The 181,048-nt window shown below is 33.4% G+C and carries 148 protein-coding genes, 1 tRNA gene, 1 rRNA gene, 1 other RNA gene and 2 pseudogenes; 82 read left to right on the forward strand and 71 right to left on the reverse strand.

What is annotated here, in order from left to right; all coding sequences use genetic code 11:
• Window positions 1-49 precede the first annotated feature (49 nt).
• Complete coding sequence (locus ABD935_RS13680; RefSeq protein ID WP_345192868.1) at window positions 50-1,183, reverse strand: hypothetical protein; 1,134 nt, start codon at window positions 1,181-1,183, stop codon at window positions 50-52.
• 274 nt (window positions 1,184-1,457) lie between these two features.
• Between ABD935_RS13680 and ABD935_RS13685 the strand changes: the two genes are divergently transcribed.
• Both ABD935_RS13685 and ABD935_RS13690 read left to right on the forward strand, forming a co-directional pair.
• Window positions 1,458-2,636 carry an acetyl-CoA C-acyltransferase gene (locus ABD935_RS13685; RefSeq protein WP_345192870.1) on the forward strand — a complete coding sequence of 393 codons (1,179 nt, stop codon included), beginning with the start codon at window positions 1,458-1,460 and terminating at the stop codon, window positions 2,634-2,636.
• Between the two features lie 136 nt (window positions 2,637-2,772).
• The gene (locus ABD935_RS13690; RefSeq protein ID WP_345192872.1) at window positions 2,773-3,522 is read left to right on the forward strand and encodes a C40 family peptidase; all 750 of its coding nucleotides are present in this window, start codon (window positions 2,773-2,775) and stop codon (window positions 3,520-3,522) included.
• A gap of 47 nt (window positions 3,523-3,569) precedes the next feature.
• Here ABD935_RS13690 and ABD935_RS13695 read toward each other — a convergent pair whose 3' ends face one another.
• On the reverse strand, window positions 3,570-4,826 hold the full coding sequence (locus ABD935_RS13695) for a tetratricopeptide repeat protein (RefSeq protein WP_345192873.1): 1,257 nt from the start codon (window positions 4,824-4,826) through the stop codon (window positions 3,570-3,572).
• 18 nt (window positions 4,827-4,844) lie between these two features.
• A complete protein-coding gene (gene gyrA, locus ABD935_RS13700; protein ID WP_345192876.1) occupies window positions 4,845-7,409 on the reverse strand; it encodes a DNA gyrase subunit A in 2,565 nt (854 codons plus the stop codon).
• A gap of 260 nt (window positions 7,410-7,669) precedes the next feature.
• Here gyrA and ABD935_RS13705 point away from each other — a divergent pair, with 260 nt between their 5' ends.
• On the forward strand, window positions 7,670-10,216 hold the full coding sequence (locus ABD935_RS13705) for an ATP-dependent Clp protease ATP-binding subunit (protein WP_345192878.1): 2,547 nt from the start codon (window positions 7,670-7,672) through the stop codon (window positions 10,214-10,216).
• Between the two features lie 160 nt (window positions 10,217-10,376).
• Here ABD935_RS13705 and ABD935_RS13710 read toward each other — a convergent pair whose 3' ends face one another.
• Window positions 10,377-11,675 carry an MFS transporter gene (locus ABD935_RS13710; RefSeq protein WP_345192880.1) on the reverse strand — a complete coding sequence of 433 codons (1,299 nt, stop codon included), beginning with the start codon at window positions 11,673-11,675 and terminating at the stop codon, window positions 10,377-10,379.
• A gap of 167 nt (window positions 11,676-11,842) precedes the next feature.
• The gene (locus tag ABD935_RS13715) at window positions 11,843-12,658 is read right to left on the reverse strand and encodes a M48 family metallopeptidase (protein ID WP_345193172.1); all 816 of its coding nucleotides are present in this window, start codon (window positions 12,656-12,658) and stop codon (window positions 11,843-11,845) included.
• Between the two features lie 199 nt (window positions 12,659-12,857).
• On the opposite strand from ABD935_RS13715, the gene msrB reads away from it, so the two are divergent.
• A complete protein-coding gene (gene msrB / locus ABD935_RS13720; RefSeq protein ID WP_345192882.1) occupies window positions 12,858-13,340 on the forward strand; it encodes a peptide-methionine (R)-S-oxide reductase MsrB in 483 nt (160 codons plus the stop codon).
• 141 nt (window positions 13,341-13,481) lie between these two features.
• Here msrB and ABD935_RS13725 read toward each other — a convergent pair whose 3' ends face one another.
• On the reverse strand, window positions 13,482-14,408 hold the full coding sequence (locus ABD935_RS13725) for a nuclear transport factor 2-like protein (RefSeq protein WP_345192884.1): 927 nt from the start codon (window positions 14,406-14,408) through the stop codon (window positions 13,482-13,484).
• Between the two features lie 129 nt (window positions 14,409-14,537).
• On the reverse strand, window positions 14,538-15,824 hold the full coding sequence (locus tag ABD935_RS13730; RefSeq protein WP_345192886.1) for an NAD(P)/FAD-dependent oxidoreductase: 1,287 nt from the start codon (window positions 15,822-15,824) through the stop codon (window positions 14,538-14,540).
• Window positions 15,825-16,097: 273 nt separating this feature from the next.
• Here ABD935_RS13730 and lpdA point away from each other — a divergent pair, with 273 nt between their 5' ends.
• The gene (lpdA, locus tag ABD935_RS13735) at window positions 16,098-17,474 is read left to right on the forward strand and encodes a dihydrolipoyl dehydrogenase (protein ID WP_345192888.1); all 1,377 of its coding nucleotides are present in this window, start codon (window positions 16,098-16,100) and stop codon (window positions 17,472-17,474) included.
• Window positions 17,475-17,604: 130 nt separating this feature from the next.
• Here the strand turns inward: lpdA and aroQ are convergent, their stop codons facing one another.
• The 3 genes from aroQ to ABD935_RS13750 form a co-directional block, all read right to left on the reverse strand.
• Window positions 17,605-18,018, reverse strand: coding sequence for a type II 3-dehydroquinate dehydratase (gene aroQ, locus ABD935_RS13740; protein ID WP_345192890.1), 414 nt, complete (start codon window positions 18,016-18,018; stop codon window positions 17,605-17,607).
• A 78-nt stretch (window positions 18,019-18,096) separates the two neighbouring features.
• Window positions 18,097-18,663 carry a porin family protein gene (locus ABD935_RS13745; RefSeq protein WP_345192892.1) on the reverse strand — a complete coding sequence of 189 codons (567 nt, stop codon included), beginning with the start codon at window positions 18,661-18,663 and terminating at the stop codon, window positions 18,097-18,099.
• A 471-nt stretch (window positions 18,664-19,134) separates the two neighbouring features.
• A complete protein-coding gene (locus tag ABD935_RS13750) occupies window positions 19,135-19,731 on the reverse strand; it encodes a porin family protein (protein ID WP_345192894.1) in 597 nt (198 codons plus the stop codon).
• Between the two features lie 184 nt (window positions 19,732-19,915).
• Between ABD935_RS13750 and xerD the strand changes: the two genes are divergently transcribed.
• Window positions 19,916-20,812, forward strand: coding sequence for a site-specific tyrosine recombinase XerD (gene xerD / locus ABD935_RS13755; RefSeq protein ID WP_345192896.1), 897 nt, complete (start codon window positions 19,916-19,918; stop codon window positions 20,810-20,812).
• A gap of 174 nt (window positions 20,813-20,986) precedes the next feature.
• Here xerD and rny read toward each other — a convergent pair whose 3' ends face one another.
• From rny to ABD935_RS13775, 4 genes are all read right to left on the reverse strand, one after another.
• The gene (rny, locus tag ABD935_RS13760; protein ID WP_345192898.1) at window positions 20,987-22,561 is read right to left on the reverse strand and encodes a ribonuclease Y; all 1,575 of its coding nucleotides are present in this window, start codon (window positions 22,559-22,561) and stop codon (window positions 20,987-20,989) included.
• Window positions 22,562-22,783: 222 nt separating this feature from the next.
• A non-coding RNA gene (gene ssrS / locus ABD935_RS13765) (6S RNA) lies at window positions 22,784-22,930 on the reverse strand.
• A gap of 56 nt (window positions 22,931-22,986) precedes the next feature.
• Window positions 22,987-23,280, reverse strand: a complete 294-nt coding sequence (locus ABD935_RS13770) for a cell division protein ZapA (RefSeq protein ID WP_298494935.1) — start codon at window positions 23,278-23,280, stop codon at window positions 22,987-22,989.
• Window positions 23,281-23,295: 15 nt separating this feature from the next.
• Window positions 23,296-23,586 (reverse strand): hypothetical protein, encoded by a 291-nt coding sequence (locus ABD935_RS13775; RefSeq protein WP_345192903.1) that lies wholly within the window; start codon window positions 23,584-23,586, stop codon window positions 23,296-23,298.
• 175 nt (window positions 23,587-23,761) lie between these two features.
• Between ABD935_RS13775 and ABD935_RS13780 the strand changes: the two genes are divergently transcribed.
• Together ABD935_RS13780 and ABD935_RS13785 are read left to right on the forward strand one after the other, a co-directional pair.
• Window positions 23,762-25,447 carry a M23 family metallopeptidase gene (locus ABD935_RS13780; protein WP_345192905.1) on the forward strand — a complete coding sequence of 562 codons (1,686 nt, stop codon included), beginning with the start codon at window positions 23,762-23,764 and terminating at the stop codon, window positions 25,445-25,447.
• Window positions 25,401-27,923, forward strand: coding sequence for a TonB-dependent receptor (locus tag ABD935_RS13785; protein WP_345192907.1), 2,523 nt, complete (start codon window positions 25,401-25,403; stop codon window positions 27,921-27,923). Before ABD935_RS13780 ends, ABD935_RS13785 begins: the two co-directional genes overlap by 47 nt.
• A 2-nt stretch (window positions 27,924-27,925) precedes the next feature.
• Here ABD935_RS13785 and ABD935_RS13790 read toward each other — a convergent pair whose 3' ends face one another.
• The gene (locus ABD935_RS13790; protein ID WP_345192909.1) at window positions 27,926-29,068 is read right to left on the reverse strand and encodes a cysteine desulfurase family protein; all 1,143 of its coding nucleotides are present in this window, start codon (window positions 29,066-29,068) and stop codon (window positions 27,926-27,928) included.
• A gap of 307 nt (window positions 29,069-29,375) precedes the next feature.
• On the opposite strand from ABD935_RS13790, the gene ABD935_RS13795 reads away from it, so the two are divergent.
• On the forward strand, window positions 29,376-30,299 hold the full coding sequence (locus ABD935_RS13795) for a hypothetical protein (RefSeq protein WP_345192911.1): 924 nt from the start codon (window positions 29,376-29,378) through the stop codon (window positions 30,297-30,299).
• On the opposite strand, the gene ABD935_RS13800 is transcribed toward ABD935_RS13795, so the two are convergent.
• Window positions 30,296-30,847: a Smr/MutS family protein gene (locus ABD935_RS13800; protein WP_345192912.1), complete on the reverse strand. Its 552-nt coding sequence runs from the start codon at window positions 30,845-30,847 to the stop codon at window positions 30,296-30,298. The genes ABD935_RS13795 and ABD935_RS13800 overlap by 4 nt on opposite strands.
• 2 nt (window positions 30,848-30,849) lie before the next feature.
• Window positions 30,850-31,041: a hypothetical protein gene (locus ABD935_RS13805; RefSeq protein WP_345192914.1), complete on the reverse strand. Its 192-nt coding sequence runs from the start codon at window positions 31,039-31,041 to the stop codon at window positions 30,850-30,852.
• 191 nt (window positions 31,042-31,232) lie between these two features.
• Between ABD935_RS13805 and ABD935_RS13810 the strand changes: the two genes are divergently transcribed.
• From ABD935_RS13810 to ABD935_RS13820, 3 genes are all read left to right on the forward strand, one after another.
• Window positions 31,233-33,128: a T9SS type A sorting domain-containing protein gene (locus ABD935_RS13810; protein ID WP_345192916.1), complete on the forward strand. Its 1,896-nt coding sequence runs from the start codon at window positions 31,233-31,235 to the stop codon at window positions 33,126-33,128.
• Window positions 33,129-33,421: 293 nt separating this feature from the next.
• The gene (locus ABD935_RS13815; protein ID WP_345193173.1) at window positions 33,422-33,685 is read left to right on the forward strand and encodes a DUF2752 domain-containing protein; all 264 of its coding nucleotides are present in this window, start codon (window positions 33,422-33,424) and stop codon (window positions 33,683-33,685) included.
• A gap of 10 nt (window positions 33,686-33,695) precedes the next feature.
• Window positions 33,696-34,022, forward strand: a complete 327-nt coding sequence (locus ABD935_RS13820) for a CCC motif membrane protein (RefSeq protein ID WP_345192918.1) — start codon at window positions 33,696-33,698, stop codon at window positions 34,020-34,022.
• An 80-nt stretch (window positions 34,023-34,102) separates the two neighbouring features.
• Here ABD935_RS13820 and rocD read toward each other — a convergent pair whose 3' ends face one another.
• From rocD to ABD935_RS13840, 4 genes are all read right to left on the reverse strand, one after another.
• The gene (gene rocD, locus ABD935_RS13825) at window positions 34,103-35,383 is read right to left on the reverse strand and encodes an ornithine--oxo-acid transaminase (RefSeq protein ID WP_345192920.1); all 1,281 of its coding nucleotides are present in this window, start codon (window positions 35,381-35,383) and stop codon (window positions 34,103-34,105) included.
• A 285-nt stretch (window positions 35,384-35,668) separates the two neighbouring features.
• On the reverse strand, window positions 35,669-36,055 hold the full coding sequence (locus tag ABD935_RS13830) for a DUF6768 family protein (protein ID WP_345192922.1): 387 nt from the start codon (window positions 36,053-36,055) through the stop codon (window positions 35,669-35,671).
• Window positions 36,045-36,596 (reverse strand): RNA polymerase sigma factor, encoded by a 552-nt coding sequence (locus tag ABD935_RS13835; protein WP_345192924.1) that lies wholly within the window; start codon window positions 36,594-36,596, stop codon window positions 36,045-36,047. Before ABD935_RS13835 ends, ABD935_RS13830 begins: the two co-directional genes overlap by 11 nt.
• 4 nt (window positions 36,597-36,600) lie before the next feature.
• On the reverse strand, window positions 36,601-37,080 hold the full coding sequence (locus tag ABD935_RS13840; protein WP_345192926.1) for a hypothetical protein: 480 nt from the start codon (window positions 37,078-37,080) through the stop codon (window positions 36,601-36,603).
• 120 nt (window positions 37,081-37,200) lie between these two features.
• On the opposite strand from ABD935_RS13840, the gene rlmD reads away from it, so the two are divergent.
• From rlmD to ABD935_RS13895, 11 genes are all read left to right on the forward strand, one after another.
• A complete protein-coding gene (rlmD, locus tag ABD935_RS13845; protein WP_345192929.1) occupies window positions 37,201-38,613 on the forward strand; it encodes a 23S rRNA (uracil(1939)-C(5))-methyltransferase RlmD in 1,413 nt (470 codons plus the stop codon).
• 71 nt (window positions 38,614-38,684) lie between these two features.
• Window positions 38,685-39,227, forward strand: coding sequence for a DUF6452 family protein (locus ABD935_RS13850; protein ID WP_345192931.1), 543 nt, complete (start codon window positions 38,685-38,687; stop codon window positions 39,225-39,227).
• Window positions 39,193-39,924 (forward strand): DUF6048 family protein, encoded by a 732-nt coding sequence (locus ABD935_RS13855; RefSeq protein ID WP_345192933.1) that lies wholly within the window; start codon window positions 39,193-39,195, stop codon window positions 39,922-39,924. The genes ABD935_RS13850 and ABD935_RS13855 overlap by 35 nt, the downstream gene beginning before the upstream one ends.
• 269 nt (window positions 39,925-40,193) lie before the next feature.
• Entirely contained in the window at window positions 40,194-40,490 is a 297-nt protein-coding gene (locus ABD935_RS13860) for a Bor family protein (protein WP_345192935.1), read from the forward strand.
• 339 nt (window positions 40,491-40,829) lie between these two features.
• Window positions 40,830-41,342, forward strand: coding sequence for a 3'-5' exonuclease (locus ABD935_RS13865; protein ID WP_345192937.1), 513 nt, complete (start codon window positions 40,830-40,832; stop codon window positions 41,340-41,342).
• A 391-nt stretch (window positions 41,343-41,733) separates the two neighbouring features.
• On the forward strand, window positions 41,734-42,822 hold the full coding sequence (locus ABD935_RS13870; RefSeq protein WP_345192939.1) for a M42 family metallopeptidase: 1,089 nt from the start codon (window positions 41,734-41,736) through the stop codon (window positions 42,820-42,822).
• A 92-nt stretch (window positions 42,823-42,914) separates the two neighbouring features.
• The gene (locus tag ABD935_RS13875) at window positions 42,915-45,068 is read left to right on the forward strand and encodes a T9SS type B sorting domain-containing protein (protein ID WP_345192942.1); all 2,154 of its coding nucleotides are present in this window, start codon (window positions 42,915-42,917) and stop codon (window positions 45,066-45,068) included.
• 20 nt (window positions 45,069-45,088) lie between these two features.
• Window positions 45,089-45,640, forward strand: coding sequence for an NUDIX hydrolase (locus ABD935_RS13880; RefSeq protein ID WP_345192944.1), 552 nt, complete (start codon window positions 45,089-45,091; stop codon window positions 45,638-45,640).
• A 249-nt stretch (window positions 45,641-45,889) separates the two neighbouring features.
• On the forward strand, window positions 45,890-46,375 hold the full coding sequence (locus tag ABD935_RS13885; RefSeq protein WP_345192946.1) for an acyl-CoA carboxylase biotin carboxyl carrier protein subunit: 486 nt from the start codon (window positions 45,890-45,892) through the stop codon (window positions 46,373-46,375).
• Between the two features lie 113 nt (window positions 46,376-46,488).
• Window positions 46,489-47,931, forward strand: a complete 1,443-nt coding sequence (gene accC / locus ABD935_RS13890; RefSeq protein ID WP_345192949.1) for an acetyl-CoA carboxylase biotin carboxylase subunit — start codon at window positions 46,489-46,491, stop codon at window positions 47,929-47,931.
• Between the two features lie 45 nt (window positions 47,932-47,976).
• Window positions 47,977-49,527, forward strand: a complete 1,551-nt coding sequence (locus ABD935_RS13895; protein ID WP_345192951.1) for an acyl-CoA carboxylase subunit beta — start codon at window positions 47,977-47,979, stop codon at window positions 49,525-49,527.
• A 25-nt stretch (window positions 49,528-49,552) separates the two neighbouring features.
• Here the strand turns inward: ABD935_RS13895 and ABD935_RS13900 are convergent, their stop codons facing one another.
• The 4 genes from ABD935_RS13900 to ABD935_RS13915 all read right to left on the reverse strand — a co-directional run bounded on the left by ABD935_RS13900 (window position 49,553) and on the right by ABD935_RS13915 (window position 52,554).
• Complete coding sequence (locus tag ABD935_RS13900; RefSeq protein WP_345192953.1) at window positions 49,553-50,194, reverse strand: acyloxyacyl hydrolase; 642 nt, start codon at window positions 50,192-50,194, stop codon at window positions 49,553-49,555.
• Between the two features lie 6 nt (window positions 50,195-50,200).
• The gene (locus ABD935_RS13905) at window positions 50,201-50,815 is read right to left on the reverse strand and encodes a DEAD/DEAH box helicase (protein WP_345192955.1); all 615 of its coding nucleotides are present in this window, start codon (window positions 50,813-50,815) and stop codon (window positions 50,201-50,203) included.
• Between the two features lie 273 nt (window positions 50,816-51,088).
• Complete coding sequence (locus tag ABD935_RS13910) at window positions 51,089-51,667, reverse strand: YceI family protein (RefSeq protein WP_345192957.1); 579 nt, start codon at window positions 51,665-51,667, stop codon at window positions 51,089-51,091.
• A 305-nt stretch (window positions 51,668-51,972) separates the two neighbouring features.
• On the reverse strand, window positions 51,973-52,554 hold the full coding sequence (locus ABD935_RS13915) for a Crp/Fnr family transcriptional regulator (protein WP_345192959.1): 582 nt from the start codon (window positions 52,552-52,554) through the stop codon (window positions 51,973-51,975).
• A gap of 99 nt (window positions 52,555-52,653) precedes the next feature.
• Here ABD935_RS13915 and ABD935_RS13920 point away from each other — a divergent pair, with 99 nt between their 5' ends.
• Entirely contained in the window at window positions 52,654-53,859 is a 1,206-nt protein-coding gene (locus ABD935_RS13920; RefSeq protein ID WP_345192961.1) for a multidrug effflux MFS transporter, read from the forward strand.
• A gap of 39 nt (window positions 53,860-53,898) precedes the next feature.
• Here ABD935_RS13920 and ABD935_RS13925 read toward each other — a convergent pair whose 3' ends face one another.
• From ABD935_RS13925 to ABD935_RS13945, 5 genes are all read right to left on the reverse strand, one after another.
• Window positions 53,899-55,665, reverse strand: coding sequence for an ABC transporter ATP-binding protein (locus ABD935_RS13925; protein ID WP_345192963.1), 1,767 nt, complete (start codon window positions 55,663-55,665; stop codon window positions 53,899-53,901).
• A gap of 250 nt (window positions 55,666-55,915) precedes the next feature.
• Window positions 55,916-56,923, reverse strand: coding sequence for an NADPH-dependent aldehyde reductase Ahr (gene ahr / locus ABD935_RS13930; RefSeq protein WP_345192965.1), 1,008 nt, complete (start codon window positions 56,921-56,923; stop codon window positions 55,916-55,918).
• An 86-nt stretch (window positions 56,924-57,009) separates the two neighbouring features.
• Entirely contained in the window at window positions 57,010-58,284 is a 1,275-nt protein-coding gene (locus tag ABD935_RS13935; protein WP_345192967.1) for a TRAP transporter large permease, read from the reverse strand.
• A gap of 2 nt (window positions 58,285-58,286) precedes the next feature.
• Window positions 58,287-58,754: a TRAP transporter small permease gene (locus tag ABD935_RS13940; RefSeq protein WP_345192970.1), complete on the reverse strand. Its 468-nt coding sequence runs from the start codon at window positions 58,752-58,754 to the stop codon at window positions 58,287-58,289.
• Complete coding sequence (locus ABD935_RS13945; RefSeq protein WP_345192972.1) at window positions 58,754-59,764, reverse strand: TRAP transporter substrate-binding protein; 1,011 nt, start codon at window positions 59,762-59,764, stop codon at window positions 58,754-58,756. The genes ABD935_RS13940 and ABD935_RS13945 overlap by 1 nt, the downstream gene beginning before the upstream one ends.
• A 148-nt stretch (window positions 59,765-59,912) precedes the next feature.
• Here ABD935_RS13945 and ABD935_RS13950 point away from each other — a divergent pair, with 148 nt between their 5' ends.
• Genes ABD935_RS13950 through ABD935_RS13960 form a run of 3 tightly spaced genes read left to right on the forward strand, consistent with a single transcriptional unit; the run spans window position 59,913 to window position 63,147 of the window.
• Entirely contained in the window at window positions 59,913-60,527 is a 615-nt protein-coding gene (locus tag ABD935_RS13950) for a fumarylacetoacetate hydrolase family protein (RefSeq protein WP_345192974.1), read from the forward strand.
• Window positions 60,528-60,551: 24 nt separating this feature from the next.
• Window positions 60,552-62,468 carry a DUF294 nucleotidyltransferase-like domain-containing protein gene (locus tag ABD935_RS13955; protein WP_345192977.1) on the forward strand — a complete coding sequence of 639 codons (1,917 nt, stop codon included), beginning with the start codon at window positions 60,552-60,554 and terminating at the stop codon, window positions 62,466-62,468.
• Between the two features lie 13 nt (window positions 62,469-62,481).
• A complete protein-coding gene (locus ABD935_RS13960; RefSeq protein ID WP_345192979.1) occupies window positions 62,482-63,147 on the forward strand; it encodes a 3'-5' exonuclease in 666 nt (221 codons plus the stop codon).
• Window positions 63,148-63,294: 147 nt separating this feature from the next.
• On the opposite strand, the gene ABD935_RS13965 is transcribed toward ABD935_RS13960, so the two are convergent.
• The 6 genes and pseudogenes from ABD935_RS13965 to ABD935_RS13990 form a co-directional block, all read right to left on the reverse strand.
• Window positions 63,295-64,485, reverse strand: a complete 1,191-nt coding sequence (locus ABD935_RS13965; RefSeq protein ID WP_345192981.1) for an HYR domain-containing protein — start codon at window positions 64,483-64,485, stop codon at window positions 63,295-63,297.
• Between the two features lie 114 nt (window positions 64,486-64,599).
• Entirely contained in the window at window positions 64,600-66,507 is a 1,908-nt protein-coding gene (gene acs, locus ABD935_RS13970) for an acetate--CoA ligase (protein WP_345192983.1), read from the reverse strand.
• Window positions 66,508-66,888: 381 nt separating this feature from the next.
• On the reverse strand, window positions 66,889-68,607 hold the full coding sequence (locus ABD935_RS13975; protein WP_425550223.1) for a sodium:solute symporter family protein: 1,719 nt from the start codon (window positions 68,605-68,607) through the stop codon (window positions 66,889-66,891).
• Entirely contained in the window at window positions 68,597-68,854 is a 258-nt protein-coding gene (locus ABD935_RS13980) for a DUF4212 domain-containing protein (RefSeq protein WP_345192985.1), read from the reverse strand. The genes ABD935_RS13975 and ABD935_RS13980 overlap by 11 nt, the downstream gene beginning before the upstream one ends.
• 190 nt (window positions 68,855-69,044) lie before the next feature.
• Window positions 69,045-69,280: pseudogene (locus tag ABD935_RS13985) on the reverse strand (DUF4212 domain-containing protein).
• A 203-nt stretch (window positions 69,281-69,483) separates the two neighbouring features.
• On the reverse strand, window positions 69,484-70,848 hold the full coding sequence (locus ABD935_RS13990) for an alanine/glycine:cation symporter family protein (RefSeq protein ID WP_425550224.1): 1,365 nt from the start codon (window positions 70,846-70,848) through the stop codon (window positions 69,484-69,486).
• An 88-nt stretch (window positions 70,849-70,936) separates the two neighbouring features.
• On the opposite strand from ABD935_RS13990, the gene ABD935_RS13995 reads away from it, so the two are divergent.
• The 7 genes from ABD935_RS13995 to ABD935_RS14025 all read left to right on the forward strand — a co-directional run bounded on the left by ABD935_RS13995 (window position 70,937) and on the right by ABD935_RS14025 (window position 78,056).
• Window positions 70,937-72,031 (forward strand): heparan-alpha-glucosaminide N-acetyltransferase domain-containing protein, encoded by a 1,095-nt coding sequence (locus ABD935_RS13995; RefSeq protein WP_345192989.1) that lies wholly within the window; start codon window positions 70,937-70,939, stop codon window positions 72,029-72,031.
• 1 nt (window position 72,032) lies between these two features.
• On the forward strand, window positions 72,033-72,422 hold the full coding sequence (locus ABD935_RS14000; protein WP_345192991.1) for a TfoX/Sxy family protein: 390 nt from the start codon (window positions 72,033-72,035) through the stop codon (window positions 72,420-72,422).
• A gap of 108 nt (window positions 72,423-72,530) precedes the next feature.
• Window positions 72,531-73,310 (forward strand): carbonic anhydrase, encoded by a 780-nt coding sequence (locus tag ABD935_RS14005; protein WP_345192993.1) that lies wholly within the window; start codon window positions 72,531-72,533, stop codon window positions 73,308-73,310.
• A gap of 27 nt (window positions 73,311-73,337) precedes the next feature.
• Window positions 73,338-73,985 (forward strand): HAD family hydrolase, encoded by a 648-nt coding sequence (locus ABD935_RS14010; protein WP_345192995.1) that lies wholly within the window; start codon window positions 73,338-73,340, stop codon window positions 73,983-73,985.
• A 177-nt stretch (window positions 73,986-74,162) separates the two neighbouring features.
• On the forward strand, window positions 74,163-75,716 hold the full coding sequence (locus ABD935_RS14015; protein ID WP_345192997.1) for a GmrSD restriction endonuclease domain-containing protein: 1,554 nt from the start codon (window positions 74,163-74,165) through the stop codon (window positions 75,714-75,716).
• Window positions 75,717-75,782: 66 nt separating this feature from the next.
• Entirely contained in the window at window positions 75,783-76,382 is a 600-nt protein-coding gene (locus ABD935_RS14020) for an REP-associated tyrosine transposase (protein WP_345193000.1), read from the forward strand.
• Between the two features lie 1,350 nt (window positions 76,383-77,732).
• A complete protein-coding gene (locus ABD935_RS14025) occupies window positions 77,733-78,056 on the forward strand; it encodes an EthD family reductase (RefSeq protein ID WP_345193002.1) in 324 nt (107 codons plus the stop codon).
• A 182-nt stretch (window positions 78,057-78,238) separates the two neighbouring features.
• Here the strand turns inward: ABD935_RS14025 and ABD935_RS14030 are convergent, their stop codons facing one another.
• The gene (locus ABD935_RS14030; protein ID WP_345193004.1) at window positions 78,239-79,186 is read right to left on the reverse strand and encodes a phosphoribosylaminoimidazolesuccinocarboxamide synthase; all 948 of its coding nucleotides are present in this window, start codon (window positions 79,184-79,186) and stop codon (window positions 78,239-78,241) included.
• A 260-nt stretch (window positions 79,187-79,446) separates the two neighbouring features.
• Window positions 79,447-80,400, reverse strand: coding sequence for a PhoH family protein (locus tag ABD935_RS14035; protein WP_345193006.1), 954 nt, complete (start codon window positions 80,398-80,400; stop codon window positions 79,447-79,449).
• A gap of 143 nt (window positions 80,401-80,543) precedes the next feature.
• Here ABD935_RS14035 and ABD935_RS14040 point away from each other — a divergent pair, with 143 nt between their 5' ends.
• From ABD935_RS14040 to dnaN, 6 genes are all read left to right on the forward strand, one after another.
• Entirely contained in the window at window positions 80,544-81,437 is an 894-nt protein-coding gene (locus tag ABD935_RS14040) for an SAM hydrolase/SAM-dependent halogenase family protein (RefSeq protein WP_345193008.1), read from the forward strand.
• Window positions 81,438-81,457: 20 nt separating this feature from the next.
• Window positions 81,458-81,754 carry a putative quinol monooxygenase gene (locus ABD935_RS14045; protein ID WP_345193010.1) on the forward strand — a complete coding sequence of 99 codons (297 nt, stop codon included), beginning with the start codon at window positions 81,458-81,460 and terminating at the stop codon, window positions 81,752-81,754.
• Window positions 81,755-81,866: 112 nt separating this feature from the next.
• Window positions 81,867-82,583, forward strand: coding sequence for a gliding motility-associated ABC transporter permease subunit GldF (gldF, locus tag ABD935_RS14050; RefSeq protein ID WP_345193012.1), 717 nt, complete (start codon window positions 81,867-81,869; stop codon window positions 82,581-82,583).
• Window positions 82,584-83,069 carry a hypothetical protein gene (locus tag ABD935_RS14055; protein WP_345193014.1) on the forward strand — a complete coding sequence of 162 codons (486 nt, stop codon included), beginning with the start codon at window positions 82,584-82,586 and terminating at the stop codon, window positions 83,067-83,069.
• On the forward strand, window positions 83,062-84,729 hold the full coding sequence (gldG, locus tag ABD935_RS14060) for a gliding motility-associated ABC transporter substrate-binding protein GldG (RefSeq protein ID WP_345193017.1): 1,668 nt from the start codon (window positions 83,062-83,064) through the stop codon (window positions 84,727-84,729). The genes ABD935_RS14055 and gldG overlap by 8 nt, the downstream gene beginning before the upstream one ends.
• 84 nt (window positions 84,730-84,813) lie before the next feature.
• Window positions 84,814-85,932 (forward strand): DNA polymerase III subunit beta, encoded by a 1,119-nt coding sequence (gene dnaN / locus ABD935_RS14065; protein WP_345193019.1) that lies wholly within the window; start codon window positions 84,814-84,816, stop codon window positions 85,930-85,932.
• Window positions 85,933-86,355: 423 nt separating this feature from the next.
• Here the strand turns inward: dnaN and ABD935_RS14070 are convergent, their stop codons facing one another.
• Together ABD935_RS14070 and ABD935_RS14075 are read right to left on the reverse strand one after the other, a co-directional pair.
• Window positions 86,356-86,694 (reverse strand): DUF4870 domain-containing protein, encoded by a 339-nt coding sequence (locus ABD935_RS14070; RefSeq protein ID WP_345193176.1) that lies wholly within the window; start codon window positions 86,692-86,694, stop codon window positions 86,356-86,358.
• Between the two features lie 102 nt (window positions 86,695-86,796).
• Window positions 86,797-87,639 carry a universal stress protein gene (locus ABD935_RS14075; protein WP_345193021.1) on the reverse strand — a complete coding sequence of 281 codons (843 nt, stop codon included), beginning with the start codon at window positions 87,637-87,639 and terminating at the stop codon, window positions 86,797-86,799.
• A 343-nt stretch (window positions 87,640-87,982) separates the two neighbouring features.
• On the opposite strand from ABD935_RS14075, the gene ABD935_RS14080 reads away from it, so the two are divergent.
• From ABD935_RS14080 to ABD935_RS14095, 4 genes are all read left to right on the forward strand, one after another.
• The gene (locus tag ABD935_RS14080) at window positions 87,983-88,735 is read left to right on the forward strand and encodes a DUF3108 domain-containing protein (protein ID WP_345193023.1); all 753 of its coding nucleotides are present in this window, start codon (window positions 87,983-87,985) and stop codon (window positions 88,733-88,735) included.
• A 112-nt stretch (window positions 88,736-88,847) separates the two neighbouring features.
• Window positions 88,848-89,222, forward strand: a complete 375-nt coding sequence (locus tag ABD935_RS14085; protein ID WP_345193025.1) for an FUSC family protein — start codon at window positions 88,848-88,850, stop codon at window positions 89,220-89,222.
• Window positions 89,223-89,352: 130 nt separating this feature from the next.
• A complete protein-coding gene (locus tag ABD935_RS14090) occupies window positions 89,353-90,405 on the forward strand; it encodes a M28 family metallopeptidase (protein ID WP_345193027.1) in 1,053 nt (350 codons plus the stop codon).
• Window positions 90,406-90,480: 75 nt separating this feature from the next.
• Window positions 90,481-91,491 (forward strand): M28 family metallopeptidase, encoded by a 1,011-nt coding sequence (locus tag ABD935_RS14095; RefSeq protein WP_345193029.1) that lies wholly within the window; start codon window positions 90,481-90,483, stop codon window positions 91,489-91,491.
• A 109-nt stretch (window positions 91,492-91,600) separates the two neighbouring features.
• Here ABD935_RS14095 and ABD935_RS14100 read toward each other — a convergent pair whose 3' ends face one another.
• Window positions 91,601-91,744, reverse strand: a complete 144-nt coding sequence (locus tag ABD935_RS14100; protein WP_345193031.1) for a hypothetical protein — start codon at window positions 91,742-91,744, stop codon at window positions 91,601-91,603.
• Between the two features lie 219 nt (window positions 91,745-91,963).
• Here ABD935_RS14100 and ABD935_RS14105 point away from each other — a divergent pair, with 219 nt between their 5' ends.
• The 4 genes and pseudogenes from ABD935_RS14105 to ABD935_RS14125 all read left to right on the forward strand — a co-directional run bounded on the left by ABD935_RS14105 (window position 91,964) and on the right by ABD935_RS14125 (window position 98,171).
• Window positions 91,964-92,680: a hypothetical protein gene (locus ABD935_RS14105; RefSeq protein ID WP_345193033.1), complete on the forward strand. Its 717-nt coding sequence runs from the start codon at window positions 91,964-91,966 to the stop codon at window positions 92,678-92,680.
• Window positions 92,681-92,815: 135 nt separating this feature from the next.
• Window positions 92,816-94,087: pseudogene (locus ABD935_RS16660) on the forward strand (IS1182 family transposase); the annotation flags it as partial.
• 319 nt (window positions 94,088-94,406) lie between these two features.
• Window positions 94,407-96,605, forward strand: a complete 2,199-nt coding sequence (bglX, locus tag ABD935_RS14120; RefSeq protein ID WP_345193039.1) for a beta-glucosidase BglX — start codon at window positions 94,407-94,409, stop codon at window positions 96,603-96,605.
• 183 nt (window positions 96,606-96,788) lie between these two features.
• The gene (locus ABD935_RS14125; protein ID WP_345193041.1) at window positions 96,789-98,171 is read left to right on the forward strand and encodes a sulfatase-like hydrolase/transferase; all 1,383 of its coding nucleotides are present in this window, start codon (window positions 96,789-96,791) and stop codon (window positions 98,169-98,171) included.
• Between the two features lie 106 nt (window positions 98,172-98,277).
• Here ABD935_RS14125 and ABD935_RS14130 read toward each other — a convergent pair.
• Window positions 98,278-98,353 (reverse strand) — tRNA-His (locus ABD935_RS14130).
• A 265-nt stretch (window positions 98,354-98,618) separates the two neighbouring features.
• On the reverse strand, window positions 98,619-99,335 hold the full coding sequence (bshB1, locus tag ABD935_RS14135; RefSeq protein ID WP_345193043.1) for a bacillithiol biosynthesis deacetylase BshB1: 717 nt from the start codon (window positions 99,333-99,335) through the stop codon (window positions 98,619-98,621).
• A 289-nt stretch (window positions 99,336-99,624) separates the two neighbouring features.
• Here bshB1 and ABD935_RS14140 point away from each other — a divergent pair, with 289 nt between their 5' ends.
• From ABD935_RS14140 to ABD935_RS14150, 3 genes are all read left to right on the forward strand, one after another.
• The gene (locus ABD935_RS14140; RefSeq protein WP_345193046.1) at window positions 99,625-101,454 is read left to right on the forward strand and encodes an SLC13 family permease; all 1,830 of its coding nucleotides are present in this window, start codon (window positions 99,625-99,627) and stop codon (window positions 101,452-101,454) included.
• Window positions 101,455-101,493: 39 nt separating this feature from the next.
• Window positions 101,494-103,119, forward strand: coding sequence for a phosphoenolpyruvate carboxykinase (ATP) (pckA, locus tag ABD935_RS14145; protein ID WP_345193048.1), 1,626 nt, complete (start codon window positions 101,494-101,496; stop codon window positions 103,117-103,119).
• A 110-nt stretch (window positions 103,120-103,229) separates the two neighbouring features.
• Window positions 103,230-103,907 carry a DUF2490 domain-containing protein gene (locus ABD935_RS14150; RefSeq protein WP_345193050.1) on the forward strand — a complete coding sequence of 226 codons (678 nt, stop codon included), beginning with the start codon at window positions 103,230-103,232 and terminating at the stop codon, window positions 103,905-103,907.
• Window positions 103,908-104,051: 144 nt separating this feature from the next.
• On the opposite strand, the gene rlmF is transcribed toward ABD935_RS14150, so the two are convergent.
• Window positions 104,052-104,942: a 23S rRNA (adenine(1618)-N(6))-methyltransferase RlmF gene (rlmF, locus tag ABD935_RS14155; RefSeq protein ID WP_345193052.1), complete on the reverse strand. Its 891-nt coding sequence runs from the start codon at window positions 104,940-104,942 to the stop codon at window positions 104,052-104,054.
• Between the two features lie 270 nt (window positions 104,943-105,212).
• Here rlmF and ABD935_RS14160 point away from each other — a divergent pair, with 270 nt between their 5' ends.
• Complete coding sequence (locus ABD935_RS14160; protein WP_345193054.1) at window positions 105,213-105,869, forward strand: HAD family hydrolase; 657 nt, start codon at window positions 105,213-105,215, stop codon at window positions 105,867-105,869.
• Here the strand turns inward: ABD935_RS14160 and ABD935_RS14165 are convergent.
• On the reverse strand, window positions 105,866-106,021 hold the full coding sequence (locus ABD935_RS14165) for a hypothetical protein (RefSeq protein ID WP_345193056.1): 156 nt from the start codon (window positions 106,019-106,021) through the stop codon (window positions 105,866-105,868). The two genes, ABD935_RS14160 and ABD935_RS14165, sit on opposite strands and share 4 nt — an antisense overlap.
• Before the next feature lie 2 nt (window positions 106,022-106,023).
• Complete coding sequence (gene mscL / locus ABD935_RS14170) at window positions 106,024-106,470, reverse strand: large conductance mechanosensitive channel protein MscL (RefSeq protein ID WP_345193058.1); 447 nt, start codon at window positions 106,468-106,470, stop codon at window positions 106,024-106,026.
• 239 nt (window positions 106,471-106,709) lie between these two features.
• Here mscL and ABD935_RS14175 point away from each other — a divergent pair, with 239 nt between their 5' ends.
• Together ABD935_RS14175 and ABD935_RS14180 are read left to right on the forward strand one after the other, a co-directional pair.
• Complete coding sequence (locus ABD935_RS14175) at window positions 106,710-107,312, forward strand: SatD family protein (RefSeq protein WP_345193060.1); 603 nt, start codon at window positions 106,710-106,712, stop codon at window positions 107,310-107,312.
• Entirely contained in the window at window positions 107,306-108,031 is a 726-nt protein-coding gene (locus tag ABD935_RS14180; protein WP_345193062.1) for a DUF3307 domain-containing protein, read from the forward strand. The genes ABD935_RS14175 and ABD935_RS14180 overlap by 7 nt, the downstream gene beginning before the upstream one ends.
• A 415-nt stretch (window positions 108,032-108,446) precedes the next feature.
• Here the strand turns inward: ABD935_RS14180 and chrA are convergent, their stop codons facing one another.
• Window positions 108,447-109,568: a chromate efflux transporter gene (chrA, locus tag ABD935_RS14185; protein WP_345193064.1), complete on the reverse strand. Its 1,122-nt coding sequence runs from the start codon at window positions 109,566-109,568 to the stop codon at window positions 108,447-108,449.
• A 346-nt stretch (window positions 109,569-109,914) separates the two neighbouring features.
• On the opposite strand from chrA, the gene ABD935_RS14190 reads away from it, so the two are divergent.
• The 3 genes from ABD935_RS14190 to ABD935_RS14200 all read left to right on the forward strand — a co-directional run bounded on the left by ABD935_RS14190 (window position 109,915) and on the right by ABD935_RS14200 (window position 111,821).
• Complete coding sequence (locus ABD935_RS14190; protein WP_345193066.1) at window positions 109,915-110,592, forward strand: DUF4294 domain-containing protein; 678 nt, start codon at window positions 109,915-109,917, stop codon at window positions 110,590-110,592.
• Window positions 110,593-111,219: a PAQR family membrane homeostasis protein TrhA gene (trhA, locus tag ABD935_RS14195; RefSeq protein WP_345193068.1), complete on the forward strand. Its 627-nt coding sequence runs from the start codon at window positions 110,593-110,595 to the stop codon at window positions 111,217-111,219. It abuts the gene before it with no gap.
• Window positions 111,220-111,329: 110 nt separating this feature from the next.
• The gene (locus ABD935_RS14200; protein ID WP_345193071.1) at window positions 111,330-111,821 is read left to right on the forward strand and encodes a GNAT family N-acetyltransferase; all 492 of its coding nucleotides are present in this window, start codon (window positions 111,330-111,332) and stop codon (window positions 111,819-111,821) included.
• 56 nt (window positions 111,822-111,877) lie between these two features.
• On the opposite strand, the gene ABD935_RS14205 is transcribed toward ABD935_RS14200, so the two are convergent.
• From ABD935_RS14205 to ABD935_RS14215, 3 genes are all read right to left on the reverse strand, one after another.
• Window positions 111,878-112,306, reverse strand: a complete 429-nt coding sequence (locus ABD935_RS14205; protein WP_345193178.1) for a DUF4268 domain-containing protein — start codon at window positions 112,304-112,306, stop codon at window positions 111,878-111,880.
• Window positions 112,307-112,464: 158 nt separating this feature from the next.
• Window positions 112,465-113,139 (reverse strand): ZIP family metal transporter, encoded by a 675-nt coding sequence (locus ABD935_RS14210; protein ID WP_345193073.1) that lies wholly within the window; start codon window positions 113,137-113,139, stop codon window positions 112,465-112,467.
• Between the two features lie 84 nt (window positions 113,140-113,223).
• Window positions 113,224-113,955 (reverse strand): class I SAM-dependent methyltransferase, encoded by a 732-nt coding sequence (locus tag ABD935_RS14215; protein WP_345193075.1) that lies wholly within the window; start codon window positions 113,953-113,955, stop codon window positions 113,224-113,226.
• A gap of 260 nt (window positions 113,956-114,215) precedes the next feature.
• Between ABD935_RS14215 and ABD935_RS14220 the strand changes: the two genes are divergently transcribed.
• Window positions 114,216-115,379 carry a THUMP domain-containing class I SAM-dependent RNA methyltransferase gene (locus tag ABD935_RS14220; RefSeq protein ID WP_345193077.1) on the forward strand — a complete coding sequence of 388 codons (1,164 nt, stop codon included), beginning with the start codon at window positions 114,216-114,218 and terminating at the stop codon, window positions 115,377-115,379.
• A gap of 832 nt (window positions 115,380-116,211) precedes the next feature.
• Here the strand turns inward: ABD935_RS14220 and ABD935_RS14225 are convergent.
• Window positions 116,212-119,397: a cytochrome c biogenesis protein CcsA gene (locus tag ABD935_RS14225; protein WP_345193079.1), complete on the reverse strand. Its 3,186-nt coding sequence runs from the start codon at window positions 119,395-119,397 to the stop codon at window positions 116,212-116,214.
• A gap of 417 nt (window positions 119,398-119,814) precedes the next feature.
• Window positions 119,815-120,213: a group III truncated hemoglobin gene (locus tag ABD935_RS14230; RefSeq protein ID WP_345193082.1), complete on the reverse strand. Its 399-nt coding sequence runs from the start codon at window positions 120,211-120,213 to the stop codon at window positions 119,815-119,817.
• Window positions 120,214-120,331: 118 nt separating this feature from the next.
• On the opposite strand from ABD935_RS14230, the gene ABD935_RS14235 reads away from it, so the two are divergent.
• The 11 genes from ABD935_RS14235 to ABD935_RS14285 all read left to right on the forward strand — a co-directional run bounded on the left by ABD935_RS14235 (window position 120,332) and on the right by ABD935_RS14285 (window position 132,790).
• Window positions 120,332-121,099, forward strand: coding sequence for a Rossmann-like and DUF2520 domain-containing protein (locus tag ABD935_RS14235; RefSeq protein WP_345193084.1), 768 nt, complete (start codon window positions 120,332-120,334; stop codon window positions 121,097-121,099).
• Window positions 121,080-121,610 (forward strand): KdsC family phosphatase, encoded by a 531-nt coding sequence (locus tag ABD935_RS14240; RefSeq protein WP_345193086.1) that lies wholly within the window; start codon window positions 121,080-121,082, stop codon window positions 121,608-121,610. Before ABD935_RS14235 ends, ABD935_RS14240 begins: the two co-directional genes overlap by 20 nt.
• Window positions 121,611-121,678: 68 nt before the next feature.
• Window positions 121,679-122,590 carry a geranylgeranylglycerol-phosphate geranylgeranyltransferase gene (locus ABD935_RS14245; protein ID WP_345193088.1) on the forward strand — a complete coding sequence of 304 codons (912 nt, stop codon included), beginning with the start codon at window positions 121,679-121,681 and terminating at the stop codon, window positions 122,588-122,590.
• 147 nt (window positions 122,591-122,737) lie between these two features.
• The gene (locus ABD935_RS14250) at window positions 122,738-123,331 is read left to right on the forward strand and encodes a Maf-like protein (protein ID WP_345193090.1); all 594 of its coding nucleotides are present in this window, start codon (window positions 122,738-122,740) and stop codon (window positions 123,329-123,331) included.
• A gap of 17 nt (window positions 123,332-123,348) precedes the next feature.
• Window positions 123,349-124,305: a septum formation inhibitor Maf gene (locus tag ABD935_RS14255; protein ID WP_345193093.1), complete on the forward strand. Its 957-nt coding sequence runs from the start codon at window positions 123,349-123,351 to the stop codon at window positions 124,303-124,305.
• Between the two features lie 50 nt (window positions 124,306-124,355).
• Window positions 124,356-124,901 carry a mechanosensitive ion channel domain-containing protein gene (locus tag ABD935_RS14260; protein ID WP_345193095.1) on the forward strand — a complete coding sequence of 182 codons (546 nt, stop codon included), beginning with the start codon at window positions 124,356-124,358 and terminating at the stop codon, window positions 124,899-124,901.
• Window positions 124,902-124,934: 33 nt separating this feature from the next.
• On the forward strand, window positions 124,935-126,002 hold the full coding sequence (corA, locus tag ABD935_RS14265) for a magnesium/cobalt transporter CorA (RefSeq protein WP_345193097.1): 1,068 nt from the start codon (window positions 124,935-124,937) through the stop codon (window positions 126,000-126,002).
• Window positions 126,003-126,093: 91 nt separating this feature from the next.
• The gene (locus tag ABD935_RS14270; protein ID WP_345193099.1) at window positions 126,094-128,619 is read left to right on the forward strand and encodes a PIG-L family deacetylase; all 2,526 of its coding nucleotides are present in this window, start codon (window positions 126,094-126,096) and stop codon (window positions 128,617-128,619) included.
• A 114-nt stretch (window positions 128,620-128,733) separates the two neighbouring features.
• A complete protein-coding gene (locus tag ABD935_RS14275; RefSeq protein ID WP_345193102.1) occupies window positions 128,734-130,548 on the forward strand; it encodes a sodium:solute symporter family protein in 1,815 nt (604 codons plus the stop codon).
• The gene (locus ABD935_RS14280) at window positions 130,541-131,515 is read left to right on the forward strand and encodes a Gfo/Idh/MocA family protein (RefSeq protein ID WP_345193104.1); all 975 of its coding nucleotides are present in this window, start codon (window positions 130,541-130,543) and stop codon (window positions 131,513-131,515) included. Before ABD935_RS14275 ends, ABD935_RS14280 begins: the two co-directional genes overlap by 8 nt.
• A 102-nt stretch (window positions 131,516-131,617) precedes the next feature.
• On the forward strand, window positions 131,618-132,790 hold the full coding sequence (locus ABD935_RS14285) for an LETM1-related biofilm-associated protein (RefSeq protein WP_345193106.1): 1,173 nt from the start codon (window positions 131,618-131,620) through the stop codon (window positions 132,788-132,790).
• 18 nt (window positions 132,791-132,808) lie between these two features.
• On the opposite strand, the gene ABD935_RS14290 is transcribed toward ABD935_RS14285, so the two are convergent.
• Window positions 132,809-133,762: a Fic family protein gene (locus ABD935_RS14290; RefSeq protein ID WP_345193108.1), complete on the reverse strand. Its 954-nt coding sequence runs from the start codon at window positions 133,760-133,762 to the stop codon at window positions 132,809-132,811.
• Between the two features lie 123 nt (window positions 133,763-133,885).
• On the opposite strand from ABD935_RS14290, the gene lpxD reads away from it, so the two are divergent.
• A complete protein-coding gene (lpxD, locus tag ABD935_RS14295; RefSeq protein WP_345193111.1) occupies window positions 133,886-134,878 on the forward strand; it encodes a UDP-3-O-(3-hydroxymyristoyl)glucosamine N-acyltransferase in 993 nt (330 codons plus the stop codon).
• 175 nt (window positions 134,879-135,053) lie between these two features.
• Here lpxD and ABD935_RS14300 read toward each other — a convergent pair whose 3' ends face one another.
• Window positions 135,054-135,782 carry an energy transducer TonB gene (locus tag ABD935_RS14300; protein WP_345193113.1) on the reverse strand — a complete coding sequence of 243 codons (729 nt, stop codon included), beginning with the start codon at window positions 135,780-135,782 and terminating at the stop codon, window positions 135,054-135,056.
• Between the two features lie 261 nt (window positions 135,783-136,043).
• On the opposite strand from ABD935_RS14300, the gene trmD reads away from it, so the two are divergent.
• The 10 genes from trmD to ABD935_RS14350 all read left to right on the forward strand — a co-directional run bounded on the left by trmD (window position 136,044) and on the right by ABD935_RS14350 (window position 149,163).
• Window positions 136,044-136,721: a tRNA (guanosine(37)-N1)-methyltransferase TrmD gene (trmD, locus tag ABD935_RS14305; RefSeq protein ID WP_345193115.1), complete on the forward strand. Its 678-nt coding sequence runs from the start codon at window positions 136,044-136,046 to the stop codon at window positions 136,719-136,721.
• A 222-nt stretch (window positions 136,722-136,943) separates the two neighbouring features.
• Window positions 136,944-137,225 (forward strand): hypothetical protein, encoded by a 282-nt coding sequence (locus ABD935_RS14310; protein ID WP_345193117.1) that lies wholly within the window; start codon window positions 136,944-136,946, stop codon window positions 137,223-137,225.
• 333 nt (window positions 137,226-137,558) lie between these two features.
• On the forward strand, window positions 137,559-138,386 hold the full coding sequence (locus ABD935_RS14315) for a DNA adenine methylase (protein WP_345193119.1): 828 nt from the start codon (window positions 137,559-137,561) through the stop codon (window positions 138,384-138,386).
• A gap of 3 nt (window positions 138,387-138,389) precedes the next feature.
• Window positions 138,390-140,738 carry a DGQHR domain-containing protein gene (locus ABD935_RS14320; protein WP_345193121.1) on the forward strand — a complete coding sequence of 783 codons (2,349 nt, stop codon included), beginning with the start codon at window positions 138,390-138,392 and terminating at the stop codon, window positions 140,736-140,738.
• A gap of 394 nt (window positions 140,739-141,132) precedes the next feature.
• On the forward strand, window positions 141,133-141,483 hold the full coding sequence (rplS, locus tag ABD935_RS14325) for a 50S ribosomal protein L19 (RefSeq protein WP_345193123.1): 351 nt from the start codon (window positions 141,133-141,135) through the stop codon (window positions 141,481-141,483).
• 839 nt (window positions 141,484-142,322) lie between these two features.
• Complete coding sequence (locus ABD935_RS14330; protein WP_345193126.1) at window positions 142,323-144,536, forward strand: NADP-dependent isocitrate dehydrogenase; 2,214 nt, start codon at window positions 142,323-142,325, stop codon at window positions 144,534-144,536.
• An 82-nt stretch (window positions 144,537-144,618) separates the two neighbouring features.
• The gene (locus ABD935_RS14335; protein WP_345193128.1) at window positions 144,619-146,994 is read left to right on the forward strand and encodes a TonB-dependent receptor; all 2,376 of its coding nucleotides are present in this window, start codon (window positions 144,619-144,621) and stop codon (window positions 146,992-146,994) included.
• Between the two features lie 4 nt (window positions 146,995-146,998).
• Window positions 146,999-147,814 carry a DUF4249 domain-containing protein gene (locus ABD935_RS14340; RefSeq protein ID WP_345193130.1) on the forward strand — a complete coding sequence of 272 codons (816 nt, stop codon included), beginning with the start codon at window positions 146,999-147,001 and terminating at the stop codon, window positions 147,812-147,814.
• A 307-nt stretch (window positions 147,815-148,121) separates the two neighbouring features.
• On the forward strand, window positions 148,122-148,943 hold the full coding sequence (murQ, locus tag ABD935_RS14345; protein ID WP_345193132.1) for an N-acetylmuramic acid 6-phosphate etherase: 822 nt from the start codon (window positions 148,122-148,124) through the stop codon (window positions 148,941-148,943).
• A complete protein-coding gene (locus ABD935_RS14350; protein WP_345193134.1) occupies window positions 148,930-149,163 on the forward strand; it encodes a DUF6095 family protein in 234 nt (77 codons plus the stop codon). Before murQ ends, ABD935_RS14350 begins: the two co-directional genes overlap by 14 nt.
• Window positions 149,164-149,180: 17 nt before the next feature.
• On the opposite strand, the gene ABD935_RS14355 is transcribed toward ABD935_RS14350, so the two are convergent.
• From ABD935_RS14355 to ABD935_RS14375, 5 genes are all read right to left on the reverse strand, one after another.
• On the reverse strand, window positions 149,181-149,681 hold the full coding sequence (locus ABD935_RS14355; RefSeq protein ID WP_345193137.1) for a hypothetical protein: 501 nt from the start codon (window positions 149,679-149,681) through the stop codon (window positions 149,181-149,183).
• 284 nt (window positions 149,682-149,965) lie between these two features.
• The gene (locus ABD935_RS14360; protein ID WP_345193139.1) at window positions 149,966-151,360 is read right to left on the reverse strand and encodes a c-type cytochrome domain-containing protein; all 1,395 of its coding nucleotides are present in this window, start codon (window positions 151,358-151,360) and stop codon (window positions 149,966-149,968) included.
• A 21-nt stretch (window positions 151,361-151,381) separates the two neighbouring features.
• Window positions 151,382-152,488 (reverse strand): twin-arginine translocation signal domain-containing protein, encoded by a 1,107-nt coding sequence (locus tag ABD935_RS14365; protein WP_345193141.1) that lies wholly within the window; start codon window positions 152,486-152,488, stop codon window positions 151,382-151,384.
• Between the two features lie 17 nt (window positions 152,489-152,505).
• Complete coding sequence (locus ABD935_RS14370) at window positions 152,506-154,020, reverse strand: DUF1501 domain-containing protein (protein ID WP_345193143.1); 1,515 nt, start codon at window positions 154,018-154,020, stop codon at window positions 152,506-152,508.
• 27 nt (window positions 154,021-154,047) lie between these two features.
• Entirely contained in the window at window positions 154,048-157,290 is a 3,243-nt protein-coding gene (locus tag ABD935_RS14375) for a DUF1553 domain-containing protein (RefSeq protein WP_345193144.1), read from the reverse strand.
• A gap of 156 nt (window positions 157,291-157,446) precedes the next feature.
• Here ABD935_RS14375 and ABD935_RS14380 point away from each other — a divergent pair, with 156 nt between their 5' ends.
• Window positions 157,447-158,304 (forward strand): helix-turn-helix domain-containing protein, encoded by an 858-nt coding sequence (locus tag ABD935_RS14380; RefSeq protein ID WP_345193146.1) that lies wholly within the window; start codon window positions 157,447-157,449, stop codon window positions 158,302-158,304.
• Window positions 158,305-158,309: 5 nt separating this feature from the next.
• Window positions 158,310-159,152: a helix-turn-helix domain-containing protein gene (locus ABD935_RS14385; RefSeq protein WP_345193148.1), complete on the forward strand. Its 843-nt coding sequence runs from the start codon at window positions 158,310-158,312 to the stop codon at window positions 159,150-159,152.
• Between the two features lie 22 nt (window positions 159,153-159,174).
• Here the strand turns inward: ABD935_RS14385 and ABD935_RS14390 are convergent, their stop codons facing one another.
• The 12 genes from ABD935_RS14390 to rrf form a co-directional block, all read right to left on the reverse strand.
• Entirely contained in the window at window positions 159,175-161,610 is a 2,436-nt protein-coding gene (locus tag ABD935_RS14390; protein ID WP_345193150.1) for a helix-turn-helix domain-containing protein, read from the reverse strand.
• A gap of 301 nt (window positions 161,611-161,911) precedes the next feature.
• On the reverse strand, window positions 161,912-163,507 hold the full coding sequence (locus ABD935_RS14395; RefSeq protein WP_345193152.1) for a GH35 family beta-galactosidase: 1,596 nt from the start codon (window positions 163,505-163,507) through the stop codon (window positions 161,912-161,914).
• 417 nt (window positions 163,508-163,924) lie between these two features.
• Window positions 163,925-164,806: a family 43 glycosylhydrolase gene (locus ABD935_RS14400; protein WP_425550225.1), complete on the reverse strand. Its 882-nt coding sequence runs from the start codon at window positions 164,804-164,806 to the stop codon at window positions 163,925-163,927.
• Window positions 164,710-165,066: a hypothetical protein gene (locus ABD935_RS14405; RefSeq protein WP_345193156.1), complete on the reverse strand. Its 357-nt coding sequence runs from the start codon at window positions 165,064-165,066 to the stop codon at window positions 164,710-164,712. Before ABD935_RS14405 ends, ABD935_RS14400 begins: the two co-directional genes overlap by 97 nt.
• A gap of 37 nt (window positions 165,067-165,103) precedes the next feature.
• Entirely contained in the window at window positions 165,104-166,360 is a 1,257-nt protein-coding gene (locus ABD935_RS14410) for a family 16 glycosylhydrolase (RefSeq protein ID WP_345193158.1), read from the reverse strand.
• Between the two features lie 33 nt (window positions 166,361-166,393).
• A complete protein-coding gene (locus ABD935_RS14415) occupies window positions 166,394-168,190 on the reverse strand; it encodes an alkaline phosphatase D family protein (RefSeq protein ID WP_345193160.1) in 1,797 nt (598 codons plus the stop codon).
• Between the two features lie 147 nt (window positions 168,191-168,337).
• Window positions 168,338-170,170: a sulfatase-like hydrolase/transferase gene (locus tag ABD935_RS14420; protein ID WP_345193162.1), complete on the reverse strand. Its 1,833-nt coding sequence runs from the start codon at window positions 170,168-170,170 to the stop codon at window positions 168,338-168,340.
• A 15-nt stretch (window positions 170,171-170,185) separates the two neighbouring features.
• Window positions 170,186-171,706 carry a sulfatase-like hydrolase/transferase gene (locus ABD935_RS14425; protein ID WP_345193164.1) on the reverse strand — a complete coding sequence of 507 codons (1,521 nt, stop codon included), beginning with the start codon at window positions 171,704-171,706 and terminating at the stop codon, window positions 170,186-170,188.
• A gap of 110 nt (window positions 171,707-171,816) precedes the next feature.
• Window positions 171,817-175,533, reverse strand: a complete 3,717-nt coding sequence (locus ABD935_RS14430) for a T9SS type A sorting domain-containing protein (RefSeq protein WP_345193166.1) — start codon at window positions 175,531-175,533, stop codon at window positions 171,817-171,819.
• A 234-nt stretch (window positions 175,534-175,767) separates the two neighbouring features.
• Window positions 175,768-178,152, reverse strand: coding sequence for a glycoside hydrolase family 3 N-terminal domain-containing protein (locus tag ABD935_RS14435; protein ID WP_345193168.1), 2,385 nt, complete (start codon window positions 178,150-178,152; stop codon window positions 175,768-175,770).
• A 236-nt stretch (window positions 178,153-178,388) separates the two neighbouring features.
• Window positions 178,389-180,599, reverse strand: a complete 2,211-nt coding sequence (locus ABD935_RS14440) for a glycoside hydrolase family 3 C-terminal domain-containing protein (protein ID WP_345193170.1) — start codon at window positions 180,597-180,599, stop codon at window positions 178,389-178,391.
• A 225-nt stretch (window positions 180,600-180,824) separates the two neighbouring features.
• Window positions 180,825-180,932, reverse strand: a 5S ribosomal RNA gene (gene rrf / locus ABD935_RS14445).
• Between the last annotated feature and the right edge of the window lie 116 nt (window positions 180,933-181,048).

Genomic DNA, 181,048 nt, shown 5'->3' on the forward strand with positions numbered 1-181,048 from the left:
TGTTGCACCACAAAGGTAACTTTGCGGAACAAATTTCCCTTTCTCTTTTTTAATCGTTTAGGACGCTATTGTGAAGAAACATATATTCATAACTATTAGGCACAACAAATCCTAATAAAAGAACCGTGAGCACGTGTGCAAACAAGCCTAATCTAGCATCAAAAAAAGCTTTAAAAACTAGTGGTAAAATACATATTGGAACTATATAAATATATTTTGAATCGTAATTCACAACTAAGGTTGTGATAAAAATCATTAATGAAATATTGAAGAAAATAAAAGTTACTTTAGTATTGTTCTCAAAAACACTGACCCTATATTTTCTTAAAAACAATAACAACATAAGCAAGGCTAAAGCCACTAATAACGTATAGGCAAATAAAACCCAATTGTAATTGGCCTCATTCCAGACTTGCGATTCGTATTCAGACTGCAAAGACTTTAAAATCTGATATTTATCACCTTCAATAACCTCTCCTTTAGAAACAATTAATGTTTCTTTAGCAACACTACCTCTCGTATATGAAATCTTTGCGAATTCATCTTGTAAAACCTTATCGGTAAACGATTTGTTAAATATTATATTAGGCTCTACAATATCAAAAAACAAAGCAATAAAGTTTTCTTTATATTCTGCTAAATTATTTTTGACTAAAATTTCATCAATAACAGAAGATAATTCATCTTGCTTTATTAGGTTAGAAAAATAACCGTCTTGTTTTTTTTCTCTGCCATCAAGTATGGCAATAGTTTTATCTTTTGAAAAATCATAATTTTCACTTAAAACCCCAAAAGCATATAATTCTGAAATAATTGATTCGCCTACTTTATATAAAGTATCTGATATCCTTTTTGGAATCGAATCAGAAAATACATTCTTGAATTCTGCCACAAAAGAAGCTCTTACTTTGTTTTCAATAGCACTGTCTATATCAAAATATAAAACAGAATTATCATCAAGTTCTTTTTTTTCTGAAGTTATTTCGGCATCCGTCTTTTTAATTGCAAAGTCAAAGGGCGCTTGCAAGTTTTCTGATTGCCAAGGCTTCCCTTTTTCAAAATCGTATTTAAACTTTCCGCTTTTAGGAAATAAGTAAACAATTAAGAACGTGGTGCATATAAACAACAGGCCTTTATATATTAAGGAATGGTTTTTATATAGTTTATTTATAAAGTCTTTCATCTAGAAACCAAATGTAATAAAATTATAAGCTTTTACCATTTTTTATATTGAAGGAATCATTCAAATTTCTTCTAAAAAATCGTTATTTTCGCAATGAACTTATCTAAGTTTTTTGTTTTAAATCGAAAAGCCAAGTTTTTCTACATCTAATGAAATCTTTTTTTAGACATAGCCTAAGTTACGTAAAAAAAAAAGCGAAATTTAGAGTACAAAATGTAAATTTTGTTGGAGAAAAAGCTGAGACAAGTTCAATAACAAACTAAAAATTAGACTGATGAACAAAGAAGTCGTAATTGTTTCTGCCGTAAGAACTCCAATAGGTAGTTTTATGGGTACTTTATCAACTATTAGTGCTCCAAATCTGGGTGCTATAGCCATAAAAGGCGCATTGAATAAAATAAATTTAAAACCCGAATTAGTTGAGGAGGTTCTAATGGGCCATGTGGTACAAGCAGGTACAGGACAAGCACCTGCTAGGCAAGCCGCTATTTATGCCGGTATACCCAACACCGTACCCTGTACAACAATAAACAAAGTATGCGCTTCTGGAATGAAAGCCGTTATACAAGCCGCTCAAGCTATTGCCCTTGGAGATGCCGATATTATTGTTGCAGGCGGTATGGAAAATATGAGTTTGATTCCGCATTACCTATATGCTAGAACGGGCACCAAATTTGGTCCAACTTCTTTAATTGATGGGATGCAAAAAGATGGCCTGGTTGATGCATACGACCAAAATGCCATGGGGGTCTGTGCCGATGCTTGCGCTACCAAATATGAATTTTCCAGAGAGGATCAAGATAATTATGCCATTCAATCATATAACCGCTCTTCAGCAGCTTGGGAAGCTGGTAAATTTGATAATGAAGTCGTTTCTGTTGAAGTGCCTCAACGTCGAGGAGAACCTATTATAGTTTCTAAAGACGAAGAATTCACTAATGTAAGAATGGAAAAAATTCCGCAATTACGCCCAGCCTTTACGAAAGACGGCACGGTAACGGCTGCAAATGCTTCCACTATTAATGATGGAGCTGGTGCCATGATCTTAATGAGCATAGAGAAAGCTAATGAATTAGGATTGAAACCACTAGCAACCATAAAAAGTTATGCTGATGCGGCTCAAGAACCTGAATGGTTTACTACAGCCCCAGCAAAAGCTTTACCCAAAGCATTAAACAAAGCAGGGATAACAATTGACAACGTTGATTATTTCGAGTTCAACGAAGCATTTTCGGTAGTTGGTTTAGCAAATATGAAACTGTTAGGATTAAAGGACCACAATGTAAACGTAAATGGTGGCGCGGTATCTTTAGGGCATCCATTAGGCTGTTCTGGTGTTAGAATTATTATTACTTTATTAAATGTTTTAGAACAGAACAATGCTAAAATTGGCGCTGCTGCTATTTGTAATGGTGGCGGTGGTGCATCTGCAATTATTATAGAACGCCCTTAATATTATATATTTTTTATTGTTATTATTTATTGATTATGAAATACGTTATGAAAATTTTACCTGATGAAACAAAAAACTTTTTTTTTCAGATACTTGCTTAAATAATTAATAGTAATAGTTAATAGACAATAACTTTATGCAATACGGTATTTGTAATTTAAGCATTGTTCCGCTTCGAGGTGAACCAGCAGACACTAGTGAATTAGTTTCGCAAGTGCTGTATGGTGAAATTTTTAAAATACTTGAACAGCGTAAAAACTGGAGTAAAATTAGATTAGCTTTCGATAAATATGAAGGCTGGATAGATAATAAGCAATATCTAGAAATAAAAGAAGTCCAGTACAAGTCTTTACATAATGAATTCCCAAAATTATCTTCAGACTTAGTTGAATTCATTCAAGATGAAAGCGAACAATTGTACCCTATTGTACTAGGCTCTACCTTAAATGGGCTTTCGATTTTAAATCACAATCACGACGGGCATTCAATTAATAATAAAAATGCCAAAACAAATATAATACAAACCGCTTTTTTATATTTAAACGCACCTTATTTATGGGGAGGCAAAACCCCTTTTGGGATTGACTGTTCCGGTTTTACACAGATGGTCTACAAACTTAATGGCTATAAATTATTACGTGACGCCTCACAACAAGCTACACAAGGTGAAGCATTAAGTTTTATTGAAGAAAGCGAACCTGGAGATTTAGCTTTTTTTGATAATAACGATGGAACAATTATTCATGTAGGTATCATTATGAAAGACAATTACATCATTCACGCTCACGGGAAAGTTAGAATCGATAGATTGGACCACTCTGGAATATATAATGTAGATAAAAAAACACATACGCATAAACTACGTGTTATTAAAAAAATAGTATAAAAAAAGCTGCAAATTGCAGCTTTTTTTATACTATTTTAAAAGTGTCTTTAATTACCTGTACTAGCACTTAAAGCATCCACCTTTTCTTTTAAAATTTTGTATTTATCTGTTTCTCCTAAAACACTATAAATATTCATTAATGTTTGAGCAGCACTAATACTTTTAGTATCTATTTCAAGAGCTTTAGTTAAATAAGGAATAGCTTTTCTGTACAAATTTTGACGTTCCTCTCTCAACTCATCATAACGCTTATCATCAGCTTTTGAAGTACCTAAACCATTCATTTCTTGAATTAAAGCTTCTTCTTCTCCTAGAACTAAAGCAGACATGTTTATATAAGCATTAATATAGTTAGGGTCTAACGCTATAGCTTTTTCATAATGGCCCTTTGCCTCTTCAGGATGTTTAGACTCAGCTGCAATAACACCTAAATTATACTGTAACTCAGGGTTAGTTGGATCCATTTCTGTTGCTTTTTGCAAAAGATTTTTAAACTCTTCTACATTACCCATTTTATAGTGAACGTTAGCCTCAGTTAGGATTAAATTAATATCATCTGGACTTTCTGCTCTTGCTTCTTTCATGGCAGCTATAGCTTTTTCATTATCACCTTGACTAACATATATTAATGCTACATTTTTAACAATTTCTGGTTTTTTAGAATCTGTTAAACGCTGTCCAGGTTTTATATGGCTTTTTGCTTTAATATAAAGATCACGAGTATTTTTATCTAAAACTTCTTCTTCACCTGTTTCTACATTTGTTGCATAATACTCTTTTGTAATACCCGTATAACCTAATTCCTTAAGTTCTTCGTATAAAACTAAAGCCCTATCGTACTCTTTTTCATTTACAGCTGTTGCTGCAGCATAGTATAGGAATATAGTGTCTTTTTCGGTTACTCTATAGGATTTTTCAAAATACTTAGAGGCTACAGAATAATTTTTATTTTCATAAGCCTTGTTTCCTTTAGCTAAAAATCCATTTGACATGGTTTGTTTTAACACATTTATTTCAGAACCATAAGCGCTTTCTGCTTTTGATAAGCTTTCTAATGCTGTTTGGATATCTGCATCAGACCCTTTTCCATTTGCATACAAAGCTTGACCTTTTAAATAATAGAATTTGGCCTTGGTTTTCTCGTCCATCGCAGATAATAAACTCTCTGCTTGGGGGACTGCTGCTTTGGCCTCTGGGAAATTGTTGTTTTTTATAGCTTTTTCTAATGTTTTCAATTCTTTTTTTTGTGCAAATGAAAATGCACTTATTGAAAATGCTAAAGCGATGATTAATTGTTTCTTCATTTTAAATAATATTTATGTTTAATTTTCTGTGTTATTATCGTCTAAATCATTATCAAGAGTTGTGCCATCTTCCGAAGCATCAGTGTTTTCAACAGCTTCAGCTGCTATTACATTTCCATCTTCATCCAATTTTACTTCATCTTCATCATGCATCACTTTTGCAACCGCTGCTATAGAATCGTTTCCTTTTAGATTAATTAATTTAACCCCTTGAGTGGCTCTTCCCATAACTCTTAAATCTTTAACAGCCATTCTAATAGCAATCCCAGATTTATTGATAATCATTAAATCATCCTCATCGGTTACATTCTTGATAGATACTAAATTACCCGTTTTTTTGGTAATAGAAATAGTTTTCACACCTTTACCACCACGATTGGTAATTCTATAATCTTCTAAGCTTGAACGTTTACCATAACCGTTCTCAGATACCACAAGCACATTGCTTTCCATATCATCAACAGCAATCATACCAATAACTTCATCAGTTTTCTCGTCTTGTAAACGAATACCTCTTACTCCCGAAGCACCACGTCCCATTGGTCGTGTTTTAGCTTCTTCAAAACGAATGGCTTTACCAGACTTTAATGCTAGCATTACTTGGCTTTCACCAGTGGTTAACTTGGCTTCTAATAGAACATCATCATCTTTAATGGTTATGGCGTTAATACCATTTGTTCTTGGACGTGAATATTGTTCAAGCGATGTTTTCTTAACCTGACCTTTTTTGGTTGCCATGATTACATAATGGCTATTAATATAGTCTTCATCTTTAAGATCTTGAGTACAAATGAAAGCCATTACTTTATCGTCTTGCTCAATATTTATAAGATTTTGAATAGCTCTACCTTTTGATGTTTTACTACCTTCTGGGATTTCGTACACACGCATCCAGAAACATTTACCTTTTTGAGTGAAGAATAACATATACTGATGATTTGTTCCAACAAATAAATGCTCTAAGAAATCTTCATTACGCGTAGTTGATGCTTTTTGACCAACGCCTCCTCTATTTTGTGTTTTATATTCTGTTAAAGATGTACGCTTAATATAACCTGCATGCGAAATTGTGATTACCACTTTTTCGTTAGGAATCATATCTTCAATACTTAAATCACCTCCAGCATATTCGATAACCGAACGACGCTCATCGCCATATTTATCTCTTACAACTTCCAACTCACCTTTTATGATATCCATTCTGCGATCTTTCTTCTCTAAGATATCTTTAAGGTCGATAATGGTTTTCATTATTTCATCATACTCAGTACGCAATTTATCTTGCTCTAAACCTGTTAACTGACGCAAACGCATCTCAACAATGGCTTTGGCTTGAATTTCAGATAGTTTAAAACGTTCAATTAAATTATTTCTAGCTTCATCAGCATTTGAAGATGCTCTAATGATTTTTATAACCTCATCAATATTATCCGAAGCAATAATTAAACCTTCTAAAATATGCGCTCTTTCTTCCGCTTTGCGTAATTCATAAGTGGTACGTCTTACAACAACTTCATGTCTGTGTTCAACGAAATAATGAATCAACTCTTTTAAGTTCAACATTTGCGGACGCCCATTAACTAAAGCAATGTTATTTACACTAAATGAGGATTGTAGCGCCGTATACTTAAATAATTTATTTAATACTATATTTGGAATAGCATCACGTTTTAAAACGTATACAATTCGCATTCCGTTTCTATCAGACTCATCGCGAATAAGCGAAATACCTTCTAATTTTTTATCATTTACCAAATCAGCAGTTTTCTTAATCATATCTGCTTTATTCACTTGGTAAGGAATCTCATCAACGATGATGCACTCACGTCCATTCACTTCCTCAATATTGGTCTTGGCACGCATCATAATACGTCCACGCCCTGTATGAAAAGCCTCCTTAACGCCATCGTAACCATAAATAGTTCCTCCTGTTGGAAAATCTGGCGCTTTTATATGGGTAATCAACTCGTCAATTTCAATATCGTTATTTTCTATATAAGCAATAGTTCCGTTTACAACTTCGGTTAAATTATGAGGCGGCATATTCGTTGCCATACCTACTGCAATACCTGATGCACCGTTAACTAAAAGCCCTGGAATACGTGTTGGCAAAACCGTTGGTTCTTGTAAAGTATCATCAAAATTCAATTTGTGATCGACCGTTTCTTTATCAATATCTGCCAACATGTCCTCAGATATTTTGCGCATACGCGCTTCCGTATAACGCATCGCTGCAGGACTATCACCATCAATAGAACCAAAATTTCCTTGCCCATCTACAAGCATATAACGCAAACTCCATTCTTGAGCCATACGCACCATAGCGTCATAAACCGAGGTATCACCATGGGGATGATATTTACCTAAAACTTCTCCAACTATTCTTGCAGATTTTTTATGTGCTGAATTTGCTCTAATACCGAGCTCATGCATACCATAAAGCACACGTCTATGCACTGGTTTTAAACCATCTCTTACATCTGGTAAAGCACGTGACACAATGACTGACATTGAATAATCAATGTACGCCGATTTCATCTCATCTTCAATATTAATAGGGATCAATTTCTCTCCTTCTGCCATAAATAATTTAATTTAGTTTTATGTGTTTTTCAAAACATGCTAATATAAGAATTTAAGCAGTCATAGCAGGACTAACAGCAATAGTTTTTCGTGTTATTTATTAACAATTTTAACGACTAATTTGGTTAATAAGTATGCCGTTAAAAGTTTTGATTTTATAAAGTTTTTTTCGTCAATTAGCACCATTCAGACATTTTTAGGTATAGTTTTTGCCTTTAGTAAAATGTTTTAGTATTTTTAATGCAGAAAGGACACGATTTATGGATGATAATTTTTCCCCAAGAGTAAAAGATGTTATTGCTTACAGCAAAGAAGAGGCATTGCGTTTAGGTCATGATTTTATTGGCACTGAACACTTAATGCTTGGACTTTTGCGAGATGGTAACGGAAAGGCAATAAACATACTTAACGCCTTAGATATTGATTTAAATCATTTAAGACGTAAAGTTGAAATATTGAGCCCTGCAAACCCAAATATTACTGTAGCTTCAAATCAAAAAAAGAATCTACATCTTACAAGGCAAGCAGAACGCGCTCTAAAAACCACTTTTTTAGAAGCTAAATTATTTCAAAGTACATCAATTAATACGGCACATTTACTGCTTTGTATTTTAAGAAATGAAAACGACCCCACTACCAAGCTTCTAAACAAGCTTAAAGTTGACTACGATAATGTTAAAGAACAATTTAAAATCATGATTACAAACGACAATAATTATATAGAACCAAAAGCTGAATTCCAGGATGATGATTCGCATGCTGGAGATGATGCAACAAAAGACAATATTTTTAACCCTCCTGCTGGAAAGACTAATAAAAAATCTAAAACACCCGTTTTAGATAATTTTGGACGCGATTTAACCGCTATGGCAGAAGAAGGGAAGTTAGACCCCGTTGTTGGACGCGAAAAGGAAATACAGCGCGTATCACAGGTTTTGAGCAGAAGAAAGAAAAACAATCCACTTTTAATTGGCGAACCCGGAGTTGGTAAATCTGCAATTGCAGAAGGTTTAGCACTTAGAATTGTGAAGCGGAAAGTATCTAGAATCCTTTTTGGTAAACGTGTTGTAACTTTAGATTTAGCAAGTTTAGTTGCCGGGACAAAATATCGTGGGCAATTTGAAGAGCGCATGAAAGCCGTTATGAACGAGCTTGAAAAAAATGATGATGTTATTTTATTTATTGATGAAATTCATACTATTGTTGGTGCTGGTGGAGCCACCGGAAGTTTAGATGCTTCTAACATGTTTAAACCTGCTTTAGCTAGAGGTGAAATTCAATGTATTGGCGCAACCACTTTAGATGAATACAGACAGTATATTGAGAAAGATGGTGCTTTAGAACGTCGTTTTCAAAAGGTGATTGTTGAGCCAACTACTGTTGAAGAAACTATTGAAATCCTTAATAATATAAAAGGTAAATACGAAGAGCATCATAATGTTGATTACACACCCGAAGCTATTGAAGCTTGTGTAAAATTAACCAATAGATATATGACCGAACGCTTTTTACCAGACAAAGCTATTGATGCTTTAGATGAGGCCGGATCTCGTGTGCACATCACCAATATAGATGTTCCAAAGCAAATCATCGAGCTTGAAAAACAACTTGAGGGTATTAAGGAAACCAAAAATGCGGTTGTTCGAAAACAAAAATATGAAGAAGCTGCAAAACTTAGAGATGACGAAAAACGCATTGAAAAGGAATTAGCTATTGCCCAAGAAAAATGGGAAGAAGACACCAAACAACATCGTGAGGTTGTAACAGAAGATAATGTTGCGGACGTGGTTTCAATGATGACCGGCGTTCCCGTTAACAGAATTGCGCAAACAGAAATAAATAAGTTAGCTGAATTACCAAACCTTATAAAAGGAAAAGTAATTGGTCAAGATAATGCGGTTGCTAAAGTAGTTAAGGCTATTCAGCGAAATCGTGCGGGACTTAAAGACCCCAACAAGCCCATTGGCTCATTTATATTTTTAGGTCAAACTGGTGTTGGGAAAACGCAATTGGCCAAAGTATTGTCTAGAGAGTTATTCGATTCCGAGGATTCGCTTGTTAGAATTGATATGAGTGAGTATATGGAGAAATTCGCCATTTCAAGATTAGTTGGAGCGCCTCCAGGATACGTTGGTTATGAAGAAGGTGGTCAGTTAACTGAAAAAGTGAGACGCAAACCTTATGCCGTAATTCTTTTAGATGAAATTGAAAAAGCACATCCCGATGTATTCAATATGTTATTACAGGTGCTTGACGATGGGTATTTAACAGATAGCTTAGGCAGAAAGATTGATTTTAGAAATACGATAATCATCATGACTTCTAATATTGGAGCTCGTAAACTTAAAGACTTCGGAACCGGTATTGGATTTGGAACGGCATCGCAAAAAGCACAAGAAGATGCCAATGCAAGAAGCGTTATTGAAAATGCACTAAAAAAATCATTTGCTCCAGAGTTTTTAAATAGAATTGATGATGTTGTTGTATTTAATGCTTTAGAGAAAGAACACATCAATAAAATCATTGATATTGAACTTGAAAAACTTTTAATCAGAATCAAAGGCTTAGGTTATAACTTGACATTATCTGATGCAGCAAAAGATTATATTGCAGAAAAAGGTTTTGATAAACAATATGGCGCAAGACCATTAAAAAGAGCCATTCAGAAATATGTTGAAGACGCTCTTGCAGAAGAGATTGTAGCATCACATCTACAACAAGGTGATAATATAAATATTGATTTAGATAAAAAAACAGATGAATTAAGCATTTCAATAGATAAGGCCGAAAAGCCTGCGGAGTCTTAAATAGTTTATATTTATAATCCAAAAACAAATAACCCTAAGAATAAGCATTCTTAGGGTTATTTGTTTTATACCAATTCTATTTTTTTAACGAGGAGGAATTTCATCCTGATTGGAAGTATCAATACTCATACATCAATCCATACAAAGCTTATACAATAAATTATGCTTCAATATTTTTTTCAGGAACTCTCAACAATAAAACAATACCAATTAAAAAGAAAACAAACAGAAAAAGGATGGCATATCGCATGGATTTATATTCAGAAACAATAGCAAAAATAAGCATACCAATAACAATACCGATTTTTTCTGCCACATCATAAAAACTAAAATAAGAGGTTGTATCCTCAGTTTCTGGTAAAAATTTTGAATATGTAGAACGCCCTAATGCTTGCACGCCTCCCATAACTAACCCAACTAACCCAGCTGCAATATAAAATTCTAATGGTGTTACCATAAAATAAGCATACACACAAAGGCACATCCATATAAAATTAACCACTATAAGTGTTCTTATATTCCCGTATTTTGAAGATGCTCTAGATGTTAAAACCGCTCCAACGATAGCAACTAATTGAATAACCAAAATACTAACTATCAAGCCGGTAGTTTTCTCACTATCAGAGGCCCATTCAATTTCTTTTTCTCCAAAATAAACGGCCATAAGCATTATGGTTTGCACAGCCATACTAAAAACAAAAAAGGCATTTAAGTAACGTTTTAATCTCAAGTTTTGCTTTAACTGGCTCCAGACCGCTTGCAATTCCCTAAAACCATTAAAAATGACATCTTTTGTTACTTTGTGTCCAGAAGAAACGCCTTTTGGTAAAATATAGAATGTATATTGGCTAAATAAAGCCCACCAAATACCAACAGTAATAAATGAATATTTCATCATTTTTATAGCTCCGGCTTCATCTTCTTGACTCATTACCATAACTAAATTCACCACCAATAAAAGAACACTTCCAATATAGCCCATAGAAAATCCTTTTGCACTAATATGGTCTTGCTGCTCTTCAAAAGCGATATCTGGTAAATAGGAGTTATAAAAAACCAAACTCCCCCAATAACCAATCAATCCCATAAAATAAAACAATAAACTCAAATGAATAAAGTCTAAATCAAACCAATACAAACCAATGCAACCTGCCGAACCTAAATAGCAAAAGAACTTCATAAAATTCTTTTTGTTACCTACATAGTCAGCAATACCAGATAAAAGTGGAGATAAAAATGCCACTACTAAAAACGTAAAAGCCGTAACAAATGATATCAAAACCTCTTGTTTCATTTGAAATCCAAATGCAGAAACCAATTCGTTTTTAGAACTAAATAAAGAAGAATAAAAAAGTGGGAATATCGAGGATGCTATTGTTAACGTATAAACAGAATTGGCCCAATCATAAAATGCCCAAGCATTTAAAAGTTTTTTACTTCCCTTTTCATATTGACTCATATAAAAATATTTAGCTATAAATAAACTTTATCTCAAAATCATGAGACCCCAATCTTAAATGGGATTATTAAAAATATTCATTTAATCCAATGCTTGTTTTTAATAAAAAAGCTGCCTTTAATTGGCAGCTTACTAAAGTAATCAAATATTTTTATTCAACTGAATAATTATCTAAATGTAGTTACTCCAAACTTTTTTGCTTCAGCTTTAGCCTTAGGCGCCAAAGCTTTTAAGTTAGCAATACGTGAATCATTTGATGGGTGCGTACTTAAAATCTCTGGTGGTGCTTTCCCTCCACCGTTAGCTTTCATACGTTTCCAAAGTTCTGCAGCCTCTGCAGGATCGTAACCTGCGATAGCCATTAAATATGATCCGATTTTATCTGCTTCTGTTTCGTGACTTCTACTAAATGGCAACATAACACCTACTTGTGAACCTACTCCATAATACTGATTAAAAGCATTTCTTGATTTTTCATCCTTAATAGCTATATTCCCTGCAACAGCTCCAAACTGCTGTAACATCCCAGCACTCATGCGTTGTTGACCGTGATTAGCTAAAGCATGAGCTACCTCATGCCCCATAATAGCGGCAACTCCAGTTTCACTTTTAGCAATAGGCAAAATACCGGTATAAAAAACTATCTTACCTCCTGGCATACACCATGCATTAACGGTTTTATCGTCTACCAAATTATACTCCCATTTATAATCATTTAAATAACCATGATTTCCATTGGCATTTAACCAACGCTCTGCAGCTACAGCTATACGCTGTCCTACTCGAGTTATCATTTCAGCATCTTTAGTACCTGAAACGACTTTATTTTCAGTTAGAAATTGATCGTACTGTGCAAAAGCTGTTGGAAATAATTGCGAATTTGAAACTAATGCTAAGGTTTTTTTCTGTGTAAATGGGTTTGTAGCACATGAAAAAACTAGTGCCGCAACACCAAACATTAGAAGTATATTTTTTATTTTCATCATCATAAATATTAATAGTTTTTAAAAATACAAAAATTGTACCTTTATTGTTAGACACCTAATTCATTTATTTGTCACACCATCGTAAAAATAAAATTTCTAAACTTAAAAGTGACACTATAGCAACATTTTTTCAACATTGTATTTGTTTGTTATGTTTTATAATTACTAACGACCTATTTACTATAAAATTTATATTATGAACAAGTTATTAATTGTATTTACTCTAGTTTTATTTTCTAATTGCAATTCTTCAGCTCAAAAACAAACAAAAGAAACTCCTAAGACCTATAAAATCACCAAACCGGAAGCGGAATGGAAAGCACAATTATCCGAAGAGGAATTTTACGTATTGAGACAAGCAGGCACCGAACGTGCATTTTCTAGCCCATTGAATAAAAATAACAATGCTGGTATTTATGTTTGTAAAGCATGTGAAACACCACTGTTTAAAAGTGAGCATAAGTTTGATTCTGGCTCAGGCTGGCCAAGCTTTGATAGAGAAATTAAAGGTCATGTGGACTTTTCAACAGATCATGATTTAGGATATGCCAGAACTGAAGAACACTGCGCAACATGCGGTGGACACTTAGGCCATGTTTTTAATGATGGCCCAAGAAAAACAACTGGTAAACGCCATTGCATTAACGGGGTTTCATTAAAGTTTATTCCTAATAAATGAAATTCAACACCAAAAGGAGATTCTAAAAAATAGAATATATAAAAATTCAGTAAGGAAAAAAGGCAGATGACATTTTATAGATGTGTAAAAAAAAACCTTTAATTCTTAGAATTAAAGGTTTTTTTTTGATACTATATTTAGTTATTTGGAATCTAACACTTTAGTACTAAAATACCCTATAGAACGTGCTATCATGCCATCATCGTTAAAATCGTGAGTGTACATGGCAGGCATAATTAGTTTTTTCTTATCAGACTTTCTAATTACTCTAAAGTTCCACCAAGATTGAATTGTCATTCCGCCTCCAATTTCATACTCCAAGCCATCTGGGTAGCCAACAACATCAATGCTCTCAACTTCAAAATTCTTATAAAAATCTTGATGAGCCGCCTTTAACTCTTCCAAGTTCATACTTTCGCCAACAGGCATCTCTAAATTACTAAAACTGGCTTTTTCATCAAAATAACTATATGCCTTTTCTAAATCCATATTTTCAAAAGCAGCCATCATTCTTCTCACTTTATTAATATACTCATGCTGATTGTATAATGTGCCATTAGTTCTTTCAGAAAAAGCCTCCCTAATATCTCTACCAACTGGATAATTATAGTTAATTGCTAATTCTATTTTATTATCGTCATTCAAACGATATAAGCTATGCATCGGCATTTCTACTTTTACACCAGTCTTATCATGAACACCTTTAAGATAATTCCATGTTTGAACCCAAGTTTTACCACCTTTATATTCAATGGCATCTGGATATGCTTCCCCATGACGGGTTAAACTTCTATAGGACAACCATTTGCTCTTGTTTTCTACCCATTTCACAAAATCCTCTTTATTAGTCCCTTTGGCATCTTTATTTCTTGTAGTACCACTTACAGATTTGAAATCATCAGCCAAGAAAGTAGCCACTTTTTCATAGTCTCCAGCAACATCAGCTTGCTGCATAGCTTCAACTGCAACAATGGCAGGGTGTTCCTTGTAAACTGTTCCGTTTTTTTTCTTTTGAGAATACATGATAACTGTAAAAAGCATCATGAAAATAATGACTTGTTTTTTCATTTTAAATAAATTTTTGTTGGATTAATATTCCTAAATTTAGTTAAAATAACTGATAAATAACAAGTTAGAAACTAGTTTTTAGACAATAGCTTATTAAAACATTAAAAATCAGGCTTTACTATAAATAAGCTAGCTGCGCTTATGGTTTCTTTTAAAAGGTCTAATAATTAATCGTGCTTCTCTATCAAAACGTATATAATTATAAACCCAATTAACAAAAACTACCATTCTATTTCTAAATCCTATTAAGAAAAATAGGTGCACAAACATCCAGACATACCAAGCAAAAACACCTTGAAACTTAAACTTTTTTAAGTCCACTACAGCCTTATTTCTGCCTATTGTCGCCATAGCACCTTTGTCTTTATAGCTAAAAGGCTCCATGGGTTGTTTTTCGATAAGTTTTAAAATGTTATCACCCAATTGATGGCCTTGCTGAATGGCAGGTTGCGCCATCATTGGTAAGCCATTCGGGAATTCATCATTAGCCATACACGCAATATCCCCAATGGCAAAAATATGGTTAAACCCTTTTACTTGGTTAAAATCATTGACCAATAGTCTATTACCTCGAGTAATAAATTCTTCAGCTTCTAGGCCTTTTATAGTAGCCCCTTTAACGCCTGCTGCCCAAACTACGGTTGCCGATTCAAAAGTTAAATCGGTGTTTGTTGTAACCGTTTTTCCATCGTAGTTAGTGACCCTAATATTCTTCCATATATGAACACCTAACTTTTCTAAAAAATCTTCAGCTTTTGCAGACGCTTTTTCACTCATGCCTTTTAAAATACAATCACTAGACTGGATGATATTAATTTGAGCCAAACGCGTATCTAAATCTGGGTAATCTTTTGGTAAAATCCCTTTCTTAATTTCTGCTAAAGCGCCAGCTAGCTCTACGCCTGTTGGCCCACCACCTACAATAACAAAATTCATAAGAGCATTGCGCTCATTAAAATCCGAAGTCAATAAAGCCTCCTCAAAGTTTTCAAGTATTAAACTTCTTAAATTTAAAGACTGTGGTATGGTTTTCATTGCCATACTATGCTTTTCAATTTCAGAATTACCAAAATAATTGGTTTTAGAACCCGATGCTACAACTAAATAATCAAATTTTAAATCGCCAATATCTGTCCTTACTTTATTCTTTTTTGTGTCAATTTTATCAACATTAGCCAATCTAAAATAAAAATTAGGAAAATCTTTAAGTATTTTTCTAATAGGATATGCTATAGAATCCGGTTCCAAACCACCTGTAGATACTTGATATAATAAAGGTTGAAACGTATGATAATTGTTTTTATCCAGAAGCACCACTTGTACTTCTTGTTTCGACAATTTCTTGGCTAAGGCAACTCCTGCAAAACCACCACCAATAATAACAATTCGAGGATAACTTGTTCTAGGTATGTTCATAAATAATAACTTGCATTGCAAAGGTAGTACTAATTTAAAGCTAGGGCAAACACAGGATTTTCCTTTTTAGCCACGAATCTGAGAATTTTTAAATGAAGTCTTCTTGTTCATTATTTTACTGATAAAATCTTTTAGCTTTTTTTTTAAAAATCAGTCTATTTGTGGCAAAATATACTCTGCAAAATAAAACATGAGATAGGTTCGAAAATTTAAAGCCTTCTAAATTCTTTATTCAAAATCGATTTCGTAAATTCGTACCCTAAAATTTAACACATGAGTAAATACGATATTATTGTTCTTGGAAGTGGTCCAGGTGGTTATGTTACAGCTATTAGAGCATCGCAATTGGGTTTTAAAACTGCTATTGTAGAAAAAGAAAGCCTTGGTGGTGTATGTTTAAATTGGGGTTGTATTCCAACAAAAGCGTTATTAAAATCCGCTCAAGTTTTTGAGTATCTTAAGCATGCAGAGGATTATGGATTAAAAGTAAAGGATGCCGAACATGATTTTGATGCCGTTGTAAAACGTAGCCGTGGTGTTGCTGATGGTATGAGTAAAGGCGTTCAGTTTTTATTGAAGAAGAATAAAATTGATGTTATTAATGGTTTTGGGAAATTAAAACCTGGGAAAAAGATTGATGTTGATGGAACTGAATATAGTGCTGACAACATTATTATAGCAACTGGAGCACGTTCTCGTGAGTTACCAAGTTTACCTCAAGACGGTAAAAAAGTAATTGGTTACAGAGAAGCGATGACTTTAGACAAACAACCTAAAAAAATGATAGTGGTTGGTTCGGGTGCTATTGGTGTTGAGTTTGCATATTTCTATAACTCTATGGGAACTGATGTTACCATTGTTGAATATTTACCCAATGTAGTCCCTGTTGAAGATTTAGATGTATCTAAACAATTAGAAAAATCTTTTAAAAAGACCGGAATTAATATCATGACCTCTGCTGAAGTTACTAAAGTAGATACTTCTGGAAAAGGTGTTAAAGCAACTGTAAAAACTAACAAAGGTGAAGAGGTTCTTGAAGCTGACGTTATTTTAAGTGCTGTTGGTATTAAGACAAATATTGAAAATATTGGATTAGAAGATGTTGGTATTGTTGTAGACAGAGACAAAGTGATTGTAAATGATTTTTACCAAACCAATATCCCAGGATATTATGCCATAGGAGATATTACTCCTGGTCCTGCTTTAGCGCATGTCGCTTCTGCGGAAGGTATTCTTTGTGTAGAAAAACTTGCAGGACAACATGTTGAGCCTTTAGATTATGGAAACATCCCAGGGTGTACGTATTGCTCACCTGAAATTGCATCTGTTGGTTTAACTGAAAAACAAGCAAAAGATAAGGGCTTAGATATTAAAGTTGGTAAATTCCCATTCTCAGCATCTGGTAAAGCCAGTGCTGGTGGAAATAAAGATGGTTTTGTAAAGGTGATTTTTGATGCCAAATATGGTGAATGGCTAGGTTGCCACATGATTGGTGCCGGTGTTACCGATATGATAGCCGAAGCTGTTTTAGGCAGAAAACTTGAAACTACCGGTCATGAAGTATTAAAAGCCATACACCCTCACCCAACTATGAGTGAAGCCGTAATGGAAGCTGTTGCGGCGGCTTATGATGAAGTGATTCATTTGTAGAAGACAAGCCCCCTAACCCCGGAAGGGGAACAGCTATACGGATAAATAAAATATTCTTATAAAAAATGCGATTCAAAATTGAATCGCATTTTTTATTTAGCCGAGTAAGAATCCCTTCGCTTTGGGGAGGCTAGAAACTCTGTATAGCCAACTCATAACTCTGTAACCCAAAACCTAAAATAACACCTTTAGCATTTGGCGATATAAAGGATTGATGTCTAAATTCTTCTCTATTAAAGGTGTTAGAGATATGCACTTCTACAACAGGTGTTTCTATAGCTTTTACAGCATCTCCAATACCTACTGAAGTATGCGTATATGCCGCTGCATTTAAAATGATACCATCATAAGTAAAACCAACTTCATGCAATTTATCGATAAGCTCGCCTTCTATATTAGATTGATAATAATCAATAGCCACTCCTTTATATATGTCTTTTACTTTATCCAAAAACTCAGTAAAAGATAAACTCCCGTAAATATTCGGTTCTCTTTTACCTAATAAATTTAGATTGGGGCCGTTGATGATGATTAGTTTTTTCATAGGAGTAAATATATAAAATTTAGGCATAAAAAAAGGAAGCCAATTGGCTTCCTTTTAAAATATCTATAATCTTAAATTTTAGTTAAAAAAGTATCCAACTGATATTTGAAAAACTGCGTTTTGTTGACTAAAATCACCAATACCATCATAATCCCAAATATTAGATAAACCTAAATTATATCTAGCTGCAAAGTTTAAACCACTTTCCATTTTATATCCAACTCCTAAGTTTAAACCAAAGTCAATTCCACTCATCTCATCTTTAAAGTCATCCCCATCTTCATCTTCAGCAGAAATTAATAAGCCTACTTGTGGTCCAGCTTCAACACTAAGGCCTTCAGCTACATAATATTTTGCCATAATTGGTAAGTTAATGTAGTTTGATTTAAATTCCCCATCTCCACCATCTTCTTTAGCTCCTTGAGCAGAAAATAATAATTCTGGTTGTACTGAAAACACATCTGAGATAGCAATTTCTGCAACTGCTCCAACATGAAATGATGTTTTAGCTTTTACACCACCTGTTTCATCTCCTGAAAAAGAGGCCATGTTTAAACCTGCTTTAGCTCCAAAAGTAACTTCTTGAGCATTTACGTTGCTCATTGCGAATACCGCAATAACTGATAATAAAAATAAATTTTTCATAATTAAAAATGTTTTTAGTTTGATTATCACAAATTAAAGACATTTTTCTGTAAAATACTACAAAATAAGTTGTGTTATTAACAGTTTTATTAACAAGAAAATACAACTATCTATATATCAACTATTTATAATATTTGTTATTAACATTTATTTTGAAAAATACGCAGATATACGTACTTAGAAAAGTATTTCGAGTCTTTATATTTATGTGTTTTTATTCTAATGAAATGGAAAAACGCATTAAAAGACTATCTAATGATTTTAAAGATAAAACGTCGTTTATGACAAAATTTCATTGAAAACTATTCCAGAAGCGTAAATTAGTTAATAGGTTTTCTTGAAGAAAACAATAATTAATATATCTCCAATTTAAGCAATACAACAATTTCTATTCATAGAAATTTGTTTATTATTTCTGAATAGAAAAAGGAAACAAAATTGCTTCCTTTTTCATATTAAAAATTTAATTTATTAAAAGAAATACCCAACACTTACTTGAATAACACTGTTCTTATATGAAGAATCACCTAAGCTATCTGGATTATCATTCCCATCAGTTAAACCTAAATTATACCTTGCACCAAAGTTTAAACCATTATCTAGTTTATACCCTAGACCAAAGTTTACTCCAAAATCAAGACCTTTTAAGTCGTCTTTAATATCATCTTCAGTAGAATCATATTCATCTTTGGCAGATAATAATAATCCCAGTTGAGGTCCAACTTCTAAACTAAATCCTTCTGCAACATAATATTTTGCCATTAAAGGAATGTTTAGATAACTCAATTTAACTGTTCCTTCAAAGGTTTCACCTTCAAAATCATCTTTCCAATCCGAACCTTGTGCTGAATATAATAACTCAGGTTGAAAAGCAAAAGTTTCTGAAATCATAATTTCTGAAACTACTCCAATATGAAAGGCTGTTAAACCACTAAAACTGGCAGTATCATCTCCAGTAATATCTGAAAAATTAACTCCTGCTTTAACCCCAAAACTTACTTCTTGTGAGTAAGTATTTGTAAGCCCTATCATAACGATCAAAATAAAAAATACAAATGTTTTTTTCATAATATTAAAAATTAATTAATAGCTCTTGTTTACTGTTCGAACTTATAAAATCGATAGTTATCACAAAATGATACTGGTCAGTTACTAAATATTTTTTATTTTGGAATAACCAGCTTCATTATGCCTTTAAATAATGAACTCATTTAAACTAGTTCCATAATATTTTAGACTATTTTTACATCAAATGAAATGGCAAAACGCACTTAAGGATTATCAATTATATTTAAAAATTGAACGCGGTTTATCTAAAAACTCCATAGATAATTACACCCTTGATGTAAAAAAACTAATTACGTTTTTAGAAGAAAACAGGATAAGCGCATCCCCTATTTCCATTAATTCTGAAATTGTACAACAATTTATTTATGAAATAGCCAAAACCGTTAATGCAAGATCACAGTCAAGACTCATATCTGGCTTACGTAGTTTTTTTAATTATTTAATATTTGAAGATTATAGACCAGACAACCCGCTAGAACTTATTGAATCTCCTAAAATAGGCAGAAAACTTCCTGACACCTTATCTGAAGAAGAAATAGACCGCATAATAAAAGCGATAGACCTAAGCAAACCTGAAGGCGAACGCAACAGGGCCATGCTCGAAACTCTATATGGCTGTGGCTTGCGGGTTAGCGAACTTGTTAATCTAAAAATTTCGGATTTGTTTTTTGATGAAGGTTTTATTAAAGTTACCGGAAAAGGAGACAAACAACGATTTGTTCCTATTGTGGGCATTACCCAGAAATACATAAATATTTACAGAAGTGAAAAAAGAAACCACTTAAACATTCAAGCAGGGTTTGAGGATACACTTTTTTTAAACAGACGTGGCAAGCAATTAACACGAGCTATGATTTTTACCATAATTAAACAATTGGCTGAAAAAATAGAACTTAAAAAGAACATCTCACCACATACTTTCAGGCATTCGTTTGCTACACATCTATTACAAAACAATGCTGATTTAAGGTCTATTCAATTAATGTTGGGTCATGAAAGCATAACCACTACCGAAATTTATGTGCATTTGGACAAAAGTCATTTGACCAAAGTTGTTGAGAAATATCATCCCAGGAAGTGAGTTGTCAGTCGCAGTGTTCAGCAATCAAAAATCGTTGTTCGTTGTTCATTAATACGTTTCGGATCATTAAGTAAAATTAAAAAATCCAGTGTTAACTGGATTTTTCAATTTTAAAACTTGAATTCTTTTCATGAGATCCCTTCCTAAATAGCTATCGGGATTCAAAGGAATTTATTACTTCGCGATGTTAACCGCTCTTGTTTCTCTAATAACAGTTACTTTAACCTGTCCAGGGTAGGTCATATCCGTTTGTACTTTTTGAGAAATACTGAATGATAAATCTGCAGCTTTTTGGTCGTCTACTTTTTCACTTTCAACAATAACTCTAAGTTCTCTACCTGCTTGAATAGCATAAGCTTTTTTAACACCGTTAAATCCAAATGCAATATCTTCTAAATCCTTTAAACGTTGAATATAACTATCCAATACTTGACGCCTGGCTCCCGGTCTTGCTCCAGAAATAGCATCACAAACTTGGATTATAGGAGAAAGCAATGACTTCATTTCTATTTCATCGTGATGTGCGCCAATAGCATTACAAACATCATCTTTCTCTCCATATTTTTCAGCCCATTGCATACCTAAAATAGCGTGTGGCGTTTCCATATCTGCTTCTGCATCTGGCACTTTTCCTATATCATGTAATAAGCCTGCTCGTTTTGCGAATTTTGGATTTAATCCTAATTCTGCAGCCATAACACCACAAAGTTTAGCAACTTCGCGCGAGTGCTGTAATAAGTTTTGTCCGTAAGATGAACGGTATTTCATTCTACCTACCATCTTAATAAGTTCTGGATGTAAATTATGAATACCCAAATCTATAACAGTACGCTTACCAACCTCAATAATTTCTTGTTCTATTTGCTTTTGTGTTTTCTTAACAACCTCTTCAATACGTGCTGGATGTATTCTACCATCTGTTACTAATTTATGAAGTGATAAACGTGCTATTTCTCTTCTAACAGAATCAAAACAAGATAATATGATAGCTTCTGGTGTGTCATCAACAATAATCTCTACACCTGTTGCAGCCTCAATAGCACGGATATTTCGACCTTCACGACCAATAATACGTCCTTTAACATCATCAGATTCTATATTAAAAACAGACACACAATTATCTACTGCTTCTTCTGTTCCTATACGTTGAATGGTATTTATAATGATTTTCTTGGCATCTTGTTCCGCAGTCATTTTTGCTTCTTCGGTAGCACTTTGAATGTAAGCCATGGCATCATTCTTTGCTTCGCCTTTTAAAGACTCTATTAATTGCTCTTTCGCTTCTTCTGCCGAAAGGCTAGAAATTACTTCTAGTTGTTGCACTTGACTTTTATGAAGTTTATCAAGTTGTTCTTGCTTCTTATCCAATACATCAAGTCTATGATTGTAATCCTTAATTTTACCTTCTAGACTTTGATTTAATTTTGTGCTTTTTGAAAGCTCACTAGATATCTGTGATTCTTTATCGCGAGTGCGTTTTTCGGATTCTGCCATTTTCTTATCTCGAGATAAGATTACTTTTTCGTGCTCAGATTTAAGTTCCAAAAACCGCTCTTTAGCTTTTAGCTCTTTTTCTTTTTTTAAGTTTTCGCCATCTATCTTTGCTTCTTTTAATATAGAAGCTGCACTTTTCTTGGCTCCTTTTATTAGTTTAGAAGCATTATTTTTTTCTATTCCTTTTGCTATAATAAAGCCAATTATTAGCCCTAATATAACACCACCTACTGCAAATATAATTGAGTTATCCATCGTTGTTTAGTTGATTATTATATAAAATACCAGTTTAATTATTAAATAACTTATTCAAACTCGTTCTTTTTTTGTTTTGTCTCCTTGTTATTAATTTCCATAGCTATAACTATGCAAATCAATCACGGTGTTATAAAACAAAAAAGCAACTTCGTTTTCTGTAAGCCATTTAATATTCAAATTGGTATACAAAAAAGCCTACACCAGTATAAAGTTTTGTATAAACTCCTTAAAAACAAGTTTAGGGTTAACAAGCTGATCAAGGGTCTGCTCGAGATACTGTGTTACTGAAATAAATTCAGCACAGGCAGCACTAGCAGCATGCTTTTACAACTTAAACTCACCCTTTTTAAAGAATTAACGTTGAGTTTATCAAAAAAAATAACCAATGTAGGCAGTAACTTTTAGTTTATTTTAAAGAACGTTTAAGAGACTAAATGTGAATGTAACAGATCATTTAAAGCGTTTAGCTTTTCCTCTACATGCTCGTTTACATTCGCTTTATCAATAGACTTCTGTTCTACTTGAGATGCAAATTGCAAGGCGCACATCGCCAATACATCTTGTTTATCTCGAACAGAATAACTTTGCTCAAATTGCTTAATCATAGCCTCAATGTTTTTAGCCGCTTTACGCAATCCTTCTTCTTGACTTGACTCAATAGTTAAAGGATATACTCGATTAGCTATAGACAGCTTTATTTTAAGCTTTTCTGACATTAAGTTTTTTTTGCTTTAATCAGCGAGTTGAGCAATACAATGGTCAATATCTCTAATTAATGCGTTTATTTTAAGCTTAGTTTCTCTTTTATTATCGTCACTACCAAGTATTGTATTTGCCATTTTAAGGGCTTCATACTTTTCTTCCCAACCAGCAATATGCTTTTTTTGGTCTGAAAGCTCTTGCTTTGAAACTTCTAATTCTTCATTCAATTTCAAATTAGCAAGTTTTAAAAGCTCTAGTTTGTGTAATACTTTACTAATCTTGTTTTCTAAAGAATCTACAATATCTTCAATATTACCCATTTACAAATTTCAATACTAATCACACAAAGTTAACATACCTAGCCATAACTTACAATTGTTTTTTCATAAAATTTTTAAAATATCAGTAACACCTAACAGTCAACACCATGGCTCGATTTTTGTTTTATCCTTTGCATATTCACATCAAATTAATATTTTAGCCTAATACTACTATATGAAATTAATCCTGCCCCTCTTTCTACTTTTATCATTATTCATAAACGCACAGAATAATTATCCTCAAGATTATTTTAGCAATCCTTTAGACATCCCCTTAATATTATCAGGAACATTTGCCGAACTTCGTTCTAACCATTTTCATTCAGGTCTAGATATCAAAACACAACAACGTAGAGGGTTAAAAGTAAAAGCATCAGCAAGTGGTTTTGTAAGCAGAATAAAAGTATCGCATTATGGTTATGGCAAAGCGCTTTACATAACACACCCCAACGGCTACACAACAGTTTACGCACATTTGCAAAAATTTGCTCCAGAGATTGAAGCCTATGTAAAAAAACATCAGTATGAGAAAGAATCCTATGAAGTTGAAATGTTTCCTGTTGCAGAAAGTTTACCAGTTATAAAAGATAGCATTGTTGCTTATAGTGGGAATTCTGGTGGTTCTGGCGGACCGCATTTACATTATGAAATTAGAGATAAAGAAGAACGTCCCATAAACCCAATGCTTTTTGGTATAGATATTCCAGACAGCTCCAACCCTATCGTGAAATCTATTTATGCCTATCCGCTAGATGACAAATCGTTTGTTAACAAAAAAAATACGAAACATAAATTAAGATTGATTCCTTTAAAAAATGGCGACTACGCCGTTAAAAGTATTGAAGCTATAGGGAATATAGGTTTTGGCATTGAAACTATAGATAGGCAAGATTTAGCTGCCAATTCTAACGGGGTTTATAATATTCAAACCTTTATTAATGGCAGTCGGAATTTTGAATTGGATTTTAAACGCTTTTCCTTTGATGAAACCAAACACCTTAATCAACTCATTGATTATGAACATTACGCCACAAAAAAGCAACGTATCCAAAAGTTATTCAGAATAAATAATCCATTAAGCATTTTTAAATCGACTTTAAATGATGGGTTTATTGCCATTGAAGACAGTACTTACTCCGTTTATAAAGTTAGAGTTGCCGATTACAAAAACAATGAATCTTGGGTAACCATAAATATAAAAGGAACAAAAAACAGCATCTCTAAACCTGAAAAACCAAAAATAACACCCTACTTCATTAAAGCAGACCAAACCACTAATCTAAAAGAAGGCAACTTTTCAGTCGATTTTTATAAAGACACGTTTTATGAAGACTTTTATATCGATTTTAAAGTAAAAAATGACACGCTTACTTTGCATAAAAATGTTATGGCGGCTAAGAAAAATTTTATCATTAGCTATGATGTTAGTAACTATTCGAATGAAGACAAAAACAAATTATACATGGCTAGATTAATAGGTTACAATAATTATCCAGCCTATACTTTTACCAAGAGAAAAGAAAACATTTTAACGGCTAGCACAAAAACATTAGGCACTTACACCCTAGCCACAGATACTTTAAAGCCCACCATTTTGGCCATTAATTTTAAAAAAGGACAATGGCTTAGTAAATACCGATATTTAAAAGTCAAGATTGATGATGAGGGTTCTGGAATATCTAATTACAGAGCTACTATTAACGGAAAATGGATTTTAATGGCCTATGATTACAAAACCAAAACGCTGACTCACGATTTTAATGATGGCATTATTACCGACACTAAAAATAATTTAAAAGTAATTGTTACCGATAATGTTGGAAATAATTCTACTTTTGAAACGTTATTTTACCGAAAATAAACTCTTTATACCTTTGAAAGCAAAACTTCTACTAACCACATTTTTATTTTTTTCTATAATTACAATAAGCTTTTCACAAACAGCCACCATTAAAGGGGTTATTCTAGATGAAAACAATCGGCCTATTGAAAAGGTAAATATTAAAACCAACACCAACGGAACAGAAAGTAACGCCAATGGTTTTTATATTATAGACATTCCGGTAAATCAAGATGTTAGTATAGAATTCACGCATATTTCCCATAAAAAAGTGGTAAGCACTTTCAATTTGAAAAATGGAGAAGAATACGAATTCAATCCTGTAATGAGTACTTCCATAGAGCAAATAGCCACGGTTATTGTAAATAGCAATAGGAGAAAAGAAGTTGAAGGCGTTATTACTTTAAAACCTGAAACCATTAGAAAAATTCCAGGAGCCAATGCAGGTGTAGAAAATCTATTATTAACACTTCCTGGGGTTAGCAACAATAACGAATTAAGCACACAGTATTCGGTTCGTGGCGGGAATTATGATGAAAATTTAGTTTACGTAAATGGCATTGAAGTTTATCGCCCTTTTTTAGTGCGCTCTGGACAACAAGAAGGGTTGAGTTTTGTGAATACAGATATGGTTCAAAACGTGGATTTTTCGGCTGGCGGCTTTCAAGCAAAATATGGCGATAAGCTTTCTTCGGTTTTAGACATCACTTATAAAAACCCCTATCAGTTTGAAGTTAATACAGATTTAAGTTTATTGGGAGGAAGTCTTTCTGTAGAAAACATCAGTAAAAACTCAAAGTTCTCTGGTATTGTTGGTGCGCGCTATCGCGATAACAGTTTACTGGTAAATGCGAAAGAAACCGAAACTAATTTTAAACCTTCTTTTGGAGATGTACAAGGGTACTTTACTTATAAATTTACTAATAAATTCCATTTAAGTTTTTTAGGAAACGCCTCATTGAACACATATAATTACGAACCACAAACGCGTCAAACTAATTTTGGCACACTTGCCGACCCAGTAGCGCTTTTAGTTTTTTATGATGGACAAGAGAAAGACAGGTATCAAACCTTATTTGGTGCTTTTAAAGGCTCTTATTATGCTAATGATGATTTAACACTTCATCTTATTGCCTCAACATATCATACTACCGAGGAAGAATATTTCGATATTTTGGCACAATACAGATTGGGTGAAGTAAACACAAATATTGATGATGAAGATTTGGGTGAAGTAGAATTTAGCGAAGGCATTGGAAGTCAACTTACCCACGGACGAAATGATCTAGATGCACTTATAACCAATATAGAACATAAAGGCGATTTTAAAATTAATGATAATCGTATAGAATGGTCTGTTAAATACACGAATGAAGACATCCGTGACCGCTTAGTGGAATGGGAAGTTATTGACTCTGCGGGTTTTTCTATTAGACCTCCAGCAATTATACCTAGAAACGAACAGCCTTACACCCCTTTTACCGGACCGTTAGAGCCTTTTCAAAATGTAAGAGCGACCAATAACACACAAATAAGTAGACTACAAGCTTATGGGCAATGGAGTAAACGCAGTACTTTAGGGACTAGCGATGTTTGGTATAATGCAGGTGTTCGTGTTCATAATTGGTCCGTTAAGGGTGATGGCATAAGTTCATCAAACCAAACGGTATTTAGTCCGCGTGCGCAATTTGCTATAAAACCATATTGGCAAAAAGATATGCTTTTTAGAATTGCAGCTGGTTTATACTACCAACCGCCGTTCTATAGAGAGCTTCGTGATGCCAACGGTGTTATTCAGCCCAATGTGAAAGCTCAAAAATCACTTCATTTAGTTTTAGGAAACGATTACAGCTTCAAAATGTGGGACAGACCTTTTAAGCTAACTTCTGAGGTATATTACAAAAATTTGTCTGACGTAAACCCATACACCCTTGAAAATGTTCGTATTCGCTATAGAGCTAATAACAGTGCCAAAGCTTATGCTTACGGTTTAGATATGCGACTTAATGGCGAGTTTGTTCCAGGAACAGAATCGTGGTTTAGTTTCGGTTATTTAAAAACTGAGGAAAACATTAACAACAGAGGTTATATTTCACGCCCTACAGACCAACGTTTAAAATTTGCAGCACTGTTTCAGGATTATGTTCCTAATATGCCAAACTTAAAAATGTATTTAAATTTGGTGTACAATACAGGCTTACCAGGTGGTTCTCCTAGTTATGCCGACCCTTATGAATACCAAAACAGATTACCAGCATACAAACGTGCAGATCTGGGTATACAATATGTATTGGTTGATGAAAAAAAACAATTTAACAGTGGTTGGAAAAAACCATTTAAAGCACTGTCATTCGGGTTTGAAATATTCAATATGTTTGATGTGCAAAATTCTATTACCAATACTTGGGTTAGAGATGTAAATAGCAAACGACAAATTGCAATTCCCAATTATTTAACACCTCGCGTTTTTAATGTGAGGACTACTATGAAGTTTTAAAACTATTGAGTAAACGCCTTTAAAACATCAATCAAGTAATCTACTTCTTCTTTCGTATTATAAATACTAAACGAGAAACGTATGGAAGGTTTTTGCAAGTCTTCATCGCTTAAAATTTCGGATAACACATGTGAGTTTTGATTGCTTCCACTCTGGCAAGCACTGCCCTTAGAGCAAGCAATACCCTTTAAATCCAATTGAAATAACAACATGGCTGCTTTTTTTGGCGGTATAGGCAGACATATATTCACAAGTGTGTAAGTACTTTTATTCATATCAGCGGAATGGCCATTAAACATTACATTTGGAATATCACTTTTAACCTTATCAATAAAATATTGTTTCAATTCTTCAATATAAAGTTGCTCTTTATCAAGATTATTATAAGCCGTTTTCATAGCCGTTTCTAAACCTACAATGTTATGTATACTTTCTGTACCTGCACGCAACCCACGCTCCTGCTCGCCCCCAACTATTAATGGTTTTAGTCCTGAGTTTTTTCTAATAAATGCAAATCCAACACCTTTTGGTCCGTGAAATTTGTGCGCTGCCGCTGCTAAAAAATCAACTTGAACATCTTGCAAATCTATTTTATAGTGCCCAACAGATTGCACAGCATCACTATGAAACAAGGCATTATTAGCTTTGCACAAATCAGCAACATGCTTTATATTTAAAATATTACCTATTTCATTATTAACATGCATTAAACTCACAAGTGTTTTTTTTTCAGTTTGAAGCAAGGTTTCTAAATGAGAATAATCTACCTCTCCTTTTGCATCCAAATTCACATAACTTAAATAAAGTCCATCTTCTTTTTGGAGTGCTTTCAAGGTGTGTAAAACCGCATGATGTTCAATTTTAGAAGTAATAATATGTAAGACTCCTAAATCTTTAACCGCACTTTTTAATACTAAATTATCAGCCTCGGTACCTCCAGATGTAAATATAATTTCGCTAGCAGACACATTCAAACAACTTGCAATTGCTTTTCTTGAATGCTCTATCAAGGATTTAGATGACCTCCCAAAACTATGTGAAGATGAAGGGTTTCCGAAATTATTCCTCATAACATCAGTTATCGAATCAATAACGTCTTCACGTATTTGCGTAGTAGCAGCATTATCAAAATATACTGAATTCATATATTCCTTTTTTATGTTTTACAAAAGTATATCACTTTAATAATTCCACAATTTTTAAAATTCAAAAATACTTGAAATAAAATTATTATCAATCATACCAAGTAAACTTTAAAATGATTGATTATAAATTTGAATTATATTTTCTTTAGATGAAATAGAAAATATAAGCATAGTTTTAGTTACGGTTCTATTTTGTATTAAAATATAAAGGAAATAGAAACAAATTTTGTCAGTTATTTTGAACTTTATTTGGTATTACTACGTTATAAATAACAATTCTATTATTTTTGCCTAAAACCCAAACACAATGCGTAAGCTATTTTTTATCCTGATATCTCTAAGTCTAATATCTTTCTACTCTTGTGATGATGGTGATATTATTGATATTGAATTAGATTTTGAAGAAACTTTTAAAGCGTGTGGTGACACAGATTTGGTTTTGTATAAAACTAAAGATGATCCATCTGAATCGTTATCTCTAGCACTTAAGAACGTAACTTTAGAAGATATTCTTGAAGTTGATGAATTTGGAGTTTACGAAAAGTCTTTTACCATAAACGCTTCAAACCCTTTTAATTACCGTACCTATAGTAACACATCGCTACCAAGTGATTTGTTTTGTAATGCTATCCCTAATTCCGAAGTTAAAATAACTCAAGATTTCGAAAGCACTGATGGCAAAGCAGATATAAAAACGGTACTCACTGAAGATGACAATGATGGTATTCCTGCTGAATTGGAAGATAGAAACAACAATGGGAACTTAGAAGATGATGATACAGACGGTGATGGTTTATGGGACTATATTGATGCTGATGACGATGGCGATAATATTTTAACTAAAAACGAAAACCCAGACCCTAACAATGATGGTGATTTAAGTGATGCTCTTGATACCGACGGAAATGGGATACCTGATTACCTGGATGATGATGATGATGGCGACCAAATTAAAACAAGAGATGAAGAAAATGATAGCCAAGACCAAAACCCAGCAAATGATATTACAAATAGCGAGGTAGGTGCTGATTATTTAAACAAAGATGTTGCAAATATTGACACCCCAAAAGCAACTGCCTACAGAGAACATACTATTTCTCAAACTTATGTAGTTACTCTAAATATTTCAAACTTCGATTTAACCTTAATCTCAATAGATGAATTTGATTTTGGTGTTTTGGAAGGAAGCGGATTAACTACAACAAGAAAAATAACTCCAGACTTTAATTAGTTTTGATAAATATAAACCTCGGTAGCTCCTAAGCCATATTTTTGGTAATTAGCATCATAAAACTTTACATTAGCGTAACGCCCGAATAAGTATTCTAATTCCATTTTAAGCACGCCTTCACCAACACCATGAATAAACACTATTTTTTGTATGCGTTTACTTATGGCGAATTCCAGTTTATGTTTAGCAGTATCTAACTGAAGTGTAAGCATATCATGATTAGACATACTTCTTGAAGACTTTACTAATTGATTGATATGTAAATCAACCTCCATAGTAGGTTCGTATCTATCTTTAGCCCTTACCTTAGGTTGGTTTTTACGTTTAGGAATCTCTTTTTCCGAAACAACGGCACTAATACTTGAATTTGAAAATAAATCGGTTTTTATAGATTGATTTTTATCCTTTTTAATCAATTCATTCTTCTGAAAATCTATCAAAAAACCATCGTTCGTTTCAATAGAAATTGTATTGCCATCAATACGCTTTATAATTCCAGATAAATCTTCATCTAAAACCAAAACATAATCGCCCAACTTAAAGTCCATAATTACTCGTTTTCAGGATTATCTTCAGCATCATCATCAGTTTTGCTAGGTATGGTTCTAGCCACTCTGTAAACACCAATCATTAAAACAACAAGACCGCCAATTAATACATACTGATTCTGATCCATTCCAGTTTTAGCATACATAGCCACAAATGCACCTACAATTATCAATATATAATTTAAATATTTCATCTCTCAAGTTCTACAAATTTGAACGCCCAAATTACATTAAATTTATGTATTCTGGTGATTAATTAACAGGTATAAATACCGATTAAATACATTTAACATCGTTAAAAGGGGTTATTTATTAAAAAAAACAATATATTTACGCGCTATAAATTAGTTTTTAATTTACTATTAAAAAAACAACTATGCGTTATATGAAAGACATAAGTTTGTTAAAAACACTTACCACAGTATACCTTTGTATATTTACTATTGAAATAGGTTATAGCCAAGTACCAGACCTTTACGTTGATGATAACAGCTATTTGTATGCAAGAGATGTTGTTTTATTTGTTAATGATGATATAAGATTAGAAACAGCTACATCAAATCTTTATATGAGAGGTGATGCGCAACTTATACAAAATACCGACACTAAAAATTCTGATGAAGGCGAATTATCTATTTATCAAAACCAGACTACTGGAGTTTATGAATATAATTATTTTTGCTCGCCAGTTGGTGTAGCAGTAGACGGGACTGCACAAGCTAATGTAGACTTTGATAGTTCAAACATACACGACCCAGATGATGATACCGATTTAACTAATGTTGTTTCTACCACTTACTTATATACAACAGCTTATGAAGGAACGGCTACAGAAATAGCTAGTTTTTGGGCATATACTTTACAAGATGCTGAAGGTTATTATGATTGGGTACAATCATTAAATACTGAACCAGGTTATGGCTTTACTCTAAAAGGAAGTCCAAATGCTGATAATATTTTAGATTTTAGAGGGAGACCAAATAACGGTACAATAACAGTAAGTTGTGCTTTTGATGGTACTGACAACCAACCAGCATCTGGCACATTAAACACTGCTGAAACATTAACAGGAAACCCATATCCTTCTACTTTAGATTTGAAATTGTTTTTTGTGAATTCCGCAACGAATCAATCGCGTTTAAGTGGTGAAATTTTTTTTTGGGAACAAGCTGTTACCAATTCACATAACCTAGCCTCATATGAAGGAGGTTATGCTGTTTATACACCTGGAGATCTTGGAGATTTAAATGATAATGGAAGTTACGCGGTAGCGCCTTTTCAATTTTATAACGGACAAGGAGAAGGTCAAGGTGGCTCTACAAACACAGGTACTGATTATAGTTTAAACAACTCTAGGCGTTATGCTGCGGTTGGCCAAGGTTTTGTCATACAAAGTTTTGGTGCCGGAGGTGATGCTACTTTCGACAACTCTATGCGTTTGGCATACATATCCGAAGATTCAACAACTGGAGGTGATGGCGCTATCTTTGCAAAAGAAGGCAAGCAAAAAGAAAAAAAATCAAAAAAAGAAACCGTAGCAAAATCACATAATGGTGTAGATTATAAAGGAATTCTAGAAAATCCAACGATTATCCCTGAAATAAGAATTCATGCGCGCATAGACAATACATTTTATAAAGAAAATATTATTGCGTTTAGGGAAAATACACCGGATAACAATACATACAATCGTTTTTATGATGGTACAAATATAAATGACTTAAGCAATGATGCTTACATCATTTCTAGTGATAAAGCATTATCGATTAAATCGATTAATTATGATGAATCAACAAGATTAACTTTAGGTCTTAAAGCTTCAAAAGACAATACCTTATATAGTATTAAAATTAACCAACTAAAAGATGTTCCAGAAAATGTCAATATTTTTGTATTTGATAAGATTAGAAATACATATGCAGATATTAAAAACGGTACTTTTGAAGTGACTTTAAATGAAGGTATTCACAATGACCGTTTTGAGATTACTTTTAACAACAACGTTTTAAGTATTGATGATAACGTTTTTGAAAACTTTAAGGTATTTCAAAATAACAGCATCTCTCAATTAAAGCTTTTTAACCCGAATAACTTAACTATAAATGCTTTTAGCCTTTACGATGTTTCTGGAAAACAAGTTATGAATGCTAATATTTCTTCAGATAAAAGAAAGCACATCTATTCTACAAAATCGTTTAGTGATGGGGTTTATGTTGTCAAAATAAACCTAGATAACAATCAAGTTTTTAGCAAGAAAATAGTTATTGGTAATAATAAATAAAGAATTTATTGAAACCAACGATCATTGAGAAGTGCCATAGAGGTATTTTGCTGCTTTCATTTTAACCTTTGGTCAAAAATCAAAATTCTGTATTTAGATTACCATTTTGTTCTTTGTTTAATATTCTATAATAATGAATTCATGAATCTTTCGATTTCATGGGAATAACAATTTCAACGGAAACCCCGAGGCAGAGTAGAGCCTCTGAGGAATTCTTTTCGATTAGACACATCTTATATTTGCTTTTAGTATTTTAGCTCCATAATCTATTTCTGGAATACATGGAAAAGTACATGCTCCCTTGTTTAAACAAAAAACTCTTCGGAGTTGAGTGTATGGGTTGTGGGTTACAGCGATCAGTCTCTCTAATTTTTCAAGGTGAATTCATTGAGGCTTTTTATATCTATCCAGCCATATATAGTTTAATTGCACTTTTTATATTTATAAGCATAAATATTTTCTTTAAATTTAAGCATTCGAATAAAGTGATTGGGATACTAGCAATTTTATCAGTGTCTACAATTATAATCAGTTATCTCATTAAACTAATCAATTAAAATTCATACTATGGAACAACAAAAACTAAATCCAACTCTTGTTTACGTATTAGCTATTATAGGTCTTTTCTGCTGCTGTTTTGGTGGTTTTGGTTTTATTCTTGCTGGTATTGCATTTTTTATTGCAAACAGCAAATTAAACACTGCTAAGCTTAATCCAGAAAATTATGAACCTGCTAGTGTTAAGGCTATGAATACAGCTAAAACTATTGCATTGGTTGTATTGGTAATTAACATACTGTATTTAATTTATACTATTTACCAAATATCTACCGTTGGTTGGGATGAAATGATGAGACTATCTCAAGAAATGATGGAACAGTATCAAAACCAATAATTTCAACAATTTATAATCATAAAAAAGCCGCATTTAGCGGCTTTTTTATGATTAACACTTTAATAAAACTATCAAAAAATCTATTTTTCAAATGGCTTCAAGGTTTTTACTATTATAGAAACACAATCCAACAACTGTACTTCAGTCATCACTAAAGGTGGAGCAAAACGAATAATATTTCCGTGAGTTGGTTTTGCTAGCAAACCATTATCCCGCAATGCTAAACAAATATTCCAAGCGGTATCACTGTCTTCATCATCATTAATTACAATCGCATTAAGCAATCCTTTTCCACGAACAAGATTAACCAGATTACTGGTTTCAATATATTTATTCAATTCACTTCTAAACAAATTCCCGAGCTTAAAAGCATTTTCTGCTAACCTTTCCTCTTTCACAACTTTTAAAGCTGCCATAGCAACTGCTGCTGCTACAGGATTTCCACCAAATGTACTTCCGTGATTACCTGGTTTAATAACATTCATAACGCTATCATCTGCTAAAACCGCAGACACAGGATAAACACCACCACTTATAGCTTTCCCAAGAATTAAAACATCGGGTTTCACATCTGGAGTATCAGAACAATTTTTATTATCGCAAGTACAATTACCACAAGTTGCTAGTAAACGTCCTGTTCTGGCAATACCTGTTTGAACTTCATCTGCAATAAACAACACATTGTATTGCTCACATAATGCTTTTGCTTTTATTAGATAGTCATCATTTGGCACGAAAACTCCAGCTTCACCTTGAATAGGCTCCACTAAAAAGCCACCAACATTAGGATTCTTTTTTAAAGTATCTTCTAGTGCTTCTAAATTATTGTATTCTATTTTAATAAAACCGCTAGTATAAGGTCCGAAATTTTTACGCGCAACAGGGTCGTTAGAAAACGAGATAATGGTTGTGGTTCTTCCGTGAAAATTATTTTCACACACAATAATTTCCGCTTTATTTTCGTCAATTCCTTTTACTTCATAAGCCCATTTTCTACAAAGTTTCAAAGCTGTTTCTACAGCTTCGGCACCTGTATTCATAGGTAGAAGTTTATCGAACCCGAAAAACTCACAAGCAAATTTCTCATATTTACCAAGCATATCGTTATGAAATGCTCTGGATGTTAAAGTTAATGTTTGTGCTTGTTGCACCATAGCATTAACAATTTTTGGGTGACAATGCCCTTGGTTTACAGCGGAGTAAGCAGATAGGAAATCGTAATATTGCTTTCCGTCTACATCCCAAACATACACACCTTCTCCCCTGCTTAATACCACAGGTAGTGGATGGTAATTGTGTGCACCATACTTGTTTTCTAAATCAATCGCTTGTTGCGAAGTTAATGAGTCTAAAACAGCCATTTTAAATAAATTTAAAGCTCATACCCAAGTAATACCAAATAAATTTCAAAATAATCAATTAAATTCGTTTCTATTTTCTATTTCATCTAAAGAAACTATAATTCAAATTCACTATTAATCATTTTAAAATTCATTTGGCATAAATGGATATTTTAAAAATAACCATTCCTTCTGTACCTTTATCCTTTCGAAGTACCGATTGCTATCGGGTCGAAAATTCAGCGTGGGAGAGAAATCATCCCTAGGAATTGCAAAGCTAGTAAATAATAATTGCTTGAAAAAATATTATTCTGAGAGCCTTCCAGACAGTGAAGATACTTGCAATTCTAGACGTTTCATCTCTCTTAATAAAGCATTTTTATGTATTTGCATCCAAATGTATATTTTAATCATGCTCATGGTTAAAAAACATAGTATTATTGCACCAACCCATAAAATTAAATCATTGGTTTTTTCAACTTCCATGCTTTGAATAATACAATAAATCAACAATCCAAAAATAATGACGTTAATAATATTCATAATTATTGCTAACCACGTGTTTTTCCCTTTAAAAATACCTCCTAACATTTGAAATAGATTTTGTTCATCTAATTCATCGTAGAATTTTGCTTCTTCATCACTTAATGTTTCTTTAATTAATTTGTCTATATCTTCCATATTAGTTTTCATAATCTTTATGTTTTAAAATGTGTTTTAATTTTTCTCTGGCGTGAAACAATCTTGATTTTGCTGTTCCAACTGATATATTTAAAATTTTACTGATTTCTTTTAACGAATACTCTTGAACGTAAAACAACCTAATAACCACTTGTTGGTTTTCAGGTAACGTTTTTATCGTTTTCAACAATTCATTCTTTAATTCGTCATCATCGGGTTTTTCTAAATCAAAAACCTCTTGTTCATATTTATAGCTTTCCAAATTTTGATGTAAACGTTTATTGGATTTAATCCAATCTAAGGACTTTGTATAAACAATGCGTAATGCCCAACTCCCAAAACTTTCTGGGTTTTTTAAATGACTTATTTTACCAATGATAATCCCCCAACTATCTTGTGCAATATCTTTGGCAACATCGGCATCTTTTACTAGCCAATAGGCTTTCTCACAAAAGGTTTTATGCCAACGTTTAACTAATACCGGTAACGCTTTAGCATCTCCAGATTGATATTGTAACACCAAAAGACTATCAATAGTTTTCTTCTTCTTCACTTATTCATTTTAAAATAAATCGCCATAAACGCACCCAAATAGTCCATTTAGTAAATATCTTGTCCTCCAAAAAATTATTCTCGATAGTATCAAAAGCATTTTCTATTAAGGCATCATGAAGCCATCTAATTACAAAAACCCATTGCAATGTTGCTAATCCGTGGGTTTTCATAATGATACTATGTTTTATTTCCGTGGTATTAGCGTCCTTTTCAAAGATTTCAAATTTATGAATCCCATCAAATCCTTTGGGTTTTAAAAACTTAAAGACTATTACTTCGCCTAAAATATAATCCTCAACAGCATACCTTATTATTCCGTGTCCGCCCTTTTCTCCTATTTTCAATCCATTTCTAAATCGCATAGCTGGCCAATTGGTAGTGGGCCAAACTTTATCATCTTTTGTTGATAGTGTTTCTAACAAAACTACAACATCCGCTTTTGGTTGATTAATTATCCGTTTATGTGTGTTTACAACATGCATGCTACTTTAAAGACGACAAAAAACTAAAAAGGTTCATTTTATTTTAAATGAAAGTAAAAATCTCTTAAAGATAATTTAAATAACAAGTATTTTATTTCTCGCTATTGTTATTTTTGCAGCATGTCTAGAAAAAAAGCAAGAAAACAAGTTTTTGAGAATGTAGAAGTTATTGATGCCGGAGCTAAAGGTAAAACCATAGCTAAAGCACCCGATGGGAAAGTCATTTTTCTACCCAATGCAGTACCTGGTGATGTGGTTGATGTACAAACTTTTAAAAAGCGTAAAGCCTTTTATGAAGGAAAAGCCACTGTTTTCCATAAACTGTCAGACAAAAGAACGCTACCAGCTTGCGAACATTTTGGAACTTGTGGTGGTTGCAAATGGCAAGATATGGGGTATAAACATCAATTGTTTTATAAGCAAAAGGAAGTCACCAATAACTTAACACGTATTGGGCATATTGAACTTCCAGAGGTTACTCCTATTCTAGGCGCAGAAAATCAATATTTCTACAGAAACAAAATGGAATTCTCGTTTAGCGATAGCCGTTGGTTGACACTTGAAGAAATTCAGTCTGATAAAGATTTAGGAGATAGAAATGCGCTAGGCTTTCATATTCCGGGCATGTGGGATAAAATTCTAGATTTAAACACCTGCCACCTGCAAGCTGACCCTTCAAACGCCATTAGAAATGCCGTAAAACAGTTTGCTATTGAAAACGAATTGGAATTCTTTAACACACGCAATCAAACTGGATTATTACGTACCATGATGATCCGAACATCTAGCACAGGCGATATTATGGTCATGCTTCAGCTTTTTAAGGAAGACAAAGCTAAACGTGAGTTGTTATTGGATTTTATTGCTGAAACCTTTCCGCAAATAACATCGTTACAATACGTCATTAACGGAAAAGCAAACGATACTATTTATGACCAAGACGTGATTTGCTACAAAGGTAACGATCATATTTTTGAAGAAATGGAAGGTTTAAGGTTTAAAATAAACGCAAAATCTTTTTATCAAACCAACTCCGACCAAGCTTTTGAACTCTATAAAATAACGCGAAATTTTGCAGGCTTAACAGGAAACGAATTGGTTTACGATCTATATACGGGAACAGGAACCATTGCTCAATTTGTTGCAAAACAAGCCAGTAAGGTTATTGGTGTAGAATCTGTACCAGATGCTATAACTGCAGCAAAAGAAAATGCACAATTAAACAACATTAATAACGTTGAATTCTTTGTTGGTGATATGAAACAGGTTTTTAATGATGAATTTATTGAAACCCATGGACAACCTGATGTTATAATTACCGATCCACCACGAGATGGTATGCACAAAGATGTCGTACAACAAATATTAAATATTGCGCCAAAAAAAGTGGTATACGTAAGTTGTAATAGTGCTACCCAAGCTAGAGATTTAGCCTTAATGGATGCACAATATAAAGTCATAAAAACCCAAGCAGTAGATATGTTTCCACAGACTTTTCATGTGGAAAATGTTGTACTTTTGGAGCGTCGATAAGCCAATAATTGGTATTTATATAAAATAGATTGTTGTTCTTGTGAAAACTGGAATTCATACAAAATTAAAAAATGAAATATTTTAAAATTCTAATAATTCCGTTTATTTTGATAGTTACCCTATCAATAAGCTGCGAACGTGACGATATTTGTCCAGATAGCACACCTACAACGCCTAGATTAATCATAGATCTTATTGATCCAGATAATCAAGATGACAGCAAAAATGTTTTTGGTTTAGTGGTTGCTGGAGTAGATAACGAATTTATATTATCAGAGTATAATAATGTAACTACAAGTACCATTATTTTACCTTTAAAAACAGACGACAACACTACGCAATATAGACTTATCAAAGAATCTTTTGTAAACGACAATACAACTCCTGATGATACTACAGATGATTTTATTGATGGTAACCAAGATATTATTACCATAAATTATAGTCGTGAAGAAGTTTATGTATCACGTGCTTGTGGTTATAAAACTATTTTTAAAAACGTTACCCTTACTATTGAACCAGACGCCGACAACTGGATGCTTTCAAGACAACCCGCAACCGATAACCAATCTGTAGAAGATGAAACAGCAGCACACTATAACATATCTCATTAGTAGTTTAGCATGTATGCTACTTTTTTGTGTGTCTGTTAGCGCACAAAACGATAGTATTGTTAGCACACCTAACGATAACACTAAAATAAAACTCAAATACGGACTTCGTGTTGGAGCAGATATCGGGAAACTTATTCGGTCTTTTGCCGACGATGATTTTACTGGTTTTGAAATAACCGTAGACTACCGAATTAAAAAACGCTTATATATTGCTGGAGAAATTGGAATAGAAGAAAAAAACACCATCACCGATTATTTAGATATTACCAGTACAGGGAGTTATATAAAAGGCGGTATAGATTTCAACATGTATGAAAACTGGTTAGATATGGATAATATGATTTATTCAGGTTTTCGAATTGGAGCAAGTAGCTTTAGTCACGATTTAAATAGTTTTAATATATATAGTACTAATCAGTATTGGGCACCTCAATTTTCGTCTACAGATACTCAAGAATTTAGTGGCTTAACCGCATTTTGGGCTGAAATTATTTTAGGAATGAAAGTCGAATTATTCAATAATTTATACATGGGCTTAAACGTGCAGCTAAAAATATTAGCTAGCGAAACAGAACCCAATAATTTTGAAAACGTTTACATTCCTGGGTTTGGAAAAACCTATGATAGCAGTGGTATTGGTGCTGGCTATAGTTATTTCTTATCGTATAGGATTCCGCTTTATAAGAAGGATAAGTAAATTAAAAGTGACTAACAGTGTATTTAATTATTCCGTGTTACTAAATACGGCAAACTAATCTCCCAAAATAGAGTTAAAAAAACCCTATACACCTATCAGTTAATACGTTAGGATTTTAAAAAAAATCTTACAAAACAAACACTTCTTTTCTTTCTTTTTTACCTAGTTTAGTACTGTGTTTCACTTACAATAGCTATTAAATAAACATATTTATATAAGGCTAAAAGTGAGTGATTTAAATAAATTAATTAATATTAAAATCAAAAAAAATGATTAAAAAAACAATGAAATTAATGACGGTAGCTTTTGCTGCATCAATGCTTTTAACGTCTTGCTACTCTTATACAAGTGTTGTTGGAAAGGGAGCTCAAGGAAACGCGGAAGTAACAAAATGGAATCATTATGTTATTTATGGCTTAGCGCCTGTTGGAGTTTCAGATTCAAAGCAAATGGCTGATGGTGCAACAGATTATAATGTTTTTACAAGACAATCTTTTGTAAACGGATTAGTATCTGCTTTAACTTTTGGGATTTATGCTCCATCAACAACTACAGTTACTAAATAATTATTAATTACTAAGGTGAGATTAATTAATCTCACCTTTTTTTTACTTCTATGAATAAAACAATTCATTATATTTTTATAGTAGCATCGATAATCTTACTATATAATATAGTTCAAATTTTATCTTTAGGCTTATCTCGTTTAAGCGAGTTTGGTTATGGCGCCTTAATTGGTAAAGTCATTCTTTTTTCTATATCCGTATTTATTGTATATAAAACTAGAACTAATAAGCCTAAACTTTCAAAATAGACTTTTTTATCTGAGTGCCTGCCAAGGCAAATTACTGCTTAGTGCCGAAACAGTTATAATAAAACTGTAACTTTACTCTCAAAACCAAACCATGTCAACCACTTTCGCCGCCATAGACTTCGAGACCGCAAAAGGACACCACATTTGCTCGGTTGGGATTGTAACGTTTAAAGATGGCGTTATTATTGACGAGTTTCATGCCTTAATCCAACCACCAAACAACGACTATAACTGGCACAACCAACAAGTGCATGGTATTACTGAGGACGATACCCGATTTTCTCCAAACTTTAGAGGTGTCTATCCTGAGATTAAAAAACGTATTTCTGGTATGGTTACCGTGGCACACAATGAATCTTTTGACAGAACCGTTTTACTTAAAACGATGAAAGATTATAACATTCCGCAGTCCGATATAATGATGGAAGCGCGTTGGGAATGTACCCTTAAAATTTACCGTAAAAAAGGTTACAAACCCGCTAAGCTAGATGCGTGCTGTAAAGTGCATAATATAGCTTTAAAACATCACGATGCGCTATCTGATGCTCGTGCTTGCGGTAAGTTGTTTTTAATTGCTCAGTATGAGCGGCTGCCTTTGTTTTAGAGTTGATATTCTCAAAATTTGTCATGCTGAACTTATTTTAGCATCTCATAATAATTAGGGTGAGGTTCCTGTTTTTAGAGAAATTTTATTTCATATACTTCCCCACTACTTCTGATGAAGGCTTCCCCAAATTAGATCTGCTTAGTGGCGTAATAGAAATAACAAAACCTATTTTGTAAAGCAATAAATTAAACACCTCTACCCAAGGCTAGGAAGTAGTTCATTAAACAATACCGATAGTTATCGGGACAGCACATAAAAAGATCGAGTAGCGAAATCAAGACCTCCCGATAGCTATCGGGAGTGGTAACACCCAAAAAAAATTAATTAAGAAAGGAATTAAATCATGTCTTAAACAATATATTATTATTTTAGATGAAAATTTTAAAACATGGCAAAAAAGAGCATACTCAACAAAAAGTCGATGGACTTTTTAGAAAAATATTTAAACAACGCAGCGCCTACAGGATACGAATGGACGGGGCAAAAACTATGGATGGATTACTTAAAACCTTATGTAGATGAGTTCATTACAGATACTTATGGCACAGCAGTTGGGGTAATAAATCCAAAAGCAAAATATAAAGTAGTTATTGAAGGGCATGCTGATGAAATTTCGTGGTATGTAAACTATATTTCCGACGATGGTTTAATTTATGTGATTAGAAATGGAGGTAGCGACCACCAAATAGCACCAAGTAAAATAGTAAATATTCATACCAAAAATGGGATTGTAAAAGGCGTTTTTGGTTGGCCCGCTATACATACACGTAATAAAGCTAATGAAGAACCTCCAAAACCTGATAATATTTTTATTGATTGTGGTTGTAAAACAAAAGAAGATGTTGAAAAACTAGGAGTTCATGTTGGTTGTGTTATTACTTATCCTGATGAATTCCATATACTTAATGGCGATAAATTTGTTTGTAGAGCTATAGATAATCGTATGGGTGGTTTTATGATAGCAGAGGTTGCACGATTACTGAAAGAAAACAAAAAAGAATTACCTTTTGGGCTTTACGTTACAAACGCCGTGCAAGAAGAAATTGGTTTACGTGGCGCAGAAATGATTACGCAAACCATTAAACCAAATGTGGCTATTGTTACGGATGTAACACATGATACCACAACACCTATGATTGAAAAGAAAAAAGTAGGGCACTTGGAAATGGGTCTTGGTCCGGTAATAGCTTATGCCCCTGCTGTTCAACAAAAACTACGTGATTTAATTACGGAAACCGCTGAAGCTAAAAAAATTCCTTTTCAACGTTCTGCCTTATCACGAGCTACAGGAACAGATACGGATGCTTTTGCTTATAGCAATGGCGGTGTGGCTTCTGCTTTAATTTCATTGCCGCTTCGTTATATGCATACCACAGTTGAAATGGTGCATAAAGAAGATGTTGAAAATGTAATTAAATTAATTTACGAAACATTATTGAACATAAAAGAAGGTGAAACATTTAGCTATTTTAAGTAAAGAATAAAATTTATACTACTAAATTGAGTCGATATTAAAAAGTCGACTCAATTTAAATATTTATATCATTCAACAAAAAAGAACATAATCTAATGGGGAAATGTTTTATACATATAAATCACCCATTACTTAAACAAACTCTAATAATTCTATTTATATGTTTGTTTGCTTCATCCATAGACACCTACGCTCAAATTCAAAAAGAGTTTTCTCCTCGTTTTAATGGCATGATACATGGCGATTTCACAATGATTGCCAATAATATATTATCGCGAACACCAACAGAAGACTACAATGGTGAAGATGACAACCACACCTTTCCAGATAATGTTTATGTTGATATTGATAATGACGATTCCACATTTAATTCAAGTAGTGCCAATTTTGTTAATCCGCAACCCCAATTAACCTGTTTAACAATTAAAAAAGTCTATTTATATTGGGCGGCGGCCGATAAAGAAAATGAAGCTGGAGAGGACAACCAACCCGATTGGAATTTTAACGATATCAAGTTAATGCTCCCTGGCAAAAACACTTATGAAACATTAACTGCAGACGACGTGCTTTATAGAGGTCGAGACACCCATTTTAGTAATGATCCGTATGTCTGTTTCAAAGACATCACCAATTTAGTAACAAACTTAGATAGCCCTTATGGTAAGTATCAAGTGGCAAATATTGAAGCCAAAACAGGGTTTTTACTTCAACACAACACAGGAAATACAGGAACTTCAGGAGGTTGGCAAATTGTTTATATTTATGAAAGTCCAGAGTTGACATCAAAAAACGTTAGCGTATTTGATGGTTATGCTCATATTACTAGAGATCTTAATAACTATGATATCGGTTTTTCTGGTTTCCGAACAGTCCCAAGTGGCCCTGTTAAAGTAAATACGCTAATTGGATCTTTTGAAGGCGATAGAAGTTTAATTGGAGATCGATTTCAAATTCAGAATACAGCAAATAACTATGTAGATATAAGTACACCGTTAAGAGATCTGAACAATTTTTTCAACAGTAAAATCACTTTAGAAAACACAAATTTCACAAATAGAAACCCTGCCAGTTTAAATACCTTAGGTTTTGATGCTGCTGTATTTTCATTAGATAACACAAATAACAGCATCATAGGAAATAATCAAACATCAGCTTCTATAAGGCTTACATCAAATCAAGAAACCTACGGCTTATTTTTAGTTGGGTTAGCTGTTGAAGTCTGGGCGCCAAATTTATACCCCATAAAACTTAGTTCAAATGCCATAGGAAATATTACAAATACCAGTGAAATCGTAACATTCGATTTTAATTTTTTTAACACAGGAAACGATAATGCTGTTAATGTTGTTCTATCTGAAACCATACCAAAAAACATAGAATTTGTTTCTGCTAATAATTTACCTAATGGAGTTACTTACATGTATGATACAGATACAAGGCTTTTACAGTTTTTTATAGAAGATGGTTTCGTTAATATAGGAGACCCGCCTTTAAATATTAAATTTGAATTAATAATTAAAGATGCCTGTTATTTTCTTGAAGATACCTGCAATTTAGCTTTCGAACTTCAATTTACAGCCACTTATAATGGCGAAGAAAACACAAACCTGGTTACTACCTATAGTTCAATTGAATTGGATGATTGCCAACAAGGAACGCCTTTGCCAATAACCATAAATCAACCAATCGCTTTTTGGGAAACACCTATTGGTAGTTTAGACAGAACCTTATCCATTAACAATCCAAATGATTTAATGAATGCTCAATCTCTAATTCCTACTACTGATATATGCGATTTTGATCTAATAAAAACCTCTGGGGATTTTATTCAAAATAGTGATTGTGATTTCTCTGGAACCTATACCAATACATGGAATTTTATTGATGCCTGTGGACGCACCATTGAAGATTATACTCAAGTTATAACAGTACCTTCAAATCAATTTTTTGATGGCAGCAACCTAACCATATCCAAAGTTGTAACGCCAAACCAAGACCAATGGAACGAATACTTTACGATAGCTGAAATAAAAGATTGTGGATTTATAATTGATTTAAAAATATTTAATCGTTGGGGTGCGTTAATCTATCAATCAGACAATTATCAAAACAACTGGAATGGAACTTCCAATAGCAGTTCCATGGGCATATCAAACAAAGTCCCAACAGGAACTTACTATTATGTTATAACCTTAATTAATAGCGAATTAACCCCAATTGCAGGAACAGTTTATTTAGGAACAAAATAATAAAACTTTAATTTTTAAAGATGGAATATATAGACATCGTTACCAAAGAAGGAAAACAGACAGGAAAATCTGAATTAAAATCGATTATCCATCAAAAAGGGTATTATCATCATACGTCGCATATCTGGTTTTTTACACCAAACAGAGAAATATTATTAGCACAGCGTTCCGTAAAAAAAATAATTTGCCCACTTATGTGGGATGTTTCAGTGGCAGGACATATTGATGCTGGAGAAACCCCGAAACAAGCAGCTATCAGAGAAATAGAAGAAGAAATTGGGCTATCCATTACCGAAAACGATTTACAAAAAATTGGTGTTTTTGAATGTTTTCAGACCTACGAAAATGGAATTCAAGACAACGAATTCCACAATACATTTATCACAGAACTAAAAGTGTCAATTTCAGAATTAAAACCTCAAGAGGAAGAAGTTGAAGCATTAAAACTGATTACTTTTGAAGAATTTGAAACACTCGTAATTAACATAAATAATAAAAACAATCATTTCGTGCCTTCAAACAAAGCGTATTATGAATTGGTCTTGCAAGCGATAAAGAAAACAGTCAGTTAAATGCATGCATTATTGTAGCGTAAGTACATCGCTTTCTATTGGAATACCACTATCCAGAAAAGCCCTTAAAAATCATCATGAATATTCTGATTTTACCATGTGAATATTTATTTAGATATATGATTAATCTCATAAATTAGGATTTCATTTTTCAATAGTTTTATCCAACCCAATTATAATTCAAGTTTCATAAAACAAAAAATAGTATATAAAATTCATATATTTACTACACACTAATTCTAGATCCTCATGGGTAAAATTTTCAAGACCAACGTAAATAATACTTTTGATTTTGAGATTATGAATGATGACATTTTAAATCTTGATGCCGTAAAAACATCAGACTCACACTACCATATTCTTCGAGACAATAAACCCTATAAAGCAGAAATCACTAATGCAGATTTCAACAATAAAACATATCAAGTAAAAATCAATAACAAAACCTATAACACAAATATTTACAATGAGTTAGACTTGCTGATAAAAGAAATGGGGTTTGCTGTTGGAACCACAAAACATATCAACTCAATTAAAGCACCTATGCCAGGTTTAATTCTAGAAATAAATGTGAAAGTTGGTCAAGAAGTAATGGAAGATGCCCCATTGCTAATCCTTGAAGCTATGAAAATGGAGAACATTATTACATCCCCAAGAGATGGTATTATAAAATCTGTTTCTGTAAATAAAGGGGATGCTGTTGAAAAAAATCAATTGCTAATAGAATTCGAGTAAATAATAATTAGCCACGAACACTCTGATGTTACCCAATAAGGACTTCGATTCGTGATTCGTGGCTAAAGAAATAGGATTCCCTCCTCCGAGGGAATGACAAAATTGATTTATTAATGAAAAAAATATTAATAGCAAACCGAGGAGAAATAGCCATTAGAGTCATGAAAACAGCTCAAAAAATGGGTATAAAAACCGTAGCCGTTTTTTCTACCGCTGATAGACATGCGCCTCATGTCAAATTTGCAGACGAAGCGGTTTGTATTGGAGAACCTCCCTCAAACCAATCGTACTTAAGAGGTGATAAAATTATAGAAGCGGCAAAAACACTCCATGTTGATGGTATTCATCCTGGGTATGGGTTCTTAAGCGAAAATGCTTCTTTTGCGGAATTATGCGAAGACAATAACATCATTTTTATTGGTCCGCGATCTAAAGCCATAAGAATAATGGGAAGTAAATTGGCAGCAAAAGATGCTGTTAAGGAATATAACATCCCTATGGTTCCAGGAATTGATGAAGCTATTACAGATGTTGAAAAAGCAAAAATCATTGCCAAAAACATTGGATTCCCAATTCTAATCAAAGCATCTGCTGGAGGCGGCGGTAAAGGGATGCGTGTGGTCGAGAAAGAAAGTGATTTAGAATCTCAAATGAACCGTGCTGTAAGTGAAGCTACTTCAGCATTTGGTGATGGTTCGGTGTTTATTGAAAAGTACGTGAGTTCGCCCCGCCACATAGAAATACAGGTTATGGCAGATAGCCATGGCAATGTATTGCACTTTTTTGAACGCGAATGCAGTATCCAACGTCGCCATCAAAAAGTAGTTGAAGAAGCGCCTTCATGTATTTTAACTCCAGAATTGAGAGCGGAAATGGGAGAAGCTGCTATTAAAGTCGCTAAATCTTGTGATTATTTAGGAGCAGGAACAGTTGAGTTTTTATTAGACGCCAACCATAATTTCTATTTCTTGGAAATGAATACCAGATTACAAGTGGAACACCCCGTTTCTGAATTAATTTCAGGTGTTGATTTAGTTGAGCTTCAAATCAAAGTCGCCCGTGGTGAAGCCCTTCAAATAAAACAAGATGATTTAAAAATTAATGGGCATGCTTTAGAATTGCGTGTTTATGCCGAAGACCCACTAAACGACTTCTTGCCAAGTGTAGGACATCTAGATATTTACAGACTTCCGGTAGGCGAAGGCATTAGAGTGGATAATGGTTTTGAAGAAGACATGGACATTCCCATCTATTACGACCCCATGCTTTCAAAATTAATTACCTACGGAAAAACCCGTGAAGAAGCTATTCAGCTTATGATTAAGGCTATTGACAATTATCATGTTGAAGGCGTACAAACCACACTGCCCTTTGGTAAATATGTATGCGAGCATGAAGCCTTTCGCTCTGGAAATTTTGACACCCATTTTGTAAAGAACTATTATTCGCCTGAGGCTTTGAAATCAGAAACCGAAAACGAAGCTAAAATAGCCGCTTTAATAGCTGTAAAACAATATATAGAAGACCAAAAGTTACTAAGAATACCTAAACAATAATATAAAACCCATGCAACTTTGCGCCTTTGCGTGACAAAAAAAATTATGGATTCGAAACAAGATAAAATAAACAAACTCAATGAACGTATTGCCCTAGCCCATTTAGGTGGTGGACAAAAACGCATTGACAAACAACACGCTAAAAAGAAGTTAACCGCTAGAGAGCGCGTTAATTATTTAATGGATGAAGGTTCTTTTGAAGAAATTGGTGTTCTAGTAACCCATAGAACCACCGATTTTGGAATGGAAAACGAGGTGTATTTTGGCGATGGTGTGATTACTGGTTATGGCACTATAAACAATAGATTAGTTTATATATACGCTCAAGATTTTACGGTTTTTGGTGGTGCTTTATCTGAAACCCATGCGGAAAAAATATGCAAAATCATGGATATGGCTGTGAAAATTGGCGCACCAATTATTGGGTTAAATGATTCCGGTGGTGCACGTATTCAAGAAGGCGTACGTTCCCTTGGAGGGTATGCAGACATCTTTTATAGAAATGTGCAAGCCTCTGGAGTTGTTCCTCAAATTTCAGCCATTATGGGACCTTGTGCTGGTGGCGCTGTATACTCCCCTGCTATGACCGATTTCACTATGATGGTAGAAAACACAAGCTATATGTTTGTTACCGGACCTAACGTTGTAAAAACAGTAACTAATGAAGCCGTAAGTAGTGAAGAATTAGGTGGTGCTTTTACGCACGCATCAAAATCTGGAGTTGCTCACAAAACGTCTGCTAATGATATTGAATGTTTAGAAGACTTAAAGAAACTTTTAAGTTATTTGCCACAAAACAACACTAAAACGACAGAAAAAATTGAATTTGAATCTAAGGATGAGGTTAGGTCTATTTTATCAAATATAGTTCCAGATAATCCAAATAAACCTTACGATATGCATGCCGTTATTTCTGGAATAATTGACGAAAACTCTTTTTACGAAATCCATAAAGATTATGCTGAAAATATTATTGTTGGTTTTGCGCGCTTAGGCGGAAGAAGTGTTGGAATAATAGCAAACCAACCCATGTTTTTGGCGGGGGTTTTAGATGTAAATAGTTCTAAAAAAGCGGCACGCTTTACACGCTTTTGCGATTGTTTTAATATCCCATTGCTAGTATTAGTTGATGTGCCAGGTTTTCTACCAGGAACAGACCAAGAATGGAACGGCATTATTGTACATGGTGCTAAATTATTATATGCGCTAAGCGAAGCCACTGTGCCTAGAGTAACGGTTATTACTAGAAAAGCTTATGGTGGTGCTTATGATGTTATGAACTCCAAACATATTGGTGCTGATTTAAACTACGCATGGCCAGGAGCAGAAATAGCTGTTATGGGAGCAAAAGGTGCTAGTGAAATTATTTTTAGGAAAGAAATTGCAGCTGCAGATAATCCATCTGAAAAATTGGCAGAAAAAGAAGCTGAGTATGCAGAAAAATTTGCGAATCCATACAGGGCAGCAAGACGTGGCTTTATTGATGAAGTGATTTTACCAAAAAACACCAGACGCAAGCTTATCAAAGCCTTTTCAATGCTAGAAAACAAAAAGGTAGATACGCCTAAACGTAAACATGGAAATATTCCTTTGTGAAATTAAAATACTTTTGCCTAGAACCTTATAACTGGTACAACATACCAAACTCCATGTTAATCGTATTATGCCCATTATTTGGTTGTTTCATTTCAAGATTAGAAGTGTGCCTAGCAGAATATCTAAAATCAAATTGAATTTTATTAATGTGATAAGACAAGCCTAAACCAAACATATCTGAAAACGCAAAACCCTTTGCTAATCTTTCAGTTGGCTTGTCTGCAATCATAGGACCTAAACTCCCAATAGCATAAGCGCTTATATTTTTATAAATACAATACCTAGCAATAAAACCACAATTTAAAACATACTCTTTAATAATACGCTTTTGAGTATATAATGCTCTTTTTTCTAAATAATCATCTCCATCCGTTGGTTTAATAAAATGTTCATTTAAAAGCTGGTGTTCTGCAATATTGTAACCTGGTTCTAAATTAATTTCAAAAGCCCATTTTTGCTTTTGTTTTAATGTATAGTTTATCCGCGCTTTATAAAACGTAACATCATGCGTATACGTTTTTAAATCAAAAGGATATTTGTTTTGTGACCCTGTGCCGTAAGTAAAACCTAATTTTAAATGCTCCTTTTTAATTTGTGCGTTTCCAACAAAGGAGTTAGCAATAGAAACCAAAGCGATAAAAAAAGAAAGCGTAAAATTCTGCTTCATTAAAAACTATTTAGATTTAACAACTTGTGCATTATACATAAAAGATTCACGCCAACGTTCAAAACGGCTATCAAACGTAGTAGAAAACACTAAATATTGGCATTTTCCAATACTTTCGGGTGTTCGTGTTACTTCACCCAAATTATTATTTCTAAACAAGAATTCAGCATCTTCAACAATAAACATTTGTAACTTATTCAAATTTATTCCGTTAAGAAAAAAGATTTTATTTAAGCGTTTAGGGGTTGCAATAACGATATCCACACCTACATAAATTTCATCACGTTGTGCATCAATACTTTTTTCATCATAAGCACAGTACACACGTAAATCCGTGCCTCTTAGAAACACATTGAATTCTAATTCTAGATCTAAAGCGGCTTGTTTATCTTTCACAAAAATTAAGGCTCTAGGCGCATCTTCGAAAGCTTCTCCTTTAAGTTTTTGAATCACACTAAGGACTATACTTGTAGTTTTTCCAGAACCTTTGGGCGCTATACAAAACAGACTTGCACCTCCTTTTATTTTTGATAAAATTTGTTTTTGAAATGCTAACGGCTCTTCAAAACCTTTATGTTCCAGTGTGTCTTTTAAAGGTTGAATGAGTTTTTTAAATGGCATATAAATTTCTTAATTTGAAGGCAAATATAGTATTAATACCAATTCTACATTGAAATAACCGCAATAAAACGCCCTTTCTTCCTTTCTACATCAATATAAAAAGAAACGGTAACTATGGCTATGCTTTATTTTTCTATTTCGTATAAAGAAAAAAATCATCATTTTCTTTTACAGTAATTTCAATGCAGAATTGGCATAAAACGATTAACAAAAACTGAAAAACAAAAAGGCGCTCATTTCTGAGCACCTTTTCTAGTTAACAATAACTCGATATTAGAATTCTAAATCTGATACTAAATCAAACTCATCATATATTGCCTTGTCTTTTAGCCCGTCAAAAAAGCTAGTCGACCCATACCTTACATCATATTTAGTTCTATCAATCTTTAAAGTTGCCGTTGCTTTGCTTCCATAAATTGAAATAGTAAAAGCTACAGGGTTTGTTTTTCCTTTAATAGTTAAATCACCTGAAACGGTATAAGCATTTTTATCAGAAGCAGATACATCCGTAAACACTAAAGTTGCTGTTGGATGGTCTGCAATACCAAAAAAGTCATCAGATTTTAAATGACCATCTAATTTATCTTTATAATTGCCTTCTAAATCTGTTGTGTTTATTGTTGTCATATCTATAACAAACTCGCCTCCTGTTAATACATCATTATCAAAATTTAAAAATCCAGATTTTATACCAATCGTTCCTTCATGAGAACCTGTTACTTTATAACCTTTCCAAACTACTTTGCTTTTATCTGTTTTAATTTCTTTTTTATCACCATCAATAACTGTGAAAGAAAATGTTGTAAATACGACTAATGCTACTATTGCTAATTTTTTAATTGTGTTTTTCATTCTTAAATTTATTATTTATTACAATGCAAATATCTAACGGATTAGTGATTAATAAAATAATATAGATTATAAAATAATGTTAATCTAGTTTAACTTTATTGGTCTCAAATGAAATTAAAACTATGTGCTTTAGTGCATTTTACTTTAGCTTCTAAAAATTTTAGCCACGAATTCCACAAATTTGTACGAATCCATTCTTTATTCTAAAATACAATCGCAAATAGTCCTGTTTATAATTTCACGAATGTAACAGACTTTTAGTCTGTTTTAAAAACCTAGGAACTTACAGTCCATAGTTATTTATTTCATTCTAAAAGAAGCTGACCCTTAATTTTACTCAAAAATTCTTTTGTTATACCAAGATAAGAAGCTATCATATATTGTGGAATACGTTGTTCTATTTTTGGGTATTGATTTTTAAAATAAAGGTATCTATCTTTTGCTGAAAGGCTAAAATTTCTAACTAATCGTTTTTGCGAAGCCACAAAGGCCCTTTCTATTATTAGCCTAAAAAAACGTTCTAATTTTGGGATTTCTCTGTATAAATCTTCAATATCATCATAAGAAAACATGATAAATTCTGTATTTTCTATGCACTGTACATTAAAATCTGCCGGGGTTTGGGTAATATAGCTCCCCATATCTGAGGCCCACCAATCTTCAATTGCGAACATTACAATATGCTCCTGTCCTTGTTCATCTACAAAAAACGTTTTGGTACAACCAGAAATCACAAAGCATTCATATTTACAAACATCGCCTTGCTGCACAATGTATTGTCCTTTTAAATATTTTCTATATTTAACTTTTGAAGTTAGGAACGCCTTTTCTTCAACTGTTAAATCAATATGCTTATTTATGTAATCTAAAAGGGGTTGCTTTTTCATTTATATAAATTTATAAGGTATCAAATTTAACAATAATAACATTCTGTTATTAAATGACAAATGGATTTTTAACTTATTTAAATAATCTATTTTTGCACCATGCAAAAACCCCAACACTTTAAATTAGAATTTGTAGCCTTAATGGCCTCACTTATGTCTATTGTGGCCTTATCTATTGATGCTTTATTACCTGCTTTACCAGAAATAGGAAACTTTTTAAAGGTAGCAAACACAACAGATAATCAATTATTGATTACCATGATTTTTCTAGGCTTGGGTTTTGGGCAACTTTTATTTGGGCCACTTTCAGATAGTTTTGGTAGAAAGCCCATTGTTTATATTGGTTTTGTAGTTTTTATTATGGCTAGCATTATTTGTGTTACCACCAAAAGTTTTGAAATGATGATTTTAGGCAGAATACTTCAAGGTATTGGTTTATCATCTCCTAGGAGTTTGGCGCTATCCATGATTAGAGACTCATACAGTGGTGATTATATGGCAAAAATAGTTTCCATTGTAGTTATGTTTTTTATTTTAGTTCCCGTAGTTGCACCGACTCTTGGACAGCTCTTAATAGCCTATTTTAATTGGGAATCCATATTTTATTTTAATCTGATTTTTGGTGTTTTAATCATGTTTTGGTTTTGGAAACGGCAACCAGAAACCTTACCCATTGAAAAAAGGATTAAATTTTCATCCCATCTCTTTATTGATGGTACAAAAGAATTTTTTAAACACAAAGAAGCTGTGGCATTCACTTTTGTATCGGGTTTTATTACTGGGTCTTTTATGGTGTACCTTAGTACTTCGCAACAAATATTTCAAGAGCAATATAACTTAGCAGCAATGTTTCCATACATTTTTGCAAGTTTAGCCATATCAGTTGGGTTAGCAACCTATTTAAATAGTCGTTTAGTTGTTAAATACGGTATGATGCGAATTGCATATTTAGCAAGTATTACCTATGCTTTAATCTCAGTTTTATATGTTCTCATATTTTGGTCTGGAAATAATCCAAGCATATATATACTACTAAGTTTTTTTGCATTGCAGTTTTTTGCTGTTGGTTTTCTCTTCGGAAACTTAAGAGCCATAGCCATGCAACCTCTGGGTCATATTGCAGGTATAGGAGCAGCTATTAACGGATTTATCTCTACGGTTATGGCGGTTCCTATTGCAAACTACATTGGTGGTTTTGTAACTGATTCCGTATTGCCCTTATTTATTGGGTTTTCTATATTTGGAATCATGTCTGTTTTGGTTTTTATTATAATGAGAAAGAAAGTATCACTGGTTAAAACTTAATTGTTTTTCAAAATACGGTATCTTATTTATAAATGCATTTTAAATCTTAGCTTGATACGTGTATAAATCATAATATCTGCCGTTAAAGGCAATCAACTCATCATGCGTACCGCGTTCTACAATATGACCAGCTTCAATAACCAAAATTTGGTCAGCTTTTCTAATGGTACTGAGTCTATGTGCAATAATAATCGTGGTTCTATCTCTAATCAATTCCCCTAAACTTTTCTGAATTAAGGCTTCACTTTCCGTATCTAAACTTGATGTAGCTTCATCTAAAATGATGATTTTTGGATTAGCCAGAATAGCACGAGCAATAGCCAGACGTTGTCGTTGTCCGCCAGATAACTTGACACCTCTTTCTCCAATCAAAGTTTCTAAACCGTCTTCAAACCGATCCGTGAACTCATTTACATAAGCGGCTTTAACAGCATTTTGTAATTCAGCTTCCGTAGCATTTGGTCTAGGGAACATGATATTTTCCTTAATGGTGCCTTCAAACAAAAATTCGTCTTGTAAAACCACACCTAAATATTGGCGGTAACTACTTAACTTCACTTTTGATAAATCTTGATTATCGATAGTGACTTTACCTGATTTAGGATTTAAAAACGTAGCTGATAGCCCTGCAATAGTCGACTTACCAGAACCAGAACTCCCAACTAAAGCTGTAACGGAACCTGCTGGCGCTTTAAAGTTGATATTATGAAGTACCTCTTTCCCTTCTTCGTATGAAAACGATACATCATCAAATTCAATATCACCATTTATAGTTCCTAATTGTACATTTCGTTCTTGGTCATCTTCCTCGGCAGTCATATTCATAAGCTCTTCAGTTCTATCTAAGCCCGCTAAGGCTTCAGTTAACTGACTTCCTATATTGCTCATTTGTACAATTGGCGCAATCATAAAACCAAGTATCAAAGTAAAGAATAAAAACTCTCCGGTAGACATTTCACTTTGCATCATATAATAGCCACCAATGGCCATAATACCTGTGGTCGCCACACCTATCAAAAAAGTAGAAGAACTGGTCATTAAAGCGGTTGCTGTCAAACTCTTTTTTACATTCTGAAATAGTTTATCCACCCCTTTTTCAAACACAATGTTCTCTTGTGCTTCCGCATTAAAAGCTTTTATAACACGAACGCCTGCTAAAGTTTCAGTTAAACGGCCTTTAACTTCAGCATTTATTTTACCACGTTTTCTAAAAATAGGGCGAATGTATTTAAAGGCCCTAAGTGCAATGTATCCGAAAATAGAAAGTGGCACAAACACAAAAAGTGTCATCCATGCATTTAGTTTTATTAAGATAATTAAGGATACAATGGCTGTAAACGAACCGCCCACTAATTGCACTAACCCCGTACCTATAAGGTTTCTAACACCTTCAACATCGGTCATAATTCTTGATACAAGTGCTCCAGATTTGGTGTTGTCAAAAAAGCTAATAGGTAGTGACAATACTTTCTTTTGAACTTGCGCCCTTAGTTCACTAATTAAATATTGTGCTTGTACACTTAATATTCGGGTTAGTAAAAATGATGTAATTGATTGAATCGTAATTGCGCCAATTACGATAGCAATCAAATAATACAATTGTGTAAAATCTTTATTAGGAACAACATCATCCAACAGAACTTTACTTTGCCATGGTAATACTAAACCAGATAAACTGCGAATAACTATGAGTATTAAACCTATAAAAACTAATTTTCGCCTAGGCCAAATAATAGTCTTAAAGGCTTGTGCCATGGTTACTTTTGGCTTTGTTTTATCTTTTGAAGATTCTTTTAGGTGTTGCATATTTATCAAATAGTAAGTCTGTAAAAATACTGATTCTTAATAGGATAAAAAGAAAAACATGAAATTAAAAGACCACTCGTTTTGAGTGGTCTTAAAACTTATTAAAGTATAAAAATATTAAATCCTTTTTGCTTTTTTAGCAAGCTTTGCAGCTTTCTTTTCCTTAGGAGTTAATACTGCTTCTTTTTTAACATTCTTTTTCGCATCCTTAGATTTTGCCATGATTATTTATTTAGTTTTATTAATAAAATTATGCTTTTAGTACTAATCTAAAACGTGCTTTACCTGCTTCCAAATGTTCAAGTGCTTTATTAACATCTTTCATATCAAACTCCTCTACAGTTGGATAAATATCATGTCTTACACAGAAATCTAACATGGTTTTTGTCAAAGCGATACTTCCCAGTGGGCTTCCCCCAACTGATTTTTCTCCAGTCAACAATGTAAATGCAGGAATTGCCATAGGTTCTAAAACCGCTCCAACATTATGAAAACGTCCTTGAGGCGCTAAAGTAACCAAAAAAGAATTCCAATCCAGAGTCACATTAGCTGTGTTTAATATAAAATTTAATGACCCTGCAATATCCCCTAAGGCTTCGGGATTTGTAGAATCTACAACACTATGGGCCCCCATAGCCAATATACTTTCTTTTTTATTTGGGTTAGAACTAAATGCCGTTACCTCGCAGCCCCATGCTTTTAAAAATTTAATAGCCATATGCCCTAGTCCGCCAATACCAATCACGCCTACACGGTCTGTAGCCTTAACGCCTGCTAAAATAATAGGATTAAATACAGTAATACCACCACATAATAATGGCCCTGCTTTTTTCATATCTATGTTTTTGGGTAATGGAATGGTCCAAGACCAGTGACTTCTCACAGTATCTGAAAAACCTTCATGACGGCCAACAATAGTAGCTTCAGCAGTACCACATAAATGTTGCTGTCCGTCTAAACATTGATTACAATGCATACATGAACCAGAATACCATCCTACACCAACTTTATCGCCAATTTTCAACCCTTTTACTTCACTTCCTAAAGCTGTAACTTCACCAACAATTTCATGTCCAGGAACAAGTGGAAATTGACTCATACCCCAATCATTGTTAATCATACTTAAATCTGAATGACAAATACCACAATAATCTACTTTAACGTCTACTTCTTCATTACCAATTTCTGGCAAATCATATTGAAACTCTTTTAATTTTTCTCCTGCTTCAAAGGCAGCATAAGCGTTTACTTTTTTCATGACTGACTTGTTTATGGTTGATAGTAAAGATATTTCTTTTCTGGCAAAATATAAAATTAAAGCCTTTGTTCTTTTTGAGGACACCTCTAATCCATAAACAATTTTGGCAGATACAATGATATTTCAGGAATTAACGTTACCAAAGCAAGTACAACAAGACTGGTAATTAAAAATGGAACTCCTGCTTTACTAACTTTACCAATGGAGACTTTACCGATGCTTGCCGATACAAAAAGACAAACTCCTAATGGTGGCGTAGTTAAACCAATCATTAAATTTAATAGGGCTATTACGGCAAAATGAATGGGATCTACATCAACAGCTAGTGCCACTTTTAACAGGATTGGGAATAATATTAGAAGGGCTGCTATAGTTTCCATAAAGGTGCCGACAAATATTAATAAAATATTTATTAATAGCAGTACCACATATTTATTGTTGGAGAAATTTAAGATTTCTGAAGATACTAATTGTGGCAATTGTTCAGTTATTAAAATCCATCCAAATAGATTTGCGAAACCAATAAGCACCATAAGTGATGCCGATGTTTTCATAGAATCTAAAACAATAACTTGAATATTCTTAAAGTTGAGTTTTTTATAAACAAATACACCTATTAATAAAGCGTATATAACTGCTATAATTGAAGCCTCGGTTGGCGTAAATACTCCGCCTACTATACCGAATAAAATGATGAAGGTCATTAGTAAAGACCAAAACGTATCTTTAAACCCTATCATTATTTGCTTGAAACTACTTTTTGGATGCTTTGGATATTTCTTTTTTCTGGCGATAAAATATGTGACTCCCATAAGCCCGAAGCCTAATAAAAACCCTGGTATTGCCCCAGCAAGAAACAATCTCCCAACCGATAAACCACTTAAAGTAGCTGCAATAATCATGGGTACACTTGGAGGTATTATAGGACCTACAGTTGATGAAGCAGCTGTTATAGCACATGAGAAATCAGCATCATACCCTTCTTTTTTCATAGCAGGAATCATTACAGAACCAATACTTGCTGTATCTGAAATAGCCGTTCCAGAAATGCCTGCAAAAAGCATAGAAGCCCCAATATTGGCTAAGGCTAATCCACCTCTAATGTGTCCGGTAAGATGATTACAAAACGTTATGATTTTTGCTGTTAACCCGCCTTGATTCATTAAACTACCAGCCAAAATAAATCCTGGGACACTAAGCAACACGAAAACATCTATACCCGAGTACATTTTCATAGGAATCACAATTAATGGAATACCCTTGAAAAGTAGATAAACTAAACATGAAAATCCTAACGAAAATGCAATTGGAAATCTGAATATTAAACAGGTAATAAATACAAGTATCAATATCCAAATCATAATTAATGTTTAAGTTTTTTGATTGATTTTAATAAATCCCAAATAGCGTAGACAGTTATAAAAGCTCCCATAATAACCATAGAAGCAAAAGCTATAGCCATGGAAACTCCCAAACTAGGAGAATGTTCTATAATACCAACTTTTACAAATTGAATGGCATAAACCGTTAATATTAAAAATAAAACGATTGTGAACAGCGATACAATAATTGACAAAATGTTCTGTTGCCGAATACTCATTTTATTATAAATCACATCAAAATGAACATAATAACCACCTTTCATAGCTAAACCTGCTGCAAAACTCATAGCATAAATAAAGAAAAATCGGGCTGCTTCTTCTGTCCATGAAGGGGCGCTATCCATAAAAAATCTGGCATAAATTTGAATGAGTGTAACCGCAATAAAGCAAAAACTACTAATTAAAGTACCGTATTTCAGAAATCTACCAACACCTTTTTTTAGGTTCATTACTCTCTAAGTTTTAAAATATCATTATATACTTTTTGCATTTCTGGAGACAGACTTTTATAAATAGATGCTCTTGCTGCATCACCAAAAGCGTCTTTATCCACTTCAATAAAAGTCATTCCTTCATTTTCTAAATGATTTTGAATTTGTCTTTCGCTTTCCAAAAAAAGTTTGTGTTCATATTTTACCATGTCTTCAACTGCCTTAAGAAAGATTATTTTTAAATCATCTGGAAACGCTTGAAATTGTTTCTCTCCTATTACGGGATACGTCCAACTTACCACATGAGCCGTAAGATTAACATATTTTTGAACTTCGTAAAAACCTGCCGCCTTAATTATAGCAAATCCGTTTTCTTGAGCTTCGACTGTTCCTTGTTGTAATGACGTAAAAACCTCAGAAAACGCCATAGGTGTTGGTTTAGCACCTAGAGCTTCCCAAGCTATAACAAATGAGGGCACATTAGGCACTCTAACAATAAGACCGTTTAAATCATCTGGATGTTTTATAGGTTTATTTGACGTTAAATGTCTTGGGCCACCAGGGAATTGTCCTAAAGGGCGTAATCCAATTTGGTTAATCATCTCCTGTTCCATACGTTTACCGATATCACTTTCAATAAGAACCCGCATATCTGTAGAATCTCTTAACAAAAAAGGCAATTCACAAAACGTAAGTATCTCAACCCAATTGCTTAGTGGTGAGCCTGTTGTAGTCATATCAATGACTCCAGCTCTAATTAATCGAATAGCTTCAATTTCTTTAGCTAATTGTTCAGAATGGTAATTATCAAGTATAATTCTACCATCCGTTCTTTCTTCTAAAATTTCAGAAAAATACTCAAACGCTTTAAACCAAGTGTGGCTTTCGTTTACTAAAAGACTTGCTCTTAAATGAAACTCTGGGTCTTTCTTCTTTTCACATCCAAAAAAGAAAATCAACACTAAAACCAACATAAAAATGTTCGTAATTCTTCTTAAGCAAAATGGTATTTGATGGTTGTATTTCAATTAATAATGGTCTATTTTAAAAATAACTCCGAAGATATAAAAAAATGTTCAAAAACTTAATAGATATTAAATCAGATAAAGTTAATAGCTAGGTTCTAATTTATTATTTTTATACCTCAAATTAATTCAACAACAAAAGATAAAAACGATGAAAATAATTGGTATTGGCAAAAACTACGTAAATGATAAAAGTGAAATTAACGCACTAAAAACTGGCGATCAACTTATTTTTGTAAAGGCTGAAAGTACTTTGGTTACTAATAACAAGGATATTGTTTTTCCTAAGATTACAAATCAATTAATATTTGAAGTAGAACTGGTTGCCAAAATAGGTAAAACAGGAAAAGATATATCTGAAAGTGATGCAGCTTCTTATATTAGTGAAATTGGCATTGGAATTGACTACACTGCCAAAGATGTTTTAGGAGCAAGTAGAGAAAATAAAGGGCCTTGGGCTTTAGCTAAAGGATTTGATGGAGCATCACCAGTAAACGGATTTAAACCGATTTTAAACTTTTCTGACATCAATGACATTAATTTTAGTTTAAATATTAATGGTAAGGAAATACAATCAGGAAACACCAGTGATATGATTTATAATTTTGTTGAAATCATCGCTTTTGTTTCTAAATATATGACCTTAGAACCTGGTGATTTAATTTTCACAGGAACGCCTGCAAGTGGCGCAGGACAAAATTTTAAAGGCGACCATCTACAAGCTTCTATTGAAGGAGAATTACTTTTAGATTTTAAGTTAATCTAAAAACTAAAACCAATAAATTACCAGATGAAGAATTCTATTGCCGAACGTGTTAGCGAATTTTTAAAACGCTATCCTCCATTTAATATGGTTAAGCCTAAAAACTTATTAGACTTAGCTGGAGAAATCACCATTGTATATTTAGAAAAAGGCAATACCATATTTAAAAAAGATGATGCGACTCATGAGTACTTTTATATCGTTAGAGATGGTGCTGTAAGCTCAAATTATGATAATGGTACAACCATGGAAATTATGAATATTCATGATATGGGTGATGTTTTTGGTTTACAACCGCTAATAATCAAAGAGCCTTACAAACTTACTGCCACAGCCAACGAAGAATCTATAGTGTATGCTATTCCTATTACACTTTTCCAGTCTGTTACAGATAACAACGCTAAGATTCAAAAGTACTTAATTACGGCTTTTGCCTCCAATACTTATACACCTTACACAGCAGAAGAATCAGGTAAAATTTTTGTTGATTATTTACCCAATACATCACAGGACATTGTGAATTTTCAAACTGCAAATTACACCAAAAACCCAATTACCTGCGGAATTAGATCCACGCTAAAAAGTGCCGCTAAAAAAATGTGCGAGCATAGAATTGGATGTATCATTGTGGTTGACACAAATAAAAAACCTGTTGGGATTATTACAAATAGTGATATAAAAAACAAAATAGCCACAGGTTTATTCCCTATAGAAACTAGAGTAACCAATATTATGACCTCCCCTGTAATCACAGGAAAAAAAGATTTAACTGTTGCCGACGGGCAATTACAAATGATAAAAAACAACATAGGGCATTTATGTATTACTAAAGATGGTTCGATAAATTCCAAATTGGTTGGCGTACTAACACATCATGATGTGTTGGCAACGTTAGGTAATAGTCCAACTGTAATTTTAAAAGAAATAAAACGCGCTAAACGCACCAAAAAACTCAGGGCAGCCAGACGTAAAGCCAATGGGCTTTTAAAAAGTTATTTAGAGCAAAATATCCCTATATCGCACATTATCAATGTAGTTTCCCAAATTAACGATGCCGTTACAATTCGTGCCATTGAGTTAGCCATTAAAAAAATGCCCACACCTCCGCCTGTTACCTTTTCCTGGTTAGCATTGGGGAGTCAAGGCAGAAAAGAACAGTTGCTTTTTACCGATCAAGACAATGCATTAATTTTTGAAGATGTCCCTATAAAACAATACAAAGAAACTCAAGAATATTTTTTAGAATTATCTCGTTATGTAACAAAAACCTTAAATAAAGTAGGGTTTGAATATTGCGAAGCTGATATGATGGCAAGCAATCCTGAATGGTGCAAATCTTTTTCCCAATGGAAAACACAATTTAAAGACTGGATTTTAAAACCCGATGAAAAGGCCATTTTATTATCTTCCATATTCTTTGATTACAATAGTGTTTATGGTAACAAAAAATTGGTAGATAATCTTACAGATACTATTTTCAAAACCTTGAGCGAAACATCTTTATTCTATAAATTCTTAGGAAGCGATGCCATTAAAAGCCCTACGCCTCTAGGTTTTTTTAGACAGTTTTTGGTAGAACAAAATGGCGAACAAAAAGAACTTTTCAATATTAAAAGCAGGGCCATAATGCCTTTGGTTGATGCTGCTCGACTACTCATATTAAGTAAACAGATAAAAGGTGTGAACAACACTTTTGAACGTTTTGAAAAACTGGCATATTTAGAGCCCGAGAATAAAGAATTACATGAATCCTGCTCCTATGCATTTAAGGCACTTTCAAAATTTAAGACTAAGCAAGGATTACTTCATAACGATTCGGGCAAACTCATTGATTTAGAAAGTTTAACTAAAGAAGAAAAATTAAAATTAAGGCGCTGTTTTAAACCTATTCAAGAAATTCAAGAGGTTTTACAAATCCGTTTCGATTTAAAAAACTTTATCTAATAACTGTCAATAAATGATTTTTAAATGGTTCAATAAAAGCAAAACTGATTACCCTGATTTTTGGATTGACTATCTTGAACATTTTAAGAACTTCAAAAAAACACCCATTCAAGATACTCGCTTTGTGGCTTTTGATACGGAAACCACGGGTTTTGACCAAAAAGAAGACCGGGTACTTTCCATTGGTGCTGTAGCGTTTACTGGTAAAACCATTCCTATAAATGACAGTTTAGAATTGTATTTAGAACAAGAGGTTTTTAACCCTGAAACGGTTGAAATTCATGAATTAATGAAGTCGAGTGCTTTTGATAAAGTCAGCGAATTAGAAGCCTTGAAAACCTTTTTAGGATATATAAAAAACGCTGTACTCATAGCCCATCATGCAAATTTTGATAAAGGGATGATAAATGAAATGCTTTCCAGGCATGGTTTAGGAAAGTTAAAAAACAGGTTTATAGATACTGGTGTTTTATTTACCAAATCAAAGCATATTATATACCGAGAAAACTTAAAACCTCACTACTCTTTAGATGATTTATGCAAAGAATTAAATGTACCAAAGGTGGATAGGCATACTGCAAGTGGAGATGCGCTTATTACGGCTGTTATATTTTTAAAAATATTATCACGTTTGGATAAACGGAAGCATTTACAATGGGGATATTTGTTGAAGCGGTAATAATTTGTACAACACAAAGTTTTACACAATTTTCATCAACAAAACATCATCTATCCATTGATGATGTTTAACCAAAAAGGTAATGTGGTCAAAAATAGTTGGTGATTTTTTTTAAAATATTTTTATATAAATAACAAAGGTTAAAAGTTATTTATCTTTTAACTCCCAAGTTCTTACCCAATCGTAATACGTTGTTCTCTCTGCTGCTGTTCCTCTCATACCACCATCAGCAGGTACTGGATTCCAGTCGTAAGTTTCAACAACCATTCGTAAATACGAAGGTAAATCAAAAACACCTTTTGGAGTTATAGAATACACTCTTTTTCCGTCTAAATAAAATATAATTTCGTTGGGACTTTTCCACCAAGCAGCATATACATGATAATCTGCCCATACTTTACCATCTGTTGGAGCATCACCTCCTGCAGAACCAACTGGTGTTTCAGGACAATCTGCTTGCCTACTATGTGTGTTTGAGTGGATACTTTCATCAAATTTTTGAGCAAAACCTGATGTACCTGTTACTTGCCCTACACATTCTTGAATATCTAACTCAGTAACTCTTTTATCACAACCAGAACCATCATTTCTATTGTTTATTAACCAAAATGTAGAAGACATAAATGTTTTGTTAGCCTTCATTCTACATTCAAAATATTGCCCAACTTGAGCTGCGTTTTTAGAATAAATATTAGATCCAGCATGGGTAAACGTATTTCCATTAACAACTTCTGGAGCCGCTAATTTATAAGCTGTCAATTTTAAATCACCATCAGCAACACTAACTGTATTTGCTTTAAAAATTCCTGGAGCTCTTCCAACCCATCTATTAGCATCTGTATTCTTCCATTTGGTAGCATTAAGGCTAGTGCCATCAAATTCATCTGATAGATTTGTAACCTTAGCCCATTCTTTTCCTGCTGGCGTAATATCAACTTCAACTAAATAAGGCATTACTTCAGAAGGTGCATTTTTAACCACAATAACATTAAAACTACAAGAAGTAGTATTACCAGCAGCATCTTTAACTTCAAATGTGTTTTTTGTAGTACCTATAGGAAATGAAGCACCAGAAGCTTTACCTTCTGTTTGTGTGGTTACTGCTCCCGATAAATTATCGGTACCTACAGGTGTATTATAGGTTACAACGGTTCCGCTAGAAAAAACATCTACATTAACTGTAACATCTGCTTCGCAGGTTATTGTTGGATCTGTAGTATCAACTGGGTCTTTAACTTCTTCTTCTTTAGCATCGTCTTTACTACAACTTGTTAAACAGATACTGACTGATACTAATAGAATAAAAATAGATTTAAATAGGTTTCTTTTTTTCATCATTACAATTTTAAACTTTTTTACAAAGCTATAAATTATAATAACAATCAAATGACACATATTTTCTATTATACGATAACATTTGGTTAAACCTGAGTATTTCGTCGATATTTTAACTTATAAGACATTATCCATAATATCCTGAACCACTTCAGGGTTTAACAAAGTACTCGTATCTCCTAAATTACCCGTGTCTTTATGCGCAATTTTACGTAGAATACGTCTCATAATTTTTCCAGAACGTGTTTTTGGCAAGCCACTAGTAAATTGAATTTTATCAAGTTTTGCAATTGGACCAATGTGTTCAGTAATAATTTGATTGATTTCTTTTCGGAGATTATTCTGGTCTCTAGATTCTCCTGTATCTTTTAAGGTAACATAACCATAAAGCGCACTTCCTTTTACATCATGTGGAAATCCAACAATGGCAGATTCTATTACTGCAGGATGTTCATTTATAGCATCTTCAATTGGCGCTGTTCCTAAATTATGACCAGAAACAATAATCACATCATCTACCCTACCAGTAATTCTATAATAACCAACTTCATCTCTTAAAGCCCCATCTCCTGTAAAGTACTTATTTTCATACGCTGAAAAGTAGGTATCTTTATAACGTTGATGATTTCCCCAAATGGTTCTTGCCATACTTGGCCAAGGGAACTTTATACAAAGCCGACCATCTACTTGATTACCTTTTAATTCTTTTCCGTTTTCATCCATTAAAGCAGGTTGAATTCCTATAAATGGCAAGGTTGCATAGGTCGGTTTTGTTGGCGTTACAAATGGAATTGGCGTAATCATAATACCACCTGTTTCGGTCTGCCACCAAGTATCTACAATCGGGCTTTTCTTTTTACCAATATTATCATTATACCAGTGCCACGCTTCTTCATTAATAGGTTCACCAACAGACCCTAAAACTTTAAGTGATGATAAATCGTGGTTTTCAACCAGTTCCACACCCTGTTTTGCCAGAGCTCTAATAGCTGTTGGTGCGGTATAAAACTGATTGACTTTGTGTTTTTCTATAATTTGCCAAAAACGCCCAAAATCTGGATAACTTGGTACGCCTTCAAACATAACTGTAGTTGCACCATTTGCTAATGGGCCATATACAATATAACTGTGTCCTGTAATCCACCCAATATCGGCGGTACACCAAAACACATCGTTTTCCCTGTACTGAAATACATTTTTAAAAGTATAAGCGGTATGAACCATATAACCTGCCGTAGAATGCACCATCCCTTTTGGTTTTCCTGTAGATCCCGATGTGTACAGAATAAACAAGGGGTCTTCCGCATTCATAACTTCGGCTTTGCATGCTGCGGAAGCGTTCTCTAAAAGCGGTTGTAACCATTTATCGCGACCAGATTTCATATGAATATCGGAATTAATTCGCTTGGCGACTAAAACCGTTTTAACACCATCGCAACTTTCCAAAGCTTCATCAACAATGCCTTTTAAATCTATGGTTTTTGCTCCTCTATACGAGCCATCGCTAGTAATAACTATTTTACAATCGGAATCATTTATTCTTGTAGATAGTGCTGTTGCTGAAAATCCTGCAAATACCACAGAATGAATGGCTCCTATTCTAGCACAAGCCAAAACAGATATTGCCAATTCTGGAATCATAGGCAAATAAATGCAAACCCTATCCCCTTTTTTAATGCCTTGAGATTTTAAAACATTTGCAAACCGATTTACTCTTTCGTGCAATTGGTTATAAGTAATATGTTCCGCGGTTTCAGATGGGTCATTGGGTTCAAAAAGAATAGCTGTTTTTTCGCCTCGTGTTGCTAAATGTCTGTCAATACAATTTTCAGTTATGTTTAATTGAGCACCTTCAAACCATTTTACTTCTGGTTTTGAGAAATCCCAACTCAACACATTGTCCCATTTTTTTTGCCACATAAAATGTTCTTCGGCTATTTCTTCCCAAAAATTTTCGGGTTCTCTAACCGATTTTCTATAAACTTGATAATATTCTTCTAAATGTTTTATGTGATAGTTACTCATGAAGTTCGTTTTGAATTATTTAATACTATGATTTGAAATTATGTGCGTTCTAAAATAATAAATTAATGGTTAATGATTTCCTTTTTTCTGCGGATAACTTAAAATTATCGACGGATGCTCTTTTTCTTATATCCCCCACAAGATCTTGCAGGCACTAAAATTAAACTTACAAGATTTTTAAACTACCCAGGATCAACTAGTTTGTCAGCTTTAGTCTTTACAAGAACTTTACACTCAAAGCCTGTCATGCGGAGGCTAGCACCCGTGTTAGGGATTGAACGGCATGTTTGAGCCCCCGATGCAGGAGGAGCGAGTAGTAAAAGCGCGACCCGACCTTAGGAAGGTAACCTGCCAACCGGCAGGCAGGCGCCCAAATTATAATTAATGCGTTGATTCTCCTGCTCCGCTAGGAATCCTAATATTCTCAACAATGTCTTGAACGTCCATTGGTGGTTCTGGTGTAAACTTCATAATGACTATAGAAACTACAAAATTTAAAATCATGGCCACTGTGCCAAAACCTTCGGGCGAAATACCAAGCCACCAATCGGCATTAGTTCCGCCACCAAACCATCCAAACTTGAATTTTGTCATATAAAACAACATAGACAAAATACCTATAACCATGCCTGCAATAGCACCTTCTTTATTCATTCGTTTATAAAAAATACCTAAAATAATGGCAGGAAAAAATGAGGCTGCTGCTAAACCAAAAGCCAAAGCCACTGTGGCAGCTACAAATCCAGGTGGATTAATTCCAAAATATCCTGCAACACATACCGCTACTACTGCAGACAAGCGTGCAGCAACTAATTCGTTTTTTTCTGAAATTTTTGGGTTTATCATTTTCTTAATTAAATCATGAGAAACGGATGCTGAAATAACCAATAGCAACCCTGCGGCTGTTGATAATGCTGCTGCTAATGCTCCAGCTGCAACTAAAGCAATGACCCAATCGGGCAATTGTGCAATTTCTGGATTAGCCAAAACCATAATATCATTATCGACTACTAATTCGTTTTTACTTTCATTAGCCACATATTGAATACGTCCATCTCCATTTTTATCTGTGAAAGTAATTAGTCCTGTAGTTTCCCATTTTTTAAACCATTCTGGAACATGAGCATACGGTTGATTAGAAACCGTTTCAATCATATTTGTTCTTGCAAATACTGCAACTGCTGGTGCGGTTGTATATAAAATAACTATAAGTAGCAATGCAATACCTGCCGATTTACGAGCATCTTTAACCCGTTTTACTGTAAAAAACCGAACAATAACATGTGGCAATCCAGCAGTTCCTACCATTAAAGCTAAAGTAATCGCAAACACATCAATTAAAGATTTTGAACCTTCTGTATATTCGGCAAAACCTAAATCGGTACTTAATCCATCTAATTTATCAAGTAAATACGTTCCTGAGCCATCGGCTAATTGCCCTCCAAATCCTAATTGTGGAATGGGGTTACCCGTCATTTGAATGGATATAAAAATAGCAGGCACCATAAAGGCAAAAATAAGTACGCAATATTGTGCAACTTGAGTATATGTGATGCCTTTCATTCCGCCTAAAACGGCGTAAAACAAAACGATAATCATACCTATAATAACCCCCGTATTAATATTAACTTCTAGAAAACGAGAAAAGACTAATCCAACCCCTCGCATTTGTCCCGCCACGTATGTAAAAGACACTAAAAGGGCACAAATTACACCTACTAAACGTGCTGTATTAGAATAATAACGATCACCAATAAAATCGGGAACGGTAAACTTTCCGAACTTTCGTAAATAAGGCGCTAGTAATAATGCTAATAGCACATAACCTCCTGTCCAACCCATTAAATATACAGCACCATCATAGCCTGCAAATGAAATGATACCTGCCATAGATATAAACGACGCTGCGCTCATCCAATCCGCAGCCGTTGCCATACCATTGGCTAAGGGCGATACACCACCTCCGGCTACATAAAATTCTTTAGTAGAACCAGCTCTAGAATAAATAGCAATACCTATATATAGCGCAAATGTGAGTCCTACCAAAATGTATGTCCAGTTTTGAACTCCAATACCTTCAACTAATAAACTATGCATCATAACCATATTTTTTATCGAGTTTATTCATTAAACGTACATATACAAATATCAAAACAACAAACACATACATAGACCCTTGTTGTGCAAACCAGAAACCTAATTTAAAACCTCCAATTTTTATAGTATTTAGCGTGTCCTTAAATAGGATTCCAGCACCAAATGATACTATAAACCATATAAACATTAATATGAGAACATACCTTATATTCTCTTTCCAATAGGCTTTTGCATTGTTTTTGTTAGTCATAATTTAATTCGGTTTATTTTAGTTTGGTTAAACATAGATGTAATAATTCATTTGTAGAATGTAAAAAACACACATTCTTATATCTTATATAAACATTATAAGATGGTTTCAACATTATAAAATACTTTTTCGTCTCTTTTATCAGCTCTAGAATAAATAGCGATACCAATATATAACGTAAAAGTGAGCCCTACAAAAATGTATGTTCAATTTTGAACCCCAATACTTTCAACCAATAAACTATGATATCATAACCATATTTTTCATCGAGTTTATTCATAAAACGCACATACACAAATATCAAAACTACAAACACATACATAGACCCTTGTTGAGCAAACCAGAAGCCTAATTTAAAACCTCCAATTTTTATAGTATTTAGTCTGTCTTAAACAGGATTCCAGCATCAAAGGAATCTATAAACATTAATATGAGAACATACCTTATATTCTCTTTTCAATAGGATTTTACTATGTTTAATCTATCATAATTTATTTTTTTTGGGCGTTACCACAAGGGTCGGGCTATCCATTACAAGCCCTCGTGCCTGCGGGCTTTCCACTGCTATCCCTAACGCGAACCCACCCCTAACCCCTCCGAGGAGGGGAACTCTTAGTCCAACTAACTTTCTAAGTTTCTTTTAATCTTTTAAAATATGCTTTAATTTCTTTAACCACTCTTGGTGCCATAATAATAGTAGCCAACATGGTTGGTATTGCCATAAGAGCAAACACGCCATCTATTAAATTAAGCATCACACTAAATGGTGTTGTAGCAGCTAATATGATACTGAGTATGTAAATGTAATTATAATAATGTTTTTTGTCAGCGCCAATTAAAAACGACAAGCATTTTGTGCCGTAATAAGCATAAGAAAACAGTGATGATATACTAAAAACAGCTACACAAACCATGAATAAATATTTACCATAAACCGGCATGGCATGACTAAATGCTGAAGCGGTTAAACTCACGCCATTATCAGAAGTGGTTTCCCAAACACCAGTAACTAAAATAGCCAAAGCTGTGAGTGTACAAACCACTAAAGTATCTATGGCAGGACCTAACATAGCTACTAAACCTTCACGAACCGGTTCGTCTGTTTTTGCCGCACCATGAGCCATGGGTGCTGTACCAATACCGGCTTCATTTGAAAATGCCCCACGTCTGATTCCTAATAAAATCAATGCTCCTAGAACACCTCCCATGAATGCATCGCCTTTAAAGTTTTCTGCTGAAAACGCATCTGTAAAAATCATGATGAAATATTTGGGAACGACTTCATAGTTAGAAATCAAAATAAACAATACCAACGAAAAATAGAGCAATACCATAGATGGTACCATTTTGGATGCGGCATTACTAATACGTTTTAATCCACCTAGAATAATTACCGAAGTTAAAATCACTAGTACACAAGCTACAATAAGGTTCGATTTCAATCCTACATCAACACCATTTGGAATTAAAATAATATCATTAATAGCTTGGGTTAACTGATTCACATTTACAACGGGTAACGCCCCAATCATTCCAAAAAGACTAAACATAATGGCTAAAGGTTTCCACGATTTCCCTAAGCCTTCCATAATAAAATACATAGGGCCGCCTTGTAATTCGCCAACACTATCTTTTCCACGATACATAATAGCTAGTGTAGAGGTAAAAAATTTGGTGGACATACCCACTATTGCACTTACCCACATCCAAAACATGGCGCCTGGACCACCAACCGAAATAGCCACGGCAACGCCAGCAATATTTCCCATACCAATAGTGGATGACAAGGCTGTTGTTAAAGCTTTAAAATGTGAAATTTGGCCAGGGTCATTTGGGTCGTCATATTTCCCTCGTAATACTTGAAAGGCATGACCAATATAACGAAACGGTAAAAATCTTGATAAAATCAAAAGATACAATCCGCCACCAATTAATAAAACCACCAAGGGCAATCCCCAAGCATAATCTGAGAAATTCTTAATTAGTTGCTCCATGCATGACATTATGATTTTATAAATATATCACTTTACAAACATTATGTTTCGATTATTTAAAAGTATATTTAGCATTGTAAACTAATCTATGGCACAATCAAATCGCTTGTATTTTATAGATGCCGTTAGAGCATTTGCTATTTTAATGATGCTTCAAGGTCATTTTATAGACACCTTACTATCTCCTGCTTATAGAGACAAAACGAACACCATTTATAATATTTGGTCCTATTTTAGAGGTATTACCGCGCCTACTTTTTTCACCATTTCAGGTTTGGTTTTTGCCTACTTATTATTGCGCGCTTATGCTAAAGGCGATGATAAACCCAGACTAAAAAAAGGACTATTTAGAGGGGTACTGCTTCTTGCCATTGGGTACAGTTTGCGCATTAATGTTTTTAGTTGGCTCTCTGGGTATTTTAGCTCTTATTTTTTGGTTGTTGATGTGCTTCAGTGCATTGGTCTATCATTAATCTTTTTAGTTGGTTTACATATGCTCTTTAAAAAGCATAGTTATATATTTTCAATTGTTCTTTTTATAATAGGATGTATTTGTTTTATTACCGAACCGCTTTATAGAAACGTAACATTAGACCATGTTCCAAACATCATTGCTAATTACATAACCAAAACTAACGGTTCTGTTTTTACTATATTACCCTGGTTTGGATACTCGGCTTTTGGTGCTTTTATATCCACTGTGTTTTTTAGACATGTCCATCGAGACCGTTTTAAAGTATTAACTATCATTACTTTTTTTATAGTGGGCAGTTTCCTCATTTATAAATCATCATGGTTCCTTACAAAGCTCAGTTACATTACAAATATTGAATTATTAAAAATGAGTGCCGACTATAATTACCTATTTACCCGGTTAGGAAATGTTCTTGTTTTGTTTGGTGTTTTTTATGCCTTAGAACGATTTTTAAAACAGTCCATCATAGCCAAAATTGGCGAAAAAACCTTATCCATTTACGTCATTCATTTTGTATTGCTCTATGGTAGCTATACAGGCTACGGACTAAAACGTTTTTTAAGTCAATCCTTAGAACCTGCAACCGCCATTTTTGGAGCTATCCTTTTTATGATTGTAGTTTGTTTTATATCTTTCCATTACGCTAAAACTAATGCGTTTGTTTACAATTTGACACGAAAAATGATAGATAAATTCAAAAACGAATAACATGGCATACCACGAGTATTTAGCCGATAGAATAAGACGGCAGTTAAAAGAAAACCGAACCCATTTTACCGAACTCAAAATGATGGGAGGATTATGTTTTAAAGTCGACAACAAAATGCTTTGTGGTATTCATATCGATAAAAAACCTGCCCGTCCGGCAGGCGGGTATGGCGACAGTTTACTCATGGCAAGAATAGGTCTTGATGCTTACGAAAATGAGCTTAAAAAACCAGAATGTCTTCCTATGGATTTCACTGGTCGCCCTATGCGCGGTTATATTTTTGTTACACCAGATGGGTTTGATACCGACCAAGAACTCGCCTATTGGTTACATTTATGCTTAGAATTCAATCCTTTGGCAAAGGCAAGTAAACCTAAAAAGAAAACGTAATAGTTAATAACTTTCCTCTAAAAAAGTTTCAAAACATGACAAATGTAAGGTTTTGAATATGTGATATTAGTAATTTTGTAGCTTGAAACTTCACAAAAATACCATATCATGAATACCAAACTTAGTGTACTTTTTTGTTCTGTATTATTAACGCTTATATCTTGCAAGGATTCAAAAAAGACAGCACATACCACCGAAAATGAACACCATTGGAGCTATTCAGGCGAAACATCACCAGAACATTGGATAGAAGTTGAAAAAAACTCCGATTGCAATGGGCGACTACAATCACCCATAAATATCATTCACAGAAGTGTAGATTCCGTAAAAACCAATCATAATCTAAAGATCGAATACACCCCAAGTACATTAATTAGCGAGGTAAAAAACAACGGACACTCCATACAATTTGATTTTGAAGCTGGCGATTCTATAAATTATAAAAATGAAACCTATCACTTAAAGCAAATACATTTCCACGAGCCCTCAGAGCACAAAATAAATGGGGTCATCTACCCTATCGAAATGCATTTAGTACATGTTAGTAAAGCAGGAAAAATAACCGTTTTAGGTATTTTAGGCGAAGAAGGTCATGAAAGCCAGTTATTCGAATTTTTTGAAAGTTTTCTACCTATAAAAGAAGGTGCCTTTAAAGACATACACCAAGAAATCGATTTATCAAGTTTGTTCTTAGAAGATAAACATTATTACGCTTACGGTGGCTCGTTAACTACGCCACCATGTACCGAAAGCGTAAATTGGGTCGTATTTAAAGAACCTATTATTTTGTCTGTTGAAGAAGTCCTAAAACTTAAAAGCAACATGCCTATTAACAATTACCGCAACGAACAACCTTTAAATGGTCGGGTTGTAAAGTTTAATTACTAATTTTGATTTTAACTTAAAAAATAAAAGATGGCGTTTAAAGCAGTAATTTTCGATTTAGATGGAACGCTAGTAAATTCCATTGAAGATTTAGCAGATGCCATGAATACGTCGCTTTCAAACTATGATTTCCCTACGCATGGTTATGACGCTTATCAGGGTTTTATTGGTAACGGCATAAAAAGCTTGGTTACAAAAGCCTTGCCCGAAACCAATCGTGATGACCAACAAATAAAAAGAAGTTTTGCTGGGATGATGGATATTTACAGCAGTAATTGCACCAACAAAACAAAACCTTATGATGGCATTATAGAAATGCTAGATGCCTTAAAGTCTCGCGAAATAAAACTTTGTGTATTATCAAACAAAGAAGATTCATTTGCTAAAGAAGTAGCCTCAGCGTTATTACCAAATTATTTTGAATCCGTTGATGGTTTAACTATTGAAGCACATAAAAAACCAAACCCAATTAAAGCCATTGAAATGAGTAAAAACTTAGGCTTAAAACCCGAAGATATCCTTTACGTTGGTGATACAGATATTGATATGCAAACCGCAAATAATGCAAATATGTTTGCTGTAGGGGTTTCTTGGGGTTTTAGATCAAAAGATGTATTGATTGCTAATGGAGCAAAATTGGTTATAGACCATCCTTTGGATTTGATTGCTATTTTGTAAATACATCTGAAAACTACCTTATTAACTTTTAAAAGTTGATAACTTTTCTTTCAATTAATGAAGTGAATATTGACTTTTGGTTATAATGTTTTAACTTCGCTTGGTGTCAGATGTAAAACATTAAAACTATTTCATAACAACGCGTTAGGCACAATATAAAAACTACACGAGAAAAATATGCCAAAAATAAATTTAGATGCTTTAATTCCAAGAGAGGATTTTGAAATAATTGGAAATAATTCAACATCTGCCCAAATACAATCTCTTTCCGTAAATGACTTGTCTAATCAATTCATTTATCAGATATTAAGAAAACCTGACTTTCAAAGAGAAACTAATGAATGGGACCCAAAAAAAATAGAGGAATTTATTGATAGCTTTATTGAAGGTGATTTAATCCCCTCAATAATTTTATGGAGAAGTGCATCAGGATTAATATTCGTAATAGATGGTGCTCATAGATTAAGTACATTGATTTCTTGGATATATGATGACTATGGAGACAAAGAAATATCAAAGAAATTCTATGAAAACAATATAACCGAAGACCAAATAAGTTTTGCAGAAAAAACAAGGAAACTAGTCAATAAAAACATAGGTTCCTTTGAACAAATTAAAAACGCATCGAAAAATAATAATTCTCGTCCTGAACATATTCGAAGAGCCAACAATGTCGGAGTTAATGCTATTCAGGTCCAATGGGTAGTCGGAGATGCGAAAAAAGCAGAAAATTCATTCTTTAAAATTAATCAAAAAGCTTCTAAAATTGACCCAACAGAATTAAAGCTTTTAGAGTCAAGAAAAAAACCTAATTGTATTTCTGCACGAGCTATTATTAGAGCAGGAAAAGGTCATAAATATTGGTCAAGTTTTAGTGCAGAAAACCAAAACACTATTCAACAATTAGCTGATGAAATTAATAAAATATTTTTTACACCTCAATTAAAAACTCCAGTTAAAACAATGGATATTCCAATTGGCGGTAAAATTTCAAGTGCTCAAACATTACCCCTAATCTTAGAATTCATTAATCAAGTAAATTATACTCCATCAAATTTTAAAGATAATTTAGATGACGATACAGATGGAGCTCAAACAATAAATTATTTAAGAAATGCAAGAAAAATAGCTTGGAGAATAAATAGTGTTCATTCTTCATCCTTGGGATTACATCCAATTATATATTTTTATTCCAAAGAAGGAAAATATAAAACAGGTTCGTTTTATGCAATCACAAACTTTATCTTAAGAATTCTAAAAGAAAACAAATTAAATAATTTTATTACAGCTAGAAAGGAATTTGAGAAATTCCTAATTGAATACGACTACATTTCTACTCAAATTAACAGAAAGCAAAGAAGTTCTTTAAAAGGTCTTCCATACGTTACCGAATTTTATTTAGAAGTAATAAACCAAGTGAATGAAGGTAAAAGTTATAAAGAAGCTGTAAAATCATTAATTAGTTTGAATAAATTTAACTACATCAAGCTTGATGACGAAAGAGATGATGACTCTCATTTTTATAGACGGAATTTTGACAATGACTCAAAGTCAGCTGTTTTTATATCTGAAGCATTACAAACAGGAGTTAAATGTAAAATATGTAAGGGGTTCATTCATAGAAATTCAATGACAATTGACCACATAGAAAGAAAACAAGATGGAGGTTTTGGAAACCCCGAAAATGGACAGTTAGCACATCCATATTGTAATTCAACATTTAAAAACTAATACGGGCCCTCGCTCCGCAAAGTCTCCCGACTTTGAGGAACACAAACATAAACAACAAAAAGAAACTTGAAAGAAGGTTACATTATAAGAGACCAAGAAAAAATCCATTTTATTACATCAACAGTCGTAGATTGGATTGACGTTTTTACTAGAAAAACTTATAAAGATGTTGTTATAGATTGTTTAGATTTTTGCGTAAAAAATAAAGGCATGATTATTTATGGCTATGTTATAATGAGTAATCATATTCATTTAATCATACAATCCAAAGACGGTAAGTTATCAGATTTAATAAGAGATTTTAAAAAATTTACAGCAAAAAGCATATTAGAAAAGATACATACCGAACCCGAGAGTAGAAGAGCATGGATGTTAGAACGGTTTAAAAAAGCCACAGAAACGCATAGCAGAAATAAAAACTATCAATTTTGGCAATATGGCAATCATGCCGAGGAAATTTATTCGGAAAAATTTATGTGGTCTAAATTAGATTATGTGCATTTAAACCCTGTACGTGCTGGTATTGTTGAAAAAGCTTCGCACTACTTGTATTCAAGCGCAAGTAATTATGTTACCAATCAAGGTTTATTGGATATTGAACTTATTGATAATCCGGTTATTGATGTTTTAAAAGCGGCGTCTATAACACGATTTAATCAGTATTAGTTATTGCCTTAAAGACTTTGTGTAGATATTATATGATTTCCTCAAAGTCGGGAGACTTTGCGGAGCGAACACAAACATAAACAGCAAAAAGAAACTTGAAAGAAGGTTACATCATAAGAGACCAAGAAAAAGTCCATTTTATTACATCAATAGTAGAAGATTGGATTGACCTGCCCTTTTAACATTTTTCCGCCTAACTATTTTAATTGTCATGTCGAAATGAGGCACGATTGAGACATCGCATAATTCCCTGTGCAAAAAGCTAATGATACTCCTTATGTGATTTCTCCTTGAGTCGAAATGACAAAATAACTCCGCTCCGCAAAGTCTCCCGACTTTGAGGAACACAAAATATAAATAGCAAAACAAATTTGAAAGAAGGTTACATCATAAAAGAAATCAGCTATATCACAATTTAATCTGTATTAATAATTAGCCTCAAAGTCAGGAGACTTTGAGGAGCGAACACAAACATAAACAGCAAAAAGAAACTTGAAAGAAGGTTACATCATAAGAGACCAAGAAAAAGTCCATTTTATTACATCAATAGTAGAAGATTGGATTGACCTGCCCTTTTAAAATTTTTCCGCCTAACTATTTTAATTGTCATGTCGAAATGAGGCACGATTGAGACATCGCATAATCCCTGTGCAAAAAACTAATAACGTTCTTAATGTGATTTCTCCTTGCGTCGAAGTGCTCACGCTCCGCAAAGTCTCCCGACTTTGAGGAACACAAACATAAACAGCAAAAAGAAACTTGAAAGAAGGTTACATCATAAGAGACCAAGAAAAAATCCATTTTATTACATCAACAGTAGTAGATTGGATTGACCTGACTTTTTAAAATTTTTCCGCCTAATATTTTAATTGTCATGTCGAAATGAGGCACGATTGAGACATCGCATAATCCCTGTGCAAAACGCTAACGATGCTCCTTATGTGATTTCTCCTTGCGTCGAAATGACAAAATAACTCAATTAAAAAACTACAAAGCTTTCGCCTGGATACGCTCTTTGATATTACCTTTATCAGCCTTTTCAAAAGATTCACCTGTCATGTTTTCGTAAAGCTTGTTACCTCAACGTCCGGAGACTTTGCGGGGTCGAGGGGCTTATATCCAAATTATTAACTTTTGAAAATTGATAATTTGCATTCCTTTAAAATAAAAAATATTGCATTCACTATTTCAAAAGCTTACATTAGCCTTTAGATGTTTAAAAATTAGAACGATTTTTATATCATAATCGTTCTGTTTAAGCAAAATAGTAATTTATAATAGGTTACTGATACCGCTATAAAAACAAGGCTTTATCAATAACCGACTAACCACGAAAATAAATATATTATTATGAAAAAAGGAATGACCAAAGTTAGTGTATTGTACCCAAATGGAGAAAACAAAACATTTAATATGGATTATTATTGTAATACGCATTTGCCAATGGTTGGCAAACTATTAGGAGATTTTCTTAAAGGGGCAACCGTTGAAAAAGGATTAGGAGGAGCTACACCAGGTTCCATTGCTCCATATGCAGGAATGGGAAACATGTATTTTGATTCTGTAGAGGATTTTGGAAAGGCCTTCGGACCACATGCAGAAAAAATAATGGGAGATTTACCTAATTTTACTAATATAGAGCCTATAATTCAGGTGAGTGAAGTGTTGATTTAAAGTGAATTAATGAAACGTTTTAAAAAGGTATTAAAACATCTTTTATATAAACGTCAAGTTAAAAAAGAGGTTGTCTGAAAAGTGAATCGTACTTGTCAAACTGAGTGCAGTCGAAGGGCTCAATATGACTTTTAAACTAAAATTTACTTTTCAGACAGCCTTTACTTTTTTATTCATATTTCTTATTTCAAATACTCCAAAACATTCTTTTCAATACGCTCTTGAATATTTGAAACATCGGCTTTTACAAAAGTTTCGCCGGTTATGTTTTCGTAAAGTTCTATATAGCGTTCGGAAACGGTTTCAATATAGTCGTCGCTCATAAAAGGTACGGTTTGACCTTCCAATCCTTGAAAATTATTGGCTATTAACCATTGGCGTACAAACTCTTTAGAAAGTTGCTTTTGTGATTCGCCGTTATCTTGACGTTCTTGATACCCATCGGCATAAAAATAACGTGAAGAATCTGGTGTGTGGATTTCATCAATCAACACAATTTTCCCCTCTTTTGTTTTTCCAAATTCGTATTTGGTATCTACTAAAATTAATCCTCTAGAAGCTGCTATTTCTGAACCACGTTGGAATAATTTACGGGTGTAATCTTCCAAAACCACATAATCTTCTTCTGAAACAATACCGCGTTTTAGAATATCTTCTCGTGAAATATCCTCATCATGGTCGCCCATTTCTGCTTTGGTTGCTGGTGTGATGATGGGTTCTGGAAACTTATCGTTTTCTTTCATCCCTTCTGGCATAGGTACACCACAAAGCATACGTTTTCCTAATTTGTACTCGCGTGCGGCATGGCCAGACATATAACCACGAATTACCATTTCTACTTTAAACGGTTCGCATAAATGCCCAACAGCTACATTTGGGTCTGGGGTTGCAGTTAACCAATTTGGCACTAAATCCTCGGTAGCTGCCATCATTTTGGTCGCTATTTGGTTTAGTATTTGCCCTTTGTACGGGATTCCTTTTGGCATCACAACATCGAATGCGGATAGCCTGTCGGTGGCTATCATGACTAGTTCTTGGTCATTGATGTTATAAACTTCTCTTACTTTTCCTTTGTAAACATGTTTTTGTCCTGGGAAATTGAAATTGGTATCTATTATAGTGTTACTCATTTTTTTTATTGTTTATGAGTTGATTTGTTTAATTTGTTATCGTCATTACGAGGAGCATTTTTTTTGCGACGTGGTAATCTCTTCCTTTTTAACAGATTGCCACATCACACAAAAAAGTGTAATTCGCAATGACGTTTCATTGTTTTTATCTAAAAAGCCCTAGCCCCGATTGAGGCTTTGTTAAAGCTCTTTTTGTGTTGTTGCACTTATGCAACACAAAAAAGCGACTGCCGAAAGCGGGAATTAGCTTCTAAAAAAATTTAATCCACGTTTTCAATGCCTTTATAAGCCGCAATAACCTTTTTAACGAGTTTATGGCGGATAACATCTTTATCGTCCAAAAATATCATGCCTACGCCTTCTACATTTTTTAAAATCAACAAGGCTTCTTTTAATCCAGATATGGTACGACGCGGTAAATCTATTTGCCCTGGATCGCCCGTTAAAAGAAACTTAGCGTTTTTCCCCATACGGGTTAAAAACATTTTCATTTGAGCGTGTGTGGTGTTTTGACCTTCGTCTAAAATAACGAACGCATTATCTAAAGTACGTCCACGCATAAACGCTAATGGCGCTATTTGTATGGTACCTTTTTCAATATAATTTGCCAATTTTTCTGGAGCAATCATATCTCGCAACGCATCATACAACGGCTGCATATAGGGATCTAGTTTTTCTTTTAAATCGCCCGGTAAAAACCCAAGGTTCTCCCCTGCCTCTACTGCTGGTCTTGTTAAAATGATGCGCTTTACTTCTTTGTTTTTCAACGCTTGAACCGCCAATGCCACACCGGTATAGGTTTTACCCGTTCCTGCAGGGCCAATGGCAAAAACCATATCGTTTTTACGCATAAGCTCTACCATTTTACGTTGGTTGGCCGTTTGTGCTTTTATGAGTTTACCGCCTACTCCATGCACAATGGTTTCACCGCTTTGTTTAGAGGTCGTGTAATCATCGCTACTCTGGCTGGTTAACACGCGTTCTATAACATTTTCATCAAGTTTGTTATACTTACCAAAATGTTTTAAAAGCATGGTAATACGGCGGTCAAATTCCTCGAGTAATTCCTCATCACCAAAGGCTTTGATTTTGTTACCGCGCGCGACTATTTTAAGTTTTGGAAAGTATTTTTTTAGAAGTACAATGTTGGCATTTTGTGCTCCAAAAAACTCTTTTGGAGAAATCTCTTCAAGTTCAATAATAATTTCGTTCAAAGGCGTAGATTTAATTTTAAAATTTGAATCCGATTAATTGAAAATTTATAGGTAATCAGACAAAATGATTTCTTAGTTTTGTAAAACTCAAAAATACATAAATTTGAGTGACCTTTTATTAAAAACATATCAACAATTTGCTGATGGCGATAATAACATTAACCACCGATTTTGGTGAAAAAGATTACTTTGCTGGCGCAACAAAAGGCGCTATCTACAGTGAGCTGCCCGATGTGAAAATTGTTGATATCTCACATTCCGTATCGCCTTTTAATATCCCAGAAGCGGCTTACATGATTTGGAATGCGTATAATAGTTTTCCTAAAGGCACCATCCATATCATTGGCATAGATTCTGAAATTAACCCAGAAAACAAGCACATTGCTATTAAACTAGACGACCATTATTTTATATGTGCCAACAATGGTATTATGAGTATGATATGCTCTGAAATTGCTCCCCAAAAAATTGTTGAAATTAACATCCATGATAAAATACAAACCAGTTTTCCTGTTTTAGATGTATTTGTAAAAGTGGCTTGCCATATTGCTCGTGGTGGAACGCTTGAGGTTATTGGTAAAAGCATTGCTGAAATTAAGCCAATAAAGAACATTGCACCTTATGTAAATGACGACAAAACCCAAATTATTGGAAGTATTATTTATATTGATAATTATGGCAATGTGGTAACGAATATTAGTCGCAGCTTTTTTGAAACGATACAAAAAGGACGTGCTTTTGAAATTTCGGCACGTAACTATACATTTAAAAAAATACATAATAAATATAGTGATATAGTAAATTTTGATATCCCTGAAAATAAAAGGCACGATGAAGGCAGGAAATTAGTAGTTTTTAATTCTGGTGATTTTTTAGAAATTGCGGTTTATAAAAGTAACAGTGCCACCGTGGGTAGTGCATCTACACTTTTAGGGCTTGGTTTAATGGATGCCGTTAGCATTAGTTTTATTCCGTCTCCTATTATACCTAAAGGAAGAGAAATTCCGGAAACTATAACGAAGACCAGTGATTTCTAATTTAAAAAGATGCATCTTTTATGTTTGTAAGAATAGTGAAAATGGGGTTTTATGAGGAGAATATTGAAACCTTCCTTTCAAATTTTGATAAAAACAAAGCAAAGATTAGACGTTTTGAAGGGTGCCAATTTTTAGAATTATATAGAGACAAAAACGACCCAACTATCTTTTTTACCTATAGTTATTGGGATTCTGAAGATGCGTTGGAAAGCTATAGAAAATCTGATTTATTTAAAGGGGTTTGGTCGGTTACTAAACCACTTTTTAGTATACCGGCTGAAGCATGGAGTGTTGATAAGTTGGAAAGTTTAAAATAACAAATGAACCGTCATTGCGAGACAAATTAATAAATTTGTAGTGGCAATCTGTTAAATTATAAAAAGATTACCACGTCGTTACCTCCTCGTAATAACGTACAAAACAAAACAAATGTTAGCAATACTAAAAAAAGAAATAAACTCATTTTTCGCCTCGCCCATAGGCTATTTGGTAATTGCTGTTTTTTTAGTTTTAAACGGTTTATTTCTTTGGCTATTTAAAGGTGAGTTTAATATCCTTGATTATGGGTTTGCAGAGGTATCCTCTTTCTTTTTATTAGCGCCTTGGATATTAATTTTCCTAATTCCTGCGGTTACCATGCGCAGTTTTTCAGATGAAAAAAAACAAGGCACTTTGGAGTTATTACTGACTAAACCTATTTCGCATTTCAATATTGTTTTAGGCAAGTATTTTGGTGCGTTTATATTAATTCTGTTTGCACTAGTACCAACCTTACTTTATGTTTATACGGTTTATCGATTGGGTAATCCGGTTGGTAATTTAGATATGGGCAGCACGCTCGGCTCCTATTTTGGCTTGTTATTTCTAGTAGCTGCCTATACCGCCATTGGTGTGTTTGCATCAACAATATCCGATAATCAAATTGTGGCATTTATTACATCTGTATTTATTTGCTTTTTGTTTTATATTGGTTTTAAAGGCATTGCAGACTTTACCTCAAGTGATTTCATAGAACAATTGGGCATGAGTGCACATTATAAAAGCATGAGTCGTGGCGTTTTAGATACCCGGGATATTTTATATTTTTTAAGTATTACGGGCTTCTTTTTAATGCTAACCAAACTAAATATTAACAAAGCCAAGTAGATGATAGTAACGCCTTTATTTGTTGTTTTTTTAGTTATTGTATTTATCCTCGTTTGGCTATTTATCAATACAATTGATAAACGTAAATGGCTGACAATTCTAGTAAGTTTGGTGTTAACGCCTATTGTTTATTTTTATCTGTTTTACCCGATGCTGAACATTTTTAGTAGTTATCATCATGAAAAACATTTTGATGATGAGGCTTGGAAAGACAAACCTAGCTTGCGCTATGAAATGAGTAATGAAATTATTGATGATAGTTTACTCATCGGAAAAACTAAAGCCGAAGTAGAAACCCTTTTAGGAAACCCCGAATGGTTTGGTTGGGATGAAAATCTAAAGGCAAATTCAAATCATAAATGGAATTACAATTTAGGATTAGAACCAGGAGCATTTAATAACATGCAGGAGTGCATAGAACTAAAATTTAGGAATAATAAGGTTGAATTAATAAAGCCTTATCAATTAGAAAAGACTTTTGAATAAGAACTTAAAACACATATTAATTCTCGTCATCGCTTTAATTGCAATTAACTTCATTAGCAGTAACTTTTACAAACGCTTCGATTTAACATCAGATAAACGCTATACGTTAAGCGAATCGGCAATTCATGTTATAAAAGATTTAGAATCCCCCATAGTTATAGATGTGTTTTTAGAAGGTAATGATTTCCCTTCGGAATTTAGACGTCTTCAAAAAGAGACCAAACAATTACTAGAAGAGTTTTCCGCAGAAAACAACAATATTATTTTCAATTTTATTAATCCGCTAGAAAACGAATCCACTAGAGCGCGCAATATGCAGCAACTTACTCAGCGTGGCTTAACACCAATGCAACTTAGCGTTCAAGAAAGTGGAAAATCTTCGCAAGCCGTTATTTTTCCTTGGGCGTTGGCGAGTTATAATGAAGAAACCGTTGTTATTCCTTTAGTAAAAAATAAAATTGGTGCAACACAACAAGAACTCGTTAGTAATTCTGTACAACATTTAGAGTACGCTTTCGCGGATGGATTTAGTAAACTCATTAAACCAAAACGTCGTAAAATCGCCATTTTAAAAGGTAACAAGCAGTTAGAGGATAAATACATTGCCGATTTCGTTAAAAAACTAGGCGAATATTATTTTATAGCGCCGTTTACTTTAGATAGCGTTGCTAGCAATCCTCAAAAAACACTTGCAGATATTAAAGCCTTTGATTTAATAATTTCTGCAAAACCTACCGAAGCCTTTTCTGAAGAAGAAAAATTAGTATTAGACCAGTATACCATGAATGGTGGCAAAAGCCTGTGGCTCATTGATGCCGTAGCTATAGAAAAAGACAGTTTATACAACGCTAGCGGAACTAATTTTGCAGTAAATAGGGATTTAAATTTAACCGATTTCTTTTTTAAATATGGCGTTCGTATAAACCCAGTTATGGTAAGTACGCTTTACTCTGCACCTATTACTTTGGCTATGGGCGAAGGGAGCGAATCTCAATTTCAGCATTTAAAATGGCCGTATTCGCCATTGGCAGGTTCTAGTAGCAACCATCCTATTGTCAATAATTTGAATTTAGTAAAATTCGATTTTGCCAATCAAATGGATACCCTAAAAAATAACATCAAAAAAACCATTCTTTTAGAAACGGCGCCTTTAACAAGATTAGAAGGCACACCAAAAGAGGTTAGTTTAGAAGTAGTCACTAAAGAACAAGACCCCACATCCTTCAACAAAGGCAATCAAACGCTTGCTGTTTTATTAGAAGGTGAATTTAATTCGGTTTACAGTAATCGTATAAAACCATTTAAACTTCTGGAAGAAAAAGATAAAAGTATCGCAACAAAAATGATTGTAATTGCAGATGGCGATGTGATCAAAAACAATGTGATTAGAAATGCTCCCCAAGAATTAGGTTTTGATAGATGGACTGGACAAACATACGGCAACAAAGAATTTTTACTGAATGCCGTTAATTACTTATTGGACGATAGCGGACTTATAAACATTCGTTCAAAGGAAATGGCAGTAGCCTTCTTAGATCAGCAAAAAATAGCAGCTCAAAAAACCAAGTGGCAACTTATAAACATCTTATTACCACTGGTGTTATTAGCCATGTTTGGTTTAGTGTTCAACTACCTCCGAAAGAAAAAATACACTTCTTAAATGTTAATAAGTTTGTTTCCAAATATAAGCAGTTTGGAATATATTTGTAAGTAGCATAATTACAAACTAAACGAAGCTTTTTAGATGAAATTTATAGTATCAAGTACTTATTTATTAAAACAATTACAGGTTTTAGGTGGCGTTATTAATAGCTCAAACACCTTACCGATTTTAGATAATTTTTTATTTGAATTAGATCATACCAAACTAACGGTTTCGGCTAGCGATTTAGAAACTACTATGGCTTCTACTCTAGATGTGGAAAGTGACAACAAAGGCAGTGTTGCTATACCTGCGCGTTTGTTATTGGATACTCTAAAAACCTTTCCTGAGCAACCTTTAACCTTTGTTATTGAAGACAATAACACGGTTGAAATTAGCTCTAATCATGGTAAATATGCTTTGGCTTATGCCGATGGGAATGAATTTCCAAAAGCCGTGGCACTAGAAGACCCTAGTAAAACGGTTATAACTGGCGATGTTTTAGCAACTGCCATTAGCAAAACTATTTTTGCTGCTGGAAACGACGATTTACGCCCTGTAATGAGTGGTGTGTTTTTTCAGTTTTCAACAGAAGGCTTAACATTTGTAGCTACAGATGCTCATAAATTGGTAAAATATACGCGAGAAGATGTAAAAGCAAATCAGGTCGCTGAGTTTATTATGCCTAAAAAACCTTTGAATCTTTTAAAGGGGATTTTAGCAGCAAGTGAAGATGATGTAACGATTGAATACAACGAAAGCAACGCGAAATTCACGTTTGAAAATTCAGAATTAATTTGTCGTTTAATTGATGGGAAATATCCAAATTACGAAGCGGTAATTCCTAAAGAGAATCCTAATAAATTAGTAATAGATAGAAATCAGTTTTTAAACTCTGTGCGTCGTGTTAGTATTTTTTCTAACAAAACAACACATCAAATACGTTTAAAAATTGCTGGTGCTGAACTTAATATCTCTGCTGAAGATATTGATTACAGTAATAAAGCCGAAGAACGCTTAACGTGCGATTATCAAGGTGATGATATGCAAATTGGCTTTAACTCACGTTTTTTAACAGAGATGTTGAACAACTTAACTTCAGATGAAGTGCAGTTAGAAATGAGCATGCCAAATAGAGCTGGTATCTTAACTCCTATTGATGGTCTTGATGAAGGTGAACATATTACGATGTTGGTGATGCCTGTGATGTTGAATAGTTAAATTCCTGCTAATCCCGATAGCTATCGGGAAGGAATCTCATGATATAAAAGTGGTAATCTTTAATTAGGTTGCTGCTTTTTTTTGTCGCCCCTGCCTGCCGGGAGGGAGGCTAAGACGCAAAGTTTTAATTATGGAAATAACCATAATGCATCATGTTTTTTTTTTAATTTCTATTTTGTTTTAATCTACTTCAAATTGAACATAACAATTTAACTTAATACTTGATTTCTCAGGAAAGCAACGAGCTAGGTTTAACTCATGATAAAAAACATTAAAACGATTTTTTATCGTAGAATCATCAAACGAATCTCTCCAAAAATACAGCGCCTTTCAGTTTTAAAAACATGAGCTAACTAACAAGTGCGTTAAAGATTAAGGTCCCAACAGCTATCGGGATTAGTAGGAATTCACTAACTAACAAAACTAAGAGATAAAAGTAATAGTAAATGGGTATACTGGAGTTTCGCCTCGGCTTGCTTTTATAGCATTTACAATAGGAAATATAACCGATACTATTCCTAAAACTATAAAGCCGAGCAGTCCTAAACCGAAAAACAGGATTAACGGTACACAAATAATGCACCACAGGATTAAACTTAATTGAAAGTTTATAATGTTTTTACCGTGCGCATCCATATGATACACTTTTTCCTTTTGTGTAAGCCACAGTACCAATGGTAATAATAAACTACCAAAGCCTGTTACTAAGGTTACTAATTGACTTAAATGGGTAATGACTAAAAGTTGATTATCTTGACGCATGATGATTATTATGTATTGATTGACACTAATATGACGCATGAAAACCAAAAATGTTACATCGATTGAATACCATTTCTGTTATAAATTCTAAATATTTAAGAATCAATTGGAAATTTGCATAACCAAAAGAGGGATATCAATTTTAAATGCAAACTTCTCTACGGTATGTGTTGTAAACAAACGTTCTAAAAAAGAATGTTTTTTATTCATTATGGCTAGCATTTTAATGTCATTATTCACAATATAATTATGAACCGTATTAAACATATCTGCGCTATTTGTATCTATAAATTCATGATTAGCTTCACTAAAATTGGTCTTAAAAAATTCCATATTATCATAAGCATCAGAAACCAAATGGTTTTGATCCGCAAGATGTACGATGTGCAAAAACGAATTATTTAAAATCATCATGTCATTCAATGCTTTTAAATCTTCAATATTAAATAGTTTTAAATTAGTAGTCACAAAAACAAGTTTATCCAATACTTTAAACTTACAACCTTCGGGTATTGCTAAAACAGGGGTTTTACAACGTTGCATAACACGAACCGTATTACTTCCAAAAAGTATTTTCTCCAACCCAGAAGCGCCTTTTGTCCCCATAACAACCATGTCGATGTCATGCTTTTCTGAAACTTGATTTATAGAATCTATAAAATTATCATAGTCTACAATGGAATAGAAATTATGCTTATCATTTTTCTTCTCTTCTTTTACTTTTGAAATAATGTTATTTATAGACTTTTTAGCAGCATCAATCAACGTTTTATAAATAGTAGCCGATGACCCAACTAACATCATATCATCAGAAATAAAAGACGATGCCTTTTGCACATTTAGAATATAAAAACGGCAACTTTCATCCTTGAATAATTCCATGGCATAGTTAATGGCATTCATAGAATTTTTGGAAAAATCTGTGGGTAGTAGTATGTTTTTCATCACAACAAAAAATTGATTTCTAAGTAGTCTTTGGTCGTAAACACAGCAACATTAAATTTGTTTCTTTTTGCACCCTTTCCACTTGTTTTTAATAGCCTGATGCTAGGCTTCACCTCATAAAAAGTAAATTAAAATGACATAAAAAATAATTCAAATTATAAAAATAGTCTGTTTACAACCAAACACTAGGTAAATATAGAAGTCAACCCTAAGTAAAACTATGACAATTATCAGGTACTTTGCACATATTGTAATTCAAATAAAAATTAGCATAATAATTGAAAGCATTGTATTTTCGGCACAATAAATGTTAACTGGTACGTTATAACTTAAATATAATTTTATGCTGCGTATATCTTTTTTATTAGTTTGCTTATTTACATTATCATTAAGTGCCCAAAACAATGCCATTGGTGCTGGCGAAAAATTGACTTACACCGCTTCTTATAACATGTCGGGTATTTTAACAGATTTAGCACAAGTTACCATGCAAACCAGTGCTGTAAAAACATCTAAAACCACGCTTTTAAGATTAAAATGCACGGCAACTACTTACAGTAAATGGGATAGTTTTTTTAAGATCAGGGATTTATATGAAAGCTATGTAAACCCAAAAACCTTAACACCATATTTGTATAACAGAGATATTAATGAAGGTACTTATTACAAGAACATGAAGTACACCTTTAGCCATAAAACAAAAACGGTTAAAACAATCCAAAAGAAAAGGAAATACGAAGAAAAGAAAACCGTTTCTATAGGTTCTGGCACAAAAGATATTATATCAACATTATATAGTTTAAGAACATTTGATATGACTAACTTGAGCAAAGGAACAAGTAAAGTATTTACAATTTTATTCGACAGAGAGGAAGTTAAAGGCAAAGTAACCTATTTAGGTAAAGAAACCATATCTACAGCTATTGGCAATAAAGCATGTTATAAACTATCTGTAGGTGCCGTTGATTCAAATACCGTTAACGGTACATTATGGTTTACCGCCGATGAAAACAAAATACCTGTATACGGGAAATTTAAAATACCAGTTGGTAATGGTGAATTAAAAATAAAGTCGGCTACAGGATTAAGAAACTAAGCAATTATGAAATGAGCCATACAAAAGGTTGAAACCAACCGAAATGTTAATTGGCGAATTACACTATGACTCCCGATAGCTATCGGCATAAAAAACAAATAAATATCTACAGATGAAAAAACTGTTTACCATTTTAGCAATAATAGCCTCTGTATTGGCCATTATCCTTTCTGTTTTACCAGTATCTAATTTAGCCATTATACCTGCTATAGCCGCACTAATATTTGGACTAATAGCATTTTATCTATCTAAAAAATCTGGGCAAGTAAAAAAAATCATCCAGTTTACATTTCTATTAACTAGTATAGCCCTGGTAATTACTACTTATAAAGCCATTTTTACAGTAACTGAAGTCGCTAATACAGACGTTTTAGAAGCCACAGAAACTAAACTTGAAGAGGACGCTATTGAAGAATTAGATGGCTTAGAAATTGATGATATTGAAATTGATGACACCGACTTAGAAGATATTTCTTTTGAAGAATAAGTAATTTCCGCTCTAATATGTATATTTGTACTCGATTCAAAAAATTGAACTAACACACCAATAAATCATCTCTTCTAAAAGAGAAAATTTAGGTTGTAAGTTTCGTGTAATTAATAATTGATTAATATAGATGAAGACCTTTTATTTCCTCTCATTATTTACACTAGTTGGGACCTGTTCTACACCAAAATATACTGCTAAAATTCAAAATCTAAAAGACAGCATTCAGTTATCCGACAGTACTTTAGTCGCCAAATACACCAATACCATAACGTCTGACGAGTTGAAGACACATTTATATAAATTTGCTTCTAATGAATTTGAAGGCAGAGAAGTTGGTGAACCTGGACAGAAGTTAGCAGCCGAATTTTTAAAATCTTATTACCAAAATGAAAATATTGAATCACCTTATGGTGGTGATAATTATTTCCAAACCATTCCATCTAGTTTCTTTTTAAAAGACATAAAAAATTCTGAAAATGTCTTGGCATATATTGAGGGCTCTAAAAAACCCGATGAGCTTATTATCATTTCGGCACACTTAGACCACTTAGGCATTTCTATAGACGGAAAAATAAATAATGGTGCAGATGATGATGGATCTGGTACAGTTGCTCTTATGGAAATGGCTCAAGCTTTTAACATAGCTAAACAAGAAGGCGTTGGTCCAAAACGAAGTATTTTATTTCTTCACTTAACCGCAGAAGAAATTGGAAAACAAGGCTCAGAATTTTACACAAAGTATCCTGTGTTTCCTTTGGATAACACTATTACCAACTTAAACATCGATATGATTGGGCGTGTTGATGACATACATAAAAACAACAAGGATTATATATATTTAATAGGTTCAGACAGATTAAGCAAAGAGCTTCATTATATCTCTGAAAAAGTAAACAACACCTATTTTAATATCAATTTAGATTATAAATATAATGCTGAAAATGATAGTAATAGATATTACTCTCGTTCAGATCATTACAATTTTGCGCTTCATGGTATTCCTGTAATTTTCTACTTTAATGGGGAACATGAAGATTATCACAAGGTTAGTGATACGCCAGATAAAATTGACTATCCTTTATTAGAAAAACGTACCAAACTCATTTTTGCTACGGCTTGGCAAATTGCAAATCAGGAGCATCGTGTGGCTTTAGACAAAGACCACGAACTGTTAAATTAAGCTAAAAACAACACGTCCCTTAATTCATTTTTGTAATATAGTATCTCAATGAATTCAATAAATTAAATTTATAGTTTGAAAAATCTAGCAATTCTTTTTTGCGCTACAGTATTAATTACATCTTGTAGTTCATCACAAAATAAACCTGAAAAATCTGCAGACCCAGAAATTTACGCAAAAACCATTACGGCTTCCGAGCTTAAAGATATGCTCTATACCTATGCTTCTAATGATTTTGAAGGCAGAAAAACAGGCCAACCTGGACAGAAAAAGGCCGTTGAGTTTATAAAGAGTCATTATGTAACAGCAGGTATTGTATCTCCAATTACAGCAGGTGATTATTTTCAAGAGATTCCAGCATCGTATTTTAACAAAAGTGGTATTGAAGATTCAGAAAACGTTCTAGCTTACATAAAAGGTTCTGAAAAACCTGATGAAATAATTATCATTTCTGCGCATTTAGACCATATTGGCATTTCTGGAAATGATGATATTAATAATGGTGCCGATGATGATGGGTCGGGCACCGTTGCGATTTTAGAAATTGCTGAAGCTTTTAAAGCTGCAAAAAAAGCAGGTCATAATCCAAAACGATCTATCTTATTTTTACACGTTACAGGCGAAGAAATAGGTCTTTTAGGATCGCGATATTATGCTGATGTCGACCCTGTTTTTCCTTTAAAAAACACCGTAGCAAACTTAAACATAGACATGATTGGTCGCGTTGACCCTAAGCATGAAGCCAGTGGCAAAAACTACCTATATTTAATAGGTTCTGATAAATTGAGTAAAGAATTACATAATCTTTCTGAAGACGTAAACAAGGAGTATTTCAATTTGGAATTTGATTACACCTACAATGACGATAACGACCCTAACCGTTTTTATTACCGTTCAGACCATTACAATTTTGCCAAAAATAATATTCCTGTCATCTTTTATTTTAATGGCACACATGCCGATTATCATAAACCATCAGACACCCCTGATAAAATTAATTATGAGTTTTTAGAAACGCGTACAAGATTAATTTTTCATACCGCTTGGGAATTGGCTAATAGGGATGAGCGTGTGAAGGTGGATTGAAAAGTATCGTTATCCCTCCATTTGAGGACATTATAAATTATCAAATAATCCATATAACTAAGTTAGGTAGAATAGCCCATCGAGGGACGTAATCAAACCAGTAAAATTATTAGGTTTCTAAGTTTTTAATCCTATCTTTTAAGTATTTTAATTCATCCCGCCAAAGTTGTTTATCATCATAAGAGTCAAAGGAATTAAAGGTTTCTACCCATTTAGATTCTAAATCCTCAACATCCATTTCTTCTATATCCATAATTTTAATAGTTTTAAAGATTACTCTATTCTACCTAACCCGCAAAGCATAGGCTCTGCATCGGCTAAGGTCAGTATTGTTAATTTAATTATTTTCTAAATCGCTAGGCAACTACAACCTAACTAGGCATAAAGCTTATAGATGCAGAGCAAACGGGTTTTATGTATATGCTCCGCATCTACAACCCTTATGCTTTGCGGGTTGTAAGCAATTTGAGAAATGAGAAAACTGATAATAATTGGAATAATATTTTCGACTTTAATTTCTTGTGAATACTTAAACCAATTGAGTTCGGACAATTCTCTGACTGAAAAAATTGAAACGGAATTCAAATCGGAATCGGAAATAATAGACCTAAAGAATCTGAATGAATTTGATTGGGATAATCTATTAATTCTTGGACCATATTCTGTAGTCGACAACATAGAAAAAGAGCTGAATTTAGACTTGGAAAATATAAGAGAAAATGGAATCGAATATGATGATTCAATCAATCTTTTAGTTTTCTTAAAAAACGGGAAGTCTATTAAGATTTCAGAAGTTTCAAGAAGAATTGGTGATTTTTCAAATTTGAGAAATTTAATATCAAAAGAAAGTGCGAAATTCATCAAAACCGAAAATGGAACTAATGTTTTGGTGGAAAACATAAATGGAAAATTAGTGAAAAGAGTTGGCGGAATTCCATATAATGCATTTTTTGCTGAAAAAGAAAATAATAGCAATTGGTTTTTAATCAACTCTATTCACAATCACAAAAACAATGCTCAAATTTCAATTTATGATTATGAAACTGGAGAATTAATCTTAAACAAAAGATTCTTCAAAATTTGTCCAATCGATGAATTGAAACTCATTGAAGATTTAAAAAGGGAAATTGAATTTTTTGATGGAGAAAAAATCCAACTAAAAGACAATTGTTATTTACAAACGAATTAAAAAACTGCTTACAACAATGGCTATAAGTAATTGCTTGTTCTCGCCTACTTCTGAAAATCCTCGCGGATTTTCAGTTTGGTGTGTACTTGCAAAGTTAAATGCTAAACCACGCAACTACTCATAGCCCAAACCGTTGTAGATTCTCTTAATCTGAAAGAACTTGGTTTTCGTTTGGATTACATTGAAAACGGACCTCCTGCATATCATCCATCTGTTTTACTTAAACTTTATATCTATGGATATATGAACCGTGTGCGCTCTTCGCGTCAGTTAGAAGAAGAATGCAAACGTAACATTGAAGTCATGTGGTTACTAGAATCTTTAACTCCTGACCACAATACCATTAGCAATTTCAGAAAGAACAATGCAAAAGCAATTAAAAAGGTCTTTTTTGCAACTGTGCAAATAGCTCGTAATTTTGGACTTATTGGAGCAACTTTAATTGCTGGCGATAGCACTAAATTTAGAGCGCAAAACAGTAAAAAGAATAATTTCAATCAAAAGAAAATACAACGACACTTGGATTACATTGACACTAAATTGGCTCAGTATAATAAGACCTTAAATTCTTGTGAAAACGATGACGAAAAAGAGGATATAAAAAATGACATTGATAAACATAAAGGGCGCAGAAAGCAATATGAAAAACTTGAGAAACAGTTAAAAGAATCAGCAGAACCACAAATATCAACATCGGATCCTGATAGCAAACACATGATTGTTCGCAACAATATTACAGAAGTAGCTTACTGCGTACAGAGTACCGTTGATGCCAATTACAACATCCCTTTTGATTATTTAGTAACTAATAAGAATGACTCCAAAGCTATGGGGCAAATGCTACAAAGAGCTAAAACTATTTTAAGAACAAACACTTTTACAGCACTCTATGACAAAGGTTATCATACAGGAAGTGAATTTGAAACCGCCAATAGATTAGAAATATAAACGCTTGTCGCAATTCCCGTAATTGGAAGAGCTTCTCAAGCTCCCAACCCAGCCTACAACTCCGAAAAATTTAAATACAATAAAGAACAAGATACCTATACTTGCCCTGAGGGCAACACGCTTAAAAGTAACGGAAGTACTTACAAGGCTCGTAACTATAGATTTAAACAATACAAAACCAATAAATGCTAAAAACTGCATTGTAAGAGACTCGTGCACAACCTCTAAAACAAATGGGAAGTATTGCAACGAAGTGAACATCAGCAATATATTGAAGAAAACGCTAAACGTGCACAAGGGAACCCCACAGCATATAAAAAAAGACAAGCAATAATAGAGCATCCATATGGCACCATAAAAAGACAATGGGGATTTAATTACATAGCGACTAAAAGGACAAAACAAAGAGCAGGTGCCGATGTCGGCTTTATGTTTATCGCTTACAATTTAAAAAGAATTTAGAATATCTTGAAGACTAATAAAACGGATTTTTATAAACCTAAAAAGGCCATATCATGGCATATAAACTCAATTTTAAACTTATTTGACGCGCTTTTAAAAGAAAAAATAGAAACCCAATTTCAAACGCAATTTTAAAACTAAAAAATGTATTTTAGTCTAAATTTTAAAAATAGCAGGAAGTTATTAGACAGACTGACGTTGTGTTTAATAAAAGTTACCAAAGGTTAAAAGATTTAATTTTATTTATATAATTTTAGACCTTGAAAATGTAAAATAATTAATAAGTAATATAATGAAATGTAAAATTATTATTGTAATGTCAGCAGTTATTTTATCTGCTTGCACTGGAATACCTAAATCAAGTATTGTAGAAACCGATGAACAAATAGAAACAATACTGAGTAAGTTAACTCTTCAAGAAAAAGCTGGACAACTTAATTTAATCCCCATTGAAGGTGAACCTACCGAAGCGCACCTTAAAATGATAAGAGAAGGCAAAGTAGGAAGTGTGTTGAAGGTAAATGGTGTAGAAAATATAACCAAACTTCAAAAAATTGCAGTTAATGAGTCCAAATCAGGAATACCTATTCTTTTTCAAGAAGATGTGATACACGGTTATAAAACTATAGCACCCATTCCAATAGCAGAGGCGGCAAGTTGGGATTTAGAGGCTATACGTAAATCGTCAGCTGTTGCAGCACGAGAAGCAGCAGTATCGGGTATTAGCCTTACATATGCACCAATGGTTGATATAAGTCGAGACCCTCGTTGGGGACGATTATTGGAAGCTGCTGGTGAAGATCCATACTTGGGGAGTCTTGTTGCAGCAGCCAGAGTAAAAGGCCTACAAGAATCCAATGAAAATGGTAAAAACATTTTAAGTTGTGTAAAGCATTTTGCAGGCTACGGTGCATCCTTAGCAGGTAGAGATTACAATATTCAGGATTTCTCAGAACGTGAATTACGCGAAACATACTTGCCTCCATTTCAAGCAGCCATTGATGCTGGTGTTGCTAGTTTAATGTGTGCTTATTCAGCTTACGATGGTGAGCCATTAACTGCTAATCAGTTTTTAATGCAAGATGTGCTGAGAGATGAAATGGGCTTTAAAGGTCTAGCAATGACTGATTGGGAAACCATTAAAAATCTTGTTAAAACTGGAGTCGCAGAAAATGATACGATTGCCACAATAAATGCAATGGACGCTGGTATTGATATGGATATGAATTCAGAAAAATTTGTAAGTCTGTTACCTGTTTTGGTTGAAACTGGTAAAATATCAATAGAACAAGTTGATAATGCAGTAAGACGCGTACTTATCCTTAAAAAGAAGGCAGGATTACTCACTGATCCATTTGCGAATTTAAATATTGAGGAAGAAAAGAAAGAACTGCTTTCGGAAAGAAACATTGCTGAAACAAAGGATATAGCTTTAAAAAGTATGGTTCTTTTAAAAAATAATAAGCATGTTCTTCCAATTTCATCCAATGTTAAAAACATTGCGGTAATAGGCCCTATGGCAAAAGCAACCAAAGATTTATTAGGTTGGTGGCATTGTAAGGGTAATGAAAATGATGTTGTTACTTATTTTGAAGGCATTTCTAAAAAGTTTGAAAATGCTAAAATTACATATGCAAAGGGATGCGATATAGACAGTTTTAAAATTGCAGGTAAAGATTTAATTCCAAAAGCTGTTAAAACTGCTCAAATAGCTGATGTTGTTATTCTTGTTCTTGGCGAAGAATATTGGATGAGTGGCGAAGGTGGAGGAACAGCATCATTACATTTGCCAGGTGCGCAGGAAGAATTATTTGAAGCTATAGCAAAAACCGGGAAGCCAATAATTACAGTAATAAATGCTGGCAGACCCTATATTTTGACTAATATTGATGCGAAATCCGACGCCGTCCTTTATGCTTGGATGCCTGGAACAACTGGAGGAACTGCTTTAGCGGAAATTCTTTCTGGTGAATTCAACCCGCAAGGTAAAACACCTATGACATTTCCTTACCACGAAGGTCAAATACCAATTTTTTATAATTATCGCAGAACAAGTCACAGGTTTGTACCGGGCTTAACAGATAACCGTTACTCTACCACATATCGTGATGTTCAAAATGAGCCATTATATCCATTTGGATACGGATTAAGTTATACCAGTTACGATTATTCTGATATTGAATTAAATTCAAAGGAAATGACCGAGAACGGTTCAATTACTGCTACTGTTAAAATTTCAAATACAGGAAAAGTAAAAGGAACTGAAGTAGTACAACTGTATATTGGAGATAAGGTTTGTTCTGTTACGCGTCCTGAAAAAGAGTTAAAAGACTTTACACTAGTTGAAATTGAACCAGGAGAAACTAAAGCGGTTTCATTTGAAATAACCCCTGATAAGCTTATGTTCATAGGTAAAGGAAAAGCGTATAAAAAAACCATTGAAAAGGGTGAGTTTAACCTTTTTATAGGTAAAAACGCTAACGAATTGAAACAAACAACCTTTATATTAAAATAAATATTAGGTAAAAATTAGAAAGTACTAAATACAATAACGCATATAAAACATTAGGGATTTAGCGAGTTAATGGGTTTATATCTAATCAATTCCGCTAAATCCCTAATTTTATTGTGAGAGTTTCAGAGTATAATACCGGGAGAAATAGTTAGTAATTAATTGATAATGAAATAAAAAACACGAATGAAAAATTTTATCACTTGTTTAATAGGCATATTAACATTAAGCAATATTATTATTGCGCAAGAAAAGCCAAATATCATTGTCATATTATCTGATGATGCAGGTTACGCCGATTTTGGATTTCAAGGCAGTGAAATTATGAAAACACCTCACTTGGATAAATTAGCTAGTGAAGGAATGAAATTTAAACAAGCTTACGTAACGGCAGCGGTTTGTGGTCCTTCCAGAGCAGGTTTGTTAACAGGCCGTTACCAACAACGATTTGGTTTCGAAGAAAATAATGTTTCAGGATACATGAGCGAATCATGTTTGGCTGATGACGAGATGGGCTTACCGCTAGACCAAAAAACCATTGGAGATTATATGAAATCGTTAGGTTACAGCACCGGATATTTTGGAAAATGGCATCAAGGTAGCACAGATAAGTTTCATCCTTTGAATCGTGGCTTTGATAAATTTGTTGGGTTTCGTGGTGGTGCCAGAAGTTATTGGGAATATAACAATGAAAACCCAATAAATAACTTAGAGAACAGGCTGGAGTATGGAATGGGTAACTTTAAAGAACCGAAACAGTATCTTACAAAAGTTTTAACACACGAAGCCATATCATTTGTAGAGGAAAACAAAGACAATAACTTTTTTTTAATGTTGGCTTTCAATGCTGTGCACGCCCCAATGGAAGCTGAAAAAGCAGATTTAGACGAGTTTCCGAATCTTGAAGGTAAAAGAAAGTATCTGGCAGCAATGACTTTATCTATGGATAGAGAATGTGGCTTGTTGTTTAAAAAATTGGAAGAGCTTGGATTAGATGAGAATACATTAATTATTTTTACAAATGATAATGGTGGACCTACAGATTCCAATGCATCTGTTAATTTGCCTTTAAGTGGCACAAAAGCCAATCATCTTGAAGGCGGAATACGTGTTCCGTTTATTATTAAATGGCCTAATGTGATAGCTCCGAATTCAGAATATGACTTTCCGATAAGTACGCTTGATATTTTACCCACATCATTTATGGTATCGGGCGGTGTTTCCGATTCTTTAAAAAATATAGATGGAGTTAATTTATTTCCCTATTTAACAGGAGAAAATAAAAATAGACCACACGAATATCTTTATTGGAAAAAAGAAAACAGAGGTGTTATTAGAGAAGGAGATTGGAAGTTGATTCGTTTCCCTGATAGACCTGCAGAATTATATGATTTGTCCATGGATATTTCTGAAAAAAATAATCTGGCATATGAGAAGCCTGAAAAGGTTGCTGATTTATATAAAAAGCTTTTTGAATGGGAATTAACGCTTGTTAGACCTTTATGGCAACTACAAAGAATATACGAAGGAAATGCTATGGAAAGAATGGATAAGTATTGGAATAAATAGTAATGCTCTATACACAACAAAGAACTGAGTTGAAAAACAAATAGAATTCATTCAAGTTACAACCACAAAAAAAGCCTTTCAATTTCTTGAAAGGCTTTTACTTTTTGGGTGGAAGACCGGATTCGAACCGGCGACCCTTGGTACCACAAACCAATGCTCTAACCAACTGAGCTACAACCACCATGTATTTTTATTATCTGAAGCTTAAAAAAAGCTTTAATAAAAGGAGGGCTCTAACCAATTGAAAGAAAACCACCATGTGTTTTTTTATTTTAAAACTTTAAAAAAGTTTTGCAAAAAGGAACGCTCTAACTAACCAATAAAGAGCAACCATGTAACTTGCATTTTACAATGCGAGTGCAAATGTAATTTATTTCAATGGTATCTACAAAGACTTTTTTAATATTTTCTATTGAAATTTAAAATAAAAATAGCCCATATATCTAACTACTTTAAATCGAACAAGCTATCTACCGCAACATAACGTTCAACCGTAAAACCTTCGGCATGCTCTACGCCTACTAATCGTCCTAAATCTCTGGCTCGGTAAATAATACTATCCGTAAAGTTTTTACTAGATATAGGCGTTTCTGGCGCTGTACTCTTGGCATCATAAAACTGAGTTTTATAAGCCAATACTGCTTCCATTTTTTTATCCATAAACCCAGAAACATCAACTACTAAATGAGGTTCTAAATTTTTCCATTGCATATAATGATACACTTGTTTTGGCCGCCATGCATTTTGCAAGGTTCCATCAAGAGTTGTCTCAATTTTAATCAATCCGCTTAAAAAACAAGCATCGCTTACTAGTTTACTTCCCTTGCCGTGATCAATATGCCTATCATCAATGGCATTACAAATCACAATTTCTGGTTGATGCTTCCGTATCATTTTTATGACTTCTAATTGATGTTGTTTATCATTCACAAAAAAGCCATCTGCAAACCTAAGATTCTCTCTAGACACTACCCCTAATATTTTAGCAGACTCAGCAGCTTCAGAGTCTCTAGTCTCAGCTGTACCACGCGTTCCCAATTCGCCTCTGGTTAAATCTATTATGCCCACTTTTTTTCCGTTTGCTACCTCTTTCGCTATAGTGCCTCCGCAACCTAATTCTACATCATCTGGATGTGCGCCAATAGCAAGAATATCTAATTTCATACTTGTTTTTTTTAAATTTTTACCCAAGGCTTTTCGCTTAATCAAATCATATTTTTCAATAAAAAATGATAGAATCGCAAATCTCCTTATAACGAAAACGTATTCGTTAACATTTTCTTCATTTTATACATCCTAAATATAACAATAATTGAAAAATGTTCCCGCTATCCAAAGCATGACATTAATCATAATTCTACAGGAACATCTACTGTAATTTTACACTACATTTATACGCACTATAATATAAAGTGCTAAAACTAATAAACAATTATAATATATGATCTATTTAATGCTCACCATTTTAGTAATTACCATTGGCCTCTTTGTTTGGGGAAAGTTTACACCAGACATTGTAGCGCTGATTTCCATGTTGAGCTTATTTCTAACAGGTATTTTAGATTCTAAAGAAACATTAAGTGGATTTAGTAACCCAACGGTTATTATGATTGCTGCCCTCTTTATTATAGGTGAAGGTATTGCACAAACAGGGTGGACGGCTTTAGCTGGTAAGAAATTTGTAGAATGGGCTGGAAAAAGTGTACCAAAGCTATTAGTGATTATCACCCTTGGTGCTGGTATATTATCTGGATTTGTTAGTAATACTGGTACGGTAGCTACACTAATGCCCCTAACGATATCTTCTGCTTGGAGCATTGGAACACTACCTTCTAAAATGCTGATGCCAGTTGCTTTTGGATCTAACACTGGTGGATTATTGACTTTAACAGGTACACCGCCAAACATTATTGCAAGTAATGCCTTAGTAGAATCAGGTTTTGAAGGGTTTTCATTCTTTGAGTTCGCATTAATAGGCGTACCATTACTTATTGTAGCCATATTATACTTTAGGTATTTAGGCCATAAATTATTACCAAAAAACAAAACCAATAATAAGCCTGTAAATATTGAGTCTACATTACACAATTGGATTGAAGCTTATAAGATTGATAATGGTTACTACCGTTTACGTGTTAGATCAATCTCTCCGTTATTAAACACAAAATTAGAAGCATGGCAATTTGAAAAAGATTATAATGTATCTATTATTCGTATAAAAAGAAGACATCCTAATGTATTAAAAAAAATACCTCAATTTATAGAGTTCCCAGACCCTAGTACAGAATTTCTTTATCATGATATTATTACTGTGAAAGGAGAAACGGAAGCCATAAACAAATTAATGATTACATTCAGATTAGGCCTTTTACCTTTAGAGCCTATTACTGACGAATTGAAGCACAACCTTATTAACCAAGAGGTTGGTATGACCGAAGTTATTGTAAACCCTAACTCGATGTTGGTGGGCAGAAAATACAAACTAGGTGATTATTTTAAACGTTTTGGCATCCAATTATTAGCTGCCTCTAGAAATAGAGAACCTTTATTGGATAAAGAAATTACCGTAAAAGCTGGAGATGCCTTTTTAATTAGAGGTACTTGGGAACATATAGACGATCTAAAAAAACAACACGAAAATCTAGTCATTATCGGTAGTCCTGAAGGAATGGCCAAAAATGTAGAAAACCTTAGTTCAAAATCTTTTATTGCTTTGGGAGCATTGATACTCATGATTATTTTTATGGTGTTTAAGATTGTTCCAGGATCAATGGCTGCATTAATTTCTGCAGGTGTAGTTTTACTAACGGGATGTGTACCAATTTCAAAAGCATATAAAGGCATCAGTTGGACAAGTGTTGTTATGATTGCTGCTATGATACCAATGGGAATAGCACTTCAAAAAACAGGAACAGCACAATTAATCGCTAACGCGCTTGTTGATTATTTAGGTGCTATACATCCAATATTCTTATTAGGAGGTGTGTTTTTACTAACCACAACGTTTAGTCAAGTAATCAATAACTCAGCAACGGCAGTATTAATGGCACCAATAGCCATACTTGCTGCTAGCTCATTAAACCTATCTCCTGAACCATTTATGATTGTAGTTGCCATTAGTGCATCAACAGCCTTTTTAACTCCAATAGGCACCACAACAAATGCTATGGTAATGACCGCAGGTGGTTATAAGTTCATGAATTACCTGAAAGTAGGTGCGCCTCTCTTATTACTATTTTTTATCATAACTTTAATACTCGTACCAATAATATGGCCCTTTTAAAATAAAAATTACCAATAGGAACCTTTAAAATAAATTAAAATGACAACAACAACGCCAAAAAATCCGAGCTTAGAGCCATACGGATTAAAAGATGTGACGGTTAACTGGAATTTATCACCTGAGGAATTACAAAAAATAACAGTAAAAAAAGGCATGGGAGTAGAAACAGCTAATGGCACCCTTGTTATTAAGACTGGAAAATTTAGAGGACGTTCTCCTCAAGATCGTTTTTTAGTAAAAGATGATTATACTGCTGATAAAGTATGGTGGGGAAAAACAAATAAAGCAGTATCTCCAGAAAACTTTGATAAGTTAAAAAATGAAATCACTAAATACCTTTCAGGAAAAGAAATTTATGCTAGGGATGGTTATGTGTGCGCAGATCCTGAATTTAGAACAAGTGTTAGAACTGTAACAGAATTGCCTTGGTCTAATATGTTTGTTTACAACATGTTTTTAAGACCTAGTGAAAAGGAATTAGAAAACTTTAAAGAAGATTGGCTAATCCTTTGTGCTCCTGGGTATGAATGTCCAGACCCAAAAGCCTATGGCATTCGTCAAGGTAATTTCTCAATACTAGACTTTACAAAAAAAATAGCTTTAGTTGGAGGATCTGCCTATACAGGAGAAATGAAAAAAGGTGTTTTTTCTGCTTTGAACTTGATTTTACCAGTTGAGAGAGATGTTTTACCGATGCACTGTTCTGCAAATGTTGGTAAATACGGGGATACTGCTATTTTCTTCGGATTATCAGGAACAGGAAAAACAACTTTATCCGCAGACCCAGAACGCAAATTAATTGGTGATGATGAGCACGGTTGGACGGCCGACAACAATATTTTCAACTTTGAAGGCGGATGTTATGCTAAAGTAATTGATTTATCAGAAGAAAAAGAACCTGACATTTTTAGAGCAGTTAAGCCAGGTGCAATACTTGAAAACATTGTACTTAAAGAAAATGGAGAGCCAGACTATATGGATAGCAGTATTACTCAAAACACTCGTGTAAGTTACCCGATTCATCATATTGATAATATTCAAGAAACGCTTTATGCTAACAATCCTAAGAATATTTTCTTCTTAACTTGTGATGCTTTTGGTGTATTACCTCCAGTATCTAAATTAACGCCAGGTCAGGCCGCGTATCACTTTATTTCTGGTTATACTGCTAAAGTCGCAGGAACAGAAGCTGGGATTACAGAACCTGTACCATCATTCTCTGCTTGTTTTGGCGAACCATTTATGCCATTACACCCAGCAGTTTATGGTAAGATGCTAAGCGAAAAAATGCAAGAAGCCGGCGTAAATGTATGGTTAATTAATACAGGATGGAGTGCAGGACCTTACGGTGTTGGTTCTCGTATAAAACTAAAATATACAAGAGCGATGATTACTGCCATTCTACACGGAGAATTAGATAATGTAGATTACGAACAAAATTTTATTTTTGGATTACACATGCCAAAATACTGTCCAGGTGTACCATCAGAGATTTTAGACCCTATGAACACTTGGTTACAAAAAGGCGCTTATGTTGGTAAAGCCATTCAACTAGCACACTCATTCCACTTAAACTTTGAGAAATTTACAGCCCAAGCATCTGAACAAATTATTGAAGGTGGACCACTAATTGATGAACATCATCACTTACACGAACACTTTTAATAGGTTCTTATTAACGGTAAAAGGAGCTCAAAAAGAGCTCCTTTTACCGTTAATAATGTTTTATTATTTATAATTTAAAAATAGAACACGATCGCATATATTTGGAAACAATGAAAAAAGTAACATTACAATTAAGTTTACTATTTGTTTTTTATTCTAGTTACGCTCAAATAACATCCGAAAATAAATTGGGGGTTTGGTATGATATTGGAGTAAACCATAGAGTTTCAGAAAAATCAAGTATCGAAACTTATGCTCAATTTTGGCTATATGAGGTTAATGATAACTTTAATTTCTTTTTATTAAAAATGGGATACAATTATCACTTTAACCCCAAATTAATTGGAACCATATATTTAGGGTATTCAGATTTTGATGGTGATATCAACAACAGTTCTCCGCATACTTACGAAAACCGAATAACCGAACAATTTTTATTCAAACATAAATTAAGCAAAATACATTTAGACCATAGATTTAGATTAGAGCATCGTTTCTTTAGAAAGCAAAATTCTAAATCAAAAGTGGCGAGGTTACGCTATCGTCTTGGCACTAAATTTAATTTAAACAACAAATTATTTATTCGTTTACACAATGAGTTTTTATCAACTCCTAAGTCAAGTAAAACAGTAGAAAATAGATTTTATACTGGCTTAGGCATAAATATTTCCAAATCGAACAACATTCAACTAGGGTATATGAACAGAAACACATCTAACAAGGAGAATTTGCAAAGGCTACAAATGAGTGTGTTTTTTAAAACAGATTTTAGAAAAAAGAAAAGTTAATAATTAACGTCATTGTGAGGAAAGCATGACCGAAACAATCTTTTAAATTGAATATTTAAAGTTAAAAAAGGATTTTAAATTAATGTTTTTAGTTAATAATAGACAGATTGCCACGTTGTAAAAAACGCCTCGCAATGACGTTAATCATTTATAAGTCCAAGCTACTATTCTTGAAATTTTATGCCCTTGTCCCATATTAATCGTTTTAATATCGGTAGCACCTAATTTCTTTAAAGACGTGTACATGCCTTTTACCAAATCCTTTTTAGACACTAAAGTTGTAAACCAAACGCACTGTTCTTTAAACAAAGAACTTTCGTATAAATATGTGTGTAAAAACGCTTTTTCTCCACCTTTATACCACAGTTCATTTTGAGTGCCAGAAAAGTTTCTAACGACTTTATCCCCTTCCCTATTTAATCCTTTTAATTTTCTAGTAGTTGCCTCTAAAGCTTCAGCTTCCGACTTATAAAATGGCGGATTACAAATAGACACTGAAAACTTGTCATTTTCATTTAAAATACCTTTAAAAATTTGCGAAGCTTCTTTTTGATGTCTTAAAGAAATAACAGTATTCAATTTATTTTTATTGATGATATTTTGAGCATTTTTCAACGAAGTCCCATCAATATCTGTCGCCACAAATTTCCAGTTATATTCTGCTTGTCCTAAAATGGGATAAATACAACTTGCGCCTGATCCAATATCTAAAACATTAATACTTTCTGAAATTTTAGATGATTTTAATAAATCCGCAACATGATGCATATAATCTACACGCCCAGGAATTGGCGGACACAAATTAGTATCTGGAAATTCCCAAAACTTAATATTGTAATGTTTAAATAACAACGCTGTATTTAATGCCTTTACAGCTTTTGGATTAGCAAAATCTATAGTTTTTGTTTCGTATTTATTTTCGAATACAAAAATCAACAACTCTGGATATACTTCGCATAATGCTTCAATATCATATCCAGATTTATGTTTGTTTTTTGAATGGAATTTTGAGTTTGTTTTGATTTTTAGATTCATTTTAATAATTATTCAAAATTACAAAATAGATTTCTAGTCTCTATACCAAATAGACACCAAAAACAATTGAATAAATTCGTTTCTATTCCCTTTATACCTGCCGGCAGGTTTCAACATATAAGATAATGGTTCCCGATAGCTATCGGGATAAGGCTATGCTTTTATTTTCTGTCTCATATAAAGAACATATAATTCAAATTTATTATCAACCATTTTGATATTCATTTGGTATTCCTTTCAATTCTTTTATATTCGCAAAAAAAGTTACAGATGTTAAAAGCGGTTATTTTTGATATGGATGGTGTTATTATTGATAGTGAACCTATGCATAATAAAGCCTATCATGATATGTTTGATGAAGTTGGCATTGAAGTTTCAACTGAACTGTACGAATCGTTTACAGGGCAATCTACCATAAATATTTGCAAGCGTTTATGCGACCATTTTAATTTGGAGCAATCTCCTGAAAGTTTGGTTGCTATAAAACGCAAACATTACAAACACTTTTTTTATAGTAATTCTGACTTAGGACTTATTGATGGTGTATTAGATTTAATTAAAGATTATCATAACAATGGGCTCACTTTGGTTTTAGGATCTTCGGCAGCTATGACGAGTATTAATCAAATTTTTGACCGTTTTGATTTGAATAAATATTTTGTAGCGAAACTTAGTGGTGGCGATTTAAAACAATCTAAACCTCATCCTGAAATTTTTATTAAAGCTGCTGAAGCTACTGGTTTTAGCAAAAATGAATGCTTTGTAATTGAAGATTCCACCAATGGTGTTGAAGCTGCAAAAGCGGCAGGCATTTTCTGTGTTGGTTTTGATAGTTTTCATTCTAAAAACCAAGACTATTCTAAAGCAAATAAAGTCATTACCGATTTTAAAGAAATTAGTTTTAGTAAAATTAAGCCCTTGTTTTAATTATCATTTTGCTCTTTTGCTTTCAAAATAATAGCTTTTAAACGTTCCTTTCTTAACGTTTCCTCAGCTTTCTTTTTGTTTTTTTTCTTAGCCATTAACTTAGAATGCTTCGCCTTATTTTTTGTATTCTTTTCTCTACCTGTTTTTGCCATAGTTATTTGGTATTAGCCTTTAACAAAGCATTTTGCTCTTCCATTAATTCTGTAAGATGGGATAGTAATTCAATATCTTTAGGTGTAACCACTGTTTTATCTTTAGTATCCTGAGCTTTATTCCGAAGTCTATTCATAAACTTCACTACAATAAAAACCGTAAACCCTATAATCATGAAATCTAAAAACGCTTCGCCTAACGCGCCATAACCTATGGCAACCTCATCTGTTATATTAGTTCCTGTAGCATCTGTTACCGCATCCCTAAGAATAATGCGTTTGTTTTGCATATTTACGCCATCTGTTAATAAAGATAATGGGGGAAGAAATATTTTTTTAACCAATACATCAATTACTTTGTTGAATGATGCACCAATAATAATCCCGATAGCCATATCCATCATATTTCCTTTTACAGCAAACTCTTTAAATTCTTTGAATAGTTTCATATGTTGGTATTATTTAAAGCCGCAAAGATATTAGTTTATGGTTTTAAATTTTAAACTCATCTTGACTTTTTCTATTTCCTAAAAGAAGCCGCAATAAGCTTTGTAAAAATATCTGCTTTTAAACTGATATTCACTATTATTATATCTAAAGCTAATATTTTATATTATTAGTTTATTAGCTAATAATTTGCTATTTTAAGTAAAAATTCATACATTTGAATATCTATTTTACCAAATCAATGACTAGTATAATAACAGGTGATATTATAAATTCTAAAAAAAGCTCTCCAAAGAAATGGCTAGACGCCCTTAAATCTGTTTTAAATAATTATGGTAGTTCTCCCTTAGTATGGGAAATATATAGAGGCGATAGCTTTCAGTTAGAAGTCAGTCCAAAACTGGCCTTAGAAGCCTGTATCCTAATAAAAGCGACTATAAAACAATTTGACAACCTTGATGTCAGGCTAGCTATTGGTATAGGCGAAAAAGAATATCATTCAGAAAATATTACAGAATCCAATGGCAGTGCCTTTGTTAATTCTGGGGAATGTTTTGAATCTCTTAAAAAGACAACACTTGCCATAAAATCACCTTTTGAAGCATTTGACACACAAATAAACATCATGCTAGAATTGGCACAATTAACGATAAACAATTGGACAAGCACCACAGCAACGTTGGTTAAAACGGCTTTAGAACATCCAGATTTTAATCAAAAACAGATAGCCGAAACCTTAGAAAAAACACAAGGCAATATCAGTCAAGGGCTTAAGCGTGCAGGGTTTGATGAAGTCTTTAAATTATTGCAATATTTTAAAACCCAAATGCAAAGTCTATGCTAACCTTAATAATCAAACTTATACTAGCACATCTTATAGGCGATTTTTTACTTCAACCTCAAAAATGGGTCAATCATAAAGAAACACACAAACACAAATCTAAGTTTTTGTATTGGCATATCTTGATACATTTAGCAGCGCTACTTTTAGTATTGCAATTCAATTTTGAATATTGGCTGGGCATAGTAGTAATTATCATTTCTCACTACATCATAGATGTTATAAAACTACATCTAAAATCAAAAATAAACCCTAGACTTTTATTTGCATTAGACCAAGTTGCTCATATTATAGTCATCCTACTTATTGTAAAAATATACGAACCGTATGAATTTAATATAGATACCCTTTTTGACGCAAAAACCTTGTTGTTCTTAACAAGCCTACTATGCATTACCAAAGTATCTTCCATTATCATGAAAACCATTATATCCAAATGGGATTTAAAGGAATACACCGAAGAAGCTTCATTAGAAAACGCAGGCACTTATATTGGCATACTAGAACGTCTTTTTGTTTTTATGTTTATCATCACTAACCACTGGGAAGGTGTTGGCTTTTTAATTGCCGCAAAATCTGTATTTCGCTTTGGCGATTTATCAAAAGCTAAAGACCGAAAACTCACCGAATACATTTTAATAGGCACTTTGTTAAGCTTTGGTTTAGCTATTTTAATCGGGGTTGGGCATGAGTATATTTTAGAGTTGATTGAAGAATTATAATTTGGGCGCCTGCCTACCGGCAGGCAGATTATCCTGACCCCGATAGCTATCGGAAGGGTCGGGCATTCACTACTCGCTCCCTCCTACCACTTATAAAGCTAAGCTTTTTATCAAAAAGTTTATCATGAACAATAAAAGTATTGAAAAACGTTGTTTTCTATTTCTGGTAAAATGCTCTTTTGAAATCTTAAAATCATTTTTTAGTATTTTACGGAATAACTCAATTATTATCTTTTCAAAAAAAAAAAAAAAAACGACAGCTTCTTTTTTTTTTATAATAAATCATTGATTACCAGATAAATACACGGTTTTTATTTTTTAAAAAGCAAGACTAAATACCTGAAAATAAGTCATTTACACATTAACTTAATGCATTATTAAACGACCGCTATTGAGGGCTGTTTTAACTAAATATTTAAATAAATGTCAATAAATATCCAATCAGCGCGCCACCTAAAACAATAAAAGCACTATTCAGTTTTTTGAAAACAAAGACAACCACTATACTTGCAATAGCAATTATAATTGTTCGCCAATCGGTTAATGTGTCTTTCGCCATTTCTACACAAACTGCAATTATCAATGCCACTGCGGCAACATTTACTGCATCTAATATTGTGCCTATAACATTTGACTTTCGCATTTTTGGTATTAATGGATTTAATATCAAAACAAAAAGAAACGAAGGAAGGAAAATCCCAAGAGTTGCAGCAAGCGCTCCCGTTATTCCATTCATTTGCCAACCTATAAAAGTTGCGGTAGACAAAACGGGCCCTGGCGTTATTTGTCCAACAGCAACGGCATCAATCAATGCTTGTCTTGTCAGCCATCCATTTGCAACTAATTCTGTATCGAGAAAAGCAAACAAAACGTAGCCGCTACCATAAAGTATGGCACCAACCTTTAGGAAAGTCAAGAATATTTTGAAAACTCCAATTTTTGAAGGGTCTGCTACTTGAAAAAGCAAAAGTGGTATAAGACTCTTTAAATTACCTGTGTTTTTTTTTGAAAAATAAATAACCAAACCAAGTAAGCCACAGCCAAAAAGAGCGATTATTTCGTTTACTCCAAATAAACAAGCTACTAAAGTTATGATGCCTAAAATGGCGAGTTCAGTGTTTTTTATTGCCTTTTTTCCAAGTCGGAAAGCCGCCATTATAATTATTGCAATAACCGCTGGCTTAATGCCGTAAATGAAAGGCTCAACTTTTGGTAATTGACCATATTCTTGGTAAAGCCAAGCAAAAACAGAAGTGATAACCACCGCAGGAAAAATGAAACAAAATCCTGCAACAAAAAGACCTTTCCAGCCTGCACGCTCGTGTCCGCAATGCATTGTCATTTCAGTGGAATTCGGGCCCGGTATTAAATTAGTAGCACCAACAAGGTCGAGGAAGTGTTCTTGTGTCATCCATTTTCTTTTTTTGACCACTTCGTCTTCCATCATTGCAATATGAGCAGCGGGACCACCAAAAGCAATACTTCCTAATTTGAAGAATAATTTGGCAACTTCTTTTAGTTCACTTTTTTTAGACATTTAAAAATTTAGTACAAGTGTTTTATCTTTAGCTAAACGAAGTTCGCTATTTTTTCTGACAAAGTCAAGTGTTTTGGTAATTTCAGATAGGGAAAAACCCTACTTTTATTTTAGCCACTAATGCACGAATAAAACTAAAAATAGATATCACGAATAAAAAATCTATAGATTTTTTTTTAGCGTAGATTCTTTTGTGTTAATCCATAAAAAATTAGTCTTCACGATAGCTATCGGAACGTGGCATTTTTCATAAAGTATGAGTTTGCCATGGTAATTTCAGATTTTAGATATCCAGTTTTGAGAAATTCTGTATTTTTGGTATAATAAATGTCCCATTATTTATTAGATGAATTACTTAAAATACATACTTATAATTTTCCCTGTGATGTTATATGCTCAGGTAAAAGTCATTGAACAAAATTCTACACCAACTGAATACCTTATTATTAAAGGCGATTCAGTTCCTAGAACTTCTATTAATTTAGATGAAGTGATGCTTCTGCATAAGCTTAAGTTTGACGGTAGAGAAGATAGGATACGATATTTAATTTTAAGACGAAAAACCATTAAGGTGTATCCGTATGCTAAAATGGCAGCAGAACGTTTAGATTCAATGAATACAAGATTATTAAGGCTTACTAAGAATCGTGATAAGAGACGTTATACCAAACGTATTCAAAAATATATAGAAGGCGAATTCTCTGAAGAGTTAAAAAAAATGTCACGTACAGAAGGTCAGATTCTTGTGAAACTAATACATAGGCAAACAGGACGAACCGCATTCGATCTCGTTAAAGAGTTGCGCAATGGTTGGCGTGCCTTTTGGTATAACACAACAGCCAGTATGTTTGATATTTCATTGAAGCGAGAGTTTGACCCTGAGAGCGAAAAAGAAGATTATTTAATTGAAGACATTTTACAACGTAATTTTCAAAGCGGACGCTTAGAGCGTCAAAAACCAGCTATAGATTTTGATTTTTACGATTTAACCAATAAATGGGTTCATCAAAAAATACCTGAATAAATGCGTATTCAAAAGCCATTTGAAGAAAAACTAAATACGATATCCCACGCTATAGGTGCTTTGTTTGGCATAGTGGCATTGGTGTTACTTATTGTTCATAACTCGAATAAAACCGAATGGAGTTTGTTTAGCGTTATTGTTTATGGTATTTCAATTATCATATTATTTATGGCTTCAACATTTTACCACGCCGTAAAAAGTGAGAGTCGGAAGCATTATTTTAGAATTGTGGATCACATCAGTATCTATTTTCTAATTGCTGGAACGTATACACCTGTTTGTTTAATTTCATTAGAGCAAACTTTAGGATGGACTTTGTTTTTTGTGGTCTGGGGAATTGCCGTTTTTGGTATGATTTTAAAGCTATTTTTTACTGGAAGGTTTGAAGTATTTTCAACGTTATTGTATTTAGTAATGGGGTGGCTAATCGTTTTTGATTTTTCTAAATTATCTGATGTTATTGGCAACAACGGTATTTTGTTTTTATTTGCTGGTGGTCTTGCATACACTGTTGGCATTGTTTTTTATGCTATTCAAAAAATACCATATAATCATGTTATTTGGCATCTGTTTGTACTGGCAGGAGCTATTTTTCACTTTTTTATGATTTTTGGTTATGTCATTTAATAACGCTGTCATTTCCACGAACCTGCCAGTTGGCAGACAGGGACGGGAATCTCAAAAAAAAAAACATGATTCTTTTGTTTAATTTTCCTTTATTTTGAACACCTAATTCTATGATAGAAATCGCCATAGCCAATACAACTCCTGATTTTTTGCAAATTGAAACTTTAGCAGATACCATTTGGAGAGAACATTATATCCCTATTGTTGGGAAACCACAAATAGATTATATGCTTGATAAATTTCAATCTGCTGAAGCTATTGAACAACAAATAATAGATGGTTTTGAGTATTTCGTATTGAATTATGATAAAACTCCAGTTGGTTATATCAGTATAAGAAAGGAAAATAAAGCCTTATTTTTAAGTAAAATATATGTTTTAAGTAGTTGCAGAGGGAAAAAAATTGGTAAAACTGCTATGTTATTTATTGAAGAAAAAGCTAAAGACTATCAATTAAAAAAAATAAGATTAACCGTAAACATAAACAATACAAATTCAATTAAAGCTTATGAGAAATTAGGTTTCAAGAATGTTGGCCCCTTGATTACTGATATTGGAAATGGATTTGTAATGGATGATTATGAGATGGTGAAAGTTTTATAAATTCATAGTCATAGTCACGAAGTCCAGTTATTCAAAAATCGTCAATCAAAAATCAATCACCCTTCAATAACTTCCTTATATTCCTCAAAAAAAGCTTCAAACATGCTCATGTTTTTATTGAAGAATTCCATAACATCGCGCCATGAATTTTTATTATGAATAGACACTTTTTGTTCTAAAGGCACGTATATTCTAGAAATCTCTTTTTCATTATCAAGAAAATATTCCTCATTAAAAATAGCATCAGGAAGATATTCATCTAGTAAAATCGATTTTAAGGCAAGTAATTTTTCCCAGTATTTAATGCGATTTTCAAGGTCGTCTTCAAGGTCTAAAACGACTAAAGCGGTTTTGTTATCAAAGTGAAACTTAAAACTTAAACCTTTTAGTTTGGTGTCATACAAAACCCATTTCCGTGGAAACGATTTCCCGAAACTAGTCCAAAACCCTTGTCTTAATATGCGTGATTCTTCTTTGCTAAACATTGAAAGCCCATCTTTTTCAATTCCCTTGAAGAAGGGAATCCTTTTTTTTGTCATTCCTGCCTTCCGTCTACGTTAAAGATAAACTTCAGCAGGAATCTTTTTAATATAATTTAGTTTCGATTTATGAGATTTCCGCCTTCGCGGAAATGACAAGATCATCAAATCAAATAAGCCACCCCAACGCCGAGTATAATCGAAATAAACTTGGAAAAATTAAATTTATGACCTTCGCCACTTTCAAATAAAATAGTGGTAGAGATATGAAAAAATATTCCAATAACAATCGCGTTAATTATGTGGGCATAATCAGCAATGATAATTGCCGTATGTGAAATCCAAGTTCCTAACGGCGTCATAAAAGCAAACACCAATAAAAAACTAGCAACTTGTATTTTAGTATAATTCGACTGTAACAAAAACATAGTAATCAAAGTGGCAATCGGTATTTTATGAACCAATACACCATAAACCATATCGTTATGGTCATGAATAGAAAACCCTTCTAAAAAACTATGAATACATAAGCTAATAAATAATAACCACGGAAAAGCAGTTTCGTGTTTATGGATATGTACATGCCCATGTTCCGCACCTTTAGAGAATAACTCCAAAACTATTTGAAGCATAATACCACACATTATAAACAGTCCGGTAAGTTTGGTGTCTAAGTGGCTGTAAACTTCGGGAAGTAATTCAAAAAGTGTTAAAGCTAATAAAAAAGCTCCGCTAAAAGAGAGTAGGAGCTTAGTGTTCCAAGATTTTTGCTTTTTCGTAACTAAGGCTAAAACAAAACCTAAAACAACCGCAAGTATGGGGAAAATAAATTTATTCATTCAAAAAAAACTATTCAATATCATAAAACTAATCCAAAATAATCCACGACAGTAAGCAAAACCAAATGTCGATTATCGACCGACCTATTTAAAAATCATGACTAGACGTTCCGATGTTTTGGCATTAAACTTATTCAATTTATAATCGCCAAAAACATCTAACAAATATACACCAGCCTGTTCAAAAAGCGACTCAAAATCAGCTAAAGTAAACCCGCGTACACGCTCTTGGAAATTATACAACCTGTCATCCGCCGTAAAAGTAATATCTTTTATAATATATCCGTCTTCTACATAGCGTTTTAAATGAAAGTCAATACCATCAACCGTTTTAACTTCCTCGGGTACTAAATTATCAATAACAAATTCACTATTCATAAAATCAATAACCCCAAAACCAAAGTCGTTTAATTCAGCTTTTATAGACGCAATAGTTCTTAAATTATCCGCATCATCATCAAAATACCCAAAGCTAGTAAACAAATTAAAAACCGCATCAAACTGCTTGTGGTAAGGGGTGCACATATCATGCACATCAAAACGCAAGCGATGGTTTTCAAACTGTTTAGCAAAAGCAATACTATTTTCGCTTAAATCCACACCCGTTACATCATACCCGATTTTGTTGAGGTATAACGCATGGCGCCCCTTGCCACAAGCCAAATCTAGCACGGTGCCACTCTCTGGAATATTCAGATAATCGGTAAGCGTATCCATAAACGCGTGCGCCTCGGTATCATTCCGGTCTTTATATAAAATATGGTAAAATGGCGTATCAAACCAAGATGTAAACCAAGTAGTTGTGTTTTTAGTCATAAATTTTTGTGGGGGTTACCCCCGAAAAACGTCGGGGGTCAGGCTTTCCGCTATATCTTTCTTGTGCTGGACATGTTTCAGTATCTCATCAAGTATATTGAATACATGGAATATAAGTTTCAATCAAATACTTTTTTAAAGCACAAAAAAGGATGCCGCTGCAATCCTTAACCCATTATCCGCAATTGCTAGTTAATTTGCGCAAAATTACGTTATTTTTGCATTCTATTAGACGTAAATAGTCTATCAGACTTAAAAAAATGGCAGAAAATTTCAACATGGTAGCCAAAACCCTATTTGGCTTTGAAGATTTATTAGAAAAAGAACTCACACAACTTGGCGCTATGTACGTTAAAAAAGGCATACGTAACGTAGCTTTTTCGGGCGATAAAGGCTTTATGTACAAATGCAATTTAGCATTGCGTACCGCAGTAAAAATCCTTAAACCCATCCATTCATTTAACGTAAATAACGAGCAAGATTTATACGATAAAATCTATGCCATGGATTGGAGCAAGTATTTAAAACCTACAGGAACACTGGCGGTAGATGCGACCATTCATTCCGATTTGTTTTCACACTCGCTATACATTGCACAAAAAACAAAAGACGCCATCGTCGATAAGTTTAGAGACACCGATGGACAACGACCAAACGTCGATTTAAAATTTCCAGACCTAAAAATAAACGTGCATATTGACAGGAGAAAATGCACCATATCCTTAGATTCATCAGGCGATTCCTTGCATAAACGCGGTTACAAAACCGCCACCAATATTGCACCAATAAACGAAGTATTGGCAGCAGGACTCATTATGCTATCGGGTTGGGACGGACAAACCGATTTTATGGACCCCATGTGCGGTTCAGGAACCATGCTTATAGAAGCCGCCATGATAGCCTGTAACATCCCGCCAAACCTCATGCGGAAAGAATTTGCTTTTGAGCGTTGGCAAGATTGGGATGTAGAATTATTCGAGAAAATTGAAGAATCCCTGCTCGGTAAAACACGAGATTTCCATCACAAAATAATAGGTTACGATAAAGCACCAAGTGCCGTAACCAAAGCTATAGAAAACGTTAAAAATGCCCAACTAGAAGATTTTATAGAGGTAAAACACGAAGATTTCTTTAAAACCCAAAAAGGAGGCGACCAAAAACTACACATGGTATTTAACCCACCATACGGTGAGCGTTTAAATATCGATATGGAAGAGTTTTATGCTAATATAGGCGATACCCTAAAACAAAACTACCCAGGTACAGATGCTTGGTTTATCACTTCAAACCTTGATGCTTTAAAGCATGTAGGATTGCGTCCTTCAAGAAGGATACATTTATTTAATGCCAAACTAGAATCGCGTTTGGTAAAATATGTCATGTATGAAGGGAGTAAGAAGGGAAAGTATATGAATAAGGACTAAATTCCTGACTTAACAATCTGAGAATTTTGTCATGCCGATGACAAAAAATGCAAAATAATAATCTAGGATGCCGTTTATAAAGGAAATGAAAGGTTTAAGTATATGAAGGCTCTAAAATTTTTATAGGTCTAAAACAAAGGAACCGTTCAAACTGAGCAGTTAAAAACAATTTACCACAAGCACGAGCACAATGTCATTAAGTTAAAGTTTTAACAAACATATATTGCTTATTTTTAGTGATTTAAGGTTTTATTCGTGATCTATATTTACCGGAATTGCGTTGTTTTTTGAGTATCGTTTGTCAGAGATTTTAGTGTTCTTTCCAGGAAAGATATCAACAACAAGTGATTTCTTATTACTTTTATAAAAATCTTTGACGAGATTGCTAAAAACTTACATTAACCCGTATTATATAATCAAGACCTTTTTCTAAGTACTTGTTGATAAAGTCGTAGATGGGCAGCTTCTCTCATAAAGCATCAAGTCTTTCTCTTTGCAATGTGCCAGTTGTACTAGTGCAAATCTCTTTCTCGTCAATCTAGGGGCTCTAAACTGTCATCTAAAACATAGTTGTTTAGGACATCGTAAATTACGGAACACCTTGCCTGTACTATAAATGTCCTAGTTTTATTTTTAGTTTCTCCATAAATTATTTTAAGCTCATCGGTTATGGAAAAGTTAATTCTTGAACCGTCAACAGCCAATAACCTGTAGCCTTTCCATAATTACCTTACCACATCATTGTCTGTGCAAAATTCATTTAATCTAAAGAATTCCTCTTTTTTAATAGATACAAACCTATATTAAGGTTGCATACAAATGTATAATAGCACTACTTCCTATAGTACTTAGCATATCCGCGGAAAGCGAAAAAACCTAAAATCGCAACAATAGCAACAGTAATACTTATAAATTTCACACTAACAATTTGGTCGCCACTAGCGTAACTATGTAAGCCTGCTAAATAGAAGTTCACTCCAAAATAGGTCATTATAATACTAGCAAAAGCAATGATTGAAGCTAAATTAAAACCCCATCGACTTCTTAGACCTGGCACTAGTCGCATATGGATTACAAAAGCATAAATCATAATACTAATAAGCGCCCAAGTTTCTTTAGGGTCCCAACCCCAATAGCGCCCCCAACTTTCATTGGCCCACATACCACCTAAAAAGTTACCAATGGTAAGCATCACCAAACCTACGGTTAAAGACATTTCATTAATAATAGTCAACTCTTTTATATTGAGTGCCATTTTTTCTTTATTCTTTTCCGAAGTAAAAATCATTAACAATAATGACACGACTCCTAAAATCATACCCAAAGTAAACGGACCATAACTAGCAACAATTACTGCCACATGAATCATGAGCCAATAGCTATTTAAAACAGGCTGCAAATTTGCAATAGCAGGATCCATCCAATTCCAATGTGCAATCATTAAAATCATTGCAGTTACAAAAGCAGTTGACGCAATAGTTAAATCACTTTTTCTTCCAAAGGCTAAACCAAAGAACATAGTTGCCCAAGCTACATAAATCATGGACTCATAAGCATCACTCCATGGCGCATGACCAGAAATATACCAGCGGGTTATTAAACCAGCTGTGTGCAAAATAAATAACCCTAGAACAATAAACTTAAAAACAATTATAGCAACATTTACAAACTTGCGCTGATCATTAAATATTTGAACTATTAATAAAACAAACAATAAGCTACCAGCATATAAATACCAACTAAACAGTTTCTTAAAAATATCATACTTGTTGTAAAGCACTTCGGTCTTTACTTTATCGTCACTAAGCATAACCGCTCCGCCATAGCGGTGTTGGGTTTTCTTAAATGCCGCTAAAAGTTTTTCGGCTTCTTGAAAATTGTCTGTTTGCTTTGCTTGGTTTAAAGTAAACAAATAAGCTCTAAACCCATTTTTTACAAAGTTTGAATACAGCGAATCCTTTATTTTAGAAGTATCTTGCTTATAATCGAAATTAGAAATCCATTTGTTATTATCATCGTTAGGAATCGGGAATATTTTTAAAGACATCCCTTCTACCGTATTGTACAACAAGTTAACACGCTGGTCCGTTTCTTTAAATTCCTTTTGAAACCCGTTAGGTACTTGAGCTTTGTAGGCTTCATCTAAATAAGGTGCTAATTTGTACTCACCTCTATCTGAAAAGAAATCTGCTAAGGCAACGTACTTTTCACTTGTATCAACGCCAATAAGTTTTCTAATAGAATCGCCCTTTTTTAACTTTAAATAAATGATAGGTACATTATACCAAAGCATAGGACTTTCTTGTATGGATAAAAACACCTGGTTTGCATCAAAATCCTCATAAGTATCACGTTTACTTAACTTACGAAGCATTTCTGATGCATAGGTATTAACAGGCATCATTCGTCCGCTTAAATCTTGAATCACCAAATGACCAAATTTATCGGCGTGTGCTTTAGGTGTTATATTTGATTGTAGAATAGAATCTATTTGCGACTTAGCTGGTTTTGAATGGTCGTGCCCATCGTTCTCATGATGCCCTTGAGAAAACACATTCAATCCAACGCATAACATAAGAACTGAAAATAGTTTTGCTTTTTTAGCTTTCACTTTTTCCAGCTGTACCTTTAAATCTCCAAAACGAGAATATTTAGAAAACAGAATAGCCATCAACCCAAAGTAGAGCATAAAATAACCTAAATACGTAATTAATGAACCCCAATAATCATGATTTACGGAAAGAATCGTTCCTTTTTCATCTGGATCAAAACCCGATTGAAAAAAACGATAACCACCATGATCTAAGATGTTATTCATAAAAATCTTATAATCGTAGTGTTCTGTTTTATCGTCTAAAACAGTAACTTCACTTGAATATGCTGAATAGCCACGCTCAGTTCCTGGGTAACGCTCCGCTTCAAAATCGTTCAACTTTAAAGAAAACGGTAACTCCAAAACTTTAGAGCCATATTTAAATGCAAAGTCTAATCCGCCTACTTTAATCTGTTTAAAGCTGCTGTTCGTTCCTTTTCCACCAAGTAAACCAATACGCTGTGTTTCACCATTGGTGGTCACTTTTAGCATCAAACCATCATCATCATTTTTCAACATTTGCGATTTTTGTACCATGTCGAAAACACCCTTAATTACGGGTTTAGGAAATACCATTTGCATATTGCCAATTTTATAAAGCGAACGCAATGCTAAAGGTTGCAAGCTGTCTTTTATCAATTTCCCTTCTGCTTTGGTAGCCATGGTCATATAACTACCTTCAAATGGAGAATTTATAGTGAGCTCATTATTTCTATAAGTTATATTTATTGCGCCATCGGTAGGTTTGTTCAATGCAAAAAGTACATTATGAATACTACTTATTTCTCCTGTTTTTAAGAAATGATTATGAGCCCCATTAGCTCCAGCTTCAACAATTTTTAAATACTCTTCACCTTCTTCATTTGGAATAATATCTTCTTCTGCTCCTACAATAAACTTTTCTAATTCAATAGTTACAGGCTGTTGGTTGTATTTGGTTTCAATCTTAAAATCGTTATCTAAACGCCCAGAAAAATCAACTTCACTATTAATAGGCAACCGTTGTGGAACGCCATCAATTTTGTAATCTCCATCTATATAGGTTGTGATGTATGTTTTTTGAGAAAGAAAGCTATTCTCAGTAGCACCTTCGCGAATTGCCATCATACCCTCAAAACTGGCATAACGTGTTATAAAAGCGCCTAACAAAATAAAAATGAATGACAAATGTAAAATAAAAGTCGCCCATTTTTCTTTTTTATACAATCTGAATCTGAAAATATTACCTGTAAAATTAATAACGAAAAATACCATGATAGCTTCAAACCACCAGGCATTATAGATTAAGTTTCTGGTATACGGTGTTGGCGATGTTTCTTGTCCTGCGTCCAAAATAGTGCCAGTAGCCATAGCAGCAGCAAAAGCAATAAATAAAAAGGCGGTAAGTCGCGTTGAGAAGAAAATATTGGCGAGTTTTTTTTGCATAATTTGAACCCGTTTTTTAGGTCGTACAAATTTAAGTATTTAAGTTTATTTTGAGGTGTTAAAGTGTTGTAAAAAGTTTGAAATTAAAAAGCTCGAAGTTAGAAGTCTGCTTACTCTGCTTTATTGTTTCACGCAAAGGCGAGGCGGTGCAAATTTGGACGTAAAAAATCTAATAATGAAAACCAAGACTATGACTGAAGAACTGAGACTGAATACTTTTTTTTCGCGCAAAGACGCAAACCTGCCTGCCGGCAAGCAGGGGCGCAAAGTTGAACGTAAAAAACCGAATAATGACAACTGAGTCTTAAAAACTACTTTTTTTGTACGAAGGCATCACACGACTTTCTGAATACTGTGACTGTGACTGAATACTAGGGCTGAATACTGTGACTGCGACTGAAGACTACCCACTGCTTACTAACCCCTCGCTTCAAAAATTTTCAAATACAAAAAAGACCCCATTTTTCTGGCTCGTCGTTTTGCGTTTTCTGCATAATCGCCTTCAAAAAGTTCGTCTATGGTTTGCAGCCATAAATTTAACCACAATCCAAAATGCAATTCGGTAATACTGTTATTGTTTTCCCTATCAACTTTTACGTGAGCTTCTAATGGATCTCCGTGATACTTATGTTCTAACTTTCTGGTCATGAACAAGCTTGTTTCCCAGAAGGTTGTTAATTTATCTAAATGTGCATCCCAATCTTTAATTACATCATTAAAAAAAGGACCTAAAACCTCATCTTTTCTAACTTTTTTATAGAATGATGACACTAATAAAAATACATCATCTCTAGTTTTAATATCTTTTTTATTCATATTTCAAAGTTATGGGATTATTTAATATATATCTAGTGTCTGGTTGGAAACAGACACTATCTACTAAAAAATCGTAATTCATAATTCGTAATTCGTAATTCGTTAGTATTTTAGCAATATGATTTCAGTAGTAATTCTCGGCGCAGGTAATGTTGCCACGCATTTATTTAAAGCCTTCAATAATTCAAATAACGTTTCTGTTATCCAATGGTTTAACAGAAGTATTGAGTCTATAAATCCATATAAAAATACAGTTGATATTACTAACGACTTAAACGCATTAAAAGATGCCGACATATATATTTTAGCGGTTAGCGATGATGTTATTGGCTCCCTTTCTTCAAAACTTCCTTTTGACAACAAATTGGTTGTTCATACGTCTGGAAGTGTTAGCGTTTATGATATTGATAAAAAACACAAACGTGGTGTATTATACCCCTTGCAAACTTTTAGCAAGACCACAGAAATGGATTTTACTAATGTGCCCATTTGTATTGAAACTATTGATAAAAAAAGCTTTCCGATATTAAAAGAATTAGCAAAAAGCACGGGTGGTCCTTTTAAAAGAATTAATAGCGATCAACGGCGTGTTTTGCATTTAGCTGCAGTATTTGTAAATAATTTCACTAATCAGTTATACAGAATCGGGCATGAGATTACCGAAAGTGAAGGCGCAGAATTTGATATGCTAAAGCCGCTTATTTTAGAGACCGCAAAAAAAATTCAGGATATATCGCCATATATGGCGCAAACAGGACCTGCTAAGCGAAACGACAAAAAAACCATTAAAAAACATTTAAAGGACTTAGAAAGTCAACATCATAAAGACATATACCAACTCCTAACAAACTCAATTCAAAAAACCCATGGAAGAAAAAAGCTATAAAGAATACCTTGAACACATTACCACCTTTATTTTTGATGTGGATGGTGTTTTAACAGATGGCTCCGTTACTGTTACTACAACTGGCGAAATGCTGAGAACTATGAGCATAAAGGATGGTTATGCGTTAAAAACCGCAGTAGATAACGGATTTAATGTTTGTGTTATTTCCGGTGGCTCTAATGAAGGCGTGCGTTTACGATTACAAGGTTTAGGGGTTACCGATATTTATTTAGGCGCACAGAACAAAATAGAACAGTTAGATGATTATTTTAATAAGAAATCTATCAAGTCTGAAAATGTGCTTTATATGGGCGATGATATTCCTGATTACCCCGTGATGAAAGGTATTGGTTTACCGTGTTGCCCGCAAGATGCAGTACCTGAAATTAAAAATATTTCAAAATACATTTCGCATAAAAAAGGGGGAAAAGGCGCTGTTAGAGATGTGATTGAGCAAGTTCTAAAAGTTCAAGGAAAATGGAACGGAAATTATGAAGCTAAGTATGACTAGTTGTTAGTTGTTAGTTGTTAGTTGTTAGTTGTTAGTTGTTAGTTGTTAGTTGTTAGAAACAATAAAATTTGAATGTCTTAAAACTTATCCGTTGGAAAAATTTATTGATGATTGCTCTTGTGCAATTATTAATAAAATATGCACTTTTAGAACCCTTTGGCGTTTCGACAAGTTTAGACTCTTTAGGAATTATCCTTTTAATTCTAGCCTCTATTTCTATTGCAGCAGCTGGAAACATAATAAATGACATCAACGATATTGAAACTGATTCTGTAAACAAGCCTGACAAAATTATTGTTGGCAAATCTATTTCGGAAAAAACAGCATACAACCTTTTTATAATTCTTAATCTAATTGGAGTTGGCATAGGTTTTTATTTATCCCATAACATTAATAGAGCGCCGTTTTTCTCCATATTTGTTATAATTTCGGTATTGCTTTATGTGTATGCTACTTATTTAAAGCGCACACTTCTTATTGGCAACATCATCATATCAATTCTCGTAGCATTGAGCATCATTATTGTTGGGGTTTTTGAATTGCTTCCTAGTATAACGCCTTCAAACCAGCAGACTCAAGTATTATTCTTTAAAGTAATATTAGATTATGCATTATTTGCTTTCATCATTAATCTATTAAGAGAAATAGCCAAAGATATTGAAGACATTGATGGCGACTACAAAGCAGGTATGAATACCTTACCTATAGCCATTGGAAGAGAACGTGCAAAAATCGTTTTAGTAATATTAAACTTCATTCCTCTTGCAGGCATTATCCATTATATTATTTCAAACTTATACAAACAACAAATAGCTGTTGGTTATTTTTTGATATTTATTATTGCCCCGCTAATCTACATTTGTATAAAAACATTTAGCGCAAAATTGAAAAAAGAAATTCGCCATATAAGTAATATGTACAAATTGGTTATGCTTTTCGGGATGCTGTCTTTGTTACTTTATTTGTTTATCTTAAGCTAATAATCTTATTTCAGAAAGATTTTATTAATTCTTACTCAAAGGTTACAGCGTTAAAATTGAAAGAAAAACAGTAAATTATTTTTATCACACAAAGGCGTTAAGACACAAAGAAATATTACCAAATACTGAGACTGTAAACAAAAAAACATGCTTAACGAAAAACTAAAAAACCATCACATCATATTGGCTTCAGGCTCCCCTAGAAGACAAGCGTTTTTTGAAAATTTGGGATTAGATTTTGAAGTCCGTTTAAAACCTGTAAAAGAAGAATATCCAAATCGATTAACGCATTTTGAAATTAGCAATTACCTCTCGCAATTAAAAGCATTGCCTTTTAAGGATGCATTAAAACCCAACGATATTTTAATTACCAGCGATACTATTGTTTGGCATAACCAAACCGCTTTAGGAAAACCTCGTGATGAAAACGAAGCATTCAGCATTCTAAAATCATTGAGTAATGCAACACACGAAGTCATTACATCTGTTTGTTTCACAACTTCTAACTATGAAAAAACGCTTCATAATATCACTAAAGTAACGTTTAAAGCCTTATCTGATGAAGAAATTTTATTCTATATAAAAACCTGTAAGCCTTTCGATAAAGCCGGAGCCTATGGTATTCAAGAATGGATTGGTCAAATAGGCGTAACCAAAATTGAAGGCTCTTATTTTAATGTTATGGGATTACCTACTCACCTTGTTTACAAAACGTTAAATGATATTGCAGACATTGCCTAAGTTTGTAACTTTACGTTATGGAAACAATTAATAAACTGAAAAAAATCATAAAAGCAGAAATACTGTTTTGGATAATAATTGGATTATTATTGATAATGACATCATGTAAAAAAGAAAATCAAAATATTGATATAGCTTATAATTTTGATGCCGATGTTGAAACTAAAGAAGCTGTAACAAAACAATCACCAGAATTCAACACATATTGGTATGCTGGAGAAGCTGAAGTTTCATCCTATAAATTGGAACAAGCCCGCTATGGTGAGATAAGGGAGGGCAAAGCCGTTTTAATATATGTAACCGAAGATTTTTTACCAAATATTCAAGTAAAAGCAAATAACAAAAAAGCTAATAGCATTCCTGTTTTAAAACTGAATGCTATTAAAAAATTCAATACAGGTGTATACCCATATTCCATTATGCAAAGCACCTTCTACCCTATTTCTAATAATCAACATGCTATTAAAGTATCCAGTTCTATTCAGGAATGGTGCGGTCATGTTTATGCACAACTTAACAATAAAAAGGAATTTGAAATTATGTCGCATTCTTATTTTGAAGGCGAAGCTGATAAAAATTTCAAACTAAAAAAATCTATTTTAGAAAATGAACTGTGGACACAATTACGCATAAATCCTAAATCATTACCAACGGGTAATTTAGAAATTATTCCTTCTTTTGAATATTCACGACTACGCCATGCTCCCATAAAAGCACACAAAGCATCGGCGACTTTAACAGAAAGCACATATTCTATAAACTATCCAGAAATAAACAGATCGCTAATTATCCAATTTAACCCAAACTTCCCTCATGATATTCTAGGTTGGGAAGAAACATTTAAAAGTGGTTTTGGGTCTAATGCAAAAGTTTTAACTACAAAAGCTTCTAAACTAAAAACCATAAAATCTGCTTACTGGCAAAAGAACAGTAATAAAGATGAAATACTGAGAGAAACCCTTCAATTAAATTAAAGTCATTTCAATTTGTAATGTATCTTTGTATTGAACTTTAATTTACCCATATGATTTTTGGTGACTACAGAGACAAACTCGCATATACAGGCATCGTACTGATATCCTTACTTATAGTAAGATTTATTACGCATTTTACTATCACTAAAGTAGCTAGAAAAAATGGCATTAACGATGCTAGAATTAGACTTATTAGAAGATACATTACCGTTACCCTATTTTTAATTGCCATTCTCATTGAAACCTTTATTTTCGGTGCTAAATTTAGAGAAATAGCACTTATATTCTCATCCGTTTTTGCAATAATTGGTATTGGTTTATTTGCTATCTGGTCCATTTTAAGCAATATCACTTCAGGTATTATTATGTTTTTCAACTTCCCTTATAAAGTAGGTGATAAAATTGAAATTCACGATAAAGATTTTCCTATTCGCGCCATTATTGAAGATATACGTGCATTTCAACTTCATTTAAGACTAGAAAACGGGGATTTGGTAACCTATCCAAACAACCTCATGCTTCAAAAAGCTGTAACGCTTGTAAAAAAAGACGCCATTGATGATGTCTTTGAAGATGATGGTACCGATGCTGTATAAATATTCCATATATTTAAAGTATAATTTGTAGTAATGTCAAGAAAAAGAGTATACCGGTCAAAAAAGAAACTAGGACAAGTTCCTGGAAGTGTTATTTATACGGGAGAGCGCTCAAAAGAAAAGCTTTTTATTGATGCTTTTGATTATACCAAAGAGTTTTGCAATGAAAAAGAGCTACAATCTGTTCAAGAAAGCTTTGAATACAAAGATACCGATTCTGTAACGTGGATAAATCTAAATGGTTTAAACCACGTAACTCAAATTGAAACATTAGGTGAGCATTATAAATTTCACCCCTTGGTTTTAGAAGATATTGTAAACATTGCACAACGTCCTAAAATTGACGAATATGACGACTACATATTTATCGTTTTGAAAATGCTATATTATGATGACAATAATACTATAGTTTCAGAGCAAGTAAGTTTCATTTTAGGAAAAAACTATGTGCTATCGTTCCAAGAATCCGAAGGCGATGTTTTTAATGAAGTGAGAGACCGTTTAAGGCAAGCCAAAGGCAGAGTACGCACCATGAAGTCAGACTATTTGCTTTATACACTAATCGATGCCATTGTAGACCATTATTTTAGTGTTATAGAAGTTTTAGGCGATAAAATTGAAGATTTTGAAACTGCTATTTTTTCAGGAAATACAGATGGCGATATTAGCCAAAAAATTCAGAACTTAAAACGTGAGATTTTAAGAGTGCGTCGTGCAATATTCCCACTTCGCGAAGTTATAAATCGCATCGAAAAAAACGAAAGCCCACTTATTCAAAAAAGAACAATCACTTATTTCAGAGATATTTACGACCATCTTATCCAAGTCTCAGAAAACATCGATATTTATCGTGAAATGATTTGGAGTTTAATGGATATGTACATGACAACTATTAGCAACAAGATGAACGAAGTCATGAAAGTATTAACAATAATGGCTTCCATATTTATCCCATTAACATTTATTGCTGGCATTTACGGTATGAATTTCGAGTACATCCCTGAGCTTCAATATAAATACGCTTACTTTATCCTTTGGGGCGTCATGATTGTTCTGTTTGTTGGCATGATTATTTATTTTAAGCGTAAAAAGTGGCTTTAGATCGTTCTTTTATCTCTTAACGTTAAAGAAAAACTAAAACCAGCAATATCGCTGGTTTCTTTTTTATATTTGATTTAGCTAAAACAAAACCATGCAGAAACGCTTATTTCACCTACTTATAGGGCTTTTAACAGTATTTAATTCACATGCCCAAAAACCCAAAACACCTTCATCATCAGAGATATACGAGTCTATTCAAAAACTAAACTTTTTAGGTTCAGTTTTATATGTAGCGGCACACCCAGATGATGAAAACACACGATTAATTTCATACATGTCCAATCATGTAAAAGCAAGAACTTCATACTTATCCTTAACTCGAGGTGATGGCGGACAAAACCTTATCGGCCCAGAAATTAGAGAATTACTCGGTGTTATAAGAACTCAAGAACTTTTAGCAGCTAGACGCATTGATGGTGGTGAACAACTATTTACTAGAGCCAACGATTTTGGGTATTCAAAACATCCCGATGAAACTTTAGAAATCTGGAACAAAGACCACGTATTGAGCGATGTCGTTTTGGCTATTAGGAAGTTTAAACCAGATGTTATCATTAACAGGTTTGACCATAGAAGAGCAGGACAGACTCACGGTCACCACACCGCATCTGCGATGTTAAGCATGAAAGCTTTTGAACTCGCTAACAATATATCTGCATATCCTGGGCAACTAAAACAGACTGAGCTATGGCAACCAAAGCGTTTGTTTTATAACACCAGTTGGTGGCGCTATGGTAGTCAAGAAAAATTTGATGAAATTGACAAAAGCAATATGATTAGTTTTGATATTGGCACGTACTACCCCCTTAAAGGAATGAGCAACAACGAATTAGCATCATTAGCGAGTAGCCAACATTTATGTCAAGGTTTTGGGCGTTTATCGCAACGGGGTTTACAGCAAGAATATATAGAGTTTTTAAAAGGAGAACCCTTAACTGATAATAAAAATATTTTCTCTGGCATCGACACCTCTTGGAACCGTATTAAAGACGGAAAAGCTATTGGAGACATTCTATATAAGGTTGAAAAAAACTTCAACTTTCAAAACCCTTCAGAACATGTTTCGCAATTAATTGAAGCCTATAAACTACTTCAAAATATTGAAGACTTACATTGGAAAACTCAAAAAACAAAGGCTCTGAAATCAATTATCAGAATGTGTGCTGGTTTGTATTTAGAAGCTTCAGCCGAAACCAATTGGGCCACTCAAAATGAAACTATTAATTTAGATATTGAAGTGCTTAACAGAAGCTCACTTCCTATAACTTTAGAAAGCTTGAATAATGCGAGTGACTTAAATATTGCAAAAAACATTTCACTTGAAAACAACACGAAATATAATTTCAAAGAAGTCATCAGAATTAAGAGTGATGCACCACCTACAACACCCTATTGGCTAAGCGACAAAGGAACTTTGGGTATGTACAAAGTTGAAGATAAAAGTTTAATAGGCCTGCCTGAAACGCCTAGAACTTATAATATCGATTTTAACCTACTTATTAATAACGTGCCTATCACGTTCACAAAACCAATTATTCAACGGTTTTCAAAACCAGATAAAGGCGAATTGTACCGTCCGTTTGAAATTATACCAGAGGCTTCCGCAAAAATCACCGAAAAGGTTATTATTTTAGATAATGACAAACAACGCGACATAACTGTTATTGTTAAAGCAGGGCGAAATGATTTAGAAGGTGATGTTGAAGTTTGCCACCCAAATGATTGGAACGTGTATCCTAAAAAACAAAAAATATTTATTAAGAATAAAGGTGAAGAACAGACGCTTGTTTTTACGGTCATTCCTCCAAAAAACCAGAGCGAAGGCTATATTAGCCCTATGGTTCATATCGGGGATAAAAACTACACCAAAGAACTTATAGAAATTGACTATGCGCATATCCCATTTCAAACGGTATTACTTCCTAGCGAAAGTAAAATTGTGCGTTTAGATATAAAAAAGAAAGGCGAAAACATAGGTTATATTCAAGGTGCTGGCGATGCAGTTCCTGAAAGTTTACAACAAATAGGTTATAACGTTCGTATTATAAAACCAGATGATATTAACGCGGAAACATTAAGTAGATTTGATGCTGTGGTTATTGGTATAAGAGCTTATAATATTGTTGAAGATTTAAAGTTTAAACAAGAATTATTGTTTGATTTTGTTGCGCAAGGCGGAAATATGATTGTACAATACAATACAAATCGCAGACTAAAAGTAGATAATTTAGCGCCTTATGATTTGCAATTATCTCGAGATAGAGTTACCGATGAATCTGCTGATGTACGTTTTTTAAATCCCGGACATCCCGTTTTAAACATCCCAAATAAAATCACACAAAAAGATTTTGAAGGCTGGACACAAGAGCGTGGCCTATATTTCCCGAATTCATGGTCTGACGAGTTCACCCCTATTCTATCCATGAACGATAAAGGCGAAATAGCAAAAGATGGCAGTTTACTCGTAGCAAAACATGGCAAAGGCTATTACATGTATACAGGACTAAGTTTTTTTAGAGAGTTTCCTGCTGGTGTTTCTGGTGCTTATCGATTATTTGCAAATATGCTATCCCTAGGAAAACAAGATTTAAAATTAGAAGCTAAACTAAACGATTAATCATGCCTGAAAACAAACCACAAAAACAACCTTGGCTCAAACTTTATTCTATCGTTTTAATAGCCAATGCCGTCTATTTCGTGCTCTTCTATCTTATAACAAAATCCTTTTAAAATGACGCAAACTTTAGATTGGATTGATTGGGTTGTTTTACTATCAACATTATTAATAATTGTAGGTTATGGCACCTGGAAAACAAAAAACAGTAGCCATAGTGTTCAAGACTATGTTCGTGGAGGAAACACCTCAAAATGGTGGACAATAGGTTTATCAGTAATGGCTACACAAGCCAGTGCTATTACATTTTTATCAACTACAGGACAAGCTTTTTCAGATGGCATGGGCTTTGTCCAATTTTATTTTGGCTTGCCCATAGCCATGGTCATTATATGCTTAGTTTTTATTCCTTTATATCATCGCCTAAAAGTCTACACAGCTTATGAATTTCTAGAAAACCGATTCGATTTAAAAACCAGAAGTTTAGCTGCTATTTTATTTTTAATTCAACGTGGACTTGCAGCTGGTATAACCATTTTTGCGCCTGCAATAATCCTATCTGTTGTATTAGGTTGGAATATTACATACCTAAATATAGCCATTGGAGTATTAGTGATCATTTATACGGTATCGGGCGGGACTAAAGCCGTGACCGTAACCCAAAAACAACAAATGTTTGTCATTTTTGCTGGTATGCTCGCAGCACTTTTTATTATTTTAAATTTAATCCCTGATGATGTTTCATTTAAAGAAGCTATTGATATTGCTGGAGCAAGCGGCAGAATGGAAGTTCTTGATTTTTCCTTTGATTTAGAAAATAGATACACCGTTTGGTCAGGTTTAATTGGTGGTACATTTTTAATGTTGTCCTATTTCGGAACAGACCAAAGTCAGGTACAACGCTATCTTTCAGGTAAATCTATGAAAGAAATGCAAATGGGCTTAATTTTTAATGGCTTGCTAAAAGTACCTATGCAATTCTTTATTTTATTAGTTGGCGTTATGGTTTTTGTATTTTATCAATTTAATCAAGCGCCTTTAAATTTTATAGATGCATCGACTGAAACTGTTTTAAATTCTAAATATTCTCAACAATACCAAACCCTTCAACAAAAACAAAACAACCTATTCAATAGAAAAAAAGAATTCAGTATTCAGTATTCCAAAAACAATGATGAAACCATAAAAAACAGCTTATTTCATTTAGATAGTATTGAAAAAACATACCGTTTAGAATCAAAATATTTAATCAAAAAAGCTATTGATACGGCTTATGCTAATAAATATGACAAGCTCAATAGCGAATTATTAAGTTTAAATAAAAACACGGCCACTTATCAAACAAAAAACACCGAATTAAACGATTTATACAAAGCATCTGCCAAGGACACAAAAACCAACGATAGGGATTATATGTTCATTACCTTTATTCTAAAATATCTCCCAAAAGGCTTAATAGGACTGCTTTTAGCGGTTATTCTTTCTGCGGCTATGTCGTCTACCGCTTCAGAGATTAATGCTTTAGCTACCATTACTTCTATCGATTTATATGGCAGAAATGTTAAAGAAGAAAAAGATGAGACCCACATGGTTAAAATGACTAAAATTTTCACTTTAATTTGGGGTATCATTGCCATTATAATTGCATGTTTTGCCAATCTTGCCGAAAATTTAATCCAACTTGTAAACATCATTGGCTCTATTTTTTACGGCAATGTACTTGGAATTTTCCTGTTAGCATTTTTCTTTAAATACGTAAAAGCAAATGCTGTTTTTATAGCTGCTTTAATTACTCAATGCATCGTAATAATTGGTTGGTGGCTTGATTGGATGCCTTATTTATGGCTGAATCTCTTTGGTTGTTGCCTTGTTATGATTATTGCGTTTATAATCCAACTTTTTACTATAAATAATAAAATAGCTCATGAATAACAAAACCATCAATTGGGGCATTATTGGTTTAGGTAATATAGCCAACAATTTTGCAATAGATTTACTTACCATAGAAGGCGCTAATCTTTATGCCGTGGCATCGCGAAATCAAGAAAAAGCAAATGCTTTTGCATCAAAATATAATGCAAACGTAGCTTATGATAGTTATGAAGCCTTAGTCAAAGACGACAATATAGATGCTGTTTACATTGCTACACCTCACGCTCTACATAAAGAAAACACGTTATTATGTTTAGAAAACGGCATAGCTGTTTTATGTGAAAAACCCTTTGCTATGAATGCAGAGGAAGTAGAACAAATGATAGCAAAATCCAAAGACAAAAAGGTGCTTTTAATGGAAGCACTTTGGACTTATTTTTTGCCACATTACCAATTTGTGCTCAATGAGTTAAAAAACGAAACTTATGGGAAATTAATAAAACTAGAAGCCGATTTTGGGTTTCACAGAGCCTTTGATGATTCATCAAGACTTTTCAATAAATCTTTAGGCGGCGGTAGTTTATTAGACATTGGCATCTACCCTATTTTTGGGGCGCTTTCTACTTTAGGCATTCCAAAGAATATTGAAGCTTCTGCCACTTATTTTAAAAACGGAGTCGATTCATCTTGCGATATGGTTTTTGAATATGATAATAACACAAAAGCGTATTTAAAAAGTACACTGCTAGAAGATACACCAACCCATGCTATATTCTATTGTGAAAAAGGAACTTTAAAAATCAATACTCAGTTTCATTGTCCATCAACAGTTACTGTCACTTCAAACGGAAAAGAAAAACTTATAGACTTCAACTACAAAACTATTGGTTATAATTACGAGGTTATTCACTTTAATGAATTGTTACGTCAAGGAAAAACAGAGAGTAACATCATGACTTTTCAGTTTAGCCAACGGCTTATCAAAATTTTAGACGACGTTAGAAACATCATTAATCTTCATTATTAAACTCGAAAAAACTGATTATATTTAAGTTATGTTGAAATAAATATTTGTGGATTACCTGTCTAAAACATTACATTTACACTATAATTATATGATTGATAACCCATGAACCCATCGGCAGCTGGCTGGATACACAAATTACTTAAAGAGGTTGAAACAAACAATCTCTTTTTAAAATATGATGAAGAAGTCTTTTATGAAGCCCTAAGAACTTCCGGGTTTATTTATGGCAGCAATTTAGATGTGGCTACGCAAGTCATAAAAAAAAGAGACTTAACCGAAGGAGAGCTATGCAAAACAAACCTATGTTTGGCATTATATTACACACACTCAAACTCGAATAGTAAAACAACGTTTATTGATAGTGTAATAAATTTTTACACCGCTATTAATGAAATTAAAACCTCTTTTTTTAAAGATTTATTAGGTGGAAAAAAATCTAGCGAGCAATTAGAAAAGATATTACATAAGCGCATTCAAATAGACGCCAATATCCTTACCAAAAATTTCAATTACTTTATTATTAATGCTTTGCTGTATGTTGACGTTTTAGCATATAAGGAGTATTTAGAGAAGCATTCTGTTAGCATTAATTATATAAAAAAACTTGAAGCTTCAATAGTTGCTATTTCTTTAGATGTACTAAATTCAAAAGAAACAAAAAACAAATATGATGATAGTTTAATCAAGTTGTTCGAGTCTTCATTAAGATATCATGATAACAACAACATAGACTACAAAAAAGCGATTAAAAACATAAAAACAGATCTAGAGAAATACTATATTTTAGATTTGGCTTGTATGGCGACCTGGAGCGACCATATGATTGATATTGAAGAAGAGCAATTTATAGAAAAATTGGGTAACGATTTACAATTAAACAAATCCAGAATACATCAATCTATAAAAACCGTAAATCATTTTTACACTACAAATAAAGATAATATTGCGCTTTTAAGCTCAAAAAACATCGTTCAGAGTTTTTACAACAATTCCAGTAAAATGGTAAAAAAGCTTATTACTAGAAATAGTAAGCGTTTGTACCAAGAATTAAAAGACAGCAAGGAACTTATGGTCTTGCTATCCCAATCTACAGTGCGAGACTTAAACAAAGAGGAGCAAAAAAAAGTACAAGAGCAGTTAATGGACATTTTTAAATCTATACCCAGCCTTGCTATCTTTTTACTCCCTGGCGGTGCATTATTATTGCCTTTGGTAGTCAAATTTATCCCTAAACTATTGCCCTCTGCTTTTGATGAAAATAGAATTGACGAGTAACACCTATTGAAATATAAATTAACGCTTACGTTTTCTGTTTAAAACATAATCGTTTATAGCTTTCTTGGTAGTGTACCAATTCCTTCCTTCTTTATGAGCATCAATTTTACCCTGTCTAGCAAGTAAACTGACATACTCCTGACCGTAAGCCACATCAGGTTCTTCAACAATATCAGAAATAAGTTTATAATCGTCATCACGATTAGGCAATGCACTTATATAAATATTTAAAGTGCGCTCTAATGCCTGACACATTAAAAGCATCAACTTTGAGTAATTGCCTTTATTTGCCTGATTTAAAGCATCGTAATATTTCTTTCTATCATTTTTTAAGATGATTGCCGGCGGAAAACCTTGCTTCATTAAAATTAGATTCATGGCTAAACGAACCGTTCTGCCATTACCATCAAAGAATGGATGGATATAAACGAATTTATGATGAAAAAAAGCAGCCAGTTCAATACTGTTTAACCCCAATGGGTTGGTAACAACAAAGTTTACCAAATCATCCAGTAACTGAGATACTTTGCGAGCATTAGGAGGAACAAAATTAGCTCCTAAAATCCTAACGCCTCCATTCCTTAACCTACCTGCAAAATCATCTTCAATAGAGCGTAACACCAAGCCATGAAGCGACAATATATCTTTACTATTTAGGATATAGTTATCATGTAATAATGTATATAAATAATCAATAGCGTATTCATGGTTTTTTGCTTCAAAATGCTCACGCAATGATTTTCCTTTGATTGTAACCCCCTCCTGAAGTACCATTTGGGTTTCTCTTAAGCTTAAGGTGTTACCCTCGATACTATTAGAATTATACGTCCACTCTATAGATAGGGCTTCTTTAATTTTTTGCAAAGCAATGCTAGGTAAAGGCCTAGCTTGTTTTAAAACCTGTACTTTATCAAAAAGACGCTCAAAGGTTACGCTTAAACCTTGTCTATATGTTGTTTCTAACTCCCACACACCACAAAGATACAAATTATCGTTTGATATAAAAAAATCATCTATCCGATATTAAAGATATCTAACCGAAAATGAATTACTATATATTTTTTTATTAGATTTACGAATTAACCAATTTATACTATGAAATCATATACCATTGAAGAAATTAACGCCCTTTTAAAAGGTGAATTAATAGGAAGCACAACCCAAAAAATTGAAGGTCCAGAACAATTACAAAATGCAAAGCACAGCCATATAACATTTATTGGAAGCACTAAATATATTAAGTATTGGGAAGGCTCAAAAGCATGTGCTGCAGTGGTAAATGATAACTTAACCGTAGAGCCAGGAGATAACCGGGCGTTAATTAAAGTGAAAAATGCCGATTTAGCGATGGCAACTATTTTAGAACTTTTTAATCCGCCAGCACCAGAGTTTGAAACAGATATTCATCCAACAGCTGTTATTCACGAAAGTGCTACAATTGGGGAAGGCTGTAAAATTGGAGCAAATTGTTATGTAGGTAAAAATGTGGCTTTAGGAAACGGTGTGATTTTATACCCAAATGTTTGTGTTTTTGACGAAACGACCATTGGCGATAATACCATAGCATGGTCTGGAACGGTTATTAGAGAACGTTGTATTATTGGTAGCCATTGTATTTTTCATACTAATGTGAGTATCGGCGCGGATGGTTTTGGATATAGACCAAGTGATGATGGCAGAGGGTTGGTTAAAATACCTCAAATAGGAAATGTTGTTATTGGACATTATGTTGAAATTGGTGCCAACTCCTGTGTGGATAGAGCCAAATTTAGCTCTACAATTATTGGAGATGGCTGTAAAATTGACAACCTTGTACAAATAGCACACAACAGTGTTATGGGGCGCTCATGTATAATGGCAGGGCATAGTGGACTTGCCGGCTCTGTAACTTTAGGCGATGGCGTTATTATTGGAGGTTCGGCTTCTATAAAAGACCACACCACCATACATTCTGGGGCTACCGTAGGTGCTGGTTCTGGTGTTATGGGCGATGTAAAAGCAGGCGAAACTGTTTTGGGATACCCTGCGCAAGATGCTAAAGCCATGTTGAAGCAATGGGTTGCGATGCGTAGATTGGTTAAAAAGTAATAACTTGTTTCAGTATTAAAATGGAGCTTATATTTGTATGTAACGACATTTATAAAAACTATCCCACACCCTTTTAAAATCCTTATACCTTAATTGTATTACATTGAAAGGCGGTTTTTAGAAATTTTCTAAAACCGCCTTTCAACATTTATCTAAAACCGATGCCTACATAACCCTATCCATCTAGAAGCTTGAAGAATATAGGTACAGCATACGCAACCTTTACAGGTCTACCACGTTGCCTACCAGGTTTCATTTGTGGTAACTTACTAATAATCCGCTCTGCTTCTTTTTCCAAAATTTTATCTGGACCTCTAGAACGTATACCTGTTATGTGACCTGTTTTATCAATTACAAAAACAACTGAAACACGACCTTGAATACTTAAATCTAAAGCGGTTTGAGGATATGTAAAATGTGCTTTTACATGCTCCTGCATTTTTCTCTGAAAACAAGCTTTAGATTCTTTTTTGGATAAGCCTTCACAACCCGGAAAAACGGGCACATCTTCAATAACGGCAAATGCTACTTGTACATCTTCTTCAACCTCTTCTACTTCAACTTCGTCAATTTCCACAATCCGCTCTTCAATAGCATCATCTTGACTTGTTTCTGTGCTTTCAATAACAGTTTCTTCTATCTCTTCTACGTCTTCAACAATTTGAATGGACTCTTGAATAGCAACAGGAGGTGGCGGCGGTGGTGGCGTGTTTACATTAACAACGGGGATTTCTTCTTCAAACTCTTTCTCTACATCTAGAATATCTATAGCGACCTCTTCTTTTTCATAAGTCTTATACTCCAAACCTTGCCAAGACAAGAATAACATTAAATTAAGTCCGATAGCAAAGTAGATGCTGCTATTTCGACCAATTTCCATTTTTGGGTTCTTTTTAGCTTCCATGACTTATACTTTTTATACTACTAAAAGTATGAAATACAATAGATTATAACTATGATATTTGTCATATCTGGCTTTGCTATGTCACTAGTAATATTGGCTTAATTACAATACCTGTGTCGATTAGATACTATCGGAAATAGTTTCCATATTAAAATCGATGTCATACCATTATAGTTACATGGGATGACCAATATTCAAACCAAAATTTCAATAACAACTTAACAAACAATTAAATTATCTTTGCATTCTTAAAGAATTGCTATGCGCATAGATATTATTACCGTTTTACCAGAATTACTTAAAAGTCCGTTTGAGGCTTCTATTTTAAAACGTGCCATTGATGCCGGTTTGGTTGAAGTCCATTTTCATAATTTAAGAGACTACACGACCGATAATTATAAATCTATTGACGACACCCAATTTGGCGGTGGGGCTGGTATGGTTATGATGGTTGAGCCTATTGATAAATGCATTTCGGCCCTAAAAGCTGAACGCGATTATGATGAAGTTATATATATGACTCCCGATGGCGAAACTCTTAAACAAGGAATTGCCAACCAACTCTCTTTAAAAGAAAACATGATTATTTTATGCGGACATTATAAAGGTGTGGACCAACGTGTACGCGACCATTTTATAACACGCGAAATATCTATTGGCGATTATGTACTTTCTGGTGGTGAGCTGGGAGCTGCCGTACTTTGCGATGCTGTTATACGTTTAATACCAGGGGTGCTAGGCAATGAAACTTCCGCCCTAACCGACTCCTTTCAAGATGGTCTATTGGCACCTCCTATTTACACCAAACCAAGAGACTATAAAGGTTGGAAAGTACCAGAACTATTGTTTGGTGGTAATTTTCCTGAGATAGAAAAATGGCGTGAAGAACAAGCGTATTTAAGAACCAAAGCACGCAGACCCGATTTGTTGGACGACTAACCCTACAATACACTGACTTAGAGTCAACTAAATTTCTATCACAAAAACATTAAAACGCTATAAAAACATCTGTGTTTTCAAACTACACCTTGTAAGAAAAATTAATTATCTTTACGCAATAACAGTGACAAAAGACTTGTTATAGCCTGACATATTTATAGGATATGAGTAATAGAAGTTGCTATGTAACATGTTGTAAATAATGCCGAAAAACAGAACCTTATGAATGAACTTAGAAACGAAGAAAAGTTTTTGACCTTTATGAATAATAACGGACCAAAAGCGAAAAAGTCAAAAAACAACTATATTTCTTGGTTGAGATTTATTTCAACAAAATATAATATCGTAGACGACCAAATTACTCAAGAAAAAATTGACAGAGTTTCTGTAAATATTCAAAATACTTCAGACGACAGAAGTATTTATAATACTCAAAAAGATGTTTCGAACATAAAATCCGCAATGAATAAATATTTGAAATTCGTGATTGCGACTAAAAAATAGAATTCATTTTTAGAGAATTAACCGATATATTAAAAATAAACGGAATTAACTCACGGATACGGAAAATATTCAAACGGAATAATAAAAAGAAAAGCACTATTTACAACAATGTATAAAGTAATTGCTCAATTTTGGGCTTACCCAAAGGTCGTTGCAAGTTTACTACGTCTGATTTTCCTGCGGAAAATCCTCGCACGTAAACTCGCAACTATTATACGAGACCGTTGGCTTAATTTAAAGAACAACATTCCGAATTAAAAAATTTAAGGAATGACTGAATAGAAATTTTATTTTAAATTTGACATTATTTAAACTTTAAGTACAAAAAACAGATTGAAAGAACTAACAACTATCATAGATAAACAAGCTAAACCATTTCTACGTTGGGCAGGAGGGAAAAAATGGTTGCTAAAATATCTTGAAAATATGATAGAAATGGATAAGTACAATGCTTATCACGAACCATTTATTGGTGGTGGATCTGTCTTTTTTAAATTTTCACCAAAAACTTCATTTATTTCAGACTCTAACGAATGGTTAATTGAAACTTACAATTCAATTAAAGAAAACCCAACTGAGATAATTAAATACCTTGAAAAATTCTCGAAAGAAAAAGAAGATTACTACAAAATAAGAGGAAGAAACTATACAAATCAATTTAAAAAATCTGCACAATTTATTTATCTCAATCAAATGTCTTTTAACGGAATTTTTAGAGTAAATTTAAGTGGCAAATACAATGTTCCATACGGAAATAGAAGTAAATATAATTTTGATTGTGAAAATATAATTTCTGTTAGTTCAGCATTAAAAAATACGAAAATTAAACATTCTGACTTTTCAAATACAATTGACAATGTTAAAAAAGGAGATTTAGTATTTTTAGATCCACCATACACAATTACTCATAATCTAAATGGTTTTGTTCAATATAACCAAAAAATATTTTCACTTGAAGATCAGTATAAACTTGCTGAAATGATCCAAGAAATAAAAAACAAAGAAGCTTTTTATATTTTAACCAATGCTGCACATAAAAAAGTTAAAGAAATATTTGACGATACTGATACTTTATTGGAAATATCAAGAGCAAGTGTTATTGGTGGTAAAGGAGCAAAAAGAGGAAAATATTCAGAATATTTATTTACAAATATTATATAATTTATGGCATTTTTAAAACAGTTCCAAGTTGAGGAAATAAAAGAGAAACTTGTAAATGATGCATCAAGATTAGGTAAATTATATAAAGCTAAAAAAAGTGAATATCAACATTTAAGTGTTGATCATTCTTTAGTTGATGGATATTTAAAAGAAGGTTGGGAAACAGAAGGAAAACCTTTAAAAACAAAAACAAAAATTCGAAAATCAAAAATTCATTCTAAAAAATTTGAAGATGATATTTGGTGTCAATTTTACAATTTAGGTTATAGAACATTAAATTTTGATGAAAATTTCATTTTACCCTTTTCAAAAAATGAAGAAGATAAAAAACAGATTGACATTATTGCTGTAAATGACGAAACGATTTTATTAGTAGAATGTAAGTCAAGTGAAAAATTAAAAAAAGCACCTTCTTTCAAAGATGAATTTGATGTATTAGGACACAGAATCAATGGGTTTAAAAAAGCCTTAAAACAAATATTCGGATCAGATAAAAAAATAAAATACATTTTTGCAACTCGTAATCTGAGAATCAATACTGATAGTGAAGATCTAAAAAGACTTGAAAACACAAATTCACTTTATTATAACAACAATACTTATGAATACGTCAATAATTTAATTAAGAATTATAAAAATGCGTCTTTTTATCAATTTTTAGGTTTAGTGTTTAAAAATGAAATCATAAATTTAAATAAAATAGAAATCCCAGCTGTAAATGGAAAAATGGGAATGAAAGATTATTTTATGTTTTCAATAGAACCATCTTTACTATTAAAAATGGGATTTATCTTGCATAGAACAAGAGCAAACGAATCTGAATTTCCAACATACCAACGTCTTTTGGTTCCAAGTCGTCTAAAAGGAATTACAAAATTCATAGATGATGGCGGTTATTTTCCAAACTCTATAATTATAAATTTCAATACAAAAAAGAATAAAATTAAATTTGAACCTCATTCTAAAAATGGAATTTCAAACTCAAGAACAGGAATGCTGAAAATTCCTAATGCTTATGGAATTGCATATATTATTGATGGTCAACATAGAGTTTATGGCTATGCCAATTCTGAGTATGTAGATACAAATACAATTCCAGTTGTTGCTTTTAATGGTCTTGATTCAATTGAACAACTTGAAATATTTATGGACATTAACCAAAATCAAAAAGCGGTAAGTCCAAGTTTGAGATTAGATTTAGAAGAAGATTTATATTGGGATTCAGATAGAGCAGATTCTCGTTTAAAAGCATTAAGATCTTCAATAATTAAAAAATTAGGAAACTCAGAATCAAGTCCGTTATTTAACAAGATTTCTGTTGGAGAAGACAAAGCAATTTTAACTTTTAAACCTTTTACAACGGCTCTTGCGAATTCTGGACTTTTACCAAGTGCTAAAGGAAATAAGTATAATGAAGATTCTTTAGTTGGTAGCTTATATGACACAAACAATCAAGATCATAATCAAGAAATGAATAGGGCAAAAGCAAAAATTGTCGATTATATAATTCATTGTTATGATTTTGTTGAGCAAAACTATCCAAAAATTTATAATAGAGATAAATATTTTATTGTATCAAATAGAGGAACATTTGCCTTCATATCTTTAGTTGGAGACTTAAACAAGTTTGAGACTGAAAAAAACGACTTAAATAAAAACACAAAATCGTCTGATCGTTTTGAAACCATCAAACCTTACTTGAAAAGTTTATTTGATAATCTTAGTAAATTATCAGCCGAAGAAGAAGAAAAACAGCTTACGCTTTTAGGTGCAGGTGCTGACACAAAATGGTTGCGATATTTTCAAACATTTGTAAATACAGCTCATCCTGAATATAATCCACCTGAATTAATAGATTGGAAAGAACGTCAGAATGAAGTATATCAAAGTGACGGGAGAAAATACATTAAAGAAGTTGAACGATTTATGAAAAAGAGAATTCTTAAAAATCTTAAAATATTATTTAAAGATAATTGGGAATTAGAAATTGAAACAATACAGTCAGCTTGCCAACTTAGAGCAAATGCAGAAAATAAAAAAAACTACAAAGACGGAATAAACAAAAGAGTTGAATGGACTGAAATGTTCAGTATTACTGACTATAAAGTCCTTCTTGAAAAATATTGGTCTAAAAAACCAGAACCCATGATAGATGATTTTATAACTTTTGAAAAAACTTTTTCAATAGACATTGGATTAGGCAAAAACAAAAAGGATGTTTTGAAATGGATTTCATATTTCAATTCATACCGAAATCAATTAGCTCACGAAGGATCTAAAAATAAAGGGATAAACAAAAAAGAAGTTGGCGAATTGAAGACTATTTATGATCATTTCTTCAATAAAAACTAAGTCCAACAAAGTCCTGTGGTAAAAAACAAGTAAAAAGCACTTAATTTTTCGCTAAAGCACTTCTATAGCTATCATCATAAATTAACCCCGATTTTGCAATTGCAAATGCCTGTTTTAATAGCACCTGTTAAGGATAAAAGCGGCATCCTTTTTTGAGGTAGTAGAAAAAAATATAGCCTTTCGGCTTTGCACAAGATAAACTACTAGCCTGACTTTTTGCGAACTATAAACGTCATTTAAACCCTTAAAATCGTTACAAAAAGAAACAGCATAAAAAACATAATTATTAATTGTGCATTCTTAATTATTAATTATATTTGCACCCAATTTCGGGTTAACCTCTGGCGAGAATCGTGAATGTTGTTCTGAATTAATTATAATTAAATATAAAGATATGGAATCTTTAGTAAAATTTGTACAAGACGAGTTTGTAACAAAAAAAGAATTTCCGGAATTTGGAGCTGGAGATACAATTACTGTGTTCTACGAAATTAAAGAGGGTAGCAAAACGCGTACTCAGTTTTTTAGAGGTGTAGTAATTCAAAGAAGAGGGTCTGGATCATCAGAAACTTTTACAATTAGAAAAATGTCTGGATCTATTGGTGTAGAGCGTATCTTCCCAATAAACTTACCAGCATTACAAAAAATAGAAGTTAACAAACGTGGTAAAGTACGTAGAGCAAGAATCTACTACTTTAGAGGTCTTACTGGTAAAAAAGCCAGAATTACTGAACGTAGACGTTAATAACCATACACCTGCAATTGCAGTGTTTAAAAGCCTTGAGATATCTCAAGGCTTTTTTTGTTAACAAAAGTTAATAACCCTAGTTTATAAACTGTTGATATCTAAAGGCTTGAAAATTTTGCGCTTTCGAATTATGATAGTATTTTAGTAAAAGAAATAATAACAACATCGGTTGGTTTCACTTAAAAAATGAATTTATATTATGTTCTAAATGAGGTAACGTTCTTATACATAATTGTTTTTTGAGGTTTGACAGCTACCGTGTATTTTCATGTGTATGCCTAAGACCATAACATTATAAAAAGTACCATATGTACAAGCAATTGGAAACTAGAATAATGTAAAGCTTAAAAATTAACAGATAACGAAAGTGTATGTTATAATAAGAGCAATGCTAATAACAAATTAACGCGTCAGCGATGAGGGAGTTAAAAGCATCAAGAAAAACAATTAAACGGAAACATATAAGTAATAGGTCAATACATTTTGAAAATTACAAGTATGTTTCTATTGAAATAACAGCACTTGAATTGAAAAGATTTAGATGAAAATTCAAAATCGATTTAGTAGTAATACTAATTAGATCATGTTACGTTATTTCAAAGAAAGCCATATCAAAGGAGATTTAGTTCTGCAGTGATATGGCTTTTGTTTTTTATTAAATTACCACCCATACTATACATTTCTGATTATCTATTAAAACTTAAGCTGTTGTATCTTTTTCACTAAATAATTAAACATTTTTAAAAGTCAATTTTTGTATATTCGCGTCGCGAAAACGTTATCGTTTACCGTTTTCCTTATATAGCTAAATAATAAACAAAAAAAAACTGACGAGAATGCCTAAAATTATTTATACAAAAACCGATGAGGCTCCAGCTTTAGCAACACGTTCACTACTACCAATTGTTAAAGCATTTGTTAAATCTTCTGGAATTAAAATAGAAACAAAAGATATTTCTTTAGCAGCAAGAATTTTAGCTGTTTTTCCAGATTATTTAAACGAAGACCAAAAGGTTTCCGATGATTTGGCCATACTTGGTGAATTGGCAAAAAAACCAGAAGCCAATATTGTTAAATTACCTAATATTAGTGCTTCTGTTCCCCAATTAAAAGCGGCTATTAAAGAATTACAATCGCAAGGTTTTAGTATTCCTAATTATACGGATGAACCAAAAACTGATACTGAAAAAGAAATAAAATCACGTTACGACAAAATTAAAGGTAGTGCGGTAAACCCGGTATTACGTGAAGGCAATAGTGATAGACGTGCACCAAAAGCAGTTAAGAATTATGCTAAAAATAATCCACATTCTATGGGCGCTTGGTCTAGCGATTCTAAAACACATGTAGCAACTATGTCTGCTGGCGATTTTGCACATAACGAAAAATCTGTTACGCTTTCTGATGCTACCAGCATAAAAATTGAACATACCGATAGTCATGGAAATACCACGACACTAAAAGATAGTTTTGACCTACTTAAAGGTGAAATAATTGATGCCACAGTAATGAGCAAAAAAGCTTTGATAAGCTTTTTAGACGAACAAGTAGCTGATGCTAGAGCAAACAACGTCCTGTTTTCTTTACACATGAAAGGGACTATGATGAAAGTGAGCGACCCTATTATTTTTGGTCATGCTGTTAAAGTATATTTTAAAGATGTTTTTCAAAAATATGGCGAAACTATTGAAGAACTTGGGGTAAATGTAAACTCTGGTCTTGGAAATCTTTTAGAACGCATACAGGAATTACCAGATGATAAACGTAAAGCAATAGAAACGGATATTGAAGCTACATATAAAAACGGGCCTTCAATTGCTATGGTAAATTCAGATAAAGGCATTACCAATTTACATGTCCCAAGCGATGTTATTATTGATGCATCTATGCCAGCCATGATTCGTACTTCTGGCAGAATGTGGAATGCAGAAGGTCAATTACAAGATACTAAAGCCGTTATTCCAGATAGCAGTTATGCTGGAATTTATGCTGCAACTATAGACTTTTGTAAAGAACATGGCGCTTTCGACCCTACAACAATGGGTACTGTGCCTAATGTTGGACTTATGGCTCAAAAGGCTGAAGAATACGGTTCGCATGATAAAACTTTTGAAATCCCTTCAAATGGAACGGTAAAAGTTATTGATGCTGATGGAAATACATTATTAGTGCATCCTGTTGAAGAAGGCGATATCTGGAGAATGTGCCAAACTAAAGATGCTCCAATTCAAGACTGGGTAAAATTAGCAGTAACAAGAGCAAGAGCATCGCAAACACCTGCTGTGTTTTGGCTAGACAAAAATAGAGCACATGATGCCCAAATAATCAATAAAGTAAATACATACTTAAAAGACCACGATACATCTGGATTAGATTTAAGAATCTTATCTCCTACCGATGCTACATTTTTTACATGTGAACGCCTTATAAAAGGAGAAGATACGATCTCGGTTTCCGGGAATGTTTTACGCGATTATTTAACCGATTTATTTCCAATTTTAGAAGTAGGTACTAGCGCAAAAATGTTATCAATTGTACCTTTAATGAATGGCGGTGGTTTATTTGAAACTGGTGCTGGAGGTTCTGCACCAAAACACGTGCAGCAATTATTGGAAGAAAATCATTTACGTTGGGATTCTTTAGGAGAGTTTTTAGCATTGGCGGTTTCATTGGAACATTTTAGCAATGCTAACAACAATGCAAAAGCAAAAATTTTAGGCGAAACTTTAGATGACGCCACCGATACATTATTAGAAAACAGAAAAGGACCTTCTAGAAAAGCAGGGGAATTAGATAACAGAGGTAGCCATTTTTATTTAGCTATGTATTGGGCGCAAGAATTAGCCAGTCAAACTAAAGATGAAGCATTAAAAGCTGAGTTCACACCTATAGCCAAACAATTATCCGATAATGAAATGGTTATTGTTAATGAATTAAATGAGATTCAAGGTAAGCCTGTAAACATAGGAGGTTATTATGAACCAAATGAAGACCTTATTAATCAAGTCATGCGACCAAGTAAAACGTTCAATGCTATTATAGCATCATAAATTAGTATTAAACTATATTTTAAAAGCTCCTTTATTAGGGGCTTTTTTTATATTTTTATAAAAAAAAAGAAAAAGCTATTAGATGAAAAACCTTTTACTATGGTTTCTTTTTTTGCTGTGTTTTAATATTATACCCCTAAATGCGCAAGAAAGATTCACATTAAGTGGCACCATTTCCGAAGAAAAAAGTAATGAAACCCTTATTGGTGTAAATATTATATTTCCAGAAATATCAGCAGGAACCACCACTAATGAATATGGATTTTATTCCATAACACTTCCCGAGGGCACCTACAAATTAGTTGTAAGCTATCTAGGGTTTTCTACAATCTCGGAAACCATTATACTTACTGAGGATATTACAAAAAATTTAAGTTTATCAGATGCATTAGAAAGTTTAGATGAAATAGTCATCACAGAAAATATTGAAAAACTAAATATAAGAACACCCCAAATGAGCGTTGCAAAACTCTCTTCTAATACCATAAAAAACATCCCTGTAGTTCTTGGCGAATCTGATATTATAAAGGCCATTACCTTATTACCTGGTGTTACCAATGCTGGCGAGGGCTCTTCTGGTTTCAATGTACGAGGTGGAGCTGCAGATCAAAATCTGATACTTTTAGACGAAGCAACCATTTACAATTCATCACATTTGTTCGGGTTCTTTTCAGTTTTTAACCCCGATGCTATTAAAGATTTAAAACTTTATAAAGGCGGTATTCCGGCACGTTATGGTGGCCGGGTGTCATCGGTTTTAGATATTTATCAAAAAGAAGGCAATAGCAAAACATTTCATATAAATGGTGGTATTGGTATCGTTTCCAGCAGATTGCTTGCCGAAGGGCCTCTTAAAAAAGACAAAGGCTCTTTCCTAATTGGTGGGCGATCTAGTTATGCTCATTTATTTTTACCACTTTTTGATATTGGAAATATTGCGTATTTCTACGATTTAAACACCAAATTGAGCTATAAAATAAACGACAGAAACAACATTTATTTATCCGGTTATTTTGGTCGTGATGTTTTTAGAATAGAAGATACCTTCAATAATATCTACGGAAACACAATTGCAAATTTCAGATGGAACCACTTATTTTCTGACAAACTATTTTCAAATTTGTCCTTTATTTATTCTGATTATTATTACGAATTAATACTTGACTTTGTAGAATTTGATTGGGTTTCAGGTATTCAAAATTTCAATTTAAAATACGATTTCAAACACTACATAAGTGATAGAATAAAACTGCAATACGGGCTTAATAGCATTTATTATAAATTTAATCCAGGAGAAATAAAACCTACAGTGCCATCTTCAGGAATTAATCCTTTTAAGCTAATAGATAAATTTGCCTTTGAAAACGCTATTTATTTGGATGCTGAACATAAAATTTCAGATAAATTAGCACTATCCTATGGATTGCGTATTAGCTCTTTTCATCGTTTAGGTCAAGACGAACTCAATGTTTATGAAAACGATCAAGCGGTTGTTTTTAATGAAGATTTTCAGATTTATGAAAAAGCAGAACCCATTGCTAATGAATCCTTTAAACGTAGTGATATCATCGAAAGTTTTTACAACTTAGAACCTAGAGCCTCTTTAGCATATCAAGTAAATCCTAATAGTTCTGTAAAAATGAGTTACAACAGAATGAGCCAATATTTACACCTACTTTCAAACACTAACTCACCCACCCCGTTAGATATTTGGACACCTAGTGGTAAATATGTAAAACCACAATTACTTGACCAATTTGCGATAGGGTATTTTAAAAATTTCAATGAAAACAAATATTCCTTAGAATTAGAAAGCTTTTATAAAACAGTAAAAAATAGAATCGATTATATTGATGGTGCCGATTTAATTGCTAATAATGCCATTGAGCAAGTGATACTTAACGGTCGAGCCAAAGCCTATGGTTTGGAAATATTGCTTCGAAAAAACGAAGGAAAGTTTAAAGGTTGGCTAGCCTATACCCTATCTAAATCTGAACAACAAACAAAAGGAAGAACGCCCACAGAATTAGGTATCAATAACGGAAACTGGTACAAAACACCTTATGATAAAACACATGATATTTCATTAACCGGAAGTTATCAATGGAATAAAAAATGGAAAATAAACACTAATTTTTTGTTACAAACAGGACAACCAGCAACGTTTCCTAACGGACAATATGAATTCAACGGACTTAGTATTCCCAACTATAGTGGTAGAAATGCCGATAGATTACCTTCTTATAATCGTTTAGATGTTTCATTAAATTATACACCTAAACCAAACAAAACTAAAGGTTGGCAAAGTTATTGGGTTTTTGGGATTTACAATGTATATAACCGTAAAAATGCCGTTTCAATAAATTTTAGCCAAAATTCTGAAACAAACACCAATGAAGCAACGCGATTGGCCATTTTTGGAATTGTGCCTTCAATATCTTATAATTTTAAGCTTTAAGATTATGACAAAAATATTTAAAATAGGCCTTATTTGTTTACTACTAATGTCGTGCGAAGACGTTATTGAAGTCAATTTAAATACTGCCGAACCAAGATTGGTTATTGAAGCTTCATTAAATTGGATTAAAGGAACAAATGGCAATACACAGGTAATCCGGCTTAGCCTTACCGCGCCATATTTTGATGACACCGTTCCTGCTGCAACAGGGGCCAACGTAACAGTTACCGATTTAAACAACAATACATTCAGTTTTATTGAAGAAGGAAATACTGGTATTTATAAAAACCAGTCGTTTATCCCGGTACTTAACGGCATTTATAACCTTACTATAAATTACAATAGTGAGGTGTACACTGCAACCGAAACTTTAATGCCCGTAGCACCTGTAGAGTTTGTAGAACAAAAAAATGATGGTGGGTTTTCTGGTGAAGAAATTGAAATAAAAGCGTACTATACAGATCCTTCAGGAATTGACAACTACTATTTATTTGAATTCTTAGTTATTGATGATAATACCTTAAGTCTTGAAGTTTATGATGACGAATTTACAGATGGGAATCAAATTTTCGCGTTCTATTCTAGTGAAGATATTGAATCAGGTGATGAATTATTAATTAGAAACTCTGGGCTTTCTGAACGTGGCTATGAGTTTCTAAATATTTTATTACAGCAAACAGACGACGACTCGGGTGATCCTTTTGAAACCCAACCGGCCACTGTTAGAGGAAATTGTGTTAACCAGACAAACCCAAATAATTATCCTTTAGGGTATTTTAGAGCTTCTGAAACTGATGTTTTTACTTATATTGTTAAGTAATCCTTATTACTATTACGCATTAAATTAAGTCCGGGCAAACGCATTAAAATCAATAGAGTCTCTTTTTTAGCCACAAAAGCACTAATTAGAAAGAATAAATGAGTTTAGCTCATTTAAAATTTGTAAAACCCGCCAGCTGGCAGGCTGTGATTGTTGAAAAATGATTATACAAACATAAAAATCTAAATATTTTTCAAATATTTGTGAATATTAGTCACCTGCGTGACTTAATATTTTTAATACTTTCGCCTTGTAAACTAAGTAAGCAATACCCAATCCAAATCATTTTTTTACGTATTTTTGAGCTATGAGTTTCACTAAAACAACCGAGCAAGATTCTAATTATAATCATCTGGAAAAGATGTCTGTTTCAGAATTGCTCAAAAACATAAACAACGAAGACCAAACCGTTCCTTTAGCTGTTGAAAAAGCATTACCTCAGATAGAAAAACTAGTCGAACACATTGTAAACAAATTAAAACAAGGTGGACGCTTATTTTATATAGGTGCAGGTACAAGTGGTCGTTTAGGAATTTTGGATGCATCGGAATGCCCTCCTACTTTTGGTGTTTCGCATGATTTGGTAATTGGTATTATTGCCGGTGGAGATATAGCCATTAGAAAAGCCGTGGAATTTGCTGAAGACTCACTGAATCTAGGTTGGGAAGACTTACAAGCCTATTCTATAACAGATAAAGATGTGGTTGTAGGTATTGCAGCTTCAGGCACAACGCCTTATGTTATTTCTGCTTTGGAAAAATGTAACGAAAATAATATCATTACAGGATGTATAACCTGTAATCACAATAGTCCATTATCACAAACCGCTCAATTTCCTATTGAAGTTATTGTAGGTCCTGAGTTTGTAACAGGAAGTTCAAGAATGAAAGCTGGAACTGCTCAAAAGTTAGTACTTAATATGATAACAACATCTACTATGATTCAATTGGGGCATATTAAAGGCAACAAAATGGTAGATATGCAATTAAGCAACAATAAACTGGTTGACAGAGGCACCAAAATGATTATGGCAGAACTAAACATTCCGCAAAAAGAAGCTGAAGATTTATTAAACGAATTTGGAAGTGTCCGTTTAGCAGTTCAAAATTACCATGATGGAAGACAATAAAACAGATAGAGATATTCTTGCGAAAGGATTAAAAACCATGGGGGTTTCTTTAGGGTGTATGTTTCTAGGCCCTACATTAGTTTATGTAGCTTTAACCAATCAAGAAAAGCCTTTATACATTCCCATTTTAATACTAGCAATAATTATTTGCTGCTTAGCAATATTCTTCGCCTTTAAAGGCATTAACACTATTATGGACAGTATGTTCAAAAAGAAATAAAACAAATTTAATATAGCTTAGTTTAAAGACGTTTGTTTTGGAGTAGTAGGATTATATCCAAACTCGGCATCATTAATAACAATTCCTAGGCGGTCAAAAATATAGTTTATAATAGCATAATGGTGTATGGTATGGCTATTGGCTTGAGATAACAAAGCTCCGTAAGTGTAGGGTATTTCAGTCTTTCCAAGTCCTAAATCATCAATGACCATGATAATCTGATTTGGTTCAATTGTAGTTGTTTTTAATCTATTGATAATATCAGTTAAATAAGAATTTGCACAGTCACAATCACACTCTACGTCTTTATTTCTGCTTCTAGCTGTTAAATCAATTTGATTCTTATCATTCAAATTAAATATACAATCATAAAAATCTAAAATATGTCTTATATGTGAACCTATACTGGAATTATAAGGAGGCACCGTAGCATTAGCTAATTGAACATTGGTTAAATTAGCTAATAATATTTGGGCTTTTTGAAGTGTTTTAAGCGAAGACTGGGTAAGTAGATTCATAGACTCTAAAAATAACTAAATATTTTATAAATATTTTATAAATATTTATATTTAGTCTTCAAATGTGTATATCCTTACAAGGGTAATTTAAAAATAATACTTCAAATTAAACTATTCATTTGAACAGCTAGCCGGAATCACATCTTCTGAAAATAAACTTTAACAATCATTACAAAAGAGGCTTTTAAAAAAAAACTTGCGCATTTAACAGTAAAAATAACCTCTGAAGCTGTATTAAAAACCACACATAAAATGTGTTGAATTATAAAGAATCTTATTTTTAACTAACGTATTCCTAAAATCACTTCAGGAAAATCTTGGTTGTCCACATAGTTTTCTAAATGAGCTGGAGTGATTCCTGTTTGCCAAGCGTATACTTTTTGCAAATTTTTCATTTTTGAAAAACTTTTCAAACTCCCTTCAGCAATACTATTTCCGTAAATATTCAAACTTAACAAACTATTATGGTTCTCTAAAAGTTGGATCCCTGCATCGGTAATATTATTTCTATTTATAACTAATTTTTGTAAATTATTAAAAGAAGAAATCAGTTTTAAGTGGCCATCAGAAAGGTTATTATCTTCAATATATAGCCATAAAATATTGTCTTTTATCTTTGATAACTTTTCTAATTTTGAAGTTAACTGATTTGAATATTTAGTTATATTATTAGAAGGTAGAACGACCTCATAAATATTAGAATCAAAAACTAATTCCTTAATGCTAAATCCTTCTGAAATAACATCTTTAAGAATACCCTCATCTACAACGGTAGCAACTGGTAAATCTATATCACCACGTTTAGCTTCTCCCTTAAAGCCTAACATATTTGACGCAATATGCAAAACATCTTCAGAAGTCTCAATTGAAGATATTTTAGTATTGAAATCCGCATTGGCACTTTCAATCCAATACTGTAAAATGGCTATTTCTTCTTCAGTTAAAGGTGTTTTTCCTTCCGGTGGCATCACGTCTTCATGAGTCTTATCTAGTAAAGCGCGCTTTATCATTTCAGAATCATGCGCATTACCTGCAATCAAAGCTTTACCATTTTTACCTCCTTTGAAAATGGACAATGAATCTTGTAAAGACAAGCCACCTTTTTTCTTACTAGAATTATGGCAACTTAAACATTTTTCTTCTAATATGGGTTGTGCTAAATAATCAAATACAATGGCATCTTCAACCTTCTCTAGTTTTGGAAGCACCTTCTTTTCTTTCTTATTGAATGGCAAATACTTGGTTAAATAATCACTGCCATGCGTTAAATTTCCGCCATAGTGCCCCGCTATACTTATTAAAACAACTATAAGCGATAATATTGAAATATTAGCTTTAACACCTTTCAATTTAGATATTTTAATCCAATCGGTTCTAATTAACCAAGCAACTAGTACAATGACTGTTGTGATGACACCAAACCAAAAATGATCATCAAGCATTGATGCCTCATAATCTCCACTCATAGACAACATATAACCTAGAATACATGCTACTAGAGCAGAAGCAAAACCTAACAATAAAGCCAAAGGAATGGCTACCGTAAGGCCCTCATACTTCTTTTTCTTACCCAATAATTCCAATAAAAAAGCAAAAACCAAAAACCCAATGGGCAAATGCACGATAAGTGGATGAAATCTACCTAAAAACAATACAAAATCTGGAACACTACTATCCATATACTTTTATTCTTTATATTTTTAAACGCGTTCTAGTTTTAGTGGTGGTGTTTTATCAGCTCTCCACTGACATATGTACAAGTTTTTATCATTATCAACACATACATCATGACCATGAGAAATGGGTTTATCTAGTAATTGATACGATTTTTGAAGTTGTCCATTTACATATAAAGGCGCTGTAGCTCCCGGGTTTGAAACCACTTTATCACCTTCTAAAATGGTAACAAAACCAGTGGGTTGTGTCCAATCTGTTTGACCTACTTTAGGTTGAGACCAACAAACACCAGCATATAAATTAGTATCATCAAATACGGGTCTGCATACTTGCATATTAGGCAGATGTAATGTTTTAATATATTTACCATCAAGTGTAAACCATTTAAAACAAGCTTGACTTCTAGAGGTCACGACAACCATGGGGTTATCTTTTTCTCTGTAATCTATAGCAACGCCATGGGCACTTTTTATCTGGTAATTTTCATCAGGATTATCACTACCTCCCCAATGTCTAATATATCTACCGTTGTAATCATATTGAATAATTCTACTCATCCCATATCCATCAGCCACATAAATATCGCCATTAGGTCCTATAGCTGTTTCTGTTGGACAAAATGATTCTCCTGGTTTATATATTCCTATAGTTACAGGGTGTCCCATATCAAAAACAACACGACCATCCATAGTGGTTTTCGTAATCCGTCCGTTATGTTTTGTCCATCCCCCTTGTTTGTTTAAAAACCAACCTGAATCTGCTAAAAACAAAAACTCCTCGCCGCCTTCATCAGAAATGGTTAAACCATGTCCGCCAGGGTAAGCGGTTCCCCATGAATCTATAACATTTCCTGATTTATCAAAAATGATAACATTATTTTTAGGGTGGTCTCCAATCATGACTAGCCTACCCTTACTGTCCATTTGCATTTCATGACAATTAAGTAAAGGGGTTTCAATGGAGCTCATTTTAGCCCAATCTCTAATTAATTTATATTTATAATCCCCATGACCTAAAATTATTTCTTTCTCTTTTGGCTTTTTAATGATATGAAAACCAAATGAAGGTACAGTAGCTAAAGCCGCTCCTGCAAGTCCTGTTTTTTTAATAAAATCTCTTCTTGATGACATAATTTTAAGGGTTTGGTTTAGGTTAATAAATCTTTAACAACATGTCCGTGTACATCTGTTAATCGATAACGGCGCCCTTGATGCTTAAAGGTTAAACGCTCATGATCTACACCCACTAAATGCATTAAAGTAGCATGAAAATCATGGACATGAACTGGGTCTTTTACAACGTTATAACTAAAGTCGTCTGTTTCTCCATAAGAAAAACCAGGCTTCACACCTGCACCAGCCATCCACATGGTAAATGCTTTAGGATGATGATCTCTTCCGTAATTTTTATCTGTTAGTTGGCCTTGCGAATACACTGTTCTACCAAATTCTCCACCCCATATAACAAGTGTGTCGTCAAGCATGCCACGTTGTTTTAAATCTTTTATTAAGGCTGCATTAGCTTGATCTGTATTTTTGGACTGGCTTTTAACACCTCCTGGACAAAAGTTATGTTGATCCCAACCTTGATGGTAAAGTTGTACAAATTTGACGCCTTTTTCTAATAGTTTTCTAGCCATTAAACAATTGGCTGCATATGTCCCTGGGTCTTTACTATCTTTGCCATATAAATCAAAAATATGTTCAGGTTCATCAGATAAATCTGTGACTTCAGGAACAGAAGTTTGCATTTTAAATGCCATTTCATATTGAGCCATTCGTGCTTGGATTTCTGGATCGCCATAAGAATCCTTTTGAATTTCATTTAAATTACCTAGGTAATCTAGCATATTCCTTCTGTCATTTCCATCGTAATTTTCAGGATCACTTAAATATAAAACAGGGTCTTTACCGGATCTAAACTGCACACCTTGATGTTCTGTTGGTAAAAAACCATTTCCCCATAAACTAGCTTTAAGCGGTTGCCCTTTGCCATTTTTAGACACTAAGGTGATAAATGTAGGGAGGTTTTCATTATCTGAACCCAAACCATAACTTAACCAAGACCCTATAGATGGTCTACCAGGTAATTGATGCCCTGTCTGCATAAAAGTAATGGCAGGGGTATGATTAATTTGATCGGTTTGCATGCCTTTTACAAAACATAAATCGTCTACAACTTCAGATAAATAAGGCATCGCATTACTGACCCATGCTCTAGATTCGCCATATTGTTTAAACTTAAAAGAAGACGGCGCTACAGGTAAGGTACTTTGGTTTCCACTCATTCCTGTAAGTCTTTGACCTCCCATAACAGATTCTGGTAATTCCTTACCAAACATGTCAACTAATTTTGGTTTATAATCAAATAAGTCTAATTGCGATGGACCTCCACTTTGAAATAAATATATAATCCTTTTAGCTTTTGGTAAATGGTGCGGTAAACCAAGTCTGTTTTTATTGTAGGTATCCAAAATCATGTCTTCGGTACTTTTTTTACCGATAGATCCATACATTTTTTCTGTTCCTAATAAACTGCTTAAAGCTATAGCTCCCAGACCTAAAGAGGTTTTCTTAAGAAAATGTCTCCGGTCTAGTTGATTTTCAATTTTTTTTAAATCTCTATTATTAGAAGTTAATTTTTTATGATGATCATCACACATAATGTCTTTTATTTAGAGTTTAGCAATTTATCGTTTAGTAATACTGGCATCGGCATTCATAATTGTACTTGCCACGACCGCGTTTGCAGCAATTAGCGCTTTATTATCAGTTTCTGATATTTTAAAAGCGCCTGTTTGAAGCCAGCCTTTGGTTTTTTCGATATTACTATCAAACTTTTTAAATTCTTCTTTTTGTAATTCTGTTAATAGGCTGAGTTCTTTATCAGAAATTTGACGCCCCGTTAACTTTTTAAAAGCATGAGTAATTCCTGTTTTTAAATCTTCGGCATCGGTAATCTGTTTTCCTAACACTCTTGATGCTTCAATGTATGTAGGGTCATTTAAAATAACAAGCGCTTGAAGTGGTGTGTTCGTTTTTTGTCTACGGGTAGAGCATAAATCTCGTGTAGGTGCATCAAAAATAGAAATTGTAGGATTCGGTACGGTACGTTTCCAAATGGTATACATACTTCTTCTATAAAGCCCTTCTTCTCCATCTTGAATGTAAGTATCCCCATTTACTTTCCATAGTCCTGCTGGTTGATATGGTCTTACGCTTTCTCCTCCAACGGTTTTATTTAATAATCCAGAAGCAAATAAAGCATTATCTCTTAGCATTTCTCCAGACAACCTGGTTGAAGGCCCTCTGGCCAACCATTTGTTTTCTCCATCTATGGCTAAAAGTTCTTCATCTATAATAGAGCTTTGTTGATACGTGCTAGACAACATAATAGTTTTGTGTAGCGCTTTTACATCCCAGCCAGACTCCATAAAAGTAACAGCTAACCAATCTAATAAAGCGGGATGACTTGGTAATTCTCCTTGGTTTCCAAAATCTTCGGACGTATTTACTAATCCTCTACCAAAAATGTTTTGCCAATATCTATTTACTGTAACACGAGCCGTTAGTGGATTATTTTTTTCTGTAATCCATTGGGCTAAACCTAATCTATTTTTAGGTAAACCTTCCGCCATAGGAAAGATTTTATCTGGCGTATTTGGAAAAACAGAATCGGTTGGAGCATCATAATTTCCTCGATCTAAAATATAGGCTTGTCGAGGCGTTTTTTGCTCCTTCATAACCATGATTTGTTGTATTGGCTCTACACTATCAACCAAAACTTTTCTTTTATTTTCTAACTCTTTTAAAGCCTTATTATATTTTGATGAATTATTTGATAAATAGTATTTAGTTAGCAACGTTTTGTCTTGGATTTCAAGGCCATTTAAAGGCTTTGAAATTAAAGATTTAAGTTTTTCAGCATTACTAATTTGCATCACTTCAATATCGTTGATTTCTTTGTTAAAAACTAATACATCATCCACTACAGCATTTCTAATACCTTTCCCTCTCCATACTGCTCCTATACGTAAACCAGGCTCAAGACGCTCACTTCCTGGACCATATAATCGAATGCCGTTAAAAACAATGTCTTTATACAAATTATCATAAGATGTTTCGGTTTCAAGCTTTACACCATCCATAAAAATGTTTACTCCTTTGGCCTTACTAGACCCGTCATAAGTCATTGTTAATTGCACCCACTTTTCTTTAGGAATGTCTTTTAAAGACTCTACCACAATAGCATTATCTGGATAAACATGTGCTAGTAACGCTTCAATTTTATTGTCTTTTATTTTTAAATGATACCCTCTAAAACTATGCAATTCAGGGCTGTTCATTTTATGAAAAATAACTCCTGTTTCTAGATCTTTAGGTATAAAAACTTGTATACCTATACTAAAAGGTTGATTTCGTTTAAAGACACCTATTTTATCCAATTCTAACCAAGTATCTCCATTCATAAAAAGGCCTTTACCACTTGCCCCTTCCTTGTAAATAGCTTTTTCATTATCAACAAATTGCTGACGCATTCTTATGTTGTTTCTTCCATTGCCGCCAACGGAATTAATCAATTTTTGATTATCAAAATTAAAAGCAGCAATTAGCCCTTTTGGTTTGGCTTTTAAAGGAATTTTCTTGTAGGCGCTACTTGCCATCCATTTATTAACTGCATCTTCCTCCTTTTTAAACGTGGTTTGAAGTTTATCTTCAGATTCATCTACAAGGGTTTCTAAATATGCTAAAACCCCTTCTTGTTCTTTAGTAGGTAAAAGCATCGCAGGAACAGGAGTAGCTAAATCCCAAGGAATTAATCCTGTTTCGTCTACATTATTGAAAAAACTATACATTTCGTAATAGTTCTTTTGAGAAATGGGGTCATATTTATGATCGTGACATTTAGCACAGGCATAAGATAATCCTAATAAGCCTTGACTAACTGTAGCTGTTCTGTCCGCTACATATTCAGATCTAAATTCTTCGTCAATAATACCGCCTTCTAAATTTTGCGGATGTAATCTATTAAAAGTAGTCGCTAGTTTTTGCTCTTTAGTCGCGTTTTCAAACATGTCTCCAGCTAGTTGCCAAGTAACAAACTCATCATAAGGCATATTTTTATTAAAGGCATCAATAACCCAATCTCTCCATGGAGATGTATCTCTATATCTGTCATTACTATAACCGTGGGTGTCAGCGTATCTAGAAAGGTCCATCCAGTCTAAAGTCATGTGCTCTCCATAATGAGGTGAAGCTAAAAGTCTATCTATTTGTTTTTCAAATGCGTTTGGAGATGTATCGTTTAAAAAGTTTTTAATCTCATCTAAAGTAGGAGGCAAACCTGTTAAGTCAAAAGAAGCACGTCTTAATAACACTTCTTTATCCGCTTTTTTAGAAGGCGATAGTTTTAAGTTTTCTAATTGAGCTACAACAAAGTTATCTATGGGACTTGATACAAAACTGGTTTGTTTAACAGTTGGTATTTCTGGTTTTTCTGGTTTTAAAAATGCCCAATGATCTTTATATTCAGCGCCGTCTTCTATCCATTTTACTAGAACAGCCTTTTCATAATTAGATAATGATAAATGAGAACTTGGCTCTGGCATAATCAATTCTGGATCATCTGTCATAATCCTATGGAAGAACTCACTTTTACTTAAATTTTTAGGTTTTATAGCGAATTTACCAGGACTTTCTGAAAGTTCAGAATATGCAAATTCTGCTGAATGGAGTTGCAAACCGCCTTTAATATTCCCTTTATCTGGACCATGACATAAAAAACATTTGTCGGATAAAATGGGTTTTACATGCTGATTAAAATCAACATTTTTTGGTAGTTTCTGGTACTCTAAATATACTGATTCTGGTAATTCTGCTTTGTTACATGAACACAACAATACAGCTACCAATATTAGGAAACATAATCTCATACCTATTTATAACTTAAATTTTCTGCTAGAGATACAAAGTTATAGGCATATAGCTCATGACACTCTATTCAAAACAGACTAATAATTGTACATTTCCGATTTTTACATTACTTTGTAATCGAATAGATATTTATTTTATACTGGTATTACTTTTAAATGAAAGACCAATCAAATACTTTAAACCTTACTTTACTCCATACAGGATATGCCCATCTTAATAATTTATGGAATTATCAAAACGTTATTAGTCCTTTTGTGCGAATCATTTTAATGACTAAAGGTCGTGCAGATCTAATTTTACCAAATAAGACTTTTATATTAAAGCCTGGGTACATGTATTTAATTCCTAGTTATATTAATAATAGCTATAAATGTGATGATTACCATGAACATATTTATTGTGGTTTTTTTGAAGAATTAAAATCAGGGCATTCCATTTTCAATTTAAGATCTTTTGAAAACGAAGTGAAAATTACAAATCTGGATAAGACTATTTTTGAGCGTCTAGTAAAACTTAATCCGAATAAATACATTACAGACTCAACTCCAAAACCTCATATAAAAAATAACTTACTGAACACTTCAACTAAAACTAATACCAAAACCAAAATAGAAACTCAGGCCATTCTGGAATACTTTATTTCAAAATTTCTTATTAATCGAAATGAAAATAAATCTTCTTTAAATACTAAAAACAATTTAATTAAAATACTTCCCGAAATTTCCACAAATCTCAATACAGATATAAAAATAAGTCATCTTGCAGAATATTGTGACTTGAATACAGATTACTTCTCTAAAAAATTTTTAGAATATTTTGGTATGAGACCAAATAAATATATCCAATTAAAGCGTATTGAAAGAGCTCAAATTCTATTATTATCAACTAAAAAAACTATGAAACAAATAGCTGAAGAAGTAGGTTTGTTTGATGTACCACACTTTTCAAAAACATTTAAACGCATTACTGGTAATACTCCTGGTAAGTTTAGAAAAGGGTACATAAATTTCTAATCTATATGCTTAACACAAACCAATCTTTACATCTCAATTTAATAAATATAGAACAAATTGTGTTTAACAAAACTTGGGGCTTTGATAATATTATAAATCCTTTTTCAAAATTTTATTTTATTAAAAAAGGAGCTGGATACATCATTATTGATAGAAAAAAAATAAACCTATTATCTGGTCATATATACTTAGTGCCAAGTTACGCTCATAGTAGCTTTAAGTGTCATTCTGGTCATTCACATATTCAAATGAGTTATATTGAAACATTTGGCAATAGCTTTTCTATATATAACTTCATGGCATTTAAGCACCAAATAAAGGCTACACCTTTAGATATCAATTGTTTTGATAGACTTTTAAAAATAAACACTAAGGAAAAATTCTTTTCACGTACTCCACAAGGGTATTTGCATAATTCAGAATTGTACTCAAGTAAGATGATGGAAACTCAAGCTATTCTTAAAATTATTTTATCAAAATTTATAAAACTAGATCATAAAAACACTGGAACAAGTGGAAAAACAAGATTAAATAAAGTCATTAATTATATATCTCAAAATCTTCATAAAAAAATAAGTATTACAGAATTAGCAGCCTATACCAACCTTAACAGAGATTATTTTTCAAGAATGTTTAATAATCAATTTAAAATGAGACCAAGTCTTTATATCCAAATTAAACGTATTGAAAGAGCTGAATTACTATTAATAACTACTAACTATTCTTTAATAGAGATATCTATAAAAGTTGGATATGAAAATTACACTTCCTTTTTACAGGTTTTTAAAAAACATGTAGGACAACCTCCAAGTCATTTTAGAAAAAATCAAGTAGATAATATAAAGTAAGTAAGATGTATATTTAAAAACGTTAATCATTTAAGTGCTGTAACACCAATCGGATTTCTCCATAACTATATGTTTCAGGGAGTTGATGTTTTAAATCTGATAAATTTTCGAAAGTTATTTTAGGTATCAAGTCTTTTAATTCCTTGTAATGAGCTTCCTCTATTAAATCTGTGATATATACTTCTCCTGAAGCAATAAAACTTGCAAGGTGCCCAAAAATAGTATTCTCATTTAATTCTCGTTCTTCAGCAATATATGCAATAGATTTTCCCGATTTAAACAAGGTCAAAGATTCTCTCTTGGTATCTCCTTTTTTCTTTTTAGGTTTTTCATCTTCAAAAATATCAGCATCACTTTTTGTTTCAATATCATTTTCTTCACAATACGAAAGAATCACTTTCAAAATAGCAGTTCCATATTTTTCAACACGTGTTTTTCCCATGCCATTAACCTTTAGCAATTCCTTTTTAGTAACTGGTAAAGTTTCACACATCTCATATAAAGCTTTTTGAGTGAAAATTTGATAATGAATGAGTTCTTTTTCATCAGCAATTTCATTTCTTAATGTGCGTAACAATTCAAATAATTCTACATTGCTAGTGCCGTCAATAACCGCCTTTCTTTTCTTTTTTGGTTTTTCCTTACCACTAAATACTGCCTTAGCTCTCAACTCCAAAAACAACTTTGCTACAAAGCCATTTTTTAAACCATTAAAATATAATTGTTTGGTGGTTAGTAAGTCCTCTAAACTGTCTAAATGTTTCGTTATTTCACCTCCAACCGCTTGGTTATCTGTAGTAAAAGTAAAGGTTTTTAATAGGGTTAAAATCTTTGTTTCTAATTCCAATTTAAAATACTCAATAGCCTTTTTAAAACGTTCTTGAATCAAAGCACTTGTTTCAGGTAAATCTTCAGTATCAGAAAGTTTATTTAATTGGGCTTTAAAGCCATTACTCACTTTTAAAAAGTTAGCAATAGTGTCTTTAATAGTTGCGAAAGGGGCTTCAACTTGGCCTTCAATGACTGTTCTGTTTTTATAATAAATATCAAGAATTCGATTTACAGGATATAGCATCGGATAAAAATCAAAAACCTCAAAAATTAAATCCAATTGAAAGTTTTTTTGAGATGTTTTTAAAACCGTTTCATCAGGCTCATTTTGTTCTGCTTCTTTATTAAATGAAATGACGTTTGCATCACTGATTATTTGACTAGAATGAATCTTACTTTTCAAGACCAGACCTTCTAAAGATTTACATCTACTCAAGGCTACGTATGTTTGACCATGTGCAAAAGCGCCTTGAGCATCTATAATAGCCTTTTCAAACGTTAACCCTTGACTTTTATGGATGGTAATAGACCATGCCAAACGCAACGGCATTTGAGCGTATGACCCTATTTTTTCTTCGGTAATAGCTTTGGTTTCTGAATCAACAGAATAATTAATATTTTCCCAAATTTCTGGCGTTACATTAATATTAAAATCATCATCTGGACAGTGTACTACCACTTCATCAGCATCCAACAAAATGATTTTTCCTATCTTACCATTAAAATAGCGCTTCTCAGCATTGCTATCATTTTTCACAAACATCACCTGAGCTCCAACCTTTAATTCTAAAGACTCAGCATTTGGATAAGCATACTCAGGAAACTTACCATCCACTTCAGCCTCATAAGTAAAAGATTTTGTTTTTAACTTATTTAGTTCGGTCTTATTAGTTGCCTCCGCTTTATTATTATGTGTTGTAAGAGAAATATACCCCGCATCAGGTTCAGGAGTGAAATCTGGAATAAAACGTTTATTCAATTCCGTAGCTTCGGTTTCAGTCAGGGCATTATTCCTAATGGCATTAAGTATATCAATAAATTTTGGGTTATCCTGCCTATAAATATGTTTCAACTCAATAGTAATCGCATCACATTGTTGGAAGGCATGACTACTAAAAAAGAATCCATTTTTATAAATATGCTTTAACAAATCCCATTCCTGCTCTTTTATAACTGGAGACAATTGTTGTAAGTCACCAATCATCAAAACCTGTACACCACCAAATACTTTATTCCTATTCCTAAACCGACGTAAAGTTTTATCAATACCATCCAACAAATCAGCACGTACCATACTAATTTCATCAATGACTAATAAATCCATGGACTTAATAATATTGATTTTGGTCTTACTAAACTTTCTATTAAACCCTTTGGAAGCATTTAAATCGGTATCAGGTAAAATGGGTCCAAAAGGCATTTGAAAAAACGAATGAATAGTCACGCCTTTAGCATTAATAGCTGCTACACCTGTAGGTGCAACAACAACTAAACGCTTTAAACTATTCATTTTTAAATGGTGTAAAAAGGTGGTTTTACCTGTACCTGCTTTACCTGTTAAAAATATAAACCGGTTTGTATTATTTACAAACTCCCAAGCCAATTCCAGTTCTTTATTTACAGCCATTAACCTCCTTTAAAAATAGATTTTGAAGATACTAAATTGAATGATTTTTTGGGTATAAATTTTAAGGCTATTTAATCAATAATATTTCTGAATAACGAGAATGTGAGCATAAAACATAAAGAAGATGATACACCAAAAAGCTATTACATATTAATTTATTGACAGATAAACTAAGCATATCTGTTTACCAAGATTTTATCTGTATCAATTCTCAGAAAATTAATCAATCACAACCAATAGTCTTTATATCTTATTATAAATTTAACTCCATACAAGTAAAAATTAAATCACTTCCTACAAACTACTCATACTTATAAATATCTGCTTCTTGAATACCATAACCTTCTACTGGAAGAAAAATACCCCGTCCACTATTGGTTTCATCTCCTCCAAGCATTCTCCCTTTTTGCCATTTACCATCTATATAAACATATTCATTTACTATTCCAAGACCAACCTTTTCATCTTCTGATGTCTTTGATTGGAAACTAACAACAGCACGACTACCTAAAACGACAAACTTATTAGCTCCTGTCTTTAGTATTAAACCATGTGCATCTTCTACTTTTATTTCTCCTCGTCGAGAGTAGAGGCTCGCTTTTACATAGTAATCATCCATTTCAAATTCTACAAACGGATTATCTTTATCTATTAAAAATGCTCTCATTTTATTCTTATCACTCTGACTCTTTAAAATTTCAGGAGCTAAATACTCCACCGCGCTATACATAACACTTAGCTCTTGCTTTTTTTCAGGATCTAATCTATCAATCCCAAAAGGAGCTACTCCTAGAGTATTATAATTTCCTATTGCATAGAGCATATAAGCCACATATTCAGGTTTATTCCACCATGTTTCAGGAACAAATAATGGATCTCCCTGTGTTGTATAGCGATCACACCATTCCACAAAATTGCTTCCATAAATGTCGGGACTCATAAAATCAATATCTGGCGCACCTGCTTTCCAAACATCCATAACACGTGGCAATGGTCCACCGCTTGGAAAACCTCCAGGGTTTGGTCTATCTTCATATTCTAACCAAGCATTAACAAACATGGGTAAATTATATACTGCTTTACCTTGTTTAGCAACCTCATTCATATATGTTGCGTATTGCCAAGACATAAATAAAAGATCCGTCCAAACGCTAGGTCCAAATACCTCTGACCAACTTCCTGATTCTTTATAGCCAGTCGTAGCCCATAAGGTGTCTAAATCGGTTACAAGGTATCCCTTATTCTTAATAAGGTAGTCCATTAATTGCTCTGGTACAGAGCTATTAAATGCTTTTTCTGCAATTTTCGATCGATCTCTGGAATCTCCAAGAATACCTACTTCATTCTCTACCTGAACCATAATTACAGTTCTATCCTTACTATCAACTTCTTTAATATGTTTCATAAGTGCAGTAAAAGCTTTTGCGTCTGCTTTTAAAGCTTCTTCACTAAAAGTTGAAACCACTTCAATACTACCTTCATTCTGTATTTTTGTTCTTGGAAATCGTTTGTAATCTTTCTTGAGCCAAAGTGGTGCATAGCCAGACATACCGTTTTTCCATGACCCAAACCAAAGTGGGATTAATTTTAGATTTTTCTCTCTCGCCCCTTGAATCATGGCATCTACCACTGAAAAATCAAATTTACCTTCCACAGGTTCTATCATTTGCCAAGAGACAGCTACAAGAACCGTATTAACATTAAGTTCAACCATTTGTTGCCAAATAGAACCTTTATAATCCATATCATAGCCTGTATCGTTACCCAAACTCCCATTAACCATTGCGTAGGTTTTTCTGGGAATATACTTATCTCCTGGAGACATTAACTCTACACTTCCGCTGGCAGAATTAGACAATTCTCCTGCTAACATTAAAAATGGCTTTCCGTCTACCATTAGCTGAGTCTTATTTTTCTCTTTTTTTAGATAAGGCATACCCTGAGTATTACCTATGTTGCAAAAGGCAAGAAAAAGAACTGAAAAAAATATTTGAAAGCTAAACGATTTTAACTGTTTTAAAAAATTAGATTTTATAGTATTTAGCATTTGATTTGCAATTATATGGTTATATTCAGTAAAGAATTCGCTACTTTAGTTGTTACATTTGTAAACTCATGACTATCATCTCTTTATCCCTTACCTAGCTATTTTCTTTGTAAGCATAAAATAAAACAATCCTACTTCTTTTTATATAACCTTTTACCCTCTTTAAAAATAGATTTTGAAGATACTAATATTATAGTTTTTCTCAACTCACTAGTGCTGTTGAATTAATAAAATTATTAACAGAACACTTTGAATAAAAAATAGAAGCTATTTCTTAGTCTTATTTATATTTTCCGTTTCTTTTGCTATACGCTCTTTTTGTTTTGAACTCAAACCATGCTTAAATAAATCCTCATATTTTGGCATAACGTGATGTCCTTTCATTTTTTCGTCATGAATATCTAAACTCAAATCACAATCAAAACGTAAAAGCACAGAATGATTTCTTTTCCAATCGCCGTGTGGAACTGTATAATGAGATATACCCCAAGTTATTCCACGACCATCTTTTGTGTTTGTAAAGGCATCAGGGACAAAAGGGCCTGCGGCATCAGGCATTAACTCTGTAGTACTAGCAATTTCAAAATTAACCCAGTCTTTGGCATATTGAATGGTATTACTTTCATTTCCATCTCGTATTGCAAAAGCTGCTACGCCTTCTTTAAAAGGGAATAAAGTAGTTTCATGCCCTGAATTCATAATAGGATTTAAAGGATGCTTTTCAAAAGGACCTAACGGATTATCAGCAATAGCAAGACCATGCATCCTTACTAATTTTGTGGTTTCTGATTTACCAAAATCAGATTTATAGTAAATATAAATTTTACCATCATGAACAAGCGGATAAGGGTCATGAATTGAAAATTGATCCCAAGCGCCCTCAGGGCCATTTGGTATCACTTCTTTATTATAAGGTTTCCATGGGCCATCAGGAGAATCTGCATAAGAAACTGCTACCGGACAATTATCCCCTCCGTTCTTACCTGGTGCTACTGAAAATGCTTGGTAATACAAGTAATACTTACCTTCCCATTCCAGAATATCTGTAGTAGTTACAGAACGCCACCCAACATTAGGTTTAGGTGGTCTTGGAACGGCAACACCTTGTTCTTCCCAAATAAAACCATCTTTTGAAGTGGCATAAAAAATATCTGATAAATCCCAATCTGCAGAAGGAATGGTGTCATTAGCTTCTTTAGCTCTTGGAATTCCAACAGGTGCAATTGGAGTTTCCCGATGTGTGTACCATAATATTGGTCATAATTCCGCTGTAATGCTGCACTCAAAGGCATATCTGGCTTTTGCTCAGGCATTGAAAAAGGAAAAGATTTTGGTGCTTCCTTTTTTTGACCAAAAGTAATTGAAGCTGTAGTTATTACTATTAGTAAAATTAGTTTTTGCTTAATCATCTCTTTTGTTTTATAATTACGTTTTTATTTACAATTTTTAATTGGATGGATTTATAATTAAATGGCTAGTATCTATAATACTAGTTTTAAAGTCATTTATTGGTTTCATAATTCCAACTAATTTATAACTTGTACCAGAATCTAGCTTTTCTTCCAAATTGAACTCCACATTCAAATTGGCATACCCAGCAAATGCAATAAACTTTAGTTCCGCAACTTTTTTATCATTTTTGTCTAATAATGTAAATTGAATTTCTCTGTCTTCATTAGCCTTATAGCTTAAAGGTAACTTTAGACTTTTGGAATTTGATAACTCTATATCTGCGTTATCAAAAATGATGCTTTCATCATAAATATCAATAATTTCGCCTTGATTTAAAACTGTTGGTTCTTTAGCGTCAACTAATTCATAGCCTCTAACCCAATCATAATACACAGTATTTTTAGCAGGGTCAGCTAATTCTTCATCCGTTGGGAGTGAAATCCATGGGAATGGATAGGTCTCACAAACCAATCGCATATACATAGGTTTATCCATAGGTTTATCACTCACCTTATTATAAAACTTTTGATGTTTTGGCTCTCGATTATCATAATAATAACTGGCCGATGTTTTATCACGCCACCAACCTCCATATACATGAAAATCTTCTGATGCCAAATCTTCATCTTCAAATTTCACTTGAGCTGCTCTGTGATCAAATTTTTCGCCACTACAATCTGTGTACCAATAATGTGCATTTGAATGCATTCCACTGGCAAAATAACGGCCTTCAAAATCCCCTGCTCTCCCTATACATTCCTGAATATCCCACTCTTGGCTATAATTATCACAACTATTTGGTCCTTCCCCTCCTTTTCCTGAAAACCAAAATGTTGTTGACATGGTAGTCGCGGCAGCCTTTACTCTACACTCATAATACCCCAGAAAGGCGGTATTCTTGGAAACTACCGCACCTCCTTTAATATTAAATACAATGTCCTTTCCATAGGCATGAACAATGGTGTCCTTTTCCATCTTTTCCCCTTTGATTTGTAAGAAACCATCTTTTATTGAAACTTGAGAAGACATAAATAACCCTGGTGGTCTTCCTATCCAAGTTGGATGATGATCTAGCCATTTATTAGAATCTAATGCTGTTCCATTAAACTCATCTGAAAAGTCAGTATTTAACACCCACCTTTTACCCATTGGGGGTTTAGGTGGTCCTGTACGAATAGATTGAGATGCCAATTGAAACACATTACCTAATAAAAAAATCAACAAACTATAAATAACAACTTTATTTTTCAAGACTTATTTTTTTTGAATTTTGGTTAGATTAGATTAAAGAGATACTTTGATGATTTTATTATTATTCTTTTTTGCTTCCACGTCATATATGTGTTTAATTTGGGAACCTTCTCCAATATCAATTGTATATAAACCTTCTTGCAATACTTTAGGTTTATATTCTGAACCATTAATTCTTAATGAAATTACAACTTCTTTGGTGTACCCATTTCTTACAGTCACGACTTGATTAGGCTTTGAAATTTTCAACTTTGGCAATTCAAAACCATCTTTAATAATAAAGTTATCTGTTTGTGAAAATGTAATTGGCCAACCATCATACTGCTTACTATCTGATGCAAAAATATCGACATTACGCGCCCAACACTCGTAAGTTACTTCTCGTTTTGGTTTATTAAACTTTATTATACCATAACCAGCAGCTCTACCGTTTAATAAGTCAGTTCTAGGCTTATTATCTTTATGTGTTGGATTTGCTACTGCATGCACCGTAATTTTATTATGAAAAGCATCTTTATACTCACCTGTATATTGGGGCGAACCATGCTTATGGTTTTTACCTTGTTCATCAGGGTTCCACCAACGCATCCAGAAATTAGCCGCCGCAGGAACAGCAAAGGAGAACCCCGCATTATTCCAATCTTCTACACCATGATGAACTACTGAACCCAAGTGTTGGTCACCTGCAATCATACACGAAAAACTTTTACGTATTACGCTTAATGCTTTGTTTCTTCCTGCTTGTGGCCAACCATTAGAATCAGTACTATAATTTTGTTTTCTATCAATTGTAGGAGAGTGTGTTGCTAGGTTTGTAAAAATGGTTTGAGATAAAACGGCTTTCATTTCGGCATCTTTCCAATCAGTTGTCCAATCTTCAAGAAAATCTAATTGGCGTTTTCCCAAAATGGTTGCGCCTAAAACATCCATTTCACGCGTATCTGAATAATACTTTTTTTCTAATACACGTTTTGGTCCTGATTTAAACTTCCTATCTTCTAAAATAGCAAAACTAACACCTCCCCAGTTATAATCTGTGTAATAAACACCAATGCCTTGTTCAATAGGTGTAGGATCATACGGATCTGGCAAATGACTAGTTTGCGCCCGTTCTACTTCTTGAATATAAGAAACGGGCATATAGTAGCCTCCTTCTGCTCCATCTCTACTTGTAATTTTCTTTCCTCCATTTCCCCATATATTCCCTTGCCCAACATCGTGGTCATCAGTTATAGCAATGGTTGGTGTATTTCTAATTATATCACCAAAAGACTCTCCAAATTTCAACCAATATTTAAGATGTTCACTATGATCATAAACCTGATCTCCAGCAAAAAACAAAACGTCTGGCTTTAACTTTTTTAGGTTACTTACAATATCATTTGCTGAAATTTGACCACCATGGTTTTCGTATAAAGACCAACATGAGAATGCTGCCATAACGAGTTCATCCTTTTCCATGGGGTTTTTTCTAATTATACCATCATAAAATGCTTTGCTATGGTAAGCAACACGGTATTGCTTCTCCTGTGTGTCATCCCAATCTTCAATTCTAAAATGTGCTGTATAGCCAGGATACTGAATCCAGGATTCCTGTACAGTTTTCCAATCATTACCCTCTTTTATTTGTAATTCCGCAGTAAAAGGATCATAATTTTTAATAGGATAAAACTGAGCTGTGAGTTTTAAAACCTTCTCATGAACTGTATACAAGGCAAAACAAATCCTATCTTTTGGGTCTTGATTTTCAGGTAAGGATAAAACACTTTTTTTTTGAGCATAAATTATGCTTAGGCCAAGGCAAACCAATAGTAAAATTATTTTTTTCATTTGATTATAATTTTAAATAAGACTAAGATTTTTAGAGATCACTTTCAACAAACTTAAATTTAATACATTTTACATCATTCTGTTAAAAATATCAATTAAAATATTTAGAACAAGATCTTATTATTTTTTGAAAATTGAGTCTTAAATCTATTCAAGAATTAATTTATAATCATGAGCACCCGGAGCAAAATTACTTCGATATATCTCTGTTCCATCTGCATTTTTACCCCAACCTACTTCAATACGATTGTCTCCTAGAACAATATTTATAAGTTTTTCTTTCATCTTTTTTGCCACATCTTGATACTTCTGGTTAAAAGCTAAATTATTTATTTCTTTTGGGTCTGACGGCATATGATATAAACCTGGATCTAAATCTTTATAGGAAGCATTTAAAGCCCATTCCATATTTATTCCACGCGTTTTATTAGGACGTGTTTGCATAGAAAACACATAATCTTTAGTTCTAATAAAGGCACGTGGCCCAGTAACAGCATGGCTTTCTCCAATAACATAATCTCTTTTTGGTGCTTTCCCTGAGGCCACCAATGCCATATCCATACCATCTAAATAAGCATATTGTTCATCTTTTAAATTAGCGCCTGCTGCAGAAAAAATGGTAGGGGCTATATCAACAAATTCAGTAAAATCTCTAACCACTTTTCCTTCAGGAAATTTTTCTTTATCTGAAGAAACAATAACAATTGGATTATGGGCATCTATATCCCAAGGTGTAAATTTAGATACGGATCCATGGTCATTTAATTTCCAACCATGGTCTCCATTTACATAAACTATTAGGTAAGGCTTATTCTTTGCTTTATTATACTCTATAAAAGCATCAACAGCTTGACCAACTAAGTTATCACCATAAGCACAAAATGCATAATAATCTTGAACCATTTTTTGTTTTTCTTCGTCTGTAAAATGGTCAGATGAACCAAAACTGCGCTGCGTCTTAAGTTGCACAGGCATGGTATTCAATTCTTCCTCATCAAATTCTGGAACTTTGTAAGTATACTGTTGAAAACGCTCACGATACTCTTTAGGAGGTAAAACAGGTGTATGTGGAAAATCATAACCCAAATAAAAAAACTGAGGCTTACTCTCATCAATACCATTGATGGTTTGAGAACCTACAGTAAACGTAACTTCCTTATTGTTCATATAATCTTTTAAAACTGAGGTATAAAAACCATCACGAGTTTTTCCAGCCTCGCGTGAACTTACACCAGAGAGTATCATCCCTTTATCAATATACTTTCCCTTCTTTTTGTTATAATGGCGAAACATATCATAATCTTTCATGGTTTTTTTAGCCATTCCTGAATATTCTGGTCTCAATTTTTCAAGTTCTAAAGACGTGTATTTAAACTCGCCTTTATCAGTAACAAAATATTCCAAATTCTTTAAAACCTTATCAAACTTTTTTCCATCTAGCTCATAAAACCAATCTTTACCCCAAGCAGTATAGCCATCTCTTCCTAATTTTTTAAAATCAATATTATTTTGGTATATATTATACCCTACAGGTTTTCCATTTTGATTTAAAGTTTTGATACGAACACCCAATTTTCCAACTCTTAAAGTTTGATAACCTAATTTTGCCATTTGCTCTGGTAAGGTAGCTTGAAGATGTTCTGCCTTATTATTATAATACTCAAATTCATAAATCCCACTTCTAAATGGATAACGTCCCATATGCATAGAAGAACGTGATGGTGCACACCCCTGAGCTTGACAATACGTATTAATATAAGTCGTTCCCATGGTAGTTAACCTATCAATATTTGGAGATTCTAAATACCCCAATTCACTCATTTCATTTCCTGTGAGCATTTTATTAAATGCACGAACCGCATCATAACGATGGTCATCAGTAACAATCCAAAGTATATTGGGCTGCTGTTGCGCTATTACCAATTTACTTACTAAAACAAACAGAAAAAAAACTAATACTTTGATGTTACATAATTTCATTATAGCAGAATTAAATTATTTAATTATCAATGGTTCAATTTTTCCTATACCATTTTTAGGAGCATCATGCTGAATACTATGCAAATTATAACGAGGTGTAACCATTAATAACTCATCGCGTTCATTTCTGTGAGCTTCAGATACCGTACTCCAATCTTTTATCACAGGAAAACTAATCAAATCTGAGGGATTTTCACTTACATCATACCAGACATTATTACCATCTTTTAACACCAAATCCCCTCTTATAAGTTGTGTTTCTTTATGATAAGCATATATCCATTCTCGGTGTTTCTTTTTATCGCTTATCAAAAAAGGAATTAAACTTTCGCCGTTAATTTCATAGGTTTCAGGAATTTTAACACCGACTATTTCCGCAATAGTAGGAAGCATATCAGACATATTTACAAGTACATCTTGTGCGCCTTTTTTTGTCATTTTTAATCCAGGAGCATAAATAATTAAAGGTACATGGGTTCCTCTTTGGGAGATTGGACTTGATTTCCCATAACCACTAGTACCATTATCTGCACAAAAAATAAAGATGGTATTGTTATCAATGCCCAATTCTTTTAATTTATTCATGTACTTCCAAACTTGGTAATCTAAATAGTTAACGTGGTTATGTATTCCATCTTCTGTTATAGTTCCATGGGTATTGTAAATCCCATTATCTCCTGTAACATTTGGTTTTATACGCGTGTATTTTTTACCATCCCAACTAATTTTTGGAGTTCCTGGCCATTTATTTCCAGAATCTGGATGTAAAAAGTCAAAGGCATCATGCCCAAGATGACTGGTGTGATATACAAAAAATGACTCGTCTGCTTTTTGCTTTCGCTCCATAAATTCGAAAATAAAATCTAATTCCACATCTGGACCAAAGGTATTCAACCCAAACTTTTTCTTTGATGCTTTAGTATTTGGCCACCATTCTAAATGTTTTTTAGAGTCAGGATGATTCATTAATTGCACATGTGGTTTCCAATACCAACCGGATTGCACATAACTTTTTTGTGTTATTGGTTTGTTAGTATCTGCATTTAATATTTTTTTTACACCCTCTGCTTTTCTTGTTTCTAATCTAAAATCAGTCGTATGAATAGCTTTATTATAAGAACCTTCTCCTGGTGTAAAACACCCTTCATCAAATTGAAATCCTTCAATATTCATTTGAGTTTTACCCGCCCAATAGGTTGCATAACCACCTGCTTTAGCAACATGCGCCATAGTATGTGGTGAGCTATCATATAAATCCCATGTTCCGTTCTTGTTAGGAGCTTTACCTTTATCTTTATTATGCCACCATTTGTGTAAATGAGCATACCTTCCAGTCATCATCATGGCTCTACTAGGGCTGCAAACTGTAGCCGCCCAAGCAGTTTCCACAAAACATCCTTCTTCTGCTAACTGATCCAAAATAGGGGTTTTAGCTCTATATTTTTGATTTGATGTGTCTTCGCCTGTTAGTGCACTCCAAGTATCTGAACTGTAAACAGGTAGCTCACGTGCACTTATATCATCTGCATACAGCAAAATAATATTTGGTTTTTTAGTCGGCTGAACCTTTTTAACTTGGGCAAAAGAGTACAATCCACTATTAAGAAAAAATAGTATACATAAAATCCTTATCATGACTTCATTTATTATTTATTAACTACAAATTTTCTTGTAACATTGGTATTATTATCAGCCTCTATTTTTATTATATAAATTCCTGTATTGAATTGTGATACATCAATTTCAATATCCTTTTTGATACTTCCTGATTTTAAGGATTTACCTTGAATATTCCATATAGTATATTTACTAAAGCTATCAATATTACTTATTTTTAAAATTCCTTTATTTACTGGATTCGGATATATTTTAACTCGATTTAATGAAGAACCAACAGTCTTTTCTATCCCTAATAAATCTAAATCAATTTTAGCTTTATACCATCCACTTCCCCAAGTAGCAGACCAAATTATGGTTTCATCAATAGGGTCTGGTTTTAAATCAACAATTCGGTCTGTATGCGCCATTCCTTTATTTATTTTTTTCCAAGATTGACCACCATCAACAGATAAATATGCTCCAGGATTTTTAAAATTATCAAGCATATTAGGTACTTGTGCAGGAGCTGATACAGTAATAATATTAGAATTAACAGGGGACACTTCGGTTTGCCAAACGTAAGGTGCTTCAAAAATCCTATCCCAACTCGATCCATTATTTTCACTTTTCCAAACCCCTCCAGCATTAAATACGCCAGAACGTGCACCAGCAGAAATAAACATAAAACTTGTATTTCTATCAATAAAAAAATTATTTACTGATTTAATTTCTGAAGGAATATTAACTCGGGTCCAACTTACAGCCCCGTCTGTTGATTTGTACAAACCTCCAGGGTCATTATTACTAAATTGATTTAAAGAGGCATAAATGATACTAGGGTTACTAGGATCCATAGTTAACCTTCTAACACTACAATTAGAAGGTAACCCAGAATTACTTAATGTCCAATTAAAACCAGCATTTGAAGATCTATAAACACCATAAGAACCTTTTGTTAAAACACTTTCATCCACTGATCCACCAACTTCTGATACAGCTTTTCTAGTTGCACAGAAATACATTTTATCTGGTGTAACAGGATCTATCAATAATGAATTTTGGTAGGCTATTGCTTGCCAACTATTATTACTACCTTCAAAAATAGTAGCTATGTTTGACCAGGTTTGACCTCCATTTGTAGATCGTCTTACTTTACCACGGTGTTCTTGTCTCCACTGAAGGGTATATAAAACATCTGGGTTATCAGGACGCACCGCTACTGTTGCTATTGAATGTGCACCTCCATTATTAATTTGTCCTTCTATTTGTTCTATAGCTACAGCTTCTGGATTTGGATGACTACCTAAATCTGTTGTTTGCCATAAACCATGTTCTCCGCTACTTAATAATTTTCTATCTGGAACTCCTGTTTCTAAAAGCATAAACCTACCTGGAAGATTAGTATTCCCTTTACCTATCCATTTATTACTTCCTGGATTAGTTTCAAAATCATCTGCTTGAGTCCAAGAATCTCCGCCATTAGTAGAGCGTAATAATTGTTGATTTATTCCTGCATAAACATTACCATTAATATCAATAGCAAGCATTCTTGCAGCTGATGATGTTTCTCTTCCTTCATCCATATATCTTTGCAAATGAGAAAAATCTATATTTGCTCCAAGAGGATTATTTCGGCTTTGCCAATAAGACTTATCTTTTTCATCAATCCAATAGGTTCCAGACCTAGAACATGCTACCCAGATAGCTCCACCATTTTCAGTTTTCCAAACATCACCAGGTCCAAAACTAAAGGTATGCCTTTTGTTATGTACTAAATAAATCTCATTTTTATTGGTTGGATTAACAACAATTCTATTGAATGTTGGTAGCACTGACGTAGGATACGTTGGGTATGTAGATACTGAATTACCTTTAGATATTCCTAACCAATTTGCAACAGTACGATGATAACTATCTCTAGGACCAAAATCTGTAATAGATTGCATATTAAGTGCGAGATTACCCGTGATACTTTGCCAAGTTACTCCTCCGTCAATACTTTTATAAATACCTCCCGAACTATTTATGGTAGTTCCGTTAGGCGTATATATTGTTTGTTCTATGGCATAAAGAATAAATTCATTGGTACTGGAATTATAATACGACGTTAAATCTCTAGGTAAATTATTAGGTAATCCCGTTGCACTAGAGCTCCAATTCTCCCCTAAATCTGTACTTCTATACATGCCATGACCAGTGGCCATAATCATATTATTGGGGTTGTTTCTGTCAAAAATAATGCGCCCTACATCTAAATTAGCAGAAATACCAGTAGCTACTTTTTTCCATGAAGCGCCACGATCAGTTGTTTTATATACGTGTCCGTACTCTGCTCTGCTAATGATTTTACCATTTGGATTTGCTTGACTTCTGTGGTTTTCTTTTACATTCCAAAAATCGCCAGCCCCTAAAAACCAAATATCGTCATTAGTAGGGTGTATGGCTAATTTAGAATGACACTTACCCATAGTTGAAACTATACTCCAAGTTCTACCTCGGTCTGTAGTCTCATAAATCTTACCACTAGTACTACTACCTGATTGATTATTTGCAAAAGCAATTCCATAATCTGGATCTAGTAATGAAAATTGTATATCAATAACTCGACGCATTTCAAAACCATTGCCATCACTATCGTTAATGGTTTTCCAAGATTGACCACCATCCCATGACCCAAATGCAGCATGCATATCAGGACCACTAAACATCACATTAGCATCTGTAGGGTGGCACCAAAACTCTTCACAGTACCCTGAAGTCCCAGGCGCGAAATTTACCCATGCAACACTATCTTCTGAAATCACACGTTCAGTTCTTATTTTTTCAAAGAAAGAAGGCTCTGAAATTGTAGCATCTAAAATAGCATAGTTTAAAGTATTATCAATTTTCCAAATATTATCAAAATCAAAAGTTGTATACTTATTCTCTACTAATAATTCAGCATTAGATAATCCAGTGGCTTCTGAATCTGAACTTAAGGAAGAGGCATAAAATGCATTTGTAGCTGGAATACCATTTTTTTGAGCATCTAGAGGATCATTCTGAATAGTCGTGATAGCACTCCCACCATTTACTGTGCCGTAGAATGCCACTCGATTGATATTATGTAGACCTCTATTTAATCCAACAATACCTCCACAGCCATAACCTCCATTTATAGCTGTACTACTAAAGCAATCTTCAACTGTTCTTGCCGCTCCAGAAGTAAATAGTACACCTACAATACCTCCGGCCCATCCTCCACTAACGGTTATTGAACCGCCTTTAGAAAAACATTTAGTCACAGAACCGCCAGCTTCCAATATACCAACAAACACACCTACACGTGTCCAATTGCTGTATGCTGCCCCCGTGTAATCACCAAATACATTAATAATCCCTAGATGAGATATACTTCCACTAGCAATTCCAAACATTCCCGTTCCATCTAATTTATCAACTGGTGCAGTAATAGTTAGATTTGAAATAGTATGGTAATCTCCAAAAAAACTGCCACTAAACGCCGTTGAAGCATTTCCTATTGGACTAAATGACACTCCGTTCATATCCAAGTCTTTTGTTAATTTAAAGTGTTTATTCCAATCTGATGATGTTTGTGAAAGGTAAACTAAATGTGTTGTTTCGGATATTTCAAAAGGATTACTTGTAGTCCCATTTCCTCCATCATATTGAGCATTTACATTTAAACAAATTACAATAGTCAAGAACAGAAATGAAAAAAATTTCAAAAAGGGCAATTCAAGTTTAAAATTATTTTTTATCATGGTTTTATATTAATACTAATAAGCAAAATCTACTATAATAATATTAATACAATTATACCCTAATTTTACATAAAGAAACGTAGTGTATGATTTGGTTTAGGCCACTTATGTTTAATTTTTAATAAAACATCCTAGTTATCAAGTTTTAAACAATAAGATTTACTTAATAAAATTTTTATCAAAGTATTTAAGTAATACATGTTTTATTATTTATAAAGGAATAATTATTTCAACTTATTCAACCTGACTTTCAGAGAAAAAAATCTGTCTACCTTTTTCAAGTATTAAGTTTTCGCCCTGCATTTCAATCTGACCTTTTAAACGAATATCTGTACTTGAGGCCCCAACTTTAAATTCATAAGTACCATTTTCAACAATCCATTGATTATTTTTATACTGTACTAATTGCTGAGGAGATATTTTAAAAACAACCTTTTTCTTTTCGCCTGACTTTAATGCAACTCGTTGAAATCCTTTTAATTGAATAGCTTTCATAGTCGAATTATTTTCAGTAGGAGAAACATATAATTGAACTATTTCTTGCCCATCAATTTCCCCAGTATTCTTTACTGTCATTGAAACTGTAAACCTGTCTGAATTAGTTTTGGTTTTAGAGGATATTTTAAAATCTGAATATTCATAATTTGTATAAGATAAACCAAATCCAAAAGGATATAAAGGCATATTAGAAAGACTGTATCCGTTTTGATAGTTTACTTCAACTCTATCTTGAGTATTTGGATAAGTCACACATAATTTAGCCGATGGATTAACTTTTCCTGTTAAAATATCAGCAATAGCATTCCCGCCTTCTTCGCCAGGAAACCAAGCATTAATAATAGCGGCACATCTGCCTTCTAATTTATCAATAACTTGTTGTCGTCCTCCAAAAATGATTAATATAACGGGTTTACCAGTAGCCAATAGTTTTTCTACAAATTCCTCTTGTTCGCCAGGAAGCCCAATGCCTTTTCTGCTCCTACCTTCTCCATTTAAAGAAATATTCTCCCCCACAGCAGCAATAATAATATCACTTTCGTTAGAAATTTTAATCGCGTTTTGTAAATCTGGTTGCGGAAGCCCTTGAACAGTCAATAGTTTTAACTTCCCTAACCTACTATCTCCAAAACCATCTTTATCAATTACAGCTTCTAAACTAGCACTCCAATCACATCCTCTTTCATGTTTGAGTTCAACGGAAGTTCCTAAACTATTTTCTAAACCTTCTTTTAAACTTATTAATTTAGGATTCAAAGGATCAAATTGTTCTCCTTTCCAAAAGGCTCGCATTGCTTGATATGTATAATCCCCCAACAACCCTTGTACTGTAGCTGCATTGGGACCAACTAAAGCTATTTTTTTTATTTCTTTTTTTAAAGGTAGTATGCCATTATTTTTTAATAATACAATGGACTGACAAGCTGCTTCATAAGCTAATTTCCTGAATGCAGGTGGATCAAAATCTAAGTCGCCATCGGTTCCAATTACCGGATCTTTATCCAACAAGCCCAATCTAGCTTTCATAGTTAAAGATCTTCTAACAGCTATATTAATTATTTCTTCCGTAACCAATCCTTTATCTATAGCTTCGGCTAAAAATGGAAATGTAGTTGGAGAAGACAGCTCAATATCTACTCCCGCATTTATAGCCATAGCTCCAGCTGTCATCATATCTGGTGACTGTTTGTATTTTTTATGTACCATGGGAATGGCTCCATAATCACTGACTACTAAACCATCAAACTCTAATTCTCTTCTTAGCATCCTATCTAACATTGTTGGATTTACAGAAATTGGCAAAGATTTATAAACACCATAGGATGGCATTACACTTTTTGCTCCAGCAATCTTAATACATGCCTCATGAGGCATTAAATATTCTTCGTACAAGGTTTTAGTATCATTATTTTTAGTTCCATAACCAGCAAAATGTTTTACGGTTGCTGCAACTCCTGTTTTTAAATCATCTCCTTGTAACCCGTTTACGAAGGCGACTCCTAATCTAGAAGTCAAATAGGCATCTTCTCCATAACTCTCTTGATGTCGGTTCCAATGCGCTGTTCTACTCAAATCTAGCATTGGAGATAACGCAAAAGTTGCTCCAGCTGCCCTCATATTTTGCCTTGTAGATTGGGTGTTATTTTTAACTAATTCTGGATTCCAAGAACATCCCATTCCAATTTGTTGCGGAAATGTTGTTGCACTTAAAGTAGCAAATCCTGTAATAGCTTCTTCATGAAAGATAGCAGGAATTTTCATTCTTGTTTCTGTCATTAAAAAGTGTTGTACTTCTCTTACTAAGTCTCTTAAATCTTCAGGGGGTAATGCTTGACCAGTTGAAAACTGACAAAAGTGACCAATGCCATTAGGTATAACTTCTCTACATTTTTCTAATGAAATTTTACCATCCAACATCAACTCACGTATGCGAGTTCCTGTAATTTGAGCTATTTTTTCATCCATTGTCATTTGAGACAAAAGTGGTTCCACTAGTATTTCTGTTTCTGGTGTACTAAATGGCATTATCACTTTTTCTTGAGCAAAAAGAGAATAATTATAATTTTGCAAAAGACATAACAATAAAACTAAAAATGTGTGTAATAATTTTTTTAAACTCATTGTGATAATTTTTATTCTTTGCTAAAACACTATTTTCTTAACTCTAAGGTTTACTAAAATTGTTAGAGAGAAATCTATTTTCATATGCATGAATTATTTAATAATTATGCGCCATAAAATTTGATACACTAATAGTCTCCATGAATTTAATTCAAAATTATTCAATAGCTTAAATATTTTACCTTTCGATTGATTCTATTTACAAAACAAATGATTTAATTTTGTTAAAGTTACTATTATTTAAGCTGAATAGAAGTTATTTGAGGGGCCGCTGATCCAAGTTTCACGCTCAATTCTCCTGGAGAAGCATTACCTACAAAAATTTTATAACGCCCTTTTCTCCATTCCTTTTCTCCTTCTTCATTAATTACTTTCAATTCTTCAGGAGTGATTAAAAAATTTATAGTTTTTTGCTCTCCTTTTTTTAAAGCAATACGCTTAAAAGCTTTTAAACTTTTTAAAGGTATACCTCCAGAAGCATTTTCTGGACAGATATACAGCTGAACCACATCCTCAATATCATAATTTCCCGTATTTGAAATATTAACATCAAGATTTAAGCTTTTATTTCTTTTTAAAACTGTTGAACTTAATTTTAGATTACTAAATTCAGTTTTAGAATATGTAAGTCCAAAGCCAAATGGATACATTGGCTCCTTGGTCATATATTTATAAGTACGACCTTTCATAGAATAATCTTCATAAGGAGGTAATTGCTCAACATTTTTAGGAAAGGTAATTGGTAAATGGCCGGAAGGAGAAACATCTCCAAATAAAATATCTGCTACAGCATGCCCACCTTGTTCTCCAGGATACCATATTTGAAGAACAGCATCACAATGTTCCTCAATTCCTTCTAAAGAAATAGGACTACCGCTGGCAACAACAAGAATTAATGGTCCTTTTTTCTTTTCAATAATTTCTTTGACATAATTGATTTGATTTTGCGGTAATTTTAAATCGATTTTATCTCCTACACTAGACGAAGCTATGGCATCAACTTCTTCTCCTTCTCTATCAGCAGTTAATCCAACAACACAAATAGTCACATCAGATTCTGCAGCCACATTTGGTGCCCAGTTTTTAGGATTTATATTGTCATGAAATGGTAGTGCTCCACTACGGTAATTTAATGATGTCCCTAAGGAAACAGCATCTGTGACCCCTTCTAAAATAGTAACTAAACTAGAGCTTACACCATAATAGCTTCCCATAAGCATATCAGAAGAATTTGCAAAAGGACCTGTTAAATATGGTACTTTAATATCCTTTGAAAGAGGTAAAACATTATTTTTATTTTTTAGAAGTACAATTGACTTCTGTGCCGCTTCTCTAGCCAATGCTATATGTTCATCACAATGAATTTTTTCGCCACTAATATTAAAGTAAGGATGATCAACGTCTTCATCAAACATACCTAACCTGAATCTCGTTTTAAACAACTGCTTGGTTCTTTCATGTATCATCTGTTTAGTAACCAATCCATCTTCTAAAGCCTTTAAAAGATTTTTATAGGTGCTTCCACAATTCAGATTTGTTCCTGCATTTAAAGAAACTGCTGCCGCTTCTACAGGTGTTTTAGTGAATTTTTGTTTTTGAAAAACCCCACTCACAGCCCCACAATCTGAGGTTATATAACCATCAAAATTCCATTCGTTTTTTAAAATCTCATCTAACAAAAAAGGGCTAGCACAAGACGGAACGCCATAAACAGCATTATATGCAGCCATAACACCTTCAACTTTAGACTCAGTAACCAAAGCTTCAAATGCAGGAAAATAAGTTTCATATAAATCTTGTTTGTTAGGTTCGGCATTAAAACTATGTCTTATTTCTTCTGGCCCAGAATGCACCGCAAAATGTTTTGCACATGCAGCAGTTTTAAGGTATGTAGAATCGCGTCCTTGTAATCCATTTACAAAAGCAACTCCTATTTTTGACATTAAATACGGGTCTTCTCCATACGTTTCTTGTCCTCGTCCCCATCTTGCATCTCTAAAAATATTGACATTGGGTGTCCAAAAAGTTAATCCCGCATACTTACTACGGTTTCCCATACTTTGAGATATTGTAAACTTTGCTCTTGCTTCGGTAGATATTGCAGATGCTAAACGCTCCGCCAATGCAGGGTCAAATGTTGCCCCCATAGCAATACCTTGTGGAAATATGGTAGCCTTCCCATTTCTAGCAATACCATGTAAAGCTTCATTCCACCAATCATAATCTAAAACTTTTAACCTTGGTATGGCTGCTGACCCATTAACTAACTGACTCACTTTCTCTTCTATAGTCATTTGAGAAACGAGAATTTCTACTCGCTTTTCTAATGGTAATTCTTTATTAAAAAATGAAAAATCAACTTCTTGGGCATTAACTGTAATAGATACTATAAATAGAATTACTACATGGTATTTTCGGAAATGAATATCTTTAATAAAATTAATCATGATTTGATATATTTTTTAAAATTATCTTGTAAAGATTATGTAAATTCTAAAAAAATCAAAGTAAATAATGTAGAATTCTTCCTTTTTAGATTAACCAGAATTTTTGCTTAAACACAACAATTGTTCTTGATCCAGTTTAAGACTTAACTAACTAATAGAATGGTCTTTCACTAGAGTTTATCACAAAAAAAAGAGTCTAACTACAATTGTAATTAGACTCTCTAAAAAAGGCGACGACCTACTCTCCCACAAATGCAGTACCATCGGCGCTAACGGGCTTAACTTCTCTGTTCGGAATGGTAAGAGGTGAGCCCCGTCGCTATAACCACCTTAAGTCATAGCTGCTCGCTATCGGATTTTACCCCTTTAGCATCCAGCGTCCCGATCAAAATCGGAACAAATATCTTAACATATTGAAAATAAGGTACATGATGTAATAATTGTGCATT

This window comes from Algibacter agarivorans, assembly GCF_039543245.1.
GTDB lineage: Bacteria > Bacteroidota > Bacteroidia > Flavobacteriales > Flavobacteriaceae > Algibacter_G > Algibacter_G agarivorans.

Bases quoted from the DNA above. Each gene is read 5' to 3' on its own strand.
- ABD935_RS13705 (WP_345192878.1), top strand. From the start codon at position 7,670: ATGGATGATAATTTTTCCCCAAGAGTAAAAGATGTTATTGCTTACAGC.
- ABD935_RS14260 (WP_345193095.1), top strand. From the start codon at position 124,356: ATGATTTTTGGTGACTACAGAGACAAACTCGCATATACAGGCATCGTA.
- bshB1 (WP_345193043.1), bottom strand. From the start codon at position 99,335: ATGAAATTAGATATTCTTGCTATTGGCGCACATCCAGATGATGTAGAA.
- mscL (WP_345193058.1), bottom strand. From the start codon at position 106,470: ATGAAACTATTCAAAGAATTTAAAGAGTTTGCTGTAAAAGGAAATATG.
- ABD935_RS14365 (WP_345193141.1), bottom strand. From the start codon at position 152,488: ATGTCATCAAGAAGAGATTTTATTAAAAAAACAGGACTTGCAGGAGCG.
- ABD935_RS13745 (WP_345192892.1), bottom strand. From the start codon at position 18,663: ATGAAAAATTTATTTTTATTATCAGTTATTGCGGTATTCGCAATGAGC.
- ABD935_RS14005 (WP_345192993.1), top strand. From the start codon at position 72,531: ATGAATACCAAACTTAGTGTACTTTTTTGTTCTGTATTATTAACGCTT.
- ABD935_RS14350 (WP_345193134.1), top strand. From the start codon at position 148,930: ATGGAAGACAATAAAACAGATAGAGATATTCTTGCGAAAGGATTAAAA.
- ABD935_RS14045 (WP_345193010.1), top strand. From the start codon at position 81,458: ATGTTTGTAAGAATAGTGAAAATGGGGTTTTATGAGGAGAATATTGAA.
- ABD935_RS14355 (WP_345193137.1), bottom strand. From the start codon at position 149,681: ATGAATCTACTTACCCAGTCTTCGCTTAAAACACTTCAAAAAGCCCAA.
- ABD935_RS14090 (WP_345193027.1), top strand. From the start codon at position 89,353: ATGAAGACCTTTTATTTCCTCTCATTATTTACACTAGTTGGGACCTGT.
- ABD935_RS14340 (WP_345193130.1), top strand. From the start codon at position 146,999: ATGACAAAAATATTTAAAATAGGCCTTATTTGTTTACTACTAATGTCG.
- msrB (WP_345192882.1), top strand. From the start codon at position 12,858: ATGAACAAGTTATTAATTGTATTTACTCTAGTTTTATTTTCTAATTGC.
- ABD935_RS14070 (WP_345193176.1), bottom strand. From the start codon at position 86,694: ATGCGTCAAGATAATCAACTTTTAGTCATTACCCATTTAAGTCAATTA.
- ABD935_RS14285 (WP_345193106.1), top strand. From the start codon at position 131,618: ATGAACCCATCGGCAGCTGGCTGGATACACAAATTACTTAAAGAGGTT.
- ABD935_RS14380 (WP_345193146.1), top strand. From the start codon at position 157,447: ATGAAAGACCAATCAAATACTTTAAACCTTACTTTACTCCATACAGGA.
- ABD935_RS14030 (WP_345193004.1), bottom strand. From the start codon at position 79,186: ATGAGTAACACTATAATAGATACCAATTTCAATTTCCCAGGACAAAAA.
- ABD935_RS13850 (WP_345192931.1), top strand. From the start codon at position 38,685: ATGAAATATTTTAAAATTCTAATAATTCCGTTTATTTTGATAGTTACC.
- bglX (WP_345193039.1), top strand. From the start codon at position 94,407: ATGTCAGCAGTTATTTTATCTGCTTGCACTGGAATACCTAAATCAAGT.
- ABD935_RS13965 (WP_345192981.1), bottom strand. From the start codon at position 64,485: ATGATGAAAAAAAGAAACCTATTTAAATCTATTTTTATTCTATTAGTA.
- ABD935_RS13785 (WP_345192907.1), top strand. From the start codon at position 25,401: ATGTTGGAAATAATTCTACTTTTGAAACGTTATTTTACCGAAAATAAA.
- ABD935_RS14190 (WP_345193066.1), top strand. From the start codon at position 109,915: ATGAATTACTTAAAATACATACTTATAATTTTCCCTGTGATGTTATAT.
- ABD935_RS14010 (WP_345192995.1), top strand. From the start codon at position 73,338: ATGGCGTTTAAAGCAGTAATTTTCGATTTAGATGGAACGCTAGTAAAT.
- ABD935_RS14360 (WP_345193139.1), bottom strand. From the start codon at position 151,360: ATGGATAGTAGTGTTCCAGATTTTGTATTGTTTTTAGGTAGATTTCAT.
- ABD935_RS14160 (WP_345193054.1), top strand. From the start codon at position 105,213: ATGTTAAAAGCGGTTATTTTTGATATGGATGGTGTTATTATTGATAGT.
- ABD935_RS13905 (WP_345192955.1), bottom strand. From the start codon at position 50,815: ATGCCATTTAAAAAACTCATTCAACCTTTAAAAGACACACTGGAACAT.
- gyrA (WP_345192876.1), bottom strand. From the start codon at position 7,409: ATGGCAGAAGGAGAGAAATTGATCCCTATTAATATTGAAGATGAGATG.
- gldF (WP_345193012.1), top strand. From the start codon at position 81,867: ATGTTAGCAATACTAAAAAAAGAAATAAACTCATTTTTCGCCTCGCCC.
- ABD935_RS13690 (WP_345192872.1), top strand. From the start codon at position 2,773: ATGCAATACGGTATTTGTAATTTAAGCATTGTTCCGCTTCGAGGTGAA.
- rlmD (WP_345192929.1), top strand. From the start codon at position 37,201: ATGTCTAGAAAAAAAGCAAGAAAACAAGTTTTTGAGAATGTAGAAGTT.
- ABD935_RS14320 (WP_345193121.1), top strand. From the start codon at position 138,390: ATGGCATTTTTAAAACAGTTCCAAGTTGAGGAAATAAAAGAGAAACTT.
- ABD935_RS13935 (WP_345192967.1), bottom strand. From the start codon at position 58,284: ATGATTTGGATATTGATACTTGTATTTATTACCTGTTTAATATTCAGA.
- accC (WP_345192949.1), top strand. From the start codon at position 46,489: ATGAAAAAAATATTAATAGCAAACCGAGGAGAAATAGCCATTAGAGTC.
- ABD935_RS14415 (WP_345193160.1), bottom strand. From the start codon at position 168,190: ATGAAAAAAATAATTTTACTATTGGTTTGCCTTGGCCTAAGCATAATT.
- ABD935_RS13685 (WP_345192870.1), top strand. From the start codon at position 1,458: ATGAACAAAGAAGTCGTAATTGTTTCTGCCGTAAGAACTCCAATAGGT.
- ABD935_RS13820 (WP_345192918.1), top strand. From the start codon at position 33,696: ATGGAACAACAAAAACTAAATCCAACTCTTGTTTACGTATTAGCTATT.
- trmD (WP_345193115.1), top strand. From the start codon at position 136,044: ATGCGCATAGATATTATTACCGTTTTACCAGAATTACTTAAAAGTCCG.
- ABD935_RS14055 (WP_345193014.1), top strand. From the start codon at position 82,584: ATGATAGTAACGCCTTTATTTGTTGTTTTTTTAGTTATTGTATTTATC.
- ABD935_RS13715 (WP_345193172.1), bottom strand. From the start codon at position 12,658: ATGAAAATAAAAAATATACTTCTAATGTTTGGTGTTGCGGCACTAGTT.
- ABD935_RS13990 (WP_425550224.1), bottom strand. From the start codon at position 70,848: ATGGAGCAACTAATTAAGAATTTCTCAGATTATGCTTGGGGATTGCCC.
- ABD935_RS14080 (WP_345193023.1), top strand. From the start codon at position 87,983: ATGCTGCGTATATCTTTTTTATTAGTTTGCTTATTTACATTATCATTA.
- ABD935_RS13920 (WP_345192961.1), top strand. From the start codon at position 52,654: ATGCAAAAACCCCAACACTTTAAATTAGAATTTGTAGCCTTAATGGCC.
- ABD935_RS13790 (WP_345192909.1), bottom strand. From the start codon at position 29,068: ATGAATTCAGTATATTTTGATAATGCTGCTACTACGCAAATACGTGAA.
- ABD935_RS14395 (WP_345193152.1), bottom strand. From the start codon at position 163,507: ATGGTAGACGGAAAGCCATTTTTAATGTTAGCAGGAGAATTGTCTAAT.
- ABD935_RS14125 (WP_345193041.1), top strand. From the start codon at position 96,789: ATGAAAAATTTTATCACTTGTTTAATAGGCATATTAACATTAAGCAAT.
- ABD935_RS14255 (WP_345193093.1), top strand. From the start codon at position 123,349: ATGGAAACAATTAATAAACTGAAAAAAATCATAAAAGCAGAAATACTG.
- ABD935_RS13775 (WP_345192903.1), bottom strand. From the start codon at position 23,586: ATGGGTAATATTGAAGATATTGTAGATTCTTTAGAAAACAAGATTAGT.
- ABD935_RS14270 (WP_345193099.1), top strand. From the start codon at position 126,094: ATGCAGAAACGCTTATTTCACCTACTTATAGGGCTTTTAACAGTATTT.
- ABD935_RS13870 (WP_345192939.1), top strand. From the start codon at position 41,734: ATGGCAAAAAAGAGCATACTCAACAAAAAGTCGATGGACTTTTTAGAA.
- rocD (WP_345192920.1), bottom strand. From the start codon at position 35,383: ATGGCTGTTTTAGACTCATTAACTTCGCAACAAGCGATTGATTTAGAA.
- ABD935_RS13875 (WP_345192942.1), top strand. From the start codon at position 42,915: ATGGGGAAATGTTTTATACATATAAATCACCCATTACTTAAACAAACT.
- ABD935_RS14330 (WP_345193126.1), top strand. From the start codon at position 142,323: ATGCCTAAAATTATTTATACAAAAACCGATGAGGCTCCAGCTTTAGCA.
- ABD935_RS13780 (WP_345192905.1), top strand. From the start codon at position 23,762: ATGAAATTAATCCTGCCCCTCTTTCTACTTTTATCATTATTCATAAAC.
- ABD935_RS13900 (WP_345192953.1), bottom strand. From the start codon at position 50,194: ATGAAGCAGAATTTTACGCTTTCTTTTTTTATCGCTTTGGTTTCTATT.
- lpdA (WP_345192888.1), top strand. From the start codon at position 16,098: ATGAGTAAATACGATATTATTGTTCTTGGAAGTGGTCCAGGTGGTTAT.
- ABD935_RS14210 (WP_345193073.1), bottom strand. From the start codon at position 113,139: ATGAATAAATTTATTTTCCCCATACTTGCGGTTGTTTTAGGTTTTGTT.
- ABD935_RS13910 (WP_345192957.1), bottom strand. From the start codon at position 51,667: ATGAAAAACACAATTAAAAAATTAGCAATAGTAGCATTAGTCGTATTT.
- ABD935_RS13940 (WP_345192970.1), bottom strand. From the start codon at position 58,754: ATGAACCTAAAAAAAGGTGTTGGTAGATTTCTGAAATACGGTACTTTA.
- rlmF (WP_345193052.1), bottom strand. From the start codon at position 104,942: ATGAATCTAAAAATCAAAACAAACTCAAAATTCCATTCAAAAAACAAA.
- ABD935_RS14180 (WP_345193062.1), top strand. From the start codon at position 107,306: ATGCTAACCTTAATAATCAAACTTATACTAGCACATCTTATAGGCGAT.
- ABD935_RS13880 (WP_345192944.1), top strand. From the start codon at position 45,089: ATGGAATATATAGACATCGTTACCAAAGAAGGAAAACAGACAGGAAAA.
- ABD935_RS14175 (WP_345193060.1), top strand. From the start codon at position 106,710: ATGACTAGTATAATAACAGGTGATATTATAAATTCTAAAAAAAGCTCT.
- pckA (WP_345193048.1), top strand. From the start codon at position 101,494: ATGACAACAACAACGCCAAAAAATCCGAGCTTAGAGCCATACGGATTA.
- ABD935_RS14205 (WP_345193178.1), bottom strand. From the start codon at position 112,306: ATGTTTAGCAAAGAAGAATCACGCATATTAAGACAAGGGTTTTGGACT.
- ABD935_RS13830 (WP_345192922.1), bottom strand. From the start codon at position 36,055: ATGAAAACTAATATGGAAGATATAGACAAATTAATTAAAGAAACATTA.
- ahr (WP_345192965.1), bottom strand. From the start codon at position 56,923: ATGAAAAAAGTAAACGCTTATGCTGCCTTTGAAGCAGGAGAAAAATTA.
- ABD935_RS13960 (WP_345192979.1), top strand. From the start codon at position 62,482: ATGATTTTTAAATGGTTCAATAAAAGCAAAACTGATTACCCTGATTTT.
- ABD935_RS13800 (WP_345192912.1), bottom strand. From the start codon at position 30,847: ATGGACTTTAAGTTGGGCGATTATGTTTTGGTTTTAGATGAAGATTTA.
- ABD935_RS13730 (WP_345192886.1), bottom strand. From the start codon at position 15,824: ATGAACATACCTAGAACAAGTTATCCTCGAATTGTTATTATTGGTGGT.
- ABD935_RS13815 (WP_345193173.1), top strand. From the start codon at position 33,422: ATGCTCCCTTGTTTAAACAAAAAACTCTTCGGAGTTGAGTGTATGGGT.
- ABD935_RS13925 (WP_345192963.1), bottom strand. From the start codon at position 55,665: ATGCAACACCTAAAAGAATCTTCAAAAGATAAAACAAAGCCAAAAGTA.
- ABD935_RS14075 (WP_345193021.1), bottom strand. From the start codon at position 87,639: ATGAAAAACATACTACTACCCACAGATTTTTCCAAAAATTCTATGAAT.
- ABD935_RS13725 (WP_345192884.1), bottom strand. From the start codon at position 14,408: ATGAAAAAACAAGTCATTATTTTCATGATGCTTTTTACAGTTATCATG.
- murQ (WP_345193132.1), top strand. From the start codon at position 148,122: ATGAGTTTCACTAAAACAACCGAGCAAGATTCTAATTATAATCATCTG.
- dnaN (WP_345193019.1), top strand. From the start codon at position 84,814: ATGAAATTTATAGTATCAAGTACTTATTTATTAAAACAATTACAGGTT.
- ABD935_RS13770 (WP_298494935.1), bottom strand. From the start codon at position 23,280: ATGTCAGAAAAGCTTAAAATAAAGCTGTCTATAGCTAATCGAGTATAT.
- rny (WP_345192898.1), bottom strand. From the start codon at position 22,561: ATGGATAACTCAATTATATTTGCAGTAGGTGGTGTTATATTAGGGCTA.
- ABD935_RS13865 (WP_345192937.1), top strand. From the start codon at position 40,830: ATGTCAACCACTTTCGCCGCCATAGACTTCGAGACCGCAAAAGGACAC.
- chrA (WP_345193064.1), bottom strand. From the start codon at position 109,568: ATGTCTAAAAAAAGTGAACTAAAAGAAGTTGCCAAATTATTCTTCAAA.
- ABD935_RS14225 (WP_345193079.1), bottom strand. From the start codon at position 119,397: ATGCAAAAAAAACTCGCCAATATTTTCTTCTCAACGCGACTTACCGCC.
- ABD935_RS13695 (WP_345192873.1), bottom strand. From the start codon at position 4,826: ATGAAGAAACAATTAATCATCGCTTTAGCATTTTCAATAAGTGCATTT.
- ABD935_RS14165 (WP_345193056.1), bottom strand. From the start codon at position 106,021: ATGGCAAAAACAGGTAGAGAAAAGAATACAAAAAATAAGGCGAAGCAT.
- ABD935_RS14390 (WP_345193150.1), bottom strand. From the start codon at position 161,610: ATGGCTGTAAATAAAGAACTGGAATTGGCTTGGGAGTTTGTAAATAAT.
- corA (WP_345193097.1), top strand. From the start codon at position 124,935: ATGTCAAGAAAAAGAGTATACCGGTCAAAAAAGAAACTAGGACAAGTT.
- ABD935_RS14015 (WP_345192997.1), top strand. From the start codon at position 74,163: ATGCCAAAAATAAATTTAGATGCTTTAATTCCAAGAGAGGATTTTGAA.
- ABD935_RS13885 (WP_345192946.1), top strand. From the start codon at position 45,890: ATGGGTAAAATTTTCAAGACCAACGTAAATAATACTTTTGATTTTGAG.
- ABD935_RS13980 (WP_345192985.1), bottom strand. From the start codon at position 68,854: ATGACTAACAAAAACAATGCAAAAGCCTATTGGAAAGAGAATATAAGG.
- ABD935_RS13860 (WP_345192935.1), top strand. From the start codon at position 40,194: ATGATTAAAAAAACAATGAAATTAATGACGGTAGCTTTTGCTGCATCA.
- ABD935_RS13750 (WP_345192894.1), bottom strand. From the start codon at position 19,731: ATGAAAAAAACATTTGTATTTTTTATTTTGATCGTTATGATAGGGCTT.
- ABD935_RS13805 (WP_345192914.1), bottom strand. From the start codon at position 31,041: ATGAAATATTTAAATTATATATTGATAATTGTAGGTGCATTTGTGGCT.
- ABD935_RS14275 (WP_345193102.1), top strand. From the start codon at position 128,734: ATGACGCAAACTTTAGATTGGATTGATTGGGTTGTTTTACTATCAACA.
- ABD935_RS13975 (WP_425550223.1), bottom strand. From the start codon at position 68,607: ATGATGCATAGTTTATTAGTTGAAGGTATTGGAGTTCAAAACTGGACA.
- ABD935_RS14435 (WP_345193168.1), bottom strand. From the start codon at position 178,152: ATGAGTTTAAAAAAATTATTACACACATTTTTAGTTTTATTGTTATGT.
- ABD935_RS14085 (WP_345193025.1), top strand. From the start codon at position 88,848: ATGAAAAAACTGTTTACCATTTTAGCAATAATAGCCTCTGTATTGGCC.
- ABD935_RS14040 (WP_345193008.1), top strand. From the start codon at position 80,544: ATGGCGATAATAACATTAACCACCGATTTTGGTGAAAAAGATTACTTT.
- ABD935_RS13995 (WP_345192989.1), top strand. From the start codon at position 70,937: ATGGCACAATCAAATCGCTTGTATTTTATAGATGCCGTTAGAGCATTT.
- ABD935_RS14100 (WP_345193031.1), bottom strand. From the start codon at position 91,744: ATGGATATAGAAGAAATGGATGTTGAGGATTTAGAATCTAAATGGGTA.
- ABD935_RS14105 (WP_345193033.1), top strand. From the start codon at position 91,964: ATGAGAAAACTGATAATAATTGGAATAATATTTTCGACTTTAATTTCT.
- acs (WP_345192983.1), bottom strand. From the start codon at position 66,507: ATGAGTAACTATCACATAAAACATTTAGAAGAATATTATCAAGTTTAT.
- ABD935_RS14405 (WP_345193156.1), bottom strand. From the start codon at position 165,066: ATGATTAAGCAAAAACTAATTTTACTAATAGTAATAACTACAGCTTCA.
- ABD935_RS14385 (WP_345193148.1), top strand. From the start codon at position 158,310: ATGCTTAACACAAACCAATCTTTACATCTCAATTTAATAAATATAGAA.
- ABD935_RS13840 (WP_345192926.1), bottom strand. From the start codon at position 37,080: ATGCATGTTGTAAACACACATAAACGGATAATTAATCAACCAAAAGCG.
- ABD935_RS13915 (WP_345192959.1), bottom strand. From the start codon at position 52,554: ATGAAAAAGCAACCCCTTTTAGATTACATAAATAAGCATATTGATTTA.
- ABD935_RS14310 (WP_345193117.1), top strand. From the start codon at position 136,944: ATGAATGAACTTAGAAACGAAGAAAAGTTTTTGACCTTTATGAATAAT.
- ABD935_RS14220 (WP_345193077.1), top strand. From the start codon at position 114,216: ATGGCAGAAAATTTCAACATGGTAGCCAAAACCCTATTTGGCTTTGAA.
- ABD935_RS14235 (WP_345193084.1), top strand. From the start codon at position 120,332: ATGATTTCAGTAGTAATTCTCGGCGCAGGTAATGTTGCCACGCATTTA.
- trhA (WP_345193068.1), top strand. From the start codon at position 110,593: ATGCGTATTCAAAAGCCATTTGAAGAAAAACTAAATACGATATCCCAC.
- ABD935_RS14000 (WP_345192991.1), top strand. From the start codon at position 72,033: ATGGCATACCACGAGTATTTAGCCGATAGAATAAGACGGCAGTTAAAA.
- aroQ (WP_345192890.1), bottom strand. From the start codon at position 18,018: ATGAAAAAACTAATCATCATCAACGGCCCCAATCTAAATTTATTAGGT.
- ABD935_RS14370 (WP_345193143.1), bottom strand. From the start codon at position 154,020: ATGTGTGATGATCATCATAAAAAATTAACTTCTAATAATAGAGATTTA.
- ABD935_RS14300 (WP_345193113.1), bottom strand. From the start codon at position 135,782: ATGGAAGCTAAAAAGAACCCAAAAATGGAAATTGGTCGAAATAGCAGC.
- ABD935_RS14250 (WP_345193090.1), top strand. From the start codon at position 122,738: ATGCTTAACGAAAAACTAAAAAACCATCACATCATATTGGCTTCAGGC.
- lpxD (WP_345193111.1), top strand. From the start codon at position 133,886: ATGAAATCATATACCATTGAAGAAATTAACGCCCTTTTAAAAGGTGAA.
- ABD935_RS14420 (WP_345193162.1), bottom strand. From the start codon at position 170,170: ATGAAATTATGTAACATCAAAGTATTAGTTTTTTTTCTGTTTGTTTTA.
- ABD935_RS13795 (WP_345192911.1), top strand. From the start codon at position 29,376: ATGCGTAAGCTATTTTTTATCCTGATATCTCTAAGTCTAATATCTTTC.
- ABD935_RS14335 (WP_345193128.1), top strand. From the start codon at position 144,619: ATGAAAAACCTTTTACTATGGTTTCTTTTTTTGCTGTGTTTTAATATT.
- ABD935_RS14430 (WP_345193166.1), bottom strand. From the start codon at position 175,533: ATGATAAAAAATAATTTTAAACTTGAATTGCCCTTTTTGAAATTTTTT.
- ABD935_RS13955 (WP_345192977.1), top strand. From the start codon at position 60,552: ATGAAGAATTCTATTGCCGAACGTGTTAGCGAATTTTTAAAACGCTAT.
- ABD935_RS13855 (WP_345192933.1), top strand. From the start codon at position 39,193: ATGAAACAGCAGCACACTATAACATATCTCATTAGTAGTTTAGCATGT.
- ABD935_RS14280 (WP_345193104.1), top strand. From the start codon at position 130,541: ATGAATAACAAAACCATCAATTGGGGCATTATTGGTTTAGGTAATATA.
- ABD935_RS13680 (WP_345192868.1), bottom strand. From the start codon at position 1,183: ATGAAAGACTTTATAAATAAACTATATAAAAACCATTCCTTAATATAT.
- ABD935_RS14375 (WP_345193144.1), bottom strand. From the start codon at position 157,290: ATGAGATTATGTTTCCTAATATTGGTAGCTGTATTGTTGTGTTCATGT.
- ABD935_RS14140 (WP_345193046.1), top strand. From the start codon at position 99,625: ATGCTCACCATTTTAGTAATTACCATTGGCCTCTTTGTTTGGGGAAAG.
- ABD935_RS14200 (WP_345193071.1), top strand. From the start codon at position 111,330: ATGATAGAAATCGCCATAGCCAATACAACTCCTGATTTTTTGCAAATT.
- ABD935_RS14215 (WP_345193075.1), bottom strand. From the start codon at position 113,955: ATGACTAAAAACACAACTACTTGGTTTACATCTTGGTTTGATACGCCA.
- ABD935_RS13950 (WP_345192974.1), top strand. From the start codon at position 59,913: ATGAAAATAATTGGTATTGGCAAAAACTACGTAAATGATAAAAGTGAA.
- ABD935_RS14440 (WP_345193170.1), bottom strand. From the start codon at position 180,599: ATGATTAATTTTATTAAAGATATTCATTTCCGAAAATACCATGTAGTA.
- rplS (WP_345193123.1), top strand. From the start codon at position 141,133: ATGGAATCTTTAGTAAAATTTGTACAAGACGAGTTTGTAACAAAAAAA.
- ABD935_RS13710 (WP_345192880.1), bottom strand. From the start codon at position 11,675: ATGAGTCAATATGAAAAGGGAAGTAAAAAACTTTTAAATGCTTGGGCA.
- xerD (WP_345192896.1), top strand. From the start codon at position 19,916: ATGAAATGGCAAAACGCACTTAAGGATTATCAATTATATTTAAAAATT.
- ABD935_RS13895 (WP_345192951.1), top strand. From the start codon at position 47,977: ATGGATTCGAAACAAGATAAAATAAACAAACTCAATGAACGTATTGCC.
- ABD935_RS14150 (WP_345193050.1), top strand. From the start codon at position 103,230: ATGAAAAAAGTAACATTACAATTAAGTTTACTATTTGTTTTTTATTCT.
- ABD935_RS14240 (WP_345193086.1), top strand. From the start codon at position 121,080: ATGGAAGAAAAAAGCTATAAAGAATACCTTGAACACATTACCACCTTT.
- ABD935_RS13810 (WP_345192916.1), top strand. From the start codon at position 31,233: ATGAAAGACATAAGTTTGTTAAAAACACTTACCACAGTATACCTTTGT.
- ABD935_RS14230 (WP_345193082.1), bottom strand. From the start codon at position 120,213: ATGAATAAAAAAGATATTAAAACTAGAGATGATGTATTTTTATTAGTG.
- ABD935_RS14025 (WP_345193002.1), top strand. From the start codon at position 77,733: ATGAAAAAAGGAATGACCAAAGTTAGTGTATTGTACCCAAATGGAGAA.